Annotated in this window: 231 protein-coding genes, 3 tRNA genes, 1 pseudogene, 2 riboswitches and 1 other annotated feature (2 of these 238 only partly in view); of the genes and pseudogenes, 134 read left to right on the top strand and 101 right to left on the bottom strand. The window is 67.3% G+C overall.

The features are described from left to right. Both KAK88_RS15880 and rpmB read right to left on the bottom strand, forming a co-directional pair. Positions 1-897: the 5' portion of a M1 family metallopeptidase gene (locus tag KAK88_RS15880; RefSeq protein ID WP_242077359.1), read on the bottom strand. It extends 828 nt beyond the left edge of the window; 897 of the gene's 1,725 nt are visible here — the first part of the coding sequence; the start codon lies at positions 895-897; its stop codon lies beyond the left edge, outside the window. 109 nt (positions 898-1,006) lie between these two features. Further along, positions 1,007-1,303 carry a 50S ribosomal protein L28 gene (rpmB, locus tag KAK88_RS15875; protein WP_026108540.1) on the bottom strand — a complete coding sequence of 99 codons (297 nt, stop codon included), beginning with the start codon at positions 1,301-1,303 and terminating at the stop codon, positions 1,007-1,009. 236 nt (positions 1,304-1,539) lie between these two features. On the opposite strand from rpmB, the gene KAK88_RS15870 reads away from it, so the two are divergent. Continuing rightward, positions 1,540-2,019 (top strand): DUF3617 domain-containing protein, encoded by a 480-nt coding sequence (locus KAK88_RS15870; protein ID WP_038294089.1) that lies wholly within the window; start codon positions 1,540-1,542, stop codon positions 2,017-2,019. Positions 2,020-2,093: 74 nt separating this feature from the next. Here the strand turns inward: KAK88_RS15870 and KAK88_RS15865 are convergent, their stop codons facing one another. After that, the gene (locus KAK88_RS15865; RefSeq protein WP_017505911.1) at positions 2,094-2,624 is read right to left on the bottom strand and encodes a CarD family transcriptional regulator; all 531 of its coding nucleotides are present in this window, start codon (positions 2,622-2,624) and stop codon (positions 2,094-2,096) included. Between the two features lie 300 nt (positions 2,625-2,924). Then, complete coding sequence (gene fdxA, locus KAK88_RS15860) at positions 2,925-3,266, bottom strand: ferredoxin FdxA (protein WP_017505910.1); 342 nt, start codon at positions 3,264-3,266, stop codon at positions 2,925-2,927. Between the two features lie 171 nt (positions 3,267-3,437). Here fdxA and KAK88_RS15855 point away from each other — a divergent pair, with 171 nt between their 5' ends. Continuing rightward, a complete protein-coding gene (locus tag KAK88_RS15855; protein WP_242077358.1) occupies positions 3,438-4,064 on the top strand; it encodes a YceI family protein in 627 nt (208 codons plus the stop codon). A gap of 71 nt (positions 4,065-4,135) precedes the next feature. Here the strand turns inward: KAK88_RS15855 and KAK88_RS15850 are convergent, their stop codons facing one another. The 4 genes from KAK88_RS15850 to KAK88_RS15835 are packed head-to-tail and all read right to left on the bottom strand — an operon-like array spanning position 4,136 to position 8,937. Then, the gene (locus KAK88_RS15850; RefSeq protein ID WP_242077357.1) at positions 4,136-4,411 is read right to left on the bottom strand and encodes an RNA-binding S4 domain-containing protein; all 276 of its coding nucleotides are present in this window, start codon (positions 4,409-4,411) and stop codon (positions 4,136-4,138) included. Beyond that, positions 4,408-6,897 carry a helicase-related protein gene (locus tag KAK88_RS15845; protein WP_242077356.1) on the bottom strand — a complete coding sequence of 830 codons (2,490 nt, stop codon included), beginning with the start codon at positions 6,895-6,897 and terminating at the stop codon, positions 4,408-4,410. The genes KAK88_RS15850 and KAK88_RS15845 overlap by 4 nt, the downstream gene beginning before the upstream one ends. Positions 6,898-6,931: 34 nt before the next feature. Further along, positions 6,932-7,543: a response regulator transcription factor gene (locus KAK88_RS15840; protein ID WP_242077355.1), complete on the bottom strand. Its 612-nt coding sequence runs from the start codon at positions 7,541-7,543 to the stop codon at positions 6,932-6,934. Then, positions 7,543-8,937, bottom strand: a complete 1,395-nt coding sequence (locus KAK88_RS15835) for a two-component system sensor histidine kinase NtrB (protein ID WP_242077354.1) — start codon at positions 8,935-8,937, stop codon at positions 7,543-7,545. The genes KAK88_RS15840 and KAK88_RS15835 overlap by 1 nt, the downstream gene beginning before the upstream one ends. Positions 8,938-9,288: 351 nt before the next feature. On the opposite strand from KAK88_RS15835, the gene KAK88_RS15830 reads away from it, so the two are divergent. From KAK88_RS15830 to KAK88_RS15760, 14 genes are all read left to right on the top strand, one after another. Further along, the gene (locus KAK88_RS15830; RefSeq protein ID WP_242077353.1) at positions 9,289-9,966 is read left to right on the top strand and encodes a TorF family putative porin; all 678 of its coding nucleotides are present in this window, start codon (positions 9,289-9,291) and stop codon (positions 9,964-9,966) included. A 45-nt stretch (positions 9,967-10,011) separates the two neighbouring features. Next, positions 10,012-11,943: a methyl-accepting chemotaxis protein gene (locus tag KAK88_RS15820; RefSeq protein WP_277928849.1), complete on the top strand. Its 1,932-nt coding sequence runs from the start codon at positions 10,012-10,014 to the stop codon at positions 11,941-11,943. Next, positions 11,943-12,218 carry an STAS domain-containing protein gene (locus KAK88_RS15815; protein WP_039246221.1) on the top strand — a complete coding sequence of 92 codons (276 nt, stop codon included), beginning with the start codon at positions 11,943-11,945 and terminating at the stop codon, positions 12,216-12,218. Before KAK88_RS15820 ends, KAK88_RS15815 begins: the two co-directional genes overlap by 1 nt. Next, positions 12,215-12,580, top strand: a complete 366-nt coding sequence (locus KAK88_RS15810) for a response regulator (protein ID WP_039246220.1) — start codon at positions 12,215-12,217, stop codon at positions 12,578-12,580. Before KAK88_RS15815 ends, KAK88_RS15810 begins: the two co-directional genes overlap by 4 nt. Positions 12,581-12,609: 29 nt before the next feature. Continuing rightward, the gene (locus KAK88_RS15805; protein ID WP_242077352.1) at positions 12,610-14,877 is read left to right on the top strand and encodes a chemotaxis protein CheA; all 2,268 of its coding nucleotides are present in this window, start codon (positions 12,610-12,612) and stop codon (positions 14,875-14,877) included. A gap of 3 nt (positions 14,878-14,880) precedes the next feature. Next, positions 14,881-15,336, top strand: a complete 456-nt coding sequence (locus tag KAK88_RS15800) for a chemotaxis protein CheW (RefSeq protein ID WP_039246217.1) — start codon at positions 14,881-14,883, stop codon at positions 15,334-15,336. Beyond that, positions 15,333-16,193, top strand: a complete 861-nt coding sequence (locus KAK88_RS15795) for a CheR family methyltransferase (protein WP_045811562.1) — start codon at positions 15,333-15,335, stop codon at positions 16,191-16,193. The genes KAK88_RS15800 and KAK88_RS15795 overlap by 4 nt, the downstream gene beginning before the upstream one ends. Further along, on the top strand, positions 16,190-17,227 hold the full coding sequence (locus KAK88_RS15790) for a protein-glutamate methylesterase/protein-glutamine glutaminase (protein ID WP_242077351.1): 1,038 nt from the start codon (positions 16,190-16,192) through the stop codon (positions 17,225-17,227). Before KAK88_RS15795 ends, KAK88_RS15790 begins: the two co-directional genes overlap by 4 nt. 15 nt (positions 17,228-17,242) lie before the next feature. Continuing rightward, complete coding sequence (locus KAK88_RS15785) at positions 17,243-17,632, top strand: response regulator (protein WP_039246211.1); 390 nt, start codon at positions 17,243-17,245, stop codon at positions 17,630-17,632. Then, the gene (locus KAK88_RS15780) at positions 17,629-18,171 is read left to right on the top strand and encodes a chemotaxis protein CheD (protein ID WP_242077350.1); all 543 of its coding nucleotides are present in this window, start codon (positions 17,629-17,631) and stop codon (positions 18,169-18,171) included. Before KAK88_RS15785 ends, KAK88_RS15780 begins: the two co-directional genes overlap by 4 nt. 2 nt (positions 18,172-18,173) lie before the next feature. Next, complete coding sequence (locus KAK88_RS15775) at positions 18,174-18,518, top strand: hypothetical protein (RefSeq protein ID WP_045811565.1); 345 nt, start codon at positions 18,174-18,176, stop codon at positions 18,516-18,518. A 4-nt stretch (positions 18,519-18,522) separates the two neighbouring features. Beyond that, positions 18,523-19,113 (top strand): response regulator, encoded by a 591-nt coding sequence (locus KAK88_RS15770; RefSeq protein WP_045811566.1) that lies wholly within the window; start codon positions 18,523-18,525, stop codon positions 19,111-19,113. Continuing rightward, a complete protein-coding gene (locus KAK88_RS15765) occupies positions 19,110-19,589 on the top strand; it encodes a hypothetical protein (RefSeq protein ID WP_242077349.1) in 480 nt (159 codons plus the stop codon). The genes KAK88_RS15770 and KAK88_RS15765 overlap by 4 nt, the downstream gene beginning before the upstream one ends. A 208-nt stretch (positions 19,590-19,797) precedes the next feature. Then, a tRNA-Arg gene (locus KAK88_RS15760) sits at positions 19,798-19,874 on the top strand. Positions 19,875-20,134: 260 nt separating this feature from the next. Here KAK88_RS15760 and KAK88_RS15755 read toward each other — a convergent pair. The 3 genes from KAK88_RS15755 to KAK88_RS15745 are packed head-to-tail and all read right to left on the bottom strand — an operon-like array spanning position 20,135 to position 23,882. Beyond that, positions 20,135-21,361: a hypothetical protein gene (locus tag KAK88_RS15755; RefSeq protein WP_242077348.1), complete on the bottom strand. Its 1,227-nt coding sequence runs from the start codon at positions 21,359-21,361 to the stop codon at positions 20,135-20,137. Further along, positions 21,358-21,831 (bottom strand): response regulator, encoded by a 474-nt coding sequence (locus KAK88_RS15750; RefSeq protein WP_242077347.1) that lies wholly within the window; start codon positions 21,829-21,831, stop codon positions 21,358-21,360. The genes KAK88_RS15755 and KAK88_RS15750 overlap by 4 nt, the downstream gene beginning before the upstream one ends. After that, the gene (locus tag KAK88_RS15745) at positions 21,828-23,882 is read right to left on the bottom strand and encodes a hypothetical protein (RefSeq protein WP_242077346.1); all 2,055 of its coding nucleotides are present in this window, start codon (positions 23,880-23,882) and stop codon (positions 21,828-21,830) included. The genes KAK88_RS15750 and KAK88_RS15745 overlap by 4 nt, the downstream gene beginning before the upstream one ends. A 3-nt stretch (positions 23,883-23,885) precedes the next feature. Between KAK88_RS15745 and KAK88_RS15740 the strand changes: the two genes are divergently transcribed. Beyond that, on the top strand, positions 23,886-24,272 hold the full coding sequence (locus KAK88_RS15740) for a hypothetical protein (protein ID WP_242077345.1): 387 nt from the start codon (positions 23,886-23,888) through the stop codon (positions 24,270-24,272). Positions 24,273-24,786: 514 nt separating this feature from the next. Here KAK88_RS15740 and KAK88_RS15735 read toward each other — a convergent pair. Further along, positions 24,787-25,311 (bottom strand): hypothetical protein, encoded by a 525-nt coding sequence (locus KAK88_RS15735; RefSeq protein WP_242077344.1) that lies wholly within the window; start codon positions 25,309-25,311, stop codon positions 24,787-24,789. On the opposite strand from KAK88_RS15735, the gene KAK88_RS15730 reads away from it, so the two are divergent. The 6 genes from KAK88_RS15730 to KAK88_RS15705 all read left to right on the top strand — a co-directional run bounded on the left by KAK88_RS15730 (position 25,310) and on the right by KAK88_RS15705 (position 33,641). Continuing rightward, the gene (locus tag KAK88_RS15730) at positions 25,310-26,581 is read left to right on the top strand and encodes a TolC family protein (RefSeq protein ID WP_242077343.1); all 1,272 of its coding nucleotides are present in this window, start codon (positions 25,310-25,312) and stop codon (positions 26,579-26,581) included. The two genes, KAK88_RS15735 and KAK88_RS15730, sit on opposite strands and share 2 nt — an antisense overlap. Beyond that, positions 26,578-27,843 carry an efflux RND transporter periplasmic adaptor subunit gene (locus KAK88_RS15725; protein ID WP_242077342.1) on the top strand — a complete coding sequence of 422 codons (1,266 nt, stop codon included), beginning with the start codon at positions 26,578-26,580 and terminating at the stop codon, positions 27,841-27,843. The genes KAK88_RS15730 and KAK88_RS15725 overlap by 4 nt, the downstream gene beginning before the upstream one ends. A gap of 12 nt (positions 27,844-27,855) precedes the next feature. Then, positions 27,856-31,044, top strand: a complete 3,189-nt coding sequence (locus tag KAK88_RS15720; protein WP_242077341.1) for an efflux RND transporter permease subunit — start codon at positions 27,856-27,858, stop codon at positions 31,042-31,044. Beyond that, positions 31,044-32,228: an acyltransferase family protein gene (locus KAK88_RS15715; protein ID WP_242077340.1), complete on the top strand. Its 1,185-nt coding sequence runs from the start codon at positions 31,044-31,046 to the stop codon at positions 32,226-32,228. The genes KAK88_RS15720 and KAK88_RS15715 overlap by 1 nt, the downstream gene beginning before the upstream one ends. A 62-nt stretch (positions 32,229-32,290) precedes the next feature. Continuing rightward, positions 32,291-32,956, top strand: coding sequence for a HupE/UreJ family protein (locus tag KAK88_RS15710; protein WP_335621858.1), 666 nt, complete (start codon positions 32,291-32,293; stop codon positions 32,954-32,956). Between the two features lie 13 nt (positions 32,957-32,969). Beyond that, positions 32,970-33,641, top strand: coding sequence for a transmembrane anchor protein (locus tag KAK88_RS15705; RefSeq protein WP_242077339.1), 672 nt, complete (start codon positions 32,970-32,972; stop codon positions 33,639-33,641). A gap of 80 nt (positions 33,642-33,721) precedes the next feature. Here KAK88_RS15705 and KAK88_RS15700 read toward each other — a convergent pair whose 3' ends face one another. Continuing rightward, on the bottom strand, positions 33,722-35,047 hold the full coding sequence (locus KAK88_RS15700) for an MFS transporter (protein WP_242077338.1): 1,326 nt from the start codon (positions 35,045-35,047) through the stop codon (positions 33,722-33,724). Between the two features lie 56 nt (positions 35,048-35,103). Here KAK88_RS15700 and KAK88_RS15695 point away from each other — a divergent pair, with 56 nt between their 5' ends. Beyond that, on the top strand, positions 35,104-35,463 hold the full coding sequence (locus KAK88_RS15695; RefSeq protein WP_242077337.1) for a MerC domain-containing protein: 360 nt from the start codon (positions 35,104-35,106) through the stop codon (positions 35,461-35,463). A gap of 69 nt (positions 35,464-35,532) precedes the next feature. Continuing rightward, positions 35,533-35,808 (top strand): metal-sensing transcriptional repressor, encoded by a 276-nt coding sequence (locus KAK88_RS15690; RefSeq protein WP_066551548.1) that lies wholly within the window; start codon positions 35,533-35,535, stop codon positions 35,806-35,808. A gap of 360 nt (positions 35,809-36,168) precedes the next feature. Here the strand turns inward: KAK88_RS15690 and KAK88_RS15685 are convergent, their stop codons facing one another. From KAK88_RS15685 to KAK88_RS15635, 11 genes are all read right to left on the bottom strand, one after another. Continuing rightward, entirely contained in the window at positions 36,169-36,699 is a 531-nt protein-coding gene (locus tag KAK88_RS15685; RefSeq protein ID WP_242077336.1) for a 2'-5' RNA ligase family protein, read from the bottom strand. Between the two features lie 2 nt (positions 36,700-36,701). Next, positions 36,702-37,643 carry a histone deacetylase family protein gene (locus KAK88_RS15680; RefSeq protein ID WP_242077335.1) on the bottom strand — a complete coding sequence of 314 codons (942 nt, stop codon included), beginning with the start codon at positions 37,641-37,643 and terminating at the stop codon, positions 36,702-36,704. 74 nt (positions 37,644-37,717) lie between these two features. Next, the gene (locus tag KAK88_RS15675) at positions 37,718-38,407 is read right to left on the bottom strand and encodes a response regulator (RefSeq protein WP_242077334.1); all 690 of its coding nucleotides are present in this window, start codon (positions 38,405-38,407) and stop codon (positions 37,718-37,720) included. Continuing rightward, entirely contained in the window at positions 38,407-41,091 is a 2,685-nt protein-coding gene (locus KAK88_RS15670; protein WP_431307196.1) for a DUF4118 domain-containing protein, read from the bottom strand. Before KAK88_RS15670 ends, KAK88_RS15675 begins: the two co-directional genes overlap by 1 nt. Then, positions 41,092-41,670: a K(+)-transporting ATPase subunit C gene (gene kdpC / locus KAK88_RS15665; protein WP_242077333.1), complete on the bottom strand. Its 579-nt coding sequence runs from the start codon at positions 41,668-41,670 to the stop codon at positions 41,092-41,094. A gap of 10 nt (positions 41,671-41,680) precedes the next feature. Beyond that, positions 41,681-42,397: a TorF family putative porin gene (locus KAK88_RS15660; RefSeq protein WP_242077332.1), complete on the bottom strand. Its 717-nt coding sequence runs from the start codon at positions 42,395-42,397 to the stop codon at positions 41,681-41,683. Beyond that, positions 42,390-42,545 (bottom strand): hypothetical protein, encoded by a 156-nt coding sequence (locus tag KAK88_RS15655; protein WP_153923133.1) that lies wholly within the window; start codon positions 42,543-42,545, stop codon positions 42,390-42,392. Before KAK88_RS15655 ends, KAK88_RS15660 begins: the two co-directional genes overlap by 8 nt. Next, complete coding sequence (gene kdpB / locus KAK88_RS15650; RefSeq protein WP_242077331.1) at positions 42,545-44,611, bottom strand: potassium-transporting ATPase subunit KdpB; 2,067 nt, start codon at positions 44,609-44,611, stop codon at positions 42,545-42,547. The genes KAK88_RS15655 and kdpB overlap by 1 nt, the downstream gene beginning before the upstream one ends. An 18-nt stretch (positions 44,612-44,629) precedes the next feature. Further along, positions 44,630-46,339, bottom strand: a complete 1,710-nt coding sequence (gene kdpA, locus KAK88_RS15645) for a potassium-transporting ATPase subunit KdpA (protein WP_242077330.1) — start codon at positions 46,337-46,339, stop codon at positions 44,630-44,632. A gap of 18 nt (positions 46,340-46,357) precedes the next feature. After that, the gene (locus KAK88_RS15640; protein WP_105625212.1) at positions 46,358-46,447 is read right to left on the bottom strand and encodes a potassium-transporting ATPase subunit F; all 90 of its coding nucleotides are present in this window, start codon (positions 46,445-46,447) and stop codon (positions 46,358-46,360) included. A 351-nt stretch (positions 46,448-46,798) separates the two neighbouring features. Continuing rightward, positions 46,799-47,161: a hypothetical protein gene (locus KAK88_RS15635; RefSeq protein ID WP_039244144.1), complete on the bottom strand. Its 363-nt coding sequence runs from the start codon at positions 47,159-47,161 to the stop codon at positions 46,799-46,801. Between the two features lie 228 nt (positions 47,162-47,389). On the opposite strand from KAK88_RS15635, the gene KAK88_RS15630 reads away from it, so the two are divergent. The 3 genes from KAK88_RS15630 to KAK88_RS15620 are packed head-to-tail and all read left to right on the top strand — an operon-like array spanning position 47,390 to position 49,859. Beyond that, a complete protein-coding gene (locus KAK88_RS15630; RefSeq protein WP_055806585.1) occupies positions 47,390-47,725 on the top strand; it encodes a hypothetical protein in 336 nt (111 codons plus the stop codon). Continuing rightward, positions 47,725-48,405 (top strand): response regulator transcription factor, encoded by a 681-nt coding sequence (locus KAK88_RS15625; protein WP_017505887.1) that lies wholly within the window; start codon positions 47,725-47,727, stop codon positions 48,403-48,405. Before KAK88_RS15630 ends, KAK88_RS15625 begins: the two co-directional genes overlap by 1 nt. After that, positions 48,402-49,859, top strand: coding sequence for a sensor histidine kinase (locus KAK88_RS15620; RefSeq protein ID WP_242077329.1), 1,458 nt, complete (start codon positions 48,402-48,404; stop codon positions 49,857-49,859). The genes KAK88_RS15625 and KAK88_RS15620 overlap by 4 nt, the downstream gene beginning before the upstream one ends. Here KAK88_RS15620 and KAK88_RS15615 read toward each other — a convergent pair. Continuing rightward, complete coding sequence (locus KAK88_RS15615) at positions 49,856-50,542, bottom strand: Crp/Fnr family transcriptional regulator (RefSeq protein WP_242077328.1); 687 nt, start codon at positions 50,540-50,542, stop codon at positions 49,856-49,858. The genes KAK88_RS15620 and KAK88_RS15615 overlap by 4 nt on opposite strands. A 136-nt stretch (positions 50,543-50,678) precedes the next feature. Then, positions 50,679-50,861 carry a hypothetical protein gene (locus tag KAK88_RS15610; RefSeq protein WP_242077327.1) on the bottom strand — a complete coding sequence of 61 codons (183 nt, stop codon included), beginning with the start codon at positions 50,859-50,861 and terminating at the stop codon, positions 50,679-50,681. A gap of 131 nt (positions 50,862-50,992) precedes the next feature. Here KAK88_RS15610 and KAK88_RS15605 point away from each other — a divergent pair, with 131 nt between their 5' ends. After that, positions 50,993-51,850, top strand: a complete 858-nt coding sequence (locus tag KAK88_RS15605; RefSeq protein WP_185224479.1) for a DUF1206 domain-containing protein — start codon at positions 50,993-50,995, stop codon at positions 51,848-51,850. Positions 51,851-51,918: 68 nt separating this feature from the next. Next, complete coding sequence (locus tag KAK88_RS15600; RefSeq protein ID WP_242077326.1) at positions 51,919-52,584, top strand: DsbA family oxidoreductase; 666 nt, start codon at positions 51,919-51,921, stop codon at positions 52,582-52,584. 163 nt (positions 52,585-52,747) lie between these two features. Here KAK88_RS15600 and KAK88_RS15595 read toward each other — a convergent pair whose 3' ends face one another. After that, positions 52,748-53,614, bottom strand: coding sequence for a hypothetical protein (locus KAK88_RS15595; protein WP_242077325.1), 867 nt, complete (start codon positions 53,612-53,614; stop codon positions 52,748-52,750). Positions 53,615-54,028: 414 nt separating this feature from the next. Here KAK88_RS15595 and KAK88_RS16180 point away from each other — a divergent pair, with 414 nt between their 5' ends. Further along, positions 54,029-55,018, top strand: coding sequence for a beta family protein (locus tag KAK88_RS16180; RefSeq protein WP_431307195.1), 990 nt, complete (start codon positions 54,029-54,031; stop codon positions 55,016-55,018). Here KAK88_RS16180 and KAK88_RS15590 read toward each other — a convergent pair. After that, complete coding sequence (locus KAK88_RS15590) at positions 54,971-55,573, bottom strand: sce7726 family protein (protein WP_242077324.1); 603 nt, start codon at positions 55,571-55,573, stop codon at positions 54,971-54,973. The genes KAK88_RS16180 and KAK88_RS15590 overlap by 48 nt on opposite strands. 95 nt (positions 55,574-55,668) lie before the next feature. After that, entirely contained in the window at positions 55,669-57,498 is a 1,830-nt protein-coding gene (gene thiC / locus KAK88_RS15585; RefSeq protein WP_242078620.1) for a phosphomethylpyrimidine synthase ThiC, read from the bottom strand. Positions 57,499-57,638: 140 nt separating this feature from the next. Beyond that, positions 57,639-57,748, bottom strand: a riboswitch (TPP riboswitch). Between the two features lie 133 nt (positions 57,749-57,881). On the opposite strand from thiC, the gene KAK88_RS15580 reads away from it, so the two are divergent. Then, on the top strand, positions 57,882-58,289 hold the full coding sequence (locus KAK88_RS15580; protein ID WP_242077323.1) for a BLUF domain-containing protein: 408 nt from the start codon (positions 57,882-57,884) through the stop codon (positions 58,287-58,289). Between the two features lie 7 nt (positions 58,290-58,296). Here KAK88_RS15580 and KAK88_RS15575 read toward each other — a convergent pair whose 3' ends face one another. After that, the gene (locus KAK88_RS15575) at positions 58,297-58,674 is read right to left on the bottom strand and encodes a hypothetical protein (RefSeq protein WP_017506465.1); all 378 of its coding nucleotides are present in this window, start codon (positions 58,672-58,674) and stop codon (positions 58,297-58,299) included. Positions 58,675-58,678: 4 nt separating this feature from the next. Further along, positions 58,679-59,530, bottom strand: coding sequence for a TIGR02587 family membrane protein (locus tag KAK88_RS15570; RefSeq protein ID WP_242077322.1), 852 nt, complete (start codon positions 59,528-59,530; stop codon positions 58,679-58,681). Between the two features lie 90 nt (positions 59,531-59,620). Here KAK88_RS15570 and KAK88_RS15565 point away from each other — a divergent pair, with 90 nt between their 5' ends. The 7 genes from KAK88_RS15565 to KAK88_RS15535 all read left to right on the top strand — a co-directional run bounded on the left by KAK88_RS15565 (position 59,621) and on the right by KAK88_RS15535 (position 65,244). Continuing rightward, entirely contained in the window at positions 59,621-60,151 is a 531-nt protein-coding gene (locus KAK88_RS15565; protein WP_242077321.1) for a hypothetical protein, read from the top strand. 95 nt (positions 60,152-60,246) lie between these two features. Further along, entirely contained in the window at positions 60,247-61,245 is a 999-nt protein-coding gene (locus tag KAK88_RS15560; RefSeq protein WP_242077320.1) for a D-cysteine desulfhydrase, read from the top strand. A 14-nt stretch (positions 61,246-61,259) separates the two neighbouring features. Then, complete coding sequence (locus tag KAK88_RS15555; RefSeq protein WP_242077319.1) at positions 61,260-61,520, top strand: DUF3253 domain-containing protein; 261 nt, start codon at positions 61,260-61,262, stop codon at positions 61,518-61,520. Positions 61,521-61,522: 2 nt separating this feature from the next. Then, positions 61,523-62,722: a chromate efflux transporter gene (gene chrA / locus KAK88_RS15550; RefSeq protein ID WP_242077318.1), complete on the top strand. Its 1,200-nt coding sequence runs from the start codon at positions 61,523-61,525 to the stop codon at positions 62,720-62,722. Next, the gene (locus KAK88_RS15545; RefSeq protein WP_242077317.1) at positions 62,719-63,396 is read left to right on the top strand and encodes an aspartate/glutamate racemase family protein; all 678 of its coding nucleotides are present in this window, start codon (positions 62,719-62,721) and stop codon (positions 63,394-63,396) included. Before chrA ends, KAK88_RS15545 begins: the two co-directional genes overlap by 4 nt. Before the next feature lie 49 nt (positions 63,397-63,445). Continuing rightward, positions 63,446-64,399 carry a nucleoside hydrolase gene (locus KAK88_RS15540; protein ID WP_242077316.1) on the top strand — a complete coding sequence of 318 codons (954 nt, stop codon included), beginning with the start codon at positions 63,446-63,448 and terminating at the stop codon, positions 64,397-64,399. Continuing rightward, positions 64,396-65,244, top strand: a complete 849-nt coding sequence (locus KAK88_RS15535) for a ribokinase (RefSeq protein ID WP_242077315.1) — start codon at positions 64,396-64,398, stop codon at positions 65,242-65,244. Before KAK88_RS15540 ends, KAK88_RS15535 begins: the two co-directional genes overlap by 4 nt. A gap of 61 nt (positions 65,245-65,305) precedes the next feature. Here KAK88_RS15535 and KAK88_RS15530 read toward each other — a convergent pair whose 3' ends face one another. Further along, on the bottom strand, positions 65,306-66,145 hold the full coding sequence (locus tag KAK88_RS15530) for a helix-turn-helix domain-containing protein (RefSeq protein WP_242077314.1): 840 nt from the start codon (positions 66,143-66,145) through the stop codon (positions 65,306-65,308). 204 nt (positions 66,146-66,349) lie between these two features. Between KAK88_RS15530 and KAK88_RS15525 the strand changes: the two genes are divergently transcribed. Both KAK88_RS15525 and KAK88_RS15520 read left to right on the top strand, forming a co-directional pair. After that, positions 66,350-67,609, top strand: a complete 1,260-nt coding sequence (locus KAK88_RS15525) for a hypothetical protein (RefSeq protein WP_242077313.1) — start codon at positions 66,350-66,352, stop codon at positions 67,607-67,609. A gap of 100 nt (positions 67,610-67,709) precedes the next feature. Beyond that, a complete protein-coding gene (locus tag KAK88_RS15520) occupies positions 67,710-70,208 on the top strand; it encodes a S9 family peptidase (RefSeq protein WP_242077312.1) in 2,499 nt (832 codons plus the stop codon). Positions 70,209-70,212: 4 nt separating this feature from the next. Here the strand turns inward: KAK88_RS15520 and KAK88_RS15515 are convergent, their stop codons facing one another. Further along, on the bottom strand, positions 70,213-70,818 hold the full coding sequence (locus KAK88_RS15515) for a hypothetical protein (RefSeq protein ID WP_242077311.1): 606 nt from the start codon (positions 70,816-70,818) through the stop codon (positions 70,213-70,215). 79 nt (positions 70,819-70,897) lie between these two features. Next, complete coding sequence (locus KAK88_RS15510) at positions 70,898-72,028, bottom strand: zinc-dependent alcohol dehydrogenase family protein (protein ID WP_242077310.1); 1,131 nt, start codon at positions 72,026-72,028, stop codon at positions 70,898-70,900. A gap of 135 nt (positions 72,029-72,163) precedes the next feature. Between KAK88_RS15510 and KAK88_RS15505 the strand changes: the two genes are divergently transcribed. Further along, positions 72,164-72,598, top strand: a complete 435-nt coding sequence (locus KAK88_RS15505) for an acyl-CoA thioesterase (RefSeq protein ID WP_017506452.1) — start codon at positions 72,164-72,166, stop codon at positions 72,596-72,598. Positions 72,599-72,646: 48 nt separating this feature from the next. Beyond that, a complete protein-coding gene (locus tag KAK88_RS15500; protein ID WP_242077309.1) occupies positions 72,647-73,180 on the top strand; it encodes a MarR family winged helix-turn-helix transcriptional regulator in 534 nt (177 codons plus the stop codon). A 9-nt stretch (positions 73,181-73,189) separates the two neighbouring features. Here KAK88_RS15500 and KAK88_RS15495 read toward each other — a convergent pair whose 3' ends face one another. Next, complete coding sequence (locus tag KAK88_RS15495; protein WP_055753936.1) at positions 73,190-73,390, bottom strand: hypothetical protein; 201 nt, start codon at positions 73,388-73,390, stop codon at positions 73,190-73,192. Positions 73,391-73,528: 138 nt separating this feature from the next. Between KAK88_RS15495 and KAK88_RS15490 the strand changes: the two genes are divergently transcribed. The 28 genes from KAK88_RS15490 (at position 73,529) to KAK88_RS15355 (ending at position 96,771) form a co-directional block, all read left to right on the top strand. Then, complete coding sequence (locus KAK88_RS15490) at positions 73,529-74,302, top strand: YebC/PmpR family DNA-binding transcriptional regulator (protein ID WP_045809692.1); 774 nt, start codon at positions 73,529-73,531, stop codon at positions 74,300-74,302. Between the two features lie 84 nt (positions 74,303-74,386). After that, the gene (locus KAK88_RS15485; RefSeq protein ID WP_055753938.1) at positions 74,387-74,905 is read left to right on the top strand and encodes a hemerythrin domain-containing protein; all 519 of its coding nucleotides are present in this window, start codon (positions 74,387-74,389) and stop codon (positions 74,903-74,905) included. A 76-nt stretch (positions 74,906-74,981) separates the two neighbouring features. Next, positions 74,982-75,677, top strand: coding sequence for an MgtC/SapB family protein (locus KAK88_RS15480; protein WP_242077308.1), 696 nt, complete (start codon positions 74,982-74,984; stop codon positions 75,675-75,677). A gap of 46 nt (positions 75,678-75,723) precedes the next feature. Continuing rightward, positions 75,724-76,242, top strand: a complete 519-nt coding sequence (gene ruvC / locus KAK88_RS15475; protein ID WP_242077307.1) for a crossover junction endodeoxyribonuclease RuvC — start codon at positions 75,724-75,726, stop codon at positions 76,240-76,242. After that, on the top strand, positions 76,239-76,856 hold the full coding sequence (gene ruvA / locus KAK88_RS15470) for a Holliday junction branch migration protein RuvA (protein ID WP_242077306.1): 618 nt from the start codon (positions 76,239-76,241) through the stop codon (positions 76,854-76,856). The genes ruvC and ruvA overlap by 4 nt, the downstream gene beginning before the upstream one ends. Positions 76,857-77,046: 190 nt before the next feature. Further along, the gene (gene ruvB, locus KAK88_RS15465; protein ID WP_017506438.1) at positions 77,047-78,078 is read left to right on the top strand and encodes a Holliday junction branch migration DNA helicase RuvB; all 1,032 of its coding nucleotides are present in this window, start codon (positions 77,047-77,049) and stop codon (positions 78,076-78,078) included. Between the two features lie 57 nt (positions 78,079-78,135). Further along, positions 78,136-79,602, top strand: a complete 1,467-nt coding sequence (locus tag KAK88_RS15460; protein WP_242077305.1) for an alpha/beta hydrolase — start codon at positions 78,136-78,138, stop codon at positions 79,600-79,602. Positions 79,603-79,607: 5 nt separating this feature from the next. After that, positions 79,608-79,982 (top strand): hypothetical protein, encoded by a 375-nt coding sequence (locus KAK88_RS15455; protein WP_242077304.1) that lies wholly within the window; start codon positions 79,608-79,610, stop codon positions 79,980-79,982. Positions 79,983-79,991: 9 nt separating this feature from the next. Then, positions 79,992-80,453, top strand: coding sequence for a tol-pal system-associated acyl-CoA thioesterase (gene ybgC / locus KAK88_RS15450; RefSeq protein ID WP_277928806.1), 462 nt, complete (start codon positions 79,992-79,994; stop codon positions 80,451-80,453). Between the two features lie 27 nt (positions 80,454-80,480). Further along, positions 80,481-80,915 (top strand): hypothetical protein, encoded by a 435-nt coding sequence (locus KAK88_RS15445; RefSeq protein WP_242077303.1) that lies wholly within the window; start codon positions 80,481-80,483, stop codon positions 80,913-80,915. A gap of 139 nt (positions 80,916-81,054) precedes the next feature. Beyond that, positions 81,055-81,807, top strand: a complete 753-nt coding sequence (gene tolQ / locus KAK88_RS15440) for a protein TolQ (RefSeq protein ID WP_052247725.1) — start codon at positions 81,055-81,057, stop codon at positions 81,805-81,807. Positions 81,808-81,810: 3 nt separating this feature from the next. Further along, on the top strand, positions 81,811-82,266 hold the full coding sequence (locus KAK88_RS15435) for an ExbD/TolR family protein (protein WP_039246166.1): 456 nt from the start codon (positions 81,811-81,813) through the stop codon (positions 82,264-82,266). Positions 82,267-82,271: 5 nt separating this feature from the next. Further along, a complete protein-coding gene (locus KAK88_RS15430; protein ID WP_242077302.1) occupies positions 82,272-83,150 on the top strand; it encodes a cell envelope integrity protein TolA in 879 nt (292 codons plus the stop codon). A 117-nt stretch (positions 83,151-83,267) separates the two neighbouring features. Beyond that, positions 83,268-84,632, top strand: coding sequence for a Tol-Pal system beta propeller repeat protein TolB (gene tolB / locus KAK88_RS15425; protein ID WP_242077301.1), 1,365 nt, complete (start codon positions 83,268-83,270; stop codon positions 84,630-84,632). A 140-nt stretch (positions 84,633-84,772) separates the two neighbouring features. Further along, on the top strand, positions 84,773-85,336 hold the full coding sequence (gene pal / locus KAK88_RS15420; protein ID WP_039246161.1) for a peptidoglycan-associated lipoprotein Pal: 564 nt from the start codon (positions 84,773-84,775) through the stop codon (positions 85,334-85,336). Positions 85,337-85,463: 127 nt separating this feature from the next. Beyond that, entirely contained in the window at positions 85,464-86,603 is a 1,140-nt protein-coding gene (locus KAK88_RS15415; protein WP_242077300.1) for a DUF3667 domain-containing protein, read from the top strand. A 41-nt stretch (positions 86,604-86,644) separates the two neighbouring features. Beyond that, on the top strand, positions 86,645-87,490 hold the full coding sequence (locus KAK88_RS15410) for a tol-pal system protein (RefSeq protein ID WP_242077299.1): 846 nt from the start codon (positions 86,645-86,647) through the stop codon (positions 87,488-87,490). After that, positions 87,481-88,725, top strand: coding sequence for a tRNA lysidine(34) synthetase TilS (tilS, locus tag KAK88_RS15405; protein WP_347265483.1), 1,245 nt, complete (start codon positions 87,481-87,483; stop codon positions 88,723-88,725). The genes KAK88_RS15410 and tilS overlap by 10 nt, the downstream gene beginning before the upstream one ends. Positions 88,726-88,811: 86 nt before the next feature. Beyond that, positions 88,812-90,767, top strand: a complete 1,956-nt coding sequence (gene ftsH, locus KAK88_RS15400) for an ATP-dependent zinc metalloprotease FtsH (protein WP_242077298.1) — start codon at positions 88,812-88,814, stop codon at positions 90,765-90,767. Positions 90,768-90,935: 168 nt separating this feature from the next. After that, a complete protein-coding gene (locus KAK88_RS15395) occupies positions 90,936-92,153 on the top strand; it encodes an acyltransferase family protein (RefSeq protein WP_242077297.1) in 1,218 nt (405 codons plus the stop codon). Positions 92,154-92,217: 64 nt separating this feature from the next. Beyond that, the gene (locus KAK88_RS15390; RefSeq protein WP_242077296.1) at positions 92,218-92,871 is read left to right on the top strand and encodes a hypothetical protein; all 654 of its coding nucleotides are present in this window, start codon (positions 92,218-92,220) and stop codon (positions 92,869-92,871) included. Between the two features lie 3 nt (positions 92,872-92,874). Continuing rightward, positions 92,875-93,177: a winged helix-turn-helix domain-containing protein gene (locus KAK88_RS15385; RefSeq protein WP_242077295.1), complete on the top strand. Its 303-nt coding sequence runs from the start codon at positions 92,875-92,877 to the stop codon at positions 93,175-93,177. Continuing rightward, positions 93,177-93,773 (top strand): YdeI/OmpD-associated family protein, encoded by a 597-nt coding sequence (locus KAK88_RS15380; RefSeq protein ID WP_242077294.1) that lies wholly within the window; start codon positions 93,177-93,179, stop codon positions 93,771-93,773. The genes KAK88_RS15385 and KAK88_RS15380 overlap by 1 nt, the downstream gene beginning before the upstream one ends. Before the next feature lie 20 nt (positions 93,774-93,793). Beyond that, the gene (gene folP, locus KAK88_RS15375; protein ID WP_242078617.1) at positions 93,794-94,594 is read left to right on the top strand and encodes a dihydropteroate synthase; all 801 of its coding nucleotides are present in this window, start codon (positions 93,794-93,796) and stop codon (positions 94,592-94,594) included. Between the two features lie 64 nt (positions 94,595-94,658). After that, on the top strand, positions 94,659-95,015 hold the full coding sequence (locus KAK88_RS15370; RefSeq protein ID WP_242078616.1) for a DMT family protein: 357 nt from the start codon (positions 94,659-94,661) through the stop codon (positions 95,013-95,015). Between the two features lie 42 nt (positions 95,016-95,057). After that, the gene (locus KAK88_RS15365; protein ID WP_137722388.1) at positions 95,058-95,402 is read left to right on the top strand and encodes a DMT family transporter; all 345 of its coding nucleotides are present in this window, start codon (positions 95,058-95,060) and stop codon (positions 95,400-95,402) included. Continuing rightward, on the top strand, positions 95,399-96,199 hold the full coding sequence (gene thiD, locus KAK88_RS15360; protein WP_242077293.1) for a bifunctional hydroxymethylpyrimidine kinase/phosphomethylpyrimidine kinase: 801 nt from the start codon (positions 95,399-95,401) through the stop codon (positions 96,197-96,199). The genes KAK88_RS15365 and thiD overlap by 4 nt, the downstream gene beginning before the upstream one ends. Beyond that, complete coding sequence (locus KAK88_RS15355) at positions 96,196-96,771, top strand: nucleotidyltransferase family protein (protein WP_242077292.1); 576 nt, start codon at positions 96,196-96,198, stop codon at positions 96,769-96,771. Before thiD ends, KAK88_RS15355 begins: the two co-directional genes overlap by 4 nt. Here the strand turns inward: KAK88_RS15355 and KAK88_RS15350 are convergent. Continuing rightward, positions 96,768-97,157, bottom strand: coding sequence for a DUF983 domain-containing protein (locus KAK88_RS15350; protein ID WP_055753964.1), 390 nt, complete (start codon positions 97,155-97,157; stop codon positions 96,768-96,770). The two genes, KAK88_RS15355 and KAK88_RS15350, sit on opposite strands and share 4 nt — an antisense overlap. A 123-nt stretch (positions 97,158-97,280) precedes the next feature. Between KAK88_RS15350 and KAK88_RS15345 the strand changes: the two genes are divergently transcribed. After that, entirely contained in the window at positions 97,281-100,130 is a 2,850-nt protein-coding gene (locus tag KAK88_RS15345) for a tetratricopeptide repeat protein (protein ID WP_242077291.1), read from the top strand. A gap of 78 nt (positions 100,131-100,208) precedes the next feature. On the opposite strand, the gene KAK88_RS15340 is transcribed toward KAK88_RS15345, so the two are convergent. From KAK88_RS15340 to KAK88_RS15330, 3 genes are all read right to left on the bottom strand, one after another. Further along, positions 100,209-100,487, bottom strand: a complete 279-nt coding sequence (locus KAK88_RS15340; protein ID WP_017506838.1) for an HU family DNA-binding protein — start codon at positions 100,485-100,487, stop codon at positions 100,209-100,211. Between the two features lie 114 nt (positions 100,488-100,601). Beyond that, positions 100,602-101,414, bottom strand: a complete 813-nt coding sequence (fliP, locus tag KAK88_RS15335) for a flagellar type III secretion system pore protein FliP (RefSeq protein WP_242077290.1) — start codon at positions 101,412-101,414, stop codon at positions 100,602-100,604. Then, positions 101,411-101,701: a FliO/MopB family protein gene (locus KAK88_RS15330; protein WP_242077289.1), complete on the bottom strand. Its 291-nt coding sequence runs from the start codon at positions 101,699-101,701 to the stop codon at positions 101,411-101,413. Before KAK88_RS15330 ends, fliP begins: the two co-directional genes overlap by 4 nt. Positions 101,702-101,846: 145 nt before the next feature. Between KAK88_RS15330 and flgB the strand changes: the two genes are divergently transcribed. From flgB to KAK88_RS15315, 3 genes are read left to right on the top strand one after another with little or no spacing between them, the layout of a single operon-like run. After that, complete coding sequence (gene flgB, locus KAK88_RS15325; protein WP_242077288.1) at positions 101,847-102,251, top strand: flagellar basal body rod protein FlgB; 405 nt, start codon at positions 101,847-101,849, stop codon at positions 102,249-102,251. A 25-nt stretch (positions 102,252-102,276) separates the two neighbouring features. Then, complete coding sequence (flgC, locus tag KAK88_RS15320; protein WP_369796239.1) at positions 102,277-102,696, top strand: flagellar basal body rod protein FlgC; 420 nt, start codon at positions 102,277-102,279, stop codon at positions 102,694-102,696. 10 nt (positions 102,697-102,706) lie between these two features. After that, the gene (locus KAK88_RS15315) at positions 102,707-103,009 is read left to right on the top strand and encodes a flagellar hook-basal body complex protein FliE (RefSeq protein ID WP_242077287.1); all 303 of its coding nucleotides are present in this window, start codon (positions 102,707-102,709) and stop codon (positions 103,007-103,009) included. A 7-nt stretch (positions 103,010-103,016) separates the two neighbouring features. Here the strand turns inward: KAK88_RS15315 and KAK88_RS15310 are convergent, their stop codons facing one another. The 3 genes from KAK88_RS15310 to KAK88_RS15300 form a co-directional block, all read right to left on the bottom strand. Beyond that, positions 103,017-103,559 (bottom strand): polysaccharide biosynthesis/export family protein, encoded by a 543-nt coding sequence (locus KAK88_RS15310; protein WP_242077286.1) that lies wholly within the window; start codon positions 103,557-103,559, stop codon positions 103,017-103,019. A 50-nt stretch (positions 103,560-103,609) separates the two neighbouring features. After that, on the bottom strand, positions 103,610-104,941 hold the full coding sequence (locus KAK88_RS15305) for an FAD/NAD(P)-binding protein (RefSeq protein ID WP_242077285.1): 1,332 nt from the start codon (positions 104,939-104,941) through the stop codon (positions 103,610-103,612). A gap of 99 nt (positions 104,942-105,040) precedes the next feature. Continuing rightward, the gene (locus KAK88_RS15300; protein WP_242077284.1) at positions 105,041-105,901 is read right to left on the bottom strand and encodes a WecB/TagA/CpsF family glycosyltransferase; all 861 of its coding nucleotides are present in this window, start codon (positions 105,899-105,901) and stop codon (positions 105,041-105,043) included. A 224-nt stretch (positions 105,902-106,125) separates the two neighbouring features. On the opposite strand from KAK88_RS15300, the gene KAK88_RS15295 reads away from it, so the two are divergent. From KAK88_RS15295 to ptsN, 8 genes are all read left to right on the top strand, one after another. Then, positions 106,126-106,212, top strand: a tRNA-Leu gene (locus tag KAK88_RS15295). 201 nt (positions 106,213-106,413) lie between these two features. Further along, positions 106,414-107,028 (top strand): ribonuclease D, encoded by a 615-nt coding sequence (locus KAK88_RS15290; RefSeq protein WP_242077283.1) that lies wholly within the window; start codon positions 106,414-106,416, stop codon positions 107,026-107,028. A 7-nt stretch (positions 107,029-107,035) separates the two neighbouring features. Beyond that, entirely contained in the window at positions 107,036-107,695 is a 660-nt protein-coding gene (lptC, locus tag KAK88_RS15285; protein ID WP_242077282.1) for an LPS export ABC transporter periplasmic protein LptC, read from the top strand. Continuing rightward, a complete protein-coding gene (locus KAK88_RS15280) occupies positions 107,692-108,186 on the top strand; it encodes an LptA/OstA family protein (RefSeq protein WP_242077281.1) in 495 nt (164 codons plus the stop codon). The genes lptC and KAK88_RS15280 overlap by 4 nt, the downstream gene beginning before the upstream one ends. A 29-nt stretch (positions 108,187-108,215) precedes the next feature. Then, positions 108,216-109,007, top strand: a complete 792-nt coding sequence (gene lptB / locus KAK88_RS15275; protein WP_174087076.1) for an LPS export ABC transporter ATP-binding protein — start codon at positions 108,216-108,218, stop codon at positions 109,005-109,007. A 279-nt stretch (positions 109,008-109,286) separates the two neighbouring features. Beyond that, positions 109,287-110,786, top strand: a complete 1,500-nt coding sequence (rpoN, locus tag KAK88_RS15270; protein WP_242077280.1) for an RNA polymerase factor sigma-54 — start codon at positions 109,287-109,289, stop codon at positions 110,784-110,786. A 74-nt stretch (positions 110,787-110,860) separates the two neighbouring features. Continuing rightward, on the top strand, positions 110,861-111,505 hold the full coding sequence (gene hpf, locus KAK88_RS15265; protein WP_161639571.1) for a ribosome hibernation-promoting factor, HPF/YfiA family: 645 nt from the start codon (positions 110,861-110,863) through the stop codon (positions 111,503-111,505). A 78-nt stretch (positions 111,506-111,583) separates the two neighbouring features. Continuing rightward, positions 111,584-112,051 carry a PTS IIA-like nitrogen regulatory protein PtsN gene (gene ptsN, locus KAK88_RS15260; protein ID WP_161639572.1) on the top strand — a complete coding sequence of 156 codons (468 nt, stop codon included), beginning with the start codon at positions 111,584-111,586 and terminating at the stop codon, positions 112,049-112,051. Positions 112,052-112,095: 44 nt separating this feature from the next. Here the strand turns inward: ptsN and KAK88_RS15255 are convergent, their stop codons facing one another. The 5 genes from KAK88_RS15255 to KAK88_RS15235 all read right to left on the bottom strand — a co-directional run bounded on the left by KAK88_RS15255 (position 112,096) and on the right by KAK88_RS15235 (position 120,269). Then, positions 112,096-112,347 (bottom strand): DUF1150 family protein, encoded by a 252-nt coding sequence (locus KAK88_RS15255; protein WP_017506777.1) that lies wholly within the window; start codon positions 112,345-112,347, stop codon positions 112,096-112,098. 63 nt (positions 112,348-112,410) lie between these two features. Next, the gene (locus KAK88_RS15250; RefSeq protein WP_242077279.1) at positions 112,411-112,833 is read right to left on the bottom strand and encodes an Hsp20 family protein; all 423 of its coding nucleotides are present in this window, start codon (positions 112,831-112,833) and stop codon (positions 112,411-112,413) included. Between the two features lie 115 nt (positions 112,834-112,948). Further along, on the bottom strand, positions 112,949-114,262 hold the full coding sequence (locus KAK88_RS15245; RefSeq protein WP_277928805.1) for an ammonium transporter: 1,314 nt from the start codon (positions 114,260-114,262) through the stop codon (positions 112,949-112,951). A gap of 29 nt (positions 114,263-114,291) precedes the next feature. Next, a complete protein-coding gene (gene gltB / locus KAK88_RS15240; protein WP_242077278.1) occupies positions 114,292-118,845 on the bottom strand; it encodes a glutamate synthase large subunit in 4,554 nt (1,517 codons plus the stop codon). Then, positions 118,842-120,269, bottom strand: coding sequence for an NAD(P)-dependent oxidoreductase (locus KAK88_RS15235; protein WP_242077277.1), 1,428 nt, complete (start codon positions 120,267-120,269; stop codon positions 118,842-118,844). Before KAK88_RS15235 ends, gltB begins: the two co-directional genes overlap by 4 nt. Before the next feature lie 232 nt (positions 120,270-120,501). Here KAK88_RS15235 and KAK88_RS15230 point away from each other — a divergent pair, with 232 nt between their 5' ends. Next, complete coding sequence (locus KAK88_RS15230) at positions 120,502-122,913, top strand: membrane-bound PQQ-dependent dehydrogenase, glucose/quinate/shikimate family (RefSeq protein WP_242077276.1); 2,412 nt, start codon at positions 120,502-120,504, stop codon at positions 122,911-122,913. Positions 122,914-123,090: 177 nt separating this feature from the next. On the opposite strand, the gene KAK88_RS15225 is transcribed toward KAK88_RS15230, so the two are convergent. Both KAK88_RS15225 and proB read right to left on the bottom strand, forming a co-directional pair. Beyond that, positions 123,091-124,353, bottom strand: a complete 1,263-nt coding sequence (locus KAK88_RS15225) for a glutamate-5-semialdehyde dehydrogenase (protein ID WP_242077275.1) — start codon at positions 124,351-124,353, stop codon at positions 123,091-123,093. Further along, on the bottom strand, positions 124,350-125,507 hold the full coding sequence (gene proB / locus KAK88_RS15220) for a glutamate 5-kinase (protein WP_242077274.1): 1,158 nt from the start codon (positions 125,505-125,507) through the stop codon (positions 124,350-124,352). The genes KAK88_RS15225 and proB overlap by 4 nt, the downstream gene beginning before the upstream one ends. Before the next feature lie 64 nt (positions 125,508-125,571). On the opposite strand from proB, the gene KAK88_RS15215 reads away from it, so the two are divergent. The 4 genes from KAK88_RS15215 to KAK88_RS15200 all read left to right on the top strand — a co-directional run bounded on the left by KAK88_RS15215 (position 125,572) and on the right by KAK88_RS15200 (position 131,043). Then, positions 125,572-126,354 (top strand): ZIP family metal transporter, encoded by a 783-nt coding sequence (locus tag KAK88_RS15215; RefSeq protein ID WP_242077273.1) that lies wholly within the window; start codon positions 125,572-125,574, stop codon positions 126,352-126,354. 230 nt (positions 126,355-126,584) lie between these two features. After that, positions 126,585-128,822 carry a glycoside hydrolase family 3 N-terminal domain-containing protein gene (locus KAK88_RS15210; protein WP_242077272.1) on the top strand — a complete coding sequence of 746 codons (2,238 nt, stop codon included), beginning with the start codon at positions 126,585-126,587 and terminating at the stop codon, positions 128,820-128,822. Positions 128,823-128,919: 97 nt separating this feature from the next. Further along, the gene (gene carA / locus KAK88_RS15205) at positions 128,920-130,080 is read left to right on the top strand and encodes a glutamine-hydrolyzing carbamoyl-phosphate synthase small subunit (protein ID WP_242077271.1); all 1,161 of its coding nucleotides are present in this window, start codon (positions 128,920-128,922) and stop codon (positions 130,078-130,080) included. A gap of 18 nt (positions 130,081-130,098) precedes the next feature. Further along, positions 130,099-131,043: a hypothetical protein gene (locus KAK88_RS15200; protein WP_242077270.1), complete on the top strand. Its 945-nt coding sequence runs from the start codon at positions 130,099-130,101 to the stop codon at positions 131,041-131,043. Positions 131,044-131,101: 58 nt separating this feature from the next. On the opposite strand, the pseudogene galE reads toward KAK88_RS15200, so the two are convergent. The 5 genes and pseudogenes from galE to metX all read right to left on the bottom strand — a co-directional run. Continuing rightward, positions 131,102-132,043 (bottom strand): annotated as a pseudogene (gene galE, locus KAK88_RS15195) (UDP-glucose 4-epimerase GalE); the annotation flags it as partial. A gap of 78 nt (positions 132,044-132,121) precedes the next feature. Further along, positions 132,122-132,388, bottom strand: a complete 267-nt coding sequence (locus KAK88_RS15190; RefSeq protein WP_039244738.1) for a hypothetical protein — start codon at positions 132,386-132,388, stop codon at positions 132,122-132,124. Between the two features lie 216 nt (positions 132,389-132,604). Next, positions 132,605-132,679 (bottom strand) — tRNA-Glu (locus tag KAK88_RS15185). 52 nt (positions 132,680-132,731) lie between these two features. Continuing rightward, a complete protein-coding gene (gene metB / locus KAK88_RS15180; protein WP_242077269.1) occupies positions 132,732-133,913 on the bottom strand; it encodes a cystathionine gamma-synthase in 1,182 nt (393 codons plus the stop codon). Continuing rightward, a complete protein-coding gene (gene metX / locus KAK88_RS15175) occupies positions 133,910-134,962 on the bottom strand; it encodes a homoserine O-succinyltransferase MetX (protein ID WP_242077268.1) in 1,053 nt (350 codons plus the stop codon). The genes metB and metX overlap by 4 nt, the downstream gene beginning before the upstream one ends. A gap of 75 nt (positions 134,963-135,037) precedes the next feature. Continuing rightward, a riboswitch (SAM riboswitch) is annotated at positions 135,038-135,154 on the bottom strand. A 188-nt stretch (positions 135,155-135,342) separates the two neighbouring features. Here metX and KAK88_RS15170 point away from each other — a divergent pair. The 4 genes from KAK88_RS15170 (at position 135,343) to KAK88_RS15155 (ending at position 138,689) form a co-directional block, all read left to right on the top strand. Beyond that, positions 135,343-135,483 (top strand): hypothetical protein, encoded by a 141-nt coding sequence (locus tag KAK88_RS15170; protein ID WP_168189957.1) that lies wholly within the window; start codon positions 135,343-135,345, stop codon positions 135,481-135,483. 103 nt (positions 135,484-135,586) lie between these two features. Then, a complete protein-coding gene (locus KAK88_RS15165) occupies positions 135,587-137,323 on the top strand; it encodes a Gfo/Idh/MocA family oxidoreductase (RefSeq protein ID WP_242077267.1) in 1,737 nt (578 codons plus the stop codon). A gap of 4 nt (positions 137,324-137,327) precedes the next feature. After that, complete coding sequence (thrB, locus tag KAK88_RS15160; RefSeq protein ID WP_242077266.1) at positions 137,328-138,281, top strand: homoserine kinase; 954 nt, start codon at positions 137,328-137,330, stop codon at positions 138,279-138,281. A 93-nt stretch (positions 138,282-138,374) separates the two neighbouring features. Next, the gene (locus tag KAK88_RS15155; RefSeq protein ID WP_242077265.1) at positions 138,375-138,689 is read left to right on the top strand and encodes a CsbD family protein; all 315 of its coding nucleotides are present in this window, start codon (positions 138,375-138,377) and stop codon (positions 138,687-138,689) included. Positions 138,690-138,694: 5 nt separating this feature from the next. Here the strand turns inward: KAK88_RS15155 and thrC are convergent, their stop codons facing one another. Next, positions 138,695-140,128, bottom strand: a complete 1,434-nt coding sequence (gene thrC / locus KAK88_RS15150; RefSeq protein WP_242077264.1) for a threonine synthase — start codon at positions 140,126-140,128, stop codon at positions 138,695-138,697. Positions 140,129-140,312: 184 nt separating this feature from the next. On the opposite strand from thrC, the gene KAK88_RS15145 reads away from it, so the two are divergent. After that, positions 140,313-141,257 (top strand): retropepsin-like aspartic protease, encoded by a 945-nt coding sequence (locus KAK88_RS15145; RefSeq protein WP_242077263.1) that lies wholly within the window; start codon positions 140,313-140,315, stop codon positions 141,255-141,257. Between the two features lie 4 nt (positions 141,258-141,261). Here the strand turns inward: KAK88_RS15145 and pgm are convergent, their stop codons facing one another. The 3 genes from pgm to KAK88_RS15130 form a co-directional block, all read right to left on the bottom strand. Then, positions 141,262-142,899: a phosphoglucomutase (alpha-D-glucose-1,6-bisphosphate-dependent) gene (gene pgm / locus KAK88_RS15140; RefSeq protein WP_242077262.1), complete on the bottom strand. Its 1,638-nt coding sequence runs from the start codon at positions 142,897-142,899 to the stop codon at positions 141,262-141,264. A gap of 36 nt (positions 142,900-142,935) precedes the next feature. Beyond that, positions 142,936-143,787 (bottom strand): KPN_02809 family neutral zinc metallopeptidase, encoded by an 852-nt coding sequence (gene ypfJ / locus KAK88_RS15135; protein ID WP_242077261.1) that lies wholly within the window; start codon positions 143,785-143,787, stop codon positions 142,936-142,938. 65 nt (positions 143,788-143,852) lie between these two features. Continuing rightward, a complete protein-coding gene (locus KAK88_RS15130; RefSeq protein ID WP_242077260.1) occupies positions 143,853-144,242 on the bottom strand; it encodes a hypothetical protein in 390 nt (129 codons plus the stop codon). Between the two features lie 106 nt (positions 144,243-144,348). Between KAK88_RS15130 and KAK88_RS15125 the strand changes: the two genes are divergently transcribed. Beyond that, positions 144,349-144,915 (top strand): type 1 glutamine amidotransferase domain-containing protein, encoded by a 567-nt coding sequence (locus KAK88_RS15125; protein ID WP_242077259.1) that lies wholly within the window; start codon positions 144,349-144,351, stop codon positions 144,913-144,915. A gap of 14 nt (positions 144,916-144,929) precedes the next feature. Here KAK88_RS15125 and KAK88_RS15120 read toward each other — a convergent pair whose 3' ends face one another. Further along, positions 144,930-145,580 carry a class I SAM-dependent methyltransferase gene (locus KAK88_RS15120; protein ID WP_242077258.1) on the bottom strand — a complete coding sequence of 217 codons (651 nt, stop codon included), beginning with the start codon at positions 145,578-145,580 and terminating at the stop codon, positions 144,930-144,932. Next, positions 145,577-146,524, bottom strand: a complete 948-nt coding sequence (locus KAK88_RS15115; RefSeq protein WP_242077257.1) for a fatty acid desaturase family protein — start codon at positions 146,522-146,524, stop codon at positions 145,577-145,579. The genes KAK88_RS15120 and KAK88_RS15115 overlap by 4 nt, the downstream gene beginning before the upstream one ends. A 223-nt stretch (positions 146,525-146,747) precedes the next feature. Here KAK88_RS15115 and KAK88_RS15110 point away from each other — a divergent pair, with 223 nt between their 5' ends. From KAK88_RS15110 to KAK88_RS15100, 3 genes are read left to right on the top strand one after another with little or no spacing between them, the layout of a single operon-like run. After that, positions 146,748-147,059, top strand: a complete 312-nt coding sequence (locus KAK88_RS15110; RefSeq protein ID WP_242077256.1) for a hypothetical protein — start codon at positions 146,748-146,750, stop codon at positions 147,057-147,059. Continuing rightward, complete coding sequence (locus KAK88_RS15105; RefSeq protein WP_242077255.1) at positions 147,056-147,256, top strand: helix-turn-helix transcriptional regulator; 201 nt, start codon at positions 147,056-147,058, stop codon at positions 147,254-147,256. The genes KAK88_RS15110 and KAK88_RS15105 overlap by 4 nt, the downstream gene beginning before the upstream one ends. 37 nt (positions 147,257-147,293) lie before the next feature. After that, positions 147,294-148,241, top strand: a complete 948-nt coding sequence (locus KAK88_RS15100) for an alpha/beta fold hydrolase (protein ID WP_242077254.1) — start codon at positions 147,294-147,296, stop codon at positions 148,239-148,241. A 39-nt stretch (positions 148,242-148,280) separates the two neighbouring features. On the opposite strand, the gene KAK88_RS15095 is transcribed toward KAK88_RS15100, so the two are convergent. The 5 genes from KAK88_RS15095 to KAK88_RS15075 all read right to left on the bottom strand — a co-directional run bounded on the left by KAK88_RS15095 (position 148,281) and on the right by KAK88_RS15075 (position 152,010). After that, positions 148,281-149,117: a DUF3298 and DUF4163 domain-containing protein gene (locus KAK88_RS15095; RefSeq protein WP_242077253.1), complete on the bottom strand. Its 837-nt coding sequence runs from the start codon at positions 149,115-149,117 to the stop codon at positions 148,281-148,283. 22 nt (positions 149,118-149,139) lie between these two features. Then, on the bottom strand, positions 149,140-150,171 hold the full coding sequence (locus KAK88_RS15090) for a UbiA family prenyltransferase (protein ID WP_242077252.1): 1,032 nt from the start codon (positions 150,169-150,171) through the stop codon (positions 149,140-149,142). A 119-nt stretch (positions 150,172-150,290) separates the two neighbouring features. Continuing rightward, positions 150,291-151,073 (bottom strand): GIN domain-containing protein, encoded by a 783-nt coding sequence (locus tag KAK88_RS15085; protein ID WP_242077251.1) that lies wholly within the window; start codon positions 151,071-151,073, stop codon positions 150,291-150,293. Beyond that, on the bottom strand, positions 151,070-151,669 hold the full coding sequence (locus tag KAK88_RS15080; RefSeq protein ID WP_242077250.1) for a DUF1700 domain-containing protein: 600 nt from the start codon (positions 151,667-151,669) through the stop codon (positions 151,070-151,072). The genes KAK88_RS15085 and KAK88_RS15080 overlap by 4 nt, the downstream gene beginning before the upstream one ends. Continuing rightward, the gene (locus KAK88_RS15075; protein WP_039244893.1) at positions 151,666-152,010 is read right to left on the bottom strand and encodes a PadR family transcriptional regulator; all 345 of its coding nucleotides are present in this window, start codon (positions 152,008-152,010) and stop codon (positions 151,666-151,668) included. The genes KAK88_RS15080 and KAK88_RS15075 overlap by 4 nt, the downstream gene beginning before the upstream one ends. Before the next feature lie 260 nt (positions 152,011-152,270). Here KAK88_RS15075 and coxB point away from each other — a divergent pair, with 260 nt between their 5' ends. The 12 genes from coxB to KAK88_RS15015 all read left to right on the top strand — a co-directional run bounded on the left by coxB (position 152,271) and on the right by KAK88_RS15015 (position 161,923). Beyond that, complete coding sequence (coxB, locus tag KAK88_RS15070; protein WP_165118813.1) at positions 152,271-153,257, top strand: cytochrome c oxidase subunit II; 987 nt, start codon at positions 152,271-152,273, stop codon at positions 153,255-153,257. A 17-nt stretch (positions 153,258-153,274) separates the two neighbouring features. Beyond that, complete coding sequence (gene ctaD / locus KAK88_RS15065) at positions 153,275-154,957, top strand: cytochrome c oxidase subunit I (protein WP_017505719.1); 1,683 nt, start codon at positions 153,275-153,277, stop codon at positions 154,955-154,957. 88 nt (positions 154,958-155,045) lie between these two features. Then, on the top strand, positions 155,046-156,011 hold the full coding sequence (cyoE, locus tag KAK88_RS15060; protein ID WP_242077249.1) for a heme o synthase: 966 nt from the start codon (positions 155,046-155,048) through the stop codon (positions 156,009-156,011). 4 nt (positions 156,012-156,015) lie between these two features. After that, entirely contained in the window at positions 156,016-156,186 is a 171-nt protein-coding gene (locus tag KAK88_RS15055; RefSeq protein WP_017505721.1) for a hypothetical protein, read from the top strand. After that, positions 156,183-156,719 carry a cytochrome c oxidase assembly protein gene (locus KAK88_RS15050; protein ID WP_017505722.1) on the top strand — a complete coding sequence of 179 codons (537 nt, stop codon included), beginning with the start codon at positions 156,183-156,185 and terminating at the stop codon, positions 156,717-156,719. Before KAK88_RS15055 ends, KAK88_RS15050 begins: the two co-directional genes overlap by 4 nt. A gap of 2 nt (positions 156,720-156,721) precedes the next feature. Further along, positions 156,722-157,132 (top strand): NUDIX domain-containing protein, encoded by a 411-nt coding sequence (locus KAK88_RS15045; protein WP_242078614.1) that lies wholly within the window; start codon positions 156,722-156,724, stop codon positions 157,130-157,132. Between the two features lie 73 nt (positions 157,133-157,205). Further along, a complete protein-coding gene (locus KAK88_RS15040; protein WP_242077248.1) occupies positions 157,206-157,919 on the top strand; it encodes a hypothetical protein in 714 nt (237 codons plus the stop codon). 114 nt (positions 157,920-158,033) lie between these two features. Beyond that, positions 158,034-158,942, top strand: a complete 909-nt coding sequence (locus KAK88_RS15035; RefSeq protein WP_017505724.1) for a cytochrome c oxidase subunit 3 — start codon at positions 158,034-158,036, stop codon at positions 158,940-158,942. Continuing rightward, positions 158,939-159,340, top strand: a complete 402-nt coding sequence (locus tag KAK88_RS15030; RefSeq protein WP_242077247.1) for a DUF983 domain-containing protein — start codon at positions 158,939-158,941, stop codon at positions 159,338-159,340. The genes KAK88_RS15035 and KAK88_RS15030 overlap by 4 nt, the downstream gene beginning before the upstream one ends. Further along, the gene (locus KAK88_RS15025; RefSeq protein ID WP_242077246.1) at positions 159,337-160,038 is read left to right on the top strand and encodes an SURF1 family protein; all 702 of its coding nucleotides are present in this window, start codon (positions 159,337-159,339) and stop codon (positions 160,036-160,038) included. The genes KAK88_RS15030 and KAK88_RS15025 overlap by 4 nt, the downstream gene beginning before the upstream one ends. A gap of 50 nt (positions 160,039-160,088) precedes the next feature. After that, a complete protein-coding gene (locus KAK88_RS15020) occupies positions 160,089-161,303 on the top strand; it encodes a M16 family metallopeptidase (protein ID WP_242077245.1) in 1,215 nt (404 codons plus the stop codon). Positions 161,304-161,368: 65 nt separating this feature from the next. Continuing rightward, complete coding sequence (locus KAK88_RS15015) at positions 161,369-161,923, top strand: NADPH-dependent FMN reductase (protein ID WP_242077244.1); 555 nt, start codon at positions 161,369-161,371, stop codon at positions 161,921-161,923. Positions 161,924-162,219: 296 nt separating this feature from the next. On the opposite strand, the gene KAK88_RS15010 is transcribed toward KAK88_RS15015, so the two are convergent. Further along, positions 162,220-162,432 (bottom strand): cold-shock protein, encoded by a 213-nt coding sequence (locus KAK88_RS15010; RefSeq protein WP_017505731.1) that lies wholly within the window; start codon positions 162,430-162,432, stop codon positions 162,220-162,222. Positions 162,433-162,671: 239 nt separating this feature from the next. Between KAK88_RS15010 and KAK88_RS15005 the strand changes: the two genes are divergently transcribed. Beyond that, positions 162,672-162,863, top strand: coding sequence for a hypothetical protein (locus tag KAK88_RS15005; protein WP_017505732.1), 192 nt, complete (start codon positions 162,672-162,674; stop codon positions 162,861-162,863). Between the two features lie 3 nt (positions 162,864-162,866). On the opposite strand, the gene KAK88_RS15000 is transcribed toward KAK88_RS15005, so the two are convergent. From KAK88_RS15000 to KAK88_RS14985, 4 genes are all read right to left on the bottom strand, one after another. Then, a complete protein-coding gene (locus KAK88_RS15000) occupies positions 162,867-164,351 on the bottom strand; it encodes a SulP family inorganic anion transporter (RefSeq protein WP_242077243.1) in 1,485 nt (494 codons plus the stop codon). Between the two features lie 52 nt (positions 164,352-164,403). Beyond that, positions 164,404-164,467, bottom strand: a sequence feature (sul1 is cis-regulatory element that is thought to sense ions involved in sulfur or methionine metabolism; They are found in Alphaproteobacteria). 218 nt (positions 164,468-164,685) lie between these two features. Beyond that, complete coding sequence (locus tag KAK88_RS14995; protein WP_242077242.1) at positions 164,686-165,879, bottom strand: DUF1501 domain-containing protein; 1,194 nt, start codon at positions 165,877-165,879, stop codon at positions 164,686-164,688. After that, entirely contained in the window at positions 165,876-167,372 is a 1,497-nt protein-coding gene (locus KAK88_RS14990; protein WP_242077241.1) for a DUF1800 domain-containing protein, read from the bottom strand. Before KAK88_RS14990 ends, KAK88_RS14995 begins: the two co-directional genes overlap by 4 nt. A gap of 76 nt (positions 167,373-167,448) precedes the next feature. Continuing rightward, positions 167,449-168,285 (bottom strand): metal-dependent hydrolase, encoded by an 837-nt coding sequence (locus KAK88_RS14985; RefSeq protein WP_242077240.1) that lies wholly within the window; start codon positions 168,283-168,285, stop codon positions 167,449-167,451. A gap of 47 nt (positions 168,286-168,332) precedes the next feature. Between KAK88_RS14985 and KAK88_RS14980 the strand changes: the two genes are divergently transcribed. The 3 genes from KAK88_RS14980 to KAK88_RS14970 are packed head-to-tail and all read left to right on the top strand — an operon-like array spanning position 168,333 to position 171,253. Further along, entirely contained in the window at positions 168,333-168,938 is a 606-nt protein-coding gene (locus KAK88_RS14980; protein ID WP_242077239.1) for a TetR/AcrR family transcriptional regulator, read from the top strand. A gap of 37 nt (positions 168,939-168,975) precedes the next feature. Next, entirely contained in the window at positions 168,976-169,554 is a 579-nt protein-coding gene (locus tag KAK88_RS14975; protein WP_242077238.1) for a GNAT family N-acetyltransferase, read from the top strand. Between the two features lie 31 nt (positions 169,555-169,585). Continuing rightward, positions 169,586-171,253, top strand: a complete 1,668-nt coding sequence (locus tag KAK88_RS14970) for a putative bifunctional diguanylate cyclase/phosphodiesterase (RefSeq protein WP_045809768.1) — start codon at positions 169,586-169,588, stop codon at positions 171,251-171,253. 3 nt (positions 171,254-171,256) lie between these two features. Here the strand turns inward: KAK88_RS14970 and KAK88_RS14965 are convergent, their stop codons facing one another. Then, positions 171,257-172,123, bottom strand: a complete 867-nt coding sequence (locus KAK88_RS14965) for an MBL fold metallo-hydrolase (protein ID WP_242077237.1) — start codon at positions 172,121-172,123, stop codon at positions 171,257-171,259. Between the two features lie 71 nt (positions 172,124-172,194). Here KAK88_RS14965 and KAK88_RS14960 point away from each other — a divergent pair, with 71 nt between their 5' ends. From KAK88_RS14960 to KAK88_RS14940, 5 genes are all read left to right on the top strand, one after another. After that, on the top strand, positions 172,195-172,527 hold the full coding sequence (locus tag KAK88_RS14960) for an ArsR/SmtB family transcription factor (protein ID WP_017505741.1): 333 nt from the start codon (positions 172,195-172,197) through the stop codon (positions 172,525-172,527). A 5-nt stretch (positions 172,528-172,532) separates the two neighbouring features. Beyond that, positions 172,533-173,081 carry a rhodanese family protein gene (locus KAK88_RS14955; RefSeq protein ID WP_242077236.1) on the top strand — a complete coding sequence of 183 codons (549 nt, stop codon included), beginning with the start codon at positions 172,533-172,535 and terminating at the stop codon, positions 173,079-173,081. A 4-nt stretch (positions 173,082-173,085) separates the two neighbouring features. Further along, the gene (locus KAK88_RS14950) at positions 173,086-173,868 is read left to right on the top strand and encodes a sulfite exporter TauE/SafE family protein (RefSeq protein ID WP_242077235.1); all 783 of its coding nucleotides are present in this window, start codon (positions 173,086-173,088) and stop codon (positions 173,866-173,868) included. Between the two features lie 42 nt (positions 173,869-173,910). Continuing rightward, positions 173,911-175,611: a bifunctional protein-serine/threonine kinase/phosphatase gene (locus KAK88_RS14945; RefSeq protein ID WP_242077234.1), complete on the top strand. Its 1,701-nt coding sequence runs from the start codon at positions 173,911-173,913 to the stop codon at positions 175,609-175,611. A 141-nt stretch (positions 175,612-175,752) separates the two neighbouring features. Next, complete coding sequence (locus KAK88_RS14940) at positions 175,753-176,607, top strand: outer membrane protein (RefSeq protein ID WP_242077233.1); 855 nt, start codon at positions 175,753-175,755, stop codon at positions 176,605-176,607. Positions 176,608-176,630: 23 nt separating this feature from the next. Here KAK88_RS14940 and KAK88_RS14935 read toward each other — a convergent pair whose 3' ends face one another. After that, a complete protein-coding gene (locus tag KAK88_RS14935; protein ID WP_137722333.1) occupies positions 176,631-177,200 on the bottom strand; it encodes a YqgE/AlgH family protein in 570 nt (189 codons plus the stop codon). A 129-nt stretch (positions 177,201-177,329) separates the two neighbouring features. Here KAK88_RS14935 and KAK88_RS14930 point away from each other — a divergent pair, with 129 nt between their 5' ends. Continuing rightward, on the top strand, positions 177,330-177,815 hold the full coding sequence (locus KAK88_RS14930) for a peroxiredoxin (RefSeq protein WP_242077232.1): 486 nt from the start codon (positions 177,330-177,332) through the stop codon (positions 177,813-177,815). 90 nt (positions 177,816-177,905) lie between these two features. Continuing rightward, entirely contained in the window at positions 177,906-178,295 is a 390-nt protein-coding gene (locus tag KAK88_RS14925; RefSeq protein ID WP_242078613.1) for a very short patch repair endonuclease, read from the top strand. Here KAK88_RS14925 and KAK88_RS14920 read toward each other — a convergent pair. From KAK88_RS14920 to KAK88_RS14900, 5 genes are all read right to left on the bottom strand, one after another. After that, entirely contained in the window at positions 178,271-180,157 is a 1,887-nt protein-coding gene (locus tag KAK88_RS14920; RefSeq protein WP_242077231.1) for an ATP-binding protein, read from the bottom strand. The genes KAK88_RS14925 and KAK88_RS14920 overlap by 25 nt on opposite strands. A 70-nt stretch (positions 180,158-180,227) precedes the next feature. Continuing rightward, positions 180,228-181,274, bottom strand: coding sequence for a quinone-dependent dihydroorotate dehydrogenase (locus KAK88_RS14915; protein ID WP_242077230.1), 1,047 nt, complete (start codon positions 181,272-181,274; stop codon positions 180,228-180,230). After that, positions 181,271-181,615, bottom strand: coding sequence for a DUF952 domain-containing protein (locus KAK88_RS14910; RefSeq protein ID WP_242077229.1), 345 nt, complete (start codon positions 181,613-181,615; stop codon positions 181,271-181,273). Before KAK88_RS14910 ends, KAK88_RS14915 begins: the two co-directional genes overlap by 4 nt. Next, complete coding sequence (locus tag KAK88_RS14905; protein WP_242077228.1) at positions 181,612-182,121, bottom strand: SixA phosphatase family protein; 510 nt, start codon at positions 182,119-182,121, stop codon at positions 181,612-181,614. The genes KAK88_RS14910 and KAK88_RS14905 overlap by 4 nt, the downstream gene beginning before the upstream one ends. A gap of 60 nt (positions 182,122-182,181) precedes the next feature. Next, the gene (locus KAK88_RS14900; protein WP_242077227.1) at positions 182,182-182,925 is read right to left on the bottom strand and encodes a methyltransferase domain-containing protein; all 744 of its coding nucleotides are present in this window, start codon (positions 182,923-182,925) and stop codon (positions 182,182-182,184) included. 46 nt (positions 182,926-182,971) lie between these two features. On the opposite strand from KAK88_RS14900, the gene gloB reads away from it, so the two are divergent. Next, positions 182,972-183,700 (top strand): hydroxyacylglutathione hydrolase, encoded by a 729-nt coding sequence (gene gloB, locus KAK88_RS14895; protein ID WP_242077226.1) that lies wholly within the window; start codon positions 182,972-182,974, stop codon positions 183,698-183,700. Here gloB and KAK88_RS14890 read toward each other — a convergent pair. The 7 genes from KAK88_RS14890 to KAK88_RS14860 form a co-directional block, all read right to left on the bottom strand. Beyond that, the gene (locus tag KAK88_RS14890) at positions 183,697-184,413 is read right to left on the bottom strand and encodes a DUF4908 domain-containing protein (protein WP_242078612.1); all 717 of its coding nucleotides are present in this window, start codon (positions 184,411-184,413) and stop codon (positions 183,697-183,699) included. The two genes, gloB and KAK88_RS14890, sit on opposite strands and share 4 nt — an antisense overlap. Before the next feature lie 100 nt (positions 184,414-184,513). After that, a complete protein-coding gene (gene phbB / locus KAK88_RS14885) occupies positions 184,514-185,239 on the bottom strand; it encodes an acetoacetyl-CoA reductase (protein WP_242077225.1) in 726 nt (241 codons plus the stop codon). Between the two features lie 145 nt (positions 185,240-185,384). Beyond that, on the bottom strand, positions 185,385-186,446 hold the full coding sequence (locus KAK88_RS14880; RefSeq protein WP_242077224.1) for an NAD(P)-dependent alcohol dehydrogenase: 1,062 nt from the start codon (positions 186,444-186,446) through the stop codon (positions 185,385-185,387). Positions 186,447-186,522: 76 nt separating this feature from the next. Continuing rightward, complete coding sequence (locus tag KAK88_RS14875; RefSeq protein WP_242077223.1) at positions 186,523-187,272, bottom strand: DUF72 domain-containing protein; 750 nt, start codon at positions 187,270-187,272, stop codon at positions 186,523-186,525. After that, positions 187,269-187,556 carry a type II toxin-antitoxin system RelE/ParE family toxin gene (locus KAK88_RS14870; protein WP_242077222.1) on the bottom strand — a complete coding sequence of 96 codons (288 nt, stop codon included), beginning with the start codon at positions 187,554-187,556 and terminating at the stop codon, positions 187,269-187,271. Before KAK88_RS14870 ends, KAK88_RS14875 begins: the two co-directional genes overlap by 4 nt. 32 nt (positions 187,557-187,588) lie before the next feature. After that, positions 187,589-187,834, bottom strand: a complete 246-nt coding sequence (locus tag KAK88_RS14865; protein ID WP_242077221.1) for a type II toxin-antitoxin system ParD family antitoxin — start codon at positions 187,832-187,834, stop codon at positions 187,589-187,591. A gap of 54 nt (positions 187,835-187,888) precedes the next feature. Further along, positions 187,889-189,460 carry an ATP-binding protein gene (locus KAK88_RS14860; RefSeq protein ID WP_242077220.1) on the bottom strand — a complete coding sequence of 524 codons (1,572 nt, stop codon included), beginning with the start codon at positions 189,458-189,460 and terminating at the stop codon, positions 187,889-187,891. A gap of 112 nt (positions 189,461-189,572) precedes the next feature. On the opposite strand from KAK88_RS14860, the gene KAK88_RS14855 reads away from it, so the two are divergent. After that, on the top strand, positions 189,573-190,310 hold the full coding sequence (locus tag KAK88_RS14855; RefSeq protein ID WP_242077219.1) for a hypothetical protein: 738 nt from the start codon (positions 189,573-189,575) through the stop codon (positions 190,308-190,310). On the opposite strand, the gene KAK88_RS14850 is transcribed toward KAK88_RS14855, so the two are convergent. The 10 genes from KAK88_RS14850 to KAK88_RS14805 form a co-directional block, all read right to left on the bottom strand. Next, on the bottom strand, positions 190,307-191,668 hold the full coding sequence (locus KAK88_RS14850; RefSeq protein ID WP_242077218.1) for a glutamate--cysteine ligase: 1,362 nt from the start codon (positions 191,666-191,668) through the stop codon (positions 190,307-190,309). The two genes, KAK88_RS14855 and KAK88_RS14850, sit on opposite strands and share 4 nt — an antisense overlap. Before the next feature lie 69 nt (positions 191,669-191,737). Further along, positions 191,738-192,457 carry a 16S rRNA (uracil(1498)-N(3))-methyltransferase gene (locus KAK88_RS14845; protein ID WP_242077217.1) on the bottom strand — a complete coding sequence of 240 codons (720 nt, stop codon included), beginning with the start codon at positions 192,455-192,457 and terminating at the stop codon, positions 191,738-191,740. Positions 192,458-192,543: 86 nt separating this feature from the next. Continuing rightward, positions 192,544-193,707 carry an acyl-CoA dehydrogenase family protein gene (locus KAK88_RS14840; RefSeq protein WP_242077216.1) on the bottom strand — a complete coding sequence of 388 codons (1,164 nt, stop codon included), beginning with the start codon at positions 193,705-193,707 and terminating at the stop codon, positions 192,544-192,546. Between the two features lie 95 nt (positions 193,708-193,802). After that, positions 193,803-195,587: an acyl-CoA dehydrogenase C-terminal domain-containing protein gene (locus KAK88_RS14835; protein WP_242077215.1), complete on the bottom strand. Its 1,785-nt coding sequence runs from the start codon at positions 195,585-195,587 to the stop codon at positions 193,803-193,805. A gap of 3 nt (positions 195,588-195,590) precedes the next feature. Continuing rightward, positions 195,591-196,073 (bottom strand): MerR family transcriptional regulator, encoded by a 483-nt coding sequence (locus KAK88_RS14830; RefSeq protein ID WP_242077214.1) that lies wholly within the window; start codon positions 196,071-196,073, stop codon positions 195,591-195,593. Positions 196,074-196,248: 175 nt separating this feature from the next. Continuing rightward, positions 196,249-196,665: a DoxX family protein gene (locus tag KAK88_RS14825; protein ID WP_242077213.1), complete on the bottom strand. Its 417-nt coding sequence runs from the start codon at positions 196,663-196,665 to the stop codon at positions 196,249-196,251. Positions 196,666-196,890: 225 nt separating this feature from the next. After that, positions 196,891-197,109, bottom strand: a complete 219-nt coding sequence (locus KAK88_RS14820) for a helix-turn-helix domain-containing protein (protein ID WP_184279353.1) — start codon at positions 197,107-197,109, stop codon at positions 196,891-196,893. A 12-nt stretch (positions 197,110-197,121) separates the two neighbouring features. After that, positions 197,122-197,649 (bottom strand): DUF2975 domain-containing protein, encoded by a 528-nt coding sequence (locus KAK88_RS14815; RefSeq protein WP_242077212.1) that lies wholly within the window; start codon positions 197,647-197,649, stop codon positions 197,122-197,124. A gap of 123 nt (positions 197,650-197,772) precedes the next feature. Continuing rightward, positions 197,773-199,218, bottom strand: coding sequence for a protein adenylyltransferase SelO family protein (locus tag KAK88_RS14810; protein WP_242077211.1), 1,446 nt, complete (start codon positions 199,216-199,218; stop codon positions 197,773-197,775). 314 nt (positions 199,219-199,532) lie between these two features. Next, positions 199,533-200,366 carry a hypothetical protein gene (locus KAK88_RS14805; RefSeq protein WP_242077210.1) on the bottom strand — a complete coding sequence of 278 codons (834 nt, stop codon included), beginning with the start codon at positions 200,364-200,366 and terminating at the stop codon, positions 199,533-199,535. A 375-nt stretch (positions 200,367-200,741) separates the two neighbouring features. Here KAK88_RS14805 and KAK88_RS14800 point away from each other — a divergent pair, with 375 nt between their 5' ends. Continuing rightward, positions 200,742-201,293 (top strand): OmpA family protein, encoded by a 552-nt coding sequence (locus KAK88_RS14800; protein WP_039244254.1) that lies wholly within the window; start codon positions 200,742-200,744, stop codon positions 201,291-201,293. Between the two features lie 67 nt (positions 201,294-201,360). Here the strand turns inward: KAK88_RS14800 and KAK88_RS14795 are convergent, their stop codons facing one another. Beyond that, positions 201,361-202,062, bottom strand: coding sequence for an NAD-dependent deacylase (locus tag KAK88_RS14795; RefSeq protein ID WP_242077209.1), 702 nt, complete (start codon positions 202,060-202,062; stop codon positions 201,361-201,363). Then, positions 202,059-202,943 (bottom strand): LysR family transcriptional regulator, encoded by an 885-nt coding sequence (locus KAK88_RS14790; RefSeq protein WP_242077208.1) that lies wholly within the window; start codon positions 202,941-202,943, stop codon positions 202,059-202,061. Before KAK88_RS14790 ends, KAK88_RS14795 begins: the two co-directional genes overlap by 4 nt. Positions 202,944-203,099: 156 nt before the next feature. Here KAK88_RS14790 and KAK88_RS14785 point away from each other — a divergent pair, with 156 nt between their 5' ends. From KAK88_RS14785 to KAK88_RS14755, 7 genes are all read left to right on the top strand, one after another. Then, a complete protein-coding gene (locus KAK88_RS14785) occupies positions 203,100-204,206 on the top strand; it encodes an S-(hydroxymethyl)glutathione dehydrogenase/class III alcohol dehydrogenase (protein ID WP_242077207.1) in 1,107 nt (368 codons plus the stop codon). A gap of 61 nt (positions 204,207-204,267) precedes the next feature. Continuing rightward, positions 204,268-204,654: a VOC family protein gene (locus KAK88_RS14780; RefSeq protein ID WP_242077206.1), complete on the top strand. Its 387-nt coding sequence runs from the start codon at positions 204,268-204,270 to the stop codon at positions 204,652-204,654. Continuing rightward, a complete protein-coding gene (gene fghA, locus KAK88_RS14775; protein WP_242077205.1) occupies positions 204,655-205,488 on the top strand; it encodes an S-formylglutathione hydrolase in 834 nt (277 codons plus the stop codon). Positions 205,489-205,495: 7 nt separating this feature from the next. Next, a complete protein-coding gene (locus tag KAK88_RS14770) occupies positions 205,496-206,455 on the top strand; it encodes a DUF4350 domain-containing protein (RefSeq protein WP_242077204.1) in 960 nt (319 codons plus the stop codon). A 15-nt stretch (positions 206,456-206,470) separates the two neighbouring features. Then, the gene (locus tag KAK88_RS14765; RefSeq protein ID WP_039244260.1) at positions 206,471-206,695 is read left to right on the top strand and encodes a hypothetical protein; all 225 of its coding nucleotides are present in this window, start codon (positions 206,471-206,473) and stop codon (positions 206,693-206,695) included. 107 nt (positions 206,696-206,802) lie between these two features. Then, entirely contained in the window at positions 206,803-207,414 is a 612-nt protein-coding gene (locus tag KAK88_RS14760; protein ID WP_137722307.1) for a superoxide dismutase, read from the top strand. Between the two features lie 94 nt (positions 207,415-207,508). After that, the gene (locus KAK88_RS14755) at positions 207,509-208,447 is read left to right on the top strand and encodes an MBL fold metallo-hydrolase (RefSeq protein WP_242077203.1); all 939 of its coding nucleotides are present in this window, start codon (positions 207,509-207,511) and stop codon (positions 208,445-208,447) included. Here the strand turns inward: KAK88_RS14755 and KAK88_RS14750 are convergent. After that, a complete protein-coding gene (locus KAK88_RS14750) occupies positions 208,444-208,665 on the bottom strand; it encodes a hypothetical protein (protein WP_039244262.1) in 222 nt (73 codons plus the stop codon). The genes KAK88_RS14755 and KAK88_RS14750 overlap by 4 nt on opposite strands. 250 nt (positions 208,666-208,915) lie before the next feature. Here KAK88_RS14750 and rpsD point away from each other — a divergent pair, with 250 nt between their 5' ends. From rpsD to KAK88_RS14735, 3 genes are all read left to right on the top strand, one after another. Then, a complete protein-coding gene (gene rpsD, locus KAK88_RS14745) occupies positions 208,916-209,533 on the top strand; it encodes a 30S ribosomal protein S4 (RefSeq protein WP_017504690.1) in 618 nt (205 codons plus the stop codon). Positions 209,534-209,728: 195 nt separating this feature from the next. After that, positions 209,729-210,109, top strand: coding sequence for a hypothetical protein (locus KAK88_RS14740; RefSeq protein ID WP_082464942.1), 381 nt, complete (start codon positions 209,729-209,731; stop codon positions 210,107-210,109). Positions 210,110-210,204: 95 nt separating this feature from the next. Further along, positions 210,205-212,556: a bifunctional diguanylate cyclase/phosphodiesterase gene (locus KAK88_RS14735; RefSeq protein WP_242077202.1), complete on the top strand. Its 2,352-nt coding sequence runs from the start codon at positions 210,205-210,207 to the stop codon at positions 212,554-212,556. A gap of 7 nt (positions 212,557-212,563) precedes the next feature. On the opposite strand, the gene KAK88_RS14730 is transcribed toward KAK88_RS14735, so the two are convergent. Further along, positions 212,564-213,670, bottom strand: a complete 1,107-nt coding sequence (locus KAK88_RS14730; RefSeq protein WP_242077201.1) for an NADH:flavin oxidoreductase/NADH oxidase — start codon at positions 213,668-213,670, stop codon at positions 212,564-212,566. A gap of 283 nt (positions 213,671-213,953) precedes the next feature. Between KAK88_RS14730 and KAK88_RS14725 the strand changes: the two genes are divergently transcribed. Beyond that, complete coding sequence (locus tag KAK88_RS14725; protein WP_242077200.1) at positions 213,954-214,334, top strand: hypothetical protein; 381 nt, start codon at positions 213,954-213,956, stop codon at positions 214,332-214,334. Here the strand turns inward: KAK88_RS14725 and KAK88_RS14720 are convergent. The 3 genes from KAK88_RS14720 to KAK88_RS14710 all read right to left on the bottom strand — a co-directional run. Further along, the gene (locus tag KAK88_RS14720; protein WP_242077199.1) at positions 214,318-214,758 is read right to left on the bottom strand and encodes an acyl-CoA thioesterase; all 441 of its coding nucleotides are present in this window, start codon (positions 214,756-214,758) and stop codon (positions 214,318-214,320) included. The genes KAK88_RS14725 and KAK88_RS14720 overlap by 17 nt on opposite strands. Continuing rightward, entirely contained in the window at positions 214,758-215,111 is a 354-nt protein-coding gene (gene grxD, locus KAK88_RS14715; protein WP_017504696.1) for a Grx4 family monothiol glutaredoxin, read from the bottom strand. Before grxD ends, KAK88_RS14720 begins: the two co-directional genes overlap by 1 nt. Positions 215,112-215,202: 91 nt before the next feature. Further along, positions 215,203-215,360, bottom strand: partial view of an oxidoreductase gene (locus tag KAK88_RS14710; RefSeq protein WP_242077198.1) — the final stretch only. Its footprint extends 745 nt past the window's final position; the window shows 158 of its 903 coding nt (coding positions 746-903); its start codon lies off the right edge, out of view; its stop codon occupies positions 215,203-215,205.

Raw genomic sequence — 215,360 nt, 5'->3', positions numbered from 1 at the left:
CATCTTCTCGTCGCCGAAGGGGAAGGGGCCGACGGTGGCTTCGAAGAAGTCCAGCATCTTGGGGAACTGGGCGAACAGGCCCTGGACCTGTTCGGGCGTGTCCGATTTCAGATGCCAGTAGCGCATCGGGATCGTGTTGCCGAACCGGCTGGCGTACTCGCCCGACACCTCTTCATAGGGCCCGACGTTCAGCGCGATGGCATAAGTGTTGGGCGATTTCGCCGACCAGTTCCAGGTGGTCCAGCCGTCGCCGTGATCGACCTTGCCCAGGAAGCGGCCGTTGGACGGCGCAGACAGCTCGGATGGGACGGTGATGTGCAGGTCGACCCGGCCCGGTTCGCCGTGCGGGCTGTCGATGCAGGGCCAGAAGATGTCGCAGCCCTCGCCCTGAACCGCCGTGGCGATCCATGGCTCGCCCGACGGCGCGGTGGACCAGACGAAGCCGCCGTCCCATGGCGCACGGGGCGCCACGCGCGGCTGGCCGGCGTAGGCGACGCGCAAGGCTACCGATCGGCCCGTCGTCAGAGGCTTGGGCAGTTGCACCGTCAGCCGACCCTCAGGGTTGGACCAACGATCGACAGCCACCTCGACCCCGTCGATCTGGACCGAGGAAATGGTCAGCAGCGCATCCAGTTCGACGACCAGAGCGGTCAGGGGCGCCTTGGCGGTGAAGTCCAGCACGGCGACCGCGTCGATGGCCTTGTCGTCAGGCAGGACCTTGATCGACAAATCGGCCTTATCGAACTGCATCGCCTGCTGTTCCGGCGTCAGCGGCTGATCGGTGGTCAGGGTGAAGGCGGTCGACTCGCGCGGCGTCGGCGCCGGCTGTGCGACGGTGGCGCAGGCCGACAGAGTCACGGCGCTGGCTGCGGCCAAAAGCAAAATCTTGATGCGCATGAACCGCTCCCCGTCTGAGGCGACAGGCTAGCGCGAGCGGGCAATGGCGCAAAGAAAAAGGCCGGTGTTTCCACCGGCCTCTTCCAGAACTCTATGTCGCGGTCGCCGATCAGGCGGCGGCTTGTTCGGCCAGCTTGGCGCGAATCTGGCGCTTGATGCGCTGAGCGGCGATCGACAGCTGCTCGTCGCGAGCCTTGACGATGAAGACGTCCAGGCCGCCCTTGTAGTCCAGGGTGCGCAGCGCGGCGTTCGAGATGCGCAGGCTGAACGTCTGGCCCAGGGCTTCCGACGTGACCTTGACCGTCTTCAGCGACGGCAGGAAGCGGCGCTTGGTCTTGATGTTCGAGTGGCTCACGTTGTGGCCGACCATGGGGCCGATACCGGTGAGTTCGCAACGACGCGACATCGTCAGATCCTTAAGGTGCGGCGTCCAGCCCGAGCGTGGGAGAGGACGCATGAAACAGTTGCGCGCGGGAACCAGCCCGCGCGAGAGGGGGCCGTATAAGGGAAGAGGCGGTTCGGCGTCAAGCCGAGTCTGGACCCGTCGTCCCTGCGCCTCGTTCAGCCGTCATTCAAATGCCGCCCTGTATGGCCCATATGATGACGACCTCAAAAGAGACCCAAGCAGAACAGAAGGCTTCCATGTCCCGTCCGTCCTTGATCGATCGCCTGCCCAAGCGCGCGCTCGCCGTCCTGGCCCCGGTGATGGCCGGCGGCTTCATGCTGGCCTCGCCCGCCATCGCTCCGGCCCAGACCGCAGCTCAGTCCGAAGTCCTGCCCGGCTATTGGGAATACACTACCAGCGCGGTGGGCCAGCGCGACACTGAGCAAAAGTGCGTGCGGCCCAGCGAGATCAACCGATTCTTCGGCGGCCTGTCGACCAACAAGTGGCGCTGCACCTATCCGACCCGAGTGGTCGGCAACGGCAATGCCCGCTTCGAGGGAACCTGCCAGGACCGCAAGGGCCGTCGCATCGCTGTTCGCCTGAATGGGACCTACACGGAAACCAGCTTCAGCTTCCGTGGCGGCGCCCAGATCGTGCGCGGCACCCCCTATATCCCCGCCAGCATAACCGCGCGGCGCATCAGCGCCCAGTGCCCGGCCAACGCCGAATACTTCTGACAGCGGCTCTGCGACTCACATCAAAAAAGGCCCCGGATCGCTCCGGGGCCTTTTCTTTTGTCCGAGGTCGAAGCTTAGGCGGCTTCGGCGGTCGGGACCGGCTTCTTGGCGCTGAGCGACTTGGCGAGCAGCTCGACGGCGGCGTCCTTGTCGATCTTGTTGGCGGCGGCGACTTCGCGGGCCATGCGGTCGAGGGCCGATTCATAGAGCTGGCGCTCCGAATAGGACTGTTCCGGCTGGGTGTCGGCGCGGTGCAGGTCGCGAACCACTTCGGCGATTGAGATCAGGTCGCCCGAGTTGATCTTGGCTTCGTATTCCTGGGCGCGACGCGACCACATGGTGCGCTTGATGCGCGCGCGGCCCTTCAGGGTGGTCAGGGCCTTGGTCACGACGTCGTCGGCGGCCAGCGAACGCAGGCCGGCCGTCACGGCCTTCTTGGTCGGGACGCGCAGGGTCATCTTCTCGTGGTCGAAGGTCACGACATAGACCTCCAGCGACATGCCCGCGACTTCCTGGGTCTCGATCGCCGCCACCTTGCCGACGCCGTGCGCCGGATAGACGACCGCGTCGCCAACCTTGAACTCCAGACCAGTCTTGCTCGTCATAATCGTCCTTTCCCGGTCAGGGCCGGGCGAAACGAAGGCGCAGGAAACGCAAACAGGATCTCATCCGCCGGATCGCTCCGTCGGAGGGGATGATGTCAGGCGTCAAAAGCGGAAACGGATCACCAAACCTCTGGCCGATCCCGTCTAGGGCGGGATTCTGTCGCAAACACGGGCGGCGCGAAGATTTCGCGGACCGCCCGATCCAATGAAACAGAACCTATCACAAATCTGCGGAATTTCAAAACGTCCACAGGGTGAACGTGCAAATACGGCAAGGCTTGAGCGCCGCCAGTCCTGAAATCAGGAACCCTTGCCCGGCTTGGGGCTGAAGTATTTCTCGTATTTGCCGGTTTCGCGCTCGTACTGCTCGCGGTCGGCAGGGGGCGTGCCCTTGACGGTGATGTTGGGCCAGACCTTGGCGTATTCGGCGTTGACCTGAAGCCATTTGCCGTCGGGCTCGTCCTCGGTGTCCGGCACGATGGCGTCGACCGGGCATTCCGGTTCGCACACGCCGCAGTCGATGCATTCGTCCGGCGCGATCACCAGGAAGTTCTCGCCCTCGTAGAAGCAGTCCACCGGACACACCTCGACGCAGTCCATGAACTTACATTTCACGCAGGCGTCGGTGACGATGTAGGTCATTGGGCGAAAAACGGGTGTCGGTCTGTGGGCGGGAGGCCTGCGACATGGCGGCCACGCAACCAACTGTCAACAGCGCGGCTTAAGGCGAGAGCCATTCGCAGCGCCTTGACAGAACGGCGCCTAATCGCAACTGTATTGATTGCATATCCGCCCCATCGACAGGAACTCCCTATGCGCACCCCCTTCATGAAATACGCCGTCGCCGGCGCGGCCGCTCTCAGCCTCGTCGCAGGCGGTGCGGTCGTGGCTCAGGCCGCTCTGACCAAGAACCCCGCCGAAGTCACCGCCGGGACCTACGATCTGGATTCCGGCCACGGCAAGATCACCTGGTCGGTCAATCACTTCGGCCTGTCGACCTATACGGGTCAGTTCGTGAACGTGAAGGCGGTGCTGAAGCTGGACCCGGCCAACCCGTCGGCCTCGACCCTGACCGCGACCATCCCGCTGACCGACGTGGCGCCCAACGACGACCGTCTGAAGGCCCACCTGCAGACCGCCGACTTCTTCGACACCGCCCAATATCCGACGGCGACCTTCGTCTCGCGCTCGGTCACAGTCGACGCCGATGACGCCAACGAAGCGACCGTGGTCGGCGATCTGACCCTGAAGGGCGTGACCAAGCCCGTGACCATCGAAGTCGAGTTCAACGGCGCCGGAACCGTCATGGGCGCCTACAAGGCCGGCTTCGACGGCGAAACGACCTTAAAACGCTCGGACTTCGGCATCAACTACGCCCTGCCGGCCGTCTCAGACGAGGTGAAGCTGCACATTGAAGGCGAGTTCGTCATCCAGAAGTAGGGCCTGCCGCGCTGCGCGCGACTTGAGGCGGTTTTTTTGGGCCTACCGCGCTTCGCGCTGCTTGAGGCCTTTTAGACCGTAAGCGAATAAAGGGCGCGGGCCTCTTCGGCGGGCCCGCGCCTTTCGCCCAGCCCCTCGACCTTCAGGCTGGTGACGCGTCCGTTCTGGGCGAAGGTCAGCAGGTCGCCGACGTGAATGCATCGGCTGGGCTTGTCGAGCCGCGTCTCGCGCCCCTGATGCGTCAGCCGCACCGCCCCCCGCTCCACCAGACCGGCCGCCAGGCCGCGCGTCTTCACGAACCGCGCGCGCCACAGCCAGATGTCGATGCGACAGGCGTTCTCGTTCAAGCCTTCGCCTTTCGACGCGGACGACGACGCTTGGGCCGCGCCGGGGGCGCCTCCGTCAGGGCGGCGAGGGCGGCGAAGGGCGAGTCCTTGACGATCTTCGGCGCTGCGCCCGGCTTGTCGGGCAGGCGGGCGCGTTCGATCTTCAAGGCGGCGATGATCTGTTTGGCCTGATCGGCGCGCCAGCCCAGATCCTTCAGGGCCTCGTCGGACAGCCGGCCGTGATTGGCGGCCCGCAGCTCGGCCATCTTCTCCAGCGTCTCGACCGGCGCCAGCCACAGACCCGCCAATCGCAATCCGTGCGCGGCCAGCAGACGCGCCGAGGGCGGCTCTACGGGCGCGGGGATCAGATCAGGCGTGGCCGGGATCAGCGGCGCGGCGACGAAGGCCTGGGCGAAGTGGCGCGCGCGCGGCTTCTGAAGGCCGGGCAGCCACACCGAATGCACGCCGATGCGGATGGCGAAGCTGCGCAGCGTGCGGCGCTCGACCTGACTGAGCGCGGCCAGATCGCGCTCGACCTCGCGCCGGTCGATCACGCCGCCGGCCTCGATCAGACGGAAGGCGATGCCGCGCGGAAGCCCCTTGAGTGCGCCACTCTCGACCGCCTGACGCAGCCGTCGCAGATCGCGCAGCGCACGGCCCGCTTCCGCCGCCAGCCACGCCTCGATCCGGCGCTGGGCGCGCTCGCGGGCGGGCGTCGGCCCCAGATCGCCCAGCAGGCGCACGGAGGGCGTGAAGGGATCGACACCGTGCGGCGTCGCATTGATCTGCGCCGTCAGCACGCCGCGCCACAGCACCGCCCCGTCCGGCGTGGCCGAAAACCCGTCGTCGGTCTCGGCCGCCAGACGTCCCAGCCGTCGATTGATCTCGGGCGTCACCGCACGCACGGCCGCCTGACGCAGGGTGCGGTCCTCCAGGGCCGAAGAGCCCTTCTCCATCTGGAAGCGCACGCCCTCCAGCTGGCCGACGACCTGGCCTTCGACCGTGACCTCGCCGTCATCGGCGACGCCTGCAAACGTGTCTTCGCGCACGTTCAGCGCTCGCATCAGGGCGGTGGTGCGGCGATCCACGAACCGGGCGGTCAGCCGCTCGTGCAGCACGTCGGACAGCCGATCTTCCAGCGCGCGGGTCTTGTCGCGCCAGCCTTGCGCGTCGTGAACCCAGTCCGGCCGGTTGGCGATGTAGGACAGGGTACGCACTGCCGACAGCCGCGCCGACAGCTGGTCGATCTGACCGTCGTCGCGATCCACGAAGGCGAATCGCGGCGCCATCCAGTCGTCGGTCAGCCGGCCCCGCTTGCCGGTCAGGGCGTGAAAGACGTCCTTGGCCAGCCGGGCGTGTTCATCCAGCGTCGTCTTCTGGAAGTCGGGCAACTGGCACGCCTCCCACAGACGCATGACCGCCCCGCGCGAGCGCCCCACGCGCGCGATTTCCTCGTCCTTGATCAGGCGGCGCAGCAGGGTCTCGTCCAGCGCCTCCGCCGTCAGGCTCAGCCCCGAACGCTGGGGCGTCACCGTCAGCGAGCGCAGCAGATCGGGCAGGGTGTCGAAATCCAGCCGGGCGTTCCGCCACTCCGCCGCCTCGATCGGATCGAACCGATGCTCGACCACCTGTTCGACCAGATCGGGGTCCAGATCCTCGGCCTCGGCCGTGACGCCGAAGGTGCCGTCGCGCAGATGTCGGCCCGCCCGCCCGGCGATCTGGCCGATCTCATGGGCGTAAAGCCAGCGCGTGCGCCGCCCGTCGAACTTTCTCAGCCCCGCGAAGGCGACATGGTCCACATCCATGTTCAGCCCCATGCCGATGGCGTCGGTGGCGACCAGGAAATCGACTTCGCCCGACTGATACAGGGCCACCTGGGCGTTGCGGGTGCGTGGGCTGAGCGAGCCCATCACCACGGCCGCGCCGCCGCGCTGACGTCGGATCAGTTCGGCGATGGCGTAGACCCGGTCGGTCGAGAAGGCGACGATGGCGCTGCGGCGGGGCAGGCGTGTCAGCTTCTTGGAGCCCGCATAGGACAGGGTGGACAACCGGTCGCGCGTCACGATCTCCACGTCCGGGACCAGGCGGCGGATCAACGGCTCCATGGTGCCAGCGCCCAGGAACATCGTCTCGAACCGGCCGCGCGCGTGCAGCAGCCGCTGGGTGAAGACGTGCCCGCGTTCGGGGTCGGCGACCAGCTGGATTTCGTCGATGGCCAGAAACTCGACCGATCGCTCCAGCGGCATGGCCTCGACGGTGCAGACGAAATAGTGCGGGCGCGGCGGGACGATCTTTTCCTCGCCCGTAATCAGGGCGACGGCCGCCGCGCCGCGCTGTTTGACGATCCGTTCATAGATCTCGCGGGCCAGCAGGCGCAGCGGCAGGCCGATCATGCCGGAGGCGTGACCCAGCATCCGCTCGACCGCCAGATGGGTCTTGCCGGTGTTGGTGGGCCCCAGGACCGCAGTCACGCGGGACGGGGCGAGGCCTGCGGACCGGTCGCTCATGTCGCGACTAAGGTGGCGACGAATCTCGTCAGGCTCAAGCGTCGCCGGCGCGCATTCCGATCCGGACCAGGGTGGACAGGTTCGCGGCCTGCATTTTCGTCATCACCTTGGCGCGAAAGATTTCCACCGTACGCGGGCTGATCTCCAGCCTTTGCGCGATCTCCTTGTTGGAACAGCCGTCGATCAGGGCGTCGAATACCTGCCGCTCGCGCGGGGTCAGGGTGTCCAGTCGGGCCTTGGCGTCCTCGCGCGCGATCCGCTCGGCCTCAAGACTGGTCAGCGAGGCCAGGCAGCTGGAAACCGCGTCCAGCATTCGCTGCGGATCGAACGGCTTTTCGACGAAATCCACGACTCCCGCCTTCATCAACTGAACCGCCAGCGTCACCTCCCCATGACCCGTGATGACGATCACCGGCCAGGTATCGCCTCGCAGGCTTTTCAGACGCCCGACCAGCTCGGAACCCTGAAGCCCCGGCATCCGCACATCGGTGATGACGCAGGCGCTGCGGTCTTCGGGCAGATTACTCAGGAAGTCGTCGGCGCTGAGGAAACTGCGTGCTCGATACCCAGCCCCGCGCAGCATGAGCACCAGGGCGTCGCGCATGGCGGGGTCGTCGTCGATGATGAAGACGGAGTGCGGGCTCATCAGATTTCGGACTCCGTGGGACGCGGCAGACGAAACGAAAAGGTCGCTCCACCCTGAGAATTCCGGCTGACGACCAGGGTCGCGCCATGGCTCTCGACGATAGAACGCGTGACCGACAGCCCCAGGCCCATGCCGCCGGCCTTGGTCGTCGCCATCGGATGAAAGATGCTGTCGATTCTGTCTTCGGGGATGCCGTCGCCATTGTCGCACACCGCGATCTCATAGCCGTCCGCGCCCAGCGTCCGGCCGGTCACCGTCACGCGGGCGCCCTCGCGTCCGATGACGGCGTCCACGGCGTTGCGCACCAGATTGGCCAGCGCCTGCTGAATCTGAATACGGTCGGCCAGAACCTGATCGTCGTCCTCTTCGACATCCAGAGCGATCGTCGTGTCTGTGTCCTGTCCCGTCAGGGCGAAGACCGGCGCCAGGTCCAGGACGATCAGCGAGGCCCGCTCCTCGGTGAAGGACCGCGAACCTGTCGCGACCTGTTCGCGCATGCGCCGGATGATGTCGCCCGCGCGCAGCAACTGGGTCTTGGCCAGATCGATCGTCTTGGCCGGCCCTTCCGCGACGGTCCCCAGCCGGGTCAGTTCGGCCTGGCCGGCATGCAAATAAACGGTGGCGGCGGTCAGCGGCTGGTTCAGTTCGTGGGCCAGGGTCGCGGCCATTTCCCCCATCGAGTTCAGACGCCAGACGCTGCTGAGCTTGTCGTTCAGGTCGCGCTCGCCCTTGCGGATCGTCTCGGCCTGGCTCTGATCGCCCAGCGTCAGCACGATGTGTTCGGGAGCGATGTCGTCGGGCAGGACATTGGCGTGAAGCGTCAGCGGCGGCCCGGGTGTATTTATACTCCCGCTCGTCCAAGGGCCGGAGGAGGGGCTCAGCACCTCGCCCCCTTGGCGAGCCTTCGCCAGCGCCGCGTCGTCGAAGCCGGGCAGCAGAGATTCGAAAGGCTGCGCCATCGCCGCCTCTCGATCCACGCGCAGCAGATCGGCGGCGGCCGGGGTCACGCGGCGCGTCCGCCCCTCACGATCCAGCGTCACGATCGGCGTCGTGGCCACAATGGTGTCGAGCAGCATCTCGCGCAGCGCTAGGTCGCGCGTCAGGGCGCGGGCCTGTTCCAAGGCGTCGATCAGCCGACGACAGACCTCGGCGATCACCCAGGCAATGACCGCGAAAAGCGCGGCGTTGGTCGCCGCATCCAGCACGCTTTCGCGATGCACCAGCCACAGGTTAGCGCCGATGGCCAACAGAATCGCCAGCACGACCGCCCCCCTTTGCGCCAGCAGAGCCGTCACAATCACCGCCGGGACCAGCGGCAGATAGTAGAAGTTTCCAAACGGTTCGAGCGCGCTGCGAACCAGCGTCGCCACAAGAACAGCCAGACACGCGATCAAGACCCCGCTCCACCATGTCCTGGACCTGAAGATCATGTCTTCGTGCTATTCCTGGGCCGCTGGGTATATTTCACCGGAGTATGAATTGGGATGCGGAAACTCGCGAGACCTTAGGCTGGCGGGCGTCGCCGCTTTTTTGACAACTTTTGTATAGGCGCATTTTGACTACGTGAACATACGTATTCGCTCAAAATCGGTTTGGAGTGACTCGCACCCCTGCCGCCGACGCAGCTCGGACGCTGGGCGACACACCTCATGGGTTACGCAATCCTACATACGGTCCGGTTCAGATTTAATATTAATCATCGCCTCATCCTTGGGCTTCAGAATGCAGAAGCTTCAGGGATCACCATGTTTCGTTCGTCAGCCTTCTTTGTTGTCGCGGCAGTAGGCCTCGCAGCACCGATTACCTCCCAGGCCCAATCGTTCGGCCTCGATGTCGGTGTCGCCAGCCAGTATGTCGGCAAAGGGCTGGGCAAGAGCAATCAAGACGTTGCGCCTTTCGCCAAGGCCGAAGCCGGCTTCGGCGAAGGCTACGCCAGCGTCTTCGTCTCTGACGCCGCCGGATCTCAAGGCTACGACATGGAAATCGTCAGCATGGTCGGTTGGCGCCCTAAGGCGGCCGGCTTCACCTTCGATCTGGGGGTCATGAACCGCGACCTGCCAGGGTCGCGCGCCGGTGTCGACAAAAACTATTGGGAATATCAGGCGGACGCTTCACGCAAGCTGGGCCCCGTGGCGACGCGCCTGCGCGTCAACTATTCGCCCGACGGCTTTGCGGCGACGAAAGAGGCCTGGTGGCTGGAGCTGCAAGGCACGGTCGCCGTCGCCGCCAAGACGAAGATTTCGGCCGGCGTCGCCAACCGCATGGCCGACGGCGGTGTCGATTACAACGCCTGGAACGTCGGCGCCAAACAGAAGCTGACCGACGCCTTGGCCGTCGATCTGCGCTGGTACGACACCGACCGCCACAGCGCAGGCGAACCCTACGAGGGTCGTCTCGTCGCCGCCGCCACCTATTCGTTCTGAGTTACTGATCCACCGGGGGATGCTGAGTTGAAGTTGATTGAAAATATGCCCGTCGGCCGCAAGCTGTTCGCGGCCTTTGGTCTCGTTCTGGCGGCGATCGCCGTCATGGGCGCCGTCGTCATCGCCAGCCTGCTTCAGCTTGAGAAGGCCGGCGAAGTCCGCACGGTGGAAAACCAGGCCAATCGCACCACGGCGACGGCCGAGTTCTACATGGCCCGCCAGGAAAACGCTTTCCGCGGCTACCTCCTGTCTCAGGATCCCTACTATATCGAGCGCGTCAATGCGCACCGCGCCAAATTCCTGGCGGCGATGGACGAGCTGCGCGGCGAACTGCCCGCCGATCGCGCCGCCCTGGTCGACAAGGCCGTGGAAGGCAATGCGACCTGGTACAAGAACGTCGTCGAAACCGGCTCGGCGATGGTGCGTGACGGTCGCGCGGCCCAGGCTGTTCAGATGGTCGGCCGCAACGGAACGGCCGACAACTACGTCGCGCCGGTCGAAGACACGATCGACCAGATCAAGACGGCCAACGATGTGGCGCGCAAGGCCTCGACCGAAGCTCAGGCCGCCGCCAGCCGCACCGCGCTGATCGCCACGATCGTCGGTTTGATCTCGGCCTTGGTGATCGCCGTCATCGCCGGTTTCGTCGCGACGCGCTCCATCGTGCGCCCGATCTTCACGATGATCGGCTATATGCAAAAACTGATGGCCGGCGACACCGACATCAAGGTCGCCAGCGCCGAGCGCAAGGATGAGTTCGGCAAGATGGGTCAGGCCATCGTGGCCTTCCGCGACGCCGCGATCGAAAAGGTCCGCGTCGAACGGGAGGCCCTGTCGCAGCGCTCGATGTCCGAGCAGGAACGTGCCGAACGCGAGGCCGAAAAGGCGCGCGAGGCCGCCGAGGACGCCCAGGCCATCGGCGCCTTGGGTCAAGGCCTGTCGGCCATGGCGAACGGCGACCTGACCTACCGGATCGAGATCGACTTCAATCCCAAAGCCGCGCAACTGAAGTCCGATTTCAACGCCGCCATCTCCCAGCTGCAGCAGGCCGTCTCGGTCGTGGTCAACAATGTCTCGGGCATCCGCTCGGGCGCCGGCGAAATCTCGCAGGCCGCGGACGATCTTTCGCGCCGCACCGAACAGCAGGCCGCGTCGCTGGAAGAAACGGCTGCGGCCCTGGATGAAATCACCGCCACGGTGAACAAGACCGCCTCGGGCGCCCGCCAAGCCTCCGACGTGGTTCAGGCCGCGCGCGGTGACGCCGAAAAGAGCGGCATCATCGTCCGCGACGCTGTCCAGGCCATGACCGCCATCGAAGGCTCGTCCAACCAGATCAATCAGATCATCGGCGTGATCGACGAGATCGCCTTCCAGACCAACCTGCTGGCCCTGAACGCGGGCGTCGAGGCCGCGCGCGCCGGCGAGGCCGGTCGTGGCTTCGCAGTCGTCGCCTCCGAAGTTCGCGCCCTGGCCCAGCGTTCGGCCGAGGCCGCCAAGGAGATCAAGACCCTGATCTCGGCCTCGACCGGTCAGGTCGGCTCGGGCGTCAAACTGGTCGGCGAGACCGGCGAGGCCCTGCAAAGGATCGTGGACCGCGTCGCCGAGATCGACAGCCTGGTGACCGAAATCGCCGCCTCGGCCCAGGAACAGGCCGTCGGTCTGGCCCAGGTCAACACGGCCGTGAACCAGATGGATCAGGTCACCCAGCAGAACGCCGCCATGGTCGAGCAATCGACCGCCGCCAGCCATTCGTTGGCTCAGGAGGCCGAAAGCCTGCAAGCCTCGGTGGCCCAGTTCCGCGTCGGCGCCTCGTCGCCGCGCGCCGCTGCGCCTGCGCCGGTTCGGACCCCTGCGCCCGTCGCCAAGCCCGCTGCTCGCTCCAGCCACATGGTGGCCGCGCTTAAGACCATCGGCCGTGGCGGCGCCGCGCCCAAGCCTCAAGCCGCCGCAGTCGAAGACGGTTGGGAGGAGTTCTGATGACCGAAACCCTGATCCTGTCCGACGTGCTGGACCTGAATGCGGCCGAACCGCTGAAGGCTGAACTGCTGGCCCTGCGCGGTCATCCGGTGGTCCTGGACGCCTCTGCGGTCCAGCGCCTGGGCGGCCTGTGCCTGCAGATCCTGCTGTCGGCGCGAAAGACGTGGGCGGCCGACGGCGTCAATCTAAGTTTAGGGTCTGTGTCCCAATATTGGACGGAACAATGGGCGGCCTATGGCGCGCCGGACTTCAACACCGAGGGGGCGTTGGCATGACCAAGACCGTTCTGACGATCGACGATTCACGCACCATGCGCGACATGCTGCTGATGGCGCTGGAAGACGCGGGCTATACCGTGATCCAGGCGGTGGACGGCGTGGACGGTCTGGAGACCCTGGCGTCCAAGGGCGCGGACGTCATCATCACCGACATCAACATGCCGCGCATGGACGGCTTCGGCGTCATCGAGGGCGTGCGCGCCGATCCGAACCACCGCACGACCCCGGTGCTGGTGCTGACGACTGAAAGCGACGTCGAGAAGAAGGCGCGCGCACGCGCCGCCGGCGCCACCGGCTGGATCGTCAAGCCGTTCGACCCCGCCAAGCTGGTGGACGCCGTCCGCCGCGTCGCCGCCTGATCGCCTGAAGCCCGCCGGACCCCGACCTAATGGACGCCTTCGAAGCCATCAAAGCCACCTTCTTCCAGGAATGCGACGAACTGCTCGCAGACCTGGAAGCCAAGCTGATGCTGCTTGAACAGGGTCAGACCGACCTGGAGACGATCAACGCCGTCTTCCGCGCCGTCCATTCGGTCAAGGGCGGGGCAGGGGCCTTCGGCCTGGAGGCCTTGGTCCGCTTCGCCCACGTCTTCGAGACCCTGATGGACGAACTGCGCGCGGGCCGTAAGCCGTGCGACGCGATCACCATCAAGACCCTGCTGCGCGCCTCCGACGTGCTGGCTGATCACATTCAGGCCGCGCAAGGGTTGATCCCGCCGGTGGACGAGGCGCGGTCCGCGGCCCTGGTCGCCGATATGCAGGTCCTGACCCACGGCGGCGAAGCGCCGGTCGAGGTCGAGGAAGACGAAGACGACTTCGGCTTCACTCCGATGGCCTTCGACATGGCGCTGGACGAGCCTGCGCCCCTGCCCATCGCCGACCTGGGCGTCGATCTGGGCGCCGACGCGCCGTCGGTCGGCTGGCGCATCGTGTTCAAGCCGATGGGCCGGATGTACGTCAACGCTAACGAGACCAGCCTGCTGCTGCGCGAGCTGGGTCGTCTCGGCCCGGTCACGGTGGTCGTGGACGACAGCGAGACGCCGACGCTAGACGCGCTGTCGATCGAGGACGGCTGCCTGACCTGGACGGTCGATCTGGCCGCCGCCGTCGATGAGGCGGCCGTGCGCGAGGTCTTCGACTTCGTCGAAAGCGACTGCGACCTGACTATCACACCTCTGGGCGCGGCCGCGGATGGGGCCGCCGAGATGGACGCGTTCGCCGACGAACCCGCGGCCGTTCTGCCCGCGAGCGACGAACTGGATATCGCCGCCCTGTTGGCCAAGGCTTCCGGCGCCGCCGCTGAACCGGCGGCCGAGATCGTGCCGTTCGCTCCCCTGGAGCCCGAGCCGGCGCCGGCCCCGATCGCCGCTGCGCCGGTCGTCGAGCCGGTTGCTGTCCCTGCCGTCGCACCCGTGGCGGCGACGCCCGCACCGGCTTCGGCCCCTGTCGCGCCTGCGCCGGTGACGATCCGTGTCGATCTGGATCGCGTGGATCGCCTGATCAACGTCGTCGGCGAACTGGTCATCCAGCAGGCGATGCTGTCGCAACGCGTGTTGGAAAGTGGCCTGGCCCGCTCCTCGGGCATCGCGCTCGGCCTCGAAGACCTGGAACTGCTGACCCGCGAGATCCAGGACAGCGTCATGGCCATCCGCGCCCAGCCGGTGAAGTCGGTGTTCCAGCGCATGCCGCGCCTGGTCCGCGAAGTCGCCGACATGGTCTCCAAACAGGTCCGTCTGGTCACGGCCGGCGAGGACACCGAGGTCGACAAGACCGTGGTCGAACGTCTGGCCGAGCCCATCACCCATATGCTGCGCAACGCCATCGACCACGGGCTGGAAACGCCCGAAGAGCGCGTCGCCGCCGGCAAGCCGGCCGAGGGCACGGTGCGTCTCGCGGCCCTGCACCGCTCGGGTCGGATCGTCATCGAAATCTCCGACGACGGACGCGGCATCAACCGCGAACGCGTCAAGAAGATCGCCGTCGACAAGGGTCTGATCGCCGCCGACGCGCCCCTGACCGACGAGCAAATCGACAATCTGATCTTCGCGCCGGGCTTCTCCACCGCCGCCGTCGTGTCCGACATCTCGGGGCGGGGCGTGGGCATGGACGTGGTCAAACGCTCGATCCAGGCCCTGGGCGGCCGCATCTCCATCAGCTCGGTTCCGGGCAAGGGCTCGACCTTCACCCTCAGCCTGCCGCTGACGCTGGCGGTGCTGGACGGCATGGTCGTCGCCGCCGCCGAACAGACGCTGATCGCGCCGCTGCCTGCCATCGTCGAGAGCCTGACTCCGCAAGCCGTCGACCTGCACTTCGTCGGTGGGGTGGATCCCGTCATCCGCTTCCGCGATCGCTTCCTGCCGCTGATCGACGTGGCCCTGATCATGGGCTTCCGCGAACAGCCGATGAACCCGACCGAAGGTGTCGCCGTGGTCGTCGAGACCGAAGGCGGCCAGCAGGCGGCCCTGCTGTTCGACGCCATCCAGGGCCAGCGGCAGGTGGTCATCAAGAGCCTGGAAACCAACTACCAGCAGGTCGAGGGCGTCGCCGCCGCCACCATCCTGGGCGACGGGCGCGTGGCCCTGATCCTGGATGTCGACGTGCTGGTCACCGACATGCGCCGCAAATCCGTCCGTCCCGACTTCAAGCTCGCGAGCTGAACCATGACCGAAGCCAAAGATCTCCAGCGTGAACTGATCGCCTTCCGCATCGGCAGTCAGGAATTCTGCGTCGACATCATGTCGGTGCGCGAAATCCGCGGCTGGACGCCGGCGACGCCTCTGCCCCGTTCGCCGGGATACATGAAGGGCGTCATCAACCTGCGCGGCACGGTCCTGCCGATCATCGATCTGGGCGCGCGCTTCGGCCTGACGACCTCGGAACCGACGGCGCGCCACGTCATCATGGTGGCCCATATCGGCGGCCGCATGGTCGGCCTGCTGGTCGACGCCGTGTCCGACATCCTGCAGATGAGCGAGGCCTCGGTCCAGCCGACGCCCGACGTCGCCAGCGATCAGGTGAAGACCTTCGTAAAGGGCATCTTCTCGATCGACGGCCGCATGATCAGCCTGATCGAACTGGATTACATCCTGCCGCAAGTCGAGGCCGAAGCCGCATGACCGCCGCCGCCGGCCGGGGATCCATCGTCGAGGGCGAGTTCGTCTTCACCGCCGAGGATTTCCGCCACATCGCCCAGATGCTGCACGCCCACGCGGGCATCGCCCTGAACGAGGGCAAGGCCGCGTTGGTCTATTCGCGCCTGGCCAAGCGTTTGCGCACCCTGGGTCTGACCAGCTTCCGCGACTACTGCGCCTTGGTCGAGGGCGTGGACGGCGTGGACGAGCGTCAGAAGATGACGGCGGCCCTGACCACCAACGTCACCCGCTTCTATCGCGAGCCGCACCATTTCGACGACCTGCGCGACCGGGTCATGCCCGAATTGGCGGCGCGCGCCCGCGCCGGCGGCCGGGTCCGTCTGTGGTCGGCGGCCTGCTCGAACGGGCAGGAGCCCTATTCGATGGCCCTGACCGTTCTTCAGGCCCTGCCCGAGGCGGCAGAGCTGGATGTGCGTATCCTGGCCACCGACATCGACCCCAACATGGTCGCCCAGGGCCATGACGGTGTCTATTCCGAAGAGGCGCTGGAGCCCGCGCCCGTCACCCTGTGGCGCAAATATTTCGACCGCGCCGATCGCGGCCAGTGGGTCGCAGGCGCGCAGTTGAAGCGGCTGGTCAGCTTCAAGGAGCTGAACCTGATCGGCGACTGGCCGATGAAGGGCAAGTTCGACGTCATCTTCTGCCGCAACGTCGTCATCTATTTCGACGACGCGACCCAAGAGCGGGTGTGGAAGCGGTTCACCCCGCTGATGAACCCCGGCGCGACCCTCTACATCGGTCACTCCGAACGCGTCTCCGGCCCGGCGACCAGCCAGCTTCAGACCGCCGGCCTGACCACCTATCGCCTGGGTGGCGCATGAGCCCCGTCCGCGTTCTCGTCGTCGACGACAGCCTGACCATGCGCGGGCTGATCTCGGCCGCCCTGAAGTCGGATCCTGAGATCGAGGTCGTCGGCACCGCCGCCGATCCCATCGAGGCCCGCGCCGCGATCAAGGCCCTGAACCCCGACGTCATTACGCTCGACGTCGAGATGCCCAACATGAACGGGCTGGAGTTCCTGGAAAAGATCATGCGGCTGCGGCCGATGCCGGTGGTCATGGTCTCGACCCTGACGGCGGCGGGCACGGACGTCACCCTGGCCGCGCTGGAGATCGGCGCCGTGGATGCGGTGGCCAAGCCGGCGGTGGCCAGCGTCGACGCCTTCCACGACCTGATCGGCAAGGTGAAGACGGCCGCCCGTTCGCGCGTCCGCGCCCGCGGCGATACGCCCGCCGCCGCCGAGGCGCCGCGCGCCTATCACGCCGATCCCCATCAGATCCTCGCCATCGGTTCGTCCACTGGCGGGGTCGAGGCCCTGCTGACCGTGCTCAGCGGCTTCCCGCTGGATTGCCCGGCGACCGTCATCACCCAGCATATGCCGGCGACCTTCACCGCCAGCTTCGCCGCCCGTCTGGACCGCGTCTGCGCCCCGACCGTGACCGAGGCGGTGGACGGCGCGCCGCTGAAGCCAGGCCACATCTACTTGGCCCCCGGCGGCGCGACCCATCTTGAGGTCTCGGGCGGCCTGACGCCGCGTTGCCGCCTGATCGCCAGCGATCCCGTCAACGGCCACCGTCCGTCGGTCGATGTGATGTTCGACTCCGTCGCCCGGCTGAAGCGTCCGATGACCGGCGTCATCCTGACCGGCATGGGCCGCGACGGCGCCAAGGGCCTGCTGGCCATGCGCCAGGCCGGCGGCCGCACCCTGGGCCAGGACGAGGCGACCTGCGTCGTCTACGGCATGCCCAAGGCCGCGCACGAAATCGGCGCCGTGGAGCGGCAGTTGCCGCTGCACCGCCTGTCCCCCGCCATTCTCGAACTGTGCGCCGATCCGGCTGCGCGGTCTGTCGCCTAATCGGGAGCGTAACCTATGCCCGCCGCCGCCTCACTTCACTGCTTGGTCGTCGATGATCAGATGACGATGCGCTCGCTGGTCCGCACCAGCCTGCAACAACTCGGCGTGCGCGAAATCCGCGAGGCCGCCGACGGCGAAATCGCCCTGCGCGAGATCGTGTCCAAGCCCGCGCACCTGATCATCTCCGACTACAATATGCCGAACCTGGACGGCCTGGGCCTGCTGCGCGCCGTGCGCGCCCACCCGCCGACCTCCAAGACCGCCTTCATCATGCTGACGGGCCGCGCCGACCGCGAGCTGGTCCAGCGCGCGGTGCAGTTCGGCGTCAACAACTACCTGGTCAAGCCTTTCACCGTCGCCCAGCTGAAGGGCAAGCTGGAAGCTGTCTTCGGTCCCCTGACATGAGCTACGCCGCCCTGAAGGACACGGTCGAAAAGCGCGTTCACGTCGGTCAGGGCGAGCATTTCATCACGTCCGATCCCAATGTCGTGCTCAGCACCATCCTGGGGTCCTGCGTCGCCATGTGCGTGCGCGATCCGCTGGCGGGCGTCGGCGGCATGAACCACTTCCTGCTGCCAGAAGGCTCGGGCGCGGGCACCGACGCGGGGCGTCGCTACGGCGCCTATGCGATGGAGCTTCTGATCAACGACATGCTCAAGGCCGGCGCTCGTCGCGACCGGCTGGAGGCCAAGCTGTTCGGTGGTGGCCGTATGTTCGACAGCCTGCGCGACGTGGGCCGCAGCAACGCCGACTTCGCCGAGAAATTCCTGCGCGACGAAGGCATTCCCGTCGTCGGCGGCAGCCTGCGCGGCGACGGCGGTCGGCGCCTGCACTACTGGCCCGTCACCGGCCGCGCCCTGCAACGCGCCGTCACCGATGTCGTCGCGCCCAAGCCCGTGCCCGTCATGGCTCCGGTCGACACCGGCGCCCTGGAACTGTTCTGAAGATGAGCGCCCCTCCCGAACACGCCGATCTGCTGGCCGCCGTCGCCGACGAGCTGATGCTGGTGCGCGAAGGCATCGACGGGATCGAGGCCCTGGTCAGCGATCTGGTCCGCCGCGCCCCGCCCGAGGAACGCCCCAACGCCCTGACCCAGGCCCAGGCCCTGGACGCCCTGACCCAGCGTCTCGAGGCTCTATCCGGCGTCCTGCGCATGCTGGGCGGCGGCGCCAGCCCGTCCGAGGCCGTCAGCCGCCTGTCGCTGGCCGACATGGCCGGCCGCCTTCGCCCCGCCGCCGGCGAGCATCGCCCGCAATCGAACGCCGACGCCGGCGACCTCATGCTGTTCTGACGCCATGGCCAAGAGCGATCGGGTCAATCTGGCGCACACGACGGTCCTTCTGATCGACGACCAGCCCACGTCGCTGGATATGCTGGGTTCCATCGTCCAAGGCTTCGGCTGCAAGGAGCAGATCAAATGCGCCTCGGCCCAGGCGGCCGTCGAACTGCTGGCGCGCCGCTCGGTCGACTTGATCCTGATCGACTGCATCATGCCAGACATGGACGGCTATGACTTCGTGCGTTGGCTGCGGCGCGACGCCCCCACGCCGACCCGCTATGTGCCCGTCATCATGATCCTGGGTCACGCCTCCCAGGCCAAGGTCCACCAGGGCCGCGACTGCGGTGCCAGCTTCATCGTCGCCAAGCCCCTGTCGCCGTCTCTGCTGCTGAAGCGCATCATCTGGCTGGGCGGCGAGGACCGGGATTTCGTCGAGTCCGAACACTACATCGGCCCCGACCGCCGAGTGCACAACTATGGGCCGCCTCCCGGCACCGATGGTCGTCGCGAAAGCGACCTGACCGGTGATCTGGGCGAGGCGGTCGAGGAAAACATGGATCAGGACGAGATCGACATGCTGATGAAGCCGATGAAGGTCAGCCTGTGACCGAGCCTGTCGCCGCGCCCAAACCCTCCACCGTCCGCCGCGTCCACACCTCGCTCCAGCGTCAGATGGCGCGGCCCGGCGGCCGCCTGATCATCGAGGCCGAATCCCGCGCCAACCAAGCGCTGGATGAACAGCGCGACAATGTCTTCACCCTGCTGACGGCCAACGTCGACGCCATCGAGGCCCTGTGCACGACCCGTCCCTCGGACGCCCCGGCCCAGGTCTACGCCTTCGCCTCCGCCATGGTCGACATGGCCGGCTATCTGGAAGTCCCGACCTTCTTCGAGGCCGCCTTCAGCCTGTGCGAGATCGCCGACCGGATGAAGAGCGCCGGCAGCTGGTCCTGGCCCTCGGTCGAGGTTCACGTGCGCGCGCTTCGCCTGACCCTGGCCGCCCAGGGCCAGACCAGCGCCGATTCCGACCGCCTTCTGGAGGGTCTGCGCGCCCTGACGGCCCACGTTCCGCCCGTCGGTTAACGGCCGTTCCATTCTCGCGGAACAAGGGCGAAACGAATCAGGACCGAATCGCTGACATCGCCCATTTCGTCCTTTGTTCACCGCGATATCTTGTAGGTTAAGACCCCTTAACCACAAACGTCCGACGCCGCAGTCGCCCGGCCGCCGCTCGACTTTTTCGCCGCCCCGACTTCCCCCCGACGCCCTGACCCGCTACGGCGTCGTGCGTGGCCCCGTAGCTCAGCTGCATAGAGCAAGGCTTTCCTAAAGCCGAGGTCGCAGGTTGGAGTCCTGCCGGGGTCGCCATCGCACTGTCGGGTGTGTCGAGACCACCTAACGCTGGCTCAGAACCAGCTTAAGTGGCGCAGAATCTGCACCTGGTGTGGTTGACATCGTTCGTCCGCTGCCAGGCACGGGCGGCGGCTCCTGACGCATAACGATCGTTCATCATGACCGCATAGGGGGTGGAGAGGCCATCCAAGTCCGGCGCTAACCTTGGGGGCCAGGTCAACATGTTTGTGAAGGATCGCTGGGCTGTTTGGTCGTTACGGCCTAGCATTGGCCGATCAAGGCATGAGCAGGGAGCCATGCGTTTCAAGGAGAAGTCGCAGGACGCCTGCGCTCATAAAGGCGGCGTAGTCTTGGGCGTCATCGCCTTTATCGGGATCGGCATAATCGCAGACACCCTTGAGCGCGAACGCCAGGGGCTGAGGTTCGGCGGCCGCGCGGGCGGCAGCGTACACGCCGTAGATTTCCATCTCTACCCCAATCATGTCGTCCTGCTGGCTCGACCTGATCTCGCCGATCGACAGGCCGTCGGCCAAGACCGCAGATCCGCAGGCGACGGGGCCGACCTTGATGCCGGCGTCATTGGGCCGCGCAGACCCGAAAGCTTCGCATAGCGCCTGAACTCTGGTTTTCTCCCTTTGCAGTTCCTGCAGGAGTTTTCGCACCCGGTCGGGTGCAGCTAGCTGATGCGCCCGGCTCGATAGGCTGGAGGCTTCTCCAACCCGAACACGCTTTCCACTTTGGAAATCCCAAGACGGGTCGGCCAGCAGGACATCGCCCAAGGCCACCTTGCCACGTACGCCCGCGCATATGCCTGTCATGGCAATCAATCGAGGACGTAGATGCTGGATGAGACTAGCGCTGAGAAGCGCGGCGCTGACCATTCCCATGCGAGGAGCGTGGGCGGCCGCGACGGTGTAGCGTTTTCGGGCGGAGTCCAAAAACCAGCCTCGGTGGACGAAGGTTGCATCCGGAAGGACCGCGGGCCTAGGATCCCAGTTCCAGGGAAGGGCGAGCACCTGATCGAGTTCGGGGGTCTGAAGGGCGCATGCGACCACGACGTCGACCCCGGCCGCGTCCTGCGAGTCAGCGTCCGCCCCGTCGATATACCGGACTAACGCCATTACCCGGGACATCCATTCGTCGTCGGTCGGCGAATAGCGCACGATAGTCCAAGTCAGGGCGGCGAAGTCCTCGGCGGCCCGTGCAGCTGCCGCGTCGTCAGCCGTGATTCCCACGATGTGCCGTGGCCGCTTCACCATTTCGGAGACGTGGACCGTAAACAGCAGGTCCAAGGCGTTCTGGGCGTCGCCGTCCCCGTTCGGCCGCAAAGGAATAATGATGTCGAGGACGAGAAGGTCGTACTGGCGGGCCTCCATCATCTCCAGGGCTTGGCCCGAACTGACGGCGGTATCGATATCAGCTTCCTGGACGCCAAGCGCCTTGAGACGGGGCATCAAGCGCTGGTATCTGCTCAATTCGTCGTCCGCGATGAGGATTTTCATGACGCCGTCCCCGTCGGCGCGAGGTCGGCGAGGAATCGGGTCAGTTCCACCTTCCATTCATCGAAGGTGGAATTGTAGTGCAGGATGCCCTTGAATAGGTTCGGGAACTCCTCGGTCAATTCGGTCTGCAACTGACTGATCGGCACCATGCCGTCCTCGCGGGGTAGGGCCTCATAGCCGGTGATGACGACGGTGGGGCAGAGAATGCCTGCGAAGCTCATGTGCCAGAGTATTTCCTTGCCGCCGAAACCTTGGGGCCGCCCGCCCGACTCGCCATCACCGACGTCGAAGGTCGGCAGGGACATGTCGAGCAGCAACAGGTCGGGCGTCCGATCCTCAAGAGCGTCGAGCGCTGAGTTCACGGACTTCGCTACTGTCACCTTGATCTCGCCCGATACGGCCTCAATCAGTCGACAGACGTGGAGACGTTTGGGATCCTCGTCTTCGACCAGAAGAATGTGCACGGTCACGACCCCGTCTCCCGCGGTGCGGTAGGACCGAAGGTGAAGGCGTAGGTCGCCGCAAGGCGGAAGCGGCCGCCTTGGACAAAGCCGAAATCGAGCCGGCCTCGCTCGCTCTGCCGAGTGACTGCCTCGAGCTTGAGGATGCCGCTACCCCCCTCGCGCCGGGTCCGACGGGTGGGCGCCGCCCCGTCGATGATCTTCTGGATCTCCTTCAACTTGCGTTCCGCTGTCATCTTCTGCTGGGGCCGGCAGTCGCTCATCACCTCGACGGTGAGGGTCTCGCGACCCGGGTCGTGGGAGACGACAACATCGACCTTGGGCGCCTTGTGGCCGGAGTGCGCCCTGATGTTGTCGAGAGCCGTGAATAGGGTGTCGTGAATAATGACCAGGCTAGGCGCCATGATCTCGATGCCGCCGTGGACGGTTTCGGTGATCACCGGGTTGAAGCCGCGCTGGCATCGCAGCGCATTCTCGCGGCCGATCCGAACCGCTTCCTCAAGCGTGAAGGTGCGCCGCAGGCGTTCAGCGCGGGTGTAGGTAAACCAGCTCGCGGCATCGTCCAACGCCCGCTGGACCTCGGTGGACCGCTGGCCGAATTCGATATCGAAGTTGTGGAAGGCCGGGTCCTGTCCCGCCGCCGCCCGGACCTCAGCGCGCGCGAGTTCCAGTCGTTCGGTGATGCGGGATTTTAGGTCGGTGTTGATGAACCGCCGAACCCGAGCGAAGGACGGGTCGAGCGCCGCCCAAAGTGCCGCCACCGCCACCTCGAAGAAACTGCTGAAGTCTTCGGGATCCCACAAGGCGATCGTCCGGACCAACTGGAGGGCTTCGGGAGTCAGGTCCAGGCTGATCAGACCGTCGGGCTGCTCGGGCGAGCGAATATGGAACAGTCGGTCCTTGGCATCACGTAGGATTTCGTCGAAGTCTCGCGCGCAGTTCATCAGCGCCGCATTGACCGCTTCCCGCTGGTCGGCACCGACCGTGGTGAATTGGTCGATCCAGAAATCGTTGCGGTGGTAGGGGCTGGCCTCTGTTTCACGGGTAGTGATGAGGTTGGCGAACTCCAGCGGCCCGCGAATGCGGCCGATGAAGGACTGATGCCGGATTCGTTTGCTGAGATAGAAGTCGAGGCCGAACTGGGAGTTGGTAAGAAACTCGTCGCCGAGCCTGCGAACCAGACTTTGCAGAACGGCGTCGGCTTCGGTCTCCGGCGGTTGAATCTTGCGGCCTGAGGGGCCGGCCGACAGTTCCTTCAGCACATCCTCGAAGCTGGCCTGGGGGCCGATGTCGACGCTGACCAGATCCTCGTGGCGCTCGAAATCCTCGGTCAGTTCCCGATCGGCCCAGCGCCTCAGGGCGACGAGATCCACGTGGATACGGGTGTGATCGACGATCCACTGGCCCTCGGCCATGGTTAGTTCTTTGGCGACCATCAATAGTTCGTCGGCGTAGTGGTGGGCTCCGGCGGGATCGAGCTCGCGCAAGATGGTGAGGATGGGCTTTACCTCCGCGATCGACGTCAGATCCTCGATGCCGTCCGTCGGCGAGTTTAGGCCAATCGCCCAAGGGCGCCACGGCTCCACCGGTCGCACACGTTCGAGCTGGGCCTGCAGGTCGCGAAGCCCAGCGGCGAAGGGCAGGCCACCCAAGTTGGCCGCCAGCTTGCCGAGCTGCTGTTGGGCGTCGGCCGCGTCGGGATGGTCCTTAAGTGACAATGCGAAAAGGCGAGGGATTTGACTGACGGTTAGCCTGCGCGGCAGGCTGCCATGCCGGGCGAAACTTAGCGCCAGCCCGGCGTAGACCATGTCCCAGACGTCCAAAGTGACCCGCTGGGCGAAGGCCGCTCGAGCCGCGGCAAGCGGGTCTCCGCCTAACAGGGCGTCGGAGACGTCACGCCGGCGGGGCGTCTCCTGGGTGACAACCATGTCCAGCCGTGCGGCGATCTTGCGCAGCCTTGCGTCCAGATCGAGCGGCAGAAGTGCCAGACAGGCGGCGAGCTTCCAGGAGGCCTGCGACGCGGTCGCCCCGACAATCGCATTATTGACCTGAGAGTTCATCCAGTGACCGCGCGCCACATCCTCATGGGCGGCCCGGAAGGTGGGCGCCCCTTTGCTTTTCAAGCTGGCGACCTTGCCGAGTGGCGGCGTGAGGAAATGACGCCGTCGGAGGTGGAAGAGCACCTCAACTGTACGGCTCAAGACGTGAGCTGGCTTCGTTATCGCAAGTACCTCACACCGATAGGCGCGAAAGGCGCCGCCCAATATGGCCGGCCAGAAGTCGAAGCCTTAGGGCGGCAGCTGATCACAACACGCGAGATCGCGGCCCGGCTAGGGAAATCGCCAGCACAACTTTGGCCGGAGCTGCAGGCCTTCAGCGCAGGCGGGAGCTTGGGGCAAGGCTTTTACGATCGTGCTCTCATGGAGAGCTGGATGGCGGCCGGTCAATGAACGGCGAGGTCAAACGTCGGATCAGGCAGCGCCGGATTCTGCATTGGGCTCAGAACGGGCGATGCGCAGGATGTGGCGAGCCGATGAGCCTCAAGCGGGGTTTTCCGCGAGATCGCCCTAGCTATCCGACCTATGATCACATCGTGCCAAAATGCCGAGGCGGTGGCCATAGCCTGATCAATGGGCTGCTTAAGCACTTCGTGTGCAACACGCGACGAGGGTCTGATCCCCCGACCGGATGCGACCGCATTTGGCACGCTTTGGTGTTAGAGCGACTGTATTCCCAGGCAGCTGTCGATCGGTGGCGGTTGGAGATGCACAAGCCCGCGACGTTCGTCATTGAACGCCAGGGCAAGGATTGATGTCCAGCTCCGCGTCGTTCACGGCACGAGGCGCGCTCTTCGCCTAAGCGGCATTCCGCGCAGCGTTTTACGGTCCGGTCGGACAATCTGCCCCATCGTCGCCCCATTGCCGAAACTCCGCGTTCGACGTATGCGGAGAATCTCGGGGTATTCTATTGTCTCACCTTGCTCGCCAGTTTTGCGTCGGAGTTGCCGTGACCCTTATGGTCGCGTTGCAAGCCTTTGGCGCGATCAGCGCCGAGCATAAGATCGAGCACGCGGTTCAATTCCCCGGCGTCGCCTATGTGGAAATCGCGGCCGATGATCACGATCACGATCATCAAACCGTCGACGCCAGCCCCGGCGATACGCTTATCGACGCGAATGACCGCGACTTCGACGGGCAGCCGATCAAATCGCACCACCACCATGGCGGCGCCGACCAGCACCTGGTCATCGGCGACGAACTGCCGCCGATCGACGCCTCCATCGCATATGTCGTGCGCCTGGGTCCGACCCCGGAATCCGTCCCGCCGGGCGCGTTGATCGACGCCCCGCACCAGCCTCCAAAACAGAACGCCTGATCGCCTGAAAAGCTGATCCTGCGCGGCCGTGCGGCCGCGCGCGTCCTGTTGGAGAAATTCCTTGATACCTTCCATGTCCGGCCCTGCCGGATGGCGGGGGCGAGGCGCGGCCATGTCTGCCCTTGCTCTCGTCCTGGCGGCGACCGTGTCGCTGCCTTCATCGGCGCTCGCCCAGGCGACGCCAGCCGCTGAGGCCGTCCAGGCCTCGCCTGTCCTGTCGCTCGAAGAGGCGCTGCGGCGTTCGATCGTCGCCGACCCGGCGCGTGCGGGTTACGAAGCGCGACTGCGCGCTGTCGAAGCCGGTGTGCGCCAGGCCGGGGTGCGCCCCAATCCGACCCTCGGACTGATGGTCGAGAACCTGCCGACACTGGGCGGGGGCGACATCCTTGATCGCACCGAGACCACCCTGACCTATGAGCAGAGGATCGAGCGTGGCGGGGACCGTCCTGCCCGTTCCAGCCTGGCGCGTAGCGAAGGCCTGCTGGTCGCCGCACAGGCGCGGGTCGCCCAGTTGGATCGTCTGGAACAGGTGCAGCGTGCCTGGTCCGACGCCATGGCGGCTCAGGCCCAGGTCGAGATCGCCAGAGAACGGCTCACCATGGCGGAGCGCTTCCAGAACGAGGTGCAACGGCGGGTCAACGCCGCGCGCGATCCTCTGTTCGCCGGAGCACGCGCCGAGGCTGAACTGGCCCAAGCCCAGATCGAGTTCGATCAGGCCGAGGTCGTCGCGCGCATGGCGGCGATCATGATCGGCAAATACTGGGACGGGACGGTCAACTTCCGTCTGGATCCGAACGCCTTCGAAGACACCAGCGCATCGCGCTCGGTCGCCGGCGAAGTCGCGGAAGCGGATCTCGACGTGTTCCGTGCTCGCCAGGCCGCAGCGGCCGCCCAGGTGCGGGTGGAGGAGGCGCGCGCCGTCGCCGACCCCACCGTCAGCGTCGGCGTGCGGCATATTTGGGACAACGAACTATCTCTCGTGTTCGGCGGATCCATCCCCCTGCAACGCTACGACCGGAACCAGGGCGCCATCGACCGCGCCAGGGCCGAGGGCATAGCGGCGCAGGCGGATCTCGGCGCGAGACGGATCGAACTGGATCGCGAAATCGCTCGCCTCCAGGTCCTGTTGTTGTCCCAGGCCAATGAGGTCCGGCGCATCAGCGAAGAGACCCTGCCGCAGGCGGAGCGGGCCGTAATCCTGGTCCGTGACGGGTTCGCGCGCGGCGGCTTCACCTACAACGACGTCATGGCCGCCCAGACGGCCCTTCTACAGAGCCGAGCCCGTCGCGTGACGGTGCTTCAGGCCTTCCACAACGACCGCGCCCGCCTTGATCGCCTGACCGGCGCGCACGCCGACCTGCTCGGCATGGAGACCCCACAATGAGACAGATCAGAACTCCGCTCATCGCCTATGGCGCGGCGGTATCAGCCTTCGCCCTGGCCTTGGCCTCATGTGGCGGTGGCGCCGAAAAGGCGGCGCCCGAAGGCGAGGCGGAAGCCGCTGCGGCGGCCGACTATGAGCGCGGCCCTCATAACGGCCGTCTGCTCCGTGACGGCGATTTTGCTCTCGAGGTGACCATCTACGAGGAAGGGCCGGAGCCGCTGTTCCGCCTCTATCCCTATGTGAACGACAAGCCGGTCGATCCGCGCCAGGTCCAGGTCACCATGGCCCTCACGCGCCTGGGTCCGAAAGTCGATCGCTTCATCTTCGCACCGGAGAACGACTACCTCGCCAGCCCCGGCGTGGTGTTCGAACCGCACTCCTTCGACGTGGCGGTCAACGCCGTGCGCGCCGGGAAGCGGTCGAACTGGACCTACCAGTCCTACGAGGGCCGCACGATCATCTCGTCCCAGGCCGCGCAGGCGGGGGGGGTGACGACGGAACGGGCCGGCCCCGCCGTGCTGGGCGAGACCTTGCCCCTGTCGGGTCGGGTGGAGATCACGCCTGAAGGTCAGGCGGAGGTGTTTGCGCGCTATCCAGGCCGCATCGTTTCGCTGAACGTTCAGCTCGGCCAGCGGGTGTCGCGCGGACAGGTTCTGGCGCGGGTCGAATCCAGCGAGAGCCTGCAGACCTATTCGGTGACCGCGCCGATCTCGGGCGTGATCACGACCAAGAACGCCAACCCCGGTCAGATCACCGGCAACGGTCCGCCCATGCTGACGATCGGCGATCCGACACGCCTCCATGCGGAGTTCTTCCTCTATCCACGTGACGCTGAGCGCGTGCGCGTCGGGCAACGGGTGGAACTGAAGAGCCTGGCCGGCGAACACACGGCGACGGGCGTGATCGAAGCGATCCTGCCCTCGGACGACGTGCTCAGCCAGACGCTCGTCGCCCATGTGGAGTTGCCCTACCAGGGCGGCGTCTGGCGGCCGGGGCTCGGCGTCGAGGGCGTGGTCCAGGTCGGGGCCGGCGAAGTGCCGCTGGCGGTCAAGACCAAGGGGCTCCAGCCCTTCCGCGACTTCACCGTGGTCTACGCCAAGGTCGGCGACACCTACGAGGTGCGGATGCTCGAATTGGGGCGTCGCACCGATGAGTGGACCGAGGTTCTCGGCGGCATCGAGCCCGGCACGACCTATGTCGTCGACGGCGCCTTCCTCATTCGCGCGGACATCGACAAGTCCGGCGCGAGCCACGATCACTAGGGGGCGCGCATCATGCTTGAACGCATCATCGCGCTGTCGATCCGGTTCCGCTGGGTCGTTATGGCGCTTGTCTTGGTCGCGGCGGCGGTCGGCGTCTGGAGTTTCCAGAAGCTGCCCATCGATGCGACGCCGGACATCACCAATGTCCAGATTCAGATCAACACGGAGGCGCCCGGCTATTCGCCGCTCGAAGCCGAACAACGCATAACCTTCCCGGTAGAGACGGCGATCGCCGGCGTGCCGGGTCTGTCTTACACCCGGTCGGTTTCACGCTACGGCCTGAGCCAGGTCACGGTCGTCTTCGAGGACGGCACGGACGTCTACCGGGCGCGCCAACTGGTCAATGAGCGGCTCCAGACCGCCATCGGTCAGTTGCCGCCGGGCCTGTCGCCGGAGCTGGGGCCGATCGCCACCGGCCTGGGCGAGATCTTCATGTATACGATCGAGGCCGAGCCGAGCGCGCGCAAGCCCGACGGTTCGCCCTACACCCCGGAAGATCTGCGCACGCTTCAGGACTGGGTCATCCGTCCGCAGATGCGCAACACGCCCGGCGTCACCGAGGTCAACACCATCGGCGGCTTCGTGCGCGAGTATCACGTCACCCCGCGTCCCGAACGGCTCGCCGCCTATGGCGTGACCATGAGCGAGGTGGTCGAGGCGTTGGAACGCAACAACGCCAATGTCGGCGCCGGCTATGTCGAACGTTACGGCGAGCAGTGGCTGATCCGGGTGCCCGGTCAGGCCGCGACGCAGGAGGATCTCTCCAACGTCGTGATCACGACGCGCGGCGGCGTGCCCATCCGGGTCGCGGAAGTCGCGGCAGTCGGGCTGGGCGAGGAACTGCGCACCGGCGCGGCGACGGAGAACGGCAAGGAGACGGTGCTGGCCACCGTCCTGATGTTGGCCGGCGAGAACAGTCGGGTCGTGGCCCAGGCGGCGGCGGCTCGACTGGAGGAAGCGTCCAAGGCCCTGCCCAAGGGCGTGGTCGCTTCGCCGGTCTATGACCGCACCAATCTGGTCGAACGCGCGGTCGCCACCGTCGAGAAGAACCTCGTCGAGGGCGCGCTTCTGGTCATTGTCGTGCTGTTCCTGCTGCTCGGCAATATCCGGGCGGCCCTGATCACGGCGGCGGTCATTCCGATCACCATGCTGCTGACCATCACAGGCATGGTCCAGGCCGGGGTGTCCGGCAATCTGATGAGCCTCGGCGCCCTGGATTTCGGTCTGATCGTCGACGGCGCCGTCATCATCGTCGAGAATTGCCTGAGGCGTTTCGCCGAGGCACAGCACCACAATGGTCGACTGCTGACACGCGACGAGCGGTTCAAACTGGCGGCCGAGGCCTCCAGCGAAGTGATCCGTCCGTCCCTGTTCGGCGTGCTGATCATCACCCTGGTCTATGTGCCGATCTTTGCCCTGGACGGGGTCGAGGGCAAAACCTTCCACCCCATGGCCATCACCGTGGTCATCGCCCTGACCGGCGCTCTGATCCTGTCTCTGACCTTCGTCCCGGCTGCGGTCGCGATGTTCGTCACCGGCAAGGTTCAGGAGAAGGACAGCTTCCTGATGCGCTGGGCGCGCGTGGGCTATCAGCCCGCGCTCGACTTCGCACTGAAGGCGCGCGTCCTGATGATCGGAGCCGCCGTCGCTCTTGTGGCGATCTCGGCCTTGGTCGCTTCGCGGATGGGGTCGGAGTTCGTGCCGAACCTGGACGAGGGCGACATCGCCATGCACGCCCTTCGTATTCCCGGCACCAGTCTGAGCCAGGCCATCGAGATGCAGACCGCGCTCGAAGCCCGGCTGGCCAAGTTCCCGGAAGTGGAGCGGGTCGTCGCCAAGATCGGCACCGCCGAAGTCGCCACCGATCCGGTGCCGCCTTCGGTCGCCGACACCTTCATTCTGTTGAAGGACCGCGACGAATGGCCGAACCCTAGGAAGCCGAAACTCCAGCTCGTGCGCGAGATGGAAGAGGCGGTGAACGAAATCCCCGGCAGCAAGTACGAGTTCACCCAGCCGATCCAGATGCGGTTCAACGAACTGCTCTCCGGGGTACGCGCCGATGTGGCCATCAAGGTTCACGGCGACGACCTGGATCAACTGGTGGCGCTCGGCTCTCAGATCGAGGAGATCGTCGGCGCCATTCCCGGCGCGGCCGATCCGCAGTCCGAACAGGTCACCGGCCTGCCGATGCTGCAGATCACGCCGAACCGGGCCGCCATCGCGCGTCTGGGATTAAGCGTCGACGACGTCCAGTCGGTGATCGCGACCTCGATGGGCGGCACGACCGCCGGTCAGATCTTTGAAGGCGACCGTCGCTTCGACATCGTCGTGCGCCTGCCCGAGGATCTGCGATCCAACACCGACGCCATTGGCCGCATCCAGGTGCCGCTGCCGGCATCGGACGGTCAACCACGCGGCTTCGTACCCCTCAGCGAGATCGCCACGATCGCGCTCGAGACCGGTCCGAACCAGATCAGCCGCGAGGACGGCAAGCGCCGCATCGTCGTCACCGCCAACGTCCGTAACCGCGACCTGGGCTCCTTCATCGGAGAGGCCCGCGAGCGAATCGAACGGGAAGTGGAACTGCCGGCCGGATACTGGGTCACCTATGGCGGCACCTTCGAACAACTGATCTCCGCCGCCAAACGGCTTCAACTGGTCGTGCCGGCGGTGCTGCTGCTGATCTTCGGTCTGTTGTTCGCCCTGTTCCGCTCTTGGAAGGACAGCGCCATCGTCTTCTCCGGCGTGCCTCTGGCCCTGACCGGCGGCGTGGCGGCTCTGGCGATGCGTGGTCTGCCCATGTCGATCTCGGCCGGCGTCGGCTTCATCGCGCTTTCGGGCGTGGCCGTGCTGAACGGGGTGGTGATGGTGACCTTTATCCGGTCGCTGATCGCCGAGGGACAGCCGGTGCCTCAAGCCATCCGGGAAGGGGCGCTCACCCGCCTTCGCCCGGTGCTGATGACCGCCCTGGTCGCCAGCCTCGGCTTCGTGCCGATGGCGCTGAACGTGGGCGCCGGCGCGGAAGTGCAGCGTCCGCTGGCCACCGTGGTCATCGGCGGCATCGTCTCCTCGACGGTGCTGACGCTGCTGGTCCTCCCGGCCCTCTACAGCCTCGTTCACGGGCGCACGCCTTCGGGTGAGCGGTCAGGGCGCGGGCTTCTGGATCATCTGCCGTTCCGCAACGGGCGCCGGAACGTCTGATGACCGCCGCGCTTCCTGAAAAGCGCGGCGGCGGGGTCGGCGGGATTCCCCCAGTCGCGTCGACCCATGCCTTTCCCGAACGGATGCCGGTCCTGACCAGCATCCGCTTCTGGCTCGCCCTCGGCGTGGTGCTGTTCCATTATCAGCTCAACATCGTCGCCGAGGGCGGGATGGGCGTCAGCCTGATCGAGCGTGCTCGCCTCGCGGTCGATTTCTTCTTCATCCTGTCGGGCTTCGTGCTGTCGCACGTCTATGGCCGTCAGGTGCGCGACGGGACGTTCCACTATGGACGCTTCCTGAGCGCGCGCATGGCTCGGATCTATCCGGCGCATGGCCTGATGCTGGTGCTGATGGTCGTGATCGTCAGCGTCGCCGTGGCCTTGGGTCAGCCGTTCGACAGTCAGAGCTATTCGTTCACTGGGCTCGTCGCGGCGGCAGGCATGATCCACGCCTGGTTTCCCGCGTCTGTCCCGAACGAATGGAACGGGCCGTCCTGGTCCCTGTCCGCCGAATGGGCCGCCTATCTGGCCTTTCCGGTGTTCGCCTGGATCGGTCTTCGTTCCGGCCGCAATCCCTGGCTCACCCTGGGACTTGCGATCGTAGGCTTCGTCGCATTGGACGCCTTCTATCGCTGGCGTTTCGGCGAAATCCTGACCCACGCCGAGCTTGTTCTCGGCGTGCTCAGGATCGCACCGGAGTTCCTTTACGGCGTGGCCCTGTATCAGCTCGGCGCCCGGCTGAAGCTCTCGAAGACAGTCACTCGACTGGCGACGGGGCTCAGCGTGGCGACCCTGTTGGCCATGATGCACTTCGCCGCCGACGAGCGGCTGACCGTCGCGGTGGCGGGTCTGGTCATCCTGACCCTGGCCCTGCTGACGCGCACGGACGCGGCGTTCGCCGCACACCCCTGGGCGGTGGAGGCGGGCGAAGCCTCCTACGCTCTCTATCTCGTCCACCTGCCGCTTCTGATCATCTGGAAGAACGGCATGGCTCTGCTGCACGGCGTCGACAGCACCTATCGTCTCCCCTTGTGGGAAGCGGCGGTGTTGCTGGCGCTGACGATCGGCGCGGCCTTCGCGCTTCACGCTTTCTGGGAACGGCCCGCTCGGCTTTGGCTGAGATGGTCGATCCGAAAGGGCGCCGCTCGCGGCACAATCCCTCCCACATCGAAAGAGAAATCATGACGTCAATCGCGCGTCACGACCCCCGGTCGTGGCTCCGATCGCCCTGGACCCTCGCGCTCCTCGTGATCGGATTCCTCTTCATGGAGGGCCTGCTCAGCCAGGTCCTCGCTCACGGCGTCGCCGAAGGCGACAAGGGCTATATCCAGGAGACCTCGGGCTTCCTGTTCTGGCCGTTCGTCTATCTCGGCGCCAAACATATGGTCACCGGCTACGACCACCTGCTGTTCCTGTTCGGGGTGATCTTCTTCCTCTACCGGATGAAGGACATCAGCATCTATGTGACCCTATTCGCCATCGGTCACTCATCCACCCTGCTGCTCGGCGTTCTGACCAATATCAGCGTCTCCAGCTATGTGGTGGACGCCATCATCGGCCTGTCGGTCGTCTACAAGGCGCTCGACAACATGGGCGCCTTCCAGAGATGGTTCGGCTTCCAGCCCTCGACCAAGGGAGCGACCCTGATCTTCGGTTTGTTCCACGGCTTCGGCCTGGCGACCAAGCTTCAGGACTTCCAGCTCTCGCCTGACGGCCTGTTTCTCAATCTGGTCGCCTTCAATATCGGCGTCGAGATCGGGCAACTGCTCGCCCTGGGCGGCATCCTCATCCTGATGGGCTTCTGGCGACGTTCGAACAGCTTCTGGGAACACGCCTATCTGACCAACGTCGTGCTGATGACCCTCGGCTTCCTCCTGACGGGCTATCAGCTCGTCGGCTTCTTCGTCATGTGATCGGAGACCTTCCATGTACAACGCAAACCGTCCCGCCCGTTCCGACCTGCCCTCCACCGGGCAGTTGCTCAAGTCGACCGGCATCGCCGCCGCCGTCGCCTCCGTGCTTCTGGTCACCATCGTCATGCCGTCCGAATACGGGGTCGATCCGACCCGCGTCGGCTCCATTTTCGGCCTGACCGAGATGGGTCGTATCAAGGTCCAGCTGGCGGCCGAGGCCGAAGCGGACGCAGCCGCCGACGCCGCCGCTGGATCGGGGCTGTCCGCCGCGCCGCCGCTCGATGTGGCGACGCCTGTCGCCGACGGAACCGCTCCCGCAGCGAGCCCTTCGCCGACTGCGCCGGCCGCCCAACCAGCGCCGACCGCCGAGGTGCGAACCGATGAAACCGTCATCACGCTGGCCCCGGACCAAGGCGCCGAGATCAAGTTGGTGATGGCGGAGGGCGCCAAGGCGCGCTTCACCTGGATCAGCAGCGGCGGCAAGATCAACTTCGACACCCACGCCGACCGTCCGGGCCTGGCCTACCACGCCTACGGCAAGGGCTCGGCGCAACAGCAGTCCGGCGAACTGACCGCCGCCTTTACCGGCAGTCATGGCTGGTTCTGGCGTAACCGCACCGGCGCGCCTGTGACCATCACCCTGCAGACGCAGGGCGCCTATTCGGAGATCAAGCGGGTCGTGTGACCTGGCTTGTGTGACGTGCCGATCGACGGTCCGTCACGGGTTCTGGTGGAGCGTTGTCCTGCTTGCGCTCCACCAGCGCCTCATGATTTCGGCCAACGCCGATGCTGGTCGTCGATGACGACCGGATGGGCGTGGACGACGCCGCCGTCCTTGAGCCTTACACCCTCGGCAAGGTGAGGATCGTCCGCCATCAGGCCGTCGTGGCTGTGCACCACATTGAGCGGGTCATGCGTCGGCCAGACAAGGAGGCCCAGCACGAGACCGGCGGCGCACAAGGCCGAGAGGACGAGGAAGGCTGCCGTCGGATTCGCTTCGGCCGAGACAAGGCCCGCCACCGGATAGGCGATCAGCCAGCAGGCGTGCGACAAGGCGAACTGCGCGGCGAACAGCGCGGGTCTGTCGCCTGCGCTCGACGACCGACGAAGCGCGCGACCGGCGGGCGTGATGGTGAGTGAATAACCGAAGCCCATCACGATCCACAGCCCGATCAGGATCGGATAGGTCCGGGCGATCAGAGCGCCGGCCAGCAGAACGCAAGTCATGATCCCGGCCCCCATCAGCATGGCGGTGCGGTCCTTCAGTCGATTCAGGATGCGCGGAAGGACAACGGCCGCCGTCATGGACCCGATCCCAAACGCCGCGAGCGCCCATGCCGTCGCCTGTTGCGTAAGTTCGAACACGGACTGCACGATGACCACGGTGTTAACGAAGACCATGGCCCCGCCCGCCGCCGTGGCCAGACTCACCGCCAGCAGGCCGCGCAGTCGCGGCGTGAAGGCGAACAGCCGCACGCCGCCGGTCAGTCGCTTGAGGAACGGCAGGGGCTGAGACGATGACGGGCGTGGCAGAAGCGCCGTCACCACGAAGCCCGCCGAAAGCACGAAGCCGATCGCCGTCCCGACGAAGAGGTTGTTGTAGCTGATGACGGCCAGCAGCAATGCGGCGACCACAGGGCTCGCCACGCTCTCCAGATCGGCGGCGAGGCGGGAGAGCGACAGGGCCTTTGTATATTCCGCCTCATCCGAGAGAAGGTCGGGGATCATGGCCTGGAACGCTGGTGTGAAGGCGGCTGAGGCGACGTAAAGCACGGTCATCAGGGCGTAGACCTGCCAGGCCTGTCCGACGAAGGGCAGGGCGACCGCCACGGCGGCGCGAACGATATCCAGACAGACCAGCAGAGTCTTGCGCGGCAAGCGCGCCGCAAGGGCGCTCGCGAACGGGGCGACGCCGATATAGGCGATCATCTTGATGGCCAGGGCGGCGCCGAGGATCTCGCCCGCGTTCGCGCCCGCGAGGTCGTGCGCCAACAGTCCCAGGGCCACGGTCGCCATGCCCGTTCCCAGCAGGGCGGCGACCTGAGCGATGAAGAGATGCCTATATGCGGCGTTTCGAAGCGGAGAGAACATCTTTCAATGCCTGACTGACAGGAGTAAATGTTACGACGTAACATTGGAGAATATCGTTGTCGGAAGCCCTCACGCCTCGCCGTGCTGGAGACGTCCTGGGTGCCGGCTTGTCCGTGGTATGCCTGCTCCACTGTTTGACGGCGCCGGTGCTGGCGAGTGTTCTTCCGCTGGTGGGCCTAGCCACGACGGAATGGCTGCACGCGCTTTTCGCCCTGGTGGCGGCCACGTTCGCCTATCTGTCGATCCTGCGTCGCCCAAGCGTTGGGATCGCTGTCAAAGCCGTCGCGGTACTGGGGGTGGGGGCGCTCGTGTTCGGTGCGACGGAACTCGCGGGCCATGGCTGGACCGTCTGGAACACTGTGTTCGGCTCTATCCTCCTGATCTCCGCCCACATCGTTTCGATGCGCCGCATGTGAAGCTGATCGCCGGTCGGTCGGCGTGATTTCACCTTGCCGTATCCCCTCCAGGGGGATAGGTCAAATTCCATGGCTCATGTTTCTCACGCATCCCACCCTGACGTCATCAAGCGGCTCAAACGCGCCGAAGGTCATTTGCGGACTGTGATCGGAATGATCGAAGCGGAGCGGTCGTGCCTGGACCTAGCGCAGCAACTGCACGCGATTGAGAAGGCCGTCGCAGCAGCCAAGAAGACACTCATCCACGACCACATCGACCACTGCCTCGCCCACGCGGCCGAGGGCGATCCCGCCGAGGCGCGTCAGGCCATGGGCGAGTTCCGGGAAATCACAAAATATCTCTGATGGGCGTCTAGGCGACGACGGATCTTGATAGTGCGGAAATCAGCACGGTGCGCTCGCGAATGCCTGCTGCGGCGCTTAGCCGGTCTGACTGGAAGACTTCCTCAGAGATCTGATGCGTCTGGCTTAGGTCTGGAAGCGTGTGTGTTGTGGCCCGGCGGGCTTTTGCAACTGATCGATTCTGGTCCGGGTACCAATTTTCACCAAAAAATCAGATGCCATTCCAAATTTGAGCAGGTCTTAAGTGGTTTCGGCCCAATTTGAGCAGCTCTTAAGTGGTCGGCTTAAATGGTCGAATTCCTAGGACCCAACAATTGCGGGCTTGGAGTGAGCAGGTGTTAAGTGGTCCCGACAGGGTGCATTCTAATCGTCGAGGGTCAGCTTGCCCTCGAAAGGAATCCGATCAATCGGCTCCCACGGGCCGCCTAGATAGCGCCAGACGAGCAGGCCGTCAGCGAGAATGTCGAACGGCTCGAACTCCAGCTGAAGCTGCTCAAGCAGGTGTTTGGCGTCTGCGGGCTCGACCTTGTTCTGGACCGTGATGTGAGGTCGGAACGGGGCCTGATCCTGGCGAGTCAGCCAGGGCGAAAAGGCTTCCGCGAGTTGTCTACGCAGTCGATCCAGATCGGCGGACGCCAGGCGGTAGGCCACGCCACGCCCAAGGGACCACGGGACGCGCACATCGAGGCGGATCGGCGCCTGGCGTCGGCACGCCGACTTCAGCATCTCCAACACGAAGTTTTCCTGCGCGCCGGGGAGGGCGTGGAACAGGGTCAGATGGGCCGGGACGACGTTGCGGTGGCGGGGAAAGTGCGCCTGGCGCAAGGCGTCGAACCAGTCGAAGGCGCCGTCGTCCAGGGCTGCGGTGATGATGAGCGGCGCCGGGTCTGCCACGATCAAGCCTCCCGCCGGGCCAGACCGCGCCGCCAGGCGTGGGCGGCCGCGCGATGCAGTGTCGCGTGGCGGCGCGCCAGACGATCAATGTCGTGGTCGTATCCACCGCCGATGACGCCGACGAGCGGCGCGACCGCCAGACAGGTTTCAAGCACATAGGCGTCGCGCTCAGCCAATCCCTCGTCGCTGAGCGACAGCCGCCCAAGCCGGTCGCTTTCGTGCGGATCGACGCCGGCGATGTAGAAGACGAGATCCGGCGCAACGCGTTGAAGCAGGTCAGGCAGAACCTCTTTGAGCCGGGCGACATAGGCTACATCGCCGGTTCCGTCGGGCAGGTCGATATCCAGATCGCTGGGCCCCCTGCGCACCGGAAAGTTCTTTTCGCCATGCATTGAGAAGGTGAAGACGCGGGGCTCGTGCTCGAAGATGAAGGCGGTTCCATCGCCTTGGTGGACGTCCAGATCGACCACCAGGACCTGTCCGACTTCGCCACTGTCGATCAGGGCTCGCGCGGCCACGCCGATGTCGTTGAAGACGCAGAAGCCTGCGCCGCCCATGGGGCCGGCGTGATGGCTGCCTCCGGCTGTATTGCAGGCGAGTCCATGGCGAAGGGCGAGACGGGCTGCGGTCAGCGTGCCGCCGACGGCGGCCTGCGTGCGTTCGACGACGCTCTGCGTGATGGGCAGGCCGATGACCCGTTCGACCTTCGGCGGAACGCAGGCGTCCAGCACCTGGCGCACATAGTCGGGATCATGCACGGCCGCGAGCAGCGAGTAATCCGCAGGTTCAGGCTCCCACAGGCCATCCGGTCCGATCAGCCCTTCCTCTCTCAGCACCTCCAACAGGCGCGCATATTTCTGCATCGGAAAGCGATGACCCGATGGCAGTTCGGCGCTGTAGGCCGGGTGATAGACGATCGGGGGGAGGGGGCCTGGATCGGACATGGGTTTCGCAGACAACGCGCCGGCCATTGTGAGGCTGCATCTGAAAAGACAGCCGAACCCTCTCGCCGAAGGCCTCAGTCCGCCAATCGGTATCCGACGCCAGGCTCGGTCACGAGAAGAACGGGCTGGGCCGGGTCGGCCTCGAGCTTGTGACGGAGTTGGCCGACGACGACGCGCAGATATTGAACGTCGTCGGCGTGGCTGGCGCCCCATATGGTCTTGAGCAGGTAGGCGTGGCCCAGGACCTTGCCGGCGTTGCGGGCGAGGTAGGCCAAGACGTCGTATTCCTTGGGCCGCAGTTTCACCCGCTCGCCGGCGCGCGTGACGATGCGGCGGTCCAGATCGATCACGACATCCCCCGCCGTGACCGCTCCGCCCGCGACCGGCGTCAACGCGCCCTGACGCAGGCCGGCGCGGATGCGGGCCAGCAGTTCGCCGACGCCGAACGGCTTTTCGACATAGTCGTTGGCGCCCAGGTCCAGGGCCGTGATCTTCTCGGCCTCGCGGTCGCGGGCGGACAGGACGATGATCGGCCCCTGATAGAAGTCGCGCGCCCGCGTCAGCACGTCCTTGCCGTCCATATCGGGCAAGCCCAGGTCCAGCACGACGGCGTCGGGGCTCCACAGGGCGATGGCGCGCAACCCCTCCTGACCGCTGTCGGCGCGGCGGGGTTCATAGCCGGCAGCGTCCAGGGCGGGCGCCAGGAAGCGGTGGATCTGGGGTTCGTCGTCGATGACCAGAACCTGGGGGCGAACGGCGGACATCACAGCAGATCCGGGTGGGTGGCGATGGACTTGGGCAGGCTGATCAGGATGCGGGTTCCACGCTTGCCGTCGGCGTCGTCCTGGATCGGGCTGGCGGCGGCGATACGGCCGCGCATGGCCTCGACGAAACCCTTGGCGATGGCCAGGCCCAGGCCGGCCCCCTTGGCGCGGTCGGTGGATTCTTCCATGCGGCGGAATTTGTCGAACACCCGTTCCAACTCGGCGGTCGGGATGCCGCGTCCCTCGTCCTCGATGGAGATGACGACGGCGCCGCGATCCTCATAGGCCGCCAGTTCGATGGTCGTGCCGTCGGGGCTGTAGGCGATGGCGTTTTCGAGGATGTTGACCACCGCCTGTTCCAGCAGACCCGGATCGGCCTCGACCATGCTGAGCTGGGCCGGAAAATCGCGCGTAACCTTGCGTCGGCCCAGGCGGCGCGACACCCGGTCGGCGGCGGTGTTCAGGATGTCGCGCACATCGGTCCAGTCGGTGCGCACGTTCAGGCCGCCACCCTCCAGCCGGGTCATGTCCAGGAGATCGCCGACATAGCGCGACAGGCGTTCGGCCTCTTCGCGGATGCTGAGCAGCAGGTCGTCGCGGACCTCGGGCTTCAGGGTCGCGCCATAGTCGATCAGGGTCGTCGCCGAGCCCAGGACGGTGGACAGGGGCGTGCGCAGGTCGTGGCTGACCGAGTTCATCAGGGCGGCGCGGAAACGGTCGGCGCGGCGCAGGGTTTCGGTCTCCAGCGCCTGGCCGGCCAGATCGGCCCGCTCCAGCGCCACGGCCCCCTGATCGAGCAGGGCCAGGGCCAGACGTTCCTCGTCCGAGCCCGCCGCCACGGCCGAGGCGTCGACGCCCGCCACGCCGGCCCGGCCGCGAACGCCCTGCAAGGGCTGAAATCGCCATTGGGTCTGCGGCAGGGTGCCGGTGCCGTGGCCCGTGACCTCGCCGTGGGTCCAGGCCCAGCGGGCGGCGGCCATGGCGTCGGGGGCCAGAATCACGCCCTCGGGACTGGCCGCGGTCAGGACGATGTCCTCGCCGTCGGGCAGCAGGACGACGGCGCCCGCGCCGGCGGCGGCCGAGGCCTGTTCAGCCAGGCTGCGGGCTGTTGTCGCACGATCCTGGCCGGCCGACAGGGTCTGACTGGCGGCCAGCAGGGCCGAGACGGCGGCGGCGCGCCGCTGGGCCGCCCTGGCCTGTTCGCGCACCCGCCCCGCCAGGGCGCCGGTTCCCAGAGCTACGCCCCAGAACAGGAGCAGCGTCAAAAAGTCGGTCGGCGAACCGATTAGGAAGCTGTAGCGCGGCTGGAGGAACAGGAAGTTATAGGTCAAAAAGGCCAGGGTCGCCGCCGCCAGTGCGGGTCTGAGGCCGTTCAGCACCCCCGCCGCCACCACCGCCGCCAGATAGATGACGCCCAGGTCGACCCGCTCGAACCGGGTATCGAGCAACAGGGCCGCCCCCGTCGCCGCCAGAACGAACCCCGCCCCAGCCGGATAGCCGCGCCAGTCCAGCGCCGCCCGGACGCCAGACTTGGCCGCCGGTTCCGGCGCGGCCAGATCGCCCTCGGTCACGACGTGGACGGCGACCCCTTGCGCCTTTCGCAACAGTTCGGTCGCCAGCGCCCGGCCGGTCCATTCGGCGAACCGCCCGCCGCGCGTCTTGCCGATGACGATCTGGGTGACGTTGTTGCGGTGGGCGTGGTCCAGAACGGCGCGCACCACGTCGTCGCCGCTGATCGTCACGGGCCGTCCGCCCAGCTGCTCGGCCAGCTTGAAGGCTTCCGACAACCGTCCTGCCGAGCGGGCGTCGGCGCGCGATCCGCTGGGCCGCTCGACATGGGCGACCGACCAGGGGGCGTCCATCATCATGTCCGACATCCGCCGACCGGTCCGCACCAGGTAGGCGGTCATGGCGTCGCCGCCGACCAACACCAGAATCCGCTCGTTCGCCGCCCACGGCCCCGACACGCCCCGCTCGCGCAGGTGGGTCAGAAGCTGGTCGTCCACCGTCTGAGCCGCCCGCCGCAGGGCCAGTTCGCGCAGCGCCGTCAGGTTCTCGATCTTGAAGAAGTTTTCGGAGGCCACCCGCGCCGTCTCGGGCACATAGACCTTGCCCTCGGCCAGACGCGCCCGCAGGTCTTCGGGCGTGATGTCGATGACCTCGATGTCGTCGGCGCCGGTGAGGGCGCTGTCGGGCACCGCCTCGCGCTGGCGCACGCCGGTGATGCGCAGGATGACGTCGGACAGACTTTCCAGATGCTGGATGTTCAGCGTGGTCCAGACGTCGATACCGGCGTCGCGCAGTTCCTCCACATCCTGCCAGCGCTTGGGATGGCGCGAGCCCGGCGCGTTGGAATGGGCGTATTCGTCGACCAGCAGCAGTTCGGGCCGTCGCGCCAGGGCGCCGTCCAGGTCGAACTCCATCAAGGCCCGGTCGCGGTGTTCGATAGGCGCGCGCGGCATGACGTCCAGCCCACGCAGCAGGCTCATCGTCTCCTTGCGGCCGTGGGTCTCAACCACGCCGACGACGACGTCCAGCCCCTCGGCCTTTCGACGGCGTGCGGCGCGCAGCATCTCATAGGTCTTGCCCACGCCGGGCGACATGCCCAGAAACACCTTCAGCCGCCCGCGCTTGCGGCGCGGAACGGCTGAAGTCGCGGGCGTTTCGGGCGCCGTTTCGGGCAATCAGCCCTCCGCCCCGAAGCGGGCGTCCAGCGCGCGATTGGTCAGCAGGACATTGACGTGCGGCTGGCCGATGAAGCCCAGGAAGGCCCCCTCGATGTGCGCGTCGATGATGCTCTGGACCTGTTGCACGGGAACGCCTCTGGCGCGGGCGATCCGCGCGGCCTGTAGCCGAGCGTAGGCCGGGGACACGTCCGGGTCGAGGCCCGAACCCGAGGTCGTCACCGCATCGGCGGGGATGACGCCGGGGCCGTCCTCGGCGCGGATCGTCTGGGCGCTTTCGGCCACGCGAGCGATCAGGTTCGGGTTCAGCGGCCCCATGTTGGAGCCGGACGAGGCGGCGGCGTCATAGCCGTCGCCCGCCGCCGACGGGCGCGGATGCAGGTAGGTGGCGCCGACGAAGGGCTGGCCGATCAGGGACGAGCCGACGACCCGCCCGCCGGCGTCGCGCACCAGGCTGCCGTTGGCCTGATCCGGGAAGGCGACCTGGGCGATGCCGGTGACGGCCAGCGGATAGGCCAGGCCCAGCAGCAGGGTGAACAGGGCCGTCATGACGAGGGCCGGGCGAAGTTGGTTGACCATGGTCGTCGCCTCAGAAGGTCGCCTTCAGCGTGGCTACGGCGCGCGCGCCGTAGATGTCGCCGAAGTCGTGTTGGTCGGTGTCGTGATAGCGCAGGTCCAGCGCCAGAGCGTCGGTCAGCTGGTAGGCCGCGCCCAGGTTCCAGGTGGTGTAGTCCAGGTCCGACGACACCCACTGACGCCCGACGGCGCCCGAGACGGTCCATTTGTCGGCCGGGCTGACCGCGCCGTTGACCTCGGCATAGGTCGCCTCGTCCTCGGCCGCGCCGAAGAAGTCGGGCGAATAATAGACGGCGGCGCCCAGGGTCGCGGGGCCAAAAGCGCGCGAGGCGGCGGCTTTGAACTCGACATAGTCATAGTCGGCGCCGTCCGGCTGACCGGCGTAGAGATAGCCGATCACGCCGAAATCCAGCGCGTAGCCGGCGACCTCGGGTCGATAGCCGGCATACAGATCGACCTCGGCGTCCGTGTCGTCGCCGAAATCGACGTTGGAGGCCCAGCCGCCGGCGTAGAAGCCGCTTCTGGTCAGATCGACGCCGGCCGAGAGGGCGGGGTTTTCCTGGGTCTGGCTGACCCCGCGGAAGACATAGTCGGAGGTGACGGCGACGTTGGCCGACACGTCCTGGGCCTTGGCTTCGCTGCATAGGCCCAGACCGGCGAGGCCGACGATACAGGCGGCGGCGAACCAGGCGTCGTTGCGGCCCGAGGCCCTGGAGAAGGATTTACGCATTGGATTTCTCTATTCGAACAGGATGGATGGCCATGGGGTTGGAGCGGGTGCGCGGATCGGTCTGCTGCAGCGTCGCCACGCCCCACATCACGGCGATGACCAGCACCGCCACGACGAGTTGCAGGATGCGAGAGACCTCCCGACGCATCACGCCAGACCCAGGCCGGAGATGAGCAGGTCGATCAGCTTTATGCCGACGAACGGGGCGATCAGCCCGCCCAGGCCGTAGATCAGCAGGTTGCGACCCAGAAGCGCGCCGGCGCCGATGGCCCGGTATTTGACGCCCTTCAGCGCCAGCGGGATCAGGGCGACGATGACCAGGGCGTTGAAGATCACCGCCGACAGGATGGCGCTCTCGGGGCTGTGCAGACGCATGACGTTCAGCGCGCCGAGCGATGGCAGGGCCACCACGAACATCGCCGGGATGATGGCGAAATATTTGGCCACGTCGTTGGCGACCGAGAAGGTCGTCAGGGCGCCGCGCGTGATCAGCAGTTGCTTGCCGACCTCGACGATTTCGATGACCTTGGTCGGGTCGCTGTCCAGATCGACCATGTTGCCGGCCTCGCGCGCGGCCTGGGCGCCGGTCTGCATGGCCACGCCGACATCGGCCTGGGCCAGGGCCGGGGCGTCGTTGGCGCCGTCGCCGCACATGGCGACCAGGCGACCCTTGGCCTGTTCGGCCTTGATCAGGCGCATCTTGTCCTCGGGCGTGGCCTCGGCAAGGTAGTCGTCCACCCCCGCTTCCGAAGCGATGGCGGCGGCCGTCACCGGATTGTCGCCGGTGATCATGACGGTGCGCAGGCCCATGCGGCGCAGGTCGGCGAAGCGCGCCTTCACGCCCGGCTTGACCACGTCCTTCAGGTGGATGACGCCGACCAGGACGCCGTTCTGGGTCACGGCCAGGGGCGTGCCGCCCGAGCGGGCGATCCGGTCCACGGCCTGGCGGAACTCGGCTGGGGCCGAACCGTCGATCAGGTTCAGATCCTTCAGCACCGCATCGACCGCGCCCTTCCTCCAGCTGTCCTTGCCGACGTCCAGGCCCGACTGGCGGGTGACGGCGGTGAAGGGAATGGCGACGGCGCCGGCGGGCTGATCGACCGAGACCCCGGCGTTGCGGCCCAGCTCGACGATGGAGCGGCCCTCCGGCGTCTCGTCGGCGAGCGACGCCATGACGGCGGCAGCCAAGGCGGCCTCGGGGCGCACGCCGGGAACCGGGATGACCTCGGTCGCCATGCGGTTGCCAAAGGTGATGGTGCCGGTCTTGTCGAGCAGCAGGGTGTCGACGTCGCCTGCCGCCTCCACCGCACGGCCCGAGGTGGCCAGCACGTTCACCTTCAGCAACCGGTCCATGCCGGCGATGCCGACGGCGGACAGCAGCCCCCCGATCGTGGTCGGGATCAGGGTGATGAACAGGGCGCCCAGCACCATCGGATCCAGATCGACGCCGGAATAGGCGCCCAGCCCCACCAGGGTCACGACCGCGATCAGGAAGATCAGGGTCAGGCCGGCCAGCAGAACGGCCAGGGCCAGCTCGTTCGGCGTCTTCCTGCGATCCGCGCCCTCGACCATGGCGATCATGCGATCGAGAAAGGTCGAACCAGGCTTGGCGGTGATGCGCACCTTGATCCAGTCCGAGACGACGGTCGTGCCGCCGGTGACAGCCGATCGGTCGCCGCCGCTTTCGCGGATCACCGGGGCGCTCTCGCCGGTGATGGCGGCCTCGTTGACCGAGGCGACGCCCTCGACGATCTCGCCGTCCGAGGCGATCACGTCGCCGGCCTCGACTAGGATGATCGATCCGACTTCAAGCTCCGAGGCGTTGGTCGGGACCACGCTGCCGGTCTTCGGATCGACAATCAGCTTGGCCTTGGTCGTGACGCGGGTGGCGCGCAAGGAGTCGGCCGCCGCCTTGCCCCGCCCTTCGGCGATGCTTTCGGCGACATTGGCGAACAGGACCGTCGCCCACAGCCACAGCGCCAGCTGCACCGCAAAGCCCGCCGACTGACCGCCCGCGATGGCGGCCGCCGCCGAGAGCGTCGACAGAAGCGCCACGATCCAGGTGGTGAAGATGACCGGATTGTTGATCAGCTTGACGGGGTTCAGCTTGACGAAGGCGTCGCCGACGGCGCGTCCGATCATCTGTCCCGAGAGGCCGCCCGCGAGAGGCGACGCACGGCCGCCCTCGCGCGGATCCAGAGTTATTTGTGTCATGTCAGGATGTCCGAAGGATCAGGCGCCGGCGACCGCCGCCAGCATCTGGAAATGCTCGACGATCGGTCCCAGGGCGAGGGCGGGCAGGAACTGCAGGCCGCCGAGGATGAGGATCACGCCGATCAGCAGGCCGATGAACAGGCCGTTGTCGGTCGGCAGGGTGCCGGGGCTGGGCGCCAGCTTGGGCTTGGCCACCAGACTGCCGGCGATGGCCAGGACGGCGACGGCCGGAATGAACCGCCCGAACAGCATCCCCAGACCCAGGGTCGTGTTCCACCACGGAGCGTTGGCGGTCAGGCCCGCAAAGGCCGAGCCGTTGTTCGCCGCCGCCGAGGTATAGGCGTACAGGATCTCCGACAGGCCGTGCGGCCCCTTGTTCAGCAGGCCCGCCAGCGCCGTCGGGAAGACGGCCGACACGGCGGTGAAACCCAGAATGGCCAGCGGCAGGATCAGCACCGCGATCATGGCGAACTGGATCTCGCGCGCCTCGATCTTCTTGCCCAGATACTCGGGGGTGCGCCCGACCATCAGGCCGGCGACGAAGACCGACAGCAGGGCCATGACGACCATGATGGCGATGCCCGATCCGATCCCGCCGGGCAGGATCTCGCCCAACTGCATCAGGAACATCTGCAAGCCGCCGCCCAGGGGCATATAACTAGCGTGCATGGAGTTGACCGAGCCGTTCGAGGCGCCGGTCGTGACCACGGACCAGACGGTCGAGGCCGGCGCGCCGAAACGGACCTCCTTGCCTTCCATATTGACCGAGGCGTCCACCTGGGCCGCGACCAGGGCCGGAGCCGGCTGGGTCTCGATCACATACATGGCCGCGCTGGCGGCGCTCAGCAGGATCACGGCGGCCGCCGCCAGGGCGCGGACGTCGCGTCCCGCCATGGCCGTGCGGCCGAAGGCGAAGAAGGCCGCCCAGCCCATGACGTTGATCGCCACCGCGGTCAGCAGATTGGTGATGGCGTTCGGGTTTTCGAAAGGATGGGCGCCGTTGACGTTGAAGACGCCGCCGCCGTTGATGCCCAGCTGTTTGATCGCCACCTGGCTGGCCGCCGGGAACAGCGGCAAGGTCTGAGACCCGCCCTCGACGCCGGTCGCCGTCACATGGGCCGCCAGGCTCTGGACGATGCCCAGACCCGACAGGGCCACGGCCAGGATCAGGGCGGCGGGCAGCAGGACGTACAGGGTCGTGCGTGTCAGATCGGCCCAGAAGTTGCCGACGCCCTCGCCGCGATTGGCCACGAAGGCGCGCGCCAAGGCCGCCGCGATCGTCGCGCCAGTTGCCGCCGAGACGAAGTTCTGCACCGTCAGGCCGACCATCTGGGTGAAGGTCGACAGGGTCGCCTCCCCGCCATAGCTCTGCCAGTTAGTGTTGGTCACGAAGCTGACGGCGGTGTTGAAGGCCAGATGCGGCGACACGCCCGCGAACCCTTGCGGGTTCAGCGGCAGCACGCCCTGCAGACGCAGGATCGCATACAGCAGGAAAAAGCCCGCCAGGTTGAAGGCCAAAAGGGCGCCGGCGTATCCCAGCCAGCCCTGGCTGCGTTTCGGATCGACGCCGGCGGCGCTGTAGAAGACGGCCTCTACCGGCTTCAGCACCGGATCCAGCCAGGTCCGCTCGCCATTCCAGACGCGCGACATATAAACGCCGATGGGCCAGCCGAGCATTACGGCCAGCCCAAGGGTCAGGGCGATCTCGCCCCATCCTTGCATGTTCATGAAATCCGTCCCGGTTCCTCAGAACCGCTCGGGCCGCAGCAGCGCCGCGACCATGTAAACGGCGACGACCAGCGCCCCCGCCCCCCAGAGCATGGCGATCATCGTCATACCCGTTTCAACGCTGTGGCCAGCAAGGCGAAGACGACGAACGCCCCCGCACCCACCGCCAGAAAAATCACATCGGCCAATCCGGCCTCCTCGCTCAAGTTCGAGCGGGAACAGACCACCGGGCGGCATAATGGCGCGATGCGAGTCCGGGCCGCCGACCTAAAGGATTCATAAAACCAGAGAAGCTGGGTCGGTCGCAGCGCGGGCGACGTGTGAAGGGCCGGCGGGCGGACGTTCTAATGCAAGGACGCGCTTGAGGATGCGCCGCGCAGGCCCCGGCCATGCGGCTTCAGATCAAATGAGAAAAGCGCGGCCTTGCGGCCGCGCTTCCAACTGTCTTTGTCGAGATGATCAGCCGCGACGGTTGTCGTAATCGCGGCGTTCGTAGCGGATCTGGGCCGAGAGGCGGTCGAAGCGACGGTCCAGGTCCTGGCGTTCCCAGGCGGTCAGGCCGCCGCGGCGGTAGTTGGCCTCCAGGCGCAGCAGGCTGTTGAACTCTCCGCGCAGACGGGTGGCTTCGCGGCGGCTCAGTTGGCCGTTGCGGACGCCCTGATCGATGCGGCGATCCAGGTTGGCCTGGCGGGCGTTGATCGACTGCCACGAGCCATAGCTAGCGTGATGGGGCGGGGCCGGGCGGTGGTAGGACTGGGCGAAGGACGGCGCGGCCACCGAGGCGGCGGCCAGGGCGATGGCGGGGACGATGAGCTTGCGCATGGCGATCTCCTCAAATGTTCTGCCGGTCGGGGTGACCAGCGATGAGGCGATTTGAGTACCCGGCAACTGAGCCGGTTCTGAACAGGATCGATCAGGTTCGGTTCATCTGGATGAAAAAGACGTCACACCGCCGTTTTCTGATTTGGTCTGCGGTTTGGAGCAGCGTTCGCTTTAAACTATACGACGTATTCAGCGCCCGTTCAGATGATCGGGACTAGATCGGTCGCCATGTTTCGTAAACCCGCCCCTCTCCTGATCGCCCCTCCGGCCTTGGCTCTGGCTCTCGGTCTGGCCTTTGCGCCCGTCATGACGACGTCGGCGCAGGCCCAGTCGCGCGACCAGGATCAGCGCTCGCAGGACCGTGGTCCGCGCGTCAGTCCCGACGAGGCCCGTCGTCGTGGCGGCGAAGCCGGCGGCGGTCGCCCGATCGACACCCAACCGCGCCGCGACGGCAACTATTCCGTCCTGGTCGAACGCGACGGCCGCGTGCGCGAGGTCGTGGTCGACGGCCAGACCGGACAGGCGCGTCCCGACAACAACAATCAACGTCGCAGGCCGAACTGATGCGCGTGCTTCTGGTCGAGGACGACGCGGATCTGTCGCGTCAGCTTAAGGCGGCGCTGGGCGACGCGGGCTATGCCGTGGACCATGCGCCGGACGGCGAGGAAGCCCATTACCTGGGCGAGAACGAACCCTATGACGTCATCGTCCTGGATCTCGGCCTGCCCAAGATCGACGGCGTGTCGGTGCTGGAGCGCTGGCGGCGCGAGGGTAAGACGACGCCAGTCCTGATCCTGACGGCGCGCGGCGCCTGGTCGGACAAGGTGGCGGGCTTCGACGCCGGGGCCGACGACTATCTGACCAAGCCCTTCCACACCGAAGAGCTGCTGGCGCGCCTGCGGGCTCTGTTGCGCCGTTCGGCGGGCATCGCCTCGGCGACCCTGTCGTGCGGCGGCCTGCGGCTGGATCCCCGCGCAGCGCGGGCCAGCGTCAACGGCGAGCCGCTGCGCCTGACCTCGCTGGAATACCGGCTGCTGCACTACATGATGATGCATCAGGGCCGGGTCATCAGCCGCACCGAGCTGGTCGAACACCTTTACGATCAGGACTTCGACCGCGATTCCAACACCATCGAGGTGTTCATCGGCCGGGTGCGCAAGAAGGTCGGATCGGACCGGATCGAGACCGTGCGGGGCCTCGGCTATCGCCTGACGCCGCTGGCGGGCGAATCCGACCCGGCGTGACCGAGGCGACGGCTTCGAAACCCAACGCCGACGCGCTCCACGACTGGGGCCGCTGGTTCGGTCGTCCCGGTCGCTCCCTGACGCGCCGGCTGATCTGGCTGGCCTCGGCCTGGATCCTGGTCGCTCTGGTGATTTCGGCGCTTGTGCTGACCCAGGCCTTTCAGGAATCCGCCCTGCGGCGTCTGGGCGCGATGCTGAACGAGACGATCGACGAGATCGTGGTCGGCGCCAGTCGCACGCCGCAAGGCGAGGCCATTCCGCAAATCCAGGACGCCAGAACTTTGCGGCTGCTGTCGGGCAAATACTGGCAGATCATGGAGGTTCGCCCTGACGGAAAGCTGGTCAGCCTGGCGCGGTCGACCTCGCTGTGGCGCTATGACCTGGCCCTGCCCGCCGATCTGCCCGCGCGTCTGGATGCGGCCTTCGGCGACGTCATCACCTTCAACACCACCGGCCCCAAGGACGACGCCGAGACGCGCGAACCGCTGCGCGTCGCCGCCAGCATGAAGTCCATCCCCCGGCACGAGCACCCGGTCATCTTCATCGCCGCGCTTGATCGATCCGACGTCGACGCCGACACACGCCAGTTCGCGCGCGTGACCTGGATCGCCTTCCTGATCCTGGGGCTGGGACTGGTATCGGCGGTCTTTATCCAGGTGCGGATCGGCCTGCGTCCCCTGTTCGACCTGCGCAACGAGATCGCGGACGTACGCAAGGGAAAGTCCGCCCGGATCGGTCGCTCCTATCCGCAGGAAATCCAGCCGCTGGCCGAGCAGGTCAATCGCCTGTTGGACCACAATCAGGAGGTCGTGGATCGCCAGCGCACCCACGTCGGCAATCTGGCCCATGCGCTGAAGACGCCGATCTCCGTGATGCTGGCCGAGGCGGGGACCAGCGAGGGCGATCTGCCCGAACTGGTGCGGCGCCAGACCAGGATCATGCAGGGCCAGGTCGATCACCACCTGCGTCGCGCCCGCGCCGCCGCCCGCGCCGCACACGGTCTGGGCGAGACGACCCCCGTCGCCGAGGTGCTGGACGAGCTGGCGGTGATGATCGAACAGGTGTTCCGCGACAAGAACGTCGAGATCGACTGGCGCGCGCCCGACAGCCTGTCCTTCCTGGGCGAGCGTCAGGATTTGCAGGAAATCCTGGGCAATCTGATCGAGAACGCCGCCAAATTCTCGAAACGCCGGGTGCGCGTTTCGGCGGGCGGCAGCGGCCTGGGGCAGATGATCCTGGTGGTCGAGGACGACGGCGCCGGCCTGCCGGCGGATCAGCGCGACACCGTCATGCAGCGCGGCGCGCGGCTGGACGAGAGCGCGCCGGGGTCGGGGCTGGGCCTGTCGATCGTGGACGACCTGACGCGCGCCTATGGCGGGCGGCTGATGCTGTCGGACAGCGACATGGGCGGGTTGAAGGCGGTGCTCGAACTGCCGGCCGCCCAGGTCGATTAGGGCTGCAGGTCGTCGCCCCGGCGGTAGCATTCGCATGCCGCCCGCTCCAGGGCCGCCCGATCCAGCACCGTGATGCGACCGCGCGAATAGACGATGGCGCCCGCCTTCTGAAGCCCCTGCGCCGCCTCGTTCACCGTGGTCCGCTGCGAGCCCAGCATGGAGGCCAGATACTCCTGCGTCAGGTTCAGGGTGTCGCCCTCGACCCGATCGTGGCAGCGCAACAGCCATTTGGCGAACCGCTGGCCAGCGTGATGCAGGGCGTTGCAGGCCGCCGACTGCTCCAACTCGCCCTGAAGCCGCGCCATGTAGTCGGCGATGGCGTCGCGCACGCCCGGCCGCTGAGCCGACAAGGCGCGGCACTTGGCGGCGTCCACCCGGCGCGCCGTCCCGGCGACCTGAGCCACGCTGCGGGTGTGGGCATGGTGCGGCACGACCGAGGCGACGACGCCCAGCACGCCCTCGCGCCCGATCATGACGGTCTCCACGGTCCGGCCGTCTTCCAGCACCGCGACCGACGAGCAGAAGCCGCTGTCGATGAAATGCAGATGTTCGATGGGGTCGTCAGGCTCGCTGAACACATGGCCGGGCGCGAATTCCACCGGCGTGGCTATGGCGAGGAGTGCGTCGCGATCGTCGGGGTTCATTCCCTGGATCAAGCGGTTGCCGGACGAAAGGCGGTTCATGAGTTCGCGCATAAGGCGATCTGAGCGTGGCGTCTGTCGAATCTCGACACAGCGTTGCTATATATCACGCGGCTTTCTGGGGAAAAGTCGTGTCTTTACTGCGTTGTGTACGCGATCGGGCAGAGCGCGACGGGGCTTAGCGGGTGACGCGGCCGACCAGACGGCCGGCTTCCAGCACCTCGACGCCCGTGCAGGAGGCATGACGCGACAGTTGAGACTGCGCGGCTTCCAGCGCCGCCGCATCGTCGGCGCCGTCGAAGAAGTCGAGCATCGGACGGCGATCCGCCTCGTCGAAAAAGTGAAACTCGTAGATGTTCAAGCGAACGGCTCCCCAAGGGCTCGAACCCTAGCGGCATACGCCATGCGGAGTCTGTCAGATGTCGACACAGGGTCGAAGCGGAGCCTTTGCCTTGGCCGGCGCGTTGAGGGCGTCCTGACGTGGGAGACATCATGAACGCCGCCAAGACGCTTCGCCTGCCGCCGCTGGCGACCCTGATCGAATGGGCGGCGCGGGTCGGCTATGGGGCGCGAGGCTTCGTTTACCTGTCGGCTGGGGCGCTGACCCTGCTGGCGGCGACGGACCGGATCGGCGATGCGGTGGGGACCAGCGGGGCGGCGGGCTGGCTGGCCGAGCAGCCGTTCGGCAAGGTCTGGCTGGTGCTGCTGGGACTGGGTCTGTGGGCCTTCGTCGGCTGGCGGGTGTTGCAGGCGGTGTTCGACGCGGATCACGAAGGGACGGATCTGAAGGGCTGGACGACGCGGGCGGGTCAGGCGGTCAGCGGCCTGTTCTACGGCGTGCTGGCGTCGGGGGTGTTCGAATATCTGGACGAGTTCGGCGAGGCGACCAGCGCATCCTCCGCCCAAGCCGAGAGCGTGGCCGAGAACCAGGAGAAGGCGGCCATGCTGCTGGGGATGCCGTTCGGCGAGGTGTTGCTGATCGGGGCGGGGCTGGTGGTGCTGGGCGTCGGCGTCGGCAATATCGTCAGGGCCATCCGCGACGACTTCGACGACGCCCTGGCCTGCCCCAAGGCCTTCTGCGGCACGGCGACGGCGCTGGCGCGGGCGGGCTATGCGGCGCGCGGGTTCGCCTATCTGCCGCTGGGCGTATTCGTGGTTCTGGCAGGGCTGCACGCACGCTCGGGCGAGGTGACGACGACGGCGGCGGCGCTGGACGCGCTGGAGGCCCAGCCGGGCGGATCGTGGATCCTGGGGCTGACGGCGGCGGGGCTGATGGCCTTCGGCGCATTCGCCTTCGTGGAGGCGCGCTGGCGGCGGATCCGCCCGCCGAGGGATTTGAGCCTGGGCTAGGCCCTTGCCGGTCGGCGCAGCGTCGCCATATCCGGAAAGCAACACCCGCTGTTCCAGAAGGCCGCGCCATGAACGCTCCGCTCAAGACCCTGAAGATCGACTTCGTCTCCGACGTCGTCTGCCCCTGGTGCGTGGTGGGGCTGCGCGGGCTCGACACGGCCCTGGACACGTTGAAGGACGAAGGAATCGCCGCCGACATCGCCTTTCAGCCGTTCGAGCTGAACCCCCAGATCGCGCCCGAGGGCGAGAACATCGTCGAACACATCGGCCGCAAATACGGCGCGAGCCCTGAGCAGTCCGCCGCCAACCGCGCCATGATCCGCGAGCGGGCGGGCGAGGTGGGCTTCGACATGCGCATGACCGACGACAGCCGCATCTGGAACACCTTCGACGCCCACCGGCTGCTGCACTGGGCGCATGAGACGGCGCCAGACAGGCAGAAGGCCCTGAAACAGGCCCTGTTCACCGCCCACTTCACCGAGAACCGCAACCTGACCGACGCCGGGGTCCTGACCACCGCCGCCGAAAAGGCCGGGCTGGACCGGGCCGAGGCGGGCGAGGTCCTGGCCTCGGGCCGCTACGCCCAGGCCGTGCGCCAGGCCGAAGACCTGTGGCGCGCGCGCGGCATCACCTCGGTCCCGGCTGTGGTGGTCGAGGGCAAATATCTGATCTCGGGCGGCCAGCCGGCCTCGGTTTTTGAAGAGGCCCTGCGCAAGATCGCGTCGGAGGTCTAGGCCATCTCCTCCCTGCGCAGCGGGGAGGTGGCGCGGCGCCGCTTGGCGCCGTGACGGAGGGGTTCCTTCTGTAAAATCGACGTCTGTGGGTCCTCAAGAGCCCCTCCACCCCGCCCAGAGGGCGCGGTCCCCCTCCCCATCGCAGGCGATGGGGAGGAGACGGTCAGTCCGGCGGTCGGGCGACAAAAACACCGTCTATTTCGTCTAATTCGTCTGATCTCGGGGCCGGTTTCAGGTCGTCGAGCGCTTCGAGGCGGGCCATCAGGGCGTCGCGGCCGGCGTAATCGCCACGTTTGAGGGCGCAGGCTTCGCGGGCGATCTGACCGACCTGTTCGGCGACGGCGGCGGCGCGTTCGCCCAGGTCGGGTTCCCTGGGTTGGGCCGGGGGCTTTGCAGGCGGCGGGGCGGGCGGGGACGGCGGCGGGGCGGCCGCCATCCGCGTCAGGTCGGCGTGCAGCCGCACCCAGCGCGCGGCCTCCAGCGCGCGCCCGGCCTGAAGCGCCCGGTTCAGCCGCACCAGGGCGTGGGCCGCCATGGCGCCATAGTCGGGCAGACCCTCGGCCGTCTCGGCCTCGAGGTCGATGGGCTCGCGAAGGGGATCGGGCTGATCCTCGCGCCGCCAGCCCGCGTCCCTGGCGCGGGCGCGAAAGGTGCTGACCGCCATGCCATAGACGGCGCTGACCTCCTCGGCCGTGGAGCCGGCCAGATAGGCCGTGCCCGCCGCCTCCCACGCCTCTTTCGACAGGCGGCGATAGGCCCGGTTCTGCACCCGGTCGGCTGCGCGCGCGTCGGGGTCCGAGGTCACCAGGTCCGGCAGCCGCAACAGATGCATCGGCAGGCCGTGCGCGCGCCAGAAGGCCGCCTCGGCCTCGGGCGAGGAATCGTGATGCAGGGCGTCGCGATACGTCTGCTCCAGACCCGCCTCGCGCAGGACGCGGATCTGATCCAGCGCCTGCTGGGTCATCGCATCGTAAAACGGATCGCGCGGCCCCTCGAACCCGCCGTCGTCATAGCTGTGGTCGTCGTCCATCCCATCCCCGGCCAGTCGCCCGCGCCCGACACAGGACGCGCCGCCAGTCTAAGGCCGCCCCGAACCGTGATCGGGTAGAGGGCGTCGATTTCGCGAAAGGCGAGGGATTTCAACGGCCGGGGCCGGGACCTCGTGCATAGGTAGAGGGGCTAGCTGTGCATCCCTCCCTTTCGTCATTCCGGGCGAACCCTCGCTAACGCAGAAAGCGGTTGATGAAAGTGATCTTGCCCGCCCCGTTCGGTCCCGCAAGGAGAACGAGGCGGGCATGAATGCAATCTGATTAGAATGGCCAGTTTCCGCAGGTCTTAAACGACTGCGAGATACCAAGGACACAAATCCACCTGGCGTTGCAAATGTTGCATCCGGAAGTATACTCCACGTATTGGCCGCGGAGGCTCGTGAAAGGAAACGCCGTTGGTATACCGATACGTCCCACTGATACGCAGTAAAGCTGGTGAAGCCACTGCGCTCGCTAACTTGCAGCCAGCTACGAAGGCACGAGTTTTTCCTGTCATTCATCTAACCAGCACAGTAGCCGCGCAGTTCGCTAACCGCCTGATAGCCGGCTGGGCCGGTCATCCGATCGCTATCGATGGGCTCTTTAACTTCAGCGAAAACGGATCAGCCACAGACATGGTTAATCTGATCACAGAACTCCGCAATGGGGGCGTTCCGGCGCAGCCATCGTTTGAGATAAATGCTCCTGCGGCCTATGTGACAGCGGTGCTGCCGCAGGCTGCAGCATTTGGATCTGTAGTGAAAGTTCGTTTGGGGGATTTGCCCTCACTGCTCGGTTGGTGCGCCGCCAACGGACTATCTGCTACGGATACAGACGTCATACTGTGCGCTGGTCACTTGCCTGCTCTTGGAGCGGGGGTGATAGACCCTGTCGTAACTCACGCCCTTCAAAACTTTCCCGGAGCAGGCACATGGAGGTCAGTAACGCTGGCATCATCAGCTGCTCCGAAGGACCACACCGGCCTCGTCATCGGCCCCAACATTCTGCCGCGAATGGATTGGCAGTTGTGGCAGAATGTCCACGCGGCGGCTCCTTTCCAAGTGGATTTCGGCGACCACGGTATTGGACATCCCGATATGACTGAACCACCTGGCGTCGCTATGGCGCGTGCCACGGTCAGTGCTCGCTACACGCGAGACAACGATTGGCTGGTGATTAAAGGACGCCCAACGTCTGGTGCTACGGGCCAACCTATGCGCGTACAGTATCGTGCTCACGCTAACACGTTCCTGACCTCACCGGGATTTGGAGGACTGCCAGCGTGTTGGGGAGATACGCGAGTTGGGCTCTTTGCAACTTCGACAACCAGTTCCGGAAGTCGGACATCGTGGGTGGAGCTAAGCGCTAACCGCCACATGGAGTTGGTCGTCGATAGGCTGCCCTAACCATCCCTGACGGCGTTTAAGAGCGCTGCGAACTTCAAAGCGAAGATCATCCAAGCTTAGCACTTCACACAGGCGGCCGTGCAACTGCGCGGCCGTCTTGCTCTTCCATCCGCTGCTCAGGCTGCGCCTAGTTAAGATTTCCAGTGCCTCGTCGCGCCAGAGAGTCTGTGCAACTATCAGTGGGTCGTGTTTCGGGTTAAGCTTGGCGTCTCGAGCTTTATAAAGATGCACTTTGCTGCCGACAGATGTAGCTACGTGAACGCCCCACCATTTCGGGACGAGCTTGCGGGCTTCTCGCGAATGCTTTGAGCCGACCACAAGATGCACTCTGTCGAACAGTCGGCTATAGAGTTCAGCTTGCTGAGGCAGGCGAGCAAGCGTGTCTTTGTCGCTCTTGAGTTCATAACCGACCAACTCGCCATTTATGACCGCTATATCGACGCGGACGGAGCCCGACCAAACGCCCATCTCCTCGACGATGCGGGTATCATGATCGCCAGCGTGCTCCGCTGCGAGCAGCTCACGAACAGCTAGACGAACATCTGCGTCACGCATCGCATTCTCTCGCGCCGTTACAGGGCTACCGTAGCCCACTTTTCGGATCAGCGGCGTGTCCTATTGGACTCGGCTGCAAAAAATCAAGACTCAGCTCACACCTTCACCTCCACCACCCCGCCGCCGGCCCGAAACTTCGCGCTCATCTCCGCCATGCCGGCTTCGGCTTCCGACAGGGAGGCGCCGGCGTCGTTCTGGGCGGCGGCGGCGTCGCGGATGTCCTGGCTGATCTTCATCGAGCAGAACTTGGGGCCGCACATGGAGCAGAAGTGGGCGGTCTTGTGGGCCTCCTTGGGCAGGGTGGCGTCGTGGTATTTGCGGGCGGTTTCGGGGTCCAGGCCCAGGTTGAACTGATCCTCCCAGCGGAACTCGAACCGGGCGCGTGACAGGGCGTCGTCGTGCAGGCGGGCGGCGGGGTGGCCCTTGGCCAGGTCGGCGGCGTGGGCGGCGATCTTGTAGGTGATGACGCCGTCCTTGACGTCCTGACGGTCGGGCAGGCCCAGGTGCTCCTTGGGCGTGACGTAGCAGAGCATGGCCGTGCCGAACCAGCCGATCATGGCCGCACCGATCGCGGAGGTGATGTGGTCATAGCCCGGCGCGATGTCGGTGGTCAGGGGGCCAAGCGTATAGAAGGGCGCCTCGTGGCAGTGCTTCAGCTGCTCGTCCATATTCTGTTTGATCTTGTGCATCGGCACATGGCCGGGGCCCTCGATCATGACCTGGCAGCCCTTGGCCCAGGCGATTTTCGTCAGTTCGCCCAGGGTGCGCAGCTCGGCGAACTGGGCCTCGTCATTGGCGTCGGCGATGGAGCCGGGGCGCAGGCCGTCGCCCAGGCTGAATGACACGTCATAGGCGCGCATGATGTCGCAGATGTCCTCGAAATGCTCGTAGAGGAAGCTCTCCTTGTGGTGGGCCAGGCACCATTTGGCCATGATGGAGCCGCCTCTGCTGACGATGCCCGTCACCCGTTTCGCCGTCATCGGCACGAAGGGCAGACGGACGCCCGCGTGGATGGTGAAATAGTCCACGCCCTGTTCGGCCTGTTCGATCAGGGTGTCGCGAAACACCTCCCACGTCAGGTCCTCGGCTATGCCGCCCACCTTCTCCAGCGCCTGATAGATGGGGACGGTGCCGATGGGGACGGAGCTGTTGCGGATGATCCAGTCGCGGATGTTGTGGATGTTGCGGCCCGTCGACAGGTCCATGACGTTGTCGGCGCCCCAGCGGGTGGCCCAGACCAGCTTGTCGACCTCGTCGTCCACGGAGGAGAGGACGGCCGAGTTGCCGATGTTCGCATTGATCTTCACCAGGAAGTTGCGGCCGATGATCATCGGCTCGACCTCGGGGTGGTTGATGTTGTGCGGGATGATGGCGCGACCGCGCGCGATCTCTTGCCGCACGAACTCGGGCGTCACGAAGTCGGGAATGGCGGCGCCGAAGTCCTCGCCGTCGCGGATGCAGGGGCTGTTCTGCTCGCGGCGCAGGTTCTCGCGGATGGCGACATATTCCATCTCGGGCGTGATGATGCCGGCCTTGGCGTATTCGTACTGAGTGACCGGGCGACCCTCGACGCCCTTGAAGACGCGGTGGTTGGAGGTGTCGAAGCGCGGGGCCAGGTTCTTGCCCGACGCATGGCCGTTGTCCTCGGGCTTGACCTCGCGCGGGTTGGCGACGGGGGCGATGTCGCCGCGATCCAGCTGCCAGCTGGATTTGACGTGGGGCAGACCGCGCTTGATGTCGATGGCGACGGTCGGGTCGGTGTAGGGGCCCGATGAGTCATAGATGGTCACCGGCGGCTCGTTGGCGCTGGGGTGGACGGCGACCTCGCGGAAGGGGACGCGGATGTCGGGATAGAGTTCGCCGGCGACATAGACCTTGCGGCTGCCGGCCCGTTCGCCGGTCGGGATGGTCCCAGTCTCGCGCATGACCTGCTCGCGGGCGTCCTTCAGAGCGAGCTCGACATTGGGCTCTTCGGGCAGGGCGGGCGGGGTGACTTGGATGTTCATGGCGGCCTCAAACGGTTTGAGGTCCGCCGACGTCGGGCGCGAGGGTCCTGTGACGTCAGGACCGATAGCGTTACTCATCCCTTCGCCGGCATGACCCGGATCAGGTTCGACGGGTCAGAGGAGAAACCTCTATCTCAGCCGCTCGATTGCGACCCCCCGGAGAACGTTTGCAGGCTAACCCGCGTCGCGGCGGATGTCGAGTTGTCCGAAACCGCACATAAGTCCTTGTAGGCGTGGCGGATTTATTGGGCTATGCGCAAGGCCTGGGCCGGGCGCCGGCGTCGCATGGGTGAAACGAGGATATGAGCCTGAACCTGGAACGCGTCCTCTACACCAGCCGCGCGCGGGGCAATTCGGACAGCCTGATGATGCAGGTGGACATCCTGGCCACCTCGCAGCGGAACAATGCGCGCGACGAGCTGACCGGGGCGCTGCTGATCCACGACGGGCGGTTCCTGCAGGTGCTGGAGGGCGCGGCGCAGGATCTGGACCGGCTGATGACGCGGCTGGCGGGCGATCCGCGCCATGACGAGGTGGTGGTGATCGAGCGCAAGCCGATCCCGGCGCGCGGCTTTTCCGGCTGGGCCATGGCCAGCGTGCGCGTGACCCCGGCGCTGGAGGAGACGCTGCGGGCCACGGTGGACGGCGCCGGCGCGCCTCAGCAGACGGTCGAGCGGATGCAGGACGCGGTGCTGGCCCAGGCGGCCTGAACGCCGTCTAGGGCGCCGACCAGCCCTTGACCGAGACGGCCGCTGCGCGCGGATCGGCGTCGAAGCGGAGGTAGGCCTTGGCGTGGCCGTGGCCGGGGACGTAGTCCAGGCTGGCGGTCGCGGTCTGGTCGCCCAGAACCCCTTCTATATCTACGGCGGCGGCGGTGTCGTCGCCGTCGTTCTGGACCCGGACGGTCGCGACCTGGCCTGCGGCGGTGACGTCCACGGCGACGATGCGGGCGCTGAGCGCGGGCGGGGCCGTGGGCTGGAGCGCCTCCCACACCACGATGCCGATGGCGGTCAGGGTGATGACGGCGCCGAGCAGGGCCATGCCCCATTGCAGCAGAGGGCGGGTCGACGCGGCGGGCTTCTTCTTCGTGGGCATGGGGTCAGACCAACAGACGGGCGGCGGCGGCGCCGATGGCGGCGGGGAAGCCCAGGACGACCATGGTCTGGACCACGCCGGCGACGGCATGACCGTCGGTGCGGCCGAACAGGAACAGGGTGAACAGGCTGACGGCCAGGGCGATGGCGTAGCCGGGCAGGGTGAAATGCAGGAAGGCCTTGATCGGATGATCGGCCTCTTCCTGACCGGCGAAGCCCGCCTTGAAGACGATCAGGTGCAGCAGGAGGATGGACACGGCGATCAGGGCCAGGATGTGGGCGGGCGTGGCCTTGTAGGCGATCAGGATCATCTCTTCGGTCGGGGCCACGTTCAGGGCGAAGAACAGGGCGCCGGCCGCCATCAGGAACAGTTCGCCGAAATAGGAGGCCTGATCCTCATCCGTGTCGCCTCCGCCATCCCCGCTGAGCTGACGCCGGGCCAGAAGCGCGCCCATGGCGCCGGGAACGGCCTGAAGCGCGACCATGCCCAGACCCTCGCGCGGCGGCGCGTCCCATTCGACGACGCCGAACAGGATCAGCAGCACCGAGGCGGTGATGAAGCCAACGGCCAGGGCCACGGCGGTGTCCAGCGCATCGTTGACCGGCCCGCGTCGCTTGGAGAAGCCGGCGTAATAGGCCAGGCCGTAAAGCAGCGGCAGGCCGGCGACAATGAAGGTCAGCAGCCGCCAGCGGTCCATGATCACGCCCTGCGCCCACATCTCCATCGTCATCAAAAGCGGGATGTTGAACACCAGGGCGCCGGCGAAGGCGCGGCCCAGATCGCGGACATAGGCGCGCTCGCGTTGCAGATCCAAGGGCGGCGCGGCGGCGGTCATGCGGCGGCAACGCTTGGACATCGGCTTTGGCTCCGGGCCGCTTGTCGAACGGCGTTCAGGCGGCGTTCATTCGCAGCCAAGCTTAGTCGCGTCATCGAGGGAGAGGGGACGATGAAACAGATCAAGACGACCGCCATCCTGGCGGTCATGGCGTGCGCGGGATTGACGGCCTGCGCCTCGGTGGAGGTCGGCGGCGAACCGATGGCCCTGTCGCCCGTCATGGCCGAACAGGCGCGAATCGGCAGCGTCACGACCACGACCGGCTGGCTGGATGCCGAGGACGACTTCGCCGACACCTTCAACGCCGAGGTGCTGAACGAAATGGGGCTGTGCGCCGGCGGCCGGCATCGGCTGAACCTGAACATCCATGTCGAGGCGCTGAGCCGGGCGCCGCGCCTGGCCATTCTGGCCGGCGATCGCGCCGAACACCGGATGCGGGCGACCGCCGAATTGCGCGACCCGGCGCAGGGCGGTCAGGTGGTCGGGCGTTATCCGCTGGTCGTGACGGTGGATGCGGGGGCCGGGGTGCTGGACGCCCTGATGGACCGGCAGGCGGTCACGTCCCACGCCTTCGCGCAAGCTCTGTGCGACGCCGCCTTCGTCGCGCCGACGCGTGTGGCCGAGGCCGGCGCGCCGGGCTGAGGCCGAGGGCGGGGCGAAGGGGCGGGCGGCCTGGGTCTGGCGCTTTTGAATGTCACGGGCGCGGGCTATCAAGACGTCGAACAGGAAATCGTCTCATGCATCTCGCCCGTTTCGCCCGCATCCGCCTGGCCCATCTGCCGACGCCGCTGGAGCCGCTGCCCCGGTTGTCGGAAGAGTTGGGTCTGGATCTGTGGATCAAGCGCGACGACTGCACCGGCCTGGCCGGCGGCGGCAACAAGACCCGCAAGCTGGAGTTCCTGCTGGGCGCGGCGTTCGAACAGGACGCCGACACCCTGGTGACGCAAGGAGCGGTGCAGTCGAACCATGTGCGCCAGACGGCGGCGGCGGCCGCCGCCCACGGTCTGGCCTGCGAGATCATTCTGGAAGAGCGGACGGGGTCCAAGGCGACGGACTATGTCGGCAACGGAAACGTGCTGCTGGACCGGCTGTTCGGCGCGACCCTGCGCACCGTGCCGGGCGGTACGGACATGGTCGCCGAGCTGGAGAAGACGGCGGCCGAGGTGCGGGCGCGGGGCGGCAAGCCCTATGTCATTCCCGGCGGCGGATCGAACCCTACGGGGGCGCTGGGCTATGTCGATTGCGCGCGCGAGATCGTGGTCCAGGCCGACGAGATGGATCTGGAGGTCCACCGCATCGTGACGGCGACGGGCAGCGCGGGCACCCATGCGGGCCTGGTCGCCGGGCTGGCGGTTATGGGGGCGGACATTCCCGTGCTGGGCATCGGGGTGCGGGCGCCCAAGGACAAACAGGAGGCGAACGTCTTCAAACTGGCCGAGGAGACGGCCGCCCTGCTGGGCCAGCCCGGTCGGGTCACGCGGGAGATGGTCGTCGCCAACTGCGACTATGTCGGCGAGGGCTATGGCCTGGTCGACCAGGGAGTGATCGACGCCCTGACCCTGGCCGCGCGTCTGGACGGGATCGTGCTGGACCCGGTCTATTCCGGCAAGGCGATGAAGGGGCTGATCGCCCTGGCGCGGGCCGGCCGGTTCAAGGGCGAGACGGTGGTGTTCCTGCACACTGGCGGAGCGCAGGGGCTGTTCGGCTATCAGACCGAGATCGAAGGGGCGCTGTAGGCGCGCCGTCCGTCATGGACGCGCGCGAGGCGACGCTGGCGCTGCTGGCCGCCCGGGCCGAGGACGCCACCGTCTGCCCCAGCGAGGTCGCGCGGGCGGTTGCGGGCGAAGACGGCGCCTGGCGCGAGGCGATGCCTGACGTTCACGCTGCGGTGGACGCCCTGGTGGACGCGGGCGCGGTGCGACTGAGCTGGAAGGGGCGGCCGCTGGCGCTGCGCGCGGGGCCCTATCGGATCGCTAGGGCTCGAGGCGGTGAAAACGGGGGCGGCGGGTGACGGTGCGCGAGATCGAACCTGTCCCGCCCGCGCTGTCTTGGGCGGCGGTGTTTCTGCGGTTCTTGCGGTTCGGGCTGCTGGCGTTTGGCGGGCCGGTGGCGCAGATCGCGATGATCCGGCGCGAGCTGGTCGATCAGGACCGTTGGATGTCCAGCGCGCGGTTCAACCGGCTGCTGGCGGTGTTGCAGGTCCTGCCGGGGCCGGAGGCGCACGAGCTGTGCGTGCATATGGGCATGCGGGCGCGGGGGCGGATCGGCGGCCTGCTGGCGGGCTTGGGGTTCATGCTGCCGGGGCTAACCCTGATGCTGGGGATCGGCTGGGCCTATGTGGCGCTGTCGCCGGTCGTGGGCCTGCTGGGCGGAGCGTTCCTGGGGGTTCAGGCGGCGGTGGTGGCGGTGATCGTGCGCGCCGTCTGCAAGATCGGATCGCATATTCTGGAGGATCGCTGGCTGTGGGCCGTCGCCGTCGTCGGCTTTGCTGCGACCCTTGCGGGAGCGGCGTTCTGGATCGCGCTGGCGGCGGGCGGGGCGGCCTATGTGCTGGTTCGGGCCGGGCGGGTCGGCCTGGCGGGCGGTGTCATGGCCATGGCGGGCGTCGCAACCTTGGCGATGCAAGGGCTGGGGGACGGCGGGCCGGTGTTCGCACAGACGGCGGGGCCGGCGGGCGACGTCGGCGCAGCCGCGATGTTCTGGACGGGGCTGAAGGCAGGGCTGCTGACGTTCGGCGGCGCCTATACCGCCATTCCCTATGTCCGCGCCGATACGGTGGGGCGCGGGCTGATCGACGATGGGGCGTTTCTGGACGGGATCGCCTTTGCGGGAGTGATCCCGGCGCCGCTGGTGATCTTTTGCACCTTCGTCGGCTTCGTCGTCGCGGGCTGGGGCGGGGCGCTGGCGATGACGGCCGGGGTGTTCGCGCCGGCCTTCGCCTTTTCGATGGTCTTCTATGAGCGGCTGGAGGCGGTGGTCGAGGACCGGCGGCTGCACGATCTTCTGGCCGGGGTCGCCGCCGCCGTCGTGGGGATCATCGCTGCGACCAGCGTGGAGCTGGGCTGGGCGACCTTGCAGCGGGCGCCGTCGATGGCGGCGGCCGTGGCGATCTTTGCGGTAGCCCTGGCGGTGGCGTGGGCCTGGAAGAGCCGCTACGCCATGCCGGCAGTTCTGGCCGCCGCGGCGGTCGTGGGATGGGGCGTGATGCGATGAGCAAGATCCTGGGCGTGATCGGCGGCATGGGACCGGCGGCGACGGTGGCGTTCCTGACGCGGGTGCAGGCGCTGACGCCGGCGGACGGGGACGCCGACCACATCCGGGTGGTGATGGATATGAACCCCCAGGTGCCCGATCGCAACACGCGGCCGGGCGAGGCCGAGGTGGTGCTGGGGCAGATGGCCGAGGGGCTGGCGGCGGCCGGGGCCGAGGTGATCGCCATGCCCTGCAACACCGCCCATGCCCAGGCGGGAGCCATCCGCGCGGCGTGCGAGGCGAAGAGCCTGCGCTTCATCGACATGATCGCGGCGACGGCGGACGCGGCGGCGGCGTCAGGCGCCAAGCGGATCGGCGTGCTGGCGACGCCGGGGGGCGAGCGGCTTTACATTGAGGCGCTGGCGGCGCGCGGTATCGAGACGGCGCTGTTGGAGGGTGCGGACCGCGACGCCTTCATGGGCCTGGTCTATGGGGTCAAGCGCGGCGAGGTCGGCAAGGCGGCGCGGGTAGGGATGTTGCGGCTGGCTCAGACCCTGGTGGACGCGGGCGCGCACGGGCTGATCGCCGGCTGCACGGAGGTGCCGCTGCTGCTGAGGGCCGAACATGCGCCGATCCCCCTGACGGATTCGGCCGAGGTGCTGGCTCAGGCGTGCGTGAAGGCGTGTCGGGTGTAAGGCGCGGTTGCGGCTTGCTCCACGCGGCCGGCCTGCCTAGTCATGGGCGGTGCCTATTCAGTCCCTGATCATCGATTGCGACCCCGGCGTGGACGACGCCGTGGCGCTGTTTCTGGCCTTCGCCGCGCCCGAGCTGGAGTTGCTGGCCGTCACCACGGTCGGAGGCAATGTCCCCGGCGCCAAGACCCAGCGCAATGCGCGCATCATCCGCCAGATCGCCGGGCGCGAGGACGTGCCGGTTTTCGGCGGAGCCGAGCGGCCGCTGAAACGTCCGCCGGCGGGCGCGGGCGAGTTTCACGGCGTCGAGGGTCTGGGCGATCTGGAGCCGTTCGAACCAACGGGGATCGTCGGCGACGGACCGGCCGCCAACGCCATCGTCGATCTGGTGATGAGCCGGCCCGAAGGTTCGGTCGCCATCGCCGTCCTGGGGCCGATGACCAATCTGGCGCTGGCGATGCGGCGTGAGCGACGCCTGGCCGAACGGCTGGGGCCGGTGGTCGTCATGGGCGGGGCGCGGTCGGAAGGCGGCAATGTCACCGCATCCGCCGAGTTCAACATCTGGGCCGATCCGGATGCGGCGGCCGTGGTGTTCGGATCGGGCTGTCAGGTGGTCGCCTTCGGCCTGGACGCGACCCATCAGGTGCGCGCGACCGAGGCCCGGATTGTGGCGATAGAGGCCATCGACAGCGAGGCCGCGCGGGCAGCGGCGTCGACGCTGCGGTTCTCGCAGCGGGTGGAGCGCGAGATCGTGGGCTGGGATGCAGCCCCCTTGCATGACCCGTGTCCCATCGCCTGGCTGATCCAGCCTGATCTGTTCGAAACCAAACCCTGCCGGATCGAGGTGGAGACGGGTTCGGACCTGACGCGCGGGCATACGGCGGTGGAGTTCCGGATCGATCCGGCGACGGCGCGGCATCGCTGGGCGGTCGCGGCGGATGCGCAAGGGGTATTCGACCTGATCGTCGCCAAGCTGAAGGCTGAGGCGCTGGAGGCCGGCGCATGAGGATCACCGTCGTCGGTTCGATCAACCTGGATCTGGTCGCCACCGCGCCCCAACTGCCGGCGCCGGGCGAGACGGTGACCGGGGCGACCCTGGCGCGGCATCCCGGCGGCAAGGGCGCCAACCAGGCGCTGGCGGCCGAGAAGCTGGGGGCCGAGGTCAGCCTGATCGGGCGTGTCGGCAATGACGCCATGGCCGGCGAGGCCCTGGCCCTGATGGAGGATCTGGGTGTCGATCTGGCCGGGGTGGAGGTCGATGTGGCGGCGCCGACGGGCGTCGCTTTGATCGCCGTCGATCCGACCGGCGAGAACCAGATCGTGGTCGCGGCCGGCGCCAACCATATGGTCACCCCCGAACAACTGCCCCAGCGGATCGAGGGCGCGCTGATCGTACAGCTGGAGCTGCCGATCGAGACGGTCGAGGCGGCGGTGGGCCGGGCGACCGGCTTCGTCTGCGCCAATCTGGCGCCCGCCGCGCCGGTGTCGGAACTGCTGCTGCGCCGCGCCGACCTGATCGTCGTCAACGAGACCGAGGCGGCCTTCTATGGCGACGGCCTGCACCGGGGCGGGGGACGGGTGGTCGTCACCAAGGGCGCCCGAGGCGCGGCCATGTATCAGCGCGGCGTCGAGATGGCCTGGGCGACCCCGCCCGCCGTCGAGGCGGTCGATGCGACAGGCGCCGGCGACGCCTTCGTCGCCGCCATCACGGTGGCTTTGCTGGAAGGCATGGACCCGGCCGAGGCGCTGCGCTTCGCCTGCGCCGCCGGAGCCTTCGCCGCGACCCGCCCGGGTGCGCAACCCTCGGCGCCGGAGCGCGCTCAGGTCGAGGCGCTGCTCAACGCTCAATAGACGCGGGCGCTGACGGCGCCGCGTCGGCGCATGCCGGGATGAACCAGATCGCCGCACGCCTTCACGAAACGGCTGCGCCAAGGTTGGGAAAATGTCGGCGCTGAAATGGTCTGGCCATCAAAGGTGAAGGCGATGGATGCCCCTGCGCCAAGGGCTCCAAAATTTCGTCTGCGATCGAAAATGCGTATTCAAGGGCGGGATCGTCAGCATCGCCTTTTACCCGAGGCGAGCCTGTTCTGACGGCGTCGCCGACCCGCAGGTCCATTTCAGGTTGGGGCCATGCATCGCGGGGTGAAAATCCCCGCACGATGGCCGTCATGGACAGGCCTTCGCAGACTAGCATGACCTGCGGGGTCGCACTGTACGGTTTGGACGGATTGGGAACCAGGAAGGCCACGGCCGGAACGTTGGGGCTAAACAGTCCTCTCCATTCCTCCCCTCCAGAGCTATGCGCGGCCGACCCTGGCGGGGATGTGGCTCCAGAGGATGAGACAGCCGGATATTGAAACCTGCTGGTGACGAGGCCCGCCAATGCGGCCGCAAAAATTACTCCGAACGCCATCGCTGTTTTCCACAAACTGACCTTGCCGGTCGCCGCTCGATCCGAGCCCGACGAGTGTCGCCCGGGCGTCTGGCGGCCAACACCGAATAGTTTGGGCCGAATTTCTTGTGGCGGCTGTGGAGCTTGATCGGCGAGACGGCGCGCCAACTCGCGGCTGCTGACTGCGCCGGTTTTGCGCCGTGCCGATCGGAGCCTTTCGTTGACGCTATTGACCGACAGGCCCGTCAGATTGGCGATGGTCTTGGCGGTGTGACCCTGAGCCAGAAGACGCAGCAGGTCCTGTTCCTGGACGGTGAGACGATCGAGATTTAGAGACATGGATTGGCGCCGAACGGACATGCCTGTCGTTCCTAGGCAAAGGCGCCGAGAGCGGAAACTCCGAAGACGGCGCAGGCCGCTACGATTTTCTTGTGGTAGTCGAAATCGAGTCGATGCGCGACAAGGCCGAAAGAGGCGCCGTTCACACGCAAACCTTTGACGCGGCGACAGCTCGCCATACTTCCGCCAAGCACAACCTGCGATTTAAAGGAAATGGAGGGGCGAATGCTGACACGACGAGGATTAGGGCTGGCGGCCGTTGCAACGGGCGCGCTGGCTGTGCGACCTGCTTGGTCGCAGACGCCATTGAGCGCCGATCAGCAGTTCATGGTCGAAGGGCGGTATCTGCCGCAGTACCTCGAGCTGAAGGCGCAGGCGGCCGCAGGCCGTCCGGCGGCGGGAGGCTTCCTGGCGCAGTATGCCGCCTTTCTTGGCGACGAGGCGACGGCGATCGGCGGCGATGAAGAGGATCGGCCGGCCGACGCCGAATTGCCAGACCTGTCGAATGCCGAGAGCCGCGATGCCCTGTCCGCCATCGTCGAAGCCGCGACAGATAGGCAGATCGTCATACTCAACGAGGCGCACAACATATCGGGCCATCGCGGTTTCGCGACGCGAGTCATGCGGGCGTTGAGGCCGCTGGGTTTCGACACCTTCGCCGCCGAGACCTTCGTTCAGCCGCAGCAAGAGGCGGCGCCCACGATACGCAGATACAAGCGCGGCGATCCCTTCCATTCCGGTTTCGGATACTACATCGCCGACCCGGTCTATGCGGAGGCCGTAAGGGAGGCGGCGGCGCTCGGTTACACATTCGCGGACTACGAATGGCGGTGGGACCAGAGGCCGCCCGCGACGGCGTCAGGAGATGAGCAGATCGCCGCGCGAGAAGCGGCGCAGGCCAAAAATTTGGTCGAAGCCGTGCTGAAGGACCGACCGGATGCGCGGATCTTCGTCTTGTGCGGCTATAGTCATGCCATGGAGCTTGAAGGGCGCGGGGGACTGTGGTTCGCCGCTCGGCTGAAGGCGCTGGCCGGCATCGATCCCCTGACCATCGAGCAGTCCTGGAACTGGCCTGCAACGCGGCCGCAAGCCGATGCGCCGCATGTCGCCGCTGTCTTGAAGCGCTTCCAGCCGACCGCGCCTATCGTTGTGTCGCGCAACGGGATCGCCTTCGCCAACAGCGATTTCGAAGGTCGAGTGGACCTGAGCGTCTTTCATCCGAGACTGGAGCGCGTGGCTGGACGGCCGGGCTGGCTGGCGGCTGACCCCCTGCGAAAGGCGGCCGAGGTCTCGATCCCGGCTTTTGAAGGGCCGGCCCTTTTGCAAGCGCTGCATATGCAGGAAGGCATGGTCATCCCGGCAGATCACTTTCTGCTGGAGCCGGGCCAGGCGCGGGGGACCATGATGCTCAGGCCCGGCGCCTATGTTCTGCGGTTGGAAACGACGCAAGGGATCGAACCGGCGTTCGGGGAAATCGTCGTCTGATGCCGCCAGCGACCTAATGACCGCCTGACCCAAAACGGGTTGGCGTCGGCGTGTGGGCGGGGGTAGGTCTGGGGTTCGGGATTTGTGGGGACTTCAGACGATGATGATGCGTGGACGTGGGTTTGGGCTGGTTCTGGCGGCGGTGCTGCTGAGCGGCGTGGCGGGTGGGGCGTTGGCCCAGAACGCGGGGGCCCAGAACGCGGGGGCCCAGAATGCGGCGCCGGCTGCGGGACCGATGGTCTATCAGCAGCCGCCGGCGCCGATCGCGGACATCCTGGACGCCAAGCCGACGCCGTCGTCGATGCTAAGCCCGGATCGGCGGACGCTGGTGCTGATGGATCGGTCGAACCTGCCCAGCATCAAGGCGCTGGCCGAGCCGATGCTGCGGCTGGCGGGGACGCGGATCAATCCCAGGAACAACGGTGCGGCCGAAAGCCGGGTGGCGTGGCTGACGGGGCTGAGCCTGCAGGCGGTGGACGGCGGGCAACCTCGCGTCGTGGCCCTGCCCGACGGCGCGCGGTTCACGGCGCCGCGGTTCTCGCCGGACGCCAAGTCGCTGGCCTTCGTGCTGGACCGGCCGACGGGGCTGGAGCTGTGGGTGGTGGACGTGGCCTCGGCGCGGGCGAAGAAGCTGACCGATCCGGTGGTCAATATGACGGGCGGGACGGGGTATGAATGGCTGCCCGACAGTTCGGGCCTGCTGGTCGAGGCGGTGCCGGCGGGACGCGGTCCGGCGCCGGACGTGACGGCGGCGCCCACGGGGCCGAACATCGAGGAGACGGCCGGGCGGGTCGCGCCGGTGCGAACCTATCAGGACCTGTTGTCGAACCCCGGCGACGAGGCCCTGTTCGACCATTATTTCACCAGCCAGCTGACGCTGGTTCCGCTGAACGGCCGTGCACGGACGATCGGGGCGCCGGCGGTCTATCTGGACGCGTCGGTGTCGCCGGACGGCCAATACATCCTGCATGAGATCGCCAAGCGGCCCTACTCCTATGCGGTGCCGGACGACCTGTTCCCGACCGAGATCGTGGTGACGGATCTGAACGGTCGCGTGGTGCGCACAGTCGCCGACCTGCCGCTGAGGGACGATGTGCCGACCGCCTTCGACGCCGTGGCGCCGGGGCCGCGTTCGGTGGGCTGGCGGTCCGATGCGCCGGCGACCCTGACCTGGGTCGAGGCGCTGGACGGCGGCGACATCCGCCGCGAGGCCGAGTTCCGGGACCGGGTCTTCATGCAGGCCGCGCCCTTCACGGCCGAGCCCGTCAAGCTGATCGACCTGAAGGAACGGTATGGCGGCATCGTCTGGGGCAAGGACGACCTGGCCATCGTCAACAGCCGCTGGTTCAACACCCGGCACGAGACGCGGTTCGTCGTCGATCCTTCCAATCCGGGCGAGGGCCGGGTGCTGCTGGAGCGGAACTATCAGGCGCGCTACGACAATCCGGGCCAGCCGGTGACCCAGCCGAATGCCCAAGGGCGCTCGGTGATTCGCTTCGATCCGCAGGGGCGCATCCTGATGTCGGGCGCGGGCGCGACGCCGCAGGGCGAGTTCCCCTTCCTGGCCGCGATGGACCCGGCCACGGGACGCAGCGAACGGCTGTGGACCTCGGCCAATACGGATTACGAGGCGGTGGTCGGTTTCCTGGACGCGGACGGCAAGCGGGTGGTGACCCAGCGCGAGACGCGGCTGGATCCGCCCAACCTGCAGATCCGCGACCTGACGACGGGCCAGACGACGCGGCTGACCAACTTCCCCGATCCGGCGCCGCAGCTGGCCGAGGCGACGCGGCAACTGGTGACCTATGAGCGGGCCGACGGCGTCAAGCTGTCGGGGACGCTGTATCTGCCGGCCGGCTACGACAAGGACCGCGACGGGCCGCTGCCGATGCTGATGTGGGCCTATCCGGCCGAGTTCACCGATGCGGCGGTGGCGGGCCAGACGGTCGATGTGCAGAACCGCTTCGTGCGGCCGGGCGGGTCCAGCCATCTGTTCCTGCTGACGCAGGGCTATGCGATCTTCGACAACCCCTCCATGCCCATCATCGGCAAGGACGGGGCCGAGCCGAACGACACCTATGTCGAGCAGTTGGTCGCCGATGCGAAGGCCGCGGTCGACGCGGTGGTGCGGATGGGGGTGGCCGACCGCGACCGGATCGCCGTGGGCGGTCACAGCTACGGCGCCTTCATGACGGCGAACCTGCTGGTTCATACCGACCTGTTCAGGACCGGGATCGCGCGGTCGGGCGCCTATAACCGCACCCTGACGCCGTTCGGCTTCCAGTCCGAGCAGCGCAACTATTGGGAGGCGACCGAGGTCTATACCGAGATGTCGCCCTTCACCTATGCGAACAAGCTGAACGAGCCGATCCTGCTGATCCACGGTGAGGCGGACGACAACTCGGGCACCTTCCCGGTCCAGAGCGAGCGGTTCTATGCGGCGCTGAAGGGGCTGGGGGCGACGGCGCGTTACGTCACCCTGCCGCTGGAGGCGCATGGATACCGCGCGCGGGAATCCGTGGGCCACACCCTGTGGGAAATGACCCGCTGGCTGGACCAATATGTGAAGAACGCCCCGCCAAGGGCGGCGGCGAACTGAGCGATCAGGGCTGGGCCGCCGCGGCCTCCGCCGCGGCGTTGACGGCCGCGAGGCGCGCGTCCTGCTCCGACTGGGGCGGGACGCCGAAGACGGCGCGCAGGCTGTCGGGGATCAAGGCGCGATCATAGGGATCGAGGGTGGCCGGGGCGTCGCGGGTCTTGCGGGTCTGGGTGCCGTAGATCTGGGCCTTTTCGGTCATCTGCAGATAGCGGTCCAGGGTGGCGGCGGCGATCCAGGCGCCTTCGGGCGAGCCCTTGGCGACGGCGGCGACGGCCAGGCTATGGGCCAGCAGATAATCCTCGGGCGTGGAGCCGTGCTGGAAGACAAAGGCAGCGGCGCGATAGTCCTCGCCGGTGCTGAGCGCGCCGGCGTCGAGCAGGGCGCGGGTCTGGACCCGGCGCGCGGCGTCTTCGGCGAGCATTGCTGTGACGCGGGCGCGGTCTTTGAAAAAGTCAGGCGTCAGATTCTGCCTTACGGCCTGATCGGCGGCGAAGATGGCGGCCATCTCGGCGTTGTTCTGAGGCGGAGTCTCTTGAGCCAATGCCGGAACGGCGAAGGCGAGGGCGAGGGCCGACATCGCGGCGGCGCAGGACAGGCGAGACGGGCGCATGGGAGATCTCCGCTTAAGCTTGAGCGGACATTGGTCTGCGGATTTGCGGCCGAAAGCGGGCGGCGGGATTACAGTGTCGTCAGGGTCTGACGATCAGCCGCACGACCTCGCCGGCGTGGAGGCGGTCGAAGCCGGTGTTGATGTCGTCCAGGGGAATGACGCCGCTCATCAGGCGATCGATCGGCAGGCGGCCCTGGCGATACAGGGCGACATAGCGGGGGATGTCGCGGCTGGGGACGCAGGTTCCGATGTAGGAGCCCTTCAGCGTGCGCTCCTCGCCGACCAGGGAGACGACATTGACGGCCAGCGCCGCATCGGGCGGCGGCAGGCCGGCGGTGACGGTGGTTCCGCCGCGTTTGGTTATCTTCCACGCCGCCTCCAGCGCCCGGACCGAGCCGGCCATTTCGAAGGCGACGTCGGCGCCGCCGTTGGTGAGGGCGCGGACCTGATCGACCGTATCGGGGTCGGCGGCGTTGACCGTGTGGACGGGCCCCAAGGTGCGGGCCAAGGCCAGCTTGTCCTCGGACAGGTCGACGGCGACGACGGGACTGGCGCCCGAGGCCAGGGCGCCGAGCACGCTGGCCAGGCCCACGCCGCCCAGGCCGATGACGACGACGCTCTGGCCCGCGCGGACCTGGGCGGTGTTCACCACGGCCCCGACGCCGGTCAGGACGGCGCAACCGAACAGGGCCGCCTCCTCGAACGACAGGTCGGCATCGATCTTGACTAAGGAGCGGCGCGAGACGACGGCCCGCTCGGCGAAGGCGGAGCAGCCGAGGTGGTGGTTGACGGGCTCGCCCTCGCGGAAGATGCGGCGGGCGCCGGACAACAGTTCGCCCCGGCCGTTGGCGGCGGCGCCGGGCTCGCACAGGGCGGGACGGCCGCCGGCGCATGGGTTGCAGTGGCCGCAGGACGGCATGAAGACCATGACGACGTGGTCGCCGATGGCCAGATCGGTGACGTCATCGCCCAGCGCCTCGACCACGCCCGCCGCCTCGTGCCCCAGGGCCATGGGCAGGGGGCGGGGGCGGTCGCCGTTGATGACCGACAGGTCCGAGTGGCACAGGCCCGCCGCCTTGATCGCGACCAGGACCTCGCCGGGGCAGGGCGGGTCCAAAGTGACGGTCTGGACCGACAGGGGGCGGCTGTCGGCATAGGGGCGGGCGGCGCCCATGTCAGACAGGACGGCGGCGCGGGTCGTCAGGGTCATCGGAACTCCCTTTGGCGCGCGCTGCGGCCAGCGCGTTCGTGATCAGGCGTGTACCGATAGGCGCTTGACCTAACGTCGTCCAAGCTAGAGCGTCGTGATCGAGAGCGACGGTTCAGGTCGCCGAGGGAGACGACGATGCCGAAAAGAGACGAGGGCGCGCTGGCGCAACGGGCGACCTACAAGGCCTTTCACATGGTCTCCACCCGCTGGGCCGACAACGACCAGTACGGCCATATCAACAACGCCAAATTCTACGAGTTCGTCGACTCGGCGGTGAACGCCCATCTGCTGATCGCCAATGCCCTGACGGAATCGATCGGCCTGGTGGTGGATTCGGGCTGTCGCTACACCTCGTCGCTGAAGTTTCCCGATGTGATCGAGGTGGGGATCAAGGTCGATGCGATCGGCACCTCCAGCGTCACCTACGGGTTTGCGGTCTTCAAGCGCAGCGTCGACGTTCCCGCCGCCATCGGCCATTTCGTCCATGTCTATGTCGACGCCGAAACGCGCCGCCCCAAGCCGCTGCCGGCGCGACTGAGAAGCGTGGTGGAGAATCTTCGCGCGGGGTGAGGACTTTCGCCTTTCGCCTGAAATCCAGCGCCTGTTTGCGTGATGCCAATGCCTTCCGACCCCGCCGATCTCGATGACGCCTTCTATCTGAGCCTTACGGAGGTAGATGCATCAACGACCGGGGACGATCCGCGCGGAAGCCTGGAACTGGTCGTATCCATGCGCATCGCCTTTGTCGCGCGAGCGTGGATCACGCGGGCCAATGCGCTGTTTCGCGGCCGAGGCTATACGGCGGCGCAGCGCGCGCACCTGTATGTTCTGGCGTCCAAACCCAAGGGGCTGACGCAGTCGGAGCTGGCGGCGATCCTGCGGATATCGGAGGCGTCGCTGTCACGCCGCATCAAGCTGTCGATCGAAGAGGGGCTGGTGTCACGTCATCCGTTTTGCGGCGACGGACGCGCCAACCTGATCCGGCTGGAACCCAAGGGGCTAGAGGCGCTGAACGCCTCCGATCGTGTGGCGCGCGAGGATCGCACCCGACTGCTGGCGGGCGTGACCGACGAGGAACTGGCCATCACCGCCAAGGTCCTGAAACTGCTGACGGACCGTATCCCGCAGACGCCCGAACGGCCGGACGCCTAATCGTATAGATCAGTCGTCCAGACGGCCGATCAGGAACAGCGCGCCGACGGCGGTCAGGGCGCCCAGGGTGAAGGCGGTGACGATGGCGCCGGTGGCGACGGCGGTGGACACGGTGACCGGGCGGGCTTCGTACCATTCGACGATGTCGGCCTCGTGCAGGTCCTCGTCCATATAGCCTTCGGCTTCATAGATGGTGTCGTCGGCGGTCATGACTTTACGCTCCGTCTGTCTCGCCCGGATCAATACGCCCAAACGGTCGAGGTTCCACCCCCGCTGCCTATCGTGACAGGATGACGCTCTTCGTTTAGGACCGCCCGCTCAGGTTCAGAACGCTCAAAAGACGATCCCATGGCCGGCCACTCGAAATTCAAGAACATCATGCACCGCAAGGGGCGCGCCGATGCGCAGCGCTCCAAGCTGTTCTCCAAACTGTCGCGCGACATCACCGTGGCGGCCAAGTCGGGCCTGCCGGATCCGGCGGCGAACCCGCGCCTGCGCCTGGCGGTGAACAACGCCAAGGCCGAAAGCCTGCCCAAGGACGTGATCCAGCGCGCGATCAACAAGGCCTCGGGCGGCGACGTCGATACGATGGAGGAGGTCCGCTACGAGGGCAGGGGCCCGGGCGGCGTGGGCATCATCGTCGAGGCCTTGACCGACAACCGCAACCGCGCGGCGTCCAACATCGGCGCGGCCTTCAAGAAGAACGGCGGTGCCCTGAGCGAGATGAACTCGGTCGCCTTCATGTGGGACAAGGTCGGCAAGATCACCTATGCCGCCGAGGCCGGTTCGGAAGACGCCGTGATGGAGGCCGCCATCGAGGCCGGCGCCCAGGACGTCGAGAGCGACCTGGTCAAGCCCGACATCTATGAGGACGCGCCGGGCCACACGATCTGGACCGCCTTCGAGGACCTGAACGACGTTGCCGAGGCCATGTCCAAGGTGCTGGGCGATCCCAAGTCCACCGCCATTGTGTGGAAGCCGCAGTCCGAAGTGCCGGTGACCGGCGAGGCCGTCGGCACACTGTTCAAGCTGCTGGACGCGCTGGACGCCGAGGACGACGTGTCGGCGGTCTATTCGAACGAGGACATCTCCGACGAGGACGCGGCCAAGTACGCGGGCTGATCCCGAACGACCGCGAGTCGTTCGCACGGAACCGGGTCGTGCGCCGGGCGTAACGAGGCTTCACCGTTACGCCTGGAGCCCCCTATGGACATCACCCAGCTGATCCTCGACGACCATGCCGAACAGCGTCGGCTGTTTGCGATCATCGAACAGATCGACCCAAAGGACACCGATGCGCTGAGCGCCGTCTGGTCGCGGTTGTCGGCGTTCCTGGATGTGCACGCCGAGGCCGAGGAGCGGTTCTTCTATCCGGAGCTGCTGAAGCAGGGCGAGGGCGCCAACGACGCCGAGGACGGCACGGTCGAGGGCGAGACCGAAGACGCCATCGAGGACCACAACAAGCTGCGCGATGCGGTCAAGGCGGTCGAAAAGCACAAGGTCGGCACCAAGGCCTGGTTCGACGCCGTGGGCGAGGCGAACGTCGTCAACTCCAAACACATGGGCGAGGAAGAGCGGCAGGGGCTGACTGACTTCCGCATGAACGCCGACGTCGAGACGCGCCATGAGCTGGCGGTGAAGTTCGCCGCCTTCGAGGCCGAGTACATCACCGGCGTCAAGCCGGTGAACAAGGACCCCGAGACCTATATCGAAAAGCACGGCTGAAGCGGCCGCTGCGACCACGATGTCGCAGCATCGTCCGTCCAAGGAACATCCGCGCTCGGCGCATCGTTGAGCGCGGATGAATCTGGGTAGTCTGGAAGGCGCCGTCCTGCCGATCCTCGGCGCGGTGATCTCGGGCGGGCTCATCGGCTTCGAACGCGAATGGCGGGGTCGGGCGGCGGGCCTGAGAACGCACATTCTGGTCAGCCTGGCGTCGGCCCTGCTGATGCTGGCGGCCATGTCGCAGGCGGATTGGGCGTTCCGCGCTCTGCCCGACGAGAACATCGTCACAGACCCGACGCGGATGGCGCACGGCGTGCTAACGGGAATCGGGTTCCTGTGCGCAGGAGTGATCTTCCGCACCGGGTTTTCGATCCACGGGCTGACCACGGCGGCGTCGCTGTGGATCACCTCGGCGATCGGCATTCTGTTCGGGGCGGGCCTCTATGCGCTGGGCGCGGCGGCGACGGTGGTCACGGCGCTGATCCTGATCGGGCTGAAGCTGATCAACGGGCGCTTGCCGGCGCGCACCGTGGTGGACGCAGACGTGTGCTGGGAGCGGCGCGAGGTGTCTCCGGAGCCGGCGATCGAGGCGGCGCTGAAAGCCATCGATGCGGACGCGCGACACGACCGATTCGAGCTGCTGGATGGACATACCATTCGACGGACCTGGCGATTGAAGGCCGCCGATGAAAGTCAGCTGAAGCGGCTGGCGGAACAGCTGTGCGCCATACCGGGCGTGGTCGCGTACAGCCTGGACCCGCGCGACGACTGAAACCGTTCATTGCCCGATAACCCTCTTTGCGGCATGAGGGGAACGGATGGCGAACGACCCTGTCAGAATCATCGGCCTGGACCCCGGCCTGCGACGCACCGGCTGGGGCGTGATCGCGTCTGACGGCGCGCGGCTGAGGTGGGTGGCGCATGGGGTGGTGGCCCCGCCCGAGACCGCGCCGTTCAGCGAGCGGCTGCTGCATCTGTTCGAGGCGCTGGGAACGATCTGCGCCGACCACGGCTGCGAGGAGGCGGCGGTGGAAGAGGTGTTCGTCAACGTGAACCCGTCTTCGACGCTGAAGCTGGGTCATGCGCGGGCAGCCGTGATGCTGGCGCCGGCCAAGGCGGGCCTGACGGTGGCGGAATATTCGCCGAACCTGATCAAGAAGGCGGTGGTGGGCGCAGGCCATGCGGACAAGAGCCAGATCGCCTTCATGGTCAAACGGCTGCTGCCGACGGCCGGGGACGTGAAGGCGGATGCGGCCGACGCCCTGGCGGTCGCGATCACCCATGCGCAGCTCAGGAAGCGGTCCTTGCTGGAAGCGATGCACCGGGGGGCGGCGTGATCGGGCGGTTGAGAGGCGTGCTGGCCGAGATCGGCGAGGCGGAATGCCTGATCGACTGCGCGGGCGTGGGCTATGTCGTGTCGTGCGGGGCGCGGACTCTGGGGCGATTGCCGGCGCCGGGCGACGAGGCGACGGTGCATGTCCATTCCCAGTGGAGCGAAGATGCGGGGCCGCGCCTGTATGGATTTCTGACGCGCGACGAGCGGCGGGCCTTCACGACCCTGTTGGCCATTCAGGGCGTGGGGCCAAAGGCGGCGCTGGCGGTGCTGGATGTCCTGCCGCCCGGCGAACTGGCGTCGGCGGTGGCGCGCGAGGACAAGGCGGCGGTGGCGCGGGCCAACGGCGTGGGGCCCAAGCTGGCGCTGCGGATCGTGACCGAGCTGAAGGGCAAGGCCTTGGGTGACGCCAGCTTTGCGCCTGTCGCACCCGGCATGCACATCGAGATCGCACCGCCCGTTCCGTCCATCACCGGCGAGGCCGTGTCCGCCCTGCTTGGGCTGGGCGTCGCCGAGGTCAATGCGCGCCGGGCCGTGGATCAGGCGTTGATCCGTTTGGGCGAAGATGCGGAGCTGTCGGCGGTGATCCGTGCGGCGCTGCAGGAGTTGGGGCGGTGAGAAGGGAGTGGCGAGTGGCGAGTGGCGAGTGGCGAGAAGTGAGAAGTGCTAGTGAGCAAGAGGTGAGCTGCGGCGCGTCGGCGGTCTTTCGGATCCGCTCACCCCTGCGCTCACTTCCCAGCTCACTCTTCACTCGCCACTCGCCACTCGCCACTCACCACTCAACACCCACTCGCCACTCGGGCCAGCCATGACCCGCGTCATCTCCCCCGAGGCCGAGACCGGCGAATCCTTTGATCGCGCGCTGCGGCCGCAGACGTTGTCGGAATTCGTCGGCCAGTCGCAGGCCAAGGGCAATCTGAAGGTCTTCATCGATGCGGCGCGCGGCCGGGCCGAGGCGCTGGACCATGTGTTGCTGTTCGGACCGCCAGGACTGGGCAAGACGACGCTGGCGCAGATCGTGTCGCGCGAGCTGGGCGTGGGGTTCCGTGCGACCTCCGGGCCGATCCTGGCCAAGGCGGGCGATCTGGCGGCGATCCTGACCAACCTTGAGCCGCGCGACGTCCTGTTCATCGACGAGATCCATCGCTTGAGCCCCCAGGTCGAGGAGATCCTGTATCCGGCCATGGAGGATCATGTGCTGGACCTGATCATCGGCGAGGGGCCGTCGGCGCGCTCGGTGCGGATCGATCTGGCGCCGTTCACGCTGGTGGGGGCGACGACGCGGGCGGGCCTGTTGGCCACGCCGTTGCGCGACCGGTTCGGCATTCCGCTGCGGCTGGAGTTCTACACCCCCGACGAACTGACGGCCGTGGTGCGCGGCACGGCGCGCAAGATGGGCGCGGCCATCGACGAGGCCGGCGCGCGCGAGATCGCCTCGCGGGCGCGCGGCACGCCGCGCATCGCCGGGCGCCTGCTGCGCCGGGTGCGGGATTTCGCCTCGGCCGAAGGGGCCGAGACGATTTCGAAACTGGTGGCGGCGCGGGCGCTGGCGCGGCTGGAGGTGGACGAGGCCGGGCTGGACAGCCTGGACCGGCGCTTCCTGAAGGCCCTGATCGAGAACTATGGCGGCGGGCCGGTGGGGATGGACACATTGGCGGCCGCCATCGCCGAGGCGCGCGACGCGGTCGAGGACGTGATCGAACCCTATCTGTTGCAACAGGGCTTCATCATGCGCACCCCGCGCGGCCGCATGGCCTGCGCCAAGGCCTATGCGCATCTGGGCCTCAGCGCGCCGGCGCAACCGGCCGCCGGTCCCGTACCGGGCGACCTGTTCGAATAGGCGTTGCCAAGCGGGCCGGGCGGGGGTTTGCTGGGGGCGAACCGGAGCCGTCGTCCCATGATCCTGCGCACCCTGGCCGTGATGGCGTTTGCGGTCGGCCTGACCGGTCTGGCGCCGTCTGCGAGGGCGGCGGCCCCCATCTTCACCGACAAGGCCTGTCCCAGTGATTGGCCGACGGGTCTGCGCGAGGTGCGGTGCGGGACCCTGACGGTGGACGAGGCGCGCGACGGGTCGGTCAGCGATCGGCGCATCGATATCGCCGTGGTCATCTTCAAGGCCAGCGCGCCCTACAAGGACGCCTCGGGCCAGGCGCTGCCGCCGATGGTGATGTTCCACGGCGGGCCGGGCGGCGCCCTGACGCCGGGGGCGGGGCGGATGCTGGCGGCGCTTCGTCGCAATTCGGAAGCCTTTGCGGTGGATCAGGACGTGATTCTGTTCGACCAGCGGGGCGGCGGGGCGAGTAATCCATCGATGGACTGTCCGGGCGTCGAACTGACCGATGCGGGGCCGCCGTCCGACGAGGACCGCGACGGACTGATCGCCTGTCTGAAGGGGTATCAGGCGCAAGGGATCGACCTGAACCAGTACAACGCCGCCGCCATCGCCGACGATGTGAAGGACATGGCCCAGGCCCTGGGTCTGGCCAAGATCGACCTGTGGGGCGGATCGTACGGGCCGCGCATCGAGGCGGCGGTCATCACCCACCAGCCCCAGGTCGTGCGCGCCGCCGTGATGGACAGCCCCTGGCCGCCCGAGGGCAACTGGGCCGTCGGCACGCCTGAACAGGTGTCGGCGGCGGTGAAGATCATCCTGGCCAAATGCGCGGCCCAAGCGGCCTGCGCGGCGCAGCATCCGGACCTTCAGGCGCGGTTCGAGGCCGAGGCGCGCAAATGGCTGGCCGGACCGGTGACAGGCAAGGACGGGCGCAGCTTCAACGTCGACGACCTGTCGGCCTTCTTGATGGACACGACCTATAGCGCGACGGGCGTGCGCAGCCTGCCGATCGATCTGGACAAGATCATCGCCGGCGACCTGACGCCGGTCGCGGAGATCGCCGAGGACCGCACCTATTATTTCGAGGGCCAGCACATGGCCCATCTGTGCAAGGAAGAACTGCCGTTCGAATCCAAGGCGCGGCTGGCGGCCGGGGCGGCGGGCGATCCGGTTGCCGAGGTGCTGGTTCCGTCGCTGTCGCGGCTGTTCGACGTCTGCGCGGCGGTGGGCGAACGGCCGGCGCTGCCGATCGAGAATCTGCCTGTCCAGACCGACATCCCGACCCTGTTCGTCGCCGCCGAGATCGATCCGGGCTGTCCGCCGCCGCTGACCGAGGCCGCCGCCAAGGGCTATTCGAACAGCCAGGTGGTGATCGTGACCAATGCGACCCACGGCGTCATCAACGCCAGCCCCTGCACGCGCAAGATGGCGCGTGACTTCCTGCGTGATCCGTCCAAGCCGGTGGATCGGACCTGCCTGCCCGCCGCCGACACGCCGCTGGACTTCACCCTGGATGCGCCCGCCGCATGAGGGTGATGCGCCATCGCAGCCGGCTTCAGCAGCGGCTGATGATCGCAGCGGCGCTGGTTCTCGCCCTTTGCGCGGTCGGCGTTTGGGTGCTGATGCAGCCGTCAAACACCCCGTCGCTCGAGCCGGCCGACGCGCGGGTGATGCGCCAGATCCGCACCCAGGCGGGGCGCGGCGCCGAGCTGCGCTACGCCGAGAACGGCGAAAGGCGATCGGTGTGCGGCTATGTCGGGCGCGTCGCGGGAGGGCCCGCGGTGGGCTTCGTCTCCATCCCGAACCGCATCCTGTTCAGCGACGACCCCCTGCCGACCGAGTTTCGCGAAATGCGCCAAAGCTACTGCCCCGGACTTTTGGAGAGGCCGGGATCGCAGGTGGTGCGCTAAAGTCCGTCCATGAACATCGACCAACCCACCGCCGGCCGTTTCGAGGGGCGCGATCACCTGTTGCCGGTGCGCGTCTATTATGAGGACACCGATTTCACCGGCCTGGTCTATCACGCCAACTATGTGCGCTATTTCGAGCGGGGGCGGTCCGATTTCCTGCGCGCCATCGGGGTGGGGCACGCCGATCTGCTGGAGGAGGCCGAGCCGCTGGCCTTCGTGGTATCCGAGCTGAACATCAGATATCTGAAGCCCGCACGGATCGACGACGCCCTGGTGGTGCGCACCGTTTACGAGCAGGTGAAGGGCGTGCGGCTGATCATCCGCCAGAGCGTGGAGCGGGCCGGCGAGGTGCTGTGCCGGGCAGAGGTGACGGCGGTGTGCATCCATCTGGACGGGCGGCCGCGACGGCCGTCGAAGGGTCTGGTCGAGAAGGTCACGCCGTGGCTGGCGGCCGGCGGGACCGCCGACTAGGATTGCGCCAACGAGGGGGAAAACGTCATGACCGCAGAAACCTATAGGATGTCCGCCAGCGCGGTGATCGTCACGATCGTGCTGTTCGTGCTGCTGGTCGGCGGCGGGCTGGTGGGCTGTCCCTATTACAAGGTCTGGGAGCGCAAGATGGCGGGCCAGGCCGAGCTGCAATACCAGCAGGGCGCGCGCCAAGCCCTGATCGCGCAGGCCGCCGCAGAAGACGAGGCGGCGATCAAGCGCGCCGAGGCGGCGACGCGCCGGGTCCTGGGCTGGACCGACGCGGCCAAGCGCGGCTGCGCCGAATTGGGCCGGGCGGGCGATCGCCAGTGCGAGGAGCAACTGCTCAAGGACGCCGCCACCTATTCCATCGCCAAGGAAGGCCACGAGGGCGTCATCATCAGCGTCGGCGCCCCGGTCTCTGTCGCGGTCGATCCGAATGCGCGCCGGACGGCGTCCGAGTAACCTGCCGTTAACCCTTATGACGCGCCTGTCAGATGACGGGCGGACGGGTCGGGGCTAAACGGGCCGGACGCCACACAATGGTCACGTCCGCTCGGTCGAAGAGGGACGTGACGATCTCGATTCCGCCCGGAGCGCCTGAATGACCACGCCTGTCGACGCCGCGATGATGAACCCGGTCGAGCTGTTCATGACCGCCGACTGGGTGGTCAAGAGCGTGATGATCGGGCTGGCGGCGGCCTCGATCTGGTCGTGGACGATCATCATCGACAAGGCGGTGCGGTTCACGGCGCTGAACAAGCGCGCCGACGACTTCGAAAAGTCGGTTCAATCGGGCCGGTCGCTGGAAGAGGTGGCGTCCCAGGCCGGACCCGAGCCGGACCACGCCCTGCCGCGCATGCTGGTGATCGCCCTGTCGGACTGGCGCGAGGCGCGTCAGCGCGGGGCGTTGAACGAGCATCAGGGCGAGCTGCTGCTGGTGCGGATCGACAAGGCGATGAACAGCCTGATCTCGCGCGAGGGCCAGCGGATCGAGAACGGCCTGGGCGTGCTGTCGGTGGTGGCTACGGCCTCGCCCTTCATCGGCCTGTTCGGCACGGTGTGGGGCATCATGAATGCGTTCGGGCGGATCGCGGCGGCGGGCAACACCAATCTGACCACGGTGGCGCCGGCCATCGCCGAAGCCCTGTTCGCCACGGCCATCGGCCTGGCGGCGGCCATCCCGGCCTATATCGCCTACAACAAGTTTTCGATCGACGCGGGCAAGTTCACGGGGCGCCTGGAGGCATTCGCCGACGATCTGCAGGCCGCCGTGGCGCGCCGCCTGGGCAGCCCGTCGGCCCCGCCGCCTCCGCCCCCGCCGTCCAGCGACCTCAGCCTGAAGCGGGGCGTCTGAGCCATGGCCCTGGGCGGTGGTGGTGCGAGCGGCGGCGGGCGTCGAGGACGCAGGGGGCGTAAAGGGCCTCTGACCGAGATCAACGTCACGCCCCTGGTGGACGTGATGCTGGTGCTGCTGATCATCTTCATGATCTCGGCGCCCCTGCTGACGGTGGGCGTGCCGGTCGAACTGCCCAAGACCGAGGCCAGCGCGGTCGAGATCAAGTCCGAACCCTTGTCGGTCAGCATCGACCAGCAGGGCGCGATCTTCGTCGGCGACAGCGAGACGGCGTTCGACGCCCTGTCCACGCGCCTGTTGACCGAGGCGGGTGGCGCCGACAAGGCGGCCGAGCGACCGGTGTTCGTGCGGGCCGACGGGCGCGCGCCCTATCAGGCGGTGGCGCGGGTGATGGCGCGGTTGAGCGCCTCGGGCTTCACCAAGCTGAACCTGATCACCGACACGGCGCCGGAGGCCTGACTCCTTTGCGTCGGCCGAGCCCCGCCATTCTGGGATCTCTCGCCCTGCACGCCGGGGTGATCGCGCTCGCCTTCGTGACCTTTTCGCACAAGATGGACGAGGACGAGACGCCGCTGGTCGCCTCGGTGCCGGTGACCATCGTGTCGGAAGAGGTGATCCAGGCGGCGCCGGCGGACAATCCGCAGCCCGAACCTTCGCCCGACGACGCCGCGACCGCCCCGGTGCAGCAGCCCGATCCCGTGCCGCCGACGCCCGAGCCGACGCCGCCGCAACCCCAGCCGCGCCCGACCCCGACCCCGCCGCGGCCCACGCCGCCGCGCCCGACGCCGACGCCGACGCCGACGCCGAAGCCCACGCCGACCCCGACGCCGCCGCGTCCGACGCCTCGACCCCAGCCGCCGACGCCTGCGCCGCCGACCAAGGCCCAGCCGACCCCGCGCCCGGCGACGCCCGCGCCCGCCCGCCCGGCGCCCCAGCGCACAGAGCCGAGCCTGGATCTGGACGCCCTGGCCGGACCGACGCGCCCGACCAACAATCGCGGCCGACCGGCGACGGGTCAGCAGGGTGCAGGCGCGGCGTCCCAGGCCACGGGCCCGCAGATCACGGCCATCTTCAATCAGGTCTATCCGAACTGGATCCTGCCCTGCGACATCCCCGGCGCGGACCAGCTGCGCATCCAGGTCGAACTGACCCTGTCGGCCGATGGGCGGATCACGCGCGGGCCCAGCCTGATCAACGCCCAGTCGTCGAACGTCTATCGCGCCGCCGCCGACGGCGCCCTGCGCGCCCTGCGCCAGACCGCGCCCTTCGACGTGCCGCAGGGCTTCCCCGGCGGTGTCTATCGCCCGACCTTCAACACCGAACGGGCGTGCCGCAATCGCTGATCCGCCACACCTGAAGAACGCCGTCCCGAATGTCGCCCCATTCCCCGTGAAGCTGGTGAAAGTCGAACGGCCCGGCGATAAGGGGCGGCGATCCTTCGAGACTTATGGGAGCATCTGATGCGTCTGAACCTTCTTCTGGCCTCCGTGGCGGCTGTCGCGATGGCGGCGCCCCTGACCACTGCCGCCCAGACGCCGCAGCAGAACCAGCCGGTCGAGGTCGAGATCGATCAGGGCGTGCTGCGCCCGCTTCAGATCGCGGTGGTGCCGTTCGCCGGAACGCATGGGTCGGACATCTCCAATGTCGTCAGCGCCAACCTGAAGCGGTCGGGCTTCTTCGAGCCGCTGAACCCGTCCAGCTTCATCGAGACCGGGCTAACCCTGGCCAATGCGCCGAACTTCCCGCAGTGGACCCAGATCGGGGCGCAGGCGGTGTTGTACGGCGGCGTGACAACACGGGGAGACGGGCGGCTGGACGTGGGCTTCCGACTGTATGACCCCTACCGCCAGTGCCAGCTGGTCAGCTATCAGTTCACCGCGACCCAGGAGCAATGGCGCCGGATTGCGCACAAGATTTCCGACGTCATCTATCAGCGCATGACCGGCGAGGCGGGCTTCTTCGATAGCCGCGTGATCTTCGTATCCGAGGAGGGCACGCAGTTGAACCGGATCAACCGCCTGACCATCGCCGATCAGGACGGGTTCAATCCGACCTATCTGACGCAGGGCGACGAGGTGATCATGTCGCCGCGCTTCTCGCTGTCGCAGCCGGACGAGATCACCTATGTGGCGCTGGGCAAGGATTACAGCCGCATCTACCTCTATAATCTGACCACCGGCCGGCGCGAGAGCCTGGGCGAGTTCGACGGTCAGGTGCTGGCGCCGCGCTTCTCCAACGACGGCAACAAGATCGCGTTTTCGATCATTCGGGGCGGCAATACCGACGTCTATGTGATGGACCTCAGAAGCCGTCAGATCTCGCGTCTGACCAGCGATCCGGGCATCGACACCTCGCCGTCCTTCAGCCCGGACGGCAGCCAGATCGTCTTCACCTCGGACCGTTCGGGCTCGGCGCGGCTATATGTCATGCGTGCGGACGGATCGGGCCAGCGGCCGATCTCGCGCGGCGGCGGCGTCTATACGGCCCCGTCATGGAGCCCGACCGGCAATCTGATCGCCTTCACCAAACAGGGCGGCGGCCGGTTTTCGACCGGCGTGATGAACGCCGACGGCTCGGGCGAGCGCATCCTTTCGTCCAGCTATTTCGAGGAGGGGCCAAACTGGGCGCCGAACGGTCGATATGTGATGTTCGCGCGCCAGACGCCGGGCGGCGACACGCGTCTGTGGACCGTGGACCTGTCGGGGCGCGTGGTGTCGCAGGCGGGCTATAACGGGCGCGGGACCGACCCAGCCTGGTCGCCGCTGCTGGACCGTGGCCCGAGCAATCTGGGCGTGAACCAGGGCGCCGACAGCTGCCCCGCCTAAACGCCGCACCGACACCGTCGGAGCCTTAAAGCTCAACTGTGCGTTATCGCCTCTAGCGTCGAAAAATCGGCCGAGGCAGACAGTAAAGCCAAGCTTGAGGCCCGCCCCTTGCCAGAAACGATACGTCAGGAGACGACCCCATGAAGACTTCCCGCATTCTCAAACTGGCGATGGTCGGCTGCGCCGTCGCCGCCATGGCCGCCTGCACCCGAAAGCCCCCGGTCGAGACCGGCGTGCCCGGTCCGAACGACGGCACCACCCAACCGACGGGTCCGGCCTATCCGACCGCGCCCACCGGCCCGGTAACCGGCGGCAACATGGGTTCGGCCGCGCCAGGCACCGAACAGGACTTCGTCGTCAACGTCGGCGACCGCATCTATTTCGACCTGGATTCCTATGAGGTCCGTCCCGAGGCCATGCCGCGCCTGGACGCCCAGGCCCAGTGGCTGCAGCGCTATCCGTCCGTGACGGTCCGCATCGAAGGCAACGCCGACGAACGCGGCACGCGCGAATACAATCTGGCGCTGGGCGCTCGCCGTGCGGAATCGGTGCGGACCTATCTGATCAACCGGGGCATTCCGGCCGGCCGGATCGACACCATCAGCTTCGGCAAGGAGCGGCCGATCGCGGAAGGCTCGAACGAAGACGCCTTCGCCCGCAACCGTAACGCCCACACCGCCATCGTCTCGGGCGCGCCGCGCTGACGACCGGCTGATCGGCTGATCTGAAAGAGGCGCCGGCCGCAGGGTCGGCGCCTCTTTTCGTTTCCGCGCTTGTCCTGACGCCAGGCTGGCGGCAGAACCGTCGTCATAGGGATCGGGGGATCAGCGAATGGACATCGAAGGGGCGGGCGCCGTCGTCACGGGCGGACTGGTCGCAGGCGCGATTGAAAAGCCGACGGGCAAGGCCGGCGAGGCCCACCCCCACGGCGTCTGTTCCGACTGCGGCGCCGAAACGAGCGGAAACTTCTGCGCAAACTGCGGCCAGCCGACCCATGTCCATCGCACCCTGCTGCACCTGGGTGAAGAGCTGCTGCACGGGGTCATGCATTTCGACGCCCGGATCTGGCGCACCCTGCCGCTGCTGTGGCTGAACCCCGGAAAGCTGACGCGCGAGTGGATCGAGGGCAAGCGCACGCGCTACGTCTCGCCGCTGGCGATCTTCCTGTTCACCCTGTTCGTGATGTTCTTCGCGCTCAGCTTCATGCCGCACCCGGAATCCAAGGCCGAGGGCGCAGAGATGGCCGACCGGACCGCGTCCCAGCGCGTCGGCCTGGCCGAGGCGGAAAAGGCCCTGGTCCAGATGCGGGCCGAAAGCGGCGCCCGGCCGGACCCCACGATGCAGATGGCGATCAACGCCGGACAGAAGCTGGTCGATGACCGCCGCGCGGCCCTGGCCCGGCTGGAGACCGAGCAGCGCGACGGTCGCGCCGACGGTCTGAAGCCCGGCAGTTGGCAGGCCGGGATCAAGGACATGGCGACCGAAGAGGCCGGCGAGACCAAGCTGAAGGTCATGGGCAAGGACGCCGAGAAGGAGGGGCACGGCATCGGCGCCACGGTGTTGAAGAAGCTGCAGAACCCGGACCTGGCGGCTTATAAGTTCCAGCAGACGGTGTACAAGTTCGCCTTCCTGCTGGTGCCCTTGTCCATCCCGTTCGTGGCCCTGCTTTTCCTGTGGAAGCGCGGCTTCACCCTGTACGACCACGGGGTGTTCGTTCTGTACTCGCTGACCTTTATGGCCATGCTGCTGATGCTGATGGTGCTGTCGGCGACGATCGCCGGGTGGCTGGGCGCCATCGTCATTCCGCTGGGGCTGCTGGCCGTGCCCGTGCATGTGTTCGCCCAGATGAAGGGCGCCTATTCGCTGTCCTGGTTCTCGGCCCTGTGGCGGACGATCGCGCTGTTGGTGTTCTGCAACATCGTGGTCGGCCTGTTCATCACGGCCATCGTCTATCTGGGCTTGGGTCACTAGCTCGGCCTTGCGGCGGCCCCAAATCGGTGAAAGCTAGACGCATGACCAAGCTCTCGATTTCTCGTGCTCATCTGCTCGCCGCCGCCGCCCTTGGGGTTGTCCTGATCGGAGGCGGCGCGGTCGCCCAGCAGGCCCAGCCCAACATCATGGAGCGGACCGAGTGGGACAATCGCCGCCTGGACCAGCTGGACCGCAATGTGCGCCGTCTGGAGCGGGCGCTGACCCAGAGGAACGCCGTCGGCCAGCCCGTTCTGGTCGAGCCGGACCCCGAGGTGGTGACGCTGCAGGGGCAGTTCGCCCTGATGGACCGACGCCTGGGCGACCTGGAGGCCACGGTGCGCCGGATCAACGGCGACAACGAGCGGCTGACCTTCCAGCTGGACGAGGCCACGCGCGAGAACGAGACGCTGAAGACGCGTCTGGCCGACGCCGAGGGCCGGTTGCAGAAGCTGGAAACCCAGGCCGAACTGAATGCGCCGATCGAGGCGACCTCGCCCACCGGCGACGCGACCCGCGATCTGGCGGCGGCGGTGGCCCTGCTGGCGACCGACAAGCCGCGCGGCGAGCGGGCGCTGGAAACGGTGATCGCGGCCTGGCCCGATACGCCGCAGTCGCGCGAGGCCAACTCGCGTTTGGGCGACTTGCGCGTCGCGGCGAACGACAAGGCGGGGGCGGTGCCCTATTACGCCGCCGCGCTGAAGGATTGGCCGCGCATCGGCTGGGCGGCGGACACGACGCTGAAACTGGCCGACGCCCTGTTCGCGACGCAGAGGAAGCCGCAAGGGTGCGCGGCCCTGGCTGAATTCACGCGCCGCTATGCGCCCGCCGCCTCTGACCCGCAAAAGGCGCGGGCGGCCCAGTTGAAGACGACGGGTTCCTGCGCCTGACGGCTGACCCGGATGTCAGAGCGCGAGCGTTCGCGCGGCTGGATGCGCGACTGACGCGGGACACAGGCCGGCCGCTGGCGCTGGCTCTGTCGGGGGGCGGGGATTCCATCGCCCTGCTGCGACTGGCGACCGAATGGGGGCGGACACGCGGGCGTTCGGTGCTGGCCCTGACCGTCGATCATCGGCTGAATGCGGACAGCGGCCTCTGGACCGATTTTGCGGCCCGGGCGGCGAGGGACGCCGCTGCCGACTGGCGCGGGTTGAGCTGGAACGGGGACAAGCCCGCGACCGGCCTGACGGCGGCGGCGCGGGCGGCGCGGCATGGGCTGATTGCGGATGCGGCGCGCGCGGCGGGGGCGTCGGTCGTCCTGTTCGCCCACACCGCCGACGACATCGCCGAGGCCGATCTGATGCGGAGCGAAGGCTCGACCCTGGGGCGGGTGCGCGAATGGTCGCCGTCGCCGGCCTGGCCCGAGGGGCGAGGCCTGATGCTGCTGCGACCGCTGCTGGGCGAGCGGCGGGCGGCATTGCGCGACTGGTTGGCGGGGCAGGGGGCCGACTGGATCGAGGACCCCGCCAACGCCGATCCCCGCTTCGGCCGCAGCCGGGCGCGTCAGGCTCTGGCGGGCGCGACGCCTCGGTTGATCGATCAGGCGCCCTCGAAAACCGGGGCGCGGCCGATGATCGAGGGTGAGGCCATGGTGCGTGTGGACCGCGGCATGGGCGCGCGGGCGCTGGCGGCGGCGCTGGTCTGCGTCGGCGGCGGATCGACGCCGCCTCGGGGCGCGCGGTTGGACGCCCTGACGGCGCGGCTGAAGGCGAGTGAGGATTTCGCGGCGACCCTGTGTGGGACGCGGATCGAGGCTGTCGGCGCGGCGGTGCGGCTGATGCGCGAGGCCGGCGAGCTGCGCAGACGAGACATTTCGCCGCTGGCGCTGAAGCCCGGCGTCGAGGCGGTTTGGGACGGCCGGTTCGTCATTTGCGCCGATCGCCCCGGCTGGTCTGTGGTTGCGGCGCGGGGGCGGTTGGCCCGCCTGTCGGAGGCAGACAGGGCCGAGATCAATCGGCTGCCGGCGGCGACGCGCGGGGCCTGGCCTGTGTTGATCAGGGACGGCGCTGTGGCCCCGGTTCTTGCAGGCGAAGGGGTCGAACGGCGCGGCCTTGTCGCGGAACGGCTCAGGCTGGCGCTGGACGAAACGACGCACGAAGACGACCTGATTTCCGCCACCCGATAGCGTAACGCTGATTAAGCCCCTATTTTCCCAGACAGACACATCCAGACCGTCGATCCCATCGGGGTCGCGGACGACCGAGGACCTCAATGAACCTGCGTAATCTGGCGATCACCGGCGTGATCATTCTGGCGTTGCTGGCGGGCTATGTGGCGCTGTCGCAGGGTGGCGCCATGAACGGCGTGACGGGCCAGCCTGCCGGCAAGCCCGAGGCCATCAGCTATTCCCAGCTGGTGCAGCGCGTGAACGCGGGCGAGGTCAAACAGGTGACCATCCGCCTGGACAAGGTGAACGGCGAGCTGAAGAACGGCGAACGCTTCACCTCCACCACCGTCTATCCGAACGAACAACTGGTGGCCCAGATGCTGGCCGCCAACGTCGAGATCGACGCCAAGTCGGGCGGCCAGTCGATCTGGATGAGCCTGCTGCTGGGCATCCTGCCCATCGCGCTGCTGATCGGGGTATGGATCTTCTTCATGCGCCAGATGCAGGGCGGGGCGAAGGGCGCGATGGGCTTCGGCAAGTCCAAGGCCAAGCTGCTGACCGAGCACAAGGGACGCAAGACCTTCGACGACGTCGCCGGCGTGGACGAGGCCAAGGACGAGCTGCAGGAGGTCGTCGACTTCCTGAAGGATCCGGGCAAGTTCCAGCGTCTGGGCGGCAAGATCCCCAAGGGCGCCCTGCTGGTCGGCCCTCCCGGCACCGGCAAGACGCTGCTGGCGCGCGCGGTCGCAGGCGAGGCGGGCGTGCCCTTCTTCTCGATCTCGGGTTCGGACTTCGTCGAGATGTTCGTCGGCGTCGGCGCCAGCCGCGTGCGCGACATGTTCGAACAGGCCAAGAAGAATGCGCCCTGCATCATCTTCATCGACGAAATCGACGCCGTGGGTCGCCACCGGGGCGCCGGTCTGGGCGGCGGCAATGACGAGCGTGAGCAGACGCTGAACCAGCTGCTGGTCGAGATGGACGGCTTCGAGGCGTCCGAGAACATCATCCTGATCGCTGCGACCAACCGTCCCGACGTGCTGGACCCGGCCCTGCTGCGTCCCGGCCGTTTCGACCGCCAGGTGGTGGTGCCGAACCCCGACGTCTCAGGCCGCGAACGCATCCTGCGCGTCCACATGAAGGACGTGCCCCTGGCCGCCGATGTGAATGTGAAGACCATCGCGCGCGGCACGCCCGGCTTCTCGGGCGCCGACCTGGCCAACCTGGTCAACGAGGCGGCCCTGATGGCGGCGCGCAAAGACCGTCGCATGGTCACCCACCGCGACTTCGAAGACGCCAAGGACAAGGTGCTGATGGGCTCGGAGCGTCGCTCCATGGCGATGAACGAGGAAGAAAAGCGTCTGACCGCCTATCACGAGGCCGGTCACGCCATTGTCGCCATGAACGTCAAGATGGCCGACCCGGTGCACAAGGCGACCATCGTCCCGCGCGGCCGGGCGCTGGGCATGGTCATGCAGTTGCCGGAGGGCGACCGCTATTCGATGAAGTATCAGCAGATGATCGACCGGATCGCCATCATGGCGGGCGGCCGCGTCGCCGAGGAGCTGATCTTCGGGCCGGAGAACATCACCTCGGGCGCCAGCTCGGACATCGAACAGGCGACCAAGCTAGCCCGCGCCATGGTCACCCGCTGGGGCTTCTCGGACAAGCTGGGCACCGTGGCCTATGGCGAGAACCAGGAAGAGGTGTTCCTGGGCCACTCGGTCGCCCGTAGCCAGAACATCTCCGAAGAGACGGCGCGCACCATCGACGAAGAAGTCCGTCGCCTGGTGACCTCGGGCTGGGATGAAGCGCGCACGATCCTGACCACCAAGGCCGAGGACCACGAGAAACTGTCTCAGGCCCTGCTGGAATACGAAACCCTGTCGGGCGAGGAGATCAAGGACCTGCTGGAGAAGGGCGTCGCGCCGAACCGTGACGAGAACAACTTCCCCAACGCCGGGCCTTCGGTCTCGGTGCCGGTGACGCCGGTGTCGGACGGCACGGACATCGAGGTTCCGGTCGCCGCGCCGGCTGCGACCAGCGTGCCGACCGTTCACTGAACCCAAGGCCTGATCTGAAGATGGACCCGTCGGGAGAGCGATCTCCCGGCGGGTTTTCTTTGGGCGTTTGGCTGACGCACCGGCCAGCGTAATGAGCATTTCAACGAACAAGTTTGCATCACAAACCTGTCTGTGAGATATGGCGGTTTCAATCGTGGGAGGGACGTCATGTTGATATCGAAAGCAGAGCAGGGGGAGCGGCTGCATGGGCTGGATGCGCTGCGCGCCGGGGCGCTGCTGCTGGGGGTGGTGCTTCACGCCAGCCTGTCCTTCGTCCCGCAGCAGATCTGGATCGTGGCGGACGACAGCCGGTCGATCGGCGCCGCCTGGCTGTTCTTCGCCATCCATCTGTTTCGCATGACGGCCTTCTTCCTCATCGCGGGCCTGTTCGCGCACAGGATGCTGGCGCGGCGAGGTTGGGTCGCCTTCGCCAAGGATCGGGTGGTGCGGATCGCCGGGCCGCTGGGGGCCTTCTGGTTTCCGGTCATGGCGGGGATCGTCACGGCCCTGGCCTGGAATGCTCATGCCAATGGTCTGGTGACGCCCGGCGCGCCGCCGCCGCCGCCGCCGACCTATGACTGGACCAACTTTCCGCTGACCCACCTGTGGTTTCTGTGGGTGCTGACCCTGTTCTACGCCGTCGTCCTGATCGTGCGGGCGGCGCTGGCTGTGCTGGATCGCAACGGACGGGCGGGCCCGTTGGTGGACAGAATCACCGGCGCGCTGATCGGCCCGTGGACGCCTGCCGTGCTGGCCGCCCCGCTCGTCTTTGCGCTGTGGCTGGATCCGAAGTGGATCGCCTTCTTCGCCGTGCCGACGCCGGACGCGGGCGTGATCCCGAACACCTCCGCCCTGATCGGATTCGGCCTCGCCTTCGGCCTGGGCTTCGCGCTGGACCGGCGGCGTGATCTGCTGGACCGGATCGCCAAATGGTCGCCGCTGTTCCTGTGCGTGGCGCTGGTTTCGGGCGTGACGGCCTATATCCTTGCGGGCGGACCGAGCATCGCGCCGATGGGCGAGCCGACGGCCGGCAAGGCCCTGGCCGCCGCCGTCACGGCGGTCGCCGTCTATGCCTCGGCCTTGGCGGCAATGGGACTGTGCCTGCGGTTCGCCTTGGGCCACAGTCCGGTTCGGCGCTACCTCTCCGACGCCTCCTACTGGATCTATATCGTGCATCTGCCGCTGGTCATGCTGGCCCAGGTCTGGGTGCAGGATTGGGCCGGGCCGTGGTGGGTGAAGCTGATCGGCGTGTCGGCGGGCGTCTTCGCCGTGTGCCTGACGTCCTACGAACTGCTGATCCGCCACAGCTTTATGGGGCGATGGCTGAATGGCCGGCGCGTGCCGTGGCGCAACCGACCTGCGCCTGCGCTGATCCCCGCCGAATAATTTGCAAACCCTTCCGGCGGCGTCCATCCGAGGGACGCGCCCGTCGCACAGGAATCACACAGCGATGTCCGACAAGTCCCGCACCGGCCCGGAGGCCGACCTGGCCTTCATGAAGGCCATTGTTCAGGGCGGCAATAATCCCAGGGCGACCCTGACGCTGGGCGTCGCCTATCTGGCGGGCGGTCTGCTCTATGGTCTGCAATGCCTGTTCCATATCGGTCAGGTGTGGGGGATCGTGCGCTGGCCGCCGCTGGGAAATCTCAGCTTTGTGGTCGCCATCACGGTCGCCTTTCTTGTCGTCCTGACCTGGGCCGTGCGTGAGGATCGCAAGACGGGGACGGCCGGCCCGATCGTCACCCGCACGCTGAATGCCGCCTTCAGCGGCGCGGGCATGGCCAATCTGGCGATCATCATCGTGTTCGGCGTGGGGGCGCGCCGCGATCAGGACTTCGCGGTCTGGCTCTATTATCCGGCGATGATCTTCGCGCTTCAGTCGGCGGCCTGGTTCGTGGCCTACAGTCTGAAGAAGAAGCCATGGATGCTGGCGACGTCGTTAGGCGGCTGGATCACGGCGGTCGCGCTGGGTGTGCTGGTTCGCGACGCGGTGGTCTATCTCTACGTCTGCACCCTCGCCCTGTTCGTGCTCTTCGCGGGACCGGGCTGGATCATGACGCGTGCGGCGCTGAAGGCCCGCGCCAATGATGCGGATGTCGGCTGATCCATGGGACTGGACGCGCTCGGCAAGATCGACGAGGTCATCCACGGCCGGATGCGGCTGGGGATCATGGTCTATCTGGCCGACGCCGAGGCCGCCGACTTCACCGAGCTGAAGACGGTGTTGGAGGCGACGCAGGGCAATCTGTCCGTCCACATCAAGAAGCTGGAGGAGGCGGGATACGTCGCCGTGGCCAAGAGCTTCGTGAACAACAAACCCCTGACCCGCGTGACCATCACCCCGTCAGGACGCAAGGCCTTCGCCGCCTATCTGGAGGCGCTGGGCGGCCTGATCGGACGCTCGGCCTGATGGCGCCGATGGTCGTTGATCCGGACAAGGTGCGGGCGTTCGAGACGCCCGAGGCGTTCGAGGCCTGGCTGGCTGCGAACCACGACCGCGCGACCGAGCTCTGGATCCGCATCTTCAAGGTCAAGTCGGGCGTCGCCTCGATCACCTGGGTCGAGGCGGTGGACGTGCTCGTGTGCTGGGGCTGGATCGACGGGATCAAGAAAAGCTTGGATGCCGACAGCTTCCTGCAACGCGTCTCGCCGCGCGGCAAGAAGAGCGTCTGGAGCCAGATCAACGTCGCCAATGTCGCGCGCCTGATCGAGAACGGGCGGATGACGCCGCACGGGCTGAAACACGTCGAGGCGGCCAAGGCGGACGGGCGCTGGGACGCGGCCTACCGCATCAAGGGCTCGACCGCGCCCGACGACCTGATGGCCGCCATCGACGCCGAGCCGCAGGCACGGGCGACGTTCGACACCCTAACGGCGCAGAACAGGTTCGCCCTGACCTATCGCACCGAGGCGCCGAAGACCCCGGCGGGCCGCGTCAAGGCCATCGCCCGCCTGGTGGAGATGCTGAAACGGGGCGAGACGCCCCACCCGCAGAAGAGGGCGTGACCGTGTCGATTCCGCAGGTGATGGGCATCGTCAATGTGACGCCCGACAGTTTCTCGGACGGAGGGCGGTGGGCCTCGACGGAGGCGGCGATCGATCAGGCCGTGCGGCTGGTCGCGGACGGGGCTGATGTGCTCGATATCGGCGGGGAGAGCACGCGGCCGGGAGCCGAACCGGTAGGGGAGGCCGAGGAGATCGACCGGGTCGCGCCGGTCATCGCCGGCGTCCGCGCGCGCTGGGGCGGAGCGATCAGCGTCGATACGATGAAGCCCGCCGTCGCCCGCGCCGCCGTCGCGGCCGGGGCGACGATGTGGAACGACGTAACCGCGCTGAGCCATGCGCCCGACAGTGGGGCGGTCGCGGCCGAGCTGGGTTGCGACGTGGTGCTGATGCACATGCAGGGTGAACCCCGCACGATGCAGGCGGACCCGCGCTATGACGACGTGGTGGGCGAAGTCCGGGATTATCTGCGTGGCCGGGCCGAGGCGGCGATGACGGCGGGCGTGGCGCGCGAGCGGATCTGGCTGGATCCCGGCATCGGGTTCGGCAAGACCCTGGCGCACAATCTGGCGCTGACGGCGCGGTTGGGCGCGCTGACCGATCTGGGCTTTCCGGTGCTGTACGCCGCCAGCCGCAAGCGCACGATCCAGGCCATCGACTCGACGGGGGTGGACGCGACCGACCGGCTGGGCGGGTCGCTGGCGCTGGCGCTGGAAGGCGCGCGGCGCGGCGCGCGGATGGTGCGGGTCCACGACGTGCGCGAGACGGTGCAGGCGCTGAAGGTTCAGGCGGCGGTGAAGGCGGCGGTGACAGCGGCGGATTGAAGGCCCGCGACGGACGGTCGCAGCCGGTGTAGAGGGCAGGTCTGCAACAGCCCTGATGCGCCACATGCCCCTGACCGCCTACCTCGCCCCCATCGTCATGCTGTGCCTGTCGAACGTCTTCATGACCTTCGCCTGGTACGGCCATCTGAAGTTCGATCACAGGCCGCTGTGGATCCTGGTCATCGCCAGCTGGGGCATCGCCTTCTTCGAATACTGGCTGGCGGTGCCGGCCAATCGCATCGGCATCCAGGTCTATTCGCCGGCCGAACTGAAGACGATGCAGGAGGTGATCACCCTGTTGGTCTTCGCCGGGTTCTCGGTCCTGTATCTGGGCGAGAAGCTGACTGTGAACCACCTGGTCGGCTTCGCCTTCATCGCGCTTGGGGCCTTCTTCATCTTCAAGGGGCCGCTGGGCGGCTGATCGCGGCTTGCTCCGGACCGCGGCCTGTTCCATCTGGTCGCCATGTCCTGGGTGATGTCGATCAATCCGTGGGCGACGCTGGTCGTCGCCGGTCTGCTGGAGGTCCTGTGGGCCTCGGGCCTCAAGAACGTGGGCGTCAGCCGGCCGTGGACCTCGCTGGGGGTTGTGATCGCGCTGGCGGGCAGCATGATCCTGTTGTGGGTCGCCACGCAGAAGCTGCCGATCGGTACGGCCTATGCGGTCTGGACCGGCATTGGGGCGGTGGGCGCGGCGGTGGTCGGCATCCTGGTCTATGGCGAGCCGGCGACGGCGGTCAGGGCCGTGTGCATCCTGCTGATCGTGGCGGGCATCGTCGGGCTGAAACTGTTTTCGGGGGCGGCGGCATGAGTGCGCTTCATCAAGGTCGGGTGCTCATTCTGGCCGGGTCGGACAGCGGCGGGGGCGCGGGCATCCAGGCCGACATCAAGGCCGTGACCATGATGGGCGGGTTCGCCGCCACCGCCATCACGGCCATCACGGTGCAGAACACCCTGGGGGTCCACGGCGTCCATCCGCTGCCGCTGGATCTGATCGCGGCCCAGGCGCGGGCGGTTCTGGAGGACATCGGGACTGACGCGGTGAAGACCGGCATGCTGGGCTCGGTCGAGGTGGTCGAGACGGTCGCGGCCCTGCTGGACGAGGCGGATGCCCCGGCGGTGGTCGATCCGGTCATGGTGGCCAAAGGCGGGCACCCGCTGTTGCCCGACGCGGCGGTCGAGGCGGTGGAGCGCCTGATGATCCCTCGCGCGGCCCTGCTGACGCCCAATGCGCCGGAGGCCGAGGCCCTGACGGGGTTCGCGGTTCACGACCTGGATGGTCAGAGGCGGGCGGGCGAGGCGCTGCTGGCTCTGGGGGCGCGGGCGGTGCTGATGAAGGGCGGGCACGTGTCGGGCCCGACGGTGATCGACCTGCTGATGACCGCAGACGGCGAGACGGTGCTGGAGGCCGAGCGCGTCGACACCCGCCACACCCACGGCACCGGCTGCACGCTTGCGAGTGCGTGTGCGGCCGGCCTGGCGATGGGGCGGCCGCTGGAGGTCGCGGTGGCGGAAGCCTGGGCCTATGTCGGCGAGGCGATCCGCCGGGCGCCGGGCCTGGGCGGCGGGCACGGGCCGCTGGATCACGGCTGGCCGGTGCGGGGATGAGCGACCTTGAGGCGGAACTGGCCGCCATCGTGCGCGCCGACGCTGGTTTGATGCATGTGCTGACGACCGTGCGGGCGCTGGACCTGCCCGACTGGCGGCTGGTGTCCGGGGCGGTCTATCAGGCCGTGTGGAACGCCCGGACGGGGCGACCGGCGGGCTATGGGGTCAAGGACTACGACCTGGCCTATTTCGACGCGTCGGACCTGTCCTACGAGGCCGAGGACGTCGTCATCAAACGCGTCGCCGCCGCCTTCGACGAACCGTTCCGCAGCCAGGTCGAGGTCCGCAACCAGGCGCGGGTGCACCTGTGGTTCCAGAACCGGTTCGGCGAACCCTATGCGCCGTTGCATTCGACGGACGAGGCGCTGGGCCGGTTCGTGGCGCCGACCTTTGCGGTCGGGGTGCGGCTGGAGGCGGACGACAGCCTCAGCGTCGCCGCGCCGTTCGGGCTGGACGACGTGTTCGCCCTGACGATCCGGCCCAACCCGAACCGGCAGGTGGCCAGGGGCTGGGCCAAGGCCGTCGACAGCGCGCGGGCGCGCTGGCCCGAGCTGACGGTGGTCGAACCCTAGAAGGGGCCGTGCTTGCCGTTCGAGGAGAACTCGGGCGGGGCGGCCTTGTGGACATATTGTTCGGCGACCAGCCAGGCCTTGAAGGGGCGCAGGCACCCCAGGCACAGGGCGACCAGGATCGGCAGGGTCACGACCAGATGCACCCAGATCGGCGGATGTACGGTGAAGTCGAACACCATCAGCAGGATCATCCCCACCACCCCGACGGCCGTCATGACGAAGAAGGCCGGACCGTCCGCCGGATCGGCGAAGGCGTAGCTGAGCCCGCATTCCGGACATTCCGTCTGCAGCGTCAGATAGCCCTTGAACAGCGGACCCTTGCCGCAGCGGGGGCAGCGACAGGCCAGGCCGGTCTTCAGGGTGCTGAGGCGCGGATAATCGGTCATCTGGCGACTATGGGCGCTTAAAACGGCGCTGTCGCGTGGACCGGTTGTCCTAACGCCATCCCTCATCACGGTGAACGGCGGTTAACCGCGATTAAAGGCCTTGTGCGGCATGGGTCGGAAGATATGTCCGGGGCCTCGCCGACAAAGCGCATCCTGAAGACGACCGTGGCCGCCGCCACGGCCGGCGCCGTCGTGTTTGCGCCGATGGCGCCGCTGGCCCAGGAAGTCGGCCGGTCGCGCGATCCGCTATCGATCAATATTGGCGCCAACGCCGAGTTCACGCGGGTCGAGTTCGGCGGTGTGATTGGGGTGCGCTCGCGTGTCAGCCGCGAGGGCGACAAGGTCGTCGTCCGGCTGGGAACCACCGCCGCGCCCGACGTCTCGCGACTGAAGGTCGATCCGCCGGCGGGGGTGAAGTCGGTCGAGACGCGGCCGAGCCCGGGCGCGGGCGGCACGGACCTGATCCTGACGCTGGAACAGGGCGCGGATGCGCGCTCGGGTGTCGCGGACGGGGCGGTTTGGCTGAACCTCTATGCGCCCGGCAAGGCGCCGGAGGGCGGGGACGCCGCCGCGCCGCAGACGACCAAGGCCGTGGTGCCGGTGCGGGCCGAGACGGCCGGCGGCAAGACCGTCCTGACCTTCGACTGGGGCGCGCCGGTGGGGGCGGCGGTCTTCCGCCGGGGCGATGCGGTGTGGGTGGTGTTCGACACGGCCGCGCGCATGGATATGAGCGGCGCCAAGGCGCTGGGGTCGGCCAAGAACGCCCAGTGGGCGGCCGGGCCGGGTTATACGGCTCTGAGGATCGCCGAACCCGAAGGGTTGGGCGTCTCGGCGCAGGGGCAGGGCGGGACCTGGACCGTGACCCTGGGCGGTCCCGACGGCGCGGCGGGCGGGGTCGAGGTCGGTCGGTCCGACGACGGCGCGCCGGTACTGGTGGCGCAGATGGCCGGGGCGACCAAGGCGGTCTGGCTGACCGATCCGCTGGTCGGGGACCGGTTCGCGGCGGTGACGGCCCTGGCGCCCGGCAAGGGTTACGCCGGCGGACGGCGCACGGTCGATCTGAGTCTGATCCCGACCGCGCAGGGCCTGGCTGTCGAGACGTCGGCCGACGACCTGAAGATCGAGGCGTCGGGTGATCTGGTGACGCTGAGCCGGCCCAAGGGGCTGGCCTTGTCGTCGCCGGCGGCCGGACTGGAGACGGGCGACCACAATGCGGATGCGCCCAAGCGGGCGGCCTATCCGGCCCTGATCGACGAGGCCTGGGCCGCGACGGGCGAGGCGGGATTCTCGGACCGCTATCACCGGCTGCAGGATGCGGCCGGGCTGGAGACGATCGCGGCGGCGGACAATCCGCGCGCGCCGATCGAGGCGCGGATGGCGCTGGCGCGGTTCCTGGTCGGGTCGGGCTTGAACTATGAGGCCATCGGGGTGCTGAACGCCTTGATCGCCAAGGCGCCCAACCTGCAAGGCGAGCCCGAAGTGCGCGGCCTGCGCGGCGTGGCGCGCGTCGGCGTCGGGCGGTTGGAAGAGGCCCAGGTCGATTTTGCGGGTGCGGCTCTGGCGGGCGATCCGGCGACCAAGGTCTGGCTGGGCTATATCGCTTCGGAGATGGGCGACTGGGAGGGGGCGCGTCGCAACTTCGCCGCCGGCGCCCCGGCCATCGACAGCTTCCCCAAGGAATGGCGCGCGCGGTTCGGCGCGGCCCACGCCATGGCCGCGATCCAGTTGAACGATCTGGCCGCCGCCCAGCAGCTGTTGGCCTATGTCTTCAGCCAGGATGCGCCGGCCGTCGATCAGCTGACCGCGCGTCTGGTGCAGGCGCGGATGTTCGAGCTGAACGGCGACAAGACCCGGGCGCTGGCGGTCTACAAGGCCGTGGCGCGCGCGCCGCTGGATGGGATCGCGACGCCGGCGAAACTGGGCGCCATCAGCCTGGAGCTGGACAAGGGCGCGATCACGCCGGATCAGGCGACGGCCCAGCTGGAACAGCTGAAGTGGCGCTGGCGCGGTGATGCGACCGAGATGGCCGTGGTGCGCAAACTTTCGGGCATCTATCTGCAGCAGGGGCGATACCGCGAGGCGCTGGACGCCCTGCGCGGCGCGGGCAAGCGGATGGCGGGCGTGCCGGGCGCGGCCGAGGTGCAGGCGGATCAGGCCAACGCCTTCCGCGCCCTGTTCCTGGACGGGGCGGCGGACGGTTTGCAGCCGGTGCAGGCGTTGGCGCTGTTCTATGACTTCCGCGAACTGACGCCGATCGGGGCTGATGGCGACGAGATGGTGCGGCGTCTGTCGCGCCGGCTGATCGACGTGGACCTGCTGGATCAGGCCGCCGAACTGCTGAAGCACCAGGTGGACGAGCGTCTGGACGGGGTGGCCAAGGCTCAAGTCGCGACCAATCTGGCGACCGTCTATCTGATGGACCGCCAGCCGGAGAAGGCGTTGCAGGCCATATGGGGCTCGCGCACCACCCTGCTGCCTAATGCGATGAACAGCGAGCGCCGGGCGCTGGAGGCGCGCGCCCTGATGGATCTGGGCCGGTTCGATCATGCGCTGGAAGTGCTGGACCGGGATCAGTCGAACCCGGCGCGCGAGGTCCGGGCCGACATCTTCTGGAAGCAGCAGAAGTGGGGCGAGGCGGCGCCGATCTATGAGGCGCGGCTGGGCGATCGCCACAAGACCGCGACCACGCCGCTGACGCCGGCCGAGGAAAGCTGGCTGATCCGGGCGGGCGTCGGCTATTCGCTGGCGGGCGATCGGGCCGCGCTACAGCGGCTGAGCGGGCGCTTTGGGCCGATGGTTCCCGGCGCGCGGTCCGCGGCGGCGCTGCGGGTCGCGCTGGACGACAATCTGTCGGGCGTGGCGGGGACAGGCGACTTCGCCAATCTGTCCAGCCAGGCCGACACCTTCGTCGGCTGGGTCAACAGCGCCAAACAGGCGTTCCGAAAAGAAGCTGACGCAAAAAGCGCGGCCTGAAATTGAAACGGGCGGAGATCGCGTCGCGACCCCCGCCCGTCGTGCATTGCCGGTCCTGCATCGCAGGACCGAAAAGGCTTAGCCGTTGACGGCGTCCTTCAGCGGCTTGGAGACGCGGAAGCGCACGGCCTTGGAGGCGGCGATCTTGATGGTCGCGCCGGTGGCCGGGTTGCGGCCTTCGCGCTCGGCGCGGTCGGCGGTGTCGAAGACGCCCAGGTTCGAGATGCGGATGTCGCCGCCCGACTTCAGGGTCGAGTGGATGTTTTCGACGATCGCGGTCAGCACCTTGCCGGCGTCGGCCTGCGAAACACCAGCGTCCTTGGCGACGGCGGCGATCAGTTCGGCTTGAGTGGTCATAAGAAGCGTTTCCAGTGTTAGTCGCCCGATTCCGAGCGAGGACCGGGGGATCAACACGGATTTCCATACGCTTTGCAAGCGCCGATGACGCTTAAAGCCAGATGGGGCGGGGGATTATCCGGTACCGGACGCCCGCTGGAAGCTCTCGACCAGGCTTCCGGCGACCAATCTCCAGCCATCCACCAGCACGAAAAAGATCAACTTGAAGGGAAGGGAGACCACCACCGGAGGGAGCATCATCATGCCCATGGACATCAGCACGCTGGCCACCACCAGATCGATCACAAGGAACGGAACGAAAAGGAGAAATCCGATTTCGAACGCCTTCTTCAACTCGCTGATCATGAAGGCCGGGGTGACCACGCGCAGGGGCAGGTCCTGGACGTTCTGGGGCCGGTCGATCTTCGAGAGACGGGTGAACAGGGCGAGGTCCCCGCGGTCCACCTGGGCCAGCATGAAGGTTTTTACGGGTTCTGACGCCTGATCGAAGGCCTGGGGCAGTTCGATCTGCTGATCCATCAGCGGACGGATGCCCGAATCATAGGCGTCCTGCCAGGTCGGGGCCATGACGATGGCGCTGAGGAACAGCGACAAGGACACCAGGACGGCGTTCGGCGGCGACTGTTGCAGGCCCAGCGCCGTGCGCAGCAGCGACAGGACCACGATGATCCGCACGAAGCTGGTGGTCATGATGACGATGGACGGCGCCAAGGACAGGACGGTCATCAGACCGACCAACTGGACCACGCGCTGGGTCAGGCCGGCGCCGGTGCCCAGATCGATGTTCAGGGCCGAGCCGCTTTGCGCCGCCTGCTGAGCCAGGGCCGCGACGGGCCAGGCCAGACAGACCAGGGTGGTGAACAGCGACAGCAGGGCTGCGCGTTTCAGCTCGGCGCCGGTCGGCTTGACGAAGACGGCGGCCTTCACTGGCCGCCTCCCATTTTGCTGAGAGAGGGCTGACGCGGCTCGATCAGTTCGCGGCCTTCGCCCAGCAGAATCAGCCGTTCCTCATCATCGACGCGGACCAGAACGAGGCGACGGGCGGGGTCCAGCACCAGGGTCTCGACGACCTGAAGCCGGCGCTCGCCGCGCTCGGCGTTCAGCCGGGCCAGGATTTGCGGCGCATAGCGGCGCGCAGCCCAGGCCGCGATCCCGATCAGGCCGAGGGTGAAGGCCAGGCCGAAGACCGCCCGGGCGAGATCGAGGAAATTCATGACGCTGCAAAGGCCCCGCGCAGTCCGCGCTTAGACTGCGAATGTTAACCAGCACGGTTAACGACCCGTTGAGATAACCCCCTATTAACCATCCAGGCGGCATTTTCTGCCCATCGCGCGCATCCGCGTCGCACGGGAGATCGCCATGGGCGTCGCCGACATACCGCTGCTGGGGCAGATCAAGGGCCGGCTGGGCTGGCTGGACGCCCGCCAGCGGGTCATCGCCGAGAACGTCGCCAACGCCGATACGCCGGGCTTCGTCGGGCGTGATCTAAAACAGCCGATCGACTTCGCCGCGGCCATGCGCTCGGGCGGGGGTCTGCAGATGGTGCGCACCAATGCCGCCCATATCGCGCCGGCCGGTTCGCCGGTGCGGTTCGCTCCGACCAAGGCGCCCGATTCGGAGACCACGCTGGACGGCAACTCGGTGGTGGTCGAAGAGCAGATGCTGAAGATGGCCGAGAGCCGCATGGCCTATGACGCCGCCATCGGCTTCTACCAGAAATCCATGTCCATGATCCGCATGGCCGCCAAGCGGCCGGGCGCCTGAGCCGATGGCCGAGAAGGACTGACCCATGCCTGATCCCATCCCCCCTTCGAACAGCGCCATGGCGGTGGCGGCCTCGGCCCTGAAGGCGCAGCAGTCGCGCATGCGCGTGATCGCCGAGAACATCGCCAACGCCCAGTCGACGGCGCGCACGCCGGGCGGCGAGCCCTATCGCCGCCAGATTCCGGTCTTCCAGGCGCGCGAGGTCGATGGGGCGACCGGCGTCACCCTGGCCGAGGTCCGGCCCGACCAGGGCGACTTCAAGATGGACTATGACCCGTCGCACCCGGCCGCAAACGCGCAGGGCTATGTGATGCGGCCCAATGTCGACACCCTGGTCGAGGCGATGGACATGCGCGAGGCGCAGCGCGCCTATGAGGCCAATCTGAACGTCATCGAGACGGCGCGGTCGATGGACAGCCGCACCCTCGACATTATCAAACGCTGAGGACTAGGCCATGAATCCGATGATGGCCGCCAAGGCCTATGCCGCCGTTCAGGGCGGCGCCATGCCGACAGCAGCCCAGGCGCCCGGCGTCGGGGACGGCGGCTTCGCCGACCTGGTCAAGAACGCCATGAGCGACATGACCCAGCAGTCGCGCGCGGCCGAAACCCAGATGACCCGCTCGGTCCAGGGCCAGGGCAATCTGATCGACGTGGTCACGGCGCTGAGCTCGGCCGAGGCGTCGCTGGAGACGGTGATCTCGGTCCGCGATCAGGTGATTTCCGCCTATAAGGAAATCATGGCGATGCCGATCTGACAGCGGGTCAGAAGTAGCGTTCGCCGATCCGCAGCGTGTCGCCGGGCGAAACGCGCGCATCGGCGGTCAGCGGCTGGGCCTCTTCGATCTGTGATCCGGCGCGACGCACGAAGACGCGGCGCGTGTTGGCGCGATAGGTGAAGCCCTGAGCCGTCGCCACGGCGTTCAGCACCGTCAGGTCCGGCAGATAGGGGTATTCTCCCGGCCGGTTGACCTCGCCCAGAATGTAGATCGGCCGATAGGTCAGGACCTGGGCGGTGACGCGCGGCTGGTTCAGATAGCCCTGGCTCAAGGCCTGAGCGACGGCGTCCTGAAGCTGGGCGCCCGTCAGGCCGGCGGCCTGGATCTCGCCGATCAGGGGCAGGGCGATCCGGCCGTTGGCGTCGATGACGAACTCGCCGCCCAGCGCCGCCTCGCCGAAGACGTCGATGCGTACCTTGTCGGCGGAGGCGAGGCGGTAGTCGGAGACAGTCTGAGGCGTGAAAGCCGTCAGGCCTAGCGACAGGATCGCGACCAGCAGGCCGATGCCTCTTCTTGCCCCCACTGTCATGGCTCCCGATCGTTAAGGGTGCGAAGGCTAAACGCGTCGGTTGTTTCGGTCTAGGGGCGGTGCGACAGGATACGGGCGGCGAGATCGCTGGCCTGGCCGCGCAGGTCGGGCACGGCCGTCATTTCCCAGAAGGCGCCGCGCGTCAGGGGGCCGATGGCGTGAAGACCGCGCGCGGGGGCGCCCGCGCCGTCCAGCAGGCCGCCCTCGTCATCGACCTGCAGGCCCAGGCCCAGGGGATCGGGGCGACCGTAACCCTTGTCCAGGATGTCGCGGATCATCGGTTCGGTGCTCTTGGAGATCACGCCCAGCGGCCCGGTGCAGTTCACGACCAGATCGAACCGCTCCTTGATGGCGCGTTTCTTTCCGCGCGGACGCCACGAGACCTCTATGACGTCGGTCGCTTTCAGCTCGGTCAGCTTGCCGGCCAGGATCGTCAGCTCCCCGCCGGCCAGCATGGAATGGATGTCGCGCGCCGGGCCGGGCGACAAACGGTGGCGATGCACGTCCCACAGGGGGCGCAGATGGCGCAGAAAGCGGCTGCGCTCGACCCGCGACCAGCCGCGCCAGATGTCGCGCGCGGAATGGCGCAGGCGGTCGAACACGGCGCGCCAATCGGCCTCGGCCGTCGCGGCGCGGATCTGACGCAGGATTTCGGCCGGGCTGCCTGAAAAGGCGCCGACATAGGGCGTGGGCGGAACGGTCGCGTGGGCGCGGGGCAGAAGGCCGTGGCGCGACAGGGCGGTCAGGCGGCGTCCTGGTCGGCGCAGGGTGATGGCCGCATCCACCATCGTCAGGCCCGACCCGATCAGCAGGACGTTGCGGGCGTCGCGCGCCGTCTGGGGATCGAATCGCCAGGGGTTTTCGACATAGGCGGAGGAGGCGCGCACCGCGTCCTCGACGCCGGGGGGCGAGGCGGGCTCCAGATTGCCCAGCGCCAGCACGACCTGATCGGTCGCGACCTCGCCGTCGCTGGTCAGGATCCGCCAACTGTCGTCCTGGCGATCGATGGACTGAGCCTCGGCGCCGATCAGGTTCAGTCGGTCGGGGGCGTCGTCCAGCGCCTCGTCCAGCAGGGCCTGAAGATAGTCGCCATAGACGCCACGGGTGATGAAGCCGTCCTGAGCGCGCCACGAGGGCTGTTCGGCCAACCAGTCGGCGAGATGGCTGGGCTGGTCGGGAAAGGCGCTCATATTATCCAGGCGGACGTTCAGCAGATGGCCGGGATTTCCGGTGTCATAGGCGGTGCCGGGACCGAAAACGCCGCGCCGTTCGATCAGGGTGACGCGCACATCGCGCGAGGCCTTCAGCAGATTGACGGCGGTCAGCAGGCCGCTGAAACCCGCGCCGATGATGGCGACATGCAGTCCATTCTGCTGCGGCACGCGCACCCCCGTTTTCCGTTTCCGTCGCTGTCGATAACACGCGCCGGGCCAGAGCGATCATGGCGATAAATATCTATCTGACCAGTAGGAATAACGTGATCAGCGGTTGCGACCTCTGGCCTTTTGGATGTCGCGAAAGGCCAGCGGGAGGAGCGTCCAGGGCTCGACGCAGTAGCGGACGAACAGCCGTTTAGGATCATGCAGCAGGCGATAGGCCCATTCGATGCCGGCGCGTCCCATCCAGCGCGGGGCCGCGTTCTGGACGCCCGCCTCATAGTCGAAGGCGGCGCCGACCGACAGGATGACGCAATCGGGCAGGCGCTCGAAGTTGTCGGCGATCCACAACTCCTGGCGCGGCATCCCCATGCCGACGAACAGGATGTGGGGCTGAAAGCCCGTGATCCGATCCAGGACGGCGGCGTTCTCGGACGAACCGGGCCGGGCGTCGAAAAAGCCGTGGTGGATGGCGATGTCGGCGTCGGGATAGCGGGCCTTCAGCCGGCGAGCCGCCTCGTCGCCGACGCCGGGCGCGCCGCCGACGGACAGGACGCGCCAGCCCTCGCGGTTCGCGACGCTCCAGAAATGGTCGCGCCAATCCAGATAGGTGCAGCGGTGAAAGCCCCGGCTGTGCAGGCCCAGGGCGCGCGAGAAGGCCAGAAGCGGCGTCGAATCGACCTCGATCAGATCGGCCCTGTCGTAGAAGGCGCCGAGTTCAGGCCGCTCCTGCATCAGATACAGGCTGTGAAGATTGTGATTGGCGATCAGGCTCTTTGCGCCCTGTCGCACCGCCTGCTGAATATGGTGCAGCACCTCGTCGGGCTTCACCAGATCCATCGGTTGACCCAGGATCGTGACCCGCTCGCGGGCGCGGCGGTTCTGGCGGAACGGCGCGCGCGGCCGGGCGCGGCGCTCCGTGGCGAAGCGCTCTGGCGCAGGGGGGCTGAGAGACGGGTCCGCCATGAGACGCTTGTAGGCGACCTGGCCTCAAGACGGGGTTAGAAAACAGCCTTAGCGCCCATTAAGTCGCCACCGAACGCGGATCGAAAATGATGTGCGGCCAGGCTTGCCGCGCTGCGTGCGCAAGAAATCTCGCAAAGGCGAAAAATCCTTGTTGACCCCGCCCGGAGCCTCCCTTAGAGGTCCGCGCCTTCCCGATGGAAACGCCGCAAGGCGGTGCCGACGGGGCCCAGATGGCGGAATTGGTAGACGCGCTGGCTTCAGGTGCCAGTGGCTTAACGGCCGTGGAGGTTCGAGTCCTCTTCTGGGCACCATCTTTCAGAAAGCGTCGCACCGAACGGTGCGGCGCTTTCTTCGTTTTGGCCTATCGCCTCGCGCGCGGCGGCGTTTTTTGTCGCCTATCGGAATGCGCGCGGCGCATTCCTGCTTGAGGCCGCATTGTGATTGCGGCGCGCGGCGCTCAGCATTGCTGTAGGCCGTTTCGCGCGCCGCGTTCGCCGTGTAAGAGCCTGAGCATGACCGTTTACCTGCATGAGGGCGACCTGCCCGACGATCTGGACCTGGGGTCCGAGGTCGCCATCGATTCCGAGACGATGGGTCTGCGTTTCCGCCGCGATCCGCTGTGCGTGGTGCAGCTGTCGTCGGGCGACGGAAACGCCCATGTCGTGAGGCTGAACCGGCCCGCCTATGATTGTCCGAACCTGAAGCGGGTGCTGACCGATCCGGCGGTGACCAAGATCTTCCATTTCGGCCGGTTCGACATCGGCATGTTCCTGCTGCACCTCGGCGTCGAGACGCGTCCGGTCTATTGCACCAAGATCGCCTCCAAGCTGGCGCGCACCTATACCGACCGGCACGGGCTGAAGGACGTGGTGCGCGAGACGGTGGGCGTGGACCTGTCCAAGGCGCAGCAGTCCTCGGACTGGGGCGCCGAGACGCTGAGCCAGGCGCAGCTGGACTATGCGGCGTCGGACGTCCTTTATCTGCATGCGGCCAAGGCCAAGCTGGACATGATGCTGGCGCGCGAGGGGCGAACCGAAATGGCCGCTGAATGTTTCGACTTCCTGCCGACGCGGTCGGCGCTCGACCTGGCCGGCTGGGACGAGACCGACATCTTCGCCCACAGCTGAGGCGCGCTTGACCGAACACGGCGAACAGTCCCGTATCGAGGCCGACGAGGCCAGGGTCGCCCTGGCCGGCGCCCGCTGGCGCGCGCGCTCGCGCCGGGTGAAGCTGTATCGCCGTGTCCTGCCGATCGTCATCCTGGTGCTTGCGGGCGGCGCCCTGACCTGGACCGTGTTCCGCACCGTCATGTCGGGGGTGGAGCGCAAGGCCAGCCAGAGCCAGGAAGTCCGGCTGGACGCCCCCCTGTTCCACGGCCAGGACGCGCAAGGCCGCGCTTTCACCGTCGGCGCGCAAGGCGCCGTGCGCGACCCCAATACCGGAAAGTTCAAACTGATCGGCCCGGCGCTGAAGCTGAACCTGGGCGGACGCAAGGTCACCGAACTGACCGCCGACGGCGGCACTTACGATGAGCAGGCCAAGACGGTGACGATCGGTCCGAACGTGCGCATTTCAGACGGGGGCACGGGCTTTGTCCTGACCACGCCCGAGGCGGTGGTCGACACCTCGACCGGAAACGTCACCGGTTCAAAGGGCGTTCAGGGTTCCGGCCCTATTGGAACCATCAACGCATCGTCCTATGCGATCTACGATCAGGGACAGCGCGTCGTATTTGACGGCGCAGGCGACAACAAGGTGAAGGGCGTTCTGACGCCCAAGGGGTCAGGCGGATGATCGTGACGAAGATTTCTAAGACGCTGGCCGTCTTCGCGGCGGCGGCCGTCGTAGGCATGCCGGCCCTGGTCGATGCCCAAGCCCAGGCGACCAATCAGCCCGTCGCCTATGGCGCGGACGCGGTCGAATACGCCCCCAACCGCATCATCCTGCGCGGCCGGGCCGAGGCGACGCAGGGCGGCAATCGCTTTCGCGCCGACACCCTGACCCTGGTCAGCGGCGAGGGCGGCGATCTGCAACGCGCCGAGGCCAGCGGGACCGTCTATTTCGTGACGCCGGACCAATCGATGCGCGGCGACCGGGCCGTCTATAATCTGGGCAATGGCGAGATCGTGGTGACGGGCAATGTCATCCTGACCCAGGGCAAGAACGTCCTGACCGGCTCGCGCCTGGTCTACAACATCAACACCGAGACCGCCCGCATGGACGGCGCGCCGCGCGGCGCCGCCGGAAGCCGCGTGCAGGGCGTCTTCTATCCCAACTCGAACTGAGGCCGTCTGGCCGTCACGGACCTGAGCATTTGGCGCGCAAGGAACTGTCAGCCCTGAATCTGGATGAGCGGCCGCAACCGGCCGCCGTAGCGCCCGCGCCTGCGGAAAAAGGCCTGCGGGTGATGAACCTGGCCCGGTCGTTCGGCCAGCGTCAGGTCGTGCGCGACGTGTCCCTGACGGTGCAGCGCGGCGAGGTCGCGGGCCTGCTGGGTCCCAACGGGGCCGGCAAGACCACCTGCTTCTACATGATCACCGGCCTGATCCCGCCGGATTCGGGCGCGATCTGGCTGGACGGCGAGAACATCACCGGCCAGCCGATGTATCAGCGCAGCCGCATGGGCCTGGGCTATCTGGCGCAGGAGGCCTCGATCTTTCGCGGCATGACGGTCGAGCAGAACGTCAAGGCGGTGGTCGAGCTGAACTATCCCCGTGACCAGATCCGCGCCGAGACCGACCGGCTGCTGAACGAACTGCACATCGACCATCTGCGCCATGCGCGGGCCACCGCACTGTCGGGCGGCGAGCGTCGGCGAGTGGAGATCGCGCGGGCGCTGGCCGGACGGCCGTCCTTCATGCTGCTGGACGAACCCTTCGCCGGCATCGACCCCCTGGCCATCGCCGACATCCGCACCGTGATCCGCTATCTGGCCAGCCAGGGCATCGGCGTGCTGATCACCGACCACAATGTGCGCGAGACCCTGGATATCACTGACCGGGTGTCGATCATCTCGAACGGCGCGGTGCTGTTCGAAGGCACGTCCGACGAGGCGATCCACGACGCTGAAGTGCGCCGGGTGTATCTGGGCGAAAACTACATCTGATCTGCGGGTGTCGTCATCCTCCGGCGAGCGTAGCGAGACCGGGGGACCCAGCGGCGCGCGAAAGCGCGAAACTGTCGCGGACCAGGATTTTCCAACATCGTGCGCCTGAGGCATCGCCTGCGGCGCCGCTGGGTCCCCCGGTCTGCGCCGCTAGGGCGCGGCTTGCCGGAGGATGACGAAAGGGTCTGAGGCCGCGTTCGTCTCGCGTTAACCGGTTCGGCGACATTCTGTCCCAGCAAGTTCCGGGCCACTCGGCGGCCGGGCGGGAAGATTTCGGACGTGATCGGGCAAAGGTTAGAGGTCAGGCAGGGGCAGGGGCTGGTCATTACGCCCCAGCTGCAGCAGGCGATCAAGCTGCTGCAACTGTCGAACCTCGAGCTGGAGGACTTCGTCGAGGCCGAACTGGAGCGCAATCCGCTGCTGCAACGCGAGGAACCGGAAGGCGAGACGCCCGAGCCGGTCGAGCGCGTCGAGGCGGCTTCGGATAGCGAAATGTCCTTCGGCGACGGGGTCGCGGACGCAGCGGCGTCTTCGATGGACGCCGGTTCCGACGACGTCTACGGCGACGCGGCGCCCGGCGAGCGCACCAGCGACCGGATGACCGACGAGGCTCAGCCGGGGCTGTCGGACTGGTCCAGCGCCGGCAAGGGCGGCCAGATGTTCGAAGGCGAGGGCGAGCGGCCCGACGCGCACGAGCTGACCCTGTGGGAGCATCTTCAGGCCCAGGCGTCGAGCGCGGGCCTGTCGCCAGCGGACCACGGCATCGCCCTGACCCTGATCGATGCGACGGACGAGGGCGGCTATCTGCGCGGGGAACTGGCCGAGTTCGCCGACCGGCTGGGCGTGCCGCTGGCGCGGATCGAGGCGGTGCTGGGCGTCTGTCACGGCTTTGAGCCCACCGGGATCATGGCGCGGTCGGTGCCGGAATGCCTGAAGTTGCAGCTGATCGAGCGCAATCGGTTCGATCCGGCGATGGCGGCCCTGCTGGACAATCTGGACCTGCTGGCCAAGCGCGATCTGGCGGGCCTGCGCCGCGTCTGCGAGGTCGATGGCGAAGATTTGACCGACATGATCGCCGAACTGCGGGCGCTGACGCCGCGTCCGGGCGCAGGCTTCGGCGGCGAGCCGGCGCAGACGGTCGTGCCGGACGTGCATGTGCGGCCAGACCCTGCCGGCGGCTGGCGGGTCGAGCTGAACGCCGACACCCTGCCGCGCCTGTTGGTCGACAAACGCTATCACGGCCTGGTCCAGGCCGGCGCGCGATCGGATACCGAAAAGACCTTCGTCGCCGACTGCGCCGCCCAGGCCAACTGGCTGGTCAAGTCGCTGGATCAGCGGGCCAAGACCATTCTGAAGGTCTCGTCCGAGATCGTGCGCCAGCAGGACGCCTTCCTGGCCTTCGGCGTCGAGTTTCTGAGGCCGCTCAATCTGAAGACCGTCGCCGACGCCATCGGCATGCACGAATCCACGGTCAGCCGCGTCACATCGAACAAATATATCGCCACGCCGCGGGGCGTGTTTGAGCTGAAATTCTTCTTCACGGCCGCCATCCAGTCGGTGGACGGCGCATCGACCCATTCGGCCGAAGCCGTCCGTCACAAGATCAAATCCATGATCGACGGCGAGGGGATCGAGGGCGACGTTTTGTCCGACGACCGGATCGTGGAAATCCTGAAGGAAACGGGCATCGACATCGCGCGCCGCACGGTGGCCAAATATCGGGAAGCCTTGAGGATTCCGTCCTCGGTCGAGCGCCGCCGGATGATGAAGACCGGCTGAAATCCACAGCCAAGCGTGACCACAAATCGGTGATCTGGATTGACACCAAGTCGGGTCGGGCGCGTTCTATCGGCATGCAAGTCCAAGTCAGCGGCAAGCAAGTGGATGTCGGCGAAGCGTTAGGCTCGCGCATCTCCCAGGAACTCGAAGACGGGGTCGGAAAATACTTCGCCCGAGGCGGTGAAGACGCCGAGGTCGTGGTGTCCAAGGACGGCCACAACTTCAAGGTAGACTGTTGGGTCCGCCTCGCGTCGGGCCAGACCCTGGTGACGACCGGCATGGGCGGCGACGCCCATTCGGCCTTCACCGAGGCGCTGGATCGGCTCGAAAAGCGGGTTCGCCGCTACAAGCGTCGGCTCAAGGATCACCACATCGGACCGAAGGGTCTGTCGCCCGAGAAGACCGAAAACGCCGCCCGTGAAGTCGCACGCAGCATCGTGCTGCGTGATCCCGACAGCGTGGAAGATGATGTCTTCGGCGACACCGGCGAGAACGACGGCCCGCCGCCGGTGGGCATGGTCATCGCCGAAACCGAGCACGAAATCCGCACCATCACGGTCGGACGGGCCGTGCTGGAGCTGGACATGACGGGCTATCCGGTCGTGCTGTTCCGCAATGCTGCCCACGGTGGGCTGGCGGTCGTCTATCGGCGCCCGGACGGCAATGTCGGATGGATCGATCCCGAACGGACGGCCAAGGCCAACGGTTCGGTGAACTAAGCCTCAGTTTGACTTCGGCGCGGTTGTCTCTAAACGGACGGCCGCGCCGTTGTCTGCTGCGTGTATCGAGGTTGTGTAATGGACATCGGTGATCTGCTCGCGCCCAAGGGCGTGGTGCTGCGCAGCGGCGCGTCGTCCAAGCGACAGGCGCTTCACGCGCTAGCCGAGGCGGCGTCGCATGCGCTGGGTCTGGATGAAGCCCGTATCTTCGACGCCTTGATGGAACGCGAGACGCTGGGATCGACCGGGCTGGGGTCCGGGGTCGCCGTGCCGCACGCGCGTCTCACCGAGGTCGATAAGGTGACGGCGGTGTTCGTGCGGCTGGATACGCCTGTGGCCTATGATGCGGTGGACGACCGTCCGGTCGATCTGATCGTGGGCCTGTTCGCCCCGCCCAAGGCGGGCGCCGAGCATCTCAGGGCTTTGGCGGCGGTTTCGCGCGCGCTGCGGTCGCCCGAACTGCGTGAGCAGCTGAGACAGGCGCGCACGACCGATGCGATCCGCGCCCTTTTCGTCAAGGACGCCACGGCCGCGACAGCGGCTTGAACTTCGGCGTGAACGGCGGCGCCTGCGCGCCGCCATCCATCAGATCAGTGAACGGAAACCGGCTCCAGCTCGTGCGCCACGGCGGCGGCGAAGGCGGTGTCGCGGTCGATCATGACCGCCAGACGCTCGCCGTCGGCGCTGTGAACGGCATAGAGCATTTGGCCGGGATTCAGATCCACGTCCTTGATCTCGACCGCCTCTTCCAGCAGGTCCGAGGCCTTGATCTCGCGCACATACACCAGGTCGGGGGCGCCCAGTCCGGCAAAGTCTTCCTTGGTCATCGTCATCGGCGTCATTAGGACCGCCTCCTTCATATTTGACAACGCCCGGATCGCCGGGCGGTTCGAATGGCTGTGGTTTCAGCCAGCCGTGATTGGAATACGTCGCACCTGACGCTCGGCCTCGGGCCGGATCAGATCGACGTGCAGCAGGCCATGCTCCAGCTGGGCGCCCTCGACCTCCAGCCCGTCGGCCAGGACGAAGTTTCGCACGAAGCCGCGCGCCGCGATGCCGCGATGCAGAAAGGCCTGTTCGCCCCTGCCAGCATCGTCGCGCTTGCCGGCGATGGTCAGCTGGCGGCCGTCCAGGGTGATGGCCAGCTCGTCCGGCGCGAACCCGGCGACGGCCAAGCTGATGCGGACGCCCGCATCGCCGATCTGTTCGACATTATAGGGCGGATAGCTTTCGGCCGCAGCCTTGGCGGCGCGGTCGATCAGGGCGCGGGTGTGGTCGAAGCCCAGCAGAAAGGGGCTGTCGAACAGTAGGGTGCGCGTTGTCGTCATCTGGGGTCCTTGCGTCAGCGACCGAGCGGTCGGTCTCCCGCAATCGGCAAGACCGTCCGTCACAGATGAAGATGGGGGCTGGCGAGGGCGGGATCAACCGGCAGCGCCTGTAGGGTCAGTGGATGGCCTCGCCGTGCTGGGTATAGTCCAGCCCCTCGACCTCTTCGTCCTTGGTGACGCGCAGACCCGTGGTGAACTTGCAGATCATCAGGACGACGAAGGTGCCCGCCGCGCTCCAGGCGATGACGCCGACCAGGCCCACGGCCTGTTTCCACACGGTCGCCCCCTCCGACAGGGCGTTGACGGTCGTGGTGGCGAAGACGCCGGTCAGCAGGGCGCCGACGATGCCGCCCACGCCGTGCACGCCAAACGCGTCCAGACTGTCGTCGTACTTCAGCGCGTGCTTCAGCCAGACCGCGCCCGCATAGCAGGCCGGACCGCCGATCAGGCCGATGAAGAAGGCGCCCTTGGGATCGACGAAACCGGCGGCGGGGGTGATGGCGACCAGACCGCCGACGACGCCCGACAGCAGGCCCAAGAGGGTCGGGCGCTTGCGATCGAACCATTCGAGGGTCATCCAGCCTAGGGCTGCGCTGCCGGCGGCCAGAATGGTGTTGAAGGCGGCGGTGGCGGCCAGCGCATCCGCCGCGCCCGCCGATCCGGCGTTGAAGCCCAGCCAGCCGACGAGCAGCAGGCCGGTGCCGATGGCGCTATAGACCAGGTTGGCGGGGGCCATGTTGTCGCGCCCGAAGCCGTGACGCGGCCCCAGCACCAGGGCGCAAACCAGGCCGGCGATCCCGGCGTTGACGTGGACGACCGCGCCGCCCGCGAAGTCGAGCACGCCCAGCCCGCCCAGATAGCCGCCGCCCCAGACCTGATGACAGATCGGCGCATAAACGATCAGGTGCCACAGGGCGAAGAACAGCAGGCTGGCCGAGAACTTCATCCGCTCGGCGAAGGCGCCGGCGATCAGGGCCGGGGTGATGATGGCGAAGGTCATCTGGAAGGCGACGAACAGCAGTTCGGGCAGGCCGGGCAGCAGGCTGTGGGCCGTCTGGGCCGTGACGCCGTTCAGGAAGGCCGCCTGCAACCCGCCGATGAAGCCGTTGACCGCCTCCGGTCCCTTGCCGAACGAAAGGCTGTAGCCGACCAGGAACCACAACACCGAGACGATGGCGAAGGCGGCCGCCGACTGGGCGACGACGCTGATGATGTTCTTCTTCCGGACCATGCCGCCGTAGAACAGGGCCAGGCCCGGCAGGGTCATCAGCAGCACCAGCGCCGTCGAGGTCAGGATCCAGGCCGTCGCCGCCGTGTCGATGACCAGGGGCGCCTGATGCGCCAGCAGGGCCGGGGCCGCCCAGGCCGGTGAGGCGAAGGCCGCCGCCCCGGCGACGAGCGTGACGGCAAGGGCGGCGGATCGGGTCATGGCGGCTTTCTGGGGCAGGCGGTTCGGTGTCAGGCAGAGGTCTTCAGGCGTTCCGTGCGAGCGACAATGTCGGTCAGGGGCACGATGCGGACGAAGCGGTTCAGGCTGTTGTCCCAATCGGCCAGCAGACGCCGCGCCAGGGGTGAAGCTGTCGCCGCCAGATGGGCCTCGATCAGGCCCTTCAGTCGATCGGCCGCCTGTGCGTCAATGTCGGTCGCGCCCGCCAGGTCGCCGTTCAGGGCGCGTTCGGCATGGCCTGGCTGGTCCAGCACGAACAGCTCGCCGCCGCTCATGCCCGCCGCCAGGTTCCAGCCGACCGAACCCAGGACGACCACGCGCCCGCCCGTCATATATTCGCAGCCGTGCGCGCCCAGACCCTCGACCACGGCCTCGGCGCCCGAGTTCCTGACCGCGAACCGCTCGCCCGCCGCGCCGGCGACGAACAGACGGCCGGAGGTCGCGCCATACAGGGTGGTGTTGCCGCAGATCAGCTGATCCTCGCGCCATTCCGGCGTGCGGATGGAGATTTCGGCGCCCGACAAGCCCTTGCCGACATAGTCGTTGGCCTCGCCGGTCAGATGCAGTTCCAGACCCTTGGCCGCAAAGGCGCCGAAGCTCTGGCCCGCGATGCCTTCCAGCCGCAGCTTAAGACGGCCCGCCGGGCCTTTCGCGCCGAAGCGGCGCACGATGGCCGAGGACAGGGCCGCGCCGACCGTGCGCTGGGTGTTGTTCAGCGGATAGGACAGCTCCAGCGTCTGGCCGCGATCCAGGAAGCGCACGGCGTCCTTCAGCACGGCGGCGTCCAGACTGTCGGCGATGGGCTTGCGGGTGGTCTTGTCGGCCCATCTGCCGGCCGCGCCCTCGTCCACCTGAACCAGCAGCGGGTTCAGGTCCAGGTCGTCCAGGTGCGAGCCGCCGCGACGGACCTGACGCAGCAGGTCGGTGCGGCCGATGATCTCGTCCATCGTGCGCGCGCCGATGGAGGCTAGGATCTCGCGCGTCTCCTCGGCGATGAAGGTGAACAGGTTCACGACCTTGTCGGGCGTGCCGGTGAACTTCTCGCGCAGCCGCTCGTCCTGAGAGCAGACGCCGACGGGGCAGGTGTTGGAATGGCACTGGCGCACCATCAGACAGCCCATGGCGATCAGGGCGGCGGTGCCGACGCCATATTCCTCGGCGCCCAGCATGGCGGCGATGACCACGTCGCGGCCGGTGCGGACCCCGCCGTCGGTCCTCAGCGTGACCGAGCCGCGCAGATTGTTCAGCGTCAGCACCTGATGGGCCTCGGCCAGGCCGATCTCCCACGGCAGGCCGGCGTGCTTGATCGAGGTCTGGGCCGAGGCGCCGGTGCCGCCGTTGTGGCCGGCGATCAGAATGGCGTCGGCGTTGGCCTTGGCCACGCCCGAGGCGATGGCGCCGATGCCCGAAGCGGACACCAGTTTCACCGTCACCCGTGCATCGGGGTTGATGGCCTTCAGGTCGTAGATGAGCTGGGCCAGATCCTCGATCGAATAGATGTCGTGGTGCGGGGGCGGCGAGATCAGGGTCGTGCCGGGCACGGCGTGGCGCATCCGGGCGATGAATTCCGTGACCTTGAAGCCGGGCAGCTGGCCGCCCTCGCCGGGCTTGGCGCCTTGCGCGACCTTGATTTCGATCTCGCGGCACTGGTTCAGATATTCGGCCGTGACGCCGAACCGGCCCGAGGCGACTTGCTTGACCGCCGAGTTGGCGTCGTCGCCGTTGGAGCGCGGGTGATAGCGTTCGGGATCCTCGCCGCCCTCGCCCGAGACCGAGCGGGCGCCGATGCGGTTCATGGCGATGTTCAAGGTCTCGTGCGCCTCGGGGCCCAGGGCGCCCAGGGACATGGCCTGGGTCAGGAAGCGGCGGCGGATGTCCGATACGCTCTCGACCTGGTCCAGCGGAATGGGCGCGCCTTCGCGGAAGTCCAGCAGATCGCGCAGGGACAGGTCTGCCTGGGCGCGAACGACCTCGGAGAACTGCTTGAAGCGGCGATAGTCGCCCCGGTTGCAGGCATCCTGCAGCAGGTGGATGGTCCTGGCCTCGTGGGCGTGGGCCTCGCCGCCCGAACGGATCTTGAAGAAGCCGCCGATGGCGGGCGACGGCACAGCCTCGCCCCAGGCGATCCGGTGCCGCTTCATCGCCGCCTGCTCCAGACCGGCCAGACCGATGCCGGAGATGCGCGACGGGGCGCCGGGGAAGAATTCGGCGGTCAGCGCCCGCGACAGACCCAGCACCTCGAACTCGCAGCCGCCGCGATAGGCGGAGATGACACTGATCCCCTTGCGAGCCAGGGTCTTCAGCAGGCCCGCCTCGATGCCGGCCTTGTAGTTCAGACAGGCGTCGCGCAGCGTCAGGCCGGGATAAAGGCCCCGGTCCAGACGCTCCTGGAACAGGTCCTGGGCCAGCCAGGCGTTGACGGTCGTTGCGCCGACCCCGACCAGGACCGCAAACCCGTGCGGGTCCAGCGTCTCGGCGGTGCGGACCACGATTGAGCAGTAGGAGCGCAGGCCCGCCTTGGTCAGGCGGCCGTGGACCCCGGCGGTGGCCAGGATCATCGGCGCGGCCAGACGATCCGCCGATCCGGCCTGGTCGGTCAGCACGATCAGGGCGGCGCCGTCGCGCGCGGCCGCTTCGGCCTCGTCCATGATGCGGTCCAGCGCGGCGCGCAGGGCCGCGCCCGGGCGGGCGTCTTCGGACGGCAGGGCGTAGCTGCAGTCGATGACCACGGTCGAACCGGCGCCGACCGTGTCGATCATCCGCTCGTACATGCCGTTGGTCAGGACCGGGCTGTCCAGCACGAAGACGTCGGTCTGGGCCTCTTCCTCGGCCAGGATGTTGCCCAGGTTCTTGAACCGAGTCTTCAGGCTCATGGCGCCCGCTTCGCGCAGCGGGTCGATGGGCGGGTTGGTGACCTGGCTGAAGTTCTGGCGGAAATAGTGGCTCAGCGGGCGGGGCAGGGCCGACAGCACGGCGGGCGGGGCGTCGTCGCCCATCGAGCCGACCGCCTCCTTGCCATCGCGCACCAGGGCGTCCAGCAGCAGATCCAGATCCTCGCGGCTGTAGCCGGCGGCGATTTGGCGACGGGTCAGGGCCTCGCCCGAGGCCGAGCGCGGCTCCGGTCCGGGGCCGATGATCGGCTCCAGATCGACCATATTGTCCAGCCACGCCTCATAGGGGTGGGCGGCGGCCAGGGCGTCGACGGCCTCATGCTCGTCGTACAGACGGCCGTGCTTCATATCGACGGCGATCAGCTTGCCGGGGCCGATGTGCAGGCGGCGCTTCACCCGGCTCTCGGGGATCGGCACCAGACCGGCTTCCGAGCCCGCCATTAGCAGGCCGTCCACGGTTTCGACCGCGCGCAGGGGACGCAGGCCGTTGCGGTCCTTGCCCGCCACGATCCAGCGGCCGTCGGCGGCGCAGATGGCGGCCGGGCCGTCCCACGGCTCCATCACCGCATTGCAATAGGCGTAGAAGGCCCGGTGTTCGGCGGGCATGACCACGTCGTCCTTGGCCCAGGCCTCGGGGATCAGCAGGGCCTTGGCCATCGGCGCGGGGCGACCGGCGTGGACCAGCACCTCCATGACATTGTCCAGGGCCGCCGAGTCCGATCCGCCCGGCTGGACCACCGGCTTGACCTCGCCGTCGCGGTCGCCGAAGGCGCCGGCCGCCATGCGGATCTCGTGCGACTTCATCCAGTTCAGATTGCCCTTCAGCGTGTTGATCTCGCCGTTGTGGGCCATCATTCGGAAGGGCTGAGCGAGCTTCCATTCGGGGAAGGTGTTGGTCGAATAACGCTGGTGGAAGACCGCGTAGGCCGAGACGAAGCGCGGGTCCTCCAGGTCGGGATACAGTTCGCCCAGCAGCTCGGCCCGGACCATCCCCTTGTAGGCGATGGAGCGCGCGGACAGGGTGCAGATATAGACGCCGGCCAGGTTCTCGGTCTTGACCGTCTTTTCGATACGGCGGCGGCACAGATACAGTTCGCGCTCCAGCGCCTCGCCGTCCAGCGGCTGTCCGGCGTCGTCGAGCGGCGGGGCCAGCATGATCTGTTCGATCTCGGGCCGGGTCGCCCCGGCCTTGGTCCCCACGACCGACAGGTCGATCGGCGTCTGGCGCCAGCCATAGATCCAGAAGCCGGCGCGCAGGGCCTCAGTCTCGACGATGGCGCGGGCGCGGTCCTGGGCGCCCAGGTCGGTGCGCGGCAAGAAGACCTGGCCGACGCAGATGGGCCCAGGACGCAGGGACTGGCCGATGGAGGCCACCTGTTCGGCGAAGAAGCCTTGGGGCAGTTCGGCCATGATGCCGGCGCCGTCGCCCGACAGGCCGTCGGGATCGACCGCGCCCCGGTGGGCCACGGCCTTCAGGCTGCGGATCGCATATTCGACCACGTCGCGGCGGGGGGTGCCGTCGATGGAGCAGACCAGGCCTACGCCGCAGGCGTCGCGTTCCGAGCTGCGGTCATAGGCGTTGCCGGCTTCCAGCCGGTTACGGGTTGTTTCGTATTGGTTCAGCCAGTCACCCTTTTGGGGCGCTATCGGCCCTTGGCCTGCATGAGCGCTCATGCCGCGACCTCCTCGGTGCGGGTCTTGAAGTAGCGGTCGATCTCGGCGGCGGCGTCCTGGCCTTCGCGCACGGCCCAGACGACCAGGGAGGCGCCGCGCACCGCGTCGCCGGCGGCGAAGACGCCGGGCAGGCTGGTGGCGAAACTGACCGAGCCAACCTTGATCGTGCCGTCGTCACGCAGGCGCAAGTTCGGCTCATGCGCCGCGAACGGCTCGGGCGAGAAGCCCAGGGCCTCAATGACGATGTCGGCGGGCACGTCGAAGTCGGCGCCGGGGACGGGGACGATGTCGCGACGCTGGCCGGGAGCCGCCTCGGTCAGTTGCATCCGCGCAGCGCGGACGCCCGTGACCCGATCGCCTTGTGACAGCAGGGCCTTGGGCGCAGCCAGCCATTCGAAGACGACGCCCTCTTCCTCGGCGTTGACGACCTCGCGGGCCGAGCCCGGCATGTTCTCCCGGTCGCGTCGATACAGGCAGGTGACGCTGGCCGCGCCCTGTCGGACGGCGGTGCGGACGCAGTCCATGGCCGTGTCGCCGCCGCCGATCACGACGACCCGCTTGCCGCGCGCCTCGTGCCAGCCGTCCTGTTCAGCGTCGCCCAGGTCGCGGCGGTTCTGATGGGTCAGATAGGACAGGGCCGCGACGGTCGAATCCGGCCCGCGACCCGGCGCAGACAGGATGCGCGGCTGATAGACGCCCATGGCCAGCAGGACGACGTCGTGGCGGTCGCGCAGCTCCGTCAGGGTTACGTCCTTGCCGACCTCGCAGCGCAGGACGAACTGGACGCCGCCGTCGATCAGCCGGTCCACGCGGCGCTGGACGACGTGCTTTTCCAGCTTGAAGCCGGGGATGCCGTAGATCAGCAGGCCGCCGGCCCGGTCGTGGCGGTCATAGATCGTGACCTGATAGCCCTCGCAGCGCAGGCGGTCGGCGGCGGCCAGACCGGCCGGGCCGGCGCCGACGATCCCCACGGTTTCGCCGCGTTCGGCCGCCGGGCGGATCGGCTCGACCCAGCCGTTGGCGAAGGCCTGGTCGCCCAGCCAGGCCTCGACCGAGCCGATGGTCACGGCGTCCCAGCCGGACTGGTTCAAGGTGCAGGACCCTTCGCACAGTCGGTCCTGCGGGCAGATGCGGCCGCAGATTTCGGGTATGGTCGAGGTCAGTGACGCGACGCGCCAGGCCTCGCGCGGCTCGTTCTCGGCCGACAGACGCAGCCAGTCTGGGATGTTGTTCTGAAGCGGGCAGGCGTTCTGGCAGAAGGGCACGCCGCAGTCGGTGCAGCGCGAAGCCTGTTTTTCGGCGGTCTCAGTGGACGGCGGAATCGTGATCTCGCCGAAACCGCGCGCGCGCAGTTCGGCCGAGGCCTTGGACAGGCGGCGAGGTTCGACGACGAATGTCCCGCCTTGCTTCAGGGTCTTATGCATATCTCGCATATGCCGCAAACAAGGTGTTTGAGGCAAATATTATTGCCGCGAGGCGTTCTCGGCTGAACAAAAAGAATAAATCATCCAATCCGGCGCGTTTCGTCGTCAAAAGTTGCTGATGATCGCCGTTTGCGCCGCAACAGGATTTTGTTCCAGAGGTGCGACAATAGGAACCGGCGTAGCCTCAAGGCGTTGCGAAGGCTGATTTCAGCCGATGACAGAGAGCGTGACCATGCCCCGATGGACAACCCCGACCGGCCTGGGGGGATGGCTGACGTTGCTGCTCGGGGTGCTGCTGGCCGTGATCGGTCTCGTGCTGACGGTGGGCGGCGTTCAGCTCGCGATGCTGGGCGGCTCCTGGTATTATCTGATTGCAGGCCTGGCGCTGATCGTGTCGGGCCTTTTGCTTGTTTATCGCGACGTTCGGGGGGCTTGGGTCTATGGCGCAGTCTTCGTCGCCACGGTGATCTGGGCACTATGGGAGAAAGGCCTGAACGGCTGGGCCATGATTCCCCGCCTGGTCGGGCCCCTGGTGCTGATGTTCCTGGTGTTGGCGACGCTGCCTGTGCTGCGCTCGCGCGGCGGCGGCAAAACGGCGGGCCTCGGCGCGCTCGGATTGGCGGTCCTGACAGTCGTGTTCGGCCTGGTGGTCGGTCAGATCAACGCGCCTGGCGTCGACAGCCCGGTGCCCGGCGCGCGCGGACCGTTCGGCGATCCGGCCCTGATCAAGGCCGGCATGGACTGGCCCGCCTATGGGGGATCGGACGCGGCCCAGCGCTATTCGCCGCTCAACCAGATCAATAAGACCAACGTCGGCCAGCTGCAGCGTGCCTGGACCTTCCGCACCGGCGACTTGCCCGGCGAACGGTTCGGCGCCGAAACGACGCCGCTGAAGATCGCCGACACCGTCTATCTCTGCTCAGGTCGCAACAAGATGTTCGCCCTGGACGCCAATACCGGCCGGCAGAAGTGGGCCTATGATCCCAGGGTGGCGGACGAGCAGATCCCCTACACCGCCGCCTGCCGCGGCGTGACCTATTACGCCGCGCCCAACGTCGATCAGGCCCAGCCCTGCGCGACGCGCATCATCGAAGGTACGCTGGACGGCCGGATCATCGCGGTCGATGCGCGCACCGGCGTGCCTTGCCCGGCCTTCGGAACAAACGGCGCCGTCAGCATCAAGGAAGGGATGGGCAATCCCTATCCCGGCATGGTGTCGATCACCTCGCCGCCCGTCGTTGTGCGCGGCGTCATCGTCACGGGCCATCAGGTGCTGGACGGTCAAAAGCGCTGGAACGCCTCGGGCGTGATCCAGGGCTACGACGTCGTCACCGGTCAGCTGCGCTTCGCCTGGGACATGATGCGTCCCGACATCACCACCGCCCCGCCAGCCGGTCAGACCTACACGCCGGGCACCCCGAACATGTGGACGACGGCGACGGGCGACGAAGCCCTGGGCCTGGTCTATCTGCCGATGGGCAACTCGGCCGCCGACTACTATTCGTCGCTGCGCCGGCCGCAGGAGAACCAGTATTCCAGCGCCCTGGTCGCGCTGGACGTCACGACGGGCAAGCCGCGCTGGAGCTATCAGACCGTGCGCCGCGACGTCTGGGACTATGACCTGGGTTCACAGGTGACGCTGGTCGACATGCCGACCGCAGGGGGCGTGACGCCGGCGGTGATCCTGCCGTCCAAGCGCGGCGAAATCTTCGTGCTGGATCGCCGCACGGGCCAGCCCCTGCACGGCGTTCAGGATCGTCCGGCCCCGCGCGGCGGCGTCGAACCGGCCCAGCGCGCGGCGACCCAGCCCTATTCGCTGTTCAACACCCTGGCCAAGCCCGACCTGCGCGAAGTCGACATGTGGGGCATGTCGCCGATCGATCAGATGATCTGCCGCATCCAGTTCAAGAAGGCGTCGTATCAGGGCCAGTTCACGCCCCCGACCGCCGACCGTCGCTTCATCGAATATCCGGGCTACAACGGCGGTTCGGACTGGGGCAGCGTGGCGCTGGATCCGCGTCGCGGCGTGATCATCGCCAACTATAACGACATGCCCAACTACAACCGTCTGGTGCCGCGCGCCGAGGCGAACAAGCGGGGCTGGTTCCCGCGCGACGACCCTCGCTATCAGGCCGAGACGACGGGAGAAGGCGCCAAGGCCGAGGGCGCGGGCGATCCGCAGATGGGCGTGCCCTATGCGATCGACGTCAACGCCGGCTGGCGGATGCCCTTCACCGGCCTGCTGTGCAAGGAGCCTCCGTACGGCGGCATCCGGGCCATCGACGTGCAAAGCGGCAAGACCCTGTGGGATCGTCCGTTCGGCACGGCGCGCAAGAACGGCCCGTTCGGCATCCCATCGATGCTGCCGCTGGAAATCGGCACGCCGAACAACGGCGGATCGGTGGTCACGGCGGGCGGCCTGATCTTCATCGCCGCCGCGACCGACGACCTGATCCGCGCCATCGACATCGAGACGGGCAAGACCGTCTGGTCCGATGTCCTGCCCGCCGGCGGGCAGGCGAACCCGATGATCTACGAGCAGAACGGCCGCCAGTATCTGGTGATCGTCGCCGCCGGCCATCACTTCATGGAAACGCCGGAGGGCGATTACGTCATCGCCTATGCGCTGCCGCAGCGCGGCTGAGACCACGCACCAATCTCCCTCCCCCGCGGGGGAGGGTGGTCGCGTCAGCGACCGGGTGGGGGAGGCTCGGAAACGAGCCGTCTTCTCTCATTCAGCGGGATATCGCCTGCCGCCCCCACTCGGCCTCGCCTTCGTCTCAGCCGCCCTCCCCGAACGGGGAGGGAGAACGTGCGCGACCTACGGCCTGATCTGGCCCTGGCCACGCACGACGTATTTGTAGGTGGTCAGCTGCTCGGCCCCGACCGGGCCCCGGGCGTGGAGGCGGTTGGTGGAGATGCCGATTTCGCCGCCGAAGCCGAACTCGCCGCCGTCGGCGAACTGGGTCGATGCGTTGATCAGGACGATGGCGCTGTCGACCTTGGCGGCGAACCGTTCGGCGGCGGCCGTGTCGGTGGTGACGATGGCCTCGGTATGGCCCGAACCGTAGCAGGCGATGTGGCCGGTGGCGGCGTTTAGATCCTCGACGATGCGGACGGCGAGGATGGGGGCCAGATATTCGGTGGTCCAGTCGGCCTCGGTCGCGGGCGTCATGGCGGGGACCAGAGCGCGGGCGTCGGCGTCGCCGCGCAGTTCGCAACCGGCGGCGATCAGGTCGGCGGCGACGGGCGGCAGCAGGCGCCGGGCCGCCGCCCGGTCCACCAGCAGGGTCTCGGTCGCGCCGCAGACCGAGACGCGGCGCATCTTGGCGTTCAGGACGATGGCGCGGGCGACCTCCAGATCGGCGGCATGGTGCAGATAGGTGTGGTTCAGCCCTTCCAGATGGCTGAGCACCGCCGTCCTGGCCTCGGCCTGGACGCGGGCGACTAGGCTCTTGCCGCCGCGTGGGACGATGACGTCGATGGCGCCGTCCAGCCCGGTCAGCATCAGGCCGACGGCCTCGCGGTCCGGGGTGTCGATCAGTTGCACCGCATCGGCGGGCAGGCCGGCCTCGGCCAGAGCTTCCGCGATCAGGGCGGCGATGGCCAGCGACGACTGCAGACAGTCCGAGCCGCAGCGCAGGATGGCGGCATTGCCCGAGCGGATGCACAGCGCGGCGGCGTCGGCTGTGACGTTGGGGCGGCTCTCGTAGATCACGCCCAGCACGCCGATCGGGGTGCGGACACGGGCGATGTCCAGCCCGTTGGCGGGGGTCCAGCGTTCGGTCTCGACGCCCAGCGGATCGGGCACGGCGGCGATGGTCGCCACCGCCTCGGCCATGCCGGCGATGCGGGCGGGGCTTAACGACAGCCGATCGATCAGGGCCTCGGTCATGCCGTTCAGGCGGGCGGCCTCCACATCGCGGGCGTTGGCGGCGAGCAGGGCGGGTTCGGCGGCCGTCAGTTTTGCGGACAGGATTTCCAGCGCGCGGGTGCGGGCGGCGGCGGGAGCTTCGCGCAGGAGCACGGCTGCGGTGCGGGCGCGCTGGCCCAGGTCCAGCATTCGGGTCTTCAGATCGGTCATCGGTCGTCCAGCACCATGTCGTCGCGGTGGATCAGCACCGAGGCCCCGCGATAGCCCAGCAGGGTCTCGATCTCGTCCGAGCGGCGGCCGCGAAGGCGCGCGGCCTCGTCGGCGGCGTAGGCGGCCAGGCCCACGCCGACGGCGCGACCGTCCGGGTCGATCAGGCGCACGCAGTCGCCCTTTTCGAAGCCGCCGGACACGCCCGTGACCCCGGCCGGCAGCAGGCTCTTGCCCGCCTTCAGCGCCGTGACCGCCCCGGCGTCCAGCGTTAGGGTTCCAGTTGGCGACAGGCTGCCGGCGATCCACTGCTTATAGGCGGCCATCGGCCCGTCGGGGGCGGCGATCAGGGTGGCACGCGCGCCGTCGCGGATGGCGCTGAGCGGCGACAGGGTCTGGCCCGAGGCGATGATGGTGGCGCAACCGGCCGAACGCGCGATCTGGGCCGCCGCCAGCTTGGTCGCCATGCCGCCCGTGCCCACGCCCGCATCGGCGTTGGCGCCGCCGCCCATGGCCAGGATATCGAGGCTGAGCGTCTCGATCAGGGGCAGGTGGGCGGCGCTCGGATCGCGGCGCGGATCGGCGGTATAGAGGCCGTCCACGTCCGACAGCAGGATCAGCAGGTCGGCCCGCGCCAACTGGGCCGTGCGTGCCGCCAGCCGGTCGTTGTCGCCGTAACGGATTTCCTCGGTCGCCACCGTGTCGTTTTCGTTGACGATGGGGATGACGCCGTGGGTCAACAGGGCCTCGACGGTCGCGCGGGCGTTCAGCCACCGCCGACGGCGTTCGGTGTCGTCGCGTGTCAGCAGAACCTGGCCCGCGATCAGGCCGTGCGGGTCCAAGGCCGCTGACCAGGCGGCCATCAGCAGCGACTGTCCAACCGAGGCCGCCGCCTGCTTGTCCTCCAGCCGTGCGCCCAGCGCGGGCAACCGGCCCCGGCCCAGGGCGATCGAGCCGGACGAGACGACGATGACCTCGCGCCCCTCGGCCTTCAGCGCCGCCAGATCCGAGGCGACGGCGGCCAGCCAGTCGCGCGTCGGCTGGCGCGTGGCCGCGTCGATCAGCAGGGAGGATCCGATCTTGACCACGACCCGCCGGGCGGCGCCCAGCGCCGACGCAGCGTTCGGGCCGACGGGGAGGGCGGCGCGCTGGGACATGAAGCTTTCTCTAACGCCACGGTTCGGGCTTGTCTCTTGCCGTGTCTCGCCGCAATGCAGACGGATGATGGAATCCCTTTCCCCCATCGCCGCAGGCGGTCTGGGCAGTCTGGCGGCGGGCATGATGACGGCGGTGGGCGCCGTGCCGCTGCTGTTTTTCCGCAAGGCGGGGGTGCAGACCCAGAGCGCGCTGCTGGGTTTCGCCGCCGGGGTCATGCTGGCGGCCTCCTTTTTCTCGCTTATCATTCCGGGCGTGGACGTGCTGCAGGCGGGCGGGGCCAGCCAGGCGGCGGCGGCCGGCGTCATGGGGGCGGCGGTGCTGATCGGGGCGACGGTGATCGGACTGATGAACCGGTTCGCGCCGGTAGACATGCTGGCCATCGGGCCGGCGGGATCGCGCGACCTGTCGCGGCGCATCTGGCTGTTCATCATGGCCATCACCCTGCACAACTTCCCCGAGGGCGCGGCGGTGGGCGTCAGCTTCGGCGGCGGCGACATGCATCAAGGGCTGTCCACGGCGCTCGGCATCGGCATCCAGAACATGCCCGAGGGTCTGGCGGTGTCGGCGGCGATGGCGACCCTGGGATACGGCCGCTGGCCGGCGTTCGCTGCGGCCCTGGCTTCGGGCCTGGTCGAGCCGGTCGGCGGCCTGATCGGCGCCAGCGTGGTCGATCTCTTGCCCGGCGCCCTGCCGTGGGGGCTGGGCCTGGCGGCCGGAGCCATGATCTATGTCGTCACCGCCGAGATCATTCCCGAGACCCGCGAGAAGTCCAAGGGCGAGGGGTCGATGATCGGCCTGATGATCGGCCTGGTCGGAATGATGTTCCTGGACATCGCCCTGGGATGACGCGGGCGAAACGCGGCGTGACCGCGCAGCGGGGCGTTACATCGATTTACATGGCGGGCGGGGGTTGAAGCCGTCGGGGCCGAGAGGCTAGGCCTCTCGCTTCGCTGCTCGATTGTCCCTCGAAAGGAGCGCCAGCCTAAATGACGCGACCTCTCAAGCCTGCGGCTTCCCGTAGAAATTTCTTGTCTGGCCTGGGGCTTTTGGCCCTGATGGGCGCCGGAGTGTTCCCCATGCCTGTATCCGCCCAAGCGTCCCGCACCGTCGCCCGTCACCGCCAGAAGATCGAGGATCTGATCGCGGCCATGACGGTCGAGGAGAAGGCGGGCCAGCTGAACCTGCTAGCCGATCCGTTCCGCTGGATGCCGACGGCGGTGAACCCGCTGGACGGCACGGGTGATCCCGCGCGCGTCACCGCCCTGATCCGCGAAGGCAAGGTCGGCAGCCTGTTCAACGGCATCGGCGCCGAGGCGGGCCGCCGCATCCAGCGCGTGGCGATGGAGGAGAGCCGGCTGAAAATCCCGCTGCTGTTCGCAGCGGACGTGATCCACGGTCTGTCGACCATCTTCCCCGTGCCTCTGGCCGAGGCGGCGGCCTTCGACACCGAATTGGCGCGGCGCACGGCGCGGGCCGCGGCGGTCGAGACGGCGGCCTCGGCCGTTCACCAGACCTACGCCCCCATGGTGGACGTGGCGCGCGACCAGCGTTGGGGCCGCAACGTCGAGGGCGCCGGCGAGGACGTTCTGCTGAACAACCTGCTGGCCGCCGCCCGCGTGCGCGGCTTCCAGGGCGAAAAGGGTCTGGACGACCGTGACGCGGTCCTGGCCACCGCCAAACACATGGCCGCCTATTCCGCCGCCGTCGGCGGGGTCGAATACAACACCACCGACATGAGCGAGCAGACGCTGCGCGGGGTCTTCCTGCCGCCGTTCAAGGCCTCGGTGGACGCCGGCGCCCTGTCGATCATGAGCGCCTTCAACGACGTCAACGGCGTGCCGGCGTCGGGCAGCCGAAAACTGCTCACCGACATCCTGCGCGGCGAATGGGGTTTCGAGGGCTTCGTCGTCTCCGACTACACCTCCGAGCAGGAGCTGGTGGCCCACGGCTTCGCCGAGGACGGCCGCGACGCCGCCCGCCTGGCCTTCAACGCCGGGGTCGATGTGTCGATGGTGTCGGGTCTGTATCTGGAACATCTGCCCAGCCTCGTCGCCTCGGGCGAGGTGTCGATGGCGCGGCTGGACGAGGCGGTGCGCCGCGTCCTGAACACCAAGGCGGCGCTGGGCCTGTTCGACGACCCCTATCGCGGCACCGATCCGGTGCGTGAAAAGGCGGTGGTCGGCTCGCGCGAGCACGTCGAGCTGTCGCGCGAGGCGGGCCGCAAGTCGGTCGTACTGCTGAAGAACGATAACGGCCTGCTGCCGTTGAAGAAGAGCCAGAAGATCGCCCTGGTCGGCCCGTTCGCCGACGACGTGGACAATGTCTGGGGGCCGTGGACCATCTGGGGCGCGCCCGAGCGGCGCGTGTCGCTGGAGGCCGGCTTCCGCGCGGCCATGAGCGATCCGCAGAACCTGACCCTCGCACGCGGTTCGGGCGTCGAGACGCCGCTGGACGGCGGGATCGAGCAGGCCGTCGCGGCCGCCCGCGACGCCGAGGTCATCGTCCTGGCCATCGGCGAAGCGACCAACATGTCGGGCGAGGCCCAGTCGCGCACCGAGATCGTGGTGCCCGCCCCGCAGGTCGCCCTGGTCGACGCCATGGCGGCGCTGGGCAAGCCCATGGTCATCCTGCTGAGGAACGGCCGGGCGCTTGCGCTGGAAGGCAATGTGAAGAACGCCCAGGCCATCGTCGTGACCTGGTTCCTGGGCGAACAGATGGGCCATGCCGTCGCCGACGTCCTGTTCGGCGATCACGGCCCGTCCGCGCGCCTGCCGGTCAGCTTCCCGCACAAGTCAGGCCAGCAGCCCTATTCCTACGACCGCAAGACCACCGGCCGCCCGGCCAATCCCGATCTGGCGAGCGAGGAATACAAGGCCCGCTATCGCGAGACGACCAATACGGCGCTGTATCCCTTCGGCTATGGCCTGACCTATGGCGCGATCAGCTATGGGCCGGTCGAGATGGAGAGCGACAAGCTGGCCTGGGCCGGCACGCTGGATCTGGCCGTGACCGTGACCAACACCGGGTCGCATCCGGCCGAGGAACTGGTGCAGCTCTATATCCACGACCGGGTCGCCAGCCTGACCCAGCCGGGCCGATTGCTGAAGGACTTCAAGCGCGTGCCGCTGAAACCGGGGCAAAGCGCCAAGGTGACCTTCACCCTGAACGCCCGCCAACTGGGCTTCATCGGCGCGGACGAGACCTGGCGCATCGAGCCCGGTCTGTTCGACGTCTGGCTGGCGCCGCACGCCCAGGGCGGGGCCAAGGCGACGTTCCAGCTGATCGGTCCGGCGTCGATCACCGACGGGCGGTGACGCGCGCCACGTTGACGGGGCAGGCGGCAGGGCTTAACGACGCCGCCGTTTGCCTTCGGCCTTCGTATCGGCCGGATTCGATTTTAGGAGCGCGCCCATGACGACGAAGATTCTTCCGGGCGCCACCGGCGTTCTCGCGCTCGCAGACGGCACGATCCTGCAGGGCGTCGGCGTGGGCGCCGTCGGCTCGGCCCTGGGCGAGGTGGTCTTCAACACCGCCATGACCGGCTATCAGGAAATCCTGACCGACCCGTCCTACATGAGCCAGATCCTGGCCTTCACCTTCCCGCACGTCGGCAATGTGGGGACCAATGTCGAAGACATCGAGCAGATGGGCGGCGCGTCCGACACCTCGGCGCGCGGCGCCATCTTCCGCGACGTTCCGACCGATCCGGCCAACTATCGCTCGGACGCCAGTTTCGACGACTGGATGAAGCGGCGCGGCGTCGTGGGTCTGGCCGGGGTCGACACCCGCGCCCTGACCAAGATCATCCGCGACAAGGGCGCGCCCCACGCCGTCATCGCCCACGACCCGGACGGAAACTTCGACCTGGAGGCCTTGGTCGCTCAGGCGCGCGGCTGGACCGGCCTGGTCGGTCTGGACCTGGCCAAGCCCGCCTCGACGCTGCAGGCGTTCGAATGGAACGAGGGTCTGTGGAACTGGCCGGAAGGGCACCCGAAGACCGAAGGCCGCAAGGACGTGGTGGTCATCGATTACGGCGTGAAGCGCAACATCCTGCGTGCCCTGGCCTCGACCGGCGCGCGCATCACCGTGGTCCCGGCGACGACGACGGCGGACGAGGTTCTGGCCCGCAATCCCGACGGCGTGGTCCTGTCGAACGGACCGGGCGATCCGGCCGCGACGGGCGAGTACGCTGTGCCTGAAATCCAGAAACTGGTCGCCAGCGGCAAGCCGCTGATGGGCATCTGCCTGGGCCACCAGATGCTGGCCCTGGCCCTGGGCGCCAAGACGGTGAAGATGGATCAGGGCCACCACGGCGCCAACCATCCGGTCAAGGATCTGACCACCGGCAAGGTCGAGATCGTGTCGATGAACCACGGCTTCACCGTCGATCGCGACAGCCTGCCCGACGCCGTGACCGAGACCCACGTCAGCCTGTTCGACGGCACCAACTGCGGCATCGCGGTCAAGGACAAGCCGATCTTCAGCGTCCAGCACCACCCCGAGGCCTCGCCCGGACCGACCGACAGCCTTTATCTGTTCGACCGGTTCGCCGATCTTATGGGCGATCGCTGACGCCATGAAGTTGATGTCATGAGACGGGGGGCGGTTCGGTCGGACTATTTGGACTGGCTGGCCGAGGCGTTCGAGGTCGGTCGCCGGTTTACGCCCCTGCCGGACGGCGATGTCGTCGTCGGTTATGCGACGGGATACGACGCGGCCGACATCGCGCCCTTCGTCCTGTCGCTGCGGGCCGTGTTCGACGGTCCGGTGGCCCTGGTGGTCGACGCCGAACCGGCTCTGCGCGCCTTTCTGGCCGAGCATCGGGTGACCGCCGTCGATGCGCCGGGCTGGCGCGGATGGGCGCCGCATCCGGTGATGCAGCGGTTCGTGGCCTTCGCCGGTTTGATGGGCGAGCGGCCCGGCGCGGCCCTGGCCTGCGACGTGCGCGACGTGATCTTTCAGGCGCCGCCCTTCGATCCGGCGCCCGAGGGGCTTGAGGCCTATGTCGAGGCCGAGACGCCGCTGGCCGATCACGCCTTCAACATGAAGTATCTGCGCGCCCTGTTCGGCGAGGCGCAGGCGCGGCAGCTGGCCGACAAGGCCTGTCTGTGCGTCGGCACGATCGTCGGGCCGCGCGCCGAGGTTTCGCGCCTTTCCCGGCTGATCCTGTCGCTGGCGGCGACGCCGCGCTCCGAGATCGGCGGGGCGTTCGGCGCCGATCAGGCGGCCTTCAACATGGCGATCCATCAGGGTCTGACGGCGATGAGCGTGCGCCCCAACTACGGGCGCGTGGCGACCCTGGGCCTGACGCCCGGCGAAACGCTGAAGTTCGAAGGGGGCAAGGTCGTCAATCCCGACGCCAGCATCAGCCCCATCGTCCATCAGCATGATCGCCATCCGCATCTTGAAGCGCCGGTCCATTCGCTGTGGGGTGGCGGGCTGGAGCTGCGTCGGCGGGTAAGGCGCAAGTCGGCGGGGCAGAAGTTCGAAAAGCTGAAAGCCTCGCTGCGCCGCCGGATGCCCGAACTGCGCTGAGCTGGCCGTGCCAGACCCAGGCGCTCGCGACGATGGAGGCCAGGTCCGACTGGCGTGGCGCAAAGCCCAACTCCTGACGCGCCAGAGTGATGTCTGACACAAGATGCGGCGGGTCGCCCGCGCGGCGAGATCCGGCTGCGTCGGGCAGGCGAAGGCCGCTGTGGTTCGTGATCGCGTCCAGCACCTGCCGAACCGAATGGCCGCGACCTGCGCCCAGATTACAGGCGAAGAATCCGTGCCGGTCTCTGAGCAGCTGGCCTAAAGCGGCGATATGGCCCTGAGCCAGGTCGCAGACGTGGATATAGTCGCGCACCGCCGTGCCGTCGGGCGTCGGATAGTCGGTCCCATGAACGGCGAAGTCGTCGATCCAGCCGCGCAAGGCCATCATGGCGCGCGGGATCAGATGGGTCTCGACCGGCCGATCTTCGCCGATCAGGCCTGACGCCGAGGCGCCGCTGGCATTGAAATAACGTAGCGCGACGACGTTCAGCCCATGCGCGGCGCTGGCGTCCGACAGGATCTGTTCGCAGCCTAGTTTGGAACGGCCATAGGGGGTGATGGGCGCCAGCGGCGTCGCCTCGGTGATCGGATCGCCGCCGGGATCGCCATAGACGGCGCAGGTACTGGAAAAGACCAGCCGGTTCACGCCCGCCGCATGCATCCCGCCCAACAGGCCGAACAAGCCCCCGACATTGTTGCGGTAGTAGTCCAGCGGCGCGCGCACCGATTCCGGGACCACGGACGAGCCGGCGAAATGCATGGCGGCGCAGATGTCGTGGGCGATCAGGGTGTGGCGCACCTTGTCGGCATCCCAGACATCGCCCTCGACCAGCGGTCCCCAGCGCACGAAACGGCGACGGCCGGTCGACAGGTTGTCATAGGTGACGGGCCGATAGCCGGCAGCCGCCAGGGCCTCGCACACATGGGCGCCGATATAGCCCGCGCCGCCCGTGACCAGGATCGCCTTCGCAGATGTCAGCGCCGATCCGACTTCGCCCATCCGCACTTGTCGGATACCGAGGATCGGTAAATCAACCCCAAATCACTGCCATGGGTATTCAGGGGTGTGCAGCGACTGTCAGGGGATCGGCGAGAAGCTGCGTTCTTCGCGCAGGGCGCTGGCTTTCCGGACGGCGATCGGTGCGGCATGCAGCCAGTAGTCGGCGTCTTCGAGACGCTGCTCCCGGCGGCGCTCCAGTCCACGCAGGCGGCGCAGGGCTGCGTTCTGGAGAAGGCGCGCATGCAGGGCGCGGGGCGACAATTCGGCGATGGCGGGAGAGCCGGGGACGGCGACGGCGTCGGGGCCTTTGGGCTCCACCGCCGGGCGGGCGATGGCGATAAACATGAGGGTCTCGGTGCAGGAGGGAGAGGCGCTTCTGCGCCGAGCTAACGATGGGTTAACCACAGTCCCTGTGGATAGTTCCTGAGTGCGTCCGAAAAAAGTCCGTGAATCGAAAGACTTACTGCCCGTTTCCGGACAAAATGGTTACCAAAATCTTAATCCGGGATCGGAGCGTTCGCTCGACGATGTTCGGGAAGGGCGCTGCAAAGGCGCCGCCGGTGGCAGTCCCTAGGGGAGTCGAACCCCTCTTTTCAGGTTGAAAACCTGACGTCCTAACCGATAGACGAAGGGACCGCGGCCGGGGCGGCGCATTTGCCCCGGTTCGGCCTCTCCTGCAAGCAAAAAGTTACGCGGCCGCGGCGGTTGCGGGCACGAGGGCGTCCAGCGCCGGGAACAGGTCGGCGATCAAATCCTCGACATGCTCCAGACCCACCGACAGGCGCACCAAACCATCGCCGATGCCGGCCGTGGCGCGCTGTTCCGGCGTCATGGCGGCGTGGGTCATGGTGGCCGGGTGGGCGATCAGGCTTTCAACGCCGCCCAGCGATTCCGCCAGAGTGAAGATCTCCAGCGTCTCGACCAGATCGCGCACGGCGTCCGTGCCGCCTTGCAGTTCGAAGCTGAGCATGGCGCCGGGGCCGGCCTGCTGGGCCGCGACCAGGGCATGGTTGGGGTGCGACTTCAGGCCCGGATAGTGGACGGCCTTGACCGCCGGGTGGGCGGCCAGCTTTTCGGCGATCTTGCCCGCCGTGGCCTGTTGCCGCTCGATACGCGCGAACAGGGTGCGCACGCCGCGAAGGGTCAGATAGGCGTCGAAGGGCGAGCCGGTAACGCCGGTGCAGTTGGCCCACCAGGCCAGGGTCTGGTGATCCTCGGCGTCGGCCGAGATGACGGCGCCGCCGACCACGTCGGAATGGCCGTTGATGAACTTGGTCGTTGAGTGGACTACGAAGTCGGCGCCCAGCTTGATCGGGTTCTGCAGCGCCGGCGACAGGAAGGTGTTGTCGCAGACAACCTTGGCGCCCGCCGCATGGGCGCGGGTGCAGATGTCGGCGACATCGACCAGACGCAGCAGCGGATTGGAGGGGGTCTCGACCAGCACCAGCTTGGGCTTCAGCGCCAGGGCGGCCTCGAAGGCGACGGGATCGCCCTGATCGACCAGCAGCAGTTCGAAATGCCCCTTCTTCGCGCGGGCGTTCAGCAGGCGACAGGTGCCGCCGTAGCAGTCGTGCGGCGCGATCAGCAAATCGCCCGGCTCCAGCAGAGTCAGGGGCAGGTCGACCGCCGCCATACCGGTGGCGGTGATGACGCAGCCCGCGCCGCCTTCCAGCTCGGTCAGGGTCTCGGCTAGCACGTCGCGGGTCGGATTGCCCGAACGGCTGTAGTCGTACTTCCGCTTCTGATCGAAGCCGGCGAAGGAATAGTTGGACGACAGATACAGCGGCGGCATGACCGCGCCGTGGGCCGTATCCGTATCCACGCCCGTGCGGGCGGCGATGGTGTGCGGATTGGCGGGACGGGAAGTCATGCTTTGATATCCTTCAAGGCGGCGCGGAGGATATCGCCGACGAAGGCGTCCTCCTTCAGAAAGGCGTCGTGGCCATAGAGCGAGGGCGCCTCGACGAAGCGCCACAGAGTCGGCAACCGCGCGGCCAGTTCGCGGATGTCGTCGATCGGCACCAGCCGGTCGGAGGTGAAGCCAATCAGGGTGACGGGGGTTGTGATGGCCTCGGGCGTTACGCTGTGGCGGTCCAGGGAATCGGACATCGACAGCCAGCGGGCCGGGGTGGTGTGGGTCCGGTAGGCCTGGCCCCGCGCCGTCAGATAGTCGCAGACGGGATAGGCGCCGCCGACCGCCGCGGGCGCGGTGGTGTCGAAGCGATCGTCGAACTCCTCGGCCGTGCGATAGGTGGTCATGGCCAGTTCGCGGGCCAGGGCGACGCCCTCCTCGGGACGGCCGGCGGCGACGGCGAACTGCAGGATGCGGCGCTGAATGCCGCGCCAGGCGGTGGCCTGGGGATGGGCGCGATGGGCGGCCGACACGATGATCAGCTGCTCGGCCCAGTCGGGGAACAGTTCGGCGAAGGCCAGGCCGACCATGCCGCCGTACGAGCAGCCGACGAAGGCGGCGACGCGCTCGATCTTCAGATGGTTCAGCACCAGGGCCAGCAGGCGGGCCTGATCCTGGGTGGTGATGGTGACGGCCTTGTCCAGGAACTCGGCGCCGGGGGCGAAATCGACGGCCAGAACTTGCAGGCGGCTCAGATCGATGGGCCCGCGCACCGAAACGGCGCCCGACCACCAGCCCAGGCCGTTGGTCTCCGTCCGGTGGACGAAGCGGCCGGCCGAGATGCCGCCGGCGACCACGACGACGGGGGCGCCGATCCGGCCATGCAGGCGGCCGACGATATTGGGCTGGTTCAGCTTTTCGCCCGAGGCGAGGCGGAAGTCGGCGGGAATGGGAACGATGACGTCGCGGGCGCCGCCGCGCTCACGCGTCGGTTCGCGGGCAGGGGTAAGGGCTGTCGCGCGGCGACAGTCAGGGTCTTCGAGCAGGGTGGTTTCGGCCAGAGTCATCGTCGTTCCGCATCGTTCTCGCTCAGCAAGTCTCGATGCGGTGACAGAGCGTGGAGCGTCGTCTCGTCGATGCTCCACTCATCTCTCGCGACCCCGAAGGACCCCGCAGGAGTTGGCACCGTTTCGAGCTGTGAGACCCGATGGTTGCCCCAGCGTCAAAGGGCCTAATCCCTCGGCTGGTCTTGATGAGTGACTTTACGTTGATGATCGAGGCGGCGCCGGTCAAGCGAAAAATTCAACCTCATTGATGACCTGGTGCGATTTCTAAGGGGTGAAAACGCAACATAAACGCCTTGTCGTGAAAAAATCGTCCAACCTGACTTGACAGGGCGGGGGGCGTCCGATCACCCTAGGCTCAGATTTCAACCGGACCTTGCCCTGTGCAACAGCGCTCGCTCATCGCCGAAGTTTCGACCGTCGCCGGCCTCGCCGCGACGCGTTTCGGCATGATCCTCGGCGGCGCGATTATCGGCGGTACCACCGGCACCACCACCATGCCCGAACGGGCGGGACGAGTTTAGCGCGCCGAACCCCGGCAACCGCAGAACCCGAACCCCGCCCGGTCCGCCAGGCGGGGTTTTTTCTTTTCAACCCACCCCATCCCGATCTTTCCCGAGAAGCCCGATGTCCGCCCAACTCGCCGTCGTAGAAAAATCCGAAAGCCTCGATCCCAGCAGTCAGGCTGCGCCAGAGGTGGTGGTGCTGAAGTTCGGCTCGTCCATCCTGCGCAGCCCGGCGGAGGCGCCGCTGGTCGCCTCGGCCGTCTATGGCCATGTGCGGGCGGGCCGAAAGGTGGTGGCGGTGGTCTCGGCCTTCGGCGGGGCGACGGACCGGTTGCTGGGCGAGGCGCGGGCGCTGGGCCTGGCCCATTCCAACGACCTGCTGCCCGGCTACGTCGCCCTGGGCGAGGAGAAGTCGGCGGCGCTCGTGGCCATCGCTTGCGACCGGATCGGTCTGGACGCCTGCGCCCTGTCGGTGCGCGAACTGGGCATCGTGGCGGAGGGCGAGCCGGAGCATTCACGCCCTTGCGGCCTGCGCCCCGACCATCTGAAACAGGCGCTGGATCGGCACGAGGTGGTGGTGGTGCCCGGGTTCGGCGCGGTGCGGCCGGACGGCAAGGTGGCCCTGCTGGGACGCGGCGGATCGGACCTGACGGCGGTGTTCCTCGCAGCCGAGTTGGGGCTGAAGAAGGTGCGATTGGTCAAGGACGTGGACGGCCTTTACGACCACGACCCCAACGACAAGACGGCCCCGGCCCTGCGCTATCGCCGCGCCTCTTGGGACGTGGCGCGCAAGCTGGGCGGCGCTCTGGTCCAGCACGACGCCATCGACCTGGGCGAAAGCCGCGGGGTCGAGATCGAGGTGGCGGCGCTGGATCGCGCCGACGGCACGGTCATCGGCGATAAGTCGGCGCCGCCCGGTCCCGCGCCCGCCCTGCCGCCGCTGAAGGTCGCGGTCGCCGGATGCGGCGTGGTCGGCGGCGGCGTGCTGGCCAAGCTGCTAGACGATCCTCGCTACGAGGTAGTGGGCGTGCTGGTGCGCAATCCGAAGAAGGCCCGCGACGTGGACTGTCCGGCCTCGTTGTTCACCGCCAACCCGGCGGACCTTTGGGCCAGGAAGCCCGACATCGTGCTGGAGGCCCTGTCGGAAGGCGAGGCAGGCCACGCCGTGATCCGCGCTGCGCTCGAGGCCGGCTGTGACGTAGCCAGCGCCAACAAGCAGGCGGTCAGCCGCGATCCGGGCGGCCTTCAGGCCCTGGCGGAGGCCAATGGACGGCGCATCTTCTGGTCGGCCTCGGTCGGGGGCGGATCGCCGATGATCGAGACGGTCCGCGCGGCCCGTGCGGCCGGAGAGGTGGTCGGCTTCGAGGCGGTGCTGAACGGCACGGTCAACTTCATGCTGGAGCGGCTGGGCGACGGGGCGGCCTTCAACGAAGCCCTGGCGGACGCCCGCGCGGCTGGCTTTGCCGAGGAGGATCCGTCCTCGGATCTGGAAGGCCTGGATGCGGCGGCCAAGGTGCGGCTGCTGTGCCACGAAGCGTTCGGTCGCTCGCCCGATGGCGACGTGCCGCGCGACCACCTGACTGAGGCGACCTCAGCCGCCGGCGGGGTGCGTCAGATCGGCTCCGCCCATCTGAAGGACGGGGTGATCCGCCCGTCGGTGTCGCTGAGCGCCGACCATGGCGATCCGCTGTTCTCCACCCTGCGCGGCGAGGGCAATGCGCTGAAGGTCTACGGCGCCGACGGCCGCGTGTGGCGCTGCCGGGGCCGGGGCGCCGGGCGTTGGGCCACGACCGAGAGCATCTTGGCGGACCTGGCCGAGATCGTGCGTGCACGGCGCGCCGATGCGGGCCTAAACTAAGGCCATGGCCGTCTTCACCCCTGTCTCTATCGCCGACGCTGACGCGTTCCTGGCCGGCTACGACATCGGGGAGCTGGTCGAACTGACGGCCATCGCCGAGGGGGTGGAGAACACCAACTATCGGCTGGACACGACGCGCGGGCGGTTCGTGCTGACCCTGTTCGAGGGGCGGACGGACGAGGCGTCGCTGCCCTTCTGCCTGGGGCTGACGGCGCATCTGGCGGCGCGCGGCTTTGCGTGTCCCACGCCCATCGAGAACCGGACCGGTGACTGGCTTGGACGACTGAACGGCCGGGCGGCGGCGGTGATCGAATGGAAGACCGGCGCCTGGCTGCGCACGCCGTCATCGGCCGATCAGGCGGCGGCGGGGGCGGTGCTGGCGCGACTTCACCTGACGGCGGCGGACTTCGAGCTGAGGCGCGTCAATCCGGTCGGGCCGTCGACGTGGCGTCGGCTGGTCGATCGGTGCGTCGAGGGAGAAGGGCGTGCGTCCGACGCGGATCGCGCGCTGCTGAGACAGGTTCAGGCGACGCTGGCGCGCTTGGGCGATCCCTTTACGACCGATCTGCCGGGCGGGGCGATCCATGCCGACTATTTCCCCGACAATGTGCTGTTCGAGGACGGCGCCGTTTCGGCGGTGATCGACTTCTATTTCGGCTGCACCGGCGCCTTCGCCTATGACCTCGCCATCGCCCTGTCGGCCTGGGGCTTCGACGCCGAGGGGCGGGCCATGCCGGACGCCCTGGCGGCCTTCCAGCGCGGCTATGAGTCCGTGCGGCCGCTGAACGCCGCCGAGCGGGAAGCCTTGCCGCGTCTGGGCGAAGCGGCGGCCCTGCGGTTCACTGTGACACGGCTGCACGACCGGATATTCCACGATCCCGCCAATCTGGTGACGCCCAAGGATCCGGCGGTCTTCCTGCGTCGGATGGACCACTGGCGCGCGACCGAGCCGGCCTGAGGCGCCTGCGCGGCTCCGTCGCTGGAACCGAAAGCTTGGCCGGGATTTTGATGGTGCAACGGCGAAGTCCGCCGCTCCCCGAGGACGAAGATCATGACTGACGAAACCATCAACGGCGCCGCCTCGCAGGCGCAAGGCAAGTTCCAAAAAGGCGTCGGCAAGATGGTCGGCGACCAGAAGATGCAGGTCGAGGGCGCCTACAACGACGCCAAGGGCCGCTCGCTGGAAACCTTCGGCAAGGCGATGGATTCGGTCGATCGCCTGGTCGAAAAGGTCCCCGCCGACTACCGCGACAAGGCCCGCACTGTCGCCGCCGAAGCGCGCAAGCGTCCGCTGGTCACGACCCTGTCGGTCGCCGGCGTCGGCCTGCTTCTGCTGCGCGCCCTGACCGGCGGCGGTCGTCGCTAAGGCGTTTAGTGGCGGCCTGAAAAGGCCGCCACGGCGTCACGCGCCGCGTCCATCGTCCCATCGACGATCGTCAACCGCTCGGGCTTGTCGCCTAGGGCGGCGATGGCGTTTGCGAGTTCGGGTTCGAAGCCCAGGACGTTCGAGACGAAGTCGCCGAACTTGGACGGATGGGCGGTGGACAGGGCGACGAGGGGGCCTTTCGCGCGGTCCTGCCGACGCGCGACGGCCAGCGCCACGGCCGTATGCGGGCAGATGACGCGGCCCCAGGTTTCATAGACGTGGGCGATCTCGGCGCGCGTCTCGTCCTCGTCGATGGAGACCGCCGAGACCTGTTCGCGCAGGGCGGTGAGAAGGTCCGGATCGAAGGCGAAGGCGCCGTCGCGGGCGAAGGTTTCGAACACGGTGCGCGTCGCCTCGGCGTTCCGGCCCGTCGCCTCGAACACCAGCCGCTCGAAGTTGGACGGCGCCTGGACGTCCATGGAGACGCTGCCGCTCTCGACCGCCGGACGGCGCGAATACAGGCCGTCGTTCAGGGCGCGGGCCAGGGCGTCGTTCTGGTTCACCGCCGCGACGAAGCCGTTGGACGGCAGGCCCATTTTGGTGGCGGCGATGCCGGCGAAGGCGTCGCCAAAGTTGCCCGTCGGCACCACGAAGGTCGCGGCCCCGCCCAACTGGGCAGTCGCGGAGACATAGTAGGGGATCTGGCCGCCCAGACGCGCCCAGTTGATCGAATTGACCGAAGACAGGCGGCCGCGTTCGCGCAGGGCCTCGTCGGCCAGCAGGCCCTTCACCAGGCGCTGGCAGTCGTCGAAATCACCGCGGACGGCCAGGTTCAGGACATTGTCGGCCTCGACCGTCGTCATCTGTCTGCGCTGAACCGGCGAGACGCGGTCCAGCGGGTGGAGCACGACCAGATCGACGGACTTGGCCCTGGCGAAGGCGCGCACGGCCGCGGCGCCGGTGTCGCCCGAGGTGGCGGTCAGGATGGTCAGACGCTCGCCCGAGGCGGCCAGGGCCTCGTCGGTCAGGCTGGCGACCAGCTGCATCGCCAGATCCTTGAAGGCGGCGGTCGGGCCGTGGAACAGCTCCAGCACGAACAGGCCCGGCTCCAGCTCGACCAGAGGCGTAACCAGCGGATGGTCGAACCCGGCGATCAGCCGCTCCAGCGCCCGGTCCAGGGCGCCGTGGGGCAGGGCGTCGCCGATGAAGGGGGCGATGGCTTGCAGCGCGATGGATTTGTAATCGGCCGTTCCCGTCCAGGCGGCGGGCGACAGGCCGGGCCAGGCGGTCGGCATATAGAGGCCGCCGTCGGGCGCGATGCCGCGCAGCAGGGCGTCGGTGAAATCCGTTTCGGAAGATTGGCCTCGGGTCGAGACGTAGCGGGCGCTGGAGGTGCTCATGACGCGGATGGTCGTAGCCAGACGGGGCGGCGGCGTCACCCGCTTTCTGGATGATTTTGTCGGGTTTTCGCGGGCTGTGGCCCGACAATACGCGTCTGGTGATCGAAGTGTTGGTTAAGGCGCACATTTTTGCCGCCTCAGGTGCAATGTGGTCGGTCCTGCAACAGGGGTTGCGACATCGCCCCGCTGGCGCGGATCGCTGCGACGGTCCATGTCAGGCGCCATGAGACGACGCGATCTTCTGATCCGGCTGGGGCTGGTCGCCGGCGGGGTGGGCGGGGCCTGGTGGCTGCGCGACCATGTGGTCTGGCGCGGGCCGACGGTCGTCTTCGCCGCGAACGGCTCCAGCGGCTGGCTGCCCTATGCCGAGCCGCGCGCGCCGACCCCGACGGTCGAGGTGACCGTGAACGGACAGCCGGTGCGGGCCCTGATCGATTCGGGCGCGCAATATTCGGTCATCGACCGGTCGCTGGTCGAGCGGCTGGGGCTGACCAACGCCTTCAACATCCCGATGGTGGCTTACGGCGTCGGCGGCGACGCCCGGGTCGGACGCGGGACGACGCTGGATGTGGCGATCGGCGGCTTGCGGCTGACCGGATTGCGCGCGGCGATCCTCGGCCTGGGGCCGCTGGCCAGTGATCAGGGATTGGGTGCGGCGCTGATCCTGGGGCAGGACGTGCTGCGCGAACTGGTGCTGGAGCTGGACACGGCCGAGCATCGGGTCCGGTTCCTGCCGCGCGAGGGCTGGACGCCGCCGTCGTCGCTGAAGCCCGTTCCGGTGACGCGGGCCGGCAAGGCCTTGCAGGCGGGCATCACCCTGGAAGGGGCGACGGTCAATGCGGTGATCGACACCGGCGCCTCGGCCGTGCTGGCCGTCACGCGCGAGACCGCCGAGGCCGCCGGCCTGCTGGACGGACGCGAACGCACGCCGGGCCAGAGCATCGTCCTGGGCGGCACCGTGCGCGCCGAGACCGTCGTCGTGCGCACCCTGACCATCGGCGACGAACTGTATCGTCAGGCGGCGGTCGCCATCTATGATGACGTCGCCGTGCCCGGCTTTCCCAAGGCCCTGGTCGGCATGGCCGCGTTCGAGAACCGGCGGCTTGCGCTGGACCTGGGCGGCACCGGCCTGTTCGTCGAACGGCCGATGGAGATCACGGTCGGCTAAGCCATCAGCCCGCCAGAGCCGTCCCCACCACGGCCCTGGCCTCGGCCTGAACGGTCGCCAGATGGTCGGGGCCGAGGAAGGATTCGGCGTAGATCTTGTAGACGTCCTCGGTGCCCGAGGGGCGGGCGGCGAACCAGGCGTCGGCGGTGACGACCTTCAGCCCGCCGATGGCCTCGCCGTTGCCAGGGGCCTTCGTCAGGATGTCGGTGATCGGCTGGCCGGCCAAGGTGGTCGCCGTCACGTCCGAGGGGCTGAGGGCGGCAAGCCGGGCCTTTTCGGTGCGATTGGCCGGAGCATCGACGCGGGCATAGGCGGGGGCGCCGTATCGGTCGGTCAGACCGGCGTAGAGCTGGCTGGCGCTCTGACCCGTGCGGGCCTGGATCTCAGCGGCCAGCAGGCACAGGAGGATGCCGTCCTTGTCCGTCGTCCAGACCGTGCCGTCGTGGCGCAGGAAGGACGCCCCGGCCGACTCTTCGCCGCCGAAACCGACGGTGCCGTCCAGCATGCCGGGCACGAAATGTTTGAAGCCGACGGGAACTTCCAGCAGGCGGCGACCCAGGCCGGCGACGACCCGGTCGATCATGGACGATGAGACCAGGGTCTTGCCCACCGCCACGTCCGCGCCCCAGCCGGGCCTATTGGCGAACAGATAGGCGATGGCGGCGGCCAGGAAATGGTTGGGGTTCATCAGGCCGGCGTCGGGCGTGACGATGCCGTGGCGATCCGCGTCGGCGTCGTTGCCGAAGGCGACATCATAGGCCGAGCCGCCCTTCATCATGCCGATCAGACCAGCCATGGCGCTGGGCGATGAGCAGTCCATGCGGATCTTGCCGTCGGCGTCCAGCGGCATGAAGGCCCAGCGCGGATCGACGGCGTCGTTGACGACGATCAGGTCCAGTCGGTGGCGTTCGGCGATCTCGCCCCAATAGGCCACGGCTGCACCGCCCAGCGGATCGGCGCCGATACGGACGCCGGCGTTGCGGATGGCGTTCAGGTCGAGAACGCTGGGCAGGTCGTCGATATAGGCGGCGCGGTAGTCGAACCGGCCCGCCGCCGCATGCGCCTGGGCGAAGGGATTGCGGCGCACCTCGGTCAGGCCGCGTTCGATCAGCTGGTTGGCGCGGGCTGCGATGGCGGATGTGGCCTCGCCCCCGGCCGGGCCGCCGGAGGGGGGATTGTATTTGATGCCGCCGTCGCGGGGCGGATTGTGCGACGGGGTGATCAGGACGCCGTCCGCCTGCCGGCTATTCGTGCGGTTGTGGGTCAGGATGGCGTGCGAAACGGCCGGCGTGGGGGTGAAGCCGTCGCGGGCGTCGATCAGCACCTCGACCCCGTTGGCGATCAGCACTTCCAGCGTCGTGCGGAAGGCGGGTTCGGACAGGCCGTGGGTGTCGCGACCGAGGAACAGCGGGCCATCAACGCCCTGGGCCGCGCGGTATTCGGCGATCGCCTGGGCGATGGCCAGGATGTGAGCCTGGTTGAAGGCGCCGTCCAGGCTGGATCCCCGGTGGCCGGAGGTGCCGAAGACGACCCGCTGCTGAGGATCGCCCATGTCGGGCCGGGTCGTCTCATAGGCGCCGAGCAGGGCGTCGAGATCGATCAGGTCTTCGGGGCGTGCGGTCGTGCCGGCGCGGTCGTGCATCGTCAGTCAATCAATCGTTTTGAAGGGGCGCGGCGATCAGGCGCCGCTGAAGGTGTCGCAGGACGCCGGATCGCCTGACTGATAGCCGCGCTGCAGCCATTCGACGCGTTGCGCAGAAGAGCCGTGGGTGAAGCTCTCGGGAGAGACGCGGCCGCCGCTGCGCCGTTGTAGGGTGTCGTCGCCGATGGCTTGGGCGGTCTTCATGCCCTCTTCAATATCGCCGGGCTCAAGAGCGACCTGACCGTTGGAGACGGCCGAGGCGTTCCGGGCCCAGACGCCGGCGTAGCAGTCGGCCTGAAGTTCCAGCGCGACGGAATATTGATTGGCTTCGGCCTGACCGGAGGCGCGCTGCTGGGCCTGGCGAACCTGATCTGAGGTGCCCGTCAGGGTCTGGACGTGATGGCCGAACTCGTGGGCGATGACATAGGCGCGGGCGAAGTCGGCGCCTGAGGCGCCAAGCTGGTTTTCCATCTCCTGCCAGAAGCCGAGGTCCAGATAGACCGTCTTGTCGGTCGGGCAGTAGAAGGGACCCATGGCCGACTGACCATAGCCGCAGCCGGTGGGTGTGCCCTGTTCGTACAGGCGAACTTGGGGGGGCTGATACCCTTGCAGCTTCGTGGCCCAGACCTGATCGATATTGGTGCGGACGACATCGACGAACCGGCCAGCCTCGTCTTCAGGCGTTCCGACCTTGCCCTGCTGCTCAGAAGCGCCGACGCCGCCAAACTGGCTGGCGATTTGCGTTGTGGTCGAAGGATCGATGCCGAACACAAGGTAACCGATGATGGCCAGGACGCCCACGCCCAGGCCGCCGCCTGCAATGGCGCCGCCGCCCATGCCGCGTCGGTCCTCGATACGACCGCTCGTGTCTCCGCCCTTCCAACGCATCTCATATCCCTCCGCCCGATCCTGGTTAAGCTAGGCAGGAACGCGGGTGCAAGGGAAGGGATGCGTCAGTTCGGACGATCAAGCCAGTTGTCGATCTGGCTCATGCCCTGGGCTGTCTGCTGGCGGCGTTCGGCGGCGGATTGGCGCAGGGCCCGCTCCTGCTCGGGGCTGTAGAGCGGGCGGGGCGGCAAGGTCTGGGCGAAGGTCGGTTCGCGTGCGCCTTCGATGGCGCGCAGGCGAAGCTGGGTCTCGATCTGCTGTTGACGCGCCTGATCGGCGTTCGACTGCGCCTGAGAACGCAGACGGTCGTTTTCATAGCGGTGCTGGTCGGCGATGGCGGCGGGGACGCTCCCCGGATAGGCGCCGTAGGGGCGGCCGACCTGAGGATAGGTCTGGGCCAAGGCCGGCGTAGCGGCAGCGGCCAACAGGGCGGTCAGGGTCAGGAGCGATCGCATGGACACGATGTGGGGACGCGCGCCATCGCCGCCAAGCGGAGCCGCAACCCTTTGAGTTTCTGTGGGTTCATCCCGCCGAACACTTTTCACGAACGGAGCATTCCTCATGGCCCAATCCCTTTCCGGCAAGACCGTCGCCATCCTGGCGACCGACGGCGTCGAGCTGGTCGAACTGAATGAACCGATGAAGGCGCTGAAGGATGCGGGCGCGGTGGTCGAGATCGTGTCGCTGAAGGCCGGCGAGTTCCAAGGCTTCGACCATCTGACGCCGGGCGACAAGGTCACGGCCGACAAGGCGGTGGCGGCGGTCGACGCCTCGACCTATTCCGCCCTGCTGCTGCCGGGCGGCGTGGCCAACCCGGACCTGCTGCGCGCGGACGAGGACGCCGTGAAGTTCGTTCGGGCCTTCTTTGACGCCGGCAAGCCGGTCGCCGCCATCTGTCACGCGCCCTGGCTACTGATCGAGGCGGGCGTGGTCGAGGGGCGCACGATGACGTCGTTCGAAAGCATCCGCACCGACCTGAAGAACGCCGGGGCCAATGTGGTCAATGAGGCGGTCGTGGTGGATCAGGGCCTGGTGACCAGCCGCTGCCCCGACGACATTCCCGCCTTCAACGCCAAGATGATCGAGGAATTCGCCGAAGGCCGCCACGAGGGGCGGGCCGCCGCTTAAAGGAGGGCCGCCGCCTAAGGCATCGCCCAGACGGAGGACCGCTTGATCTCCTGGTCCTCCAACTCGCGCGAGGTCGGGACGCGGTATTCGGCCAGAAAATCCAGGCCCGTGCGCGGGAAATAGGTGCGTCCCGGATCGCCGATCAGGACCCGCGTTCCCCTGGCGCGGGCCTGGGCCAGCCAAGACAGAACGGCGTCAGTCATTGGGCGCTCGTAGCAGATGTCGCCTGCGCAGATGACGTCCACATCCGGCGGGGCGGCGTCCAGCAGATTGGTCTGGGTGAAGTCCAGCGTCACGCCGTTCGCCATCGCATTGGCGGAGACGGCGGCCTGACAGAAGGGATCGATGTCGGCGCACAGGACATGGGTCGCCCCAGCCTTCATCGCCGCCACGCCGACCAGGCCCGAACCGGCGGCGAAGTCCAAGACGCGCTTGCCGGCGATCTCCTGCGGATGATCCAGCAGGTACCGGCTCAGCGCCTGTCCGCCGGCCCAGGCGAAGGCCCAGAAGGGTGGCGGCACGCCCAATTCGCCCAGCTCTTCTTCTGTCAGCCGCCAGATGGGCGTGATCTCGTCGGCCAGCCACAAAGAGATCTCGGGCGCGTGCGGCACGGGCTGAAGCCGGGTGTTGTCGCGGATGAAGGCGGCGGGATCGAGAACGGTCATTCCGACTGGCGCGTAACAGCCTTCAGCACGCTGGCATAGCCGGGTGCGACCTCCATGGCCTCGGCTTGCGGCTTCGTATGAATGGCGCGGTGCAGGCGCGGCAGCTTCCAGCAGGGCACGTGCATGAACAGGTGGTGCTCGGCGTGGAAGTTGACCCAGTAGGGCGCGATGAAGGCGCGTTCCCACAGGCTGGCCTTGGTGGTTCGAGCGGCCCGAAAGGGGTCGGCCGACGAACCCTCGACGCAGGCGTGTTCGGCGATGTTTCTTAGACGCGTCACCATCGGAAACCACGTCGCCATCGGCAGCAGCCACAACACGAAAAAGGCCCACCAAGCGCCGGCGGCGATGAAGCCCGCCAGCAGGACCACGTTGAAGGCGAGGAAGGGCAGGACGGATCGGCCCGTCACGATCGCCTCATAGTCATGGGCGCCATCATCTCGGGGGCCGCTTGAGCGCGCTTTGGCCAGCGGCAGCAGCACCCGCTGCTTGAAGAAGGTCTGGCCCGTCAGGTCGCGGATCAGCTTTCGGCGCAACGAAGCCGGACTGACGGGAAAGGGCGCCGACAGCATCAGATCGGGATCCTCGGCCTGCTGGGCGAAGCGATGATGCGTCAGATGATAGGGGCGATAGGCCTTCAGGCTGGCGCCGATCGGCACGGCGCATAGCCAGTGGCCAAGAAAATCGTTCAGGTGGTTCGACTTCGACAGGCCGCCATGCGCCGCTTCGTGCATCAGGATGGCCAGACCCAGCTGACGCGTGCCGACGACCATGATGCACAGCGGAATCAGCCATGGCATCAGCACGCCGGCGAAAACAGCCAGGGCGATCACCGCCCAGCAGTGGGTCACCAGCAGCGGGCCGACCCAGGCCGAGCGCATCTGAAACGGCTTCCACTCCTGCGGTGTGAACAAGGCCGACGGGGCGATGCGTGGGGCGGCGGACATGAGGCGAGTCTAGCCCCGTAAGCCCCTCTGGAAAAGCAACGGAGAAATGTTGGGCGCGCCTGACAAAAAGTCAGGTTGACATGACATGAGTGTGGTGTCAGGTTGTCCTTACAGAGGGAGACAAGACATGATGAAAGCATGGAATAGCGGCACACCGGCCTATCGGCGCTATCTTATCCGCACGATGGCGTTCACAGCCCCATACGTCGCGATTTGCGTGGCGATGATAACCACAGACGCCTTTGATGATCTGATGGGCAAGCCGGCGGCCTGGATCCTTGCAGCGGCGGTGGCTGCGCCGGTGATCGGTCAGATCTGGGCGACATTGGCGCTTATGCGCGAGAGCGACGAGTTCGTGCGCGGCGTCACCGCCAAACAGTTCATCGTCGCCGCAGGACTGGCGATGGCCGTCGCCGCCTTCTGGGGCTTCGGCGAGAGTTTCGCCGGCGCGCCGCATATGCAGACCTGGCTGATCGTGCCGGTGTTCTGGGCGCTGTATGGGGTCGTTTCGCCCTTCATCCGGAGCAGCCGATGAAGAACCGTCTGAAGCTTCTACGCGTCGAGCGCGGCTGGACCCAGGAACATATGGGTCAGGCGCTGGGGGTCTCGCGCCAGGCGGTGATCGCCCTGGAGACCGAGCGGCACGATCCGTCGCTGGACCTCGCTTACCGGATCGCCGCCGTGTTCGAGCGGCCGGTCGAAGAGATTTTCGAAAACCCGCACGCGGGCTGACCGAAAAGTCAGAATAACCTTACAATTGGAGACTGTGATGTCGAACTTCATTCGCCCTTGCCGGGGCGTCTTCGCCCCATCGCGCCTTGCCGTCATCCTTGGCGTCGTGATCGCCTGTGCTGTGGCCAGCGATCAGGCGCGGGCCAAAGTCGCGCCCCCTGCCGCGCCCGCCGCCGCGCCCTTCACCTCCGACCGGCTTTCGGTCGAGGTGGTGGGCCAAGGCCCTGACGTGATCCTGATCCCCGGACTGGCGTCTTCGCGGGAAGTGTGGCGCGCGACAGCGGACCGGCTGAAGGCGACGCACCGCGTGCATCTGGTGCAGTTGGCCGGGTTCGCCGGCGAACCCTGGACGCACGGCGACGGCGCCTTCGTCCAGCCCGAGGTGGATGAACTGGCGCGCTACATCCGCCAGGCGCGGCTGGATCGGCCGGCGGTGATCGGCCATTCGATGGGCGGTCTGAGCGGACTTCTGCTGGCGCAACAGCAGCCGGATCTGGTCGGGCGGGTGATGACGGTCGACTCGCTGCCCTTCTACAGCGCGATGTTCGGGCCGACCGCGACGGCAGAGAGCGCAAAGCCTTTCGCGGACCAGGCGGCCAGCATGATTTTGTCAGCGGACACGGCGAGCTACCGCACCCAGCAGGAGGCGACGGCGCAGGGCCTGTCGCGCACCCCGTCGGAACAGGCGCGGATCGTGGCGTGGTCGCTGGCGACCGACCGCCATGCAATGGCCTCGGCGATGAAGGATGTGATGACCACCGATGCGCGTCCGGGGCTGGCGGACATGACAACGCCGGTGACGGCGCTTTACGCCGCCGATGCAGACGGCGGGGCGCCGGCGGCGATGGCCGATGCGATGTGGACGCGAGAGTATGCGGCCTTGCCCGGCGTGACCCTGATCCGCGTCGACGGCTCGCGACACTTCATCACGGCCGATCAGCCCGAGCGGTTCGCCGAACTGATCGACACGTTTCTGGCGAAGTGAGCCTTGAAGATCCTCCCCCGGAAACGGGGGAGGATTGGTTCAGCCATTCTTCGGCGTCACGTCGCCGGCCTTGACCGGGGCGCCGTCGAACTGGTCGGCGTAGGCGGGGTTAAGCAGGGCGCGGAAGACGCTCTGCGGCAGGGCGATCCAGTAGGGGCCGTCGGAGTAGGGGCCGATCTGATACGGCCCCAGCAGGAAGGTCACGCCCCCCGCCTTGCCCGGCGTCGCGCCCGGCGTCAGGACGAACGGTGTCGAGACGGCCTTGGGGCAGGTCCACATCTTGCCGTCCAGGGTCGCGGCCTCCGAGCCCGGCGAGCGGGCCTGTTTGGCGGCGTTGGCGGCGACGCACAGGGCCTTGTCCAGGACCGACAGATCGGCCCCCGGCCGGAACAGGTCGCCGAAGCCCAGCCGCTTGTTGGTCGTCTTGTCCCAGATCACGGCGTCGAAGCTGGTGTTGGGATGGGCGCCGCCGGTGAACTCGAAATCGGTGCGCGCCAGGCTGACCAGCTTTCCGGTCTCGGCGCCCGGCGCGAAGGCGATGGTCTTTTCGTAAGGGTTCGGGCCGCCGCCGGCCTCGCTGAGATCGGCCTGGGCGCCTTCCTCGAACTGTTTCAAGTCGCGCACCGTGTCGGCATAGAGGGCGGCGTGCAGGGCGGGCGTGGTCTTGATCGCCTGCGGCAGGGTCAGTTTGACGGCGGCATAGGGGGTCTTGCTGTCATAGCCGACGGGGGTGTTCGACACGGCCGGCGCAGCGGCTGGAGCCGGCGCGACCGGCGCCTGGGCCTTGTCTTCCTTGCGCTGGCAGGCGGACAGAGATGCACAAAGCGTGGCGGCGACAGCGGCGGACAACAGCAGGGTGCGGGCGGTGCGCGACATGGGAAACTCCATCATCGGGGGATCACAGGGAGATCGAGCCAATCGCGATGGCGGCCAGCAGGATCAGACCGGCCTCGCGATTGGACTTGAACAGTTTCAGCGCCAGGGCGCCGTCGTTGCGGTCCAGCCGGATGACCTGACACGCCAGGTGGACGACGTAGATCACCAGACAGAGCCCGAAAAGCGGCCCAAGCCCCGCGGCGAGGCCGGTCAGGGCGGCAAGGACTACTGTCAGGCCATAGAAGACCGCCACGCCCGGCCGCACGGCCGAGGCCAGGCGGCGGGCCGAGGATTTCACGCCGATCATGGCGTCGTCCTCGATGTCTTGCAGGGCGTAGATGGTGTCGTAGCCCAGGGTCCAGAAGACCCCGCCGATCCACAGCAGGACGGCGGGAATATAGGCCTGCCACGCCAGGGCGATCGCATGGCCGCTCTCGCTTGCGGGCGACCACAGGAACGGCCGAAACTCGCCGGCGAGATCGGCGGGCAGCAGCAAGGCGGCCGCCGCCAGCGGCAGGGCGGCGGCGAACCCCATCAGGGCGCCCCAGTTGAACGTCAGGCCCAGCCAGGCCTGGGGCCACCAGGTGATCCGCTTCATGAAGGGATAGGCCGCAACAAGGCCCAGCGACCCGACGCCCAGCAGAATGGCGACGGTCGGCAGGGTCAGCAGGATCAAAAGGCTGATTAGGCTGCATCCCACCACGAAGGCCCAGGCCTGTTTGACCGAGATGCGGCCCGACGGAATGGGGCGCTGGGCCGTGCGGGCGACCTGAGCGTCGAAATCCCGATCGACGATATCGTTGAAGGCGCACCCGGCCGCCCGCATCAGACAAGCGCCGATGCCGAAGCCGATAAACAGCCACAGATCATAGAGATCTGGCGCCTGCCGATACTGCGCCAAAGCCAGGGCGATCCCCTGCCAGCCGGGCAGCAGCAACAGCCAGATGCCGATGGGCCGATCGAACCGACCCAGCTTCAACCACGGCTTCAGCCCCTCCGGCGCATGCCGATCCACCCAGTTGGCGCCGGCGTCGGGGAGGGGAGCGAAAGTCATGCGGCTGACTTAGCGCGAAGGGGGCGAGGGGTGAAGGCGTCGCCCCCCGTTTCGAAGGATGGCGCATGAAAAAGGGGCTGGTGGATCAGCCCCTTTTCCGTCGGTGATCGGTGTGACCGTCAGTCCTGATAGACGTCGCCAGAGCCGGAGACGGTGCTATTCAGGTTGGCGGGGCGGGTGGCCAGGGCCACGTCGCCGGAGCCGGCGATGGCGACCTTGACGTCGCCGGTCGGGGCGATGCGGGCGTCGCCGGAGCCGGCGATGTCCACCCAGGCGTCGCGGGTCGCCAGGTCGCCCAGGGACGCATCGCCCGAGCCGGCGATGTCCAGCTTCAGCTCGTCGGTGCGGCCCGAGGCGGTGACCTCGGCCGAGCCGGCGATATCGAGCATCAGCGACGGCTGGTCATAGCCGGTGATCTGCAGGTCGCCCGAACCCTTGGTGTTGAAGCGGTTCACCTTGGGCGCGGTGATGACGACCTTCAGCTCGTCGCGCTCGGAGCGGGCGGAGAAGTTGCCGTTGTCCCAGCCGAACACGACCCGCTCGTCGCCGTCGCCCAGATCGAGGCGGCCGTCGACCAGCCGGACCCGGTCGGTCAGACCCTTGGGCCCCGTGATGACGACGGTGTTTGCGTCGCCTTGGACGTATTCGACGTCGATGCTGGAATCGACGGTCAGGGTTTCGCCGCCGGTCCAGGCGAGGGTGCGGGTGGTCAGGGGACCGAGGTCGTCGGTCCCGCCGCCCTTGACCCGCTCGAAGCGGATGGTCTCGCCGTCCTGGTCCTTGATGGTCCAGGCCCAGCCGTGGCGCTGGAGGTCGTGGCCGCCGATCGCCAGCGCGCCGCCGACGGTGACCAGGCACAGCCCCAGGGCGGCGCCGGCGATGATGAACAGGGTGCGGATCATGCCGAGACTCCCGAGGTCGAGGTGGATTGAACGCTGGTCGGCTCAAGCGCCGGCTTCAGCAGGCGGTAGTGCAGGCGGGCGAACCAGACGACGCCGTTGACCAGCCAGATGGTGAAGATGGTCAGCAGGGTGCCGATGAAGACGGCGCCGGCCATCAGGCCCAGCCCCATCAGGATCGCCGCGAACGGCCCGCCGGGGAAGCCGGCGAAGGGGCCGGCGACCATGATCACGCCGCCGCCTATGAACAGGCCGATGGCGGCGAGGAAGAAGCCGAACACGGTCCCGATCACGCCCATCAGCAGGGGCAGAAGGATCAGGATGTCCAGCGCCCCCAGGCCCAGGACAGCAAAGACGGCGCCGGCGGCGGCGGAGAAGTTCTTCTCCTGATGCCAGCGCTGGATGCCGGCTTCCGCTTTCAGTTCGCGAGCTAGGCGGACCGGATCGCCGAGCGCAAAGGCGACCTCGGCCTCGGTGCGGCCGGCGGCGATGCCGTCGTCGAAGTGGGTCTGATAGTCGGCGATGATGTCGTTGGCGGTCGTGGTCGGCAGGCCGACGAGGCCTTCCTTCAGACGATCGATGAATTCGGCGCGCGTCATTGAGCGGCTCCCTGATCGGCGTCGTTCGCCACGATGGCGTCGACGGCCTTGGTGAAGGCGGACCATTCGGCAGTCTGGGCGGCGAGGGCCCCCCGGCCCGCTTCGGTCAGTCGGTAGTATTTGCGTGACGGCCCGGCGGAGGATTCGACCAGATAGGTCTCGACCTGTCCTTCGGACTGCATGCGGCGCATCAGGGGGTAGATCGTGCCTTCCCCCATATCGATCGCGTCCGAGAGGCGGCTGGCGATCTCGTAGGCGTAGCTGTCCGCCCGATTCAGAAGGGCCAGGACGCAAAGCCCCAACACGCCCTTCTTCAGCTGTATCTCGATAGTTTCTGGCACCTCGGCTCTCCCGTTGATGACAATTGACTACGACAAGGTATCTTGTGACGCAAGGTAGCTATCGAAACATGACAACGATTTAATCGAGGCCGGCTGAAGGCGGCTTTGCGGCCTGAGCGCCGTTGATCGCTTGGCAAGCCGAAAGCGATCCGATAGGTGACCGAGAACGCCGGGCGTGGGAATCGCACCAGCGTGATCTCTTGCGAGCCATTCGCAAGTATCTGCTGCATAACGGTTTTATGGGGAAGTCTCATATGGGGATGGGCAAGCGAGCCCAAGGGACGTTGAAGAAGGCCGCGACTTGCGCGTCCTCCATCGTTCTGGGCGCCGGACTGGCGATGTTCGCTGCGGCGCCGACGTGGGCGCAGGACCTGATGGGTCAGCCGACCCCGGGCGGCATCACGCTGCAACCGGCGGCGTCGCCGCTGAAGCATGATGCGCACTTCTTCCACGACGTGATCCTGATGCCGATCATCACGGCCATCACCCTGCTGGTGCTGGGCCTGCTGGCGTGGATCGTGTTCCGCTACAACAAGAAGGCCAATCCGACGCCCGCGCGCTGGAGCCACAACACCACGATCGAGATCATCTGGACGGTGCTGCCGGTGCTGATCCTGGTCTTCATCTCCCTGTTCTCGTTCCGCCTGCTGTTCGCCTATCACGACATGCCGTCGCCGGATCTGACGGTGAAGGTGACCGGCAACCAGTGGAACTGGGCCTATGAGTATCCGGACCAGGGCGTCGCGGAGTACATCTCCAACATGCTTCCGGAAGAGGAAGCCAAGGCCAAGGGCGTGCCCTATCGCCTGGCCGCGACCGAGCCGATGGTCGTGCCCGTCGGCAAGACGGTGCAGCTGGTCATCACCGCCTCGGACGTCATCCACGCCGTCGCCCTTCCGGCGTTCGGCCTGAAGACCGACGCCGTTCCCGGCCGCATCAACACCACCTGGTTCAAGGCCGAGCGCACCGGCGTCTTCTATGGCCAGTGCTCGGAACTGTGCGGCGTCGACCACGCCTTCATGCCGCTGGAGATCCGGGTCGTGACCCAGGCCCAGTTCGAACAGTGGATCGCCTCCAAGGGCGGTTCGATGACGCCCAAGGTCGCCGCGCCCGCCGCAGCCGCTGCTCCGGCCGCAGCCGCGCCTGCGCCCGCCGCCGACGCTGCGACCCCGGTCGCCGCCCCCGTCGGCGCCACCGCCGACCAACCCGTTCCCGCCGCGGCGTCCGCCGCGCCGGCCGCCCAGTAAGAGGCGAACAGAGACACATGGCTGACGCTACCGTAACCCGCGACGCGACCCACATCGGTCACGCTCACGACGACCACCATCACGACCACAAGCTGGGCTTCTTCACCCGCTGGTTCCTGTCCACCAACCACAAGGACATCGGCACCCTGTATCTGATGTTCGCCATCATGGCGGGCATCGTGGGCGGCGCCCTGTCGGGCCTGATCCGCTGGGAACTGGCCGAGCCGGGCATCCAGATCTTCAAGGAAGGCTCGTCGATCCAGCTGCTGGGTCTCGTGGAGCAATCCAAGCACGGCTATAACGCCGTCGTCACGGCCCACGCCCTGATCATGATCTTCTTCATGGTCATGCCCGCCATGATCGGCGGTTTCGGCAACTGGTTCGTGCCGATCATGATCGGCGCGCCGGACATGGCCTTCCCGCGCATGAACAACATTTCGTTCTGGCTGCTGGTCGCCGCCTGGTGCCTGCTGATCCTGTCGATGTTCACCGACGGCGGACCGGGCAAGGGCTTCGGCGGAGGCTGGACGGCCTATCCGCCGCTGTCGACCACGGGCCACGTCGGCCCCGCCTTCGACCTGGCCATCTTCGCCCTGCACGTCGCGGGCGCCAGCTCGATCCTGGGCGCGATCAACTTCATCACCACCATCCTGAACATGCGCGCGCCGGGCATGACGCTTCACCGGATGCCGCTGTTCGCCTGGTCGGTGCTGATCACCGCCTTCCTGCTGCTGCTGTCGCTGCCCGTGCTGGCCGGCGCCATCACCATGCTGCTGACGGACCGCAACTTCCACACCCACTTCTTCGATCCCGCCGGCGGCGGCGACCCGATCATGTACCAGCACCTGTTCTGGTTCTTCGGTCACCCGGAAGTGTATATCCTGATCCTGCCGGGCTTCGGCATCATCAGCCACATCGTCTCGACCTTCAGCCGCAAGCCGGTGTTCGGATATCTGGCCATGGCCTACGCCATGGTGGCCATCGGCTTCGTCGGCTTCATCGTGTGGGCGCACCACATGTACACGGTCGGCATGAGCATCAATCTGCGCGCCTATTTCATCGCCGCCACCATGATCATCGCGGTGCCGACGGGCGTGAAGATCTTCAGCTGGATCGCCACCATGTGGGGCGGGTCCATCAGCTTCAAGACGCCCATGCTTTGGGCGATCGGCTTCATCTTCCTGTTCACCGTCGGCGGCGTGACCGGCGTGGTCCTGTCGAACGCCGGCATCGATTACAGCCTGCACGACACCTATTACGTGGTGGCGCACTTCCACTATGTGCTGTCGCTGGGCGCCGTCTTCGCCATCTTCGCGGGCTTCTACTACTGGTTCGAGAAGATGTTCGGGGTGAAGTACAACGAGTTCCTGGGCGCGACCCACTTCTGGATCATGTTCGTGGGCGTGAACCTGGTGTTCTTCCCGCAGCACTTCCTGGGTCTGCAGGGTATGCCGCGTCGCTACATCGACTATCCGGAAGCCTTCACCCTGTGGAACCACGTCTCGTCGATCGGCTATGCCGTCACCGTCGTCGGCGTGATCGTCTTCCTGATCATGCTGGTCGAAGCGGCGATCCGTCGTCGTCCGGGCGTCGCCAACCCGTGGGGCGAAGGCGCCACGACCCTGGAGTGGACCCTGTCGTCGCCGCCCCCGGCCCACCAGTTCAACGAACTGCCGGTCATCAAGGCGGAAGAGCACTAAGCCTTTCCAGAGATATGAAATCGAAGGCCGCTCTTTCCGTCGGAAGGGGCGGCCTTCTTCATTTGGGTATGCTATGCGGCCCTCACCGATGACCGAAGTTCAGACCCGCCCCGCCATCTCGACCGCCCAGCCGGAGGATTTCTTCCAGCTGCTGAAGCCGCGCGTGATGTCGCTGGTGGTGTTCACCGCCGCGACCGGGCTGATCGTCGCGCCCGGATCGGTCAATCCGCTGGTCGCGGCCATCGCCATCCTGTGCATCGCCGTGGGCGCCGGGGCGGCCGGGGCGCTGAACATGGCGCTGGAAGGCGAGACCGACGCCCTGATGCGGCGCACGCGCGGCCGGCCGGTCGCTGCGGGACGCGTCCGCAAGAACGACGCCATGGCGTTCGGCGTCATCCTGAGCCTGTTTTCGGTCATGCTGCTGGGGATGAATGCGAACTGGCTAGCGGCGGGTCTGCTGGCCATGACCATCGTCTATTACGCCGGCTTCTACACCCTGCTGCTAAAGCGCCGGACGCCCCAGAACATCGTCATCGGCGGGGCGGCGGGCGCCTTTCCGCCCGTGATTGGCTGGGCGGCGGCGACGGGCCATGCGCCGTGGCAGGCGTGGCTGCTGTTTCTGATCATCTTCCTGTGGACCCCGCCGCACAGTTGGGCGCTGGCGCTGTATTCGGCCGGCGACTACGCCAAGGCGGGCATTCCGATGATGCCGGTGGCGCGCGGGGCCAAGTCCACGCGGTTGCAGATCCTGCTCTACACCCTGGTCTTCGTGCCGGTCGCGATCGCCCCGGCCTTCGCGGGCCTGGGCGGGATCGTCTATCTGGTCGTGTCGGTCGCGGGCGGCCTGGGCTTCCTCGGCCTTTCGGTGCGTCTCTATCGCTCGCGCGCGGGTGACGAGCCGGACAAGGCCGAGGCCGTGGGACGCGAGGCCGCATTGTATGACGTCAAGGTCCAGGCCAAACCGGCGCGGGACCTGTTCGCCTTTTCCATCCTCTATCTGATGGCGCTGTTCTCGGCGTTGCTGGTCGAGGCCCTGTCCGGTCTGGGAGCGTAAAACCATGCGTCTGACGCCTGAGGAACTTCGCGCGCGCAAGCGTCGCAACGTCTGGATCGCCTCGGCGCTGGTGGCCTTCATCGTGCTGGTTTTCGCCACCACGGTGCTGCGCCTGCAACAGAATCAGGCGGCCGAGCGGGCGCTGGCGACGGCGGTGGAGACGTCCCAGCCATGAAGGCGGGCCGCAAGAATCTGATCGCCATCATCTGCGTCTTCGGCGTGATGGGCATGACCGGGGCGGCGTTCGCGGCGGTGCCGCTCTATCGGATGTTTTGTCAGGTCACGGGCTTTGGCGGCACGACGATGAAGGCCGACAAGGCCTCCGACACCGTGCTGGACGAGACGGTGATGGTGCGGTTCGACACCAATGTGCGCGGCGTGCCGATGACCTTCCGCGCCGAACAGTCGACCCAACGGGTGCGGATCGGCGAGACGGGCCTGGCCTATTTCGACGTGACCAACACCTCGGACAAGCCGATCCAGGTGCGCGCCAGCTACAATGTCTCGCCCGAGCAGACGGGGCCGTATTTCCAGAAGCTGCAATGCTTCTGCTTCACCGACCAGACGCTGGCGGCGGGCGAGACGCGCCAGTTCCCGGTCCAGTATTTCATCGCCCCCGAACTGGCCACGGACCGTGAGGCCAAGGGCGCGCGCGACATCACCCTGAGCTACACCTTCTATCCATCCGTGGACGCGCCCAAGGCGTGACCATGAGACCGGGCGTGGACTTTCCCGGCGTCGGCTGCGGCCTGGTGATCCAGCGCGCCGACGGGCGGGTCTTGCTGTGCAAACGGCTGAAGGCGCCCGAGGCCGGGTTCTGGAATATCGTCGGCGGCAAGGTCGACCTGATGGAACGCTCCATCGACGCCGCGCGGCGCGAGGCCGAGGAGGAGAGCGGGCTGACGATCGGCGCCGTCGATTTCCTGTGCCTAGCCGAAGAGATCATTCCGGCCGACGGCCAGCACTGGGTGTCGCTGATCTATGTCACCCGGGACTTCGCCGGCGAGCCGACGCTGACCGAGCCGGACAAGCTGTCGGAGATCGGCTGGTTCGCGCTGGACGACCTGCCCCAGCCGCTGTCGGCCTTTTCGGCCAAGGCGTTCGCGGCGATGAACGTCTGATCACACGGCGCCGTTCGCGTCGGCGCGCGTTTCCTCTCCAGGTGCACGCTGCACGCCGAGACGGAGACGGGATTTGCGCGGTCTGGATTTCACCAACTGGCACAGTCTGCTGCTGACCCTGGTCGGGCTGGCGCTCGTGACGCTGATCGGCATGGGCATCCGGCTGGTGATGATGTTCACCATCCAGCAACGGCGCGAGCGGATGAACCGCCAGATCAACGAACGACTGAAGACCCTGATCGCCGCCTACAAGGTGCTGGGCGGGTCGTTCACCGGCGACCTGACCGTCGATCCGACGCACAAGCGCGACCTGAGCCGCCGCAACGTCTCGCAAGGCGGGGCGGGACTGGATCTCAGCGCCGAGGCGACGGCGGGCTCGGACCGGACCCGGCGCATCCGCGACGCGGTGGAGGCCAGTCTGGCGGATATCATTCTGCTGGGCACCGAAGAGCAGGTGCGGCTGGCGCAGCAGGCGGCGCGCGAACTGGTCGCCGGGCGGCCGGTGCGGACGCATGATCTGGTGGTTTCGCTGCGCGACTTCATCCGCCATGCGCTGGACCTGGCGCCCGTGCCGACCGGACCGGACATGCCCTTGCAAGGCCCGGCGCGCCCGTCCTCGACCGGAGGCCGCGGCTCAGGCGCCGGCGCAACGGGCGGCCGTGGCGGGGGCGGGGGCGGGATGGGCGCAGGGATGGGCGCTGGCATGGGGGGAGGGGGAATGGGCATGGGCGGCGCATTGGCCGACAGTCCGGACGACCCCGCCGATGCCATGGCCCGCAAGGGCTGAGCCCCGCCCGCATGCCCGAACAAGGCGGAAAGACGGCGTGGCTCTGGCGTCGGGGAAAATCGAACGCTATAGCCGCTATAACAACCGACTCTGGCCGACGAAGAGACGCGATTCATGGCTGACGCCCACGCTACTCCGCAGCACGACTACCACCTGGTGGCGCCCAGCCCCTGGCCGCTGGTGTCCTCGGTCGCTGCGACCATCATGTTCATCGGCGCGGTGATCTGGATGAAGGGCCTGGCCCCGGCGGACGGCGGCCCGATCGCCGCCAACTTCCTGGCCGAAGGCAAGCCGGGCGTCTTCTTCGCCGGTCTGGCCGGCGTGCTGATCTCGGCCTTCTGCTGGTGGGCGGACGTCATCAAGGAATCCAAGGCCGGCGACCATACGCCGGTCGTGTCGCTGGGCCTGCGCTACGGCATGATCCTGTTCATCGCATCGGAGGTGATGTTCTTCGTCGCCTTCTTCTGGATGTTCTTCGACATGGCGCTGTTCCATGAATCGCGGGCGCTTACGCCGGAAGTCGGCACCTGGGCTGACACCGCCAAGGCCTGGTCGACCTGGCCGCCCAAGGGCGTCGAGGTCCTGTCGCCGTGGCAACTGCCGCTGCTGAACACCGTGACCCTGCTGCTGTCGGGCTGCACCGTCACCTGGGCCCACCACGCGATCCAGGTCGGTGACCGCAAGGGCGCCAAGCTGGCCCTGATCATCACCGTGGCCCTGGGCGTGCTGTTCACCTGCGTCCAGGCCTATGAGTACAACCACATCCTGCACGAGAAGCTGTTCTTCAACGAAGAGGCCGTGAACTCGGGCCTGTACGGCTCGATCTTCTTCATGGCGACGGGCTTCCACGGCTTCCACGTCCTGATCGGCACCATCTTCCTGGCGGTCTGCCTGATCCGCCTGCTGAAGGGCGACTTCACCCCGCAGAAGCATTTCGGCTTCGAGGCGGCCGCCTGGTACTGGCACTTCGTGGACGTGGTCTGGCTGTTCCTGTTCGCCTTCGTCTATGTCGTCTTCGGTTGATCCAAGACGGCCCTGAAGACATCGCAGCGGCGCGGGACGAGCCATCGTCCCGCGCCGTCGTCGTTTCCGATACGCCGGTTCGCTGGGCGCTGCGGGGGCGCTGTCCCCGGTGTGGCCAGGGCGCGCTGTTCGCAGGCTTTCTAAAGGTGGCGGCTGGCTGCACGGCCTGCGGTCTGGACTATTCCACCATCCAGACGGGCGACGGCCCCGCCAGCTTCATCATGCAGATCGCCGGCTTCATCGTCGGCTTCTCGGCCCTGTTCGTCGAAATCAAATACCACCCGCCCATGTGGGTGCATCTGATCGTCTGGCTGCCGCTGGTGGTGGCCCTTTCGCTGGCCCTGATGCGGCCGGGGCGGGGACTGATGATCGGGCTGCAATATCGGAACCAGCGATGAAGCGTTTCCCGTGGATTCTGACCGTGCTGACGGTGCTGGGCCTGATCCTGCTGATCGGGCTGGGCGTGTGGCAGGTCGAGCGGCTGAAGTGGAAGGAAGGGCTGATCGCGGCGGCCGATGCGGCGGCGGCGAAACCGCCTGCACCGCTGGAGCAGGTGTTGGCGGAAGGTGATCTGGAGTTCAGGAAGGCGTTGATCGTCTGTCCGGGCCTGGCCAGCGCGCCCTTTGTCGAGCTTCAGAGCATCCATGACGGCGAGGCCGGGGTGCGGTTGATCTCGGCATGCAAGCCCGCGGGGGCGGATTTCACCCTGCTGGTCGATCGCGGCTTCGTCGGCGACGGCGTGACGGCGCGTCCGCGCGTGGTCGAGACCACCCTGCCGCTGGTCATGGTCGGAGAGTTCCGCACCTTCGACAAGCCGGGCGCCATGAGCCCCGCGCCGCGCGATGGTCGCTTCTACGCCCGCGACACGGCGGCGATGGCCAAGGCGCTGAACGTCACCGGGCCGGTCCGGCCCGAGGCGGTGTTCGCCATCACCGCCGTCAATCCCGAGTTCCCGGCGCTGAGGCCCTCCGCGCCGCCTGCGGCCTTTTCCAACAACCATTTCGGATACGCCCTGACGTGGTTCGGACTGGCGATCGCGCTTGCGGGTTTCTATGTGGCCCTGCTTCGCCGTCGAATGAAGAAAGACATCTCCTGACTTCTTCTCTGCACACCCTGTCCAACGGCGTTCGCGTCATCTGCGATCCGATGCCGGGGCTGAAGACCCTGGCCGTCGTCGTCACCGTCAAGGGCGGGGCGCGGTGGGAGCCGCTGGATCGATCCGGCTGGTCTCACCTGCTGGAGCATCTGGTGTTCAAGGGCGCCGGCGACATGGCCGCGCGCGAGATCGTCGAGCGGATCGAGGCCGAGGGCGGCACGATCAACGCCTCCACGGGTTATGAGCGGACCAGCTTCGAGGTGCGGGGGTTGGACGGCTCGCTGCCGCTGGCCATGCAGGTGCTGTCGGACCTGGTGTTCCGGCCCACGCTGGACCCGGCCGAGATCGAGCGCGAGAAGGATGTGGTGGCCCAGGAGATCGCCGAGGCCTTCGACACGCCCGACGACCATGTGTTCGAGATGGTGCAGACGCGCGCCTTCGCCAAGCAACCGTTGGGCCGTCCGATCCTGGGCTCGGTCGCCAGTCTGAAGCCGGCCGACAAGGCGTCGGTCGAGGCGTGGCGCGCGCGGCTGTATTCGCCCGACCGGATGGTGGTGTCGGTCTCAGGCGCGGTGGACGAGACCGAACTGCTGGCCCTGGCCGAGCGCTGGTTCGGCGATGCGGTCGCGACGCCGGCCGATGCGCCCGCGCCGGCCGCCTTCGTCGGCGGCCATGCCAGGCTGACGCGCAAGATCGAACAGGCCAATCTGGTGTTCCAACTGCCCGCCCTGTCCGCGACCGATCCGGCGCTGTCGGCCATGCGGCTGTTCGGCGAGATCCTGGGCGGCGGCATGGCGTCGCGCCTGTTCCAGAGCGCGCGCGAGGAGCGGGGCCTGGCCTACGCCATCGACGCCTATCAGGAGCCGTATGAGGATACGGGCGTGCTGGGCATCTACGCCGGGGCGGCGGCGGATCGAGCAAAAGAGCTCGCCGAGGTCTCGGCGGCCGAGGTGCGGGCCCTGGCCGAGGTCGGGCCGACCGAAAAGGAGCTGTCGCGGGCCAAGGCGGTGATGAAGGCCGGCCTATGGATGTCGGACGAAAACCCGATGAGCCGGGCCGGGCGCAACGCCGCACAAACCCTGATCTTCGGCGCCCCGCGCGCCAGCCTGTCGATGACCGAACAGCTGGAAGCCCAGACGATCAAGGACGTGCGCGCCGTCGGCGGCCGGGTGCTGGCCTCAGGCCAGGCGGCCAGCGCCGTCCTGGGCCCGAAGTCGGCCGCACCAGCGGGCGAAGCCTTCGCGGCGGCCCTGTTCGGGGGCTGAGGGAACGCGGCGGCGCGCGGATCGGTTATGCTGGCGCTTGAACCCGTCCAGTCCGGAGACCTTTCATGACCGTCCGCGTCGCCCTGATCGTCGGCAGCCTGCGCAAAGGCTCCTATTCGCGCACCATCGGCATGGAGATGAAGGCTTTGGCCGAGCCAGGACTGGAGATCGAGCCGGTCGAGATCAGCGACCTGCCGCTCTATGATCCCGACCTGGAGACCGACAATCCGCCGCCGGCCTGGGAGCGGTTCCGCGAGGAGGTGGCGACGACCGAGGCGGTGCTGTTCGTTACGCCCGAATACAATCGCTCCATTCCCGGCGCGCTGAAGAACGCCCTGGACGTCGGCTCGCGCCCCTATGGCCACAGCATCTGGCAGGGCAAGCCCGCCGCCATCGTCAGCGTCTCGCCCGGCGCCGTCGCGGCCTTCGGCGCCAACCACCACCTGCGCCAGCCGCTGGTGTTCCTGAACATGCCCACGATGCAGCAGCCCGAGGCCTATATCGGCAATGTCGCCGACCTGCTGGACGAGAACGGAAAGCTGAAGAAGGACGACACCAAGGCCTTCTTGAAAAGCTTCACCGACGCCTTCGCCGCCTGGATCGACAAGACGAAGGCGTGAGACCGTTTTACGCTGTCGGAATGACGGGGTGGAATCAATGAATGACTCAGAGCGGAAGCGATGGGGCAGCCCCTTACGAAAGCGGGCCTTCTACGCCGCTCTCGCAGCCCTGTTTCTGGTCGCCATAATAAGTCTCGCGCGAGCGGTCATCTGACGCTTCCCATCTCTGGTGCAGAGACCGTCTTCAACCGTTAGCAGATGTTCGAAACAGCGTTTCCGCTATCTAACCGAGCCCGGAATTGAAAACGGCGGCTCCGTGAGGAGCCGCCGTCGCCAGTTCAGCCGTGAGGCTGAAATCAGCCGATGGTTTGCAGCTGGCCAGCCGATTCCTTGCCCGAACGCTTGTCGCGTTCCAGCTCGTAGGAAACCTTCTGGTTTTCGTCCAGGCCGCGCAGGCCGGCGGCTTCGACAGCCGAGATGTGAACGAAGACGTCCTTGCCGCCGTCTTCAGGCTGGATGAAGCCGTAGCCCTTGGTGGCGTTGAACCATTTGACAGTGCCGGTAGCCATTTTGAGACCTCCGTTAGAAATTGACCGAGGGAACGTCCCTGCGGCCTGTCGGGTCTGAATGGGAGCGGCCTTGACTCGTGCGTTCGCAGAGAGAGTGGGCGTTACGCAGAGAGATCGACGAGCCCTATGTGCGCAGATATTGGCTGTGGATGCAAGCTTGGGGCGACGGGTCCGAAAATCCAATGATCGGAACGGTTTAGCTTGGGGTGCGTTACCGAACAGCACGAAAGGCCATCCCCATGAACCGCACCCACGTCGTCGAGCGCGCCTATCAGCTCGCCCGCACCAACGATTGTCTGAACACCGGCGACGTCGTCAAGGCGCTGTCGGGCGAGGGCTATTCGGGCGCCGAAATCTCGCATTTCCAGGGCAGCTCGATCCGCGCCGACCTGAACCGCATCTGCAAGATGCCAAAGCCCGAAGCCGCCTGATCCCTAATGCGCGCCGGCGCCCTCCGGCAAATGCATCTTCTCGAACCGCCCCACCCGCGTGACCAGGGTGCGGGCGGCGTCGTTCATGCCCGTGACCTGCACGTCCGCGCCCTGACGGCGGTAGCGGAAGACGACCTTGTCCACGGCGGCGACCCCGGTCAGGTCCCACAGATGGGCGTCGCTGAGATCGATCTCGACGCGTGTGGGATGACCATGATGCTCGAAGCTGGCGGCGAACAGATCGGCCGAGGCGAAGAACAACTGGCCTGACACGTGGTAGCGCAGAACGCCCGGTTCCGGCGTCGGAACCTCGGTCACGGCGATGGTCTTGCCGACCTTGCGCATGAAGAAAATCGCCGACAGCAGCACGCCCAGGATGACGCCCTTGGACAGGTCGTGGGTGGCGACGACCGTCACGGTGGTGGCGATCATGACGATGGACGATTGAAGCGGGGTGGAGCGCAGTTTCATCACCGAGGACCAGTCGAAGGTGCCGATCGAGACCATGATCATGACGGCGACCAAGGCGGCCATAGGGATCCGGGCGACCCAGGTCTGAAGCGCCAGCATCAAAAACAGCAGGAACAGCCCGGCCCACAGGGTGGACAGACGCCCGCGCGCGCCCGAGGTGACGTTGATCATCGACTGGCCGATCATGGCGCAGCCCGCCATGCCCCCGAACAGGGGCGACAGGATGTTGGCGATCCCCTGGCCGCGCGTCTCGCGATCCTTGTCCGACGGGGTGTCGGTGATGTCGTCGATCAGGTTCGCGGTCAGCAGGCTTTCCAGCAGGCCGACGAAGGCCAGGGTCGCCGAGATGGGCGCGATGATGACCAGCGTCTCCCACGTCAGCGGGACGGCGGGCAGGTGGAACATCGGCAGGCTGGTCGGCATCTGGCCCATGTCGCCGACGGTGCGCACGTCCAGCTTCAGCACGATCACAAGGGCGCTGATGGCGATGATGGCGACCAGGGGCGAGGGCACGGCCTTGGTGATGCGCGGAAAGCCGTAGATGACGACCAGGGCCGCCGCGACCAGGGCGTAGGTGATCCAGCCCCGACCGATCAGCTCGGGCATCTGGGCCAGGAAGATCAGGATGGCCAGGGAGTTGACGAAGCCGGTCATGACGCTGCGGCTGACGAACTTGATGTAGCGGCCCAGCTTCAGCAGGCCGATGACGATCTGGAACACGCCGCACAGGATCGAGGCGGCGAACAGATATTCCAGCCCGTGGTCGCGCACGAGCGTGACCATCAGCAGGGCCATGGCGCCGGTCGCGGCCGAGATCATGGCCGCCCGCCCGCCGACGAAGGCGATGGTCACGGCGATGACCACGCTGGCGTAGAGGCCGACGGCGGGATCGACGCCGGCGATGATGGAAAAGGCGATGGCTTCGGGGATCAGGGCCAGAGCCACGACGGTCCCCGCCAGAAGATCGCGGCGAGGATTGGCGAGCCATTGCTGGCGCGCGGAGGCGATGATGGACATTTCAGGATTTCATCTGGATGAGCCTGACCGACGTTTCGGTTTCCGGCGGCTCGGTTTCCCAGCGGATCGGCGGCGGGGATAGCCACCCGTCGCCTGCGAACAGGGCCGGGTCCAAGGTGATGGCGCCCTGATGCGATGTTGCGCCGCAAAAAGCAAGCGTGGCGGGAACGACCGCTTACAGGTCGTCATTCCGGGGCTGAGCGTCAGCGAAGATCCCGGAAGCCAAGGGGACGGCCCTGATATGCCGCGTCATGGACCTGCGCTGGGGTCCTGGGTTCCGGGTTCGTCCTGCGGACGCCCCGGAAAGACGGCGAGGGGCGAGGACGGCGCTGCGTCAGACTAGACCGTTCATCGCCGGCGCCTCGGCGGCGCTGCCGGGAAAGACGCGGGCGTCCAGCGCGGCGCGGTCGAGGCCCATGTGATCGCGCAGCACGCCCTTGAAGACTGAACGGATGTCCAGGGTCGGGGCTAGGTCGCGGTTCTCAAACAGGCGGTTGTCGGCCAGGGTCGGCCAGTCGCCGATGGGGCCGCCGCGCTTGACCGCACCGCCCGCCAGCAGAAGCGACGAGCCGGTGCCATGGTCAGTGCCTTGCGTGCCGTTGGCGCGGGCGGTGCGGCCGAACTCGGTGGCGACGATGACTGCCGTGCGCGACCAGGTCTCGCCCAGGCCGTCCTTCAGGCCCGTGACCAGTTGATCCAGGCCCGTCAGCCGCGTCTGAAGCTGGGCGCGCTGGCCCGCATGGGTGTCCCAGCCGTCCAGCGAGACGGCGACGATGTCGGCGCCCTCCGGTCCGGTCATCAGCTTGGCGACGGCCTGGCCCAGGCCCTGGACGTCGTTGCGACGCAGGCGTTGGTCGCCGCTCTCCATGCCGACCAGTTGCTCGGTCGCGAGACCCCGCGCCAGGTTCTGGCCCAGCATCGGATCCTCGACATAGAGGTCCTGAAGCAAGGAGGCGATGCGGTCGCCGTCGCGCACCAAACCGCCGGGCGCCCAGCTGGACACCGGCGCGTCGCCGCGCAGGATCAGCGGGGTCTGGGCACCGATCGACAGGCCCTTCAGCGACGTTCCGCCGGCCGCGACGATGGCGCGGTTCAGCCAGCCGTCGGACTGTTGGCGCAGACCTTCGCCGCCGTTCTCCAGCACGTCCTGGGCGTCGAAGTGCGAGCGGATGCGCACGGGCAGGGCGACGGCGGGGGCGAACCGCATCTGGCCCTGACCATAGAGGGCATGCAGGCCCGCGAGCGCCGGATGCAGGCCGAAACCTTCGCTCAGGGCCAGGGCGCCGTTCGCCTCGCCGGGCGCGGCGATGGCCAGACCGCCGCGCAAGGGGACGTAGTTCGGATCGGCGTAGGGCACGGTGACGGACAGGCCGTCCATGGCGCCGCGCGCGATGACGACGACCAGCTTGTTGGCAGGGCCGTTGGTCTGGGCGGCGACACGGCCGGCGAAGGCCAGGCCGAGCCCGGCGGAAGCGGCGGCCAGCAGATGGCGGCGGTTCAAGTTGAGGTTTGCTTTGGGGGCGGTCATCGGCGTTGGAACTCCGGCGACATGAACAGAAGGGTGAGGGCCTCGGGCCGGCTTTCGGCGCGGGCGACGGCGAGGCGGGTGCGTTCGCCGAGGCGCGGGCCGAGGGCGGCTGCGGCGACCGCGTTTGGATCGCTCGCCTGCGCCAGATCGGCGGCGGTGCGCGACCAGTTCAGCCGTTTGACCAGGGCGTCGGGGCCGGCCCAGTCGGCGGCCGTGTCGGGCCAGCCCTCGGGCGACGGGGGCGCGAACGGCGGCTGGCCCATGTCGAGCAGGGCCTGGCGCAACGGCTGGATCCGCTGCGGTCGCGTGCCCAGCGCGCGGTTGGCCGAGACGATGAAGTCGTACGGCGTCTTGATCTTGGCCGGCTGGGGCGTCCAGGTCTCGGGCGCCTCGACCAGGGCGCGGGCGACCTGGGCCAGGTCGCCGCCGGAGCCGGTCCAGGCCGTTTCCAGCCGTGCGACCAGAGCGGGCGGCGGATCGTCGGCGACGAAATGAGCGGCGAGACGGCGCGACAGGCGTTTGCCCGTCGCCGGATGCCGGGCCAGGTCTCGCAGGATGGCCTGACCCTGGGCCAGGCCTGCCGCCGGATAGGTCTTGCCCATCACCGTACGGGAGCCGGGTTCGTGGACATTGGCGCGGAAGACGAAGCCGTCGGGACCGGGCTCGGCCTGGGCGGCCATGTTGCGCGCGCGGCGCGGACGCTTGGGCTGACGTTGATCGCGGGCGGCGGGGATCGACCAGCCGGTCAGGGCGCGCGCCAGTTCAGTGACATCGGCCTGGGTGTAGCCCCCGTCAGCGCCGACCGTGTGCAACTCCATCATCTCGCGGGCCAGGTTTTCATTCAGACCGGCGTTGCGGCGCGCGCCGGCCATGCTGTCGGGACCGACCGATCGGGCCTGATCCAGATAGAGCAGCATGGCGGGATGCTGTTCGGCGGCCAGGACCAGATCCTCGAACCGGCCGAAGACATGGGGGCGGATGGCCTCACGCTCGTACTGACCGACGAAGGCGCCGCTGGCGAATTTGGCGGCCGAGACGGTCAGGGCGTTCGACCAGAACAGGGCCCAGCGCTCGGCGAAACCGTCGTTGGTGGTCGCGCCGAGCTGGGCGCGGGCCAGGAACTCCTGCGCGGTGTCCTGGGTGATGTCGCGGCGGGCGGCCTGACGGGCTTCGCGCCGGGCGACGGCCTGCGGATCGGCGGCGTCCGGCATACCGAAAGCGGGGGCAGGGGAGGGTGCGGCCTCGGCCGTCGCCGGAGCGGCGGCGCGTCGGTCGAGGCGGACTAGGCCGGCGTCGCTCTGATAGTCGATGTATTGGGCGACGCGTTCGGCGGTGTCGGCGAACTGGCCCGAAGGCTGTGGCGCGCCTTGGGGACGAATCTGGGCAGTGGCCCAGCCGCGCGGATCGGCGGCGACGCGGTCGATCTCGCCAGGCCGGGCGCCCAGCCCCAGGCGGGTCAGGGCGACGGCGGCGTCGGTCGGTGATGAAGCCATGGCCTTCTCCTCGTCCGTCCCCCGCAAACTGTAACGCCTTTGGGCGGAAACTCCGTCGCGGGGTCGGATTTGAGAGTCAGGCCGGTTGGGCCAGGCCGGCCTCCGCGTCCGCGATGAGGTCGCGGTCGTCGACCTGCCACGGGTGGAAATCGGGTTTGTAGAAGGCCAGGTAGTCGCCGATCATCCGGCGATACAGGCCCGGCTTCAGCCACAGCCAACGGAACAGGCCCAGACGCGCGCGCCAGCCGACGATGCCGTCCTGCTTCAGCAGCATGAAGGTTGTCTCGCGCACCGTGCGGGTGAACAGCAGGGTCGTCAGGAACATGGCCCAGCGGCGGATGCGCCAGCGCTTCAGGGGACTAAGGTCTCGGGTCGCGTGCAGGAAGACGTCATAGGCCACGCCCTTGTGCTCGATCTCCTCGATGGAGTGCCAGCGCCACAGGCGGGCCAGGTCGTGGGGCGAGCCCTTCAGCAGCTCCGGATCGGCCAGCAGCCGATGGGCGAAGGCGGCGGTGAAATGCTCCAGCGCCATGGTCGCCGCCAACTGGGCCAAGGCCGGACGGGCGCGGGCGATGTCGAGACGGGCGGTGACATAGGCCTCGATCTCGGCTGTGTCATAACCGGCGCGTTCGGTGATGGCGTTGAACGCCATGTGTTCGCGGGTGTGGGCGCCCTCTTGGACCGTGAAGGCGCGGATGTCGGCGGCCAAAGCCGGGGGCGCGTCCTTGGCGAACCGCTTGACCGACTGGATGAAGAACCGCTCGCCGTCGGGAAAGGTCAGGCTGAGGGCGTTCATCACGGCGGTGCCGAACGGATCGTCGTTCAGCCACCAGCGTGGCGTCGGAGCCTCGCGGTCGATATGCAGGTCGCGCGGCTTGATCTGGAGGTCGGCGGGGGTGGCGGATTTCGCCATGGTTCTGCTCCTCGATTTCGAGCGGAGAATGGAGTTAACTGACATCAATGTCAACTAAGGGTCCGGTGAAGCGACGACGCGGGGCGTTGGCGCGCGAAGAGGCGCTGGAGGCGGCGCGCGACTTGCTGCTGACCGGCGGGCCGGCGGCGGTGACGCTGAAGGCGGTGGGCGAGCGGATGGGCGTGGGCCACGCCAATCTGATCCATCATTTCGGCTCGGCGGCCGGGCTTCAGGGCGCGCTGATGGATGCGATGGTGCGCGATCTGGCGCAACGGATCGAGGCGGGTCTGAACGAGGGTGTGGGCGAAGGGCGCGACGGCGTCGAGCCGGGGCGGTTGATGAGCGTGGTGTTCGACGCCTTTGGACCAGGTGGCGCCTCGCAGATGGCGGCTTGGCTGGCGCTGGCGCGCGAGCAGGGGCGGGCGGAGAGCTTCGCCGAGGTGGTGCGCGATCTGGCCGAGCGGCTGGCGGCCATGGCGCCCGATGATCCCAAGGCGGCCGAGCGGGCCAAGGCCCTGGTGGTGACGGCGGCCTATATGGCCTTCGCTGAGGGGCTGATCGGGGATATCCTGACGCCGATGCTGGGCGCGCCGGAGGGGCTGGGCCGTGACCTGGCGCTGAAGCTGACCGCGACACTTTTGGCCGAACCGTAAGGTTCAGAGCCGAATCTTGATGCTATAGTCCCCATCGATGGCGCTTCTGGACTGGATGAGCGATGTAGCCGGCCCCGTGATCCGGGGGGACGGCGTGATGCTGCGCCCGCCGCGCGCGGCCGATTACGCCGCCTGGTCCACGCTGCGCGACGGCTCGCGCGACTATCTGCAGCCTTGGGAGCCGGCCTGGCCCGAGGACGACCTGACCAAGGCGGCCTTCCGGCGCCGGCTGTCGATCTATGCGCGCGAGATGGAGCTGGGCAACGCCTGGCCCTTCTTCGTCTTCGTGCAGGACGGCAAGACCCTGGCCGGAGCGGTGACCCTGTCGAACGTGCGGCGCGGCGTCGCCGAGACGGGGACGCTGGGCTATTGGATCGGCCAGCCGTTTTCCGGTCAGGGCGTGGCGACGGCGGGCGTTCGGGCCGTGGTCGGATACGCCTTCGACAAGCTGAAGCTGCACCGGCTGGAGGCGGCCTGCCTGCCCACCAACCACGGGTCGCGACGGGTGCTGGAGAAATCCGGCTTTCACAACGAAGGTCGGGCTCGCGCTTATTTGAAAATTAACGGCGAGTGGGCAGACCATTTGTTGTTCGGCCTGGTCGAGGACGAGCGTTGACGGCCGGGGGCCGTCTGGAAGGGCGAGACGCGTGACACCACGATCCCGATCGCTGGCCTGGGACGCCACGACCGCCATCGAGGCGCTGGCCGCCGCCGAAACGGCCCTGTGGGTCTGGACGCCCGCGGCGGATGAACTGCGCTTCACCGGCGCGACGCGATCGCTGGGCCTGGGACCGCTGGCGCCGGAATGCACGGCCGCCGGATTCGTCGCCCTGGCCATGCCGCAGGATCGCAGCCTGGCCGAGCGGATGCTCAAACCCCAGGACGAGGGCGCCGAGATCGCCGTGCGTCTGCGGATGCGCGGGTCCGAGACCTGTCTGTGGCGCGGCGTCTGGCTGGAGGACGGCCTGCGCGCCGCCGGCGTCGTGGCGCTGGAGACCAAGTTCGCCGGATCGGACCGCGATACGCTGACGGGCCTGCTGGATCGTCGCGCCTTCCTGGCCCGCGTCAGCGAGGTGCTGACCCAGCCCGGCGAATACGAGATCGTGGTCGGCGACGTCGACCGGCTTCGGCGCCTGAACGAGGCGCTGGGGCATGAGCGGACCGACCTGGTGCTGTCGGCCCTGGGCTCGCGTCTGGCCGCCGCCTTCAATAAGGACGCCTCGGCCGCGCGGATCGGCGAGGACGAGTTCGCCATCATCGTGCCCAAGACCGCCTCCCACACCAGCTACCGCGTTCGAGACGCGCTGGAACAGCCGCTGCGGGTCGCGGGCTTCGACATCTATCCGACCGTCTCGATCGGGGCGGTGATGGTGGAGGGCGGGCCGGATGCGCCCGACGCCGCCGAACTGCTGCGCCGGGTTGAGCTGGCGGTCGAATCGGCCAAGGGCGCCGGGCGCGGCGGATCGGCCGCCTATGGCCGGGCGCTGGAAAGCGACAGCCTGAGCCGTCTGGCGCTGGAGGCGGATCTGAGGAACGCCTTCGTGCGCGGCGAGATCGTGCCCTTCTTCCAGCCCATCGTGAACCTGAACACCGGGGCCGTCGCCGGTTTCGAGGCTTTGGCGCGCTGGCGTCACCCGCGCCGGGGTCTGGTGCCGCCGGACGAGTTCCTGGGCCTGACCGCCGACCTGGGCATGATGAACGACCTGGGCTTGCTGATGATGACCCAGTCGGCGCGTCAGCTGGCCGAATGGATCGAGCGCCATCCGCTGGCCGGCAAGCTGTTCTGCAGCGTCAATCTGTCGGTCGGCGAGATCGAACGTCCGCACCTGTGCGAGGATGTGGCGCGCATCATCAAGGAGACGGGCCTGCCCAAGGGCGCGCTGAAGCTGGAAGTCACCGAGGGCGACATCATGCGCGACACCGCGCGCGCCGCCGAGGTGCTCCAGTCGCTGAAGGACGTCGGGGCCTCGCTGGCGCTGGACGACTTCGGCACCGGCTTCTCGTCGCTTTCCTATCTGGCGCGCCTGCCGTTCGATACGTTGAAGATCGACCGCTATTTCGTGCTGACGATGAACAAGGACGAAGGCTCGGCCAAGATCGTCAAGTCGGTGGTCAATCTGGGCCGCGACCTGTCGCTGGAAGTCGTTGCCGAGGGCGTGGAAAACGCCGAACTAGCCCGCCTGCTGTTGGACGCCCAATGCCACTACGGCCAGGGCTTCGGCTATGCCCCCGCCCTGCCGGCGCAGGAGGCCGAGGTCTATCTGGCCGAGAGCCTGGCTGATGGGACCGCGCCGTTGAAACAGCGGTCGGCTTAGAGCTTAGATCGCGTTTAGCGGCAGGCGCAGGTAGCGCTGGCCGTTAGTGTCGGGGGGCGGCAGCTCGCCGGCGCGGATGTTGACCTGAAGCGAGGGCAGGATCAGTTGCGGCGCGCCCAGGGTGGCGTCGCGGGCCTCGCGCATGGCGACGAAGGCGTCTTCCGATACGCCGCCGCCGATGTGGATATTGTGCGCGCGCTGTTCGGCCACAGTGGTCTCGAACCGGTAGTCGCTGCGGCCCTGGGGCAGGTAATCGTGGCCGACGAAGATGCGGGTTTTGACCGGCAGGGTCAGAAGGCGCTGGATCGAGCGATACAGGGTTCGGGCGTCGCCGCCGGGAAAGTCCGTTCGCGCCGTGCCATAGTCGGGCATGAACAGGGTGTCGCCGGTGAAGACCGCATCGCCGATCCGATAGCTGACACAGGCGGGGGTGTGGCCGGGCGTGTGGATCACCTCGACCTTCAGATCGCCCAGGGCGAAGGCGTCGCCGTCCGCATAGAGATGATCGAAAACGGCGCCGTCCGGGCGCACATCGTCGGCGCCGAACAGGGGACCGAAGGTGGACTGAACCTGGGTGATCCGCCCGCCGATGCCGATCGACACGCCCGTCGTCGCACGCAGGTGCGCCGCCGCCGTCAAGTGGTCGGCATGGGCGTGGGTTTCGAGCACCAGAGCCAGTTTCAGCCCCTCCGACCGCAGCGCCGCCATGACGGCGTCGATCGACCGCGTCGACGTGCGGGCCGAGGGCGCGTCGAAGTCCAGGACGGGGTCGATGATCGCCGCGTGACCCGTCGCGGGGTCGCTGACCAGATAGGTGACGGTGTGGGTCGCGGGATCGAAAAAGCCGCGGACGTCGGGGGATTGGGTCATGGAGGACGCTCCTTTCGCAATCCAATATATTAGGCATTGCTTATTTAGCAAGTGCGCATATATTGCGCCCCATGATCGACCTTCAGACCATCGGACTTGAGCGTTTCCAGGCCAGCGCTGGCGAGGCGGCGGCGTTGCTGCGCGCGCTGTCCAACGAGAAGCGGCTGATGATCCTGTGTCAGTTGGGCGAGGGCGAGATGTCCGTAGGCCAACTGCTGCCCCAGGTCGGCCTGTCGCAATCGGCCCTGTCCCAGCACCTGGCCAAGCTGCGCGACGAGGCGCTGGTGAGCACCCGTCGAGACGGCACGACCATCTTCTACCGCATCGCCGATCCGGCCGTCCTGAAGGTCATCGCCGTGCTGGCCGAAATCTATTGTCCCCCTGTTTCTTCCGAAAAGGCATGATCCCCATGAGCGTCCTGACCCCCCTCTCCCCCGCTGAGGTTTCGCGCCGGCTGAAGCAGAACACAGCCGTGCTGGTCGACATTCGCGAGCCGGATGAGTTCGCCAGAGAACATGTCGTCGGCGCCGTCCATGCGCCGCTGTCGGCCTTTGACGCCTTCATGCCCGTAAGCGCCAACGGGCGCGACGTCATCTTCACTTGCCGAACCGGCAATCGGACGGGCGTCAATTGCGACCGTCTGGCGGCCAAGACGACGGGCCAAGCCTTTGTTCTGGAGGGCGGGCTGGACGCGTGGAAGGCGCAGGGCTTGGCCACCCACGCCGACCGCTCCAAACCGATCGAACTGATGCGTCAGGTGCAGATGGTCGCGGGCGGTCTGATCCTGATCGGCGCGGCGCTGGGGCTGCTGGTGCATCCGGCCTTCTGGGGTCTGTCGGCCTTTGTCGGCGCGGGTCTGTTCCTCGCGGGCGCAACGGGCTTTTGCGGCATGGCGCGGCTGCTGGCCGTGATGCCCTGGAACAGAGCCGCGACCCGGCCCATGACAAGAGCGGCATAAACCGATGACGACGGAACTGACCCCGCTGGTCCTGACCGCCTTCAGCGGCGGCGTCGTCGCCCTGCTGCTGACCGTGTTCGGCGGCGGCGGGTCGGTTCTGGCCGTGCCGCTGCTGCTTTATGTCGTCGGCGTCGCCGATCCCCATGTCGCCATCGGCGTGTCGGCGGCGGGTGTGGCGCTGAACGCCGTGACGGCGCTGGCCGGTCACGCCAGGGCAGGGCGGGTGCGCTGGCCCTGCGCCACCCTGTTCGCCATCACGGGCGCGGCCGGAGCCTGGTTCGGATCGTCCCTGGCCAAGAGGATCGACGGCCATCAGCTGTTGCTGATCTTCGCCGTGGCCATGGCGGCGGTGGGCGTGTCGATGTTGCGCCCCAAAGCGGTGGTCGCGCGGGCCGAGCCCCGGCTGAACTGGTCGATGTCGCCGCGTGTCGGCATGGCGGGCGCCGGCGTCGGCTCGGCCGCAGGCTTCTTCGGCATCGGTGGCGGCTTTCTGATCGTGCCCGGCCTGATGGCGTCGACGGGCATGAGCCTGGCGACCGCACAGGCGACGTCTTTGCTCAGCGTGGCCGCGTTCGGCGCGACGACGGCGGGCAACTATGCGCTGTCGGGCTGGGTCGATCCGAGCCTGGTCGCCGCCATGGCGGTCGGTGGCGTCGCCGGGACGGCGGCAGGCCTGCCGCTGGCGCGTCGGCTGGGATCGAATGCCCGGCTTGGGCGCATCCTATTTGCGGGCCTGATCCTGGTGGTCGCCGCCTATGTCGCGGTGCGCGCGATCCTGGCGCTCTGAGACCTCTGTTCAGCGGGCCGTCTTTCGACGACAGTTCCGCCCATGACCGACGCCAGACTGGAGATCGCCGCCGGCTTTGCGACCTTGCAGGGGCCCAAGGCGGACAATCAGGATTTTGGCGGCGTCCACATCGGCACGGCGGCCGAGCAGCGCGAGCATGGAGTCGTGGCGGTCATCGCCGATGGGGTGTCGGGATCCAAGGCCGGGCGGATGGCGGCGGAGCTGACGACGCGCAGCTTCATCGACGGCTATCTGGATCAGAACCCGCTGAACGGTATCGCGGCTAACGGCATCAAGGCGCTGAGGGGGTTTAACCGATGGCTCCATTCGCGCGGGCGGATCGATCCGGCGATGGAGGGGGCGGCGACGACCTTCACGGCCCTGATCCTGCGCGGGCGCGAGGCGACGGCGCTTCATGTGGGCGACAGCCGGGCCTGGCATTTCCGCGACGGGGTGCTGACGCGGCTGACGGAAGATCACACGCGGGCCCAGCAGGGGCTCAGCAATGTGCTGTACCGCGCCGTCGGCATCGAGGCGGATGTGAAGCTGGACGTCCGGCAAGTACGGCTGGAGCCGCACGACCGGCTGCTGCTGACCACCGACGGGGTGCATGGGGTGCTGGCCGATGCGGCGATCGCAGGCCTGTTGGGACGGCGCAGCTCGCCCGATGCGGACGCCATGGCGATCCTGGCGGAGGTCGAGGCGACGGGGCCGCGCGACAACGCCACCGCTATCGTCATCGACGTGGTCCGCACCGGCGCGCCCGACTGGGAAGCGATCACGGCCGAGGCGGAAGGGCTGGCCATCCTGCCGCCGCCCGCCGTGGGCGATAATGTCGACGGCTTCGCGCTTCAGCGGATCGTGGCGGACGGGCGCTATACGACCCTGTTTCTGGCGAAGGATACGCTGGGCGACGCGGGCATGGTGGTGCTGAAGTTTCCCAAGCCCGCCGTGGTGTCCGAGCGCGGCGCGCGCACCGCCTTTCTGCGCGAAGCCTTCATCGGGCGGCGCATCGACAGCCCCTTTGTCGGCAAGGTGCTGAGCCTGGATGCTGGTCGGCAGAGCCGGCTCTATATCGCCCAACCCTTCCATGCCGGTCAGACCCTGCATGCGCGGCTGGCGCAGGAGGGGCCGTTCGAGATCGCCGACGGGATCGGCGTTGCGCTGCGCCTGGCGCGCGCGGTTTCGGCCCTGCACCGGGCAGGGGTGACGCACCGCGACATCAAGCCGGACAATGTGATCCTGGAGACACAGGGCGGGCTGAAACTGGTCGACCTGGGCGTCGCACGCCTGCGGCTGGCCGAGGAGTTCGCCGAGGCCGAGGCGCCGGGCACCGCCGGCTACAAGGCGCCGGAAATGTATGCGGGCGAGAGCGGTAACGCCGCCACGGATCAGTTCGCCCTGGGGGTGACGCTGTATCGCCTGTTCACGCGCACCTATCCGTGGGGCGAGGTGGATCCGGCCGATGCGCCGCGCTTTGAACGGGCGCCTGCGCCGCCGACGCGACACCGGCCGGATATGCCCGCCTGGCTTGAAGCGGCCATCATGCGCGCCGTCGCCGTCGATCCGAACGAGCGGTTCGAGGATGTCGAGGAACTGATCCATGTGCTGGAAACCGGCAGCGCTGTCGCCGCTCCGCCGCCGCGCCAGCTGTCCCTGATCGAGCGCGATCCGGTGCGATTCTGGCAGGGCGTCAGCCTGGTCCTGCTGATCGCGTTTCTGGTGTCGATGGCGACGCGCTAGCCGCCCATACGCTCAACCTCAGCGATCGGATGTGCGACATTTGGCGGGGCAAAAGCTTGGGAACCTGTGGCCGGGTTCGGCTTTTGTGACGGCGAGCGGGGATGTCGCGCCCGCACTTCTCGGCACGAAAGCCTCCCCCAAATGATCAAGACCCTCGCCTCCAGCGCCCTGGCCCTGGCCATGGTTTCCACCCCCGCCCTGGCCCAGTCCGTCGCCCCCGACTGGTCCGGCCCCTACATCGGCATCTTCGGCGGCTACAACCAGTCGAACGACGACGGCGACGAAAACCTCGGTTTCGACCGCAATCTGGATGGCCGCTACGGCGATCAGGTCACGACCACGCCCGTCGCCCCCGCCACTGTTGGAATAAACGCCTTCACCCCCGGCTTCTGCGGCGGAACGGCGACCAGCACCGTTCCCACCACGGGCTGCCGTGACGACAACGACGGCGTCGAAGCGGGCGTTCGCGCCGGTTACGACATGCAGTTCGGCAACTTCGTCGTCGGCGCCCTGGCGGAATACAGCGTCAACAATGTCCAGGATTCGGTGACCGGCTTCTCGACCACCCCGGCCTTCTACACCTTCACGCGTGAGCTGGAGAGCACCGCAGCCGCCCGCCTGAAGCTGGGCTACGCCTATGGCCCGGCCCTCATCTACGGCACCGGCGGCTACGCCTACGGCAAGTTCGAAAACAAGTTCCGCACCTCGAACCAGGCCAACAGCTTCACCGAAACCAGCGAAGGCGATGACGGCGACGGCTGGCAGGCCGGCGGCGGCGTGGAATACGCCCTGGGTCGCGGCCTGACGGTCAACGGCGAATACCTCTACACCTCGCTGGACGTCGACAGCCCGGTCATCCGCGTCGGCAACACCGGCACGACACCTCCCGGCAACCCTTTCATCTCGGCTCCGAACACCACGGGCACCGACATGATCCGCAGCAACGGCAAGTTCGGAACGCACATGTTCCGCATCGGCATGAACTACCGCTTCTAAGCCTCAAGCGGGGCGGTCTGGCTTCAGGCCCGGCCGCCCTGGCTCGACAGCATGGCCGCGTCCACGCCCAGCTGGGCGAGGGCGCGCGTCCATTTCGACGTGTGTTCGCCGTCGAAAATCAGGTCCAGATCGGCGTCGGCGGTCAGCCAGACGTTGTCGGCCAGCTCTTCCTCCAACTGCCCCTCGCCCCAGCCGGCATAGCCCAGCAGCAGGGCCGAGCGGCGCGGACCGGCGATCTCGTCGGTCATGGCGGCCAGCGCCTCGCGCGTGCCGGTCATCGCCAGACCGTCGCCGAAGGCCAGGGTGTCGTCGCCCACCGTCCAGTCGTCGGTATGCAGCACGAAGCCGCGCTCGCGCTCGACCGGTCCGCCCATCAGGACCGCGCGACCGATGGACTGATCCGGCGCCGGCGCGTCCAGCTTGTCCAGAACCGTCTTCAGATCCACGCCCGGCGCTGGTCGATCCAGCCGCAGGCCCATGGCGTGATCCGGCCCGTGCGCGCAGATCAGGATGACGGCGTGCTCGAACCGGGCGTCGTCGATCCCGGGCATGGCGACCAGCAGTCGGCCGGTCAGGGTGGAGGCTTGGCTCATGATCCTGGCATCATCCGTCCGGAAAGCGGCGCAAGCAAGCCGAACCGGCGCTTGCGGTGTCGCCCGTGGTGTCTATGTGTCGCACACGGCCGTTCAAACGCGCCGGCCTCAAACCTCAGCGAGACAGACATGACCATCCAGATCGGCGATCGCATCCCGAACGCAACCCTCGCCCAAGCGACCGCCGAGGGCCCCAAGCCCGTCAGCACCGACGACGTCTTCGCCGGCAAGACCGTGGCTCTGTTCGCCGTGCCCGGCGCCTTCACTCCCACCTGCTCGGCGCGCCACCTGCCGGGCTTCAAGGATCACCTGGCCGACATTCAGGGCAAGGGCGTTGACACAGTCGCATGCATCTCAGTCAACGACGCCTTCGTCATGAAGGCCTGGGGCGAGAGCCAGGGCATCACCGACGACAGCATCGTCATGCTGGCCGACGGCAACGGGGAACTGACCCGCGCCCTTGGTCTGGTGCTGGACGGCTCGGGCTTCGGCCTGGGCGAACGTTCGCAGCGCTATTCCATGCTGGTCAGGGACGGGGTGGTCGAGCAGCTGAACATTGAACAGGGCGGCGAGTTCAAGGTGTCCTCGGCCGAGCATCTGCTGGCGCAGCTCTAAATTGGATCAATCCACGCTACCGCTTCGCTACTTGAGCGTGGATTGATCGTGAACTCGGATGTGTTCAGCCCGGAGAAGCGCAGCGCCGTGATGCGTCGCGTGAAGGCGCGGGACACGTCGCCGGAACTGGCCGTGCGCAGGATCCTGCGTGCGGCCGGGATCGGATATCGACTGGGCGGCATGGGTCTGCCGGGCCGCCCGGATGTGGTGATGAAGGGCCGCAAGGTCGCCCTGTTCGTCCACGGCTGCTTCTGGCACGGCCATGATTGCGCCCGTGGATCACGCCAGCCCAAGACCAACGCCGATTACTGGATCGCCAAGATTGACCGCAACCGCGCGCGCGACACCGCCGCCGTGACGGCGCTGGCGGGGTCAGGCTGGCGCGTGGTCGTGGTCTGGGAATGCGAGATGAAACAGCCTAATTTCGCCGCGCGCCTGATTGCGACGGTGCAGGGTCAGGCGGCCTCGGTCGCGACCTGAGCGGCGGTGTCGTTCAGGACGTGCTGCAAGGCGCCGATCAGGGCGGGCGGCGTCAGGGGCTTGGAGACGAAATAGGCCATGCCGGCCGCCTGACAGGCCGCGACGTCCTCGGGCGCGGTGTCGGCGGTGACGGCGACGACCGGGGTGGCGGCGTTGGGTCCGCCGCCGGCGCGCAGACGTCGCGTCGTCTCGCGCCCGTCCAGCTCGGGCATCCGCACATCCATGAAGATGACGTCGAACACCGCCTCCTGACAGCGTTCCAGCGCGATCATGCCGTCGGCGGCGGTGGTGATCTCGCAGCCGAGCGGCTGCAGGATCAGCTGGACCGCGCGGCGGTTGATGTCGTGATCGTCCACGACCAGCAGACGCAGCGGCTGGTCTTCGGTCTCGTCGGCGACCGCAGGCGTCGCGACGACCGCCTCAGGCTCAGGCTCAGGCGAAGGAGCGACAGGCGCGGGCTGGGGCGTGGACGCGACTGTGGGCGTCAGCGAGCGGGCGATGTCCAGGCGGCTTTCATCGACGACCTCGACGATCTGAACTGCCTCGTCGCCGCGCGGCAGGATCAGGGAGACGGTGAAGCGCGAGCCTTGGCCCGGCGCGCTGCGAACCGTCAGCCGGCCGCCCATCAAATCGATCAGATTGCGACTGATCGCCAGCCCCAGGCCCGACCCGCCATAGCGGGCGGAGACGCCGTCGGCGGTCTGGTCGAACGGGGTGAACAGCCGGGCCAGTTGATCGGTCGTCATGCCCGGGCCCGTATCGACGATCTCGAACAGCAGGGCGTATCCCGACGGCTCCTCGGGCCAGGCCCGGACCCGCAGGGTGATCTGGCCTTTCTCGGTGAACTTCATGGCGTTCGACATCAGGTTGTTCAGCACCTGACGGATGCGCATGACGTCGCCCTTGACGTGGCGCGGCATGGCCGACGCGCCTTCGATACGCAGCTTCAGCCCCTTGGCGTCGGCGACGCCGCGCCAAAGCATCAGCGTCTGAGCCAGCATTTGCCGCAGGTCGAAATCCTTGGCCTCGACCGTCATCCGTCCGGCGCCGATCCGGGTGTGGTCCAGCAGGTCGTCCAGTAGGGCCTTCATCATCAGGCCGGCGTCGGTGATCAGATTGGCGCTGTTGCGCGACTGGGCGTCGGGCGCGCGCAGCTCGGCGGCGCCGGCCAGGATCGCGCCGATCGGGGTGCGCAGGTCGTGTCCGATGGCGGCCAGGAAGGTAGTGTGGTCGGCCAGACTGCGCTCGGCGTTGAGGCGTGATGCCTCGGCCGAGGCATGGGCGCGCACGACGTTGGCGCTGGCCTCGACCATGCGCTGGCCGGTGATGGCGACATAGAAGGTGAACAGCACGACTGCAGCGGCCGCCGACATGACCAGCGGGCCGGGGGCGTCGAGGGCGTAAACGAAGACCGGCGTAGCCAGCAGGAAGCCGGTCTGAGGGGCAAGGCCGGCGATCATCACGGCCTGACAGCGGTTTGCATTCAGCATCGCCGTCAACATGCAGGCGCTCAGCATCAGGGCTGCGCTGACGCCGCCAATTGCGCCGCCGATCTTCCACATCACCAGCGATAGGGCGGCGAAGACGGAGGAACTGACCGCAACGACGGTCAGGACGGCCAGCTTTCGGCCGCTGGAAAGCTCGTCGGTACCTTTCAGGATCGGTCGATAGACGACCACCTCCATGGCCTGGACCGCCATATACAGGACGACCCAGCCCACGGTGAACCGCACCCCGACCATCGGGGTCACGACCAAGGCGACAGCCGCCGCCGCCACGACCCGTTGCACCGCCGCACCCGAGCGCTGGCGAACGGCGGCGGTCCAGCTGCTTTCAGCGATATCGACGGCGGTCGATTTCATTCAGGCCCTCGAATGACGAACGCAGATCGCTCGCATCGGTCACCCTAGGCCTATCGACACTAACGCTCCGTCAACGGGGCGCGCCGACCGCCTCGGCTGTTGTGGAAAAGCCGTCGGCGCGCAGGCGGGCGGCCAGATCACGCTTGATGCGGGCGACCAGGCCGGGGCCTTCATAGATCAGGGCGGAATAGATCTGGACCGCCGAAGCGCCCAAGCGGATGCGGGCATAGGCCTCGGCCCCGCTGTCGATGCCGCCGACGGCGATCAGGGGCAGACGACCGGCCGCCGCCTCGGCCGCCGCGCGCAGGGCCTTTTCCGCAAACGGACGGATGGGCGCGCCGGACAGGCCGCCCGTCTCGTGGGCGTCCGGCGAGCGCAGGGTTTCGGGCCGTTCCAGCGTGGTGTTGGACACGATCAGGCCGTCGATCCGGTGGGCCAGAGACGCCTCGACGATCATGCCGATCTCATCGGCGATCAGGTCCGGGGCGATCTTCAGGAAGACGGGTACGCGGTCAGGCGCGGCGACGGGACGGGCGGCGTCGATGCGGCCCAGCAGGTCGTCTAACTGCTCGCGGCCCTGAAGGGCCCGCAGGCCGGGCGTATTGGGCGAGGAGATGTTGACGGTGAAATAGGAAGCGCGGCCGGCGAGGCGTTGCAGACCGGCGACATAGTCAGCCGCCTTGTCCTCGGTGTCCTTGTTCGCTCCCAGATTGGCGCCGACCACGACGCCCGTCGGGCGCTGGTCCAGCCGCGCGGCGAAGGCGTCCAGCCCGGCGTTGTTGAACCCCATCCGGTTGATAATGGCCCGGTCTTCGCTGAGGCGGAACAGGCGGGGTTTGGGATTGCCGGGCTGCGGCCGGGGCGTGACCGAGCCGCATTCGACGAAGCCGAAGCCGAGCCTCGACAGGCCGCGCAGGGCCTCGCCGTTCTTATCCAGACCCGCCGCCAGGCCGACCGGATTGGGCAGGTCCAGTCCCGCCAGTTGTGTTCTCAGGATCGGATCGTCGGCGGCCGGCGCGGGCAGGGGGGCGAGGGCCAGACCCTTGATCGCCAGCTGGTGCGCCTGCTCCGGGTCTAGCCGACGCAGCAGGGCGGCGCCCACGTCAGCCAGGCTCATGCGTCGTCCTCGAACGCCATCTCGCCGTCGGCCGTGACCGAGAAGGCGCGCGAGGCCGTGACGGCGGCGACGGGCAGGGGGGCGTAGAGATGCGGGAACAGATCGCCGCCGCGCGACGGCTCCCAGATCAGGTCGTCGTCGAACCGGCTGAGATCGACGGTCAGGAGCAGCAGGTCTCCGCGCCCGGGGAAATGCCGCCGCGCGGTCTCGGCCAGTTGCGCCTCGGTCGACATATGGATGTAGCCGTCGGCCAGATCGACGGGCGCGCCGTCGTAGCGGCCCTCGGCGACGGCGGCGCGCCATTCGGCGGCGTCGACGATTTTGTAGGCGATGTCTGTCATGCCGAGGGCGCGCCCAGCGAGCGCGGCGTCAGGAAGCCTTCGTAGGTGCAGCGCCCCGCGACATCGACGCTGAACAGGGCCGCCGCGCCGGTCGGGAAGCCGGCCGACAGCTTGTCCACCACCGCCGGCGAGGCGGCGCTTTCGATCAGATATTCGGCGGCCAGCACGTGGATGCCCGGATTGTGGGCCAGGATCAGCAGGCAGCCGGCCTCGTCCTCGCTGGCCTCGACGAAGCGGCGGATCACATCGGAGGGGGCGTTGTAGAGGGAGTCCTCGTCGCGGACTTCGACATCGCCGAAGGCGTCGTGCATCTGCTCCCAGGTCTGGCGGGTGCGCACGGCGGTGGACACCAGGGCCAGGTCCGGCTTCAGGCCCCGCTCGGCCAGGGCGCGCCCCATCAGTAGAGCCTCGGCGCGGCCGGCGGCGGACAGGGGACGGGCCTCGTCGCCGCCGGAGGGGGCGGAGGCTTCGGCCTGGGCGTGCCGCATCAGGATCAGTCGGTGCATGGCCTTCGCCATAAGGCGGTTTCGCCCGGCCCGCCAGATGGGGCGACGGTCAACTCGCCGTCAGTCGCGATGTTCGCCCCGCGAAGAGACGGAGGCGACGGGTTGGGGCGCCAGGACGGGGGCGGCGACGCGCTCGGCATGGCCGCTGGGTCGGATGCGGGCATAGCTGTGGCGCGAGGCTTCCAGCAGGATCAGCCCGGCGGTTCCGGGAAACACCCGGCGACCGACCTGTTCGAACCCTTCGGCCAGCGGCAGCATCGGCCCCCAGGGTGGGACATAAAGCGTCTGCGACCAGGCCATCGGCTCCAGCCCGACATCACGCACCAACCGCTCCAGCTGGCGCCGGGTGAAGGGTCGGCCGTGACCAAAGGGGGTGTTGTCCGCCCGCGCCCACAGGCCGCCGCGCGCCGCCGCCGCCAGGATGATGCGCCCGGTCGGCGAAAGCGCGCGCACCGCTTCCAGCAGCAGGGCGGCGGGGTCGTCGGCCTCTTCCAGAGCGTGGACCAGCAGGATGCGGTCGAACGATCCGGCGGGGAAGGGCAGGCGGCGGTCGTCCACCAGCAGGGTGCGGTTGCGCCCGACCGTCGGCCAGTGTTCGACGCCTTGCCCGCCCGGCATGGCCGCGACGACGCGCCGCGCGCCGACGAAGGCGTCCAGCCAGGGGGTGGCGTAGCCGACGCCCAGCACGTCGCAATCGGTCGCCTCGCCCCAGGCGTCGTCCAGCCGTCGCGCCACCAGCCGTCGCGCCAGCGCCCCGGTCGGCTCGCCGTAGAAGGTTCGAAGCTCGTCGATGCTGCGCCGCATGGCTCCACTATAGGCCTGTCGGCGGCCCTGCTGCTAGGATGGTCGCATGACCCTGGATGTGCATCTGTTTCCCTGCCGCAGCGACAACTACGGCTTCCTGATCCGCGATGCGGCGACTGGCGTGGTCGCGGCGGTCGATACGCCGGATGCGGCGCGCATTCTGGAAGAGCTGGAAAGCCTGGGCTGGGGGCGTCTTGACCTGATCCTGAACACCCACTGGCACCCCGATCATACCGAGGGCAACGCGCGGCTGAAGGCCGATTGGGCCTGCGAGATCGTCGGGCCGGAAGAGGTGCGCAAGGTCGCGCCCTTGGATCGCGTGGTCGCCGACGGCGATGTGGTGATGGTGGGCGAGACGCGGTTCGAGGTCACCGAAACGCCGGGTCACACCCTCGGCCATGTGGTGTTTCATGCCCCGGCGGACGGCCTCGCCTTTACAGGCGACACCCTGTTCGCCTTGGGCTGCGGCCGGTTGTTCGAGGGCACGCCCGAGCAGATGTTCGACAGCCTGCAGCGGCTGAAGGCCTGGCCCGATCAGACGGTGATCTGGTGCGCGCATGAGTATACGGCCTCGAACGCCCGCTTCACCCTGAGCCTGGACGACCGGCCCGAGACCGCCGCCCATGCCGAGGCGATCTTCGCAGCGCGCGAGCGGGGCGAACAGACCGTGCCGACGACGCTGGGGGTGGAGAAGCGGTTCAATCCGTTCCTGACCGCGACGGATGCGGATCAGTTCGCCGCGCGCCGGGCGGCCAAGGACAGCTTCCAGGGTTAGCGGTTCAGGGCGTCTCCGCCCACGACCCGCACGATCCGGGCCGACGACGGGCGGCCGGCGATGCCGGCGTCGGCGTCGATGACGATCCGCAGCGTGCCCTGGACCAGGCTGACGCCCGGACGCCCCTGATCGGACACCACGACGCGGCGCACCCGCTCGACCTGGGCGCGCAGGTTGGAGGACCGCGCCATGCGCACGATGGCGTCGCTGGCGGCCGAAACGGTGTCGGCGGCGACCTGTTCAGAGCCGGGCTGGATGTCGACGTCGATGACGATCAGCCGGCCCATCGCTTGGCTGGCGCGGTAGCTCTGGCGCATGAAATAGTCGACCAGCTGGGCGCCGGTCATGGCCGCGCTGGCCAGGCCCTGCGCCTCGCCCACGCGTGAGGCGGGCGAGCCTTGGGGGGCGGTGGTCGTGTAAAGAGTGATCGCGCCGTCGGGCGTGACCTTCAGCACCTGGTCGCCATTGTCGTTGCGATAGATGATGTCGCCGCGCGGCGCGGGCGTCGGCCGCAAGACCCAGACCTCGGTCGAGCGTTCCAGCCGCATCAGAGGCCGGGATCCCGAGGTGTCCAGGATGAACCCCTGGCCGCTGCTGCTGACGTAACGGGCGGTCGGCGGCACGGTCCGGCGCGACTGGGCGTGGCTTTCGGACGGGACGACCACAGGCGCGACGACGCCCACGCCGATGACCGCGATGGCGGCGACCGCCATCGCGGTCACGCGTGGCGACTTTTTCGCCCTGACCGATCCCAACAACTTCATGACAGACTTGATGAAACCCGCGCGCGGCGGATTTTGGGCGAAGCCCGCCTCAACCCACCAGGTACTGACCGCCGTTCAGCGACAGTGTGCAGCCTGTGACATATCCGGCACGCTCGCCCACCAGCCAGGACACCATGTCGGCGATCTCCTCGCCCTTGCCCAGGCGGCCGACGGGGATGTGGCTGATGATGCCTTCCAGTACCTTGGGGTCCATGGCGCCGACCATTTCGGTGTCGATATAGCCCGGCGCGATGCAGTTCACGGTCACGCCCTTGCGCGCATTCTCCAGCGCCAGCGCCTTGGTGAAGCCGATCATCCCGGCCTTGGCGGCGGAATAGTTGGTCTGGCCGATCTGACCCTTCTGGCCGTTGATCGAGGAGATGTTGACGATACGGCCGTGTCCCCGGTCGCGCATGCCGTTGATGACCTGACGCGTCATGTTGAACACGCTGTCCATATTGACGCGGATCACGTCGGACCACTGGTCGTGGCTCATCTTGTGGAAGAAGCCGTCGCGGGTGATGCCGGCGTTATTGACCAGGATGTCGATGGGGCCGAGCTGATCCTCGACCTCCTTCGCCGCGCGGGCGCAGTCGTCGAAGCTGCCGACGTTGCCCTTCACCACCATGACGTCCAGCGCATCGGCGATGGCCTTGGCCGCCTCGTCGTTGCCGGAATAGCCGGCGGCGACCTTGAAGCCGTCCTCATGCAGGCGCTGAACGATCGCCTTGCCGATGCCCCGGGTCCCGCCCGTCACGAAAGCTACGCGCGCCATATCGTCTCCTGTCCCTGTGCAGACCCTTAAGAAGGCCTTGTCGCGGTTCAGGATTAACGTGCGAGCGCGAGCGCGCAAGGCGAGAATCTGACGCGACGGAAGTTTCATGCCTCCGTCGCGTTTCGTTAATCTTCGCCTCAGGCGATCAGGCGGCCAGCTTTTCCATGTCGATGACGAAGCGGTAGCGGACGTCGGATTTCAGCATCCGCTCATAGGCGTCGTTGATCTGATCCGGAGCGATGGTCTCGATGTCGCAGGCGATGCCATGCTCGGCGCAGAAGTCCAGCATCTCCTGCGTTTCGCGAATGCCGCCGATCAGCGAGCCGGCGATGCGGCGACGACGCCACAGCAGGGGCAGGGCGAAGACCGGCAGGCCCTCGGTCGTCAGGCCCAACATGATCATGGTGCCGTCGCGCGCCAGCAACTGGATGTGGCTGGCGATCTCGTGCGTGGCCGAGACGGTGTTGATGATCAGGTCGAACTTCTCGGCTGCGGCCTTCATCGCATCCTTGTCGGAGTTGATCAGGAAGTGTTTGGCGCCCATCCGCTGCGCGTCGGCCTTCTTGCGGTCCGAGGTGGACAGGACGGTGACTTCCGCGCCCATCGCGGCCGCCAGCTTGACGGCCATGTGGCCCAGACCGCCCAGGCCGATGACCGCGACCTTGGAACCGGGGCCCACGCCCCATTCCTTCAGCGGCGAATAGGTGGTGATGCCCGCGCACAGCAGGGGGGCGGCGACGTCCAGGGCCAGGCTGTCGGGGATGGACAGGACGAAATGCTGATCGACGGTGATGTGGTCGGAATAGCCGCCCTGGGTGATGGCTTCCGACGTGCCGCCCTTCTTATCCTTGCCGCCATAGGTGCCGGTGAAGCCGGGGATGCAATATTGTTCGACGCCTTCCCGGCAGGAGGCGCATTCACGGCAGCTGTCGACCATGCAGCCGACGCCGACGCGGTCGCCTTCCTTGAAGCGGGTGACGTTGGACCCCACCGCCTTGACCACGCCCGCGATCTCGTGACCCGGCACCAGGGGGAAGGCGGTGCCGCCCGTCTCCCCGCGCGCGGCGTGCAGGTCGGAGTGGCAGACGCCGCAGTATTTGATGTCGATCAGCACATCGTCCGGGCCCGGATCACGGCGCTCGAAGCTATAGGGGGTTAGCGGCTTGTCGGCGGCGGTCGCGGCGAAGGCGCGTGTGGCGATCGGCATGGGAAAGTCCTTCAGGCTTTGCAGTGAGCCGGCCTCAGATGAGAGGGCGGCCGCGGGTCCGCAAGCGTACGGACCGCTATTTCAGCTTGGCGATCAGCGCCTGAGCCGCCGCAGGGTTCCGCACCTTCGCGCCCGAGATGAAATAGGCGAAGACCTCGCCGCGTTTGGCCCAGGCTTTCGCCTGATCCGCCACCGCATCCAGCTCGGCCGCCGTCATGCCGGTCGGCTCGTCCTCGCGGCTGGACATGAGCCGCGCGTAGCTGAAATCGGCGGTCGCCTCGTCGATCTGGGGCCAGGTCGGCTCCTCGTCATCGACGGCATAGACGATGGCCGCGCCGTATTTCCGCGCAAGATCGTAGAACTGTTCGGTCGCGAAGGTCGGGTTGCGAACCTCCAGCGCGTGCCGCAGCCGCACCCCGTCCTTCTCCTTGGGCAACAGCTTCAGGAAGCCCTCGAAGTCCTCGGAATCAAACTTTTTCGTACCCATGAATTGCCAGTTGATCGGCCCCAGTTTGTCGCCCAGTTCGGTCAGGCCCTGGCTCAGGAACTTGTCGAAGCTCTCGGCGCCTTCGGACAGCACCTTGCGATTGGTGCAATAGCGACTGGCCTTCACCGAAAAGACGAAGCCGTCCGGCGTCTCGTCGCGCCATTTCTTCCAGCTGTCGGGCTTGAAGGTCGAATAATAGGTGCCGTTGATCTCGATCGAGGTCAGTTTCGACGCCGCATATTCCAGTTCGCGCTTCTGAACCAAACCCTCTGGATAAAAGACCCCGCGCCAAGGCTCGAACGTCCAGCCGCCGATGCCGACATGGATGGGGTGGGTCATGGTTCGCTCCGTTCGTCGCTCGATCCGACGCCAGTTGTGTCGGACTGCCAGTCTTCCAGCTCGTGCCGAATGCGTCGGACGAACACGTCCGCATCGTCGATTCGATAGAGGATGGCGTGGCTTTTGTAGAAGATCACATGGGCGTCCGCGCTCAACTCCGGTCGAACTGCCCCAAGACGTGGAAAATCCGCGAGCAAGTCCAGCTTCGCGAACAGACCCTCGATATAGTCATCGGCCTGACGGCTCCCGAACAGCTCGAGTCCTTGCAGATAGACCTGTTGCAAGTCCGCCCGCGCTGCGCGGCTTAGGCGGAGCATCAAGAGGTGCTACGCAACTGGGCGCGCAATTCCTCGATCACTTCACGTGGCGACTGGTCTGAAACGCCAGAGGCGTCGGCCTCGGCGATCAGCCTTTGCCAATGGGCGATCTTCTCGGCCTTGACCTGCTCGCGGCGGATCAGGTCGCGCACCACGTCTGACGTGTTGGCGTAGCGCCCGGATTTCGCCTGTTCCTCGACCCAGGCCTTCATCGGATCGGGCAGGGAGATGTTCATCGTCGCCATGGTCGTCCTCCTCTCAACGAGAATGGGCGCATGGCAAACTTTGTCAACACCGGATCAGGGCGCAGTCGCCGCCTGAATGCCGGCCAGCAGGCTGGCGGCGGTGATGGGCTTGGGGACGTGCAGGTCGGCGCCGGCGTCGCGCGCCTGGTCGCGGTGCTCGCTCATGGCGTTGGCGCTCAGCATGATGATCGGCGTGCGGGCCTGAGCGGCACGCGCGGCCTCGATCTGGCGAATGGCGCGGGTGGCGGTCAGGCCGTCCATGCCCGGCATCTGCATGTCCATCAGGATCAGGTCGAAGGCCTCGGACTGGAAAGCGGCCAGGGCCTGTTCGCCATCTGCGACGGTGACGACCTGCATGGCGTGGGCCGCCAGGATCAACTGCACGACGCGCTGATTGACCGGGTGATCCTCGGCCAGCAGCACGCGCAGGGGCGCCAGGGGGCGGTCGGCCTCGGCCGCACGCGCGCGTCGTTGGGCATCGTGTTCGGTCAGGGAGGCAGCGCGCGTCAGGGGGATCTCGACGGTAAACCGGCTGCCGACGCCCTGCGTCGAGGCGGCGGAAATCCGCCCGCCCATCAACTCGACCAGCGAACGACAGATCGACAGGCCCAGGCCCGTGCCGCCGAACCGGCGCGTGATGGTGCTGTCCGCCTGGCTGAACCGATCGAACAGACGGGCCGCGTGGTCGGAGGAGAAGCCGACGCCCGTATCCTCGACCCGCAGCGTCAGCTGGGTCAGGCCGTCGGAATCCTCGTCCACCGCAAGGGCGACGCCGACCGAGCCCTGGTGGGTGAACTTGATGGCGTTGGACAACAGGTTGTCGAGCACCTGACGGATGCGGGTGCTGTCGCCGACGAACATTCCGCGCGCATCGGCGTCGCGGCGGATGTCGAAGGTCAGTCCCTTGGCCTCGGCCTTCAACCGCATGACGTCCAGCGGGGCGGCGACGGCCTCGTCCAGGTCGAAGGGGCGGCTTTCGAGGTCCAGATGCCCCGCCTCGATCTTGGACACGTCCAGAATGTCGGACACCAGCCGTTCCAACGTCACGCCGGATCGTGCGATCAGGGCGACCATCTCGGCCTGCTCGGGCGTCAGGTCGGTGCGCGACAGGGCGTCGACGATGCCGATCACGCCGTTCAGGGGCGTGCGGATCTCATGGCTCATATTGGCCAGGAAGTCGGACTTGGCGCGGTTGGCGGCCTCGGCGGCGGCGGTGGCCTCGCGCAGGGCGCGTTCGGCGGCGACCTTTTCGGTCACATCGCGCGCGATGCCATAGATGCGGTCACCCTGGCGATGGGCGCGCCACTCGACGGTGACGTAATGACCCGCCTTATGGCGATAGCGGTTGATCTGGCCGATGACCGGATCGCCCGGCCGCCGGTTTTCGACCTCGACGATGCTCTGGCGGGTCGCGGCGTGGTCGTCTGGGTGGATCAGCCGCAGCAGGCCCTGGCCCTCGATCTCGTCGGGGCGATAGCCCAGCACCGTGAACCACGAAGCGCTGGCCTTGACCACGCGCCCATCCAACTCGCGCACCACCAGCAGATCCAGCGACACATCGAAGAAGGTGTCCAGATCGACATCGGCTGTGGGGAAGGCCAGGGCCGCAACGGGCGAACAGGTCATGGCGCACTCTCTCGAACTCAAACCCATGTTACGGCGCATCGGTTAAGCTCGCCTTTGCAGCGGGTCGAAAAGAGCCGATGGCGTCGTGCGCCGTCTGGGCTAGGGTCGGCGCATGATCTTGCTCCTCGCCGCGATCGCCATGCTGCAATCCTCGCCATCAGGGGGCGGAATCGAATCCCTGACCCTGGCCGAGGATCGCGCCTGCACGGCCGACGGGGCCCTGTGCGTCGGTCTGACGCAGCAGACGCGTGACGGTGAGCCGGTCTTTACCCCAGTCATCCGTGCGCCCGACGCCCTGCCGGCCACGTCGCAAGAGGCGTCGGGCGAGGTCGAGATTTACAAGCCCTGGAATGGCCTGATCCGGCTGGCGGACGGCGGGTTTCTGGCCGGGATCGAGAGGGAGAGCCGCAGCATGTATTCCGGCGGCGGGGGGCAGGCGACCGAGTTGCGGCTCTATCGGCTGGATGCCGACGGCGAGGCCGGCGCCGCGCCGGTGCTGACCGTGCCGATCCAGGGTTCGCTGATGATCCGTGCCTGTTTCAGCGAGGAGGACATGACCCAGCGCGCCGGCGCCTGTCATGACGAATACAGTTTCGCTGCGACCCTGACTGCGAACGACCCGGCGGATGCGATGCCGGTCCTGACCTATGAGACGACGGCGACGGCTTATCCGCGCTGCACCTCGCGATCCGAGGATTCGTTGGAGAAGCCGCCGCTGAAGCCCGCCGACTTGGTCACCGCACGCGATCCGAAATGCAGCTTTACTCGCCGTTTCACCTTTGACCCCAAGGCCGATGAATACCGGCCGGACAGCCCGCTGCCCGATTGCTCGGACTACACCACGCCCTAGTAGGCGAAGTCGGCGTAGATGCGCTTCACGTCGCCCTGCCAGGCGCCGTGATACAGGTCCAACAGGCGTTCGGCGGGGGTGACGCCGCTGTCGGCGATGTCTTCCAGTTCCGACAGATAGCCGCGCTCGTCCACCATGCCGCCCGAGAATTTGGCGCGGTTCTTCAGCCCCTGTTTGGCGATGTTCACCAGGTCGACGGCGATGTCGCGCACCGACCGGCCCGCCACCTCGGCCTTCAGACCCAGCCGGGTCACGTCGCGGCGCAGGCGTTCGTGGTCGGCGATGTCCCAGTCCTTGACCAGGTCCCAGGCGGCGGCCAGCGACGGGGCGTCATACAGAACCCCGGCCCACAGGGCGGGCAGGGCGCAAATCCGGCTCCACGGTCCGCCGTCGGCGCCGCGCATTTCCAGATAGGCCTTCAGCCGCACCTCTGGGAAGAGGGTGGTCAGGTGGTCGTTCCAATCCTTCAGGGTCGGATATTGACCGGGCAGGGCGGGCAGTTTGCCGGCCTGGAAATCGCGGAACGACTGGCCCGAGGCGTCGATATAACGGCCGTCGCGCTTGGCGAAATACATCGGCGTGTCCAGCGCATAGTCGGCGTAGCGCTCGAAGCCGAACCCGTCTTCGAACACGAAGCCCAGCATGCCCGTGCGGTCGGCGTCGGTGTCGGTCCAGACGTTGGCCCGGGCCGACAGGAAGCCGTTGGGGCGGCCCTCGGTGAAGGGCGAACAGGCGAACAGGGCGGTGGCGATGGGTTGCAGCGCCAGGGAGGTGCGGAACTTCATCACCATGTCGGCTTCTGAATCGAAGTCGAGGTTGGCCTGGATGGTGCAGGTGCGCAGCATCATGTCCAGGCCCAGGGTCCCGACCTTGGGCATATAGGCGCGCATGATGTCGTAGCGGCCCTTGGGCATGACCGGCACCTGTTCGCGCGTCCACAGCGGGTCGAAGCCGGCGCCCAGGAAGCCGACGCCGATCTGGTCGGCGACCTGCTTGACCTCCATCAGATGCTGGCCGGTCTCGTTGCAGATGTCGTGGATGGTCAGAAGCGGCGCACCGGACAGCTCGAACTGACCGCCCGGCTCCAGGCTGACGGAGGCGACAAAGCCTTCGCTGTTCCTGCGCTCCAGTCCGATCAGGAAGCCGTTTTCCTCGACGGGCGACCAGCCGAAGCGTTGCAGCCCCTCCAGCATGGCCTTGATGCCGTTCGGGCCGTCATAGGCGGGGCGCGCCAGGGTGGTCTTGTCGAAGCCGAACTTCTCGTGCTCGGCGCCGATGCGCCACTGGTCCTTGGGCTTGATCCCCTTGGACATGGCCTCGATCAGAGCGTCTCTGGAAAGCGGCGCGTTCTCGGCCATCTGTAACCCCTGCTGTCGCGGCTAGATGGCGGCTAAAGCCAAGTTCCTCAAGGGGGCGAGCAGAGTATTCTATCGCGCCCAATCACCGACGGCCGCCTGCCACAGGGTCATGGCGGCGATGGCGGCGGTGTCGGCGCGCAGGATGCGCGGGCCCAGAGACACGGCGGTGGTGAAGGGCAGGGACCGCAGCCGCTCGCCCTCTTCCGGCGAGAACCCACCCTCCGGCCCGATCAGGATGGACCAGGGGCCTTCGCCCGCGTCGCGCAGCGACGAGACGGCGGGCGCCCCGCCCGTCTCGTCGCAGAACATCAGCCGGCGTCCGATCTCCCAGCCGTCCAGCAGGGCGTCCAGCTTGATCGGATCATCGACCACGGGCACGTCCATCCGCCCGGTCTGTTCGGCGGCCTCCTCGGCGATGGCGTCCAGCCGGTCCAGGCGGATGCGGTCGGCGTTGGTGCGTTTCGTCAGGACCAGCCGCACCCGGCGCGCGCCCAGTTCGGCGGCCTTCTCCACGATGGTCTCGACCCGCGCCTTCTTCACCACCGCCACGATAAGTTCCAGGTCGGGACCGAAGGTCTGGGGTCGCACCTGTTCCTCGGCGCGCAGGATCACGCCCTTCTTCAGCACTTCCGCGACCGTGCAGCGCCACTCCCCGTCGCGCCCGTTGAACACCAGCAGATCGTCTCCCGGCTTCAGACGCATGACCTGGGTCAGATAGCGCGACTGGTCCAGCGTGGGCGCGACGGGAGCGGCCGCGGCGAGCGGCGATGTGACGTAAAGGCGGATCATGCCCCTACATGACCTGACGCAAACCGCTTGTCATCCCGACCGCAGCGAAGTGAAAGCCCTGGATCACAAGGGACGGATCGATATCCTTACAGCGTCCGCGCGATCAGCAGCTTCATGATCTCATTGGTGCCGCCATAGATGCGCTGGACGCGGGCGTCCTTGTACAGCTGGGCGATCGGATATTCGTTCATATAGCCATAGCCGCCGTGGAGCTGGAGCATCTCATCGATGGTCTCGCCCTGGATGTCGGTGACCCAGTATTTGGCCATGGAGGCGGTGGCGGCGTCGAGCTTGCCCTGCAGATGCAGGCCGATGCAGTGGTCGGTGAAGACCTTGGCGACAGTCAGCTTGGTCTTGACCTCGGCGAGCTTGAACTGGGTGTTCTGGAAGTCGATGACGCGTTTGCCGAACGCCTTGCGCTCCTTGACGTAGGCCAGCGTCGCCTCAAGCCCGCGCTCGGCGGCGGCGACGCCCTGGACGGCGATGTTCAGCCGCTCCTGGGGCAACTGCTGCATCAGCTGGACGAAGCCCTGGCCTTCGGTCCCGCCGATGATGTTGTCGCCGGGGACCTTCACGTCGTTGAAGAACAGTTCGGAGGTGTCGTTGGCCTCCATGCCGATCTTGTGCAGGTTGCGACCGCGTTCGAACCCTTCCGCGCCATCGGTCTCGACCACGATCAGCGAGGTGCCCTTGGCGCCCTCGGCCGGATCGGTCTTGGCGACCACGATCAGGAAGTTGGCCAGCTGGCCATTGGTGATGAAGGTCTTGGAGCCGTTGACGACATAGCCGTTGCCCGACTTGACCGCCGTGGTCTTGACGCCTTGCAGGTCCGAGCCGGCGCCCGGTTCGGTCATGGCGATGGCGCCGACCAGTTCGCCCGATTGCAGGCGTGGCAGCCAGCGCTGCTTCTGTTCCTCGGTGCCGTAATGCCAGATGTAGGGCATGACGATCGCATTGTGCAGCGAAATGCCGAAGTGGTCCGCGCCCTTCCAGCCCAGCTGACGCATCAAGACGACCTCGTGCCGATAGTCGCCGCCGAAGCCGCCGTCCTCTTCCGGCAGCGACAGACCCAGCAGGCCCGCCTCGCCTGCGTCGTTCCACAGCTGGCGCGGCACAGAGGAATCAGCGATCCACTGCTGGACCCTCTCGAGCGGCGCGTGCTCGTCGATCCATTTGCCGACGCTGTCGGAGAAGAGGGTGATCTCTTCTTCACGCATGAAATCGGGATCGGGGCTGCCCAGCACGTTCATCGGTTTCGTCCCTGAGGTTCGCGGGCTTTTGCCCGTCTGGTCGGTAAGAAAACGGGCCGGCGAGATCGCCGACCCGTTTCGTCATCAGTCTGAGATCAGAACGCCTCGGCCGGCATGGCCATCAGCACGTCGGCGCCGGTCTTCATCTTCTTCAGATGGGCTTCGGCGTCGGGCAGGATGCGCTCGACGAAGTAGCGGCCGGTCTGAAGCTTGGTCGCATAGTAGGGATCGGTCGAACCGGCCTCGACCTGCGCTTGAGCCACCTTGGCCATCTGCGCCCACATATAGGCCAGGGCCGTCAGGCCGAAGACGTTCAGATAGTCGGTCGAGGCGGCGCCGGCGTTGTCCGGATTGGCCATGCCATTCTGCATCAGCCACATGGTGCCGTCCTGCAGCTTGGCCTTCACATCGGCCAGGCCGTCGACGAAGGGCTTGATGGCCTCATTGCCGCTGTTCTCGGCGACGAAGGCGTCGATTTCGCCGAACCAGGTCATGATGGCGCGACCGCCGTTGGCGGGCAGTTTGCGGCCGACCAAATCCAGCGCCTGGATGCCGTTGGTGCCCTCGTAGATCATGGTGATGCGGGCGTCGCGCAGATATTGCGAGGCGGTGAAGTGTTCGGTGTAGCCCGAACCGCCATGCACCTGCATGCCCAGCGACGCGACATGGAAACCCTTGTCGGTCAGATAGGCCTTCAGCACCGGCGTCAGCAGGCCCATGTAATCCTTGGCCTTCTGGGCCACGGCCGCGTCTTCGGACTTTTCCAGGTCGGCGTGAAGCGCGGTCCACAGGATGAAGGCCTGGCCGCCTTCGACGAAGGCCTTGGACTCCAGCAGCATGCGGCGCACGTCGGGGTGGACCATGATGCTGTCGGCCGGGCCGTCCGGGTTTTTCGGTCCGGTCAGCGAACGGCCTTGCAGGCGGTCCTTGGCGAACTCGACGGCGGCCTGATAGGCGGCGGTGCCGATGGCCAGACCTTGCAGGCCGGTGCCGAGGCGGGCCTCGTTCATCACCACGAACATATTGTTCATGCCGCGGCCTTCTTCGCCGATCAGCCAGCCCTTGGCGCCGTCGTACTGCATGACGGCGGTGGCGTTGCCGTGGATGCCCATCTTGTGCTCGAGCCCGGCGCATTCCAGGCTGTTGCGCTCGCCCAGCGAGCCGTCCTCATTGACCAGGAACTTGGGCACGACGAACAGCGACAGGCCCTTGATGCCCGGAACCGCGCCTTCGACGCGGGCCAGCACCGTGTGGATGATGTTGTCGGCGAAGTCATGCTCGCCCGCCGAGATCCAGATCTTCTGGCCGGTGATCGAGTAGGAGCCGTCGCCGTTCGGCACGGCCTTGGTGCGCACCATGCCCAGGTCCGTGCCACATTGCGGCTCGGTCAGGTTCATCGTGCCGGACCATTCGCCGGTCGCCATCTTGGGCAGATATTTCTGCTTCAGCTCTTCGGAGGCATTGGCGTGGATGCCGGCATAGGCGCCGGCCGTCAGGCCCGGATACATCGAAAAGGCGGCCGAGGCGCCGGCCGTCATCTGACCGAAGGCCGAGGCGACCACGCTGGGCATACCCTGACCGCCGTAGGCCGGGTCGGCGGCCAGCGCCATCCAGCCGGCTTCGGACATGGCCTTGTAGGCTTCCTTCCAGCCCTTGGGTCCCGTCACCACGCCGCCCTCGGCCCAGTGACAGCCTTCCTTGTCGCCCGGATTGTTGATCGGGGCGATGACCTCGTCGGCGAACTTGGCGCCTTCTTCCAGGATCTGGCTGACCAGATCCGAAGAGACGTCCTGGAAGCCCGGCTGGTTGGTGTAGCGGTCGATCTCCAGCACTTCATTCAGGATGAAGGTGAAGTCGCGGACAGGCGCCTTGTAGGCCATGGATTACGCTCTTGCTTTGAAGGGGTGGTGGTGGTCGTGGTTGAGACGCGCGCGCAGCAGCTTCTCATAGTCTTCGGCGCCCGGCAGCAGGTCGGGGCGGTGTTCGGACAGTTTGGATTCCATCCAGGCGCAGGCCTGTTCGGCCGTCTCGATGGCGCCTTCGATATCTTCCAACTGCTGCTTCAGCGCCACGATCTGGGCGCGGTGCCGCACCAGGGCCACGGCCATCTGATGGACGTTGTGATCCTTCTGATCATAGAGGTCCATCATGTCCTGGATCTCCTGAAGGGTGAAGCCGATGCGGCGGCCCCTCAGGATCAGTTTCAGCCGGGCGCGGTCGCGAGCGTCATAGACGCGGGTCTGGCCCTTTCGCGCGGGCGTCAGCAGGCCCTTGTCCTCATAGAATCGCAGGGCGCGCGCCGTGGCGCCGAACTCGCGGCACAGCTGGCGAATGGAATAGGTGCGGTGGTCGTCGGCGGTGGCCATACGCCTTCATAACTTGACGTGCGCGTAAAGGGAAGAGGCTTACGCGCACGTAAGGGTAAGCTTTTCGCCTTTCCCGACGATCAGGCATGAAAAAGCCCGGAGCCTGGGGGGAAGCTCCGGGCGCAAACGCCGGACTGCAGGGGGGGAGAGGGGTCCGGCGTTCGATCTTTTTCAGTCAGGCCTTACGGCGGCCCAGCAGCACCGGGACGGTGATGGCCAGCAGGACGGCGTTGACCGCCGCCAGGCCGAAGTCCTGGCTCAGCGCGTGGATCGTCATCATGGTCGCTTCCATGACGATCAGGCCGACCGCCGCCGTCACCAGCAGGGGGCGACCCACCCGCCACGAGATCAGCGGGCTCAACACGCCCATGGCCAGGACAATCTCGACCACGCCCAGTCCGCGCACCATGTTTTCGGGCGCGACGGCGGGCCAGCCCATCAGATTGATCAGGTTGGTCATCGGCTCGGTCAGCTTGGCGTAGCCGGCGGCGATGAAGAACATCGCGACCCAGCCCTGCAGCGTCCACAGGGCGATGTTGGCGTAGGCGGTGCGGCTGCGCGCGGCGGCGGATGTCAGGGTGGAGGTGGTCATCGGGGAGGAGCCTGATTTCGTAACGGTCGCGATTCGGTCGAAAGGGCCGCTCGCTGAAGATCATATAGCGGCGCTTTCGATCTTTGTCATCATGCGATGACATCAGCTGATGACATCGATTGATGACTTTCTGTTACGAACGGAAGGGCGGAGCGGATTTCGTCCGCCCCGCCTGGGTTCTCGCATCGCTTTCGCCCTCAGCCCTCAGCCCTCAGCCCTCAGCCCTCAGCCCTCCGGCTGCGGCCCCGGCGTTTGCACGATCAGGTCGCCGGGCTGGCAGTCCAGTTCGCGGCACAGGGCGTCCAGGGTCGAGAAGCGCACCGCGCGGGCCTTGCCGGTCTTCAGGATGGACAGATTGGCCAGGGTGACGCCGACGCGGTCGGACAGTTCGGTCAGGGACATCCGGCGTTCGAGCAGCAGCCGGTCCAGTTGGATCATGATCATGGTGCGCGCCCCTCAGACCGTGGTCAGCTGTTCGTCGCGCATGGCCGACCCCTGCCGGAACACCTCGGCCAGGATGAACACCACCAGAATGCCCAGCCAGGACCCCAGGTCGAAGTCATAGTCGGACGGCGACTGGCCGATGCTCTGCGGGGCGACGAAGACCAGCAGCAGCGCCGTCAGCTGAATGCCGATCAGGCCCAGGCCCACGCCTTGCAGTCGTTTGACGTTGGCGAACTCGAAGGCGTCGCCCTGATTGACCGACAGCAGGATGCGCCGCAGTCGGTTGATGATCCACCAGGTGAAGCCGCAGGCCATCGCCGCACCGAGGAAGGTCAGGCGTCCGGTCCATTGCAGGGTGTTGCTCGGATCGGCGCTCGCGCCCTTCAGCCCGTCGATCAGGCCTGCGCCGAAGCTTGGCACGATCAGGGTGAACAGGAAGACGAGGATGGTGGCGATGGCGCCGATCATCACGAACACATTGACGAAGCCCAGCAGCCAGCGAAGTGCGCTGGCGACGGAATATTTGCCGATCAGTTTCATCTCGAAAGCCCTTCCCTTCGGGTCGCCCTCCGCGACCGCCTTGGTGAATATCGATATGGATTTATCGATAAACGGGCAAGTACATTATTGATAAACGAGATGAAGCTTTCGTAAGGTTCGGCGTCAGGCCGTAAAGCCCCAGGCCAGACGCGCCGCCTCCAGTCGGCCCAGCTTGGCCTGGAAGGGCGCCCAGTCGTCGGCGTCGGCGATGGCGGCCCAGATCGCCTCGACCTCGCCGATCAGCATCTCTTCCGGTTCGCGCGCGGCGAACATCGGATGTTCCAGCCGTTCGATCCGGTCCGGTTCGTGTTCCATCAACGCAAAGCGGAAAGCGTCGAAGGCCTCGCCCTGATACGATTTCGCGCGCGGTCCCGACAGGGCGCGGGCCGAGGAGGCGAAGCCGCCGAACCAGTCGAAGAACAGCGGCTCCCACCTCAGGGCGGCTCCCCCGTCCCGCAACAGGGCCAGGGTTGTATCGACCAGCCGCTGATCCGCCGCCTCGCCCAGGCTGTGGACGCCCAGCCGCATCAGGAAGGCGGCCCGCAGTTCGCGGATATAGGCGGGACCGAATCCGTTCAGTGCATCCGTCAACGGCTCGACCTCGGCGACCAGTTTCAGGCACCCGGCTAGCTGCGTCAGGTTCCAGAACACCGCCTCCGGCTGGCGTGCGAAGGCGTAAAGGCCCGTCTGGTCAAAATAGGCGGCGGTGAAGGCCGGGTCGTATTCGGGCAGGAACCGCCAGGGGCCGTAGTCGAAACTCTCGCCCGTGACGTTCAGATTGTCGGTGTTCAGAACCCCGTGCACGAAGCCGGCGGCGATCCACCGCGCCGTCAGTTTCGCCGAGGCCTCGACGATGGCGGTCAGCAGACCGGGCGCATCTCCGGCCGCCACGTTTGGGTGATACAGACTGCGCACGTGTTCGATCAGCGCCTCGATCTGGTCCTTGCGCCCCAGATAGGCCGCGCGCTGGAATGTCCCGAACCGCACATGGCTGTGCGACAGCCGCACCAGAACGGCCGACCGGGTCGGCGACGGCTCGTCCCCGCGCTCCAGCGCCTCGCCAGTCTCGATCAGCGAAAAGGCGCGGCTCGTCGGGACGCCTTGCGCCTCCAGCATCGTCGCCGCCAGCACCTCGCGCACCCCGCCCTTCAGCGTCAGCCGCCCATCGCCTCCACGCGACCAGGGCGTCTGGCCGGTGCCTTTGGTGCCCAAGTCGAGCAGACGGCCTTGAGCGTTATCACTCGCGACGCGGTCGCTCGTTGCTTGAGCGCGCATCTGCGCCGCCAGGAACCCGCGCCCGTCGCCCAGATCGGGATTGTAATGCCGGAACTGATGCCCGTGATAGCGCATGGCGATCGGCCCGGGCTGACCCGGCAGGGGCTCGAACCGCCCGAACGCGGCGATCCACTCCGCCTCGCCCAGCCCCTCCAGCCCGACCTCGGCCGCCGCGCGGTCGTTGCGAAACCGCACGATCGTCTGCGGAAAATCCGCGGCCTGAACCGCATCGGCATAGTCCGCGCCCAAATCAAAGAAGCGCGGTTCGGGGCGGTAGGCGGGGGAGACGGGCATGGCAGGCTAGGTGCGTGTCCGGCGAGGGGAGCGCAACCGCGCGCGCGTCTTTCTTTCGTGATCCTCCAGTTTCGCTCCGCTCGACGCACGATCACCAAGAGGCCGGCCATCCTATTCGCCTGAGGTCAGTCCAATATTTTCAATCCTCTATCGACCGACGGCGTCATCTTCCTGCCCACGCTTCTAAGCCGTGCGATCCTGTCTCAATTCGTCCGCACGAAACACGTTGCATAGTCGGGGAGAGAGAAATCAGACGAATTAGACGAATTAGACGGTGTTTTTCCGATGCGACCCTCTGATTTGGCGCCGGCGCCTCAGCCTGCGCCCAGCAGGTCCGACCAGCGCCAGCTGCCCCTGCCCAGCGCCAGTTGCGCGCCGCCCGGGCGGTCTTCCAGCTTCAGTACCGCCAGGCCCGTCATGCGCTGGCTCTTGCACTCGGCCGGGGCGAAGGCGACCTCCAGGGCGATGGCCTGGCGCACGCCGGCCAGACCCTTGCCGGCTTGGTTGCGGCTTTGCAGCCAGTCACCGTTCCAGACCAGGATGGCGCGGCCGTTCGCGTCCATGTCCTGGGATGCGGCTATGACGGCGCGGCGCACGGCCTGGTCGTCACGCACGGCGTCCTGAACCCAGCGCACCATGTCGCACGAACCCCCGCCCGAGCCTGATCCCGCGCCGGTCCCGCCAGAGCCGCCCGATCCGCCGACGCCCGATCCGCCGCCGCCGCCCGGACCTGCGCCGACCGTCATGGCGCCGGCGATCTGGGCTGCGCCCAGCAGGGGCAGGGGCGGACCCGGCGGGGCGGGCGCGGCGGGCAGGGGGTCGACGTCGGGCGGACGTTTGCTGACCACCAGTCGCGGTCGCGCCGCCGCCACGGCCGGCGGTCGCCGCTGGGGTGCGGGTTTGGGCGGCGCGGCCGCCTGGGCGGCGGCGGCCGGCGCCTCGGGCTTGGGCGAGGGATCAGGCGCGATCACGCGCGCGGGCGGGGGAGGCGGCGGGGGCGGCTCGACCAGTTCGATCATCATGGGCGGCGTCTGCGGCGCCTCGACGATCGGCTCCGCCTGGCCGTGCATCAGAAGCGCCAGCCCCAGATGCGCGGCCAGGATCGGCGTCGCCGCCAGCGCCCAGCGCCGTGTGCGCGCCGCGCTCAATCGCCGATCCGTGATGGGAGTTGAACACGCCGCCGCATGGTCATCGGGACAAAACGCCTGTAAAAACCGCCAGGCCCCGTTGAAAACATTCGGTCGCGTCAGGAAAGTGGCGTCGGCGTGAATACAACCGCGCGACGGCGCACAGCGGCGATAGATAAGCGTGTCCGCCCTCCGGCATCGGCCGTCGGCGGCGCAACGTCTTCACTGGCACGATGGTTCCGTGCTTCTGCAAGAATAACGCGAATATTCGACTCTCTTATGGTCAAGCTGACACGATGCCGCCCAAAGCGCGTCATTACTCCGCCTTGTCTCATACGCCATTTTCATCTTGCGCATGAACTGGGTGTGGCGCTCCCGGCAAGAAGGAGACAGAACTTGAGCAGATCGAAACTCAGGACGGCGGTCGTCGGCGGCGCCCTCATCGCCCTCGGCTTTGCGGCCAGCGGCTGCGCCAGCCATCGTTTCGTGCGTGATCAGGTCGAAGTCGTCGACAACCGCGTGACCACCGTCGAAGGCACCGCAGGCCAGGCCCTGCAACGCGCCAACGACGCGCACAAACTGGCTGAGGGCAAGTTCCTCTATCAGGTCGTGCTGTCGGACGATTCCGTGAAATTCCCCACCGACGCGGCGGCCCTGTCGCCCGAGGCAGAGCAGCGACTGGCCCAGTTCGCCCAGCGTCTGCAGGGTGAGAACAAGAACGTCTATCTGGAAATCCAGGGCTACACCGACTCGACCGGCACGCCCGAGCATAACGATCAGCTGGGCGAGCAACGCGCCGAGGCCGTGCGTCGCTTCCTGAACCGCCAGGGCGTCGCCCTGAACCGCATGGCCACCATCTCCTATGGCCAGGAACAGCCGGTGGCCTCGAACGACACGCCCGAGGGCCGTTCGCAGAACCGCCGCGTGACCATCGTCGTCCTGGCCTAAGTCGCCTCGACCTCGACCTCGAACGCCGGAACGGCGGCCGCCCTCGCAGCGGCCGCCGTTTTCGTCTCTACAGCGTGTCGAAGAAGGCCGGCACGGCCTGCGTCGCCGGTCCGTAAACGCCTTCGTCGAACAGGCGCGCGCCAGACGTCGGCTCCAGATTGATCTCCACCGTCCGCGCCCCGGCATACCGCGCCGCCTGCACGAACCCCGCCGCCGGATAGACCGCGCCCGACGTGCCGATGGACACGAACAGGTCGCAGGCTTCCAACGCCCGCTCGATCCGCTCCATCTGAAGCGGCATCTCCCCGAACCAGACGATGTGCGGCCGCATGACGCCGTCGGGATGATGCCGCGAGGCCTCGTCCGCCGCCATGTCTCCGGCCCAATCCATGACGACGCCCGACCGGGTGCAGCGACCTTTCCGCAGCTCGCCGTGCATATGGATCAACTCAAACCCGGCGGCCGGCGGCGTCTGTTCATGCGCCCGGTCGTGCAGATCATCGACGTTCTGCGTCACCAGCAGAAAGTCGCCCCGCCACCGCGCCGCCAACGCCGCCAGCGCCTGGTGCGCCGCATTCGGCTGGACCTCGGCCAACTGTCGCCGCCGCTGGTTGTAGAAGTCCTGCACCAGGGCCGGGTCGGCCGCAAAGCCCTCGGGCGTCGCCACCTCTTCGATGCGATGCCCCTCCCACAGGCCGTCCGAGGCGCGGAAGGTCGGCACGCCGCTTTCGGCCGAGACGCCGGCGCCGGTCAGGACGACGAGGTTCATGCTGGGCTCCTTTGGGCGAGACGGTCGTGCAGCCAGTCGATCATGGCGCGGACCTTGGGCGGGACGTGGCGAGGGTGGGGGTGGACGGCCCAGACGCCTTCGTCGGGCGGGCGTTGGTCGTCCAGCAGGGAGGCGAGGGCGCCCGAGGCCAGTGCTTCGGCGACGTAGAAGTCGGGCAGCTGGCACAGGCCCAGCCCCTGCAAGGCGGCGTCCAGCACCGCCGCGCCGGAGTTGCAGCTCCAGCGGCCGGAGGGGCGCAAAGTCACCTCTCTCCCGGCCTCGGTGAAGCGCCAGTGCTCGGCCGAGCCGATCAGGCCGTCGTGGCTGGGGATCTCGGACAGGTCGCGCGGGGCGCCGCGACGCGCCAGATAGTCGGGGCTGGCGCACAGGATCAGCCGCCGCGAGGCCAGCCGTCGGGCCATCAGCCGCGAGTCGGTCAGATGGCCGAACCGGACCGCCAGATCATAGCCGTCGCCGACCAGATCGCGCAGGCGGTTGTCGAGATCCAGCTCGATCCGCAGCTCGGGGTTTTGGCGCGCGAAGGCGTTGACGGCCGGGGCGATGAAACGCTCGCCATAGGAGACCGAACAGGTCATGCGCAGCAGGCCGCGCGGGGCCTGATCATCGGGCTGGACCGCGGCCAAGGCCTCGTCGCGTTCGTCGATCAGGCGGCGACAGCGGGCCAGGAAGTCGCGGCCCGCGTCGGTCAGCTCGACCCGGCGGGTGGTGCGGTGGAGCAGGCGGGTCTGCAGCCGGTCTTCCAGCCGGGCGATCTCGCGGCTGACGGCCGAGGTCGATAGGCCAAGGCGCCGCGCGGCGGCCGAGAAGCTTGCCTGTTCGGCGACAGCAGTGAATTCGTCGATCCCGTCCCAGCGGCTCATCGGGACGTTCGATCATGATTGTTGCAACGTGACAATAATGTTTTGCGGTTGTCGCCGTTTCGGCCAGGCGCGGCGCGGCGTACAAGGGGCGCAAATCCCCTCAAGCAGCGAGCCGCCGCGCGGCGAGCGATAGGGGCCTCCGGAGGATCTAAGATCATGAAAACCCGCGCCGCCGTTGCGTTCGAAGCCAAACGTCCGCTCGAAATCGTCGAGGTCGATCTGGAAGGCCCGCGCGCCGGCGAGGTGCTGATCGAGATCAAGGCCACCGGCATCTGCCACACCGACGCCTATACGCTGGATGGCCTGGACTCCGAGGGCGTCTTTCCCTCGATCCTGGGGCACGAGGGCGCGGGCGTGGTGGTCGAGGTGGGGCCAGGCGTGACCTCGGTCGCGGTCGGCGATCACGTCATCCCGCTGTACACGCCGGAATGCCGCCAGTGTAAGTCGTGCCTGTCGCGCAAGACCAACCTGTGCACCGCCATTCGCGGCACCCAGGGCAAGGGCGTCATGCCCGACGGCACCAGCCGTTTCAGCTACAAGGGTCAGGCCATCGCCCACTATATGGGCTGCTCGACCTTCTCGAACTACACCGTCCTGCCCGAGATCGCGGTGGCGAAGATCAGGAAGGACGCGCCGTTCGACAAGGCCTGCTACGTCGGCTGCGGCGTGACCACCGGCGTCGGCGCCGTGGTCAACACGGCCAAGGTCGAGCCGGGCGCCAACTGCGTCGTCTTCGGCTTGGGCGGCATCGGGTTGAACGTCATCCAGGGGCTGAAGATGGTCGGAGCCGACATGATCGTCGGCGTGGACATCAATGGCGACAAGGAAGAATGGGGCCGTCGCTTCGGCATGACCCATTTCGTCAATCCCAAGGATGTGCCGGACGTCGTGGCCCATCTGGTCCAGCTGACCGACGGCGGCGCCGACTACACCTTCGACTGCACCGGCAACACCGTCGTCATGCGCCAGGCGCTTGAGGCCTGCCACCGTGGCTGGGGCGAGAGCGTCGTCATCGGCGTCGCCGAATCCGGCAAGGAGATCGCCACCCGCCCGTTCCAGCTGGTGACCGGCCGCGTCTGGCGCGGTTCGGCCTTCGGCGGCGCGCGCGGTCGCACCGACACGCCCAAGATTGTCGACTGGTACATGGACGGCAAGATCGAGATCGACCCGATGATCACCCACACCTTCCCGCTCGAAGACATCAACAAGGCCTTCGACCTGATGCACGAGGGCAAGAGCATCCGCTCGGTGGTGGTGTTCTGACGCCTTGCGCGTCGCCCGGTTCGTTGTTTAACAAAACGGACTGAAAGAGGGAGGTCTGACCATGTTCACCCACGTCACTGTCGGCGCCAACGACATAGAGGCGTCGCGCCAGTTCTATGACGCCGCGCTCGGCGCCCTTGGCGTCGAGCCGGGCCAGGGGCCGGACCCCAAGGGCCGCTACTGGTGGCGCACCCGCATGAGCGCCTTTGCGATCGGCGCGCCGATCGACGGCGAGCCGGCCTGCCACGCCAACGGCGGCACCATCGGTTTTCACGCCAAGACGCCCGAGATGGTCCAGGCCTTCCATGACGCCGGCGTCGCCGCCGGCGGTCGCGCCATCGAGGACCCGCCCGGCGAACGCAAGGGCCCCTTCGGCCCCATGATCCTGGCCTATCTGCGCGATCCGTCGGGCAACAAGATCTGCGCCATGCACCGAAAGACCGACTGAGTGGAAACCACCAAGACCCACGCCGTCCACGGCGGGACCCTGCGTTATCTGAAGCACGACAGCACGGCGACCGGCACGCCGATGACGCTGTCGGTCTTCACGCCAGCGGGCGAGGGGCCTTTTCCCGTGCTGATCTGGCTGTCGGGCCTGACCTGCACCGAGGACAACTTCACCACCAAGGCCGGGGCCTATCAGGCCGCCGCCGAACACGGTGTCATCATCGTGGCGCCCGACACCTCGCCGCGCGGAGACGACGTCGCCGATGATCCCGCCTATGACCTGGGCCAGGGCGCGGGCTTCTACGTCGATGCGACGCAGGCGCCCTGGGCGCCGCATTTCCGCATGGAGACCTATGTCACCGAGGAACTGATCGCCCTGATCGACGCCGAGTTTGCGACCACGGGCGTCCGCTCGATCAGCGGCCATTCGATGGGCGGCCACGGGGCGCTGACCCTGGCGTTGAACCACCCCCACCTGTTCCGTTCGGTCTCCGCCTTTGCGCCGATCTCCTCGCCCACCCGGTGCGCCTGGGGTGAAAAGGCCTTCATCGCCTATCTGGGCGACGACCGGACGACGTGGGACCGTCACGACGCCGCCAAGCTGATCGCAGCGGGTGCGGCGAAGGGCGTCTATGACGACATCCTGATCGACCAGGGGGACACCGACAGCTTCCTGATCGACCAGCTGAAGCCCGAGTTGCTTCAAGCCGCCGCCGACGCCGCCGGCCAGAAGGTCACGATCCGAATGCAACCCGGCTACGACCACTCCTACTTCTTCATGGCCAGCTTCATCGCCGACCACATCGCCTTCCACGCCGAACGCTTGAAGGTCTAGGCGCCTGATGGGACGCCGGGGTTGGATCGCTGTCGCAGTCCTGCTTCTGGCAGGCCCAGCCTTGGCGCAAGAGCAGGTCGGCGATCTGGATTGGCGGCCAAAGGTAGCCTCGCCGGCCTATGCGGCGGATGGGCCTGTCGTGCTTGTCGATCAGGGCCACGGCAGCGAGCAGACCATCGAAGGTCGTTATGCCGCCTTCGCCGCGCTGTTGCGGGCCGATGGATATCGGATCGAAGCCAGCCGGGGGCGTCTCGATGCGCCCGGCGCGCTTGATGGCGTGGCGGTGTTGGTCATCGCCAATCCGGCGCGACCGGCGGACGGCCCGCGCGCCTCGGCTTTCGACGACGACGAGATCGAGGCGATCCGCCGATGGGTGGAGCACGGCGGGGCGTTGCTTCTGGCCGCCGATCACGCGCCTCATGGTTCCGCCGCCGAAGCCCTGGCTGCCAAGTTTGGTGTGACGATGGGAACGGGCTACGCCTTCCAGCCCGTGGGCGGCGATGTCACGGCCAATCTGGTCTTTCCGCGTCCGGCGCTCGCGGATCATCCGATTGTCGAGGGCCGCGAACAAAGCGAGCACTTGAAGGTCGTCATGAGCTTCACCGGGCAGTCGCTGTCGGGGCCGGCCGACGCAACGGTGTTGCTGGCGATGAGCGCAGATGCGCGAGAGGCTCCCGATCTCGAAGCCTTGCAAACGATCCTGACGCGGCTTCGGGCCGGGCAGGATCCAGCCGTCGTCCTTGCCGAGCTGTCGCGGCCCGCCTTACCCGCCCAAGGTCTGGCTTTGCGCTTTGGCGCGGGGCGGGTGGTCGTGCTGGGAGAGGCGGGGATGCTCACGGCCCAGATCGTACGTTTTCCCGACCAGCCGGATCGCGAGCCCGTTCGCATGGGACTGAATACGGCCGGTCATGACGATCAGCAGTTCGTGCTGAACCTGATGCACTGGCTGTCGCGTCTGCTCCCCTGATGCTACAGGGCCGCCATGAGCGCTTCCGATCCCTACGAACCGATGTTTTCCGCCCTGTGCCGCGAGGTGGGCTATTGCCTGCACGCCAAGGGACAGAAGCGGGTGATCGAGGCGCTGCCCAAGGGGTTGGACGCCGCCGTGCGCGCCGTCTTCGCAGCGGAGGGCGTGGACGAGCCCAATGCGCCGGGTGACGTGAAGCGCGCCGTTCGCGATTGCCTGAAGGCGAACTTGCCAGCTTGACCGTTACGGGTCGATAAGTCGGAACAAATCCAGGCGCTGTCGCTTGGGTTTCATGAACGGGCGCCTAGATGAGGCGCTTCGGAAACTTGTCGCGAGAGGAACCTCCCATGGCCTTCACCCTGCCCCCGCTGCCCTACGCCTATGACGCGCTGGAGCCGGCCATCGACAAGGAGACGATGACCTTCCACCACGACAAGCACCACCAGACCTATGTCGACAACCTGAACAAGGCCGTCGACGCCGATGAGAGCTTGCAGGGCAAGTCGCTGGAGGAAATCTTCACCAGCATCTCGACCGCGCCCAAGGCCGTGCGCAACAACGGCGGCGGTCACTGGAACCACAGCCTGTTCTGGGAACTGCTGGCCCCGGCCGATCAGGCGGGTGAGCCCTCGGCCGAGCTGAAGGCCGCCATCGACGCCGATCTGGGCGGCATGGACAAGTTCAAGGAAGACTTCAACGCCGCCGGCGCCGCGCAGTTCGGTTCGGGCTGGGCCTGGCTGATCGTGCAGAACGGCAAGCTGAAAATCACCTCGACCCCGAACCAGGACAATCCGCTGATGGACGTCGTGGACGAGCGCGGCGAGGTCATCCTGGGCGCCGACGTGTGGGAGCACGCCTACTATCTGAAATACCAGAACCGCCGCGCCGACTATCTGAAGTCGTTCTGGACGGTGGTGAACTGGAACAAGGTCAACGAACTCTACGCCGCCGCCAAATAAGGCCGGTTCAGCCCAAAGATCGAGAGATGACGACGCCCGCCGGAACCTCCGGCGGGCGTTTTCGATTGCGTCATCGCAAACGGAGATCGAAGCGATGCGGATGATGATGACGGGTGCTGCTTTCGCGGCGCTGATGCTGGCGGCCTGTAACCCCCAGGCGGATGCGCAGAAGCCCGGCGATCCCGCGCCGCCCAACCCCACCCAGACCGTCGCGGCCCCGGCCGAGAAGCCGGTCTATCGTTTCAAGATCGGCGCACTGGACGCCATCGCCCTGTTCGACGGCGAAAATCCGGTCAAGAACGACAACCAGACTTTCGGCGTCGGCCTGACGCCGCAGGCGGTCGCCGCCCCGCTCACCGCCGCCGGACAGCCGGCTGATCCGATCATGCTGGAAATCCATCCGTTGCTTGTAAGGAACGGCGCCCGCACGATGCTGTTCGACACGGGCCTGGGCGAGCGCAAAGGCCAGTTGATGGACAGCCTGCAAAAGGCGGGCGTCGATCCGGCCTCGATCACCGACGTGCTGATCTCGCACGGCCACCCGGACCATGTCGGCGGCCTGATCCGCAATGGCGGCCTGGCCTTCCCAAATGCGGCGATCCGGATGTCGCAGGCGGAATGGGCGTCCATCCGCGCCAATCCCGAACTGGCCGATCTGGTGCGGATCATCACGCCCAAGGTCCAGGCCTTCGAACCCGGCGGCGAGGTCGCGCCGGGGGTCCAATCTCAGGATACGGCCGGCCATACGCCGGGCCACGTCGCCTATTTGATCGCCGACGGCCAGAACCAGCTGCTGTACATCGGCGACCTGATGCACCACTGGATCCTGTCGGTCGAACATCCGGACTGGAACGTCGGCTATGACGACGATCAGGCGGCAGGCCTGAAGGCGCGGCTGGACGAGGTGACGGCGCTGCGCAACTCCGGCGCCCACATCTACGCCTATCACTTCCCGTTCCCGGGCCTGGGCAAGGTGGCGACCCGCGAAGGCCGCGCCATGTTCATCTCAGAAGCGCAGTCTGCGAAGGACTAGATGCGAAGGTCCACGCCGTGCCGGGTGCGCGCGTTCATGCGCTCGGCATGGTGCTGGCGGACCATGCGGCGCTGGCGCAGCATCTCATGGATGCCGTCGGCGAGATCCAGCAGCTGGTGGTCGCTCAAAGGCTCGACCAGATCGACCAACTGCGTCTTCAGCGTCTGCATGGCCTCGTCGGACAGGCCGGTCTGAAAGCTGTTGGGTTCGGGCTGCATTCCACTCCTCCTTGTCCTCATGCGTGGTTTGGTTGCATCGAAGGAAGGGCGGGGCGACGGGATCGTTCCATTCCATCGTGCTTAACAGCCCGCCGTGCTTGACTCCGGCGCCCTCGCTGGCCATAAGCGCCGCCTTCCATGGGTCCGCTTCGGCGGGGCCGGGATGAATGACGGAAGATGCGTGGACCGCCGTTGAGATCGCATTCCCAATCCAGGGGATGCCGGGCCGTATCGTCGAAAAGAGAATAGAATGTCCAAGCGCCACAGCGCCAAGTACAAGATCGACCGGGCCATGGGTGAGAACCTGTGGGGCCGCTCCAAGTCGCCGGTCAACAAGCGTTCTTACGGTCCTGGCCAGCACGGCCAGCGTCGCAAGTCCAAGGTTTCGGACTTCGGTCTGCAACTGAAGGCCAAGCAGAAGCTGAAGGGCTACTACGGCAACATCACCGAGAAGCAGTTCGCCAAGACCTATGACGAGGCCGCCCGTCGCAAGGGCAACACCTCGGAAAACCTGATCGGTCTGCTGGAATCGCGCCTGGACGCCATCGTCTACCGCGCCAAGTTCGTCCCGACCGTCTGGGCCGCCCGCCAGTTCGTCAGCCACGGCCACGTCCTGGTCAACGGCAAGAAGGTCGACATCGCCTCCTACCGCGTGAAGCCGGAAGACGTCGTCACGGTGAAGGAAAAGTCGCGCAACATGGCTCTGGTGCTCGAAGCCCAGCAGTCGTCGGAACGCGACGTGCCGGATTACCTGGAACTGTCGGACCGCTCGTTCTCGGTTCGCTACGTCCGCGTGCCGGAACTGTCGGACGTGCCGTACGCCGTGAAGATGGAACCGAACCTGGTCGTCGAATACTACGCTTCGTAAGCGAAGCTTACGAAGCTTTCTTCAAGGGGGCTATCGCCCTTCGGGCTGCTTGAGCCCCGTGGCGGTCCCTTTGAAGTGTTCAGTTTGGAGGGCCTCGGATTCGTCCGGGGCCTTTCGTTTTTTATCCTGTTCCCTCCACGGGCGAACAGGCGCATTCTCGGCCGGTTCAGGCTTTGAGGCAGGGGAGGTCGTCAGTTGCGCGACTCCATCATGAAACGCTTGGCTTTGATCGCCGCCGCATCGGCGGGCCTGGCCGCCTGCGCCAGCCGCGGCGAGCCCACCGTCTCCACCGCAGGAATGCCCGGCGCGCTGGAGCCGATCCATGCCGCCGCTTTCACCAAGGACCAGGCCGTGTTCTGGGTCAGTTCGAACGGCTGCACGGCCAAGGAAGACCTGATCCCGATCGTCAGCCTGCAGGGCGGCAGCGCCGTCATCACTCTGCGCCGCATCGACGAGGACAAGTGCAAGCAGGACCTGGTCCAGGGCGTCGAGCTGAAGTGGTCGTTCGAGGAGCTCGGTCTGACGCCCGGCTCGCCCGTCAGCGTCAACAACCCCTATCAGATGCCTCGCTCCTGAAGACGGCCGTAGCGTTTCGTTAAGCCTGTTCGAGCGCGTCTGATTAAGCAACGTCCGCTACGACGACAGACCGTCCCCCCAAGGTCTGTAGCTTCATGCGCTTTCTCACCTGCCTGACCGACGACCATAATCTCTGGCTCGTCGCGTTGGCCGCCGGCCTGTGCCTGATCGGTTCGATCATCACCTTCCGCCTGTATCGCCGCCTGCGCGCCGCCGAAAAGGGCACGCGTCTGGCCTGGGCCTTCATGGGCGCAGTGGCGACCGGGGCGACAATCTGGTGCACCCATTTCGTGGCGATGATCGCCTATGAGCCCGGCGTCACCATCAGCTATGGCCCGGTGCTGACCGGCTTGTCCCTGGGTGTCGCCATCGCCGGCAGCGCGCTGGCGCTGTGGGTGGCCTCGCGCCGGATGCCCGCCTCGGCCGAGATCGGCGGCGTGCTGTTCGGCCTGACCGTGGTGGCCATGCACTATACCGGCATGGCGGCCTTTGCGACTGACGCCGTCCTCCACTGGTCGGCCGGCTATGTCGCGGCTTCCGTGGCGGGGGCGGTCGTCTTGGGCGCCCTGGCGTTCAATCGCGCCCGGCAGTCCGGCAAGGTGGTTCCAGTCGTGCTGATGGTCCTGGGCATCGTGGCCCTGCACTTCACCGGCATGGCCGCCATGACGATCGTGCCGGTCGGCGCGCTAGTGGATATGGGCGCTGTCGGATCGACCAACCTGGTCCTGGCCTTCGCCGTTTCCGCCGTCGGCCTGATGATGCTGGGCACCGGCGTCGCCAGCCACGCCCTGGACGTCCAGTCCCGGCTTCAGGCCAAGGCGCGCCTGGATCATCTGATCGAGGGCAGCGTCGATGGCATGGTGGTCGAACAGGACGGCGTCATCCTGGCCGCCAACGCCGCCTTCGCCGATCTGGCGGGCGTTCCCCACCACGCCCTGATCGGCGAACCGCTGTCGCGCTGGATCGCCGGCGTCGCCGATCTGGCGGTCAACGGCCTCAGCCAGTCCAAACTGGTCGCCGAGGGCGGGGCGGACATCCCCGTCGAGATCGCCGTGCGCCGCGACTGCGGTGTGGATCACGTCATGATCTACGCCGTGCGTGATCTGCGTATGCGTCAGGCGCAGGAGCGTCGCATCGCCCATCTGGCGCGCAACGACAGCTTGACCGGCCTGCCCAACCGCTCATCCTTCCTGGAATGGCTGACGCGCCAGACCGCCGACCTGACCGTTTCGAACAAGGTGGCCCTGCTGGCCATGGACCTGGACCGGTTCAAGGAGGTCAACGACGTTCACGGCCATGCCGCCGGCGACCAGCTGCTGATCCAGATCGCCGAACGGATGCGCGCCTGCCTGCGCCACGACGAGTTCATCGCGCGCCTGGGCGGGGACGAGTTCGTCGCCGTCGTGCCGATCCAGCACAAGGACGACGCCCTGGATTTGGTCGCGCGCCTGCGCGACGCCGTCACCGCCCCGGTCGTGCTGGACCATGCCGAGGTCGCCTGCGGCCTCAGCACCGGCATCGCGATCTGGCCCGACGACGCCCACGACCCGTCCGCCCTGATCAATGACGCGGACCTGGCCATGTACCGCGCCAAGGCCTCGCTGGGCACCGACGTCTGCTTCTACGAGGAGGAGATGGACGAGGCGGTGCGCAATCGCCGCCGCATGGCCCAGCAGATGCGCGAAGCTCTGGATCAGGGCCAGTTCAGCCTGAACTGGCAGCTGCAGGCCGCCGTCGATACCGGCGACATCACGGGTTACGAGGTGCTGCTGCGCTGGATCCAGCCGGACGGGATGTTTATCTCGCCGGCCGATTTCATCCCTCTGGCCGAAGAGAACGGCCTGATCCTGCCGATCGGCGAATGGGTGCTGCGCACCGCCTGCGCCGAGGCCGCCAGCTGGACCGAACCGCACAAGATCGCCGTCAACCTGTCGCCGGTGCAGCTGGGCCACGTCGACCTGCCGCGCCTGGTGCATCAGGTGCTGGTCGAGACCGGCCTGTCGCCGTCGCGGCTGGAGCTGGAGATCACCGAGACGGCCATGATCACCGACATGGAGCGCACGACCCACGTGCTGCGCCAGCTGAAGCTGCTGGGCGTCTCCATCGCGATGGACGACTTCGGCACGGGCTATTCGTCGCTATCGACCCTGCGCGCCTTCCCGTTCGACAAGATCAAGCTGGATCGCTCCTTCATGTCCGAACTGGACGGCGGACCTCAGTCGGCCGCCATCATTCGCGCCGTCCTGGCCCTGGGCGAGAGCCTGCACATCCCCGTCCTGGCCGAAGGCGTCGAGACGCTGGAGCAACTGGCCTTCCTGCGTGACCAGGGCTGTGACGAGGTTCAGGGCTATCTGCTCGGCCGCCCACAAAAGACGGCCGATGCCGAGGTTCAAGCCGCCGCACGCGTTCTGTGGGCCGTCGATCCGTCGATGGAAAAGGCCGCCTGATTAGGCCTCAGATGTCGGCCTTGCCGTATCCCGGCCAATGCGCCTTGCCGGCCCGCTCGTACTGCGGCGGCAGGCCTTCATCCTCACCCAGGGCGACCGCCGCATGGTGCGCCCAGTGCGGATCGTCCAGCGCCGCGCGGGCGATGGCGATGAAGTCGGCCTGACCGGAGCGGACGATCTCTTCGGCCTGCTGCGGATCGAAGATCATGCCGACGGCCATCACATTGGCCTCAGGCGTCGCCGCCTTCACGGCCTGGGCGAACCGCAGCTGATAGCCCGGCTCGCCGCCCGGAATCTTCGCCTGGGCGACGTTCCCGCCCGACGTCAGGTGCAGATAGTCATAGCCCATGTCGTGCAGCGCCTGACCAAAGGCCGTCACCTCGTCCAAGGCGATGCCGCCCTCGACCCAGTCCGAGCCGTTGAAGCGCACGCCCAACGCCTTCGTCCGGGGCCAGGCGTCGCGCAGGGCCTGGGCGACCCGTAGCGGGAAGCGCGCCCGGTTTTCGTAGGGTCCACCGAACTCGTCTGTGCGGTGGTTGGATGCCGGCGACAGGAACTGGGTCAGCAGATAGCCGTGGGCGGCGTGCAGTTCGACCAGGTCGAACCCGGCCCGATCCGCCCGCCGCGCCGCGTCCTCGAAGGCCGCGACGACGCGGTCCATGTCGGCCGGGGTCATGGCGGTCGGCGTGTGCCAGTCATCCTTGAACGGTTCGGCCGAGGCGCTGAAGGTTTCCCACGCGCCGTCTTCGGCCTTCAGGGCGCCGCCGCCCTTCCACGGCGCGCTGGTCGAGGCCTTGCGTCCGGCATGAGCCAGCTGAATACCGATCGGGGTGTCGCTGTAGGTGCGGATGTCGCGGATGATCCGGCCGAAGGCCTCTTCCTGGGCCTCGTTCCACAGGCCGGTGTCGTCCGGCGTGATCCGTCCCGCGGCCTCGACCCCCGTCGCCTCGACGACGACCAGTCCCGCGCCGGAGATCGCCAGTCGTCCCAGATGCTGCACGTGCCAGGGCTGGGGCACGCCGTCGATGGCCGAATACTGGCACATCGGCGCGATGACGACGCGGTTCTTCAGCGTCAGGGGGCCGACGCCGCGGGGTGAGAACAACTGGCTCATGAAGGACGATCCGTAGGGCAGGAGAGGGGGGGGCTGTAGCTATGGCGGTTGCGGTCACGTTCAACCCCGATCCTTTCCGATTGTTCACCCAGCTTTCCGATTATTCACGTGTGCGCGCCCGGCCCACGCGGCACAAAAGGGTCAAGCTTCAACTGGGGAACACACCAATGCTTCGTCTCGCTCTCGCCATCGCCATCGCCGCGCCGCTGCTGTCGGGCTGCATCATCGTTTCGACCGAAAAGCCGACCACGCGCGTCGTCACCGCGCCGGCCTCGGGCCAGTGATGCGCGGCCTTGTCAAAGGTCTGGCGGTCGCGGCCCTGGTCACGCCGCTGCTGTCGGCCTGCGTCATCTATGACAGCGACGCGGGCGAGAACGTCTCGGTGAACCTGCGCCGCGACGACGCCCCGCCGGCCGAGGCCATCCGCGAAGCCCGGTTCGCCGACGGCGCCCTGGTCGCGCGCGTCGATTCGAACGGCTGCACCCAGGCGTCCGATTTCGAGGTGTCGGTGTCGGACGGCTCGCCCGTCGAGATCACGCTTCGCCGCACCAAGCAGGACCTTTGCAAGGCCCTGGTCCCGGACGGCGTCGAACTGCGCTGGACCTATGCCGACCTGGGCCTGGAGCCCGGCACGGCGGCCCGCATCCTCAATCCGCTGAAGTAGGCGTCTCGAACACGACCAGCATGTCTGGCGGAATGCGCTGCGGCCTCAGGGTCGCAGCGTCCACCAGCACCCATTCGGTGACGCCCTGGGCGCAGACGCGGCCTTGGGCGTCCTCGATGCGGACATAGCGGGTGAAGCGTGGGCCCTGCGGATCGCCGACCCAGGTTCGGGCGACCACGCCCTCGGCGCCCGGCTCGATGCCGCGCAGATAGTCGATCTCATGCCGGGTCGCGACCCACGACCATTTCGCCCGCGTCGCCTCGTCGAAGCGCGCGTTCCAGTGGGCCGTGCCCGCATCCTGCAGCCAGCCGACATAGACGACGTTGTTGACGTGGCCGTTGGCGTCGATGTGCTCGGGTCGCACGTCCAGCGGCACGACGAAGACCTCGCGGTCCTCGCGCGGGATCAGGGTCTTCCTGGCCATCAGGCCTCGCCGAGCGGCACGCCCTTCTCGACCATCAGGGCCTGAAGTTCGCCGGCCTGGAACATTTCGCGGATGATGTCCGATCCGCCCACGAACTCGCCTTTCACATAGAGCTGTGGAATGGTGGGCCAGTCGGTGAAGCTCTTGATGCCTTCGCGCAGGGCTTCGTCCTGCAGCACGTCCACGCCCACGAAGCCGGCGCCGACATGATCCAGGATCTGCACCGCCAGGGACGAGAAGCCGCAGCGCGGCTGGTCCGGCGTGCCCTTCATGAACAGAACCACGTCGTTCTGGGCGACGGTTTCGCCGATGAAGGCGTGGACGGGGTCGGCGGCTTGGGCGGTGTCGGTCACGGATACGGGCCTTTCGTGAAGCCCGTCAGCTAGGGAGCCTAACGGGCGCGGTCAAGGCGTCCGCGACGTTCTGCACAACCGCTGAGGCCGGTCAGGCCGCCTGATTGGCCACGACGCGCGCCATCTCGATCTGCGCGGCCAGGCCCGGCGGCATGTCCCGCTCGGGCGCGGCGGCCAGTGTCGCCAGCCGATCGGTGTCGGTCGGAGTGACGATCACGCTGGATACCGACGGGTCGGTCAGCACGTAGG

The organism is Brevundimonas diminuta (genome assembly GCF_022654015.1).
GTDB lineage: Bacteria > Pseudomonadota > Alphaproteobacteria > Caulobacterales > Caulobacteraceae > Brevundimonas > Brevundimonas diminuta_C.
The sequence above is the reverse complement of the archived record's forward strand: the minus strand, read 5'-3'. Positions and strand labels throughout refer to the sequence as shown.

What these genes read in the sequence shown, in the direction of transcription:
- rpmB (WP_026108540.1), bottom strand. Translation starts at nt 1,303, where the DNA reads ATGTCGCGTCGTTGCGAACTCACCGGTATCGGCCCCATGGTCGGCCAC.
- KAK88_RS15870 (WP_038294089.1), top strand. Translation starts at nt 1,540, where the DNA reads ATGTCCCGTCCGTCCTTGATCGATCGCCTGCCCAAGCGCGCGCTCGCC.
- KAK88_RS15865 (WP_017505911.1), bottom strand. Translation starts at nt 2,624, where the DNA reads ATGACGAGCAAGACTGGTCTGGAGTTCAAGGTTGGCGACGCGGTCGTC.
- fdxA (WP_017505910.1), bottom strand. Translation starts at nt 3,266, where the DNA reads ATGACCTACATCGTCACCGACGCCTGCGTGAAATGTAAGTTCATGGAC.
- KAK88_RS15855 (WP_242077358.1), top strand. Translation starts at nt 3,438, where the DNA reads ATGCGCACCCCCTTCATGAAATACGCCGTCGCCGGCGCGGCCGCTCTC.
- KAK88_RS15845 (WP_242077356.1), bottom strand. Translation starts at nt 6,897, where the DNA reads ATGAGCGACCGGTCCGCAGGCCTCGCCCCGTCCCGCGTGACTGCGGTC.
- KAK88_RS15840 (WP_242077355.1), bottom strand. Translation starts at nt 7,543, where the DNA reads ATGAGCCCGCACTCCGTCTTCATCATCGACGACGACCCCGCCATGCGC.
- KAK88_RS15830 (WP_242077353.1), top strand. Translation starts at nt 9,289, where the DNA reads ATGTTTCGTTCGTCAGCCTTCTTTGTTGTCGCGGCAGTAGGCCTCGCA.
- KAK88_RS15820 (WP_277928849.1), top strand. Translation starts at nt 10,012, where the DNA reads ATGCCCGTCGGCCGCAAGCTGTTCGCGGCCTTTGGTCTCGTTCTGGCG.
- KAK88_RS15815 (WP_039246221.1), top strand. Translation starts at nt 11,943, where the DNA reads ATGACCGAAACCCTGATCCTGTCCGACGTGCTGGACCTGAATGCGGCC.
- KAK88_RS15810 (WP_039246220.1), top strand. Translation starts at nt 12,215, where the DNA reads ATGACCAAGACCGTTCTGACGATCGACGATTCACGCACCATGCGCGAC.
- KAK88_RS15805 (WP_242077352.1), top strand. Translation starts at nt 12,610, where the DNA reads ATGGACGCCTTCGAAGCCATCAAAGCCACCTTCTTCCAGGAATGCGAC.
- KAK88_RS15800 (WP_039246217.1), top strand. Translation starts at nt 14,881, where the DNA reads ATGACCGAAGCCAAAGATCTCCAGCGTGAACTGATCGCCTTCCGCATC.
- KAK88_RS15795 (WP_045811562.1), top strand. Translation starts at nt 15,333, where the DNA reads ATGACCGCCGCCGCCGGCCGGGGATCCATCGTCGAGGGCGAGTTCGTC.
- KAK88_RS15790 (WP_242077351.1), top strand. Translation starts at nt 16,190, where the DNA reads ATGAGCCCCGTCCGCGTTCTCGTCGTCGACGACAGCCTGACCATGCGC.
- KAK88_RS15785 (WP_039246211.1), top strand. Translation starts at nt 17,243, where the DNA reads ATGCCCGCCGCCGCCTCACTTCACTGCTTGGTCGTCGATGATCAGATG.
- KAK88_RS15780 (WP_242077350.1), top strand. Translation starts at nt 17,629, where the DNA reads ATGAGCTACGCCGCCCTGAAGGACACGGTCGAAAAGCGCGTTCACGTC.
- KAK88_RS15775 (WP_045811565.1), top strand. Translation starts at nt 18,174, where the DNA reads ATGAGCGCCCCTCCCGAACACGCCGATCTGCTGGCCGCCGTCGCCGAC.
- KAK88_RS15770 (WP_045811566.1), top strand. Translation starts at nt 18,523, where the DNA reads ATGGCCAAGAGCGATCGGGTCAATCTGGCGCACACGACGGTCCTTCTG.
- KAK88_RS15755 (WP_242077348.1), bottom strand. Translation starts at nt 21,361, where the DNA reads ATGAAAATCCTCATCGCGGACGACGAATTGAGCAGATACCAGCGCTTG.
- KAK88_RS15745 (WP_242077346.1), bottom strand. Translation starts at nt 23,882, where the DNA reads ATGAACTCTCAGGTCAATAATGCGATTGTCGGGGCGACCGCGTCGCAG.
- KAK88_RS15730 (WP_242077343.1), top strand. Translation starts at nt 25,310, where the DNA reads ATGTCTGCCCTTGCTCTCGTCCTGGCGGCGACCGTGTCGCTGCCTTCA.
- KAK88_RS15735 (WP_242077344.1), bottom strand. Translation starts at nt 25,311, where the DNA reads ATGGCCGCGCCTCGCCCCCGCCATCCGGCAGGGCCGGACATGGAAGGT.
- KAK88_RS15725 (WP_242077342.1), top strand. Translation starts at nt 26,578, where the DNA reads ATGAGACAGATCAGAACTCCGCTCATCGCCTATGGCGCGGCGGTATCA.
- KAK88_RS15720 (WP_242077341.1), top strand. Translation starts at nt 27,856, where the DNA reads ATGCTTGAACGCATCATCGCGCTGTCGATCCGGTTCCGCTGGGTCGTT.
- KAK88_RS15715 (WP_242077340.1), top strand. Translation starts at nt 31,044, where the DNA reads ATGACCGCCGCGCTTCCTGAAAAGCGCGGCGGCGGGGTCGGCGGGATT.
- KAK88_RS15705 (WP_242077339.1), top strand. Translation starts at nt 32,970, where the DNA reads ATGTACAACGCAAACCGTCCCGCCCGTTCCGACCTGCCCTCCACCGGG.
- KAK88_RS15700 (WP_242077338.1), bottom strand. Translation starts at nt 35,047, where the DNA reads ATGTTCTCTCCGCTTCGAAACGCCGCATATAGGCATCTCTTCATCGCT.
- KAK88_RS15690 (WP_066551548.1), top strand. Translation starts at nt 35,533, where the DNA reads ATGGCTCATGTTTCTCACGCATCCCACCCTGACGTCATCAAGCGGCTC.
- KAK88_RS15680 (WP_242077335.1), bottom strand. Translation starts at nt 37,643, where the DNA reads ATGTCCGATCCAGGCCCCCTCCCCCCGATCGTCTATCACCCGGCCTAC.
- KAK88_RS15675 (WP_242077334.1), bottom strand. Translation starts at nt 38,407, where the DNA reads ATGTCCGCCGTTCGCCCCCAGGTTCTGGTCATCGACGACGAACCCCAG.
- kdpC (WP_242077333.1), bottom strand. Translation starts at nt 41,670, where the DNA reads ATGGTCAACCAACTTCGCCCGGCCCTCGTCATGACGGCCCTGTTCACC.
- KAK88_RS15660 (WP_242077332.1), bottom strand. Translation starts at nt 42,397, where the DNA reads ATGCGTAAATCCTTCTCCAGGGCCTCGGGCCGCAACGACGCCTGGTTC.
- KAK88_RS15655 (WP_153923133.1), bottom strand. Translation starts at nt 42,545, where the DNA reads ATGCGTCGGGAGGTCTCTCGCATCCTGCAACTCGTCGTGGCGGTGCTG.
- kdpB (WP_242077331.1), bottom strand. Translation starts at nt 44,611, where the DNA reads ATGACACAAATAACTCTGGATCCGCGCGAGGGCGGCCGTGCGTCGCCT.
- kdpA (WP_242077330.1), bottom strand. Translation starts at nt 46,339, where the DNA reads ATGAACATGCAAGGATGGGGCGAGATCGCCCTGACCCTTGGGCTGGCC.
- KAK88_RS15640 (WP_105625212.1), bottom strand. Translation starts at nt 46,447, where the DNA reads ATGACGATGATCGCCATGCTCTGGGGGGCGGGGGCGCTGGTCGTCGCC.
- KAK88_RS15635 (WP_039244144.1), bottom strand. Translation starts at nt 47,161, where the DNA reads ATGCGCAAGCTCATCGTCCCCGCCATCGCCCTGGCCGCCGCCTCGGTG.
- KAK88_RS15630 (WP_055806585.1), top strand. Translation starts at nt 47,390, where the DNA reads ATGTTTCGTAAACCCGCCCCTCTCCTGATCGCCCCTCCGGCCTTGGCT.
- KAK88_RS15625 (WP_017505887.1), top strand. Translation starts at nt 47,725, where the DNA reads ATGCGCGTGCTTCTGGTCGAGGACGACGCGGATCTGTCGCGTCAGCTT.
- KAK88_RS15615 (WP_242077328.1), bottom strand. Translation starts at nt 50,542, where the DNA reads ATGAACCGCCTTTCGTCCGGCAACCGCTTGATCCAGGGAATGAACCCC.
- KAK88_RS15605 (WP_185224479.1), top strand. Translation starts at nt 50,993, where the DNA reads ATGAACGCCGCCAAGACGCTTCGCCTGCCGCCGCTGGCGACCCTGATC.
- KAK88_RS15600 (WP_242077326.1), top strand. Translation starts at nt 51,919, where the DNA reads ATGAACGCTCCGCTCAAGACCCTGAAGATCGACTTCGTCTCCGACGTC.
- KAK88_RS15595 (WP_242077325.1), bottom strand. Translation starts at nt 53,614, where the DNA reads ATGGACGACGACCACAGCTATGACGACGGCGGGTTCGAGGGGCCGCGC.
- KAK88_RS15590 (WP_242077324.1), bottom strand. Translation starts at nt 55,573, where the DNA reads ATGCGTGACGCAGATGTTCGTCTAGCTGTTCGTGAGCTGCTCGCAGCG.
- thiC (WP_242078620.1), bottom strand. Translation starts at nt 57,498, where the DNA reads ATGCGCGAGACTGGGACCATCCCGACCGGCGAACGGGCCGGCAGCCGC.
- KAK88_RS15580 (WP_242077323.1), top strand. Translation starts at nt 57,882, where the DNA reads ATGAGCCTGAACCTGGAACGCGTCCTCTACACCAGCCGCGCGCGGGGC.
- KAK88_RS15575 (WP_017506465.1), bottom strand. Translation starts at nt 58,674, where the DNA reads ATGCCCACGAAGAAGAAGCCCGCCGCGTCGACCCGCCCTCTGCTGCAA.
- KAK88_RS15570 (WP_242077322.1), bottom strand. Translation starts at nt 59,530, where the DNA reads ATGTCCAAGCGTTGCCGCCGCATGACCGCCGCCGCGCCGCCCTTGGAT.
- KAK88_RS15565 (WP_242077321.1), top strand. Translation starts at nt 59,621, where the DNA reads ATGAAACAGATCAAGACGACCGCCATCCTGGCGGTCATGGCGTGCGCG.
- KAK88_RS15560 (WP_242077320.1), top strand. Translation starts at nt 60,247, where the DNA reads ATGCATCTCGCCCGTTTCGCCCGCATCCGCCTGGCCCATCTGCCGACG.
- KAK88_RS15555 (WP_242077319.1), top strand. Translation starts at nt 61,260, where the DNA reads ATGGACGCGCGCGAGGCGACGCTGGCGCTGCTGGCCGCCCGGGCCGAG.
- KAK88_RS15545 (WP_242077317.1), top strand. Translation starts at nt 62,719, where the DNA reads ATGAGCAAGATCCTGGGCGTGATCGGCGGCATGGGACCGGCGGCGACG.
- KAK88_RS15535 (WP_242077315.1), top strand. Translation starts at nt 64,396, where the DNA reads ATGAGGATCACCGTCGTCGGTTCGATCAACCTGGATCTGGTCGCCACC.
- KAK88_RS15530 (WP_242077314.1), bottom strand. Translation starts at nt 66,145, where the DNA reads ATGTCCGTTCGGCGCCAATCCATGTCTCTAAATCTCGATCGTCTCACC.
- KAK88_RS15525 (WP_242077313.1), top strand. Translation starts at nt 66,350, where the DNA reads ATGCTGACACGACGAGGATTAGGGCTGGCGGCCGTTGCAACGGGCGCG.
- KAK88_RS15520 (WP_242077312.1), top strand. Translation starts at nt 67,710, where the DNA reads ATGATGATGCGTGGACGTGGGTTTGGGCTGGTTCTGGCGGCGGTGCTG.
- KAK88_RS15515 (WP_242077311.1), bottom strand. Translation starts at nt 70,818, where the DNA reads ATGCGCCCGTCTCGCCTGTCCTGCGCCGCCGCGATGTCGGCCCTCGCC.
- KAK88_RS15510 (WP_242077310.1), bottom strand. Translation starts at nt 72,028, where the DNA reads ATGACCCTGACGACCCGCGCCGCCGTCCTGTCTGACATGGGCGCCGCC.
- KAK88_RS15505 (WP_017506452.1), top strand. Translation starts at nt 72,164, where the DNA reads ATGCCGAAAAGAGACGAGGGCGCGCTGGCGCAACGGGCGACCTACAAG.
- KAK88_RS15500 (WP_242077309.1), top strand. Translation starts at nt 72,647, where the DNA reads ATGCCTTCCGACCCCGCCGATCTCGATGACGCCTTCTATCTGAGCCTT.
- KAK88_RS15495 (WP_055753936.1), bottom strand. Translation starts at nt 73,390, where the DNA reads ATGACCGCCGACGACACCATCTATGAAGCCGAAGGCTATATGGACGAG.
- KAK88_RS15490 (WP_045809692.1), top strand. Translation starts at nt 73,529, where the DNA reads ATGGCCGGCCACTCGAAATTCAAGAACATCATGCACCGCAAGGGGCGC.
- KAK88_RS15485 (WP_055753938.1), top strand. Translation starts at nt 74,387, where the DNA reads ATGGACATCACCCAGCTGATCCTCGACGACCATGCCGAACAGCGTCGG.
- KAK88_RS15480 (WP_242077308.1), top strand. Translation starts at nt 74,982, where the DNA reads ATGAATCTGGGTAGTCTGGAAGGCGCCGTCCTGCCGATCCTCGGCGCG.
- ruvC (WP_242077307.1), top strand. Translation starts at nt 75,724, where the DNA reads ATGGCGAACGACCCTGTCAGAATCATCGGCCTGGACCCCGGCCTGCGA.
- ruvB (WP_017506438.1), top strand. Translation starts at nt 77,047, where the DNA reads ATGACCCGCGTCATCTCCCCCGAGGCCGAGACCGGCGAATCCTTTGAT.
- KAK88_RS15460 (WP_242077305.1), top strand. Translation starts at nt 78,136, where the DNA reads ATGATCCTGCGCACCCTGGCCGTGATGGCGTTTGCGGTCGGCCTGACC.
- KAK88_RS15455 (WP_242077304.1), top strand. Translation starts at nt 79,608, where the DNA reads ATGCGCCATCGCAGCCGGCTTCAGCAGCGGCTGATGATCGCAGCGGCG.
- ybgC (WP_277928806.1), top strand. Translation starts at nt 79,992, where the DNA reads ATGAACATCGACCAACCCACCGCCGGCCGTTTCGAGGGGCGCGATCAC.
- KAK88_RS15445 (WP_242077303.1), top strand. Translation starts at nt 80,481, where the DNA reads ATGACCGCAGAAACCTATAGGATGTCCGCCAGCGCGGTGATCGTCACG.
- tolQ (WP_052247725.1), top strand. Translation starts at nt 81,055, where the DNA reads ATGACCACGCCTGTCGACGCCGCGATGATGAACCCGGTCGAGCTGTTC.
- KAK88_RS15435 (WP_039246166.1), top strand. Translation starts at nt 81,811, where the DNA reads ATGGCCCTGGGCGGTGGTGGTGCGAGCGGCGGCGGGCGTCGAGGACGC.
- tolB (WP_242077301.1), top strand. Translation starts at nt 83,268, where the DNA reads ATGCGTCTGAACCTTCTTCTGGCCTCCGTGGCGGCTGTCGCGATGGCG.
- pal (WP_039246161.1), top strand. Translation starts at nt 84,773, where the DNA reads ATGAAGACTTCCCGCATTCTCAAACTGGCGATGGTCGGCTGCGCCGTC.
- KAK88_RS15415 (WP_242077300.1), top strand. Translation starts at nt 85,464, where the DNA reads ATGGACATCGAAGGGGCGGGCGCCGTCGTCACGGGCGGACTGGTCGCA.
- KAK88_RS15410 (WP_242077299.1), top strand. Translation starts at nt 86,645, where the DNA reads ATGACCAAGCTCTCGATTTCTCGTGCTCATCTGCTCGCCGCCGCCGCC.
- ftsH (WP_242077298.1), top strand. Translation starts at nt 88,812, where the DNA reads ATGAACCTGCGTAATCTGGCGATCACCGGCGTGATCATTCTGGCGTTG.
- KAK88_RS15395 (WP_242077297.1), top strand. Translation starts at nt 90,936, where the DNA reads ATGTTGATATCGAAAGCAGAGCAGGGGGAGCGGCTGCATGGGCTGGAT.
- KAK88_RS15390 (WP_242077296.1), top strand. Translation starts at nt 92,218, where the DNA reads ATGTCCGACAAGTCCCGCACCGGCCCGGAGGCCGACCTGGCCTTCATG.
- KAK88_RS15385 (WP_242077295.1), top strand. Translation starts at nt 92,875, where the DNA reads ATGGGACTGGACGCGCTCGGCAAGATCGACGAGGTCATCCACGGCCGG.
- KAK88_RS15380 (WP_242077294.1), top strand. Translation starts at nt 93,177, where the DNA reads ATGGCGCCGATGGTCGTTGATCCGGACAAGGTGCGGGCGTTCGAGACG.
- folP (WP_242078617.1), top strand. Translation starts at nt 93,794, where the DNA reads ATGGGCATCGTCAATGTGACGCCCGACAGTTTCTCGGACGGAGGGCGG.
- KAK88_RS15370 (WP_242078616.1), top strand. Translation starts at nt 94,659, where the DNA reads ATGCCCCTGACCGCCTACCTCGCCCCCATCGTCATGCTGTGCCTGTCG.
- KAK88_RS15365 (WP_137722388.1), top strand. Translation starts at nt 95,058, where the DNA reads ATGTCCTGGGTGATGTCGATCAATCCGTGGGCGACGCTGGTCGTCGCC.
- thiD (WP_242077293.1), top strand. Translation starts at nt 95,399, where the DNA reads ATGAGTGCGCTTCATCAAGGTCGGGTGCTCATTCTGGCCGGGTCGGAC.
- KAK88_RS15355 (WP_242077292.1), top strand. Translation starts at nt 96,196, where the DNA reads ATGAGCGACCTTGAGGCGGAACTGGCCGCCATCGTGCGCGCCGACGCT.
- KAK88_RS15350 (WP_055753964.1), bottom strand. Translation starts at nt 97,157, where the DNA reads ATGACCGATTATCCGCGCCTCAGCACCCTGAAGACCGGCCTGGCCTGT.
- KAK88_RS15345 (WP_242077291.1), top strand. Translation starts at nt 97,281, where the DNA reads ATGTCCGGGGCCTCGCCGACAAAGCGCATCCTGAAGACGACCGTGGCC.
- KAK88_RS15340 (WP_017506838.1), bottom strand. Translation starts at nt 100,487, where the DNA reads ATGACCACTCAAGCCGAACTGATCGCCGCCGTCGCCAAGGACGCTGGT.
- KAK88_RS15330 (WP_242077289.1), bottom strand. Translation starts at nt 101,701, where the DNA reads ATGAATTTCCTCGATCTCGCCCGGGCGGTCTTCGGCCTGGCCTTCACC.
- flgB (WP_242077288.1), top strand. Translation starts at nt 101,847, where the DNA reads ATGGGCGTCGCCGACATACCGCTGCTGGGGCAGATCAAGGGCCGGCTG.
- flgC (WP_369796239.1), top strand. Translation starts at nt 102,277, where the DNA reads ATGCCTGATCCCATCCCCCCTTCGAACAGCGCCATGGCGGTGGCGGCC.
- KAK88_RS15315 (WP_242077287.1), top strand. Translation starts at nt 102,707, where the DNA reads ATGAATCCGATGATGGCCGCCAAGGCCTATGCCGCCGTTCAGGGCGGC.
- KAK88_RS15310 (WP_242077286.1), bottom strand. Translation starts at nt 103,559, where the DNA reads ATGACAGTGGGGGCAAGAAGAGGCATCGGCCTGCTGGTCGCGATCCTG.
- KAK88_RS15300 (WP_242077284.1), bottom strand. Translation starts at nt 105,901, where the DNA reads ATGGCGGACCCGTCTCTCAGCCCCCCTGCGCCAGAGCGCTTCGCCACG.
- KAK88_RS15290 (WP_242077283.1), top strand. Translation starts at nt 106,414, where the DNA reads ATGACCGTTTACCTGCATGAGGGCGACCTGCCCGACGATCTGGACCTG.
- KAK88_RS15280 (WP_242077281.1), top strand. Translation starts at nt 107,692, where the DNA reads ATGATCGTGACGAAGATTTCTAAGACGCTGGCCGTCTTCGCGGCGGCG.
- hpf (WP_161639571.1), top strand. Translation starts at nt 110,861, where the DNA reads ATGCAAGTCCAAGTCAGCGGCAAGCAAGTGGATGTCGGCGAAGCGTTA.
- ptsN (WP_161639572.1), top strand. Translation starts at nt 111,584, where the DNA reads ATGGACATCGGTGATCTGCTCGCGCCCAAGGGCGTGGTGCTGCGCAGC.
- KAK88_RS15255 (WP_017506777.1), bottom strand. Translation starts at nt 112,347, where the DNA reads ATGACGCCGATGACGATGACCAAGGAAGACTTTGCCGGACTGGGCGCC.
- KAK88_RS15250 (WP_242077279.1), bottom strand. Translation starts at nt 112,833, where the DNA reads ATGACGACAACGCGCACCCTACTGTTCGACAGCCCCTTTCTGCTGGGC.
- KAK88_RS15245 (WP_277928805.1), bottom strand. Translation starts at nt 114,262, where the DNA reads ATGACCCGATCCGCCGCCCTTGCCGTCACGCTCGTCGCCGGGGCGGCG.
- gltB (WP_242077278.1), bottom strand. Translation starts at nt 118,845, where the DNA reads ATGAGCGCTCATGCAGGCCAAGGGCCGATAGCGCCCCAAAAGGGTGAC.
- KAK88_RS15235 (WP_242077277.1), bottom strand. Translation starts at nt 120,269, where the DNA reads ATGCATAAGACCCTGAAGCAAGGCGGGACATTCGTCGTCGAACCTCGC.
- KAK88_RS15230 (WP_242077276.1), top strand. Translation starts at nt 120,502, where the DNA reads ATGCCCCGATGGACAACCCCGACCGGCCTGGGGGGATGGCTGACGTTG.
- KAK88_RS15225 (WP_242077275.1), bottom strand. Translation starts at nt 124,353, where the DNA reads ATGACCGATCTGAAGACCCGAATGCTGGACCTGGGCCAGCGCGCCCGC.
- proB (WP_242077274.1), bottom strand. Translation starts at nt 125,507, where the DNA reads ATGTCCCAGCGCGCCGCCCTCCCCGTCGGCCCGAACGCTGCGTCGGCG.
- KAK88_RS15215 (WP_242077273.1), top strand. Translation starts at nt 125,572, where the DNA reads ATGATGGAATCCCTTTCCCCCATCGCCGCAGGCGGTCTGGGCAGTCTG.
- KAK88_RS15210 (WP_242077272.1), top strand. Translation starts at nt 126,585, where the DNA reads ATGCCTGTATCCGCCCAAGCGTCCCGCACCGTCGCCCGTCACCGCCAG.
- carA (WP_242077271.1), top strand. Translation starts at nt 128,920, where the DNA reads ATGACGACGAAGATTCTTCCGGGCGCCACCGGCGTTCTCGCGCTCGCA.
- KAK88_RS15200 (WP_242077270.1), top strand. Translation starts at nt 130,099, where the DNA reads ATGAGACGGGGGGCGGTTCGGTCGGACTATTTGGACTGGCTGGCCGAG.
- KAK88_RS15190 (WP_039244738.1), bottom strand. Translation starts at nt 132,388, where the DNA reads ATGTTTATCGCCATCGCCCGCCCGGCGGTGGAGCCCAAAGGCCCCGAC.
- metB (WP_242077269.1), bottom strand. Translation starts at nt 133,913, where the DNA reads ATGACTTCCCGTCCCGCCAATCCGCACACCATCGCCGCCCGCACGGGC.
- metX (WP_242077268.1), bottom strand. Translation starts at nt 134,962, where the DNA reads ATGACTCTGGCCGAAACCACCCTGCTCGAAGACCCTGACTGTCGCCGC.
- KAK88_RS15165 (WP_242077267.1), top strand. Translation starts at nt 135,587, where the DNA reads ATGTCCGCCCAACTCGCCGTCGTAGAAAAATCCGAAAGCCTCGATCCC.
- thrB (WP_242077266.1), top strand. Translation starts at nt 137,328, where the DNA reads ATGGCCGTCTTCACCCCTGTCTCTATCGCCGACGCTGACGCGTTCCTG.
- KAK88_RS15155 (WP_242077265.1), top strand. Translation starts at nt 138,375, where the DNA reads ATGACTGACGAAACCATCAACGGCGCCGCCTCGCAGGCGCAAGGCAAG.
- KAK88_RS15145 (WP_242077263.1), top strand. Translation starts at nt 140,313, where the DNA reads ATGAGACGACGCGATCTTCTGATCCGGCTGGGGCTGGTCGCCGGCGGG.
- pgm (WP_242077262.1), bottom strand. Translation starts at nt 142,899, where the DNA reads ATGCACGACCGCGCCGGCACGACCGCACGCCCCGAAGACCTGATCGAT.
- ypfJ (WP_242077261.1), bottom strand. Translation starts at nt 143,787, where the DNA reads ATGCGTTGGAAGGGCGGAGACACGAGCGGTCGTATCGAGGACCGACGC.
- KAK88_RS15130 (WP_242077260.1), bottom strand. Translation starts at nt 144,242, where the DNA reads ATGCGATCGCTCCTGACCCTGACCGCCCTGTTGGCCGCTGCCGCTACG.
- KAK88_RS15125 (WP_242077259.1), top strand. Translation starts at nt 144,349, where the DNA reads ATGGCCCAATCCCTTTCCGGCAAGACCGTCGCCATCCTGGCGACCGAC.
- KAK88_RS15120 (WP_242077258.1), bottom strand. Translation starts at nt 145,580, where the DNA reads ATGACCGTTCTCGATCCCGCCGCCTTCATCCGCGACAACACCCGGCTT.
- KAK88_RS15115 (WP_242077257.1), bottom strand. Translation starts at nt 146,524, where the DNA reads ATGTCCGCCGCCCCACGCATCGCCCCGTCGGCCTTGTTCACACCGCAG.
- KAK88_RS15110 (WP_242077256.1), top strand. Translation starts at nt 146,748, where the DNA reads ATGATAACCACAGACGCCTTTGATGATCTGATGGGCAAGCCGGCGGCC.
- KAK88_RS15105 (WP_242077255.1), top strand. Translation starts at nt 147,056, where the DNA reads ATGAAGAACCGTCTGAAGCTTCTACGCGTCGAGCGCGGCTGGACCCAG.
- KAK88_RS15100 (WP_242077254.1), top strand. Translation starts at nt 147,294, where the DNA reads ATGTCGAACTTCATTCGCCCTTGCCGGGGCGTCTTCGCCCCATCGCGC.
- KAK88_RS15095 (WP_242077253.1), bottom strand. Translation starts at nt 149,117, where the DNA reads ATGTCGCGCACCGCCCGCACCCTGCTGTTGTCCGCCGCTGTCGCCGCC.
- KAK88_RS15090 (WP_242077252.1), bottom strand. Translation starts at nt 150,171, where the DNA reads ATGACTTTCGCTCCCCTCCCCGACGCCGGCGCCAACTGGGTGGATCGG.
- KAK88_RS15085 (WP_242077251.1), bottom strand. Translation starts at nt 151,073, where the DNA reads ATGATCCGCACCCTGTTCATCATCGCCGGCGCCGCCCTGGGGCTGTGC.
- KAK88_RS15080 (WP_242077250.1), bottom strand. Translation starts at nt 151,669, where the DNA reads ATGACGCGCGCCGAATTCATCGATCGTCTGAAGGAAGGCCTCGTCGGC.
- coxB (WP_165118813.1), top strand. Translation starts at nt 152,271, where the DNA reads ATGGGCAAGCGAGCCCAAGGGACGTTGAAGAAGGCCGCGACTTGCGCG.
- ctaD (WP_017505719.1), top strand. Translation starts at nt 153,275, where the DNA reads ATGGCTGACGCTACCGTAACCCGCGACGCGACCCACATCGGTCACGCT.
- cyoE (WP_242077249.1), top strand. Translation starts at nt 155,046, where the DNA reads ATGACCGAAGTTCAGACCCGCCCCGCCATCTCGACCGCCCAGCCGGAG.
- KAK88_RS15055 (WP_017505721.1), top strand. Translation starts at nt 156,016, where the DNA reads ATGCGTCTGACGCCTGAGGAACTTCGCGCGCGCAAGCGTCGCAACGTC.
- KAK88_RS15050 (WP_017505722.1), top strand. Translation starts at nt 156,183, where the DNA reads ATGAAGGCGGGCCGCAAGAATCTGATCGCCATCATCTGCGTCTTCGGC.
- KAK88_RS15045 (WP_242078614.1), top strand. Translation starts at nt 156,722, where the DNA reads ATGAGACCGGGCGTGGACTTTCCCGGCGTCGGCTGCGGCCTGGTGATC.
- KAK88_RS15035 (WP_017505724.1), top strand. Translation starts at nt 158,034, where the DNA reads ATGGCTGACGCCCACGCTACTCCGCAGCACGACTACCACCTGGTGGCG.
- KAK88_RS15025 (WP_242077246.1), top strand. Translation starts at nt 159,337, where the DNA reads ATGAAGCGTTTCCCGTGGATTCTGACCGTGCTGACGGTGCTGGGCCTG.
- KAK88_RS15020 (WP_242077245.1), top strand. Translation starts at nt 160,089, where the DNA reads ATGCCGGGGCTGAAGACCCTGGCCGTCGTCGTCACCGTCAAGGGCGGG.
- KAK88_RS15015 (WP_242077244.1), top strand. Translation starts at nt 161,369, where the DNA reads ATGACCGTCCGCGTCGCCCTGATCGTCGGCAGCCTGCGCAAAGGCTCC.
- KAK88_RS15010 (WP_017505731.1), bottom strand. Translation starts at nt 162,432, where the DNA reads ATGGCTACCGGCACTGTCAAATGGTTCAACGCCACCAAGGGCTACGGC.
- KAK88_RS15005 (WP_017505732.1), top strand. Translation starts at nt 162,672, where the DNA reads ATGAACCGCACCCACGTCGTCGAGCGCGCCTATCAGCTCGCCCGCACC.
- KAK88_RS15000 (WP_242077243.1), bottom strand. Translation starts at nt 164,351, where the DNA reads ATGTCCATCATCGCCTCCGCGCGCCAGCAATGGCTCGCCAATCCTCGC.
- KAK88_RS14995 (WP_242077242.1), bottom strand. Translation starts at nt 165,879, where the DNA reads ATGACCGCCCCCAAAGCAAACCTCAACTTGAACCGCCGCCATCTGCTG.
- KAK88_RS14990 (WP_242077241.1), bottom strand. Translation starts at nt 167,372, where the DNA reads ATGGCTTCATCACCGACCGACGCCGCCGTCGCCCTGACCCGCCTGGGG.
- KAK88_RS14985 (WP_242077240.1), bottom strand. Translation starts at nt 168,285, where the DNA reads ATGGCGAAATCCGCCACCCCCGCCGACCTCCAGATCAAGCCGCGCGAC.
- KAK88_RS14980 (WP_242077239.1), top strand. Translation starts at nt 168,333, where the DNA reads ATGTCAACTAAGGGTCCGGTGAAGCGACGACGCGGGGCGTTGGCGCGC.
- KAK88_RS14975 (WP_242077238.1), top strand. Translation starts at nt 168,976, where the DNA reads ATGGCGCTTCTGGACTGGATGAGCGATGTAGCCGGCCCCGTGATCCGG.
- KAK88_RS14965 (WP_242077237.1), bottom strand. Translation starts at nt 172,123, where the DNA reads ATGACCCAATCCCCCGACGTCCGCGGCTTTTTCGATCCCGCGACCCAC.
- KAK88_RS14960 (WP_017505741.1), top strand. Translation starts at nt 172,195, where the DNA reads ATGATCGACCTTCAGACCATCGGACTTGAGCGTTTCCAGGCCAGCGCT.
- KAK88_RS14955 (WP_242077236.1), top strand. Translation starts at nt 172,533, where the DNA reads ATGAGCGTCCTGACCCCCCTCTCCCCCGCTGAGGTTTCGCGCCGGCTG.
- KAK88_RS14950 (WP_242077235.1), top strand. Translation starts at nt 173,086, where the DNA reads ATGACGACGGAACTGACCCCGCTGGTCCTGACCGCCTTCAGCGGCGGC.
- KAK88_RS14945 (WP_242077234.1), top strand. Translation starts at nt 173,911, where the DNA reads ATGACCGACGCCAGACTGGAGATCGCCGCCGGCTTTGCGACCTTGCAG.
- KAK88_RS14940 (WP_242077233.1), top strand. Translation starts at nt 175,753, where the DNA reads ATGATCAAGACCCTCGCCTCCAGCGCCCTGGCCCTGGCCATGGTTTCC.
- KAK88_RS14935 (WP_137722333.1), bottom strand. Translation starts at nt 177,200, where the DNA reads ATGAGCCAAGCCTCCACCCTGACCGGCCGACTGCTGGTCGCCATGCCC.
- KAK88_RS14930 (WP_242077232.1), top strand. Translation starts at nt 177,330, where the DNA reads ATGACCATCCAGATCGGCGATCGCATCCCGAACGCAACCCTCGCCCAA.
- KAK88_RS14925 (WP_242078613.1), top strand. Translation starts at nt 177,906, where the DNA reads ATGCGTCGCGTGAAGGCGCGGGACACGTCGCCGGAACTGGCCGTGCGC.
- KAK88_RS14920 (WP_242077231.1), bottom strand. Translation starts at nt 180,157, where the DNA reads ATGAAATCGACCGCCGTCGATATCGCTGAAAGCAGCTGGACCGCCGCC.
- KAK88_RS14915 (WP_242077230.1), bottom strand. Translation starts at nt 181,274, where the DNA reads ATGAGCCTGGCTGACGTGGGCGCCGCCCTGCTGCGTCGGCTAGACCCG.
- KAK88_RS14910 (WP_242077229.1), bottom strand. Translation starts at nt 181,615, where the DNA reads ATGACAGACATCGCCTACAAAATCGTCGACGCCGCCGAATGGCGCGCC.
- KAK88_RS14905 (WP_242077228.1), bottom strand. Translation starts at nt 182,121, where the DNA reads ATGCACCGACTGATCCTGATGCGGCACGCCCAGGCCGAAGCCTCCGCC.
- KAK88_RS14900 (WP_242077227.1), bottom strand. Translation starts at nt 182,925, where the DNA reads ATGCGGCGCAGCATCGACGAGCTTCGAACCTTCTACGGCGAGCCGACC.
- gloB (WP_242077226.1), top strand. Translation starts at nt 182,972, where the DNA reads ATGACCCTGGATGTGCATCTGTTTCCCTGCCGCAGCGACAACTACGGC.
- KAK88_RS14890 (WP_242078612.1), bottom strand. Translation starts at nt 184,413, where the DNA reads ATGGCGGTCGCCGCCATCGCGGTCATCGGCGTGGGCGTCGTCGCGCCT.
- phbB (WP_242077225.1), bottom strand. Translation starts at nt 185,239, where the DNA reads ATGGCGCGCGTAGCTTTCGTGACGGGCGGGACCCGGGGCATCGGCAAG.
- KAK88_RS14880 (WP_242077224.1), bottom strand. Translation starts at nt 186,446, where the DNA reads ATGCCGATCGCCACACGCGCCTTCGCCGCGACCGCCGCCGACAAGCCG.
- KAK88_RS14875 (WP_242077223.1), bottom strand. Translation starts at nt 187,272, where the DNA reads ATGACCCACCCCATCCATGTCGGCATCGGCGGCTGGACGTTCGAGCCT.
- KAK88_RS14865 (WP_242077221.1), bottom strand. Translation starts at nt 187,834, where the DNA reads ATGGCGACGATGAACATCTCCCTGCCCGATCCGATGAAGGCCTGGGTC.
- KAK88_RS14860 (WP_242077220.1), bottom strand. Translation starts at nt 189,460, where the DNA reads ATGACCTGTTCGCCCGTTGCGGCCCTGGCCTTCCCCACAGCCGATGTC.
- KAK88_RS14855 (WP_242077219.1), top strand. Translation starts at nt 189,573, where the DNA reads ATGATCTTGCTCCTCGCCGCGATCGCCATGCTGCAATCCTCGCCATCA.
- KAK88_RS14850 (WP_242077218.1), bottom strand. Translation starts at nt 191,668, where the DNA reads ATGGCCGAGAACGCGCCGCTTTCCAGAGACGCTCTGATCGAGGCCATG.
- KAK88_RS14845 (WP_242077217.1), bottom strand. Translation starts at nt 192,457, where the DNA reads ATGATCCGCCTTTACGTCACATCGCCGCTCGCCGCGGCCGCTCCCGTC.
- KAK88_RS14840 (WP_242077216.1), bottom strand. Translation starts at nt 193,707, where the DNA reads ATGAACGTGCTGGGCAGCCCCGATCCCGATTTCATGCGTGAAGAAGAG.
- KAK88_RS14835 (WP_242077215.1), bottom strand. Translation starts at nt 195,587, where the DNA reads ATGGCCTACAAGGCGCCTGTCCGCGACTTCACCTTCATCCTGAATGAA.
- KAK88_RS14830 (WP_242077214.1), bottom strand. Translation starts at nt 196,073, where the DNA reads ATGGCCACCGCCGACGACCACCGCACCTATTCCATTCGCCAGCTGTGC.
- KAK88_RS14825 (WP_242077213.1), bottom strand. Translation starts at nt 196,665, where the DNA reads ATGACCACCTCCACCCTGACATCCGCCGCCGCGCGCAGCCGCACCGCC.
- KAK88_RS14820 (WP_184279353.1), bottom strand. Translation starts at nt 197,109, where the DNA reads ATGATCATGATCCAACTGGACCGGCTGCTGCTCGAACGCCGGATGTCC.
- KAK88_RS14815 (WP_242077212.1), bottom strand. Translation starts at nt 197,649, where the DNA reads ATGAAACTGATCGGCAAATATTCCGTCGCCAGCGCACTTCGCTGGCTG.
- KAK88_RS14810 (WP_242077211.1), bottom strand. Translation starts at nt 199,218, where the DNA reads ATGCCCGTCTCCCCCGCCTACCGCCCCGAACCGCGCTTCTTTGATTTG.
- KAK88_RS14795 (WP_242077209.1), bottom strand. Translation starts at nt 202,062, where the DNA reads ATGAACCTCGTCGTCCTGACCGGCGCCGGCGTCTCGGCCGAAAGCGGC.
- KAK88_RS14790 (WP_242077208.1), bottom strand. Translation starts at nt 202,943, where the DNA reads ATGAGCCGCTGGGACGGGATCGACGAATTCACTGCTGTCGCCGAACAG.
- KAK88_RS14785 (WP_242077207.1), top strand. Translation starts at nt 203,100, where the DNA reads ATGAAAACCCGCGCCGCCGTTGCGTTCGAAGCCAAACGTCCGCTCGAA.
- KAK88_RS14780 (WP_242077206.1), top strand. Translation starts at nt 204,268, where the DNA reads ATGTTCACCCACGTCACTGTCGGCGCCAACGACATAGAGGCGTCGCGC.
- KAK88_RS14770 (WP_242077204.1), top strand. Translation starts at nt 205,496, where the DNA reads ATGGGACGCCGGGGTTGGATCGCTGTCGCAGTCCTGCTTCTGGCAGGC.
- KAK88_RS14765 (WP_039244260.1), top strand. Translation starts at nt 206,471, where the DNA reads ATGAGCGCTTCCGATCCCTACGAACCGATGTTTTCCGCCCTGTGCCGC.
- KAK88_RS14760 (WP_137722307.1), top strand. Translation starts at nt 206,803, where the DNA reads ATGGCCTTCACCCTGCCCCCGCTGCCCTACGCCTATGACGCGCTGGAG.
- KAK88_RS14755 (WP_242077203.1), top strand. Translation starts at nt 207,509, where the DNA reads ATGCGGATGATGATGACGGGTGCTGCTTTCGCGGCGCTGATGCTGGCG.
- KAK88_RS14750 (WP_039244262.1), bottom strand. Translation starts at nt 208,665, where the DNA reads ATGCAGCCCGAACCCAACAGCTTTCAGACCGGCCTGTCCGACGAGGCC.
- rpsD (WP_017504690.1), top strand. Translation starts at nt 208,916, where the DNA reads ATGTCCAAGCGCCACAGCGCCAAGTACAAGATCGACCGGGCCATGGGT.
- KAK88_RS14735 (WP_242077202.1), top strand. Translation starts at nt 210,205, where the DNA reads ATGCGCTTTCTCACCTGCCTGACCGACGACCATAATCTCTGGCTCGTC.
- KAK88_RS14730 (WP_242077201.1), bottom strand. Translation starts at nt 213,670, where the DNA reads ATGAGCCAGTTGTTCTCACCCCGCGGCGTCGGCCCCCTGACGCTGAAG.
- KAK88_RS14725 (WP_242077200.1), top strand. Translation starts at nt 213,954, where the DNA reads ATGCGCGGCCTTGTCAAAGGTCTGGCGGTCGCGGCCCTGGTCACGCCG.
- KAK88_RS14720 (WP_242077199.1), bottom strand. Translation starts at nt 214,758, where the DNA reads ATGGCCAGGAAGACCCTGATCCCGCGCGAGGACCGCGAGGTCTTCGTC.